General features: G+C 55.9%; 217 protein-coding genes, 3 tRNA genes and 2 pseudogenes (1 of these 222 running past the window's edge). 118 read left to right on the forward strand and 104 right to left on the reverse strand.

Annotated features, from left to right (window positions below; genetic code table 11):
* Window positions 1–70 precede the first annotated feature (70 nt).
* The 3 genes and pseudogenes from C4S59_RS07275 (at window position 71) to rarD (ending at window position 2,295) form a co-directional block, all read left to right on the forward strand.
* A pseudogene (locus tag C4S59_RS07275) lies at window positions 71–336 on the forward strand (sarcosine oxidase subunit delta).
* A 312-nt stretch (window positions 337–648) separates the two neighbouring features.
* Window positions 649–1,257 carry a superoxide dismutase gene (locus tag C4S59_RS07280; RefSeq protein WP_103909810.1) on the forward strand — a complete coding sequence of 203 codons (609 nt, stop codon included), beginning with the start codon at window positions 649–651 and terminating at the stop codon, window positions 1,255–1,257.
* Window positions 1,258–1,392: 135 nt separating this feature from the next.
* Window positions 1,393–2,295: an EamA family transporter RarD gene (gene rarD, locus C4S59_RS07285; protein WP_103910314.1), complete on the forward strand. Its 903-nt coding sequence runs from the start codon at window positions 1,393–1,395 to the stop codon at window positions 2,293–2,295.
* On the opposite strand, the gene C4S59_RS07290 is transcribed toward rarD, so the two are convergent.
* Window positions 2,238–2,792, reverse strand: coding sequence for an LOG family protein (locus C4S59_RS07290; RefSeq protein WP_103909811.1), 555 nt, complete (start codon window positions 2,790–2,792; stop codon window positions 2,238–2,240). The genes rarD and C4S59_RS07290 overlap by 58 nt on opposite strands.
* A gap of 119 nt (window positions 2,793–2,911) precedes the next feature.
* Here C4S59_RS07290 and C4S59_RS07295 point away from each other — a divergent pair, with 119 nt between their 5' ends.
* Window positions 2,912–4,504 carry a LysM peptidoglycan-binding domain-containing protein gene (locus C4S59_RS07295; RefSeq protein ID WP_160006780.1) on the forward strand — a complete coding sequence of 531 codons (1,593 nt, stop codon included), beginning with the start codon at window positions 2,912–2,914 and terminating at the stop codon, window positions 4,502–4,504.
* Between the two features lie 8 nt (window positions 4,505–4,512).
* Here C4S59_RS07295 and C4S59_RS07300 read toward each other — a convergent pair whose 3' ends face one another.
* The gene (locus C4S59_RS07300) at window positions 4,513–5,406 is read right to left on the reverse strand and encodes a helix-turn-helix domain-containing protein (RefSeq protein ID WP_160006783.1); all 894 of its coding nucleotides are present in this window, start codon (window positions 5,404–5,406) and stop codon (window positions 4,513–4,515) included.
* Between the two features lie 61 nt (window positions 5,407–5,467).
* Between C4S59_RS07300 and pobA the strand changes: the two genes are divergently transcribed.
* Complete coding sequence (pobA, locus tag C4S59_RS07305; RefSeq protein ID WP_103909814.1) at window positions 5,468–6,637, forward strand: 4-hydroxybenzoate 3-monooxygenase; 1,170 nt, start codon at window positions 5,468–5,470, stop codon at window positions 6,635–6,637.
* Here pobA and C4S59_RS07310 read toward each other — a convergent pair.
* Window positions 6,603–7,532, reverse strand: a complete 930-nt coding sequence (locus tag C4S59_RS07310; RefSeq protein WP_103909815.1) for a LysR substrate-binding domain-containing protein — start codon at window positions 7,530–7,532, stop codon at window positions 6,603–6,605. The two genes, pobA and C4S59_RS07310, sit on opposite strands and share 35 nt — an antisense overlap.
* A gap of 92 nt (window positions 7,533–7,624) precedes the next feature.
* On the opposite strand from C4S59_RS07310, the gene pcaC reads away from it, so the two are divergent.
* The 4 genes from pcaC to C4S59_RS07330 are packed head-to-tail and all read left to right on the forward strand — an operon-like array spanning window position 7,625 to window position 10,196.
* Window positions 7,625–8,008 (forward strand): 4-carboxymuconolactone decarboxylase, encoded by a 384-nt coding sequence (pcaC, locus tag C4S59_RS07315; protein WP_103909816.1) that lies wholly within the window; start codon window positions 7,625–7,627, stop codon window positions 8,006–8,008.
* Window positions 8,001–8,729, forward strand: a complete 729-nt coding sequence (gene pcaH, locus C4S59_RS07320) for a protocatechuate 3,4-dioxygenase subunit beta (protein WP_103909817.1) — start codon at window positions 8,001–8,003, stop codon at window positions 8,727–8,729. The genes pcaC and pcaH overlap by 8 nt, the downstream gene beginning before the upstream one ends.
* Before the next feature lie 3 nt (window positions 8,730–8,732).
* Window positions 8,733–9,332: a protocatechuate 3,4-dioxygenase subunit alpha gene (pcaG, locus tag C4S59_RS07325; protein WP_103909818.1), complete on the forward strand. Its 600-nt coding sequence runs from the start codon at window positions 8,733–8,735 to the stop codon at window positions 9,330–9,332.
* Window positions 9,333–9,374: 42 nt separating this feature from the next.
* Window positions 9,375–10,196: a BKACE family enzyme gene (locus tag C4S59_RS07330; protein ID WP_103909819.1), complete on the forward strand. Its 822-nt coding sequence runs from the start codon at window positions 9,375–9,377 to the stop codon at window positions 10,194–10,196.
* An 81-nt stretch (window positions 10,197–10,277) separates the two neighbouring features.
* Here C4S59_RS07330 and C4S59_RS07335 read toward each other — a convergent pair whose 3' ends face one another.
* Both C4S59_RS07335 and C4S59_RS07340 read right to left on the reverse strand, forming a co-directional pair.
* Window positions 10,278–11,315, reverse strand: coding sequence for a TRAP transporter substrate-binding protein (locus tag C4S59_RS07335; RefSeq protein WP_234994707.1), 1,038 nt, complete (start codon window positions 11,313–11,315; stop codon window positions 10,278–10,280).
* An 80-nt stretch (window positions 11,316–11,395) separates the two neighbouring features.
* Window positions 11,396–12,577, reverse strand: a complete 1,182-nt coding sequence (locus C4S59_RS07340) for a cytochrome P450 (RefSeq protein ID WP_103910316.1) — start codon at window positions 12,575–12,577, stop codon at window positions 11,396–11,398.
* A 110-nt stretch (window positions 12,578–12,687) separates the two neighbouring features.
* On the opposite strand from C4S59_RS07340, the gene C4S59_RS07345 reads away from it, so the two are divergent.
* The 3 genes from C4S59_RS07345 (at window position 12,688) to C4S59_RS07355 (ending at window position 15,019) form a co-directional block, all read left to right on the forward strand.
* The gene (locus tag C4S59_RS07345; protein ID WP_160006786.1) at window positions 12,688–13,602 is read left to right on the forward strand and encodes a LysR family transcriptional regulator; all 915 of its coding nucleotides are present in this window, start codon (window positions 12,688–12,690) and stop codon (window positions 13,600–13,602) included.
* Between the two features lie 216 nt (window positions 13,603–13,818).
* Entirely contained in the window at window positions 13,819–14,256 is a 438-nt protein-coding gene (gene aroQ / locus C4S59_RS07350; RefSeq protein ID WP_103910317.1) for a type II 3-dehydroquinate dehydratase, read from the forward strand.
* A 1-nt stretch (window position 14,257) separates the two neighbouring features.
* On the forward strand, window positions 14,258–15,019 hold the full coding sequence (locus C4S59_RS07355) for a LuxR family transcriptional regulator (RefSeq protein ID WP_268810623.1): 762 nt from the start codon (window positions 14,258–14,260) through the stop codon (window positions 15,017–15,019).
* A gap of 336 nt (window positions 15,020–15,355) precedes the next feature.
* Here C4S59_RS07355 and tsf read toward each other — a convergent pair whose 3' ends face one another.
* From tsf to C4S59_RS07370, 3 genes are all read right to left on the reverse strand, one after another.
* A complete protein-coding gene (gene tsf, locus C4S59_RS07360) occupies window positions 15,356–16,231 on the reverse strand; it encodes a translation elongation factor Ts (RefSeq protein ID WP_103909821.1) in 876 nt (291 codons plus the stop codon).
* Between the two features lie 104 nt (window positions 16,232–16,335).
* A complete protein-coding gene (rpsB, locus tag C4S59_RS07365) occupies window positions 16,336–17,106 on the reverse strand; it encodes a 30S ribosomal protein S2 (RefSeq protein ID WP_103909822.1) in 771 nt (256 codons plus the stop codon).
* 173 nt (window positions 17,107–17,279) lie between these two features.
* On the reverse strand, window positions 17,280–18,539 hold the full coding sequence (locus C4S59_RS07370; RefSeq protein ID WP_103910319.1) for a HupE/UreJ family protein: 1,260 nt from the start codon (window positions 18,537–18,539) through the stop codon (window positions 17,280–17,282).
* 195 nt (window positions 18,540–18,734) lie between these two features.
* On the opposite strand from C4S59_RS07370, the gene C4S59_RS07375 reads away from it, so the two are divergent.
* The 3 genes from C4S59_RS07375 to C4S59_RS07385 all read left to right on the forward strand — a co-directional run bounded on the left by C4S59_RS07375 (window position 18,735) and on the right by C4S59_RS07385 (window position 21,311).
* Entirely contained in the window at window positions 18,735–19,628 is an 894-nt protein-coding gene (locus C4S59_RS07375; RefSeq protein ID WP_103909823.1) for a PfkB family carbohydrate kinase, read from the forward strand.
* Entirely contained in the window at window positions 19,625–20,536 is a 912-nt protein-coding gene (locus C4S59_RS07380; RefSeq protein WP_103909824.1) for a pseudouridine-5'-phosphate glycosidase, read from the forward strand. Before C4S59_RS07375 ends, C4S59_RS07380 begins: the two co-directional genes overlap by 4 nt.
* Before the next feature lie 88 nt (window positions 20,537–20,624).
* Window positions 20,625–21,311, forward strand: a complete 687-nt coding sequence (locus tag C4S59_RS07385; protein ID WP_103909825.1) for a DUF502 domain-containing protein — start codon at window positions 20,625–20,627, stop codon at window positions 21,309–21,311.
* A gap of 3 nt (window positions 21,312–21,314) precedes the next feature.
* Here C4S59_RS07385 and C4S59_RS07390 read toward each other — a convergent pair whose 3' ends face one another.
* From C4S59_RS07390 to C4S59_RS07445, 12 genes are all read right to left on the reverse strand, one after another.
* Window positions 21,315–22,349 (reverse strand): patatin-like phospholipase family protein, encoded by a 1,035-nt coding sequence (locus tag C4S59_RS07390; RefSeq protein ID WP_103909826.1) that lies wholly within the window; start codon window positions 22,347–22,349, stop codon window positions 21,315–21,317.
* 90 nt (window positions 22,350–22,439) lie between these two features.
* Window positions 22,440–23,120 (reverse strand): phosphate regulon transcriptional regulator PhoB, encoded by a 681-nt coding sequence (gene phoB, locus C4S59_RS07395; RefSeq protein WP_103909827.1) that lies wholly within the window; start codon window positions 23,118–23,120, stop codon window positions 22,440–22,442.
* A gap of 5 nt (window positions 23,121–23,125) precedes the next feature.
* Complete coding sequence (phoU, locus tag C4S59_RS07400) at window positions 23,126–23,860, reverse strand: phosphate signaling complex protein PhoU (RefSeq protein ID WP_103909828.1); 735 nt, start codon at window positions 23,858–23,860, stop codon at window positions 23,126–23,128.
* Between the two features lie 4 nt (window positions 23,861–23,864).
* Complete coding sequence (pstB, locus tag C4S59_RS07405; RefSeq protein ID WP_103909829.1) at window positions 23,865–24,662, reverse strand: phosphate ABC transporter ATP-binding protein PstB; 798 nt, start codon at window positions 24,660–24,662, stop codon at window positions 23,865–23,867.
* A gap of 12 nt (window positions 24,663–24,674) precedes the next feature.
* Window positions 24,675–26,018 carry a phosphate ABC transporter permease PstA gene (pstA, locus tag C4S59_RS07410; protein WP_103909830.1) on the reverse strand — a complete coding sequence of 448 codons (1,344 nt, stop codon included), beginning with the start codon at window positions 26,016–26,018 and terminating at the stop codon, window positions 24,675–24,677.
* The gene (pstC, locus tag C4S59_RS07415; protein ID WP_103909831.1) at window positions 26,015–27,487 is read right to left on the reverse strand and encodes a phosphate ABC transporter permease subunit PstC; all 1,473 of its coding nucleotides are present in this window, start codon (window positions 27,485–27,487) and stop codon (window positions 26,015–26,017) included. The genes pstA and pstC overlap by 4 nt, the downstream gene beginning before the upstream one ends.
* Before the next feature lie 84 nt (window positions 27,488–27,571).
* The gene (locus C4S59_RS07420; protein WP_103909832.1) at window positions 27,572–28,609 is read right to left on the reverse strand and encodes a substrate-binding domain-containing protein; all 1,038 of its coding nucleotides are present in this window, start codon (window positions 28,607–28,609) and stop codon (window positions 27,572–27,574) included.
* A 197-nt stretch (window positions 28,610–28,806) separates the two neighbouring features.
* The gene (locus C4S59_RS07425) at window positions 28,807–29,823 is read right to left on the reverse strand and encodes a sensor histidine kinase (protein ID WP_103909833.1); all 1,017 of its coding nucleotides are present in this window, start codon (window positions 29,821–29,823) and stop codon (window positions 28,807–28,809) included.
* Complete coding sequence (locus C4S59_RS07430; protein WP_234994732.1) at window positions 29,820–30,998, reverse strand: trans-sulfuration enzyme family protein; 1,179 nt, start codon at window positions 30,996–30,998, stop codon at window positions 29,820–29,822. The genes C4S59_RS07425 and C4S59_RS07430 overlap by 4 nt, the downstream gene beginning before the upstream one ends.
* A gap of 100 nt (window positions 30,999–31,098) precedes the next feature.
* Entirely contained in the window at window positions 31,099–31,626 is a 528-nt protein-coding gene (locus tag C4S59_RS07435; RefSeq protein WP_103909834.1) for a gamma carbonic anhydrase family protein, read from the reverse strand.
* Window positions 31,623–32,267 (reverse strand): guanylate kinase, encoded by a 645-nt coding sequence (gene gmk, locus C4S59_RS07440; RefSeq protein WP_103909835.1) that lies wholly within the window; start codon window positions 32,265–32,267, stop codon window positions 31,623–31,625. Before gmk ends, C4S59_RS07435 begins: the two co-directional genes overlap by 4 nt.
* A gap of 3 nt (window positions 32,268–32,270) precedes the next feature.
* Window positions 32,271–33,152 carry a YicC/YloC family endoribonuclease gene (locus tag C4S59_RS07445; RefSeq protein WP_103909836.1) on the reverse strand — a complete coding sequence of 294 codons (882 nt, stop codon included), beginning with the start codon at window positions 33,150–33,152 and terminating at the stop codon, window positions 32,271–32,273.
* A 173-nt stretch (window positions 33,153–33,325) separates the two neighbouring features.
* On the opposite strand from C4S59_RS07445, the gene C4S59_RS07450 reads away from it, so the two are divergent.
* A complete protein-coding gene (locus tag C4S59_RS07450) occupies window positions 33,326–33,946 on the forward strand; it encodes a PAS domain-containing protein (RefSeq protein WP_103909837.1) in 621 nt (206 codons plus the stop codon).
* A gap of 43 nt (window positions 33,947–33,989) precedes the next feature.
* Here the strand turns inward: C4S59_RS07450 and C4S59_RS07455 are convergent, their stop codons facing one another.
* Entirely contained in the window at window positions 33,990–35,357 is a 1,368-nt protein-coding gene (locus C4S59_RS07455; protein ID WP_103909838.1) for a class II 3-deoxy-7-phosphoheptulonate synthase, read from the reverse strand.
* A 176-nt stretch (window positions 35,358–35,533) separates the two neighbouring features.
* Here C4S59_RS07455 and C4S59_RS07460 point away from each other — a divergent pair, with 176 nt between their 5' ends.
* The 8 genes from C4S59_RS07460 to C4S59_RS07495 all read left to right on the forward strand — a co-directional run bounded on the left by C4S59_RS07460 (window position 35,534) and on the right by C4S59_RS07495 (window position 42,940).
* Complete coding sequence (locus C4S59_RS07460; protein WP_103909839.1) at window positions 35,534–36,556, forward strand: GlxA family transcriptional regulator; 1,023 nt, start codon at window positions 35,534–35,536, stop codon at window positions 36,554–36,556.
* A gap of 88 nt (window positions 36,557–36,644) precedes the next feature.
* Window positions 36,645–37,841 carry an ABC transporter substrate-binding protein gene (locus tag C4S59_RS07465; protein ID WP_103909840.1) on the forward strand — a complete coding sequence of 399 codons (1,197 nt, stop codon included), beginning with the start codon at window positions 36,645–36,647 and terminating at the stop codon, window positions 37,839–37,841.
* A gap of 95 nt (window positions 37,842–37,936) precedes the next feature.
* Window positions 37,937–38,713, forward strand: a complete 777-nt coding sequence (locus C4S59_RS07470; RefSeq protein WP_103909841.1) for an ABC transporter ATP-binding protein — start codon at window positions 37,937–37,939, stop codon at window positions 38,711–38,713.
* Window positions 38,714–38,751: 38 nt separating this feature from the next.
* Entirely contained in the window at window positions 38,752–39,465 is a 714-nt protein-coding gene (locus tag C4S59_RS07475; protein ID WP_103909842.1) for an ABC transporter ATP-binding protein, read from the forward strand.
* 2 nt (window positions 39,466–39,467) lie between these two features.
* Window positions 39,468–39,830: a hypothetical protein gene (locus C4S59_RS07480; RefSeq protein ID WP_103909843.1), complete on the forward strand. Its 363-nt coding sequence runs from the start codon at window positions 39,468–39,470 to the stop codon at window positions 39,828–39,830.
* A 21-nt stretch (window positions 39,831–39,851) separates the two neighbouring features.
* On the forward strand, window positions 39,852–40,862 hold the full coding sequence (locus C4S59_RS07485) for a branched-chain amino acid ABC transporter permease (protein WP_103909844.1): 1,011 nt from the start codon (window positions 39,852–39,854) through the stop codon (window positions 40,860–40,862).
* Entirely contained in the window at window positions 40,859–42,157 is a 1,299-nt protein-coding gene (locus tag C4S59_RS07490) for a branched-chain amino acid ABC transporter permease (protein WP_200813180.1), read from the forward strand. The genes C4S59_RS07485 and C4S59_RS07490 overlap by 4 nt, the downstream gene beginning before the upstream one ends.
* Before the next feature lie 87 nt (window positions 42,158–42,244).
* A complete protein-coding gene (locus tag C4S59_RS07495; protein ID WP_103909845.1) occupies window positions 42,245–42,940 on the forward strand; it encodes a response regulator in 696 nt (231 codons plus the stop codon).
* A gap of 7 nt (window positions 42,941–42,947) precedes the next feature.
* Here C4S59_RS07495 and C4S59_RS19485 read toward each other — a convergent pair whose 3' ends face one another.
* Entirely contained in the window at window positions 42,948–43,172 is a 225-nt protein-coding gene (locus tag C4S59_RS19485; protein ID WP_146064515.1) for a hypothetical protein, read from the reverse strand.
* Window positions 43,173–43,330: 158 nt separating this feature from the next.
* Complete coding sequence (locus C4S59_RS07500) at window positions 43,331–44,617, reverse strand: ATP-binding protein (protein ID WP_103909846.1); 1,287 nt, start codon at window positions 44,615–44,617, stop codon at window positions 43,331–43,333.
* A 48-nt stretch (window positions 44,618–44,665) separates the two neighbouring features.
* Here C4S59_RS07500 and C4S59_RS07505 point away from each other — a divergent pair, with 48 nt between their 5' ends.
* The 3 genes from C4S59_RS07505 (at window position 44,666) to C4S59_RS07515 (ending at window position 46,199) form a co-directional block, all read left to right on the forward strand.
* On the forward strand, window positions 44,666–45,580 hold the full coding sequence (locus tag C4S59_RS07505; RefSeq protein ID WP_103909847.1) for an MBL fold metallo-hydrolase: 915 nt from the start codon (window positions 44,666–44,668) through the stop codon (window positions 45,578–45,580).
* A gap of 79 nt (window positions 45,581–45,659) precedes the next feature.
* A tRNA-Asn gene (locus C4S59_RS07510) sits at window positions 45,660–45,734 on the forward strand.
* Window positions 45,735–45,890: 156 nt separating this feature from the next.
* The gene (locus C4S59_RS07515) at window positions 45,891–46,199 is read left to right on the forward strand and encodes an SHOCT domain-containing protein (protein WP_103909848.1); all 309 of its coding nucleotides are present in this window, start codon (window positions 45,891–45,893) and stop codon (window positions 46,197–46,199) included.
* Window positions 46,200–46,209: 10 nt separating this feature from the next.
* On the opposite strand, the gene C4S59_RS07520 is transcribed toward C4S59_RS07515, so the two are convergent.
* Window positions 46,210–46,950, reverse strand: coding sequence for an IclR family transcriptional regulator (locus C4S59_RS07520; RefSeq protein ID WP_103909849.1), 741 nt, complete (start codon window positions 46,948–46,950; stop codon window positions 46,210–46,212).
* Between the two features lie 155 nt (window positions 46,951–47,105).
* Between C4S59_RS07520 and C4S59_RS07525 the strand changes: the two genes are divergently transcribed.
* The 11 genes from C4S59_RS07525 (at window position 47,106) to C4S59_RS07575 (ending at window position 57,789) form a co-directional block, all read left to right on the forward strand.
* Window positions 47,106–48,656 (forward strand): 4-hydroxyphenylacetate 3-hydroxylase N-terminal domain-containing protein, encoded by a 1,551-nt coding sequence (locus C4S59_RS07525; RefSeq protein ID WP_103909850.1) that lies wholly within the window; start codon window positions 47,106–47,108, stop codon window positions 48,654–48,656.
* Between the two features lie 64 nt (window positions 48,657–48,720).
* Window positions 48,721–49,335: an FAD synthetase family protein gene (locus C4S59_RS07530; RefSeq protein ID WP_103909851.1), complete on the forward strand. Its 615-nt coding sequence runs from the start codon at window positions 48,721–48,723 to the stop codon at window positions 49,333–49,335.
* Complete coding sequence (locus tag C4S59_RS07535; RefSeq protein WP_103909852.1) at window positions 49,332–49,811, forward strand: flavin reductase family protein; 480 nt, start codon at window positions 49,332–49,334, stop codon at window positions 49,809–49,811. The genes C4S59_RS07530 and C4S59_RS07535 overlap by 4 nt, the downstream gene beginning before the upstream one ends.
* Before the next feature lie 354 nt (window positions 49,812–50,165).
* A complete protein-coding gene (locus tag C4S59_RS07540) occupies window positions 50,166–51,899 on the forward strand; it encodes an ABC transporter substrate-binding protein (RefSeq protein ID WP_103909853.1) in 1,734 nt (577 codons plus the stop codon).
* 92 nt (window positions 51,900–51,991) lie between these two features.
* Entirely contained in the window at window positions 51,992–53,056 is a 1,065-nt protein-coding gene (locus tag C4S59_RS07545) for an ABC transporter ATP-binding protein (RefSeq protein ID WP_103909854.1), read from the forward strand.
* Window positions 53,056–54,129, forward strand: a complete 1,074-nt coding sequence (locus tag C4S59_RS07550) for an ABC transporter ATP-binding protein (RefSeq protein WP_103909855.1) — start codon at window positions 53,056–53,058, stop codon at window positions 54,127–54,129. Before C4S59_RS07545 ends, C4S59_RS07550 begins: the two co-directional genes overlap by 1 nt.
* Window positions 54,126–54,989, forward strand: a complete 864-nt coding sequence (locus tag C4S59_RS07555) for a carbohydrate ABC transporter permease (protein ID WP_103909856.1) — start codon at window positions 54,126–54,128, stop codon at window positions 54,987–54,989. The genes C4S59_RS07550 and C4S59_RS07555 overlap by 4 nt, the downstream gene beginning before the upstream one ends.
* On the forward strand, window positions 54,986–55,783 hold the full coding sequence (locus C4S59_RS07560; RefSeq protein ID WP_103909857.1) for a carbohydrate ABC transporter permease: 798 nt from the start codon (window positions 54,986–54,988) through the stop codon (window positions 55,781–55,783). Before C4S59_RS07555 ends, C4S59_RS07560 begins: the two co-directional genes overlap by 4 nt.
* Window positions 55,783–56,184, forward strand: a complete 402-nt coding sequence (locus tag C4S59_RS07565; RefSeq protein WP_103909858.1) for a DUF2160 domain-containing protein — start codon at window positions 55,783–55,785, stop codon at window positions 56,182–56,184. The genes C4S59_RS07560 and C4S59_RS07565 overlap by 1 nt, the downstream gene beginning before the upstream one ends.
* 80 nt (window positions 56,185–56,264) lie before the next feature.
* Entirely contained in the window at window positions 56,265–56,657 is a 393-nt protein-coding gene (locus C4S59_RS07570; protein WP_103909859.1) for a BlaI/MecI/CopY family transcriptional regulator, read from the forward strand.
* Window positions 56,644–57,789: a M56 family metallopeptidase gene (locus C4S59_RS07575; protein ID WP_103909860.1), complete on the forward strand. Its 1,146-nt coding sequence runs from the start codon at window positions 56,644–56,646 to the stop codon at window positions 57,787–57,789. The genes C4S59_RS07570 and C4S59_RS07575 overlap by 14 nt, the downstream gene beginning before the upstream one ends.
* A 3-nt stretch (window positions 57,790–57,792) precedes the next feature.
* On the opposite strand, the gene C4S59_RS07580 is transcribed toward C4S59_RS07575, so the two are convergent.
* The 12 genes from C4S59_RS07580 to katG form a co-directional block, all read right to left on the reverse strand.
* Window positions 57,793–59,772, reverse strand: a complete 1,980-nt coding sequence (locus C4S59_RS07580; protein WP_103909861.1) for a site-2 protease family protein — start codon at window positions 59,770–59,772, stop codon at window positions 57,793–57,795.
* The gene (locus tag C4S59_RS07585) at window positions 59,745–61,178 is read right to left on the reverse strand and encodes an efflux RND transporter periplasmic adaptor subunit (RefSeq protein WP_160006789.1); all 1,434 of its coding nucleotides are present in this window, start codon (window positions 61,176–61,178) and stop codon (window positions 59,745–59,747) included. Before C4S59_RS07585 ends, C4S59_RS07580 begins: the two co-directional genes overlap by 28 nt.
* A 184-nt stretch (window positions 61,179–61,362) precedes the next feature.
* Entirely contained in the window at window positions 61,363–61,662 is a 300-nt protein-coding gene (locus tag C4S59_RS07590; RefSeq protein ID WP_103909863.1) for a DUF3467 domain-containing protein, read from the reverse strand.
* 54 nt (window positions 61,663–61,716) lie between these two features.
* Window positions 61,717–73,851, reverse strand: coding sequence for a beta strand repeat-containing protein (locus tag C4S59_RS07595; RefSeq protein ID WP_103909864.1), 12,135 nt, complete (start codon window positions 73,849–73,851; stop codon window positions 61,717–61,719).
* A 67-nt stretch (window positions 73,852–73,918) separates the two neighbouring features.
* Window positions 73,919–75,010: a BamA/TamA family outer membrane protein gene (locus C4S59_RS07600; RefSeq protein ID WP_160006792.1), complete on the reverse strand. Its 1,092-nt coding sequence runs from the start codon at window positions 75,008–75,010 to the stop codon at window positions 73,919–73,921.
* Entirely contained in the window at window positions 75,010–75,876 is an 867-nt protein-coding gene (locus tag C4S59_RS07605) for an efflux RND transporter periplasmic adaptor subunit (RefSeq protein WP_103909866.1), read from the reverse strand. Before C4S59_RS07605 ends, C4S59_RS07600 begins: the two co-directional genes overlap by 1 nt.
* Window positions 75,877–77,403 (reverse strand): TolC family protein, encoded by a 1,527-nt coding sequence (locus C4S59_RS07610; protein ID WP_146064517.1) that lies wholly within the window; start codon window positions 77,401–77,403, stop codon window positions 75,877–75,879.
* A gap of 185 nt (window positions 77,404–77,588) precedes the next feature.
* The gene (locus C4S59_RS07615) at window positions 77,589–78,032 is read right to left on the reverse strand and encodes a c-type cytochrome (RefSeq protein ID WP_103909868.1); all 444 of its coding nucleotides are present in this window, start codon (window positions 78,030–78,032) and stop codon (window positions 77,589–77,591) included.
* Between the two features lie 2 nt (window positions 78,033–78,034).
* On the reverse strand, window positions 78,035–78,610 hold the full coding sequence (locus tag C4S59_RS07620) for a Tll0287-like domain-containing protein (RefSeq protein WP_103909869.1): 576 nt from the start codon (window positions 78,608–78,610) through the stop codon (window positions 78,035–78,037).
* A gap of 45 nt (window positions 78,611–78,655) precedes the next feature.
* The gene (locus C4S59_RS07625; protein ID WP_200813181.1) at window positions 78,656–80,155 is read right to left on the reverse strand and encodes an ammonia-forming cytochrome c nitrite reductase subunit c552; all 1,500 of its coding nucleotides are present in this window, start codon (window positions 80,153–80,155) and stop codon (window positions 78,656–78,658) included.
* A 3-nt stretch (window positions 80,156–80,158) separates the two neighbouring features.
* A complete protein-coding gene (locus C4S59_RS07630) occupies window positions 80,159–82,147 on the reverse strand; it encodes an FAD-dependent oxidoreductase (RefSeq protein ID WP_103909870.1) in 1,989 nt (662 codons plus the stop codon).
* A 334-nt stretch (window positions 82,148–82,481) separates the two neighbouring features.
* Complete coding sequence (gene katG, locus C4S59_RS07635) at window positions 82,482–84,707, reverse strand: catalase/peroxidase HPI (protein WP_103909871.1); 2,226 nt, start codon at window positions 84,705–84,707, stop codon at window positions 82,482–82,484.
* A 161-nt stretch (window positions 84,708–84,868) separates the two neighbouring features.
* On the opposite strand from katG, the gene C4S59_RS07640 reads away from it, so the two are divergent.
* Window positions 84,869–85,765, forward strand: a complete 897-nt coding sequence (locus tag C4S59_RS07640) for a hydrogen peroxide-inducible genes activator (RefSeq protein WP_103909872.1) — start codon at window positions 84,869–84,871, stop codon at window positions 85,763–85,765.
* A 2-nt stretch (window positions 85,766–85,767) separates the two neighbouring features.
* On the opposite strand, the gene kynU is transcribed toward C4S59_RS07640, so the two are convergent.
* A complete protein-coding gene (kynU, locus tag C4S59_RS07645; protein WP_103909873.1) occupies window positions 85,768–86,961 on the reverse strand; it encodes a kynureninase in 1,194 nt (397 codons plus the stop codon).
* Window positions 86,962–87,306: 345 nt separating this feature from the next.
* On the opposite strand from kynU, the gene dctP reads away from it, so the two are divergent.
* From dctP to C4S59_RS07660, 3 genes are all read left to right on the forward strand, one after another.
* Window positions 87,307–88,404: a TRAP transporter substrate-binding protein DctP gene (gene dctP / locus C4S59_RS07650; protein ID WP_234994708.1), complete on the forward strand. Its 1,098-nt coding sequence runs from the start codon at window positions 87,307–87,309 to the stop codon at window positions 88,402–88,404.
* A 91-nt stretch (window positions 88,405–88,495) separates the two neighbouring features.
* Window positions 88,496–89,803: a TRAP transporter small permease subunit gene (locus C4S59_RS07655; protein ID WP_103909874.1), complete on the forward strand. Its 1,308-nt coding sequence runs from the start codon at window positions 88,496–88,498 to the stop codon at window positions 89,801–89,803.
* A 4-nt stretch (window positions 89,804–89,807) separates the two neighbouring features.
* Complete coding sequence (locus C4S59_RS07660; RefSeq protein WP_103909875.1) at window positions 89,808–91,163, forward strand: TRAP transporter large permease; 1,356 nt, start codon at window positions 89,808–89,810, stop codon at window positions 91,161–91,163.
* Window positions 91,164–91,183: 20 nt separating this feature from the next.
* Here C4S59_RS07660 and C4S59_RS07665 read toward each other — a convergent pair whose 3' ends face one another.
* The 11 genes from C4S59_RS07665 to C4S59_RS07715 form a co-directional block, all read right to left on the reverse strand.
* A complete protein-coding gene (locus C4S59_RS07665; protein WP_103909876.1) occupies window positions 91,184–93,820 on the reverse strand; it encodes an AAA family ATPase in 2,637 nt (878 codons plus the stop codon).
* Window positions 93,817–94,962, reverse strand: coding sequence for a metallophosphoesterase family protein (locus tag C4S59_RS07670; RefSeq protein WP_160006795.1), 1,146 nt, complete (start codon window positions 94,960–94,962; stop codon window positions 93,817–93,819). Before C4S59_RS07670 ends, C4S59_RS07665 begins: the two co-directional genes overlap by 4 nt.
* A gap of 100 nt (window positions 94,963–95,062) precedes the next feature.
* Window positions 95,063–96,304 (reverse strand): organoarsenical effux MFS transporter ArsJ, encoded by a 1,242-nt coding sequence (gene arsJ / locus C4S59_RS07675; RefSeq protein WP_103909878.1) that lies wholly within the window; start codon window positions 96,302–96,304, stop codon window positions 95,063–95,065.
* Window positions 96,301–97,299, reverse strand: coding sequence for an ArsJ-associated glyceraldehyde-3-phosphate dehydrogenase (locus C4S59_RS07680; RefSeq protein WP_103909879.1), 999 nt, complete (start codon window positions 97,297–97,299; stop codon window positions 96,301–96,303). Before C4S59_RS07680 ends, arsJ begins: the two co-directional genes overlap by 4 nt.
* Window positions 97,300–97,362: 63 nt before the next feature.
* Window positions 97,363–99,057, reverse strand: coding sequence for an adenine deaminase (ade, locus tag C4S59_RS07685; protein ID WP_103909880.1), 1,695 nt, complete (start codon window positions 99,055–99,057; stop codon window positions 97,363–97,365).
* A 129-nt stretch (window positions 99,058–99,186) separates the two neighbouring features.
* Complete coding sequence (locus C4S59_RS07690; RefSeq protein ID WP_103909881.1) at window positions 99,187–99,381, reverse strand: hypothetical protein; 195 nt, start codon at window positions 99,379–99,381, stop codon at window positions 99,187–99,189.
* Window positions 99,382–99,429: 48 nt separating this feature from the next.
* Window positions 99,430–100,152 (reverse strand): gamma-glutamyl-gamma-aminobutyrate hydrolase family protein, encoded by a 723-nt coding sequence (locus C4S59_RS07695; protein WP_103909882.1) that lies wholly within the window; start codon window positions 100,150–100,152, stop codon window positions 99,430–99,432.
* Entirely contained in the window at window positions 100,152–101,102 is a 951-nt protein-coding gene (locus C4S59_RS07700) for an amidoligase family protein (protein ID WP_103909883.1), read from the reverse strand. Before C4S59_RS07700 ends, C4S59_RS07695 begins: the two co-directional genes overlap by 1 nt.
* Window positions 101,103–101,113: 11 nt before the next feature.
* Complete coding sequence (locus tag C4S59_RS07705; RefSeq protein WP_160006798.1) at window positions 101,114–102,562, reverse strand: sensor histidine kinase; 1,449 nt, start codon at window positions 102,560–102,562, stop codon at window positions 101,114–101,116.
* A 297-nt stretch (window positions 102,563–102,859) separates the two neighbouring features.
* A complete protein-coding gene (locus tag C4S59_RS07710; RefSeq protein ID WP_103909885.1) occupies window positions 102,860–103,405 on the reverse strand; it encodes an RNA polymerase sigma factor in 546 nt (181 codons plus the stop codon).
* On the reverse strand, window positions 103,402–103,584 hold the full coding sequence (locus C4S59_RS07715; protein ID WP_103909886.1) for a NepR family anti-sigma factor: 183 nt from the start codon (window positions 103,582–103,584) through the stop codon (window positions 103,402–103,404). Before C4S59_RS07715 ends, C4S59_RS07710 begins: the two co-directional genes overlap by 4 nt.
* Before the next feature lie 100 nt (window positions 103,585–103,684).
* Here C4S59_RS07715 and C4S59_RS07720 point away from each other — a divergent pair, with 100 nt between their 5' ends.
* Window positions 103,685–104,485, forward strand: coding sequence for a response regulator (locus C4S59_RS07720; RefSeq protein WP_103909887.1), 801 nt, complete (start codon window positions 103,685–103,687; stop codon window positions 104,483–104,485).
* A gap of 72 nt (window positions 104,486–104,557) precedes the next feature.
* Here the strand turns inward: C4S59_RS07720 and C4S59_RS07725 are convergent, their stop codons facing one another.
* The 10 genes from C4S59_RS07725 to C4S59_RS07770 all read right to left on the reverse strand — a co-directional run bounded on the left by C4S59_RS07725 (window position 104,558) and on the right by C4S59_RS07770 (window position 117,889).
* Entirely contained in the window at window positions 104,558–104,722 is a 165-nt protein-coding gene (locus C4S59_RS07725; protein WP_103909888.1) for a DUF1328 domain-containing protein, read from the reverse strand.
* Between the two features lie 350 nt (window positions 104,723–105,072).
* Entirely contained in the window at window positions 105,073–106,473 is a 1,401-nt protein-coding gene (locus tag C4S59_RS07730) for a TRAP transporter large permease (protein WP_103909889.1), read from the reverse strand.
* Window positions 106,474–106,476: 3 nt separating this feature from the next.
* Window positions 106,477–107,106 (reverse strand): TRAP transporter small permease subunit, encoded by a 630-nt coding sequence (locus tag C4S59_RS07735; RefSeq protein WP_103909890.1) that lies wholly within the window; start codon window positions 107,104–107,106, stop codon window positions 106,477–106,479.
* A gap of 108 nt (window positions 107,107–107,214) precedes the next feature.
* On the reverse strand, window positions 107,215–108,225 hold the full coding sequence (locus C4S59_RS07740; protein WP_103909891.1) for a C4-dicarboxylate TRAP transporter substrate-binding protein: 1,011 nt from the start codon (window positions 108,223–108,225) through the stop codon (window positions 107,215–107,217).
* Between the two features lie 167 nt (window positions 108,226–108,392).
* Complete coding sequence (gene uvrA, locus C4S59_RS07745) at window positions 108,393–111,251, reverse strand: excinuclease ABC subunit UvrA (RefSeq protein ID WP_103909892.1); 2,859 nt, start codon at window positions 111,249–111,251, stop codon at window positions 108,393–108,395.
* A gap of 161 nt (window positions 111,252–111,412) precedes the next feature.
* The gene (locus C4S59_RS07750; RefSeq protein ID WP_103909893.1) at window positions 111,413–112,498 is read right to left on the reverse strand and encodes an ABC transporter ATP-binding protein; all 1,086 of its coding nucleotides are present in this window, start codon (window positions 112,496–112,498) and stop codon (window positions 111,413–111,415) included.
* Window positions 112,499–112,510: 12 nt separating this feature from the next.
* Window positions 112,511–114,169 (reverse strand): alpha-glucosidase, encoded by a 1,659-nt coding sequence (locus tag C4S59_RS07755; RefSeq protein ID WP_103909894.1) that lies wholly within the window; start codon window positions 114,167–114,169, stop codon window positions 112,511–112,513.
* A gap of 12 nt (window positions 114,170–114,181) precedes the next feature.
* Window positions 114,182–115,438: a carbohydrate ABC transporter permease gene (locus tag C4S59_RS07760; protein ID WP_103909895.1), complete on the reverse strand. Its 1,257-nt coding sequence runs from the start codon at window positions 115,436–115,438 to the stop codon at window positions 114,182–114,184.
* Between the two features lie 12 nt (window positions 115,439–115,450).
* Window positions 115,451–116,428 (reverse strand): carbohydrate ABC transporter permease, encoded by a 978-nt coding sequence (locus tag C4S59_RS07765; RefSeq protein WP_103909896.1) that lies wholly within the window; start codon window positions 116,426–116,428, stop codon window positions 115,451–115,453.
* Window positions 116,429–116,533: 105 nt separating this feature from the next.
* Entirely contained in the window at window positions 116,534–117,889 is a 1,356-nt protein-coding gene (locus C4S59_RS07770) for an ABC transporter substrate-binding protein (RefSeq protein WP_103909897.1), read from the reverse strand.
* Between the two features lie 232 nt (window positions 117,890–118,121).
* On the opposite strand from C4S59_RS07770, the gene C4S59_RS07775 reads away from it, so the two are divergent.
* The 4 genes from C4S59_RS07775 (at window position 118,122) to C4S59_RS07790 (ending at window position 123,210) form a co-directional block, all read left to right on the forward strand.
* A complete protein-coding gene (locus C4S59_RS07775) occupies window positions 118,122–119,147 on the forward strand; it encodes a LacI family DNA-binding transcriptional regulator (RefSeq protein ID WP_103909898.1) in 1,026 nt (341 codons plus the stop codon).
* Window positions 119,148–119,158: 11 nt separating this feature from the next.
* Window positions 119,159–120,481: a GH1 family beta-glucosidase gene (locus tag C4S59_RS07780; RefSeq protein ID WP_103909899.1), complete on the forward strand. Its 1,323-nt coding sequence runs from the start codon at window positions 119,159–119,161 to the stop codon at window positions 120,479–120,481.
* 3 nt (window positions 120,482–120,484) lie between these two features.
* A complete protein-coding gene (locus C4S59_RS07785; RefSeq protein ID WP_103909900.1) occupies window positions 120,485–121,444 on the forward strand; it encodes a glucokinase in 960 nt (319 codons plus the stop codon).
* Window positions 121,445–121,578: 134 nt separating this feature from the next.
* The gene (locus C4S59_RS07790) at window positions 121,579–123,210 is read left to right on the forward strand and encodes an alpha-D-glucose phosphate-specific phosphoglucomutase (protein WP_103909901.1); all 1,632 of its coding nucleotides are present in this window, start codon (window positions 121,579–121,581) and stop codon (window positions 123,208–123,210) included.
* 13 nt (window positions 123,211–123,223) lie between these two features.
* On the opposite strand, the gene C4S59_RS07795 is transcribed toward C4S59_RS07790, so the two are convergent.
* Complete coding sequence (locus C4S59_RS07795; protein ID WP_103909902.1) at window positions 123,224–124,075, reverse strand: SMP-30/gluconolactonase/LRE family protein; 852 nt, start codon at window positions 124,073–124,075, stop codon at window positions 123,224–123,226.
* A gap of 112 nt (window positions 124,076–124,187) precedes the next feature.
* Here C4S59_RS07795 and C4S59_RS07800 point away from each other — a divergent pair, with 112 nt between their 5' ends.
* Both C4S59_RS07800 and C4S59_RS07805 read left to right on the forward strand, forming a co-directional pair.
* Window positions 124,188–125,582 (forward strand): cache domain-containing protein, encoded by a 1,395-nt coding sequence (locus C4S59_RS07800; RefSeq protein ID WP_103909903.1) that lies wholly within the window; start codon window positions 124,188–124,190, stop codon window positions 125,580–125,582.
* An 18-nt stretch (window positions 125,583–125,600) separates the two neighbouring features.
* A complete protein-coding gene (locus C4S59_RS07805) occupies window positions 125,601–126,245 on the forward strand; it encodes a response regulator transcription factor (protein ID WP_103909904.1) in 645 nt (214 codons plus the stop codon).
* A 3-nt stretch (window positions 126,246–126,248) separates the two neighbouring features.
* Here C4S59_RS07805 and C4S59_RS19585 read toward each other — a convergent pair whose 3' ends face one another.
* The gene (locus C4S59_RS19585) at window positions 126,249–126,395 is read right to left on the reverse strand and encodes a hypothetical protein (RefSeq protein WP_160006802.1); all 147 of its coding nucleotides are present in this window, start codon (window positions 126,393–126,395) and stop codon (window positions 126,249–126,251) included.
* A gap of 146 nt (window positions 126,396–126,541) precedes the next feature.
* Here C4S59_RS19585 and C4S59_RS07810 point away from each other — a divergent pair.
* Window positions 126,542–126,615 (forward strand) — tRNA-Gly (locus tag C4S59_RS07810).
* On the opposite strand, the gene C4S59_RS07815 is transcribed toward C4S59_RS07810, so the two are convergent.
* From C4S59_RS07815 to C4S59_RS07830, 4 genes are all read right to left on the reverse strand, one after another.
* Complete coding sequence (locus tag C4S59_RS07815) at window positions 126,604–127,716, reverse strand: acetoin utilization protein AcuC (protein WP_103909905.1); 1,113 nt, start codon at window positions 127,714–127,716, stop codon at window positions 126,604–126,606. The two genes, C4S59_RS07810 and C4S59_RS07815, sit on opposite strands and share 12 nt — an antisense overlap.
* A 37-nt stretch (window positions 127,717–127,753) precedes the next feature.
* Window positions 127,754–129,580 carry an ABC-F family ATP-binding cassette domain-containing protein gene (locus C4S59_RS07820; protein WP_103909906.1) on the reverse strand — a complete coding sequence of 609 codons (1,827 nt, stop codon included), beginning with the start codon at window positions 129,578–129,580 and terminating at the stop codon, window positions 127,754–127,756.
* A gap of 47 nt (window positions 129,581–129,627) precedes the next feature.
* The gene (locus C4S59_RS07825; RefSeq protein WP_103909907.1) at window positions 129,628–130,359 is read right to left on the reverse strand and encodes a GNAT family N-acetyltransferase; all 732 of its coding nucleotides are present in this window, start codon (window positions 130,357–130,359) and stop codon (window positions 129,628–129,630) included.
* A gap of 72 nt (window positions 130,360–130,431) precedes the next feature.
* Entirely contained in the window at window positions 130,432–130,860 is a 429-nt protein-coding gene (locus C4S59_RS07830) for an outer membrane protein assembly factor BamE (RefSeq protein WP_234994709.1), read from the reverse strand.
* Between the two features lie 126 nt (window positions 130,861–130,986).
* On the opposite strand from C4S59_RS07830, the gene C4S59_RS07835 reads away from it, so the two are divergent.
* The 8 genes from C4S59_RS07835 to C4S59_RS07870 all read left to right on the forward strand — a co-directional run bounded on the left by C4S59_RS07835 (window position 130,987) and on the right by C4S59_RS07870 (window position 136,516).
* Window positions 130,987–131,556 carry a YceD family protein gene (locus C4S59_RS07835; protein WP_103909909.1) on the forward strand — a complete coding sequence of 190 codons (570 nt, stop codon included), beginning with the start codon at window positions 130,987–130,989 and terminating at the stop codon, window positions 131,554–131,556.
* A gap of 166 nt (window positions 131,557–131,722) precedes the next feature.
* Window positions 131,723–131,929 carry a 50S ribosomal protein L32 gene (gene rpmF, locus C4S59_RS07840; RefSeq protein WP_103909910.1) on the forward strand — a complete coding sequence of 69 codons (207 nt, stop codon included), beginning with the start codon at window positions 131,723–131,725 and terminating at the stop codon, window positions 131,927–131,929.
* 22 nt (window positions 131,930–131,951) lie between these two features.
* On the forward strand, window positions 131,952–133,055 hold the full coding sequence (plsX, locus tag C4S59_RS07845; protein WP_103909911.1) for a phosphate acyltransferase PlsX: 1,104 nt from the start codon (window positions 131,952–131,954) through the stop codon (window positions 133,053–133,055).
* Window positions 133,052–134,023 (forward strand): beta-ketoacyl-ACP synthase III, encoded by a 972-nt coding sequence (locus C4S59_RS07850; RefSeq protein WP_103909912.1) that lies wholly within the window; start codon window positions 133,052–133,054, stop codon window positions 134,021–134,023. Before plsX ends, C4S59_RS07850 begins: the two co-directional genes overlap by 4 nt.
* Window positions 134,024–134,119: 96 nt before the next feature.
* Window positions 134,120–134,422, forward strand: coding sequence for an integration host factor subunit alpha (gene ihfA / locus C4S59_RS07855; protein WP_103909913.1), 303 nt, complete (start codon window positions 134,120–134,122; stop codon window positions 134,420–134,422).
* A gap of 10 nt (window positions 134,423–134,432) precedes the next feature.
* Complete coding sequence (locus C4S59_RS07860; protein ID WP_103909914.1) at window positions 134,433–135,179, forward strand: MerR family transcriptional regulator; 747 nt, start codon at window positions 134,433–134,435, stop codon at window positions 135,177–135,179.
* Window positions 135,180–135,238: 59 nt separating this feature from the next.
* A tRNA-Pro gene (locus tag C4S59_RS07865) sits at window positions 135,239–135,315 on the forward strand.
* Between the two features lie 124 nt (window positions 135,316–135,439).
* On the forward strand, window positions 135,440–136,516 hold the full coding sequence (locus tag C4S59_RS07870) for a 2'-deoxycytidine 5'-triphosphate deaminase (protein WP_103909915.1): 1,077 nt from the start codon (window positions 135,440–135,442) through the stop codon (window positions 136,514–136,516).
* Window positions 136,517–136,530: 14 nt separating this feature from the next.
* Here C4S59_RS07870 and C4S59_RS07875 read toward each other — a convergent pair whose 3' ends face one another.
* The 9 genes from C4S59_RS07875 to C4S59_RS07915 all read right to left on the reverse strand — a co-directional run bounded on the left by C4S59_RS07875 (window position 136,531) and on the right by C4S59_RS07915 (window position 145,995).
* Window positions 136,531–136,758: a hypothetical protein gene (locus tag C4S59_RS07875; RefSeq protein WP_103909916.1), complete on the reverse strand. Its 228-nt coding sequence runs from the start codon at window positions 136,756–136,758 to the stop codon at window positions 136,531–136,533.
* Between the two features lie 84 nt (window positions 136,759–136,842).
* Window positions 136,843–137,535: an SMC-Scp complex subunit ScpB gene (gene scpB / locus C4S59_RS07880; protein WP_103909917.1), complete on the reverse strand. Its 693-nt coding sequence runs from the start codon at window positions 137,533–137,535 to the stop codon at window positions 136,843–136,845.
* A gap of 4 nt (window positions 137,536–137,539) precedes the next feature.
* Window positions 137,540–138,343, reverse strand: a complete 804-nt coding sequence (locus C4S59_RS07885; RefSeq protein ID WP_103909918.1) for a segregation and condensation protein A — start codon at window positions 138,341–138,343, stop codon at window positions 137,540–137,542.
* Complete coding sequence (locus C4S59_RS07890; protein WP_103909919.1) at window positions 138,336–139,349, reverse strand: glycoside hydrolase family 3 N-terminal domain-containing protein; 1,014 nt, start codon at window positions 139,347–139,349, stop codon at window positions 138,336–138,338. The genes C4S59_RS07885 and C4S59_RS07890 overlap by 8 nt, the downstream gene beginning before the upstream one ends.
* Window positions 139,346–140,353 carry an SPOR domain-containing protein gene (locus tag C4S59_RS07895; protein ID WP_103909920.1) on the reverse strand — a complete coding sequence of 336 codons (1,008 nt, stop codon included), beginning with the start codon at window positions 140,351–140,353 and terminating at the stop codon, window positions 139,346–139,348. Before C4S59_RS07895 ends, C4S59_RS07890 begins: the two co-directional genes overlap by 4 nt.
* 77 nt (window positions 140,354–140,430) lie before the next feature.
* The gene (argS, locus tag C4S59_RS07900) at window positions 140,431–142,176 is read right to left on the reverse strand and encodes an arginine--tRNA ligase (protein ID WP_103909921.1); all 1,746 of its coding nucleotides are present in this window, start codon (window positions 142,174–142,176) and stop codon (window positions 140,431–140,433) included.
* Between the two features lie 58 nt (window positions 142,177–142,234).
* Window positions 142,235–144,049 (reverse strand): cation:proton antiporter, encoded by a 1,815-nt coding sequence (locus C4S59_RS07905; RefSeq protein ID WP_103909922.1) that lies wholly within the window; start codon window positions 144,047–144,049, stop codon window positions 142,235–142,237.
* 69 nt (window positions 144,050–144,118) lie between these two features.
* Window positions 144,119–144,754, reverse strand: a complete 636-nt coding sequence (locus C4S59_RS07910; RefSeq protein WP_146064518.1) for a Rossmann-fold NAD(P)-binding domain-containing protein — start codon at window positions 144,752–144,754, stop codon at window positions 144,119–144,121.
* Between the two features lie 80 nt (window positions 144,755–144,834).
* Entirely contained in the window at window positions 144,835–145,995 is a 1,161-nt protein-coding gene (locus C4S59_RS07915; protein WP_103909924.1) for a deoxyguanosinetriphosphate triphosphohydrolase, read from the reverse strand.
* Window positions 145,996–146,188: 193 nt separating this feature from the next.
* On the opposite strand from C4S59_RS07915, the gene C4S59_RS07920 reads away from it, so the two are divergent.
* Complete coding sequence (locus tag C4S59_RS07920; protein WP_103910324.1) at window positions 146,189–146,512, forward strand: HesB/IscA family protein; 324 nt, start codon at window positions 146,189–146,191, stop codon at window positions 146,510–146,512.
* 6 nt (window positions 146,513–146,518) lie between these two features.
* Here C4S59_RS07920 and C4S59_RS07925 read toward each other — a convergent pair whose 3' ends face one another.
* The 3 genes from C4S59_RS07925 to C4S59_RS07935 are packed head-to-tail and all read right to left on the reverse strand — an operon-like array spanning window position 146,519 to window position 148,934.
* Window positions 146,519–147,412, reverse strand: coding sequence for a DMT family transporter (locus C4S59_RS07925; protein ID WP_103909925.1), 894 nt, complete (start codon window positions 147,410–147,412; stop codon window positions 146,519–146,521).
* Complete coding sequence (locus C4S59_RS07930; protein WP_234994710.1) at window positions 147,409–148,575, reverse strand: DUF6902 family protein; 1,167 nt, start codon at window positions 148,573–148,575, stop codon at window positions 147,409–147,411. Before C4S59_RS07930 ends, C4S59_RS07925 begins: the two co-directional genes overlap by 4 nt.
* Window positions 148,554–148,934 carry a DUF6749 family protein gene (locus C4S59_RS07935; RefSeq protein WP_160006805.1) on the reverse strand — a complete coding sequence of 127 codons (381 nt, stop codon included), beginning with the start codon at window positions 148,932–148,934 and terminating at the stop codon, window positions 148,554–148,556. The genes C4S59_RS07930 and C4S59_RS07935 overlap by 22 nt, the downstream gene beginning before the upstream one ends.
* Before the next feature lie 351 nt (window positions 148,935–149,285).
* Between C4S59_RS07935 and xth the strand changes: the two genes are divergently transcribed.
* From xth to grxD, 4 genes are all read left to right on the forward strand, one after another.
* Window positions 149,286–150,068, forward strand: a complete 783-nt coding sequence (xth, locus tag C4S59_RS07940; protein ID WP_103909928.1) for an exodeoxyribonuclease III — start codon at window positions 149,286–149,288, stop codon at window positions 150,066–150,068.
* A gap of 76 nt (window positions 150,069–150,144) precedes the next feature.
* Window positions 150,145–150,381: a BolA/IbaG family iron-sulfur metabolism protein gene (locus tag C4S59_RS07945; protein WP_103909929.1), complete on the forward strand. Its 237-nt coding sequence runs from the start codon at window positions 150,145–150,147 to the stop codon at window positions 150,379–150,381.
* A 10-nt stretch (window positions 150,382–150,391) separates the two neighbouring features.
* Window positions 150,392–150,529, forward strand: a complete 138-nt coding sequence (locus C4S59_RS19590; RefSeq protein WP_160006808.1) for a hypothetical protein — start codon at window positions 150,392–150,394, stop codon at window positions 150,527–150,529.
* Entirely contained in the window at window positions 150,522–150,884 is a 363-nt protein-coding gene (gene grxD / locus C4S59_RS07950) for a Grx4 family monothiol glutaredoxin (protein ID WP_103909930.1), read from the forward strand. The genes C4S59_RS19590 and grxD overlap by 8 nt, the downstream gene beginning before the upstream one ends.
* Window positions 150,885–150,948: 64 nt before the next feature.
* Here grxD and C4S59_RS07955 read toward each other — a convergent pair whose 3' ends face one another.
* Both C4S59_RS07955 and C4S59_RS07960 read right to left on the reverse strand, forming a co-directional pair.
* Window positions 150,949–151,341: a cell division protein ZapA gene (locus C4S59_RS07955; protein ID WP_103909931.1), complete on the reverse strand. Its 393-nt coding sequence runs from the start codon at window positions 151,339–151,341 to the stop codon at window positions 150,949–150,951.
* Window positions 151,341–151,850 carry a hypothetical protein gene (locus C4S59_RS07960; RefSeq protein WP_103909932.1) on the reverse strand — a complete coding sequence of 170 codons (510 nt, stop codon included), beginning with the start codon at window positions 151,848–151,850 and terminating at the stop codon, window positions 151,341–151,343. The genes C4S59_RS07955 and C4S59_RS07960 overlap by 1 nt, the downstream gene beginning before the upstream one ends.
* A gap of 212 nt (window positions 151,851–152,062) precedes the next feature.
* Between C4S59_RS07960 and tkt the strand changes: the two genes are divergently transcribed.
* A complete protein-coding gene (tkt, locus tag C4S59_RS07965; protein WP_103909933.1) occupies window positions 152,063–154,078 on the forward strand; it encodes a transketolase in 2,016 nt (671 codons plus the stop codon).
* 153 nt (window positions 154,079–154,231) lie between these two features.
* Window positions 154,232–155,413: a PQQ-dependent sugar dehydrogenase gene (locus tag C4S59_RS07970; RefSeq protein ID WP_103909934.1), complete on the forward strand. Its 1,182-nt coding sequence runs from the start codon at window positions 154,232–154,234 to the stop codon at window positions 155,411–155,413.
* Here C4S59_RS07970 and C4S59_RS07975 read toward each other — a convergent pair whose 3' ends face one another.
* On the reverse strand, window positions 155,414–156,382 hold the full coding sequence (locus C4S59_RS07975) for a DUF808 domain-containing protein (RefSeq protein WP_103909935.1): 969 nt from the start codon (window positions 156,380–156,382) through the stop codon (window positions 155,414–155,416).
* Between the two features lie 411 nt (window positions 156,383–156,793).
* On the opposite strand from C4S59_RS07975, the gene gap (C4S59_RS07980) reads away from it, so the two are divergent.
* The 4 genes from gap (C4S59_RS07980) (at window position 156,794) to C4S59_RS19650 (ending at window position 159,522) form a co-directional block, all read left to right on the forward strand.
* The gene (gene gap / locus C4S59_RS07980; protein WP_103909936.1) at window positions 156,794–157,798 is read left to right on the forward strand and encodes a type I glyceraldehyde-3-phosphate dehydrogenase; all 1,005 of its coding nucleotides are present in this window, start codon (window positions 156,794–156,796) and stop codon (window positions 157,796–157,798) included.
* Window positions 157,799–157,940: 142 nt separating this feature from the next.
* On the forward strand, window positions 157,941–158,084 hold the full coding sequence (locus C4S59_RS19645; protein WP_200813182.1) for a hypothetical protein: 144 nt from the start codon (window positions 157,941–157,943) through the stop codon (window positions 158,082–158,084).
* Window positions 158,085–158,179: 95 nt separating this feature from the next.
* Window positions 158,180–159,181: a type I glyceraldehyde-3-phosphate dehydrogenase gene (gap, locus tag C4S59_RS07985; RefSeq protein ID WP_103909937.1), complete on the forward strand. Its 1,002-nt coding sequence runs from the start codon at window positions 158,180–158,182 to the stop codon at window positions 159,179–159,181.
* Window positions 159,182–159,366: 185 nt separating this feature from the next.
* Window positions 159,367–159,522, forward strand: a complete 156-nt coding sequence (locus tag C4S59_RS19650; RefSeq protein ID WP_200813183.1) for a hypothetical protein — start codon at window positions 159,367–159,369, stop codon at window positions 159,520–159,522.
* Here the strand turns inward: C4S59_RS19650 and coaD are convergent.
* The 3 genes from coaD to C4S59_RS08000 all read right to left on the reverse strand — a co-directional run bounded on the left by coaD (window position 159,513) and on the right by C4S59_RS08000 (window position 161,472).
* Window positions 159,513–160,007 carry a pantetheine-phosphate adenylyltransferase gene (coaD, locus tag C4S59_RS07990; RefSeq protein ID WP_103909938.1) on the reverse strand — a complete coding sequence of 165 codons (495 nt, stop codon included), beginning with the start codon at window positions 160,005–160,007 and terminating at the stop codon, window positions 159,513–159,515. The two genes, C4S59_RS19650 and coaD, sit on opposite strands and share 10 nt — an antisense overlap.
* 72 nt (window positions 160,008–160,079) lie before the next feature.
* Window positions 160,080–160,517 (reverse strand): CBS domain-containing protein, encoded by a 438-nt coding sequence (locus tag C4S59_RS07995; protein ID WP_103909939.1) that lies wholly within the window; start codon window positions 160,515–160,517, stop codon window positions 160,080–160,082.
* Window positions 160,518–160,578: 61 nt separating this feature from the next.
* Window positions 160,579–161,472 (reverse strand): LysR family transcriptional regulator, encoded by an 894-nt coding sequence (locus C4S59_RS08000; RefSeq protein WP_103909940.1) that lies wholly within the window; start codon window positions 161,470–161,472, stop codon window positions 160,579–160,581.
* Window positions 161,473–161,577: 105 nt separating this feature from the next.
* Between C4S59_RS08000 and C4S59_RS08005 the strand changes: the two genes are divergently transcribed.
* From C4S59_RS08005 to C4S59_RS08030, 7 genes and pseudogenes are all read left to right on the forward strand, one after another.
* Window positions 161,578–163,077 (forward strand): CoA-acylating methylmalonate-semialdehyde dehydrogenase, encoded by a 1,500-nt coding sequence (locus tag C4S59_RS08005; protein WP_103909941.1) that lies wholly within the window; start codon window positions 161,578–161,580, stop codon window positions 163,075–163,077.
* 385 nt (window positions 163,078–163,462) lie between these two features.
* Window positions 163,463–163,945, forward strand: a complete 483-nt coding sequence (locus C4S59_RS08010) for a hypothetical protein (protein ID WP_103909942.1) — start codon at window positions 163,463–163,465, stop codon at window positions 163,943–163,945.
* Window positions 163,946–164,202: 257 nt separating this feature from the next.
* Window positions 164,203–165,339 carry an acyl-CoA dehydrogenase family protein gene (locus tag C4S59_RS08015; protein ID WP_103909943.1) on the forward strand — a complete coding sequence of 379 codons (1,137 nt, stop codon included), beginning with the start codon at window positions 164,203–164,205 and terminating at the stop codon, window positions 165,337–165,339.
* A gap of 28 nt (window positions 165,340–165,367) precedes the next feature.
* Window positions 165,368–166,360: pseudogene (locus C4S59_RS19780) on the forward strand (enoyl-CoA hydratase/isomerase family protein); the annotation flags it as partial.
* A 57-nt stretch (window positions 166,361–166,417) separates the two neighbouring features.
* The gene (gene mmsB / locus C4S59_RS19785; protein ID WP_234994733.1) at window positions 166,418–167,290 is read left to right on the forward strand and encodes a 3-hydroxyisobutyrate dehydrogenase; all 873 of its coding nucleotides are present in this window, start codon (window positions 166,418–166,420) and stop codon (window positions 167,288–167,290) included.
* Window positions 167,291–167,394: 104 nt separating this feature from the next.
* The gene (locus C4S59_RS08025; protein ID WP_103909945.1) at window positions 167,395–167,856 is read left to right on the forward strand and encodes a c-type cytochrome; all 462 of its coding nucleotides are present in this window, start codon (window positions 167,395–167,397) and stop codon (window positions 167,854–167,856) included.
* 9 nt (window positions 167,857–167,865) lie between these two features.
* Window positions 167,866–168,756, forward strand: coding sequence for a cytochrome c (locus C4S59_RS08030; protein ID WP_103909946.1), 891 nt, complete (start codon window positions 167,866–167,868; stop codon window positions 168,754–168,756).
* A 9-nt stretch (window positions 168,757–168,765) separates the two neighbouring features.
* Here C4S59_RS08030 and lipA read toward each other — a convergent pair whose 3' ends face one another.
* Both lipA and C4S59_RS08040 read right to left on the reverse strand, forming a co-directional pair.
* Window positions 168,766–169,716 carry a lipoyl synthase gene (lipA, locus tag C4S59_RS08035; RefSeq protein ID WP_103909947.1) on the reverse strand — a complete coding sequence of 317 codons (951 nt, stop codon included), beginning with the start codon at window positions 169,714–169,716 and terminating at the stop codon, window positions 168,766–168,768.
* Window positions 169,717–169,902: 186 nt separating this feature from the next.
* On the reverse strand, window positions 169,903–171,036 hold the full coding sequence (locus tag C4S59_RS08040; RefSeq protein WP_103909948.1) for a DUF6456 domain-containing protein: 1,134 nt from the start codon (window positions 171,034–171,036) through the stop codon (window positions 169,903–169,905).
* Between the two features lie 213 nt (window positions 171,037–171,249).
* Here C4S59_RS08040 and C4S59_RS08045 point away from each other — a divergent pair, with 213 nt between their 5' ends.
* Complete coding sequence (locus C4S59_RS08045) at window positions 171,250–171,570, forward strand: DUF6477 family protein (protein ID WP_200813184.1); 321 nt, start codon at window positions 171,250–171,252, stop codon at window positions 171,568–171,570.
* A gap of 17 nt (window positions 171,571–171,587) precedes the next feature.
* Here the strand turns inward: C4S59_RS08045 and C4S59_RS08050 are convergent, their stop codons facing one another.
* A complete protein-coding gene (locus tag C4S59_RS08050) occupies window positions 171,588–173,135 on the reverse strand; it encodes a trimethylamine methyltransferase family protein (protein WP_103909949.1) in 1,548 nt (515 codons plus the stop codon).
* A gap of 216 nt (window positions 173,136–173,351) precedes the next feature.
* Here C4S59_RS08050 and guaA point away from each other — a divergent pair, with 216 nt between their 5' ends.
* The 9 genes from guaA (at window position 173,352) to C4S59_RS08095 (ending at window position 182,529) form a co-directional block, all read left to right on the forward strand.
* A complete protein-coding gene (guaA, locus tag C4S59_RS08055) occupies window positions 173,352–174,920 on the forward strand; it encodes a glutamine-hydrolyzing GMP synthase (protein WP_103909950.1) in 1,569 nt (522 codons plus the stop codon).
* A gap of 28 nt (window positions 174,921–174,948) precedes the next feature.
* Window positions 174,949–175,806: a DMT family transporter gene (locus C4S59_RS08060; protein ID WP_103909951.1), complete on the forward strand. Its 858-nt coding sequence runs from the start codon at window positions 174,949–174,951 to the stop codon at window positions 175,804–175,806.
* Window positions 175,807–175,930: 124 nt separating this feature from the next.
* Window positions 175,931–177,181 (forward strand): hypothetical protein, encoded by a 1,251-nt coding sequence (locus tag C4S59_RS08065; protein ID WP_103909952.1) that lies wholly within the window; start codon window positions 175,931–175,933, stop codon window positions 177,179–177,181.
* A 120-nt stretch (window positions 177,182–177,301) separates the two neighbouring features.
* Entirely contained in the window at window positions 177,302–178,174 is an 873-nt protein-coding gene (locus C4S59_RS08070) for an ATPase (RefSeq protein ID WP_103909953.1), read from the forward strand.
* 38 nt (window positions 178,175–178,212) lie between these two features.
* Window positions 178,213–179,154, forward strand: a complete 942-nt coding sequence (locus C4S59_RS08075) for a homoserine O-succinyltransferase (protein WP_103909954.1) — start codon at window positions 178,213–178,215, stop codon at window positions 179,152–179,154.
* 12 nt (window positions 179,155–179,166) lie between these two features.
* Window positions 179,167–180,132 (forward strand): alpha/beta fold hydrolase, encoded by a 966-nt coding sequence (locus C4S59_RS08080; RefSeq protein ID WP_407703046.1) that lies wholly within the window; start codon window positions 179,167–179,169, stop codon window positions 180,130–180,132.
* Window positions 180,133–180,179: 47 nt separating this feature from the next.
* Window positions 180,180–181,052, forward strand: a complete 873-nt coding sequence (gene ppk2, locus C4S59_RS08085) for a polyphosphate kinase 2 (RefSeq protein ID WP_103909956.1) — start codon at window positions 180,180–180,182, stop codon at window positions 181,050–181,052.
* A complete protein-coding gene (locus C4S59_RS08090; RefSeq protein WP_103909957.1) occupies window positions 181,045–181,662 on the forward strand; it encodes a TetR/AcrR family transcriptional regulator in 618 nt (205 codons plus the stop codon). The genes ppk2 and C4S59_RS08090 overlap by 8 nt, the downstream gene beginning before the upstream one ends.
* 9 nt (window positions 181,663–181,671) lie before the next feature.
* Complete coding sequence (locus C4S59_RS08095) at window positions 181,672–182,529, forward strand: hypothetical protein (protein ID WP_103909958.1); 858 nt, start codon at window positions 181,672–181,674, stop codon at window positions 182,527–182,529.
* Here the strand turns inward: C4S59_RS08095 and C4S59_RS08100 are convergent.
* From C4S59_RS08100 to C4S59_RS08115, 4 genes are all read right to left on the reverse strand, one after another.
* Window positions 182,516–183,550 carry a glycosyltransferase family 2 protein gene (locus tag C4S59_RS08100; RefSeq protein ID WP_103909959.1) on the reverse strand — a complete coding sequence of 345 codons (1,035 nt, stop codon included), beginning with the start codon at window positions 183,548–183,550 and terminating at the stop codon, window positions 182,516–182,518. The genes C4S59_RS08095 and C4S59_RS08100 overlap by 14 nt on opposite strands.
* Window positions 183,551–183,649: 99 nt before the next feature.
* Window positions 183,650–184,141: a 30S ribosomal protein S9 gene (gene rpsI / locus C4S59_RS08105; protein ID WP_103909960.1), complete on the reverse strand. Its 492-nt coding sequence runs from the start codon at window positions 184,139–184,141 to the stop codon at window positions 183,650–183,652.
* Window positions 184,142–184,145: 4 nt separating this feature from the next.
* Complete coding sequence (gene rplM / locus C4S59_RS08110) at window positions 184,146–184,604, reverse strand: 50S ribosomal protein L13 (RefSeq protein ID WP_103909961.1); 459 nt, start codon at window positions 184,602–184,604, stop codon at window positions 184,146–184,148.
* A gap of 159 nt (window positions 184,605–184,763) precedes the next feature.
* A complete protein-coding gene (locus C4S59_RS08115) occupies window positions 184,764–186,188 on the reverse strand; it encodes an aminotransferase-like domain-containing protein (protein ID WP_103909962.1) in 1,425 nt (474 codons plus the stop codon).
* Window positions 186,189–186,309: 121 nt separating this feature from the next.
* Between C4S59_RS08115 and C4S59_RS08120 the strand changes: the two genes are divergently transcribed.
* Complete coding sequence (locus C4S59_RS08120) at window positions 186,310–186,537, forward strand: DUF1127 domain-containing protein (protein WP_103909963.1); 228 nt, start codon at window positions 186,310–186,312, stop codon at window positions 186,535–186,537.
* A gap of 132 nt (window positions 186,538–186,669) precedes the next feature.
* Window positions 186,670–188,829: a phosphoribosylformylglycinamidine synthase subunit PurL gene (gene purL / locus C4S59_RS08125; protein WP_103909964.1), complete on the forward strand. Its 2,160-nt coding sequence runs from the start codon at window positions 186,670–186,672 to the stop codon at window positions 188,827–188,829.
* A 50-nt stretch (window positions 188,830–188,879) separates the two neighbouring features.
* On the opposite strand, the gene C4S59_RS08130 is transcribed toward purL, so the two are convergent.
* Both C4S59_RS08130 and C4S59_RS08135 read right to left on the reverse strand, forming a co-directional pair.
* On the reverse strand, window positions 188,880–190,142 hold the full coding sequence (locus tag C4S59_RS08130) for a vWA domain-containing protein (RefSeq protein WP_103909965.1): 1,263 nt from the start codon (window positions 190,140–190,142) through the stop codon (window positions 188,880–188,882).
* 16 nt (window positions 190,143–190,158) lie between these two features.
* Window positions 190,159–191,070, reverse strand: a complete 912-nt coding sequence (locus tag C4S59_RS08135; RefSeq protein WP_103909966.1) for an AAA family ATPase — start codon at window positions 191,068–191,070, stop codon at window positions 190,159–190,161.
* 218 nt (window positions 191,071–191,288) lie between these two features.
* Between C4S59_RS08135 and C4S59_RS08140 the strand changes: the two genes are divergently transcribed.
* The 6 genes from C4S59_RS08140 to C4S59_RS08165 all read left to right on the forward strand — a co-directional run bounded on the left by C4S59_RS08140 (window position 191,289) and on the right by C4S59_RS08165 (window position 198,185).
* Window positions 191,289–192,320 (forward strand): glycosyltransferase family 2 protein, encoded by a 1,032-nt coding sequence (locus C4S59_RS08140; RefSeq protein WP_103909967.1) that lies wholly within the window; start codon window positions 191,289–191,291, stop codon window positions 192,318–192,320.
* Window positions 192,317–192,970, forward strand: coding sequence for a sulfotransferase (locus tag C4S59_RS08145; RefSeq protein ID WP_103909968.1), 654 nt, complete (start codon window positions 192,317–192,319; stop codon window positions 192,968–192,970). Before C4S59_RS08140 ends, C4S59_RS08145 begins: the two co-directional genes overlap by 4 nt.
* Complete coding sequence (locus tag C4S59_RS08150; protein WP_103909969.1) at window positions 192,970–195,351, forward strand: glycosyltransferase family 2 protein; 2,382 nt, start codon at window positions 192,970–192,972, stop codon at window positions 195,349–195,351. Before C4S59_RS08145 ends, C4S59_RS08150 begins: the two co-directional genes overlap by 1 nt.
* Before the next feature lies 1 nt (window position 195,352).
* Window positions 195,353–196,045 (forward strand): FkbM family methyltransferase, encoded by a 693-nt coding sequence (locus tag C4S59_RS08155; protein ID WP_103909970.1) that lies wholly within the window; start codon window positions 195,353–195,355, stop codon window positions 196,043–196,045.
* A gap of 7 nt (window positions 196,046–196,052) precedes the next feature.
* On the forward strand, window positions 196,053–197,120 hold the full coding sequence (locus tag C4S59_RS08160; RefSeq protein ID WP_103909971.1) for a glycosyltransferase family 2 protein: 1,068 nt from the start codon (window positions 196,053–196,055) through the stop codon (window positions 197,118–197,120).
* Between the two features lie 96 nt (window positions 197,121–197,216).
* Window positions 197,217–198,185, forward strand: a complete 969-nt coding sequence (locus tag C4S59_RS08165; protein WP_103909972.1) for a phosphoadenosine phosphosulfate reductase — start codon at window positions 197,217–197,219, stop codon at window positions 198,183–198,185.
* Here C4S59_RS08165 and C4S59_RS08170 read toward each other — a convergent pair.
* Entirely contained in the window at window positions 198,169–198,444 is a 276-nt protein-coding gene (locus tag C4S59_RS08170; RefSeq protein ID WP_103909973.1) for a hypothetical protein, read from the reverse strand. The two genes, C4S59_RS08165 and C4S59_RS08170, sit on opposite strands and share 17 nt — an antisense overlap.
* A gap of 117 nt (window positions 198,445–198,561) precedes the next feature.
* Between C4S59_RS08170 and pyrC the strand changes: the two genes are divergently transcribed.
* The 15 genes from pyrC to C4S59_RS08245 all read left to right on the forward strand — a co-directional run bounded on the left by pyrC (window position 198,562) and on the right by C4S59_RS08245 (window position 212,322).
* Complete coding sequence (gene pyrC, locus C4S59_RS08175; protein WP_103910325.1) at window positions 198,562–199,602, forward strand: dihydroorotase; 1,041 nt, start codon at window positions 198,562–198,564, stop codon at window positions 199,600–199,602.
* Window positions 199,603–199,629: 27 nt separating this feature from the next.
* Window positions 199,630–200,307, forward strand: a complete 678-nt coding sequence (locus C4S59_RS08180; protein WP_103909974.1) for an orotate phosphoribosyltransferase — start codon at window positions 199,630–199,632, stop codon at window positions 200,305–200,307.
* Between the two features lie 226 nt (window positions 200,308–200,533).
* The gene (locus C4S59_RS08185; protein WP_103910326.1) at window positions 200,534–202,021 is read left to right on the forward strand and encodes a replicative DNA helicase; all 1,488 of its coding nucleotides are present in this window, start codon (window positions 200,534–200,536) and stop codon (window positions 202,019–202,021) included.
* Between the two features lie 81 nt (window positions 202,022–202,102).
* Window positions 202,103–203,140 (forward strand): alanine racemase, encoded by a 1,038-nt coding sequence (gene alr, locus C4S59_RS08190; protein WP_103909975.1) that lies wholly within the window; start codon window positions 202,103–202,105, stop codon window positions 203,138–203,140.
* 203 nt (window positions 203,141–203,343) lie between these two features.
* Window positions 203,344–203,610, forward strand: coding sequence for a hypothetical protein (locus C4S59_RS08195; protein WP_146064520.1), 267 nt, complete (start codon window positions 203,344–203,346; stop codon window positions 203,608–203,610).
* A complete protein-coding gene (locus tag C4S59_RS08200; protein WP_234994734.1) occupies window positions 203,603–204,055 on the forward strand; it encodes a paraquat-inducible protein A in 453 nt (150 codons plus the stop codon). The genes C4S59_RS08195 and C4S59_RS08200 overlap by 8 nt, the downstream gene beginning before the upstream one ends.
* Before the next feature lie 58 nt (window positions 204,056–204,113).
* On the forward strand, window positions 204,114–205,481 hold the full coding sequence (gene radA / locus C4S59_RS08205; RefSeq protein WP_103909977.1) for a DNA repair protein RadA: 1,368 nt from the start codon (window positions 204,114–204,116) through the stop codon (window positions 205,479–205,481).
* A 32-nt stretch (window positions 205,482–205,513) separates the two neighbouring features.
* A complete protein-coding gene (locus tag C4S59_RS08210) occupies window positions 205,514–206,086 on the forward strand; it encodes a CvpA family protein (protein ID WP_103909978.1) in 573 nt (190 codons plus the stop codon).
* A 137-nt stretch (window positions 206,087–206,223) separates the two neighbouring features.
* Entirely contained in the window at window positions 206,224–207,684 is a 1,461-nt protein-coding gene (purF, locus tag C4S59_RS08215; protein WP_200813185.1) for an amidophosphoribosyltransferase, read from the forward strand.
* A 46-nt stretch (window positions 207,685–207,730) separates the two neighbouring features.
* Window positions 207,731–208,300, forward strand: a complete 570-nt coding sequence (locus C4S59_RS08220) for a DUF2199 domain-containing protein (protein ID WP_103909980.1) — start codon at window positions 207,731–207,733, stop codon at window positions 208,298–208,300.
* Window positions 208,301–208,418: 118 nt separating this feature from the next.
* Entirely contained in the window at window positions 208,419–208,880 is a 462-nt protein-coding gene (locus tag C4S59_RS08225) for a YHS domain-containing (seleno)protein (RefSeq protein WP_103909981.1), read from the forward strand.
* A gap of 59 nt (window positions 208,881–208,939) precedes the next feature.
* Window positions 208,940–209,578, forward strand: coding sequence for an SDR family NAD(P)-dependent oxidoreductase (locus C4S59_RS08230; protein WP_103910328.1), 639 nt, complete (start codon window positions 208,940–208,942; stop codon window positions 209,576–209,578).
* Window positions 209,579–209,650: 72 nt separating this feature from the next.
* Window positions 209,651–210,436, forward strand: a complete 786-nt coding sequence (gene surE, locus C4S59_RS08235; RefSeq protein ID WP_103909982.1) for a 5'/3'-nucleotidase SurE — start codon at window positions 209,651–209,653, stop codon at window positions 210,434–210,436.
* Complete coding sequence (locus C4S59_RS08240) at window positions 210,433–211,077, forward strand: protein-L-isoaspartate(D-aspartate) O-methyltransferase (RefSeq protein ID WP_103909983.1); 645 nt, start codon at window positions 210,433–210,435, stop codon at window positions 211,075–211,077. The genes surE and C4S59_RS08240 overlap by 4 nt, the downstream gene beginning before the upstream one ends.
* Window positions 211,078–211,134: 57 nt before the next feature.
* Complete coding sequence (locus C4S59_RS08245; RefSeq protein ID WP_103909984.1) at window positions 211,135–212,322, forward strand: M23 family metallopeptidase; 1,188 nt, start codon at window positions 211,135–211,137, stop codon at window positions 212,320–212,322.
* Between the two features lie 37 nt (window positions 212,323–212,359).
* Here C4S59_RS08245 and C4S59_RS08250 read toward each other — a convergent pair whose 3' ends face one another.
* The 5 genes from C4S59_RS08250 to C4S59_RS08270 all read right to left on the reverse strand — a co-directional run bounded on the left by C4S59_RS08250 (window position 212,360) and on the right by C4S59_RS08270 (window position 215,212).
* Window positions 212,360–212,728 carry a VOC family protein gene (locus tag C4S59_RS08250; RefSeq protein WP_103909985.1) on the reverse strand — a complete coding sequence of 123 codons (369 nt, stop codon included), beginning with the start codon at window positions 212,726–212,728 and terminating at the stop codon, window positions 212,360–212,362.
* Between the two features lie 65 nt (window positions 212,729–212,793).
* Complete coding sequence (locus C4S59_RS08255) at window positions 212,794–213,639, reverse strand: ATP-binding protein (protein WP_103909986.1); 846 nt, start codon at window positions 213,637–213,639, stop codon at window positions 212,794–212,796.
* The gene (gene tatC, locus C4S59_RS08260; protein ID WP_103909987.1) at window positions 213,639–214,547 is read right to left on the reverse strand and encodes a twin-arginine translocase subunit TatC; all 909 of its coding nucleotides are present in this window, start codon (window positions 214,545–214,547) and stop codon (window positions 213,639–213,641) included. Before tatC ends, C4S59_RS08255 begins: the two co-directional genes overlap by 1 nt.
* A complete protein-coding gene (tatB, locus tag C4S59_RS08265; protein WP_103909988.1) occupies window positions 214,544–214,984 on the reverse strand; it encodes a Sec-independent protein translocase protein TatB in 441 nt (146 codons plus the stop codon). Before tatB ends, tatC begins: the two co-directional genes overlap by 4 nt.
* Before the next feature lie 6 nt (window positions 214,985–214,990).
* Entirely contained in the window at window positions 214,991–215,212 is a 222-nt protein-coding gene (locus C4S59_RS08270; protein WP_103909989.1) for a twin-arginine translocase TatA/TatE family subunit, read from the reverse strand.
* Window positions 215,213–215,404: 192 nt separating this feature from the next.
* Between C4S59_RS08270 and C4S59_RS08275 the strand changes: the two genes are divergently transcribed.
* On the forward strand, window positions 215,405–216,079 hold the full coding sequence (locus C4S59_RS08275; RefSeq protein ID WP_103909990.1) for a helix-turn-helix transcriptional regulator: 675 nt from the start codon (window positions 215,405–215,407) through the stop codon (window positions 216,077–216,079).
* Here C4S59_RS08275 and C4S59_RS08280 read toward each other — a convergent pair.
* Window positions 216,076–217,014, reverse strand: a complete 939-nt coding sequence (locus C4S59_RS08280; protein ID WP_103909991.1) for a LysR family transcriptional regulator — start codon at window positions 217,012–217,014, stop codon at window positions 216,076–216,078. The genes C4S59_RS08275 and C4S59_RS08280 overlap by 4 nt on opposite strands.
* A 112-nt stretch (window positions 217,015–217,126) precedes the next feature.
* Here C4S59_RS08280 and C4S59_RS08285 point away from each other — a divergent pair, with 112 nt between their 5' ends.
* The 3 genes from C4S59_RS08285 to C4S59_RS08295 are packed head-to-tail and all read left to right on the forward strand — an operon-like array spanning window position 217,127 to window position 218,796.
* Window positions 217,127–217,570: a cupin domain-containing protein gene (locus C4S59_RS08285; RefSeq protein WP_103909992.1), complete on the forward strand. Its 444-nt coding sequence runs from the start codon at window positions 217,127–217,129 to the stop codon at window positions 217,568–217,570.
* A gap of 16 nt (window positions 217,571–217,586) precedes the next feature.
* The gene (locus C4S59_RS08290; RefSeq protein ID WP_103909993.1) at window positions 217,587–217,958 is read left to right on the forward strand and encodes a hypothetical protein; all 372 of its coding nucleotides are present in this window, start codon (window positions 217,587–217,589) and stop codon (window positions 217,956–217,958) included.
* 37 nt (window positions 217,959–217,995) lie between these two features.
* Entirely contained in the window at window positions 217,996–218,796 is an 801-nt protein-coding gene (locus C4S59_RS08295; protein WP_103909994.1) for a glutathione S-transferase family protein, read from the forward strand.
* A 3-nt stretch (window positions 218,797–218,799) separates the two neighbouring features.
* Here C4S59_RS08295 and C4S59_RS08300 read toward each other — a convergent pair whose 3' ends face one another.
* The 4 genes from C4S59_RS08300 to C4S59_RS08315 form a co-directional block, all read right to left on the reverse strand.
* Window positions 218,800–219,888: an ABC transporter ATP-binding protein gene (locus C4S59_RS08300; RefSeq protein ID WP_103909995.1), complete on the reverse strand. Its 1,089-nt coding sequence runs from the start codon at window positions 219,886–219,888 to the stop codon at window positions 218,800–218,802.
* A 76-nt stretch (window positions 219,889–219,964) separates the two neighbouring features.
* Window positions 219,965–220,516, reverse strand: a complete 552-nt coding sequence (locus tag C4S59_RS08305; RefSeq protein WP_103909996.1) for an RSP_2648 family PIN domain-containing protein — start codon at window positions 220,514–220,516, stop codon at window positions 219,965–219,967.
* A gap of 4 nt (window positions 220,517–220,520) precedes the next feature.
* Window positions 220,521–221,738: an RSP_2647 family RNA methyltransferase gene (locus tag C4S59_RS08310; protein WP_103909997.1), complete on the reverse strand. Its 1,218-nt coding sequence runs from the start codon at window positions 221,736–221,738 to the stop codon at window positions 220,521–220,523.
* 41 nt (window positions 221,739–221,779) lie between these two features.
* A complete protein-coding gene (locus C4S59_RS08315) occupies window positions 221,780–222,463 on the reverse strand; it encodes a DUF6778 family protein (RefSeq protein ID WP_103909998.1) in 684 nt (227 codons plus the stop codon).
* Window positions 222,464–222,739: 276 nt separating this feature from the next.
* On the opposite strand from C4S59_RS08315, the gene edd reads away from it, so the two are divergent.
* Both edd and eda read left to right on the forward strand, forming a co-directional pair.
* On the forward strand, window positions 222,740–224,545 hold the full coding sequence (gene edd, locus C4S59_RS08320) for a phosphogluconate dehydratase (RefSeq protein ID WP_103909999.1): 1,806 nt from the start codon (window positions 222,740–222,742) through the stop codon (window positions 224,543–224,545).
* A gap of 27 nt (window positions 224,546–224,572) precedes the next feature.
* A complete protein-coding gene (gene eda / locus C4S59_RS08325; protein ID WP_200813186.1) occupies window positions 224,573–225,220 on the forward strand; it encodes a bifunctional 4-hydroxy-2-oxoglutarate aldolase/2-dehydro-3-deoxy-phosphogluconate aldolase in 648 nt (215 codons plus the stop codon).
* On the opposite strand, the gene C4S59_RS08330 is transcribed toward eda, so the two are convergent.
* A complete protein-coding gene (locus tag C4S59_RS08330; protein ID WP_103910000.1) occupies window positions 225,221–225,487 on the reverse strand; it encodes a hypothetical protein in 267 nt (88 codons plus the stop codon).
* A 3-nt stretch (window positions 225,488–225,490) separates the two neighbouring features.
* On the reverse strand, window positions 225,491–228,277 hold the full coding sequence (locus C4S59_RS08335; protein WP_103910001.1) for a bifunctional [glutamine synthetase] adenylyltransferase/[glutamine synthetase]-adenylyl-L-tyrosine phosphorylase: 2,787 nt from the start codon (window positions 228,275–228,277) through the stop codon (window positions 225,491–225,493).
* 99 nt (window positions 228,278–228,376) lie between these two features.
* Here C4S59_RS08335 and C4S59_RS08340 point away from each other — a divergent pair, with 99 nt between their 5' ends.
* The 3 genes from C4S59_RS08340 to C4S59_RS08350 form a co-directional block, all read left to right on the forward strand.
* On the forward strand, window positions 228,377–228,844 hold the full coding sequence (locus tag C4S59_RS08340) for a YbaK/EbsC family protein (RefSeq protein ID WP_103910002.1): 468 nt from the start codon (window positions 228,377–228,379) through the stop codon (window positions 228,842–228,844).
* 113 nt (window positions 228,845–228,957) lie between these two features.
* A complete protein-coding gene (locus tag C4S59_RS08345) occupies window positions 228,958–229,380 on the forward strand; it encodes a DUF2852 domain-containing protein (protein WP_103910003.1) in 423 nt (140 codons plus the stop codon).
* A 70-nt stretch (window positions 229,381–229,450) separates the two neighbouring features.
* Window positions 229,451–229,892: the 5' portion of an RDD family protein gene (locus C4S59_RS08350; protein WP_234994712.1), read on the forward strand. The gene runs 14 nt beyond the window's last position; 442 of the gene's 456 nt are visible here — the first part of the coding sequence; the start codon lies at window positions 229,451–229,453; its stop codon lies off the right edge, out of view.

The raw sequence follows: 229,892 nt of genomic DNA on the forward strand, positions 1-229,892 counted from the left end.
TAGGAATTTCCAGAGGGCGGTTTTTCTTTGGGCACAATGCCTGAACACAACGACGGATCCGAAGTACGCCATGCTGACGTTTGAATGCCAGTATTGTGGCGTGAAAGCTGACGAAACCGAGCTGACCCCTGTGGTGAGGCTCATCTGAAACGGTTTGGGCCCGTGTCGTAGGACGAAGACGTTAAAGCCTGTCTGTTCATGCGTGAGAACACCAAAGGCATGCACTCTGAACGTTGGCGCCATACTGTGACGATGGAAGTTAACGGCAGCTATCCGGCCCTTACGACCGAACCGCCTGCCGATATTCTGGCTGAGATCAAGAAAAGAGCGGCCTGATCATGCGTCGCACTTTTCGAATTGAACTGGTCGATGGCACGCTTGCAGGTGATCCCGCAGGATCTGGGGCTGAACCGGGCGACCTCGAGGAGGAAAGAGGACTTTATCGGGAAACAGGGCCAAATCCGGCGGCGGGGTCGGTGCATTCTGAAAACGGAAAAATCCGCTAATTTTTATCAGGATTGCCGGAACTCGCGCCATTTGGCTGCGTTCTTTTACTGAAAGGGCCGGTTCTCACAAAACTGGCCTTGACGTATGGGTGATCACGGATCACCTAACGAACCAGCTAATTTTATCCAAGAGGGGTCTAACATGGCTTTTGAACTTCCTGATCTTCCGTACGCACACGACGCACTTGCCGCAAAAGGCATGTCTGCTGAAACTCTCGAGTTTCACCACGACATCCACCACAAAGCCTACGTCGACAACGGCAACAAGCTGATCGCCGGCACCGAGTGGGACGGCAAGTCCATGGAAGAGATCATCAAGGGTACTTACGACGCCAACGCAGTCGCCCAGAACGGTATCTTCAACAACATCTCTCAGCTTTGGAACCACAACCAGTTCTGGGAAATGATGACACCGAACGACAGCGCGATGCCTACCGAGCTGGAAGCCGCGATTGTTGAGAGCTTTGGCTCGGTCGACAAATTCAAAGAAGATTTCGCAGCAGCAGGCGCAGGCCAGTTCGGTTCGGGCTGGGCATGGCTGGTCAAAGACACCGACGGTGGCCTGAAAGTGACCAAAACAGAGAACGGCGTGAACCCGCTGTGCTTCGGTCAGACAGCGCTGCTGGGCTGTGACGTTTGGGAACACTCCTACTACATCGACTTCCGCAACAAGCGCCCCGCGTACCTGTCCAACTTCCTGGATACACTGGTAAACTGGGAAAACGTGGCAGAGCGTCTGTCCAAAGCCTAATTAGGCTTGGCGCAAACGCGCCGTTGCAAACGAAAAAAAGCCCCGTCAGACTGGCGGGGCTTTTATTGTGTCGGGCCTCATGATTAGCTGAACTGAACGCGCGGTATGCGCATTTTCCAAAAAGTCGGTGCTTCAATGAAATCGGGAATTCTGGCGGTTGTCGCGGCCTGTGTGATCTGGGGCCTGTCCTCGATCTATTACAAGCAGCTGTCGCATGTTCCGTCTGACGAAGTTCTGGCGCATCGCACCATCTGGTCGCTTGTGTTCTTTGCCGTCGTGCTGTCCGTGCAGGGGCGCATCGGCACCGTGCGCGCGGCCTTTCTGCCGGACAACAGGTGGAAGGTCGTCATCGCTGCGCTGATGATCTCTGTTAACTGGTTCTTGTTTATCTGGTCGATTTCGGTGGGCCGCGCGACCGAGGCCAGTTTGGGCTACTACATTTTCCCTCTGGTGGCGGTGGTGTTGGGTGTCATCGTTTTCAAGGAACGCATGGCCCGAATGCAGATCGCGGCGGTGATGATCGCCGCGCTGGCGGTTTTGATCTTGTCCAGCCAATTGGGCCATCTACCGTGGATTTCCCTGACATTGGCGCTGACCTTCGGGCTTTACGGCGTGACGAAGAAAAGGCTCGAGCTTGGTCCCGTGGTTTCTGTCACGGCCGAGGTCGTAATGCTCGTGCCTTTCGCAATCGTCTGGTTGCTTTATTTGGTCAGCACAAGTTCGTCGCACTTCACGCAAAGTGCGGGCACGACGATTTTGCTGGTGTTGTCTGGACCGCTGACAGCGACGCCCCTGATCCTGTTTTCCTATGCATCCAAACGCGTCGCGCTTGGGACCATGGGGATTATTCAGTACCTGAACCCGACACTGCAGTTCCTCGTGGCCACGCTATTGTTCCGCGAACCCTTTGGGTCCGGGCAATTCATGGCCTTTGTACTGATCTGGATCGCCTTGGCGGTCTTTACATTGTCCGGGCTGCGTCAGGAAAACGCACGACGCAAAGCGTCGGCGGCTGCATCAGCACCATCACAAATCTGAATGAAGTCCCGCAGGCTCGCGTCTGCGAATTCATTGTCGATGATGTGGTCAATCAGCCCAACCAGCGGACCCCAATAATTATCGACGTTCATCAGGATGATGGGTTTATCGTGCAGGCCAAGCTGACGCCATGTCAGCACCTCGAAGAACTCATCCATCGAACCGGCACCGCCGGGCATAACGACAATCGCGTCAGCGTTCATTACCATGACCTTTTTACGCTCGTGCATGGTTTCGGTGATAATGAAACGGGTCAGGTCTGTCTTGCCCACTTCCCAACGCATCAGGTGGGTCGGAATAACGCCAAAAGTATCAGCACCAGCTTCCTGAGCCGCCCGCGCAACAATGCCCATCAGGCCGACATCGCCCGCGCCATAAACCAACCGCCAGTTTTCTTCGGCGATGACACGGCCAAGACGATCCGCTTGTTCGGCGAACGCGGAATTTTTGCCCGAACGTGAGCCGCAATACACACATACAGATTTTGTTGTTGTCATGACCGGTCCAATCTCAACGTGGGTTTTGACCCGTGATAGCGCCGTTGATATACACGCTCAACAGACCACTTGGGCGTATGGGGGAAAAGTCCTCGGGTCGGTGTCAGGGAAGGTACGGAATGTCGAAATTTGTGTGGGCCAATGGGGCCACAGGCACGGTTCTTGGGGGAGCTGTCGCCATTGTTGCTGTCGTGGGCGGAGTGTTGGTCCTACAGCACATCACGAAGGATCAATCAGCTGAAAATACGGAAACTGCTGTCGCGGTGACAGAGACCGCGAAAGTCGTCGAAGCGCCTGTTGTGGTTGCCGACCCGGCACCAGAGGCTGCCGCCAGCGAGCCTGCCAGCACAGAGGCCACCGCGGCTGATGCTCCTCAGGCCGACCCAGTCGTTGAGGCAGAGCCCGAAGTCGAAGAACCTACTGCCGATCAGCCCGAGGTCGCGGAGCAACAGGCAGAGCAATCTCAAGAGCCGTCCACTGAAGAGGCCTCGACTGAAGCTGAGGTCACAGAGCCAGCTGCGGTCGAAGTGACGGAAGAGCCGACACTGGCCGATAACACGGCTGATGTGAGCACCGCAGAAGAAACTTCAACCGAGACACCGGCAGAGGTCGAGGAGACCGTCCAAGCCGAACCGGAGACCGCGTTGACAGCACCAAGCTTCGATCTGGTGCGGATTGAAACCGACGGTTCGGGCATGGTGGCCGGTCAGGCCGCGCCCGGTGCGGCCATTTCGATCCTTCTGGACGGACAGGTCATCGAAACCGCCAGCGCAGACCGTTCGGGCAAGTTCGCAGCCTTCGTCACGCTCGACAGCAGCAATAAGCCGCGTGTCATGACGCTGAACGCATCTTTGGACGGAGCCGATGTGACAGGACCTTCCGAAGTGATCATCGCGCCCATCCTTCAGCCCGTTGTGGCCGACGAAAAACCGGAACCAGCGACTGAGCAGGAGGCCGCACCGCAAGTCACGGAACAGATTTCGGAAGAGGTCGCCGTTGAAACAAGTGCCGTCACTTCGGAACCACAGGAAGAGATGGCAGAGGTAGGGGACGCGCCTGTGGCCGAAGCGCCGGTCAGCGCAGACACTGATGTCCGGCCTGAAGCTGACACACCAACAGAGGTTGCCGCGCTGCCCGAAGTTCCGAACGAACAGGCAGCCACGGCACCCGCACTTGGTGCCGTCATTTTGTCAGGTCCCGAAGGTGTGAAAGTTCTTCAGTCCGGTGGACAAGCCACCCCTACAGAGCAAGACTTTGTCGCGCTGGATGCGATCACCTACGGCGATGATGGCGCGGTTGAAGTTTCTGGTCGTGCGACGTCCGGAAGTCAGGTAAATGTGTATCTAAACAACGCCTTGTCGGCCAATTCTCAAGCAGACAGGGCAGGGGCGTGGAGTGTCCGTTTGGACGATGTTGCTGTTGGAACCTACACGCTGCGCATGGATAGCGTGGACGAGACTGGCAAGGTGCTGGCACGCATCGAAAGCCCGTTCCGACGCGAAGATCAGCAAACCCTGATCGCTGCGACGCCCCAGACGCAAGGGGCGCGGGCGAAGGCGGTGACGGTTCAGCCGGGCAATACCCTGTGGGCAATTGCGCGCGAACAGTTTGGCGACGGTGTCGCCTATGTCCGTCTGTTCGAAGCAAACCGCGATCTGATCCGTGATCCGGACTTGATCTATCCAGGCCAAGTATTTGCGATTCCTGAATAATTAAACGCTCAGGCGTCTGAGCTGATCCCAAGGCCCTGGCGATATTCGCTGGGGCTTTGTCCGTAGTGGCGGCGGAATGCGCGGCTGAAATACGCGGGGTCTTCGAAGCCAAGGGTATATCCGACCTCGGCCACTGACATGCGGGTATAGGCCAGCGACCGCTGCGCTTCCTGAAACAGCCACATGTCGATCAATTTCGACGCCGAAACGCCAGCCTCGGCCCGTGTGATCCGCGATAGCTGCGTTGATGTGATCGACAACGCAGCCGCATATTGCGCGACACTCCAGCGGTCTTTGATATGGTGGGTTAGCAGCGTTTCGAGTTTTTCAAAATGACGGGACTTACCGCGCTTTTGATGATCCCTCTCGGCGTTCCGGGCAATGCGGACCATCAATGTCTGGCTAAGGGATTGCAGCATGTGCAGGCGCAAAGCGGAATTGGCTTTGTGCTCTTCTTCAAGTTGGTGGAACAGATTGATGATCGCTTGATCAGGTTCGAAAGTGACAGGGTCCAGCAGGGCGCGGCCCAGGTCTGTATCCGGTGAAAATACATGTGGATGGGCTTGAATCGGCAGAGACAAAACAAAGCCCTCGGTGCCCATGCTGAAGGTGAACCCATGCACGGATTGGCGCGGTATGGATAGAATGCATGCTTTCGAAAAATGCAGCGTTTTCCCATCAATACTCGCTTGGATGATCCCATCGAGAAGCAGAAAGATCTGATGCATTGCCGGATGCCGATGGGGCGAAATCACCCAGTCATGCAGTGCCGCGCGGTCGGTGATCCGTTCGACATGCAAAACATCGGGAAAGCCCTTTTCTTCGCCATAAAGCGAGAAGGACGGGATCTGAGCAAGTGTGTTCATGTTCGAAAAGTACCATTCATTCTTGGCTCCGTCCATTCTGTTCCCGACATGATGTCCGCTATTTTTGACGTCAAATCGGGATGAGGATTGGACGTATATGAAAACGCAAGTCGGGATTATCGGTGGCGGCCCATCGGGGCTGATGCTGTCGCAGCTTTTGAATATGGCGGGCATTTCTACGGTCGTGCTGGAACGCAAGGATCGGGATTATGTCCTGTCCCGCATTCGCGCTGGCGTTCTGGAACGCGGCACCGTCGATATGCTGCGCAAGGCTGGAGCGGCTGAACGGATGGACCGGGAAGGGCACCCGCATCAGGGCTGCTATTTCTCGACCGTTGAAGGCATGTTCAACGTGTCCTTCCGCGATGAAGTGGATGAAGAGGTCATGGTCTATGGCCAGACCGAGGTCACCAAAGACCTGTACGATGCGCAGGACAAAATCGGCGCGACGATCATCCATGACGCCGACAACGTGACGCCCCATGACATCACCAGCGATGCGCCATACCTTACCTATGAAAAGGACGGTGAAACGCGCCGAGTGGATTGCGATTTCATTGCGGGATGTGACGGCTTTCACGGGGTCAGCCGTAAATCCATCCCCGATAATATCCGCAAAGATTATGAGCGCGTTTATCCGTTCGGCTGGCTGGGGATTCTGTCAGAAACCAAACCCGCCGCAGAAGAGCTGATCTATGCCAACCACCCCCGTGGCTTTGCGCTGGCGTCGATGCGCAACGACAACCTGTCGCGCTATTACATTCAGGTGCCTCTGACCGATAAGGTCGAAGACTGGTCCGATGACGCGTTCTGGGACGAGCTTAAAAGCCGCCTTCCCGAGGAAGTGGCCGCGGGCATGGAAACCGGCCCTAGCATCGAGAAATCCATCGCTCCGCTGCGGTCCTTCGTGACCGAGCCCATGCGCTATGGACAGATGTTCCTTGTGGGTGATGCAGCGCACATTGTGCCGCCGACGGGCGCCAAGGGTCTGAACCTTGCCATGAGCGACGTACACTACCTCTACGAGGGGCTGATTGCCTTCTACAAGGACGGTGATGCAACAGGGCTCGACAAGTACTCAGAGGTCGCGTTGCAGCGCATCTGGGGCGCTATGCGCTTCTCGTGGTGGATGACGTCCATGCTGCACCGCTTCCCTGATCAGTCGGACTTTGATCAGCGCATGCAGGAAAGTGAACTGCGCCAAATGCTGACGGTCCCGTCGGCGCGCGCGACTATGGCGCTGAACTATGTGGGGCTGCCTTTTTAACCAGTGCGCCAAGCGTATCGATTAGCGCGGTCAGTTCGTTTGATATAGCGGACTGATCGCGCACTGATACCCCCACCGGTCCGCCCAGCAGCGGATCGCCCAAATCAAGTGCGCTGATCGTTCCATTGGCCAACTCATCAGCGATCACCGAGCGCGAGATGAACCAGACCGTGTCTGACAGCATCACGGTTTTACGCCCGAAGGCGAGCGATACGTTTTCGAACGCGGGTTCGACGGTTTGCAGGTTTTTCGATAGCAACCATGCGCGCACCGCTGATGAAATGACGGCGCCTGCGGGGGGCAGCATAAGGGGGAACTCTGCTAAGGCAGCAGGATCGAGTTGTTTGCCGAGCAAGGGATGCTCCGGGCGCACGACTGCCAAAATTTGATCGGTGAACAATTCACGGAACGACAGCCCCATCATTTGTTCCGGCGCGGACATCCGCCCGACGACGATATCCAGTGATCCGTCGCGCAGTTGTTGTAGCAGGCTCCAATTCGGTCCCGTGGATATCCGCAAATGGCATTGCGGGTGCGCCTTCCTGAATTCGATGGCGGCGCGGGGGAAAATGTCGGTGGCCACCGTTGGAAGCAATCCAACCGCAATCCGGGTTGAATGAGATTTCGCGCCGCGCACCATGTCCTGACCTTTTTCAAGATCAAGCAGGGCAGTGCTGGTGAATTGCTGGAACACGCGCCCACGCTGGTTGATCCGAAGGGAACGGCCTTCGCGATTGAACAGCTTGGCCCCCAGAATTTCTTCAAGCTCTTTCAACGTCTGCGAAGCGGCTGGTTGGGAAATACCCAAACGATCCGCAGCCGAAGACAGGCTTTGCAGATTGGCGGTTTCCAGAAACAGCTGAAGATGGCGGAGTTTTATGCGACGATCAATCATTCATAACTTATAGATTATGAATTGAAGGAATAAATATAATTTTTTCCGCTTACGCTTTGTGTATGACTATGGGGCAGGAGGACCAATACCCTATGTCCAAACGTTATGATGACGGAATGGCCGTGCGCCGTTCCGTATTGGGCGATGCCCATGTTGACCGCGCAGAAGCCGCTAAAACGCCCTTTGACGAGGCGTTCCAGACAATGATCACAGAAGGTGCTTGGGGCACTGTATGGGCGTCTGACGGCATCTCGCGCCGTGAGCGGTCCATGATTACGCTGGCTCTATTGGCAGCCTGCGGCAATTTCGAAGAAATTCCGATGCATATTCGGGCGACAGCCAACACAGGTGCCAGCAAACAGGACGTGCTTGAAGTGTTTCAGCACGTCGCGGTTTATGCGGGTGTGCCGCGTGCAAACCATGCGCTGAAGCTTGCGAAACAAACCTACGATGAAATGGAGAACGGCAATGGCTGATCTTGGTCCATTGATCCCGCGCAATCGCGATATTCATCCGGTGCCTTACGATCCGGGTTATAAAACCAGCGTCGCGCGCTCTCCGTCGCAGCCGCTGCTGTCGATGGAAAGCGGTGCGTCCGAAGAAACCGGTCCGACATTCGGCCACGGTACATTCGGTGCGCTGGACAACAACCTGATCATGAATTTCTCCAAAGGGACGGCGCCTGCGATTGGCGAACGTATCCTGATGCACGGCAAGGTTCTGGATGAACGTGGCCGCGGCGTGCCCAACACGCTGGTCGAGATCTGGCAGGCCAACGCCGGTGGACGCTATCGCCACAAGAAAGACGGCTACCTTGCGCCGCTTGATCCGAACTTTGGCGGCTGTGGCCGTACGCTGACGGATGACGAAGGCAACTACCAGTTCCTGACGATCCGCCCGGGCGCGTATCCTTGGCCGAACCGTGGAAATGACTGGCGTCCGATGCACATCCACATTTCGGTCTTCGGTCACAGCTTTGGCCAGCGCCTGATCACGCAGATGTATTTCCAAGGCGACCCTCTGATCGATCTGTGTCCGATTGCTGCGACGATCAAAAACCGGTCCCAGTTGGATCGTCTGGTTGCGCCTTTGGATATGTCCAATTCGCGCCCGCTGGATTTCCTTGCCTACAAATTCGACATCGTTCTGCGCGGCCGTCGCCAGACCATGTTCGAAAACAAACTCGAAGGGATGTGATCAATGGTTCAACCACTGGACATTCACGAAGAAACGCCGTCGCAAACAGCCGGTCCTTATGTGCATATCGGCCTGATGCCGTCCTTTGCAGGTATCCCAGATGTCTATGAAAACCAGTTGGGCGAAAGTCCGATTGCGGATGGCGCAAAAGGCGAAGTGATCGAGATCGTGGGCTCCATTTACGATGGCACCGGTTGGGCGATGCGCGATGCTTTGTTTGAAAGCTGGCAGGCGGATGCCTCTGGTAAATTCGCGGGCCAAGACGGTGCTGATCCGAACGTGTCGGGCTACTGCCGCTTTGCCGCCGATGGCGAAACTGGTGAATACACGCTGAAAACTGTCAAACCCGGATCGATTGCTGGCCGCGGTGGTCAGGTTCACGCGCCGCACATCTCGCTTTGGATCGTGGCGCGCGGTATCAATATCGGTCTGCAAACACGCATCTATTTCGAAGATGAAGACAACAGCAATGACCCGCTGCTAAGCCGGATCGAACAGCGCCAGCGTGTGGACACCCTGATCGCCAAGAAGACGGCTTATGGCAAATACCGTTTCGATGTCCGTCTTCAGGGTGAAGGCGAAACCGTTTTCCTCGATATCTGAAACTGGTAACTCTGGGACAGAACAAACTCTGGAAAGAAAAACATGTCAGATCCTTGCATCATCTGCGTCGCCATCACCGGTTCTGTCCCGACCCAAGCGGATAATCCCGCTGTTCCGGTCACGATTTCTGAACAAGTCGAAAGCACCCATGCCGCGTATGAGGCCGGTGCCTCGATCGCCCATTGTCACGTGCGCGATGACGAAGGCAAACCCACATCCGATCCCGAACGGTTTGCCCGTTTGAAGGAAGGCATTGAAAAACATTGCCCCGACATGATCGTGCAATTGTCGACAGGCGGCCGGTCGGGGGCGGGCAGGGAACGCGGGGGTATGTTGCCATTGTCACCCGACATGGCATCGCTGTCTGTGGGGTCGAACAATTTCCCGACCCGCGTTTATGAAAATTCGCCCGATCTGGTCGATTGGCTGTGTTCCCAAATGCTGGAATACAACGTGAAACCTGAAATCGAAGCGTTCGATTTGTCCCACATCATCCAAGCCACGCGGCTTCAAAAAGCTGGCAAGCTGAAAGGCCCGCTGTACGTGCAGTTTGTGATGGGCGTTCAAAATGCGATGATCGCGGATGAACGGGTTTTCGATTTTTACATTGAAACCCTGAAGCGGTTCGCGCCGGATGCACAATGGTGTGGGGCAGGGATCGGACGTCATCAGATCGAAGTGAACGAATGGTGCATTCGCAAAGGTGGCCATACGCGAACAGGTCTGGAAGACAACATTCGTCTGGATCGCGATAACCTTGCACCGTCGAACGCGGCTTTGGTCGAACGTGCAGTTTCGCTTTGTGAAAAATACGAGCGCTCCGTGGCTACATGCGCAGAAGCGCGTCAGATTTTGGGGCTTTAACCCCTTAAATCTTCGAAATCAGCCAATAAAAAAGCCCGCCAAGTTCGAAACTTGGCGGGCTTTCTGTTTTATGCCAGTGGCTTAGCCGCCGTGCTTTTTGATCAGCGCCTTGGCTTCTTCGATCAGAGCTGCGCCATCAATGCCTTTGGATTCCATATCTGCAATCCAACGCTCGATAACCGGCTGAGCCTTTTCTTTGAAGCGGGCAACTTCGGCTGCATCGAGTGTCACGATGTTATTGCCTTTGCCTTCCGCAATCGCGCGGCCGGGTGCATCGTATTCATACATGATACGCGATGCCATTTCGGCCAGCTTCATACCGGATTCCTGATCGATCGCCGCTTTGACGTCATCAGGCAGGCTTTCGTATTTGTCTTTGTTCATGACCATGATGATCGTGGCCGTGTACAAAGCTTCGTCGCCCGAGAATTCGGTGTGGTTGGAAACCAGATCCGACAGTTTGATCGCGGGTGTAACTTCCCACGGAATAACTGTGCCGTCGATAACACCTTTGGAAAGTGCTTCCGGAATGGCGGGCAGGGGCATACCAACCGGTGTTGCGCCTAGTTCGTTCAACATGTCGGTGATAACGCGGGTCGGACCACGCAGTTTCAGACCTTCCATGTCTTCCAGTTTGGAAACACCGTTTTCGGTGTGGATCACGCCCGGGCCATGAACCCAAGCACCCAGAACTTTGACGTCACCGTATTCGCTTTCCTGCAGGTCTGTTTCGACCATTTCCTGGAATGCTTTAGCTGTCGCGACCGGATCCGTCATCATGAACGGAAGTTCGAAAACCTCGGTGCGCGGGAAGCGACCGGGTGTGTAGCCAACAACCGTCATGGTGATATCGGCAACACCGTCAACAGCCTGATCGAACAGTGCGGGCGGCGGACCACCCAGAGCCATCGCATCGTAATGCTCGATTTTCACTTTGCCTCCGGCAGCTTCTTCAACTGCGGCGGCCCAGGGTTTCAGGATGTGCTTCGGCACTGTGGCCGGCGGCGGCAAAAATTGGTGTAGGCGAAGTGTAACTTCCTGGGCCGTCAACATGCCCGGAACCATGCCAGCAGCAAGCGCGATAGCGGCAGCTGTCTTCATGAAAAAGCGCTTTTTCATCTTTCCTCCTCATCGATGAAAACTGGCAGAAACCATCCCCACCAGAATCGTAGTTATGGTACATAATAATTCAGGCTAAGTCATTCTAAAATTACGGGTAAATTCAGTGGGCCACGGAACCCGAACCCGTAAAATTTGACCTCATCGGGGTCGGTTATCCGCATATTTGGGAAGCGTTCGAATAGCAGTGGAAGCATGATTTCGGCGATCATCCGACGAGCCACATGTTTGCCCTGGCAGAAGTGCGGGCCGTTGCCAAAACTCTGGTGGTCGATACGGTCGCGAAGTGCGTTGAACAGGTGCCCATCCTCGACCTCGTCTTCGTCCCAGTTGGCAGAGGCCTGAACAGTCATAACGACTTCGCCTTTGGGGATGTGATAGCCTCTGATTTCGGTATCTTCGGTCACCAAACGCGATGATACCTGGATCGGCGCAACCCAACGGACGCCTTCTTCAAACGCCTGACCCCAAAGTTCGTTCTTAACAACCTCGGCTTTTTGATCGGGGTTGGTCAAAAGACCGTACAAAATCGTCAGTAACGCGTCGCGCGGTTCGTTGATGCCACCGCCGATCGCGATCTTGATATTTGCAAAAATTTGGCTTTCGGGGATCGGATTATCCGCATTAACCATGACAGACAATGCACTGGCATTCGGATCTTTTTTGTACTCAGCGCTTTTCTGTCGAAACAACTCATCCATCTCGATGTTGGCGGCGTCACAGGGGGCAAAAAGTTCGTCTTTCCAGCCAAAGTTGCCAGCGCCGTCGATCAACACCTGCGACCAACGCTGCATGTCTTCGTCGCTGGCCTCTGTGATCCCCAAAAGGTGGGTCAGACAGCGCGCGGCAAAGGGGCCGGCCAAGGCGGGGAAAAGATCAACCACTTCGCCCTTGGGCAAGCGTGTAACGTAATCGTAGGCAATTTGCCTGTAGATCGGCTCCCAGCACTGTTTGATGGAACGGCCACCAAAGGCGGATGCCATCGCGTTCCGCTCGCGCGAGTGTTCCTCGCCGTCTTTGCGCATCAGCGTGTGGGCCCGGAAGGCGCGTTCCATCGGCGTGTTGGGATCGTTCGAGCTGAACAAAACCGGATTGTCTTTCACATACTTCGTATCCGACGCTTTGGTCAGCATGATGCGATTGACAGAATTTACCTTGATAACAGGGCTTTGCTTCCGAAACTTCGCGTAAATCGGGTAGGGGTCCTGATACAGGTTCTGGATTGTCGTGCTGTCGTCTACCGGCACAGCCATTTGTGTCATTTCGGTCATCTCATCCTCCCAATCGACGGACTGCGAATTTAGCCACGCAGCTTGCATCTGGCAATTAGATGGGGCTTGTTTGCTGTATCAAAATCCCTGATGCTGTGCCGATGAAAGACGTCGATCCATATTCCGTAGATTTTTCCGCCTTACGCGTGCTTGAACTGGTGCATTCCTATGGCTCGTTCAGCCGTGCGGCTGAAACCTTAGGTGTTACGCAAAGTTCTGTCAGCTACACCATTGAAAGACTTAGAAAAGCTTTCGACGATCCGCTGTTTGTGCGGCAAGGCGGGCAGGTGGTATCAACGCAGAAATGCGATGAACTTGCCGGGCAGGCAGCCATGATCCTGGCCGAGTTCAACCGCATGACATTGCCGACAGATTTTGATCCTTCGACGGCCTCTGGCGTTATCACCATCGCTTGTAACTACTATGAACGCGCGGTCATCATTCCCGATCTTGTGCGTGTCATGCGAACGAAGGCGCCCAATCTTAAACTGAAGATCATCTCGTCTTTTTCGTCAGGAAGGCAAAGGCTTAGCCAAGGTGAAAGCGACATTCTGATCGGGCCGATGCGCGTACCTGAAAGCGGCTTTTTCGGGCGCAAGCTTTTGACGGATCATTATACGGTAATCGTCCCCGAGGGGCACGCGCTGCAAGATGGTGTACTGGATGTCGAAACCTACGCAGCGATGCCACAGATCATTGTCACGTACGGTTCGCAGTGGAGATCACGTTATCTGATCGAGGTGGAGGATCAGGGACTGGAGCTAAACTCGGTCGTCGAAGTGCCAAGTCCGGCAATGATCCCGGATTTGATCCGCGACACAGATCTGATCGCGACAGTGCCGGCACGCGTGGCCGCAGTGATGGGCAGCGACGTCAGAACAATCCCGTGTCCTTTGCCTTCGCCATTTGATGTGATGGCGTATTGGACAGAGCGAACCCACAAGTCGCCAATGCACAAATGGGTGCGTGAAGAATTGTCCAAAATTGTCAGAAGGTTGGTCACGCTGGATAGCTAAATCGGCTCACACATAAATCGTATAATCAGTATTATGTAAATTATCGGTCCATTTACATCCAGCAAAATAACGTTTTTCGTATCGTTCAGTACATATACTGTCGAAATGCGTGAATACACTTGCACCGACTAGGCCTATCAATAAAACCAACGTCAAGATGATCACTGGCAGATGCGTGCCGTAGCGTTCTGCATTTTACGTCGTGTGGAGACCTTTATGAAAAACCTGCTGATCCTGAACGGACCGAACCTGAACCTGCTTGGGACACGCCAGCCCGAAGTCTACGGTCACACGACGCTCGCCGATATCGAGGACATGTGTAACGCGCACGTTACAGACAAAGATGCGTCCGTTGCGTTTCTGCAGTCAAATCACGAAGGCGTTCTGATCGACGCGCTTCACGATGCGCGCGGAAAATATGACGGCGTCATCATCAACGCCGGTGCCCTGACCCACACATCGATTGCCATCATGGATGCGATCAAGTCGGTCGAATTGCCGGTTGTTGAGCTGCATCTGTCGAACATCCATGCGCGTGAAGAATTCCGTCACAAGTCCTGGATCGGTCCTGTGGCAGTTGGTCAGATTTGTGGATTTGGCCCGTTTGGCTATATTCTGGCAATTGATGCACTGATGTCTGTTTTGGAGTCCTAACTTGAAGTCTCTGGATCCTGCCTATCTGCTGGATTTGACGCAATCTGACAGCATTGAAGAGCTGTGGGAAATGCACTGCCTTAAGATGAAATCTTACGGCTTTGATCGACTTCTTTACGGGTTCACGCAGTCCAAGACATCAACGTCTTTGGGTGATCCAAATGATTTTCTCATCCTGAGCAATCATGATCCGTCCTACATCGATGCATTTATCGGTGAACGGCTTTACCATCATGCGCCGATGGTACATTGGGCGCTAAAAAATGATGGTGCCTGTAGTTGGAGCGTTCTGGTCCAGATGATGGAAACCGGAACTCTGACCGCCGATGAGAAACGCGTGGTTGAATTCAACGTCGCGAATGACGTTGCGGCTGGCTATTCCGTATCCTTCAGATCAGTTTCTCGACGTGCCAAAGGGGCCATCGCATTGACGGCCCAGAAAGGCATGACGCAAGCTGAAATCGATAAGGTTTGGGATAGTCACGGTGATGCTTTGATCCTGATGAACAACATCGTTCATCTCAAAATCACCTCCCTGCCCTATACATTGCCGAACCAGAAGCTGACCAAGCGGCAGCGCGAGGCCTTGGAATGGGTTGGCGACGGCAAGACCATGGCTGATATTGCTGAAATCATGGGATTAACCCAAGCCACGATCGAAAAACACCTGCGTCTGGCGCGCGAGGCATTGAACGTCGAAACAACAGCACAAGCCGTTCTGAAAGCATCCTTCCAAAATCAGATTTTTGTGGTCGATTTCTAATCACTTTGGCTGAGTTCCGACCAAGGTCGCATACCTGAAACCGGTCAAAGTCAGGAAATCCTGACTTAACGCAAAGTCAACATTTCGGGCATCTTGACGCCGTTCCACGAGTGACGACCGCGTATCGGTTGGGGACCACCGGAAAAGTCTCGTTTGTCCTGAGGAACGACCGGTGAGGCGAAAGCCAAAATGTGGGGAATGCTGAATTATCGGGGTTTCTTACAGACTGCCTGTGTTTGATTTCATCCCCAATGTATCGAATGCAGGCAGTTCCCTTTAAACGAAAAAGCCGCGCTGATAACAGCGCGGCTTTTCCAGTTAAGAATGTCGGGGAAATTAGCCCTGAACAGCTTTCGCAACTTCTGCAGCGAAATCTTCTTCTTTCTTTTCGATGCCTTCGCCAACCTGCATACGGATGTAGCCGGTGACTTCTACGCCTGCTTCTTTAGCAGCCTGAGCAACTGTCACGTCGGGGTTCACAACGAACGCCTGACCCAGCAGTGTGACTTCAGCCATGAATTTCTTCATGCGGCCTACGATCATCTTTTCGATAACCGCGTCGGGCTTGCCGGATTCTTTGGCGATGTCGATCTGGATCTGACGCTCTTTTTCAACAACGGCCGGATCAAGGTCAGCTTCGCTCAGCGATGCGGGGTTTGCAGCGGCGATGTGCATCGCGACCTGACGGCCGAACGCTTCGTTTTCGCCGGACAGAGCCACCAGAACACCGATGTTGCCCATGCCGTCTGCAGCAGCGTTGTGGACGTAGGACACAACCTGTGCGCCTTCGACCTTTGCCATGCGGCGCAGGGTCATGTTTTCACCGATCGTCGCGATCTTGTCGGTGATCATGTCTTTGATCGCCTTGCCGCCAACTTCTTTGTTAGCCAGTGCTTCTACGTCCGACGCTGAAACCGCTGCTTCAGCGATTTTGGAAACCATTTCCTGGAATTCAGCGTTCTTCGCAACGAAGTCGGTTTCAGAGTTGATTTCAACCGCGACGCCCACGCCGCCATCAACTTTAACAGCAACCAGACCTTCGGCAGCAGTACGACCGGATTTCTTGGCCGCTTTCGCCAGACCTTTGGTCCGCAGCCAATCGATTGCCGCGTCCATGTCACCATCAGTTTCGGTCAGCGCTTTTTTGGCATCCATCATGCCCGCGCCAGTCATTTCGCGCAGCTCTTTAACCTGTGCAGCTGTGATAGCCATATCGGCTCTCCTCATCTTCGGATTACAGTCCGGGCGGCCCCTGAATATGGGGCTACCCGCTCATGTCAGATGAGCATGTCGCTTTTGCGACAAAGCTCGGGTGCTTACGCTTCTGCGCCTGCTTCAGCGACGGCTTCTTCAACCGGTGCTTCTTCCAGTGCGCCCAGATCAACGCCAGCTGCGCCCATCTGTGCGGACATGCCGTCCAGAGCTGCGCGGGATGCCAGGTCTGTGTACAGCTGGATCGCACGTGCCGCGTCGTCGTTGCCCGGGATGATGTAGTCTACGCCATCAGGCGAGCAGTTTGTGTCGACAACCGCAACAACCGGAATGCCCAGTTTGTTTGCTTCTGCAACAGCCAAAGCTTCTTTTTTCACGTCGATAACGAACAGCAGATCAGGAACGCCGCCCATTTCACGGATACCGCCCAGGGAAGCCTGCAGCTTCTGCTGGTCGCGTTCCATGTTCAGACGCTCTTTCTTGGTCAGGCCTTCTGCGCCTTCAGCCATACGCTCGTCGATTTCACGCAGGCGCTGGATCGACTTGGAAACTGTCTGCCAGTTTGTCAGCGTGCCGCCCAGCCAACGGTGGTTCATGTAATACTGCGCGCATTTCTCTGCGGCGTCTGCAACAGGCTGCTGTGCCTGACGCTTGGTGCCAACGAACAGAACGCGGCCGCCTTTTGCGACGGTTTCACGGATCACGTTCAGAGCAGCGTCTAGCATCGGAACTGTCTGAGTAAGGTCCATGATGTGGATGCCATTGCGCGAGCCATAGATGAACTCGCCCATACGGGGATTCCAACGCTGTGTCTGGTGACCAAAGTGTACGCCTGCTTCGAGCAGCTGGCGCATGGTGAACTCGGGAAGAGCCATGCTTCTTTTCCTTTCCGGTTTACGCCTTGGCGGGGGTGATAGAGCGGATGCTCCAACCGGTGGACGCTTGGGGATGTCTCCCCCAAAGGCCCGACCCCGCCTGCGGGATTAAGTGGCGCGCGTATACTGGGTGTTTGTCAGCTTGGCAAGCCCCCTGCCCCAGCTAATTCGCCTTACAGGAAAACCCGTTCAACGAACCAGTAGGCGCCGACCAAAGCGATAAAACACGAGGCCGGAATTGCCACGTAGTTCCGATAGGCCTCAAGCTTATCCACATTGGTTGCGGACAAGATGCACAGCGCGGACAAAAACGCGAGCGGCAGGAAGAACGCCGGCGCAGGCAGAACGACATAGGCTTCAAAGCCGGTGCCTTTCATCAGGAATGCCATGACAATAAATATAAGGGTGAGCACACCGTAGAAGACCTGACCGGTTCGTTCCGTCATTTCCAGCGCGTCGACGCGCAATGCGATCCACACAATCAGGAATGCGCAAGCGATTACGAAAAGCTGTCCGACTTCGACACCGACATTAAAGCCCAGAAGTGCGGGAATGAACTGGCCTTGCGGAAGCCCGAATTCGCCCAAAACGCTAGCAAAGCCCAAGCCGTGCAGAAGGCCGAACAGGAAAACAACGACGGGGCGCCATTTACTCATGCCGTTTGAAAAGATGTTTTCCAACGCCACGAAAACGATCGACGCGGCAATCAGCGGCTCGACGATATAGCCGGGGATGTTCACCAGTCCCAAAGCACCCAACGCCAAGGTAACGGTGTGTGCCAAAGTGAACGCCGAGATCTGCCACAGCAGCGGCCCAAGACGAGAGGTCAGGAAAAACAGGCCTAGGACAAACAGGATGTGATCAAGTCCCATAGGAACGATGTGATCGAAGCCCACAGGGATATACGTCAGAAAGCTGCTCCAGCCAGAAAGCTCACCGCCGCCAGCCAGCATGATCGGATCAGATGCCTCGCCACCACTCAGGTACCCTGTAAAAGGCTCCTCCACACCCTGCTGACGCAGAACCAACATGCCCCACTCTGCGGGCCAAGTGACGGTCACTGTGTCAGTTCCGTCTGGCAGGCTTCCCTGAAATTCCAAAACAGTGTCTCTTGGAAGAGACTGATCTGCTTCCGGAGTTATGGTCGTATCGGTCAAACCCAATGACACGGGTCCTTCGGGTGACTGAATTTGGATCGCAGACGCCAGCGCCCCGGCGTTTTCAGAAATCAGCGCTGACAGTTCGTCAGCCGGAAGGGCTCGCATCGCATCAATCTGGTCGGATTCTGCCAACGCATCGGTGTCTTCTACAGACGTCAGATCAGCACCGGACAGGATGGCTTCTGCATTTAAGGTCACAGACAGGGTCAGATTTTCCGCGTCGCTGCTAAGATCAGCGATGGAGGGACGCACTTCGTGCGCGCTGACGTTCATGCCGAATGCACAAAATGCTAGAATTGCGCACAAAAATCTAATGACCCGCATGAATGCCTCGTCTCTATGTCTGTCGTGGTTCAATAACTCTCGGTCGATATTAAGGGAAGTCAAGTCACTGGGTTCGTCAATTTTTGACCCTTTGATCAAACGGCAGCTATTGCAGTGTACCTCTGGCCCCTTCATTAACTTCTCATGACAAAAGATTCGAATATCCTGTGCATCGGTTCGGTGCTGTGGGACGTCATCGGGCGTTCGCCCAGTCATATGGCCAAAGGCGCCGACGTGCCGGGACGGATCATCCGCATTCCGGGCGGTGTTGCGCTGAACATCGCGATGACACTAGTGCGCTTTGGATTGACACCCGCTTTGTTATCCGCAGTCGGGCGCGATGCCGAAGGTGAAGAACTGATCAGCGAATGCCACCATATGGGGTTGATCACGGATCATGTGTATCGCTCTGATGATTTGCCGACCGACTGCTATATGGCGGTGGAAGGTGCCAACGGTTTGATCGCCGCCATCGCCGATGCCCATTCGTTGGAAAAAGCCGGGGCAAAGATCCTGCAGGCTTTGTATGACGGGCGACTGGGTAAGGCGGATGCGCCTTATAGCGGGCTGATTGCGCTGGATGGCAATCTGACAGAGCGGTTGTTGGATGATATTGCCAATGATCCCGCTTTCCAATCGGCTGACCTTCGGATTGCGCCCGCTTCGCCGGGCAAGGCCGAGCGCCTGCTTCCCTTCCTGCGCAGTGGCCGCGGCACGCTATACGTCAACCTCGAAGAGGCTGGCATTCTGTGCCACACACGCTTTTCCACGTCGGAAGAGGCTGGTCAGGCCTTGCTGAGCAAAGGCGCGGCGCGGGCGTTGGTCACCAATGGCGGTGAGGCAACGACAGATGCGCATCCCGATGGTCTGATCACGCTGCCCCCACCAGAAGTTCTGGTCACACGCGTGACCGGTGCTGGCGACACTTTCATGGCGGCGCATATCGCTGCCGAGTTTAACGATGCTGACAGAACCTCTGCCTTGGCCCAAGCGCTGGATGCCGCCGCAAAGTTCGTGTCCGGAGATACCCCATCATGATCGACATCACCTTTTCCAAAGACGTGGCCGCCGCGCGTGACGCAGGCCAGCCGATTGTGGCGCTTGAATCCACGATCATTACCCACGGCATGCCTTGGCCGCAGAACCTTGAGGTCGCTCAGCAAGTTGAACGAACCGTGCGTGAAGGCGGCGCTGTGCCTGCGACAATCGCTGTTTTGGATGGCTCCCTTCACGTCGGACTGGATGATGATCAGCTGACCAAACTGGCGCAGGCCAAAAACGTCGCCAAGCTGAGCCGCGCGGATATCGCCGTGTGCATGGCCCAAGGTGGAACTGGCGCAACGACGGTTGCCGCGACGATGATTGCTGCACATCTGGCAGGCATATCTGTCTTTGCAACGGGCGGCATCGGTGGCGTTCATCAAGGTGCCGAAGACAGCTTTGATATCTCGGCTGACTTACAAGAACTGGCGCAAACGCCGGTGACGGTTGTGGCGGCTGGTGCCAAGGCAATTCTGGATTTGCCGAAAACATTCGAGGTTCTGGAAACACTGGGCGTTCCGGTGATTACCGTAGGACAGGATGAAATCCCTGCCTTCTGGTCCAGAAGTTCGGGCCTGTCTGCGCCCTTGCGTCTGGACACTGCCGCTGAGATCGCCAAAGCGCAATTGATGCGCACGGCTCTTGGGCTTTCGGGCGGTCAGTTGGTCACAAATCCAATTCCTGAGGCCAATGAAATCCCCCGTGACGTCATCCTGCCGATTATCGAAACCGCAATGGCAGAGGCGACGGCGCAAGGGATTGCAGGCAAATCCGTTACGCCCTTCCTTCTTCAGCGGATATTCGAACTGACTGAGGGGCGTTCTTTGGCCTCTAACATCGCTCTGGTACTGAATAACGCACGGCTTGCGACAGAAATCGCAAAGGAAATGACCAAACTCGCCTGATTTCGGTTATTTGCGGGGTGGCGCGCATTGTAGTTCAAATCGAGCCATCCTAACTTAACGTCAGCAACCCAGATATTAGTGCAGCTTTATGAACACGCCATTTGATCCAGAACCCAAGAAACCCGGTATGCTGTCCAAGCTTCGGGCGTCTTTTCTGACTGGTATCGTTGTCATCGCGCCCGTGGGCCTGACAATCTGGCTGGTGTGGACTGTGATTGGCTGGATCGATGCCTTTGTGGTGCCCCTCGTCCCTGCCCGCCTGAACCCTGAAGAATATATAGGGATCAACCTGCGCGGCATTGGCGTGATTTTCCTTTTGCTGTTCACCATCACGATTGGTTGGATCGCAAAAGGTCTGATCGGACGCTCGTTGATCCGCTGGGGCGAAAGCCTTGTGTTGCGGATGCCGATTGTGCGTTCGGTTTATTCCGGCGTGAAACAGATTGCTGAAACGGTATTTGTGCAATCGGACCGCAGTTTTGAAAAGGCCTGCCTGATCGAATACCCACGCAAGGGTATTTGGGCGATCGGCTTTATTTCAACCGACGCCAAGGGTGAAGTGGCGCGCAAGGTTCCGAACATGGGCGGGATGATTTCGGTCTTTATTCCGACCACGCCCAACCCGACCTCGGGCTTTTTGCTGTTCTTCCCGAAAGAAGATGTGATCGAACTGGATATGAGCCTTGAAGACGCCGCCAAGCTGGTGATTTCGGCGGGCCTTGTGTATCCGAACGAAAAAATCCCCGAAGAGATCGCGCAGAAAATCGCGTCTTGATGATCAGCTGAACATCTTTTTCAAATCAACCGTTTGAACGTTGTTCAGGTTGTCTTTGTGCGCGGCTAGAAACGCGTCTGCAGCGTGACGCCCTGCATCCTTTAACTGCCCGATCAGGCCTGCAATCGGCACCAGCTTGGTCGACACGGACAGACCGGTCATCAGATCATCATCAGCCACCATATGAACCAGAACGTTTTTCATGGTGCCTTCCTGAATTTTGCCGTCGGCGATCAGACGCTGAACAAACTCAATCGCGCGAAGTTCCTTCAGCAAGGCCGAGTTAAAACTGATTTCATTGATGCGATTCTGAATTTCCTGCGGGGTCTTGGGCAATTCATCGCGGATGACAGGATTGATGTTTACGATCACCACATCGTCTGGCAGGCCTTTGTCAAACAATGGGAAAAGCGCCGGGTTGCCGGAGTATCCACCATCCCAGAACGCTTCGATCTCGCCTGTAACGGGATCCTCGGTCTCGACCGCCTGGAACAAGGTCGGTAGGCAAGCCGACGCAAGGATCGCATCGGTCGTGATCTTTTCGCGTGTGAAAATGCGGACCTTGCCGTCACGCACAGACGTCGCCCCCACAAACAAACAGGGTCCGTCTGTGCGACAAACCTTATCAAAATCAAAGCGTTCGACGATCTTCCTTAGCGGATTGTTATAGAATGCACCCCAGCCGTAAGGTGACATGGTCCGCGTGAATGCATCGCCCATTGCCAAAATGGGCGAATAATCTAAGGCCATTGATGTGAAGGACGGATGCGGCAGGAAGGCGTTCATCCATTCCGGCAACCCAAGATCGGCAATGCCGCCCACTTCCGCCCAAAGCCAATCAAGCATAGCGCGCGCGCCTTCACGCCCGTCGTTATGCCAGCCGGCTTTGAAGGCTGCTCCGTTTAATGCACCAGCTGAAGTACCTGAAATTGCGGCAATTTCGATGTCTTCTTCATCCAGAAATCGATCCAGAACGCCCCAGGTAAAGGCCCCATGAGCACCGCCGCCCTGAAGGGCCATATTGATCCGTTTCACCATGATGCCTGCAACCTTTTGTATACTTCAACAAAAGATATAGCCTTTGCCGCAGTGCAGCAAAGGCTTTGTTTTGCATTTACATAACGGGGTTTACCCCAGCGCGTAGCCGGCGCCGCGCACGGTGCGCAAAACATCCGGAGACCCCAGAGCTTTCCGCAGGCGTCCGATATGAACGTCAACTGTGCGAGTGTCGACATAGATATCGCGCCCCCAGACCCGATCCAGAAGCTGTTCACGGCTCCAGACGCGGCCTGGCTTTTCCATGAAAGTTGTCAGCAGGCGGAATTCAGTGGGCCCGAGTTTAAGCGACCTATCCCCACGGGTGACGCGGTGGGTTTCGGAATCCAGAACGATGTCGTCAAACTCCAGACGTACTCCTGCGGAAGACGGGCGAGACCGGCGCAACTGTGCCTTTACGCGCGCCATCAGTTCGACGACGGAATAAGGCTTTACAACGTAGTCATCAGCGCCCGTTTCCAATCCACGGACGCGGTCTACCTCTTCCGAGCGCGCAGACAGCATGATCACTGGAACGGATCGCGTGTCAGCCCGCGTCTTCAACTGGCGACAAACCTCGATCCCTGAAACCGACGGAAGCATCCAATCAAGAACGATGATGTCTGGGTTTTCCTCTTCGACAAGAAGCAGGGCTTCTTCGCCATCTTCGGCTTTCGCAACGCGAAACCCTTCGGCTTCCAGGTTGTAGCTAAGCACTTCCCTTTGGGCGGCTTCATCTTCGACGATCAGAACCGTGGGTTGATCAACAGACATTTCGATTAGTCCTTACCTGCTTCCGGGCTGAAAGCGGTGTCGGATGAAGTCAGATCGGCCTTGGGGCGCGGCTCTTCCGGCTTTTTACCGGTCACTAGGAAAACGACCTGTTCCGCGATGGATGTAACGTGATCGCCCATCCGTTCGATGTTTTTCGCTATGAAATGCAGGTGCATACAGGCGGTGATGTTGCGCGGATCTTCCAGCATGAAGGTCAGGAATTCGCGGAACAGAGTGTTGTACATATCATCCACGTCACGGTCGCGTTCGATGACGTCAAGGGCAAGCTCTGCGTCGCGGCGGACATAGGCATCCAATGCGTCCTTCAGCATCAGTTCGACCTCACGCGCCATACGACGCAGAGACGTGGCCGAGCTTTCGATGGGCTGCAACTGGGCCAAAACGCTTGTGCGCTTGGCCATGTTCTTCGACAGATCGCCGATACGCTCAAGGTTCGCGGACATCCGCATGACCGACAGGACAACGCGAAGGTCGCTGGCCGCAGGCGCGCGCAGGGCGATCACACGGGCTGCTTCGGCGCTGATCTGTTCTTCCAGCGCGTCAATCGCCTTATCGCCTTTACGGACCTGTTCGGCCAGCTCTTCATCGCGTGTTTCAAGGCTGCGGGCGCCATCGCGGATCGATGCCTCGACCATCCCACCCATCTTCATGATCTGGGCTTGGATGCCTTCCAGTTCGCGTTCGTAGGACGTGACGATGTGTTGGTTCAAATCGCTCATGAAATTATCCGATCCGGCCTGTGATATAGCTTTCGGTCCGCGGGTCCTGCGGGTTGGTGAAAATCTTGTCGGTGTCGTCAAACTCGACCAGATTGCCGAGGTGGAAGAACGCCGTTTTCTGGCTGACACGCGCGGCCTGCTGCATGGAGTGTGTGACGATCACAACGGAATAGTCGCGGCGCAATTCGTCGATCAGTTCTTCGACCTGACTGGTCGCAATCGGGTCAAGCGCAGAGCACGGTTCGTCCATCAAAAGAACCTCGGGCTCGGTCGCGACTGCGCGTGCAATGCACAAACGCTGCTGCTGACCACCAGAAAGGCCCGTTCCCGGAGCATGAAGGCGATCCTTCACCTCATCCCAGATCGCACCACGGCGCAGGGATTTTTCCACGATTTCATCCAGCTCTGCCTTGTTACGGGCCAACCCGTGGATGCGCGGGCCATAAGCCACGTTGTCATAGATCGACTTGGGAAACGGGTTCGGCTTCTGGAACACCATGCCCACCTTGGCACGCAGCTGAACCGGATCAACCCGTTTGTCGTAGATGTCTTCGCCATCGATGCGAATATCGCCTTCGACACGGCAGATATCGATGGTGTCGTTCATACGGTTCAAACAACGAAGAAATGTGGACTTGCCGCATCCCGACGGACCGATAAAGGCGGTGACCATCTTGTCATTGATATTGACGGATACGTCTTTGATCGCGTGGGTGTCGCCATAGTAGACTTGGACGCCATCTGCTGCGATTTTTACTGCGTTGGAAGTCACGTTTTTCTCCGAAAAAGGTGCGTCGTACATGATGTTTCCTCCTTACCAGCGGCGCTCGAACCGGCGGCGCAAGATGATTGCGATGGCGTTCATCGCGAAGAGGAACAGAAGAAGGATGATAATCCCGCCCCAAGCCCGTTCATAATAGGCAGGGTCGGCCCGTTTTGCCCACTCATAGATTTGTGCAGGCATGGCCGAGTTCGGATCAAGGAAGCCGGCCGCAATGCCGTCGGGCACGTTGGTGGCGATGTAACCAACCATACCGATCAACAGCAGAGGTGCCGTTTCACCCAGAGCCTGAGCCAGACCGATGATCGTGCCGGTCAGGATGCCGGGCATTGCAAGAGGCAGTACGTGGTGGAACACCGACTGCGTTTTGGATGCTCCAAGACCGAGCGCCGCATCACGGATCGAAGGCGGTACGGATTTAAGTGAGGCACGGGTCGAGATGATGATGGTCGGCAAGGTCATCAATGTCAGAACCAGACCACCCACAATCGGCGCAGATTGCGGCAGGTGCATGAACTGGATGAACACGGCCAGACCAAGAATACCGAATACGATGGACGGCACGGCGGCAAGGTTCGAGATGTTCACCTCGATCAGATCGGTAAACCGGTTCTGCGGCGCGAATTCCTCAAGATAGATCGAGGCCGCGACGCCGATAGGCAGCGCCAGAAACAACACGACCAGCATCATAAAGAACGATCCGATCATCGACACACCGATGCCCGCCTGTTCGGGGCGGCTTTCCGAAGCATCGGCACCTGTGATGAAGTCCCAGTTGAACCGTTTCTCGACCATCCCTTCGGCGCGCAACGCGTCAACGAGATCCAGATGTTCCGCATCGATGTTCTTGTCGCGTGCAACGCTTTCACGGGTGACGCGGTCTTTCAGATAGCCATCCACACGGCTTGAGGCCAGAAAACGAACATTGACAGTTTGGCCGACAAGATCTGGGTTGGCCAGAACGCGGTCACGCACTTGGGCCGCAGCAGATGCTGAAATCAGCGCTTTCATGTCTTTGGATTTGGCCAGGGGCGTCTCGATGCCCTTTTGCTCGACCTGTGCAAAAATTCCGTCTTGCAGAAGCGGAGCGTAGCCAAAGGTGGATACCTTTGCCATTTCTTCCGGATCGCGGTTGCCCTTTTTGTCCAGCTTGGCGGGATCAAGATACACAGGCACTTCGATAAACGTCTGTTGGAAGGCAGTCAGGCCGTTGGTCAGGATCGATGCCAGAAGCACGACAAGGAAAAACAGACCGGCGCCAATGGCTGCAATGCCATAGGCCTTGAACCGTTTTTCCGCCGCGTTGCGCTTTTTCATATGCGCGTCGCTGGTGGTCAAAGACTTGGTGGGTGTCGGGGTTGCTGTCGCGTCGGTCATTCGTACTGCTCCCGATATGTACGCACGATGTAGAGGGCCAGAAAGTTCAGGCCCAGCGTGATGACGAAAAGGCTCATGCCAAGGGCGAAGGCCACAAGCGCCTCGGGCGAGGCAAAGTCACTGTCGCCGGTCAGCTGGCTGACGATCTTTGCCGTCACAGTGGTCATCGCCTCGAACGGGTTCAACGACAGGCGGGCCGCGGCCCCTGCCCCGAGAACCACGATCATGGTTTCACCAATTGCACGGGACGCCGCCAGAAGGACCGCGCCAACAATGCCGGGCAAAGCCGCAGGCAGGATGACCTGCTTGATCGTCTCGGACCGTGTCGCGCCAAGCCCGTACGATCCGTCGCGCATGGATTGTGGAACGGCGTTGATGATGTCGTCGGACAGCGAGCTGACAAAGGGGATCAGCATGATGCCCATGGTCAGACCGGCGGTCATGACCGCGCGTCCGCCACCCATCCAGCCTGTGCCGTCAGGTCCAAACACCGTCAACAGCATCGGACCAACTGTGAGCAAAGCAAAAAGACCGTAAACGATGGTCGGAATACCCGCGAGGATTTCCAGCAGCGGCTTTACTGTCGCGCGGGTTTTCGCGCCTGCATACTCGGACAGGTAGATCGCCGCGAACAGACCGATCGGCACGGCGAACAAAAGCGCGACGAGCGAGATGTACAGCGTCCCCCACAGCAGCGGAAGTATGCCAAGGCTGGATGCGCCGCCACGGCCGGAAAAGCTCGGGGCCCATTCCAGAAGGGTGAAGAAATCCAGTGCAGGATACAGGCGGAAGAATTCAAGCGTGTTGAAGATCAGAGAAAGAACGATGCCGACAGTGGTCAGGATTGCGATGGATGCTGCCGAAATCAGAAGAACGCGAATGCCTTTTTCCACCACATTCCGTGCACGGAATTCCGCATTGGTTTCACGCAATCCCCAAACAGCCCCTGCAATCGCCAGTGCAATGACCGCAACGGACATGGCGAAGCGGCCTGCATTCGACAAAGCGCGATGTTTCTGGGCCGCGACCAGAACGGACGGCGTGACATCCGACGTCACGATCTGTCCCGCGTCCTTCAGCTTTTGCGTGATAACCTCAACATCAGCCGCCGGATCGGTCGCAAGCTTTTGGTCCATCACGCCGGCATCAACGGCGTTGCCGATACCGTCTGCGGTACGGCGCACCTCGGCCAGTACAAGCCCGAGGTTAGACCCTTCGGCAATCTCGGCTTCGGGGATCAGCTTGGACACTTCCGAATTGATGTAGAATGGCTGGATCAGCAACCAGAACGCCATCATCAGAAAGGCCGGAACAACGGTCTTCAGCGCTACGTTATAGCCGTAATAACCTTTCAAAGAATGCAATCGGCGTTGATCGCCATTCGCACTCTTCAAGGCCCACGCCCGTCCAAGAAAAAATCCGATCGCCGCGATCACCAAGACGATGGCGATAACCCAGAGAACTGGCATAGGGCCCCCAGTAAGTTTTGTTAAAGGTCCTAAAAGGTAAGGGGCGGCAGAATACGCCGCCCCTGTAACCGACTACTAGCCGAATTACATGTCCGCGCCCATAGTCTTTTCTTCAGAAACCAGAGCTTGTGTGTCTGCCAGCTCGGGGTCGGATACCAGACCGTATTCGGCAAGCGGGCCATCGGGGCCTGCGATTTCGTCGGCGACGAAGAATTCTGCGTATTCTTTCAGGCCAGGGATCACGCCGATGTGCGCTTTCTTCACGTAGAAGTACAGCGGGCGGGATACCGGATATTCACCCGAAGCAATCGATTCTGTCGACGGTACAACGCCAGACATAGTCGCCACTTTCAGCTTGTCTGTGTTGTTTTCGTAGAACGCGAGACCGAAGACGCCGATTGCGTTCGCGTTTGCGTCGATGGATGCCAGTGTTTCTGTGTAGTCACCGTCGATGTCGACCGAACGACCGTCAGTGCGAACCTCAAGGCACGCATCTTCTGCGTCATCCTCGGACATGCCGCCAGCGATCATTGCTTCCATTGCGCCAGTTGCTTCACAGCCAGCTGCTACAACTTTTTCTTCGAACACTTCGCGTGTGCCGTGCTTGGTGCCCGGAATGAACGCAAGGATTTCTTCAGCCGGCAGATCGGCGTTGAAGTCGGACCACTTTGTATAGGGGTTGTCGACCAGCGCACCGTCTACAACAACTTTGGGTGCCAGAGCGTTAAAGATGTCGGACGGTGTAAACGCGTTGTAAGCGGGGCCGTCCAGCTGGGATGCGAATACGATGCCGTCATAACCGATGCGAACTTCGATAATGTCGGTCACACCGTTTTCGGCACATGCCTTGATTTCTTTGTCGCGGATTTTGCGCGATGCGTTTGCAACGTCTGTGTGCTCTTCACCAACGCCTTGGCAGAAGCGCTTCAGGCCAGCCGAGGAACCACCGGATTCAACAACCGGTGTCGGGAAGTCAAAGTTTTCACCGAATGCTTCGGCAACAATCGATGCATAAGGCAGAACGGTCGAAGAACCGGCTACCTGTACGTTGTCACGGGATTGCGCGAAGGCCGGCGATGCTACGGCCAGTGCCAAAGCGGATACGGTCAGAAACTTGGTCATGGATTACTCCACTCCGATATCAATGTCATTCTATGACGGCCCCTCATCAGGCTGTCTGAGGGGATGCCTAGTGTCGTGTAACAACGCTTTTGTGACACTTACGTAACAGGTTTATGACAGTGGCTGAGAATTTGATGAAGTCGTTTTAAAACAACGTCTTAAATTTCAGTCGGCGCCGTAAAAAATCGTGCGATCTGTCACACAGGAAGAAGAATTGTAACCTCTGTGCCCGCGCCACGGGCCGACTCGATACGGATTCGCCCGCGATGGCGGTTCACGATGTGTTTGACGATGGCCAAACCCAGCCCTGTTCCACCCTTTTCGCGGCTCCGATGTGAATCGACGCGATAGAAGCGTTCTGTCAGTCGCGGCAAGTGCACAGGATCAATTCCCGCTCCACTATCCTTCACAGACAGACGTATTCCGTCGCCCTTCAGGCGCGTTTCATAGGAAACCGGCCCGACGGAAACAGTCACCGTGGTCCCTGCTCCGCTGTATTTGATCGCGTTCTCGATCAGATTGACCAGAACCTGACGAAGTTGGTCTTCGTCGCCCGCAATGATCGCGGGCTCGTCCGGTAGATCGCTCAGGATCTGAACATCAGCATCTTCGGCCAATGTAGACAACGAATGAATGGTGGATTTCACCAGCCCAGTCAGATCAACGGGCGTTGTCGGCCTGACACGCTCTTCGGCCTCGACACGGCTGAGTGACAGCAGATCGCTGACCAGCCTGTTCATCCGGCTGGCCTCGGTTTCCATGATTGAAAGAAACCGGTCCCGCGCGCCTTCATCGTTTTTGGCGGGCCCTTTGAGCGTTTCGATAAAGCCTATCAACGCGGTCAGCGGGGTTTTCAATTCGTGGCTGACATTGGCCACAAAATCACGCCGCATCTGGCCTGCTTGTTCCAGCGATGTCTCATCAACGAAGGTCACCAGAACCGACGTATCCAAAGGCCGTACATAAACACGGAACGCCGTGTCCTGAGCGCCGTCATTGGTCAGATACCGCGTTTGCCGTTCCGAGCGGTCGCGGATCGTCGCCTCGATTGTATCGAGCAATTGAGGCTGACGAAGTCCGGTGATGAAATGGCGGCGTAAAATGGCCTCACCCAGAAGCCTGCAGGCTTCGGTGTTGGCGTGACTGATCCGTTCATCGCTTTGAATGATCAAAGCGGGCAAAGGGACAGCATCTACGACCGCCTGTTCGTTCATAGGCCGGCTCGGACCGCGTTCAGACCGGCTTGGAATGTGCCGATCAGATCATCTGGTTTTTCAAGCCCGACAGAGACCCGGAAAAATCCTTCGGAAATTCCCAAGGCTGCGCGGCCTTCGGGTGTCAGGGCGCGATGCGACGACGATGCAGGATGCGAAAGCGTGGTACCGATGTCCCCCAGCGTGGGGGCAAAGGCCACGCCGTTGGCCGCTGTGGTAAAGGCGTTGGCCGAAGAACGTCCGCCTTTCAGTTCAAAACTGACCATATTGCCGCCCATCCCCTGCAGCACGGCCTGCGCCCGCGCGCGATCAGGATGATCATCGCGGGTCGGATACAAAACGCGCGTCACAACATCCTGGTCCGCAAGAAAATCGGCCAGCTTTCGTGCGGTTTCCTGAGTGCGTTCAAACCGGAGATCAAATGTCGCCAACCCGCGTTCCGCAAGCCAGCAGTCAAACGGACTGGGGGTCATGCCTGTCGTAACTGCAAAGGTGTAAATGATCTTCTGGATTTCCGGGTCTTTCGCAGCAACCCAGCCAAGCGTCACATCTGCATGCCCTGCCAGCAGTTTCGTCACAGAGTGCAGGACGATGTCCGCGCCGTGTTCAAACGGTTTAAAGGCCGCTGGTGTGGTGAATGTGTTATCAACCACAAGAAGAACACCCCTGCGTTGGCAAATCTCGGCAATCGCGTGGATGTCTGCGATCCGCAATGTCGGGTTCGAAACCACCTCGACCAATGCCAGCCGCGTCTCCGGCTTGATCGCGGCCTCGAACGCTGCAGCATCGGTTGGGTCGACTAGAGATGTCGTGATCCCGAGGCGCGGCAGATCTTCTTTCATCAGACGTAAGGACCGACCATACAGTTGATCGCCCCCCAAAACATGATCGCCGGCCTTGCAAAGACCCATCAACACGGCCGCCACCGCCGCCATGCCAGAGCCCAGCGTCAAACCGGTTTCACAGCCTTCCAGCGCTGCAACACCTTTGGCGACGATATCCGCATTCGGGTGGCCTTCACGGGCATATGTATAGCCCTGAGCGCGTCCCTCGTATTGGTCATCCAGTTGATCAGGCGTGTCGCTGGCGTAGACGACCGAAGGCATCAATGGGGTGACAACTGCCGTCGAGGCAGACTGCGGCATGCCGTACGGACGCATCAAGGTAGGCTTCATCATTTCGCGTCTCCTTCTATTTTGGCAAAGCGGTGACACAGCCTATTCAAAACGACAAGCGGCTCCGCTGCGGAAACCGCCCTTGCAAAAGTGAGCGCTATCAGTCTGCGATCTTTTTCATCTTGTCGCGGAACAAACGCGCCTTTTCCTGATAAAACAACGCGGACTTTCGCAGGTTTGCAAAATCATCTTCGCCCAACTCGCGCTTGACCTTGCCGGGCATCCCCATGACCAACGAACCGTCGGGAATTTCCTTTCCTTCCGCAATCAAAGCACCCGCTCCGATCAGGCAATTCTTACCGATTTTGGCACCATTCAGAACCGTCGCACCCATGCCGATCAGCGAATTGTCCCCGATCGTACAGCCATGCAGCATCGCCTTGTGACCGATGGTACAGCCTTTGCCGATGGTCAGCGGATAGCCCATATCGGTATGGCACACGACGTTTTCCTGAATGTTGCTTCCCGCACCGACATGGATCACTTCATTGTCGCCGCGCAACGTCGAGCAGAACCAGACAGAGGCGTTTGCTTCGATCACGATCTTACCAATGATGTTGGCATCCGGCGCGATCCACGCGTCTTCGTCGATCTCGGGTGTTACGTCATTCAATGCATAGATCGTCATTCCTGGCCCCTTTCGAATTCGTCCTGCAACTTGCGCACGTGTTCCGTCAATTTCGGCTGTTGGCTCCGGCGCAGGCGTGCAGCATTTACGATAGATTTCAACCGCTCTTCGGTTTCATCAAGGTTCTCATTGACCAGAACAAAATCATAGCCATCCCAATGGCTGATCTCGTCCCAGCTTTTCTGCATACGTTTCGAAATGGTTTCCGCCGTGTCTTGCCCGCGGCTTTCCAACCGGCGGCGCAATTCGGTAATCGACGGGGGCAGCAGGAAGATCGACAACGTGTGTGCGCCAAGATCCGAGTTCCGGATTTGCTGCGCCCCCTGCCAATCGATATCGAACAAAACGTCTTTGCCGCTGTTGATCGCGTCCCGAACGGGGCCTTTGGGCGATCCATAGAAGTTGCCGAACACATGGGCATGTTCCAGCATCTCGGATTCCGCCACCGAATGTTTGAACTGGGTCTCGGACAGGAACATGTAGTCCTGACCATCGACCTCGCCCGGACGGGGCGCACGTGTGGTTGCCGACACCGAAAAGACAATGCTTGGATCCCATTCGCGCATGCGCTTGGCCAAGGTCGATTTACCGGCACCCGAAGGCGACGATAGAATGATTAGAAGGCCACGGCGGTCTTGCATGTCTTACTCCAAATTCTGCACTTGTTCGCGCATCTGATCGATCACGGTTTTCAGTTCAAGCCCGACAGTGGTCAGGGCCGCGAAACCGGATTTTGAACAGAGCGTGTTCGCTTCGCGGTTAAACTCCTGCATCAGGAAATCCAGCTTACGTCCAACGGCGCCAGATTGCTGAACCAAATCGCGCGCTGTTGCTACATGCGCACCAAGACGGTCGATTTCTTCGGTGACGTCGGACTTCACCGCAATCAAGGCCAGTTCCTGCGCGATACGGGCCGGATCGATGTCTTCGACATTACCCGTCACACGGGCCAGCTGTTGTTTCAGACGGTCCGCCTGATCATCTTTGCGGGCCTCTGCCAATTCTGCGGCCTGTTTTGTCAGGCTTTCGATCTGGTTAATTTGAGACCCGATGATGTCTTCCAAAGCGCGGCCTTCAGCGGCGCGGCTTGCGACGAAATCGGTCACAAGCGATGTAAATTCGTTAACCAAAGTCTGTTTCAGACCTTCGGTATCCGGTGTGGATTGCTCCATTTCCAGAACGCCGCGTTGGCCGACAATCTGCGCTGCATTCGCTGGCGCAAGGCTTAGGCCCATGGCGCTGGCCTGCTCTTCGATTTGAAGCATGGCTTCCAAAACGCTCATCATCTGAGGCTGGTTCAGGGTCACCGTCCCGTCCTGTTGTGCGTTTGATTGGACCCGCAACGAGACAGTTACATTGCCGCGTTTGATCTGATTTGTCAGGATTTCCCGCAGCTTGGCTTCCAGCCCATCGATCCAGTCCGGCAGACGGAACCGCAGTTCAAGGCCCCGCCCGTTCACACTGCGGATATCCCAGCTCCAACGGTGATCAAAACCTTCACCCTGCCCCGACGCAAAGCCAGTCATTGAATGTCGCATCTGCTAACCCCGCGTTTTTTCGTGCCGTTGGGTTAGAGGACAGACAGCGCCTTGGCAAGCAAACCGGCGTTAACCTTATGTTCAGATATGAAAAGAAATCACGCCGAACTTAACGTAAAAATATAACAAGCTTTCGGCAAATCAGATGGATCAAAGTGAAAATGAGCAGCCACGGCACAAAACATCCTGTCTCTGACTACACACCGTTTTTTCAGGATGGCTTGCTGGAGCCGACATTGGTCCCCATCGAAACCTATTGGTGGAACGCCTGTGCTGAAGGCCAGATTCCATCGCATGCCGAACTCGATCCCCGCGCTTTGGCCTGTAGCCTGGAACACACATTGCTGATGAAGCGTCTGGGTACATCCGAGGCGCGGATCAATGTGTCTGGCCGCAGCTTGGTTTCCGCCATGGGTGTTGAGCCCACTGGCCTGCCCTTGTCACTGTTTTTCACCGTCGAAAGCCGCCCCTATCTGGCTGATGTCACGCGACAACTGTTCGAAGACCAATGCGCGGTTTTGCTGGATGTCAAATTCGCCAATGGGCCACTGCGTATTCGGAAGACTGCCCAAATTCTGTTGCTGCCCTTGCGGGACAGCTACGGACAGGTCACACGCATCTTAGGGGGCACGTCTCTGGATGCTCCTCAAGGCAGTGCGCCTCGTTTCGACATCGTAACGAGCATGACGCGTCAGGTGGATGCCACAGTTTTCGCGTCGCAAAACACCGGCCACATCCGCCGCACACGCAACGGACGTCACATTCTGAAACTTGTGGAATGAGAAAGCAAAAGGGCGCGAGCTGATCCCGCGCCCTTTCTAGAAATCAGCCGTTTGCGGCCTGTGCGCTTTCGCGGCGCGCTGTCAGCTCTTCTGCCACGAGGAACGCAAGTTCCAGCGACTGGGATGCGTTAAGGCGCGGGTCGCACGCGGTGTGGTAACGGTCCGACAGGTTTTCATCGGATACAGCGTAAACACCGCCGGTGCATTCGGTCACGTCCTGACCTGTCATCTCGAAATGAACGCCGCCGGGAACTGTGCCCTCGGCTTTGTGCACGGCAAAGAACTCACGCACCTCTTTCAGAACGGAGTCGAACGGACGTGTTTTGTAGCCCGAGCTGGATTTGATGGTGTTGCCATGCATCGGGTCACAGACCCAAGTCACATTTGCACCGGCCTCTTTTACAGCTTGGATCAAACGCGGCAAGTGTTCAGCGACCTTACCCGCACCGAAACGGGCGATCAGCGTCAGGCGGCCCTCTTCGTTTTCGGGGTTCAGTTTCTGCATCAGAACCTTCAGATCTTCTGCCGTCGTTGTCGGGCCGCACTTCAGACCGATCGGGTTCAGAACACCGCGTGCAAATTCCACATGCGCGCCATCGGGCTGACGGGTACGGTCACCAATCCAGATCATATGGCCAGAACCCGCCACCCATTTGCCGGAGGTCGAATCCATACGGCAAAGTGCCTCTTCGTATTCCAGAAGCAGCGATTCATGGCTGGTGAAGAAGTCGACCTTGCGCAGGTCGTGCGTATTCTCGGAATCCAGACCTGCGGCCTTCATAAAGTCCAGCGTGTCGGAAATGCGGTTCGCCATATCGCTATAGCGCGCGGTTTCTGCGGAATCGGTAAAACCGAGCGTCCACGAATGAACCTGATGGATGTCCGCGTAACCACCCTGAGAAAACGCACGCAACAGGTTTAGCGTTGCGGCGGCCTGCGTGTAGGCCTGAAGCATACGCTTGGGATCGGGAATGCGGGATTCCGGAGTGAAATCCAGATCGTTGATGATGTCACCACGGTAGCTGGGCAGTTCTACGCCATCCACGACCTCGGTCGGCGCCGAACGCGGCTTGGCGAACTGGCCCGCCATACGGCCAACTTTGACCACGGGCACCTTGGCGCCGTAAGTCAGAACAACCGCCATCTGCAGCATGACCTTGAACGTATCGCGGATCGAGTCAGCCGAGAACTGGTCAAAGGCTTCGGCACAGTCTCCACCCTGAAGCAGGAACGCTTCGCCACGACCAGCAGCAGCAAGTTGCTTTTTCAGCATGCGCGCTTCACCGGCAAAGACCAGCGGCGGATATTTCGACAACTGCGCTTCAACCGCGTGCAGGGCATCCTGATCGGTATAATCCGGCATCTGAATGCGGGGTTTGTTGCGCCACGTTCCCTTTTGCCACTCGGTCATTGATTTGTTCTCCGGTCAATCGATCTGTTTGCGATAACGCGGTCGTCTATAAACCAGCCATTTATGCGTGACCACAGCAGATTTTATTCTCTATGCTTGACCTGCTGGCACAGTTCTGAACTGTAACGCAATTCTTCTTTCGTCGAGGAAGTGATTCACTTAGCCAAGGTCGCACCATGGACAGAAGCCAAAAATCCATTTCGGTCACGCCCGCGGAAAAGCCACGACGCTTTGTTTTCGTGCTGCTTCCCAACTTCACGCTTCTCAGCTTTGCGGCCAGTATCGAGGCCCTCCGGGTGGCCAACCGCATGGCCGGCGCGCGTCTTTATGAATGGACCGTCACGGGTGAAGGCGGTGACACGATAACCTGTTCCGCTGGAACCGAGTTCAAACTGGATTGCGATTTGCCGGAATTGCGGCGCGATGACGTGATCATTCTTTGTGGCGGTCTGGATGTGCAGAACGCCACGTCCAAACGTCTGCTCAACTGGCTTCGTCGCGAGGCGCGGCATGGTTTGAAGATCGGCGCTGTTTGTACTGCATCCTATGCCTTGGCGGCCGCAGGATTGCTGGATGGCAAACGCGCGACGATTCACTGGGAAAACCACGATAGCTTTTCGGAAGTGTTCGAGAACATCAATCTGACCAAGTCGGTCTACGTTCTGGATGGCAACCGCTTTACGGCGGCGGGCGGCACGTCTGCGATCGACCTGATGCTAAAGCTGATTGCGGACGAACACGGCCCTGATCTGGCAAACTCTGTGGCGGATCAGCTGGTCTATTCTGCGATCCGCACGGATCAGGATACGCAGCGTTTGTCCGTGCCGACACGTATCGGCGTGCGCCACCCCAAGCTGGCTCAGGTCATCCGCATGATGGAAACGCACATCGAAGACCCCATCAGCCCCGCCATTCTTGCGCAGGACGTTGGAATGTCGACCCGTCAGCTTGAACGTTTGTTCCGCCGGTACCTAAGCCGGTCACCAAAACGGTACTATATGGAGCTGCGTCTACAGAAGGCTCGGAACCTTCTGATGCAGACAGATATGAGCGTGATCAACGTGGCATTGGCCTGTGGTTTCACAAGCCCGTCGCATTTTTCGAAATGCTATCGCGCGCATTATCAAACCACGCCGTATCGCGAACGCGGCACCCATGGATCACGGATTGCAGACGAAATTCCAGACGACGAAACGTGACGTAAGGGCCAAGAAAAATCGTCCTTTCCTTTTCCCATACTCAGCCCTAACTTTGACCGCAGGATCAAATCCTGACAGGGAGTATGTCATGAAAAAAATGTTGTTGGCCACTGCAGTTAGCGCGCTTTACGCAGGTGGTGCTTTCGCCGCAGGCCATGCGTCCGAAGCGAAAATCGGTGTGATTCTGGGCTTTACGGGCCCGATTGAATCGCTGACGCCCGCCATGGCGGATTCCGCCGAATTCGCAATCAAAGAAGTGAACGAAAGCGGTCAGTTCCTGGACGGCGTGACGCTGGTTCCCGTTCGCGGTGACTCGACTTGTGGCGACGCGGCGGCCGGTTCCGCAGCGGCCGAGCGTCTGATCACAGCTGACGGCGTTGTCGCCATCATGGGCGCGGACTGCTCCGGTGTCACCGGCGCGATCTTGTCCAACGTTGCCTTGCCGAACGGCGTTCCGATGATCTCGCCCTCTGCGACATCGCCGGGCCTGTCCACAGTAGAAGACAACGGCTTGTTCTTCCGCACCTCGCCCTCTGACGCACGTCAGGGCGAAGTTCTGGCGGGCGTTCTGGGCACCAACGGTGTGACCTCCGTTGCAGTCACGTACCAGAACAGCGACTACGGCAAAGGACTGTCCGACAGCTTTATCGCTGCGTTCGAAGCTGCTGGTGGCTCCATCACGCTTTCCGCACCGCACGAAGACAACAAAGCGGACTACTCGGCTGAAATCGCTGCGCTTGCATCTGCCGGTGGTGACGTGCTGGTTGTTCTGGGTTACGCCGACGCTGGCGGTAAGGGCATGATCCAAGCTGCGTCCGACACAGGCGCATTCGACACGTTCATGCTGGGTGACGGCATGTACGGCGACGCCCTGCTGGCAGATCTGGGTGACGTGCTGGAAGGGTCCTACGGCGTTGTTCCGTGGTCCGAAGGTGAAGGCACAGACAAGTTCAACGAACTGGCCACAGCGGCCGGCATCGAAGCAGGCAGCGCCTATACCCGTGAAAGCTATGACGCAGGCGCTCTGATCGCGCTGGCGATGGCCAAAGGTGGCGAGGTTTCTTCCGCAGCGGTTGCCGCGAACGTTCTGGACGTTGCAAACGCACCTGGCGAACCGATCCTGCCGGGTGAACTGGGCAAAGCGCTTGAGATCATCAAAGCTGGTGGTGACGTTGACTATGTCGGCGCAACCAACGTTGAACTGATCGGCCCGGGCGAAGCGGCAGGTACATACCGCCACTACGCAATCAAAGGCGGCGCTTTCGAAACGGTTGAAATCCGCTAAGATCTTAGATCACTCGCAAAGCTTGCGGCCCGGGCATACCGGGCCGTTTGCCATATAACAAAGGCCGCAAAGGCCTGATGAAGGGATGACATCACGTGATACGGGTTGAAAACCTGCACCGCCACTTTGGCGGCTTTCGCGCTGTTGATGGCGCCACTCTGGAAATCGCTCCGGGGTCGATCACAGGCTTGGTCGGTCCGAACGGTGCGGGAAAGTCCACACTTTTCAATGTGATCGCTGGCGCCCTGCCGCCGACATCAGGTCGGGTCATCATGGATGGCGAAGACATCACGGGGCTACCTCCGCACGAGCTGTTCAAGAAGGGCCTTCTGCGGACCTTCCAAATCGCGCATGAATTTTCGTCTATGACATGTCGCGAGAACCTGATGATGGTTCCATCCGGCCAAGCGGGCGAAAAGCTGTGGAACACATGGTTCAACCGGAAACAAATCCGTGACGAGGAAGCGGCCCTTTTGACAAAGGCCGATGAAGTTCTCGATTTTCTGACCATTTCCCATCTGAAGGACGAAAAGGCAGGTAACCTGTCCGGCGGTCAGAAAAAGCTGTTGGAACTTGGTCGCACTATGATGGTCGAGGCCAAGATCGTCTTTTTGGATGAAGTCGGCGCGGGCGTGAACCGCACTTTGTTGAACACCATCGGCGACGCGATCCAGCGGCTGAACAAAGAACGCGGCTACACCTTCTGCATGATCGAACACGACATGGAATTCATTGGCCGTCTTTGCGATCCGGTGATCGTCATGGCCGAGGGCAAGGTTTTGGCCGAAGGCACGATCGAAGACATCAAATCGAACGAACAGGTCATCGAAGCCTATCTTGGCACGGGCCTTAAAAACAAAGAACCTGCGTGAAGTTTTGCGCTTAAGGCGTTGTAAAAAGGATAAATCGGGTGAGCGAACCTTACTTGATCGGTGAAAACATGACCGGCGGATACGGCAGCGGTGCCGATATTCTGCATGGCTGCACTTTAAGCGTCGAAAAGGGCGAGATCGCTGTGATCGTCGGCCCGAACGGCGCCGGTAAATCTACCGCGATGAAGGCCGTGTTCGGGATGCTGAACCTGCGAGAAGGCTCGGTTCGTTTGGATGGCCACGATATCACTGCCCTGACGCCGCAAGAACGCGTTGTGGCGGGCATGGGCTTTGTTCCGCAGACACACAACATTTTCACGTCGATGACGGTGGAAGAGAACCTTGAAATGGGTGCCTTCATCCGCACCGACGATTTCCGCGATACGATGGAACAGGTCTATGATCTGTTCCCCATCCTGCGCGACAAACGCAATCAGGCGGCAGGTGAACTGTCTGGCGGCCAGCGTCAGCAGGTTGCCGTTGGGCGCGCGTTGATGACCAAGCCCAAGGTTCTGATGCTGGATGAGCCGACCGCTGGCGTGTCGCCCATCGTTATGGACGAACTGTTTGACCGCATCATCGAAGTGTCGCGCAGTGGTATTCCGATCCTGATGGTCGAACAAAATGCACGGCAAGCTCTTGAAATCGCAGACAAAGGCTATGTTCTCGTCCAAGGTAGCAATGCGTTCACCGGAAGCGGCAAGGATCTGTTGGCAGATCCCGAAGTCCGCAAGAGTTTCCTTGGAGGATGACTATGTCTGTTTCTTTTCGTCTGCCTTTGATCGCCGGTTTGATCGCCCTGCCCGCGTTGGCGCATGCCGAGTCCCTGACCTGTGCGTTCGACACCGAGTGTCTGGACGCAGAGGCATGCAACGCGACCGACTATGAAGTTACCTTTGGCGCCCTTGATGATCGCTGGTTGATGTCGTCCATCGCGGGCGAGCGTCCCTTTGATCAACTGGCCGAAGAAGACGGCGGTCGGGCTTTTGTTTCGCCGAACACAAACGGTGCTGTCGGCCTTTTGCAGATCGGACCGGATGGCAGCAGCAACTACGTCGAGATCGGCATCGCCTTCCCTTATCGCGCGTCCTATTCGGGTCAGTGCACCCCATCCTAACCTCAGTCAGGCCCTAATCTTATGGATCTTCTGAACGCTCTTGTTGCCTTTGGCAATTTCGTCTTTGTCCCCGCCGTGGCCTATGGCAGCCAGTTGGCGCTGGGGGCGCTTGCCGTGACCTTGATCTACGGCATCCTGCGGTTTTCCAACTTTGCCCATGGCGACACGATGGCCTTGGGCACCATGGTGACGATCATCGCAACATGGGGTCTGCAATCGGTGGGCATCTCGCTTGGGCCGCTACCGACGGCCCTTTTTGCCATTCCGGTTGGCATTGCGTTCACGGCTGTTTTGGTTTTGGGCACAGACCGTTTGGTCTACCGGTTCTACCGCAAACAAAAGGTCGCTCCGGTTATCATGGTGATCGTGTCCATCGGGGTGATGTTCATCTACAACGGCCTGACCCGTCTGGTTCTGGGGCCGGATGATCAGAACTTTGCGGATGGCGAACGTTTTCTGATTTCCGCACGTGATTTCAAAGCGATGACAGGTCTTTCCGAAGGTCTGGCGATCCGAACGACGCAAGTCTTGACCGTGGTAACAGCCATTCTGGTTGTCGCTGCGCTATTCTGGTTCCTGAACCGTACACGCACGGGCAAATCCATGCGTGCCTATTCCGATAACGAAGATCTGGCTCTGCTGTCCGGCATCGATCCTGAGCGCGTCGTGCGTGTGACGTGGATCATCGTCGCAGCACTCGCGACCATCGCAGGCGTTCTTTACGGGCTCGATAAAACCTACAAACCCTTCACCTATTTCCAACTGGTTCTGCCCATCTTTGCCGCGGCGATTGTCGGTGGCTTGGGGTCGCCCTTGGGCGCCATTGCAGGTGGCTTTGTCATCGCGTTTTCGGAAGTGGCGATCACCTATGCGTGGAAAAAGGTGTTGGTCTACGCCCTGCCCGAACCTTTGGAACCCTCAGGTCTGATGCAGCTTCTGTCCACCGACTATAAGTTCGCGGTCAGCTTTGTGATCCTTGTCATCGTTCTCTTGTTCCGTCCGACCGGCTTGTTCAAAGGAAAATCGGTATGACACAGACTATGCGTACCACGCTTCTTTTCGCGCTTGTTGCCGTCCTGATCATCGGAACCGGCATCGTGCAAAGCTGGAACTCGGCCTTGTTTATCCTGAACATGGGTCTGGTCAGCGCGGTCATGGCCTTGGGCGTGAACCTTCAATGGGGGCTGGCGGGCCTGTTCAACGTCGGCATCATGGGGTTTGTCGCGCTGGGTGGCTTGGCCGTCGTGCTGACATCGACCCCGCCGGTGACCGAAGCATGGGCCGCCGGTGGCCTGCGCATTATTGGCGGTCTGGTTCTGGGTGCGCTTTCCATCGCGCTGGCCATTCTGACATGGCAAAAAGCGCCGCGCAAATGGCGGGGATACGCGGTGGCGGCCATCATCATCGGGGGTTTCTTCCTGTTCCGCGCGGTGTTTGATCCCGGTGTTGCGGCGGTCGAGGCTTATGATGCAGCGATCAGCGGTAACCTTGGTGGACTTGGCCTGCCCGTTCTTCTGTCGTGGCCCATGGGTGGTCTGCTGGCAGCGGGTGCCGCGTGGTTCATCGGGAAAACGGCGCTTGGCCTGCGGTCCGACTATCTGGCGATCGCCACACTAGGTATCGCCGAGATCGTCATCGCCGTCTTGAAAAACGAAGACTGGCTGGCCCGCGGCGTGAAGAACGTCATCGGTCTGCCCCGTCCGGTGCCTTACGAAATCGACCTGCAAAACGATCCGGCCTTTGTGGAACGGGCTGCGTCTTTGGGATTGGATGCGACTACCGCCTCGACGCTCTGGGTAAAACTGCAATACAGCCTGCTTCTGACAGCGGTTCTAGTGTTGATCCTTGTTCTGGCACAGCTGTCCCGCAACAGTCCTTGGGGCCGTATGATGCGGGCGATCCGTGATAACGAAACAGCGGCGCGTGCGATGGGCAAGGATGTCACCAAACGCCATTTGCAGGTTTTCATCCTCGGCTCTGCCATTTGTGGTATCGCTGGTGCGATGATGACCACGCTGGATGGCGCGTTGACACCGACGACCTATCAACCACTTCGTTTCACCTTCTTGATTTGGGTGATGGTCATTGTTGGCGGATCCGGAAATAACCTTGGCGCGGTTCTTGGAGGTTTCCTGATTTGGTTCCTGTGGGTTCAGGTCGAACCGATGGGCCAGGCCCTGATCAACGGGATCACCATGGGTATGGGCGATGGCGCGCTTAAGGATCATCTTCAGGATAGCGTGCAGCACATGCGCCTTCTGACGATGGGTGTTGTGTTGCTTGTCGTGCTCCGGTTCAGTCCACGTGGGCTGTTGCCGGAACGGTAAAAACGTCTCCTACTTTTGGGCAAGCGACGAAAACCGGTGAATTGGCTATAATGCCCTACGCGCCAAGAATGCGAGGCTCAGAACCCAATGACGCAGCTGACCGATAGCGTGCAAAAAGCACAGCCGACCCATGCTCTGGTTGTCGATGATCATCCGTTGTTTTGCGATGCGATGACGCTGACTTTGACCTCGATTGCCGATTTTACCGAGGTTGATACAGCCGGAACACTGAACGATGCGCTGGCCAAGATCGAAGCCAAGCCGATCGACTTCATCATCCTCGACCTGCATTTGCCTGATGTGAACGGCTTGGACGGGTTGGTGCGCCTGCGGCGGGCAGCCCCAAAGGCGGCCATCATGATCGCATCGTCATTGGCAGATCATCGGATGATCAGCCATGCGATCAAAGCGGGTGCCAACGGCTATGTACCCAAACATTCGCAGCGCTCGGTTTTCCGTAAGGCAGTTGATGCCATTGTCGAAGGCAAAACCTTTGTACCCGAAGGCTACATCGATCCCGAAGACGACAGCACAGGCCGTACAGCCCCCGTTGACGCGCTTGAGAGGCTGTCGACCCTGACCAACCAACAGGCCCGTATTCTAAGCCTGATTTGCGAAGGCCGTCTGAACAAGCAAATCGCCTATGAACTGTCGATTGCAGAAACCACGGTCAAAGCCCATGTCACGGCCATCATGCGCAAGCTTGGCGTCCAAAGCCGCACTCAGGCCGTTCTGATCGCTCAGGAAGCAAGCTTTAACCGCGTTCTGCCAAACCCCGAATAAACGCCGTTCACGACCCTTTCAGTCGCGTCGGGCAATTCCCGTGCGCATTCGGTTTGCCAACATGGTGTGGGTTCAACACCAGATACCACTGTGTCCCGTAACCCGGCGCGCTGGTTCGTGAATAGGTGCAGTTGTCCTGCGTGGTAAACCACTGTTCCTTGTAGTCCGCCGACGGGGCAACATGCACCTTTGGGTTCACGGCTGCAGGGCCTGCGGTTGCTGCAAGGGGCAAACTGCTTCCAGCAATTCCAAGGGCTAAAGCGGGCAAAACACGATGAAGCATTACTCTGTCCTTTTCTGATCTGATGATCAGAGAAAGCCAGCGGTCAAAGACAGCCTCGGGGCACAAATTTGTCCGCAACGCGGAGCAAATCGTTAATTATACTTAAATTATCGCGCGATCACGATGTCGGCGCGCAACCCGCCGAGTGTTTCGCTTTCGCCCAAGCGCAACACACCGCCGTGCGCACGCGCGATGTCCGCCGCAATCGCAAGGCCGAGACCCACGCCCGACCCACGATCCTGATTTCTGGAAGGATCCAGTCGTACAAAGGGGCGCACCGCTTCTTCCCTTTGTTCAGGTGCAATACCCGGACCGTCATCTTCCACACGGATACGCAATGCGCGTTCCGTGATGGAAACGCTGACCTCGCACGTCGATCCATAGCGCACCGCATTGCCGATCAGGTTCTCAATGGCCCGGGACATGGCCGTCTTTTTCAAAGACACCTCGCCCTGCCCTTCGGTATCCAACTGAACCACCTTTTGGCCAGCGTCCTGAAATTTACCGACGATGCCGGTGACCAATTTGTCTGGATCAACTTTTTCGGCCACACCACTTTCTGAATCGCCACGGGCAAAGTCCAGAAACGCATCGATCAATCGCTGCATATCCTCGACGTCGCGCTCTAACGGTTCGCGATCTTCGTCTTCAAGAAACGAAAGCCCCAGCTTCAACCGTGTCAGCGGCGTCCGCAAATCATGACTTACCCCCGACAGCATCATAGTCCGTTGTTCGATCTGGCGTTCGATCCGGTTCCGCATATCCAGAAACGCGTTACCTGCCGCGCGGACTTCGACCGCGCCGGACGGCGAATAAGGTATATGCCGACCCCGGCCAAAGGCTTCGGCCGCGGCAGACAGACGGGCGATGGGACGCAGCTGATTACGAAGATACAGAAACGCGATGAACGTCATCAAAGCCCCGAAGAACACCATATTCACCAAAAGCTGATGAGGGTTCGGCGCAGAGACCAGATCACGGGAGAAACGGTAGCGTAGGATATCGTCACCATCTTGACGATACAGAAACACGATTCTGTCGTCAGGCAGGCTGACACGAATAATGTCCGGGTTCTTTGCACGAAGTTCTCGAATAACCACGCGACCGGCAAAGTCATACCATTGATAGCTGTCTGCATCCGGCACCTGACTGGGAGTAACAGTGGAAATCCTGAAATCCAAAAGGTCCAAAATTGCCGGATCGTCAGTGGTCTTTGAAATCAACAAGGCCCGCGACAGCTGATCTGTCAGCTGTTCGGTCACACCTTCGAAATGGCGTTGGATAAACACCACTGAAACAACAAGTTGCAGCGTGACAACCGGCAAAACCAGAATAAGCAAAGCTCGCGCATAAAGACCGCGCGGCATGTATTGTTTGAGCCAACGGAACATCATGCGCTAAAGCTATCCAAAGCATGTCAGCGACACCATCAAGAAAGTGCCATGAAAGATCCCGATCCCAGTTTTCAGCCCGTCCATGGCCAAATCGAAACGCTTGAACCCGGCATTCGCCGGATCGTCGCCCCGAACCCGTCACCAATGACCTTTCGCGGAACGAATACGTTTGTCCTTGGGGAAAAGGAACTGGCCGTGGTTGATCCGGGTCCGATCAGCGAACCGCATCTGGACGCAATTCTTCAAACAATCAGCAACGCTACGCCGCTGAAATACATTCTGGTGACCCACGCCCATCTTGATCACTCGCCTCTGGCCGCGCGATTGTCTGAGATGACCGGTGCACCGATCGTGGCCTTCGGTGATGCACAGGCTGGTCGAAGCGAAATCATGCAGGAACTGGCGCAAAGCCAGCAGATCGGCGGCGGCGAAGGTGTTGATGTCAGGTTCAAACCCGATGTCATCGTGGACCATGACACCACGCTCGATCTGGATAGCGCACAGATCGATATTCTTCATACACCCGGCCACTTCGGCAATCATATCAGCATCGGGTTCAATCGGGCGCTGCTGTCTGGTGATCTTGTTATGGGCTGGGCCACGACGCTTATTTCGCCCCCTGATGGCGACCTTACCGATTTCCGAAACTCGTGTAACATGCTGCTGGCGCGCGATTGGAACAGCTTCCATCCTTCCCACGGTGCCCCACTGACCGCACCGAATGAACGGTTGGAAGAACTGCTGGCCCATCGCAACATGCGCGAAAACCAAATTCTCGACCGCCTTCAAGGCGCGCCACAAACAGCAAAATCCATCGCAGCGGCAATCTACACCGAAACACCCGCCGCACTGCTTCCTGCCGCGGAACGTAACGTCATGGCACATCTCATTGATCTTACGAGAAGAAAGGTCATTGAACACGAAGGAAACCTGCATGTCGCTTCCGGTTTCAAAGCAATTTGAGCGATCTGAAATTTTTTCTGCATTTTTGTGAAAACTGGGCTGGACGACCGGAATCCACATTGCTATATCGCCCCCATGTTCCGGCGTAGCTCAGCGGTAGAGCAGTTGACTGTTAATCAATTGGTCGTAGGTTCGATCCCTACCGCCGGAGCCATAAAAAGCCTCTAAGCTTAACCGCTTAGTGGCTTTTTTGGTTTTTCGGACGACGAAAAATTCACGCACAGATTTCCGGCACATTTTTGCTCTAGATCAAAGCGCAGGTCGCAGGTGTTCCATAGAAACGAAGAACAGCATCGCAAAGGATTATGCTATGAAACGTTTCGCCTTTCTGTCTGTCGTCATGGCCAGCCCCGCCTTCGCCGATCAACAAGGCTACTATGGATACGGCCATATGGATGGCTATGGATACGGTATCGGGATGATGTTCGGGCCCGTGTTATGGCTGATCGTTATCGGTTTGATAATCGCCGGCGTCATCTGGATGGTTCGCCGTTCCGAACGCGCATCCGCTTCAGGCAAGCCATCCGGTGCCCTAGCGGAACTGGATCTTCGATTTGCGCGCGGTGAGATCGACGCAGATGACTACGCCGCCCGGAAAAAGCTTTTAACAGCAAGCTGACCCTTACGCTTTATGTGGCCCGCGATCCCAGTTCCTGACTGATGCGGGCTGCTGTCGTTTGACAGATTGTGCGATAGGCCCTCGGCTGTTCGTCGTAGCGCGATTTGGGAATGCAGATGCTGATCGCGGCCAACGGAATTTCAGTATGATTCCGTAAAAGCGCCGCAAGACAAACGATATCGCGTTCCGTCGCAATCGGGCCTTCCGCAAAACCGCGCCTCGCCATGTCATCCAGTTCCGCAGTCCGCCGATCCGGAGGAAGCAAGGGGGTTCGTGCGTGGGTGTGGTCACCCCAATAGGCATTTTGACGTGCTTCGCCGGCCACTGACAGATGGAGCATGCCCACGGGCGTTTCATGAACATCCAGGCCCTGGTCCAGTATCCCGCGTGCAACCCGCAGCGCTTTCCACCCTTCGATCGCATCAGCCACCACCAAACGGGATCGATCCAGAACCGTCAGGTGAACCGTTTCGCCATAGTCCTTCACCATGCGCTCCAGAATGGGTCTGGACGTGTCAACCAAGGACGATGTGTTGATCAGGACGCGGTACAAAGATGCGATCATCGGGCCCAATCGATAGCGCCCGCGCCCTACCCTCTGAACCATGCCGATTTTCCGCAATTCATCCATCAGATCATGCGTACCGCTGGTTGACAGATTCATACGGCGCGCTATTTCCGAAAGACCGAGTTCGGGATCGTTTTCGGAAAATAGCCGCAAAATGTCCCCGACTTTCCGGATTGTCCCCATGATCGCATCCTCTGAAATTTGTGTCAGAGATAGCTTTCCGGAATTGACGGAAATAATCACGGTATCATTCAATACCTTTAGAAATATCCGGATTTCCGATTTTCTTTCCTTAGGATCGGCCAGTCTCGCTCTGCGCCATCCAAAGGGAGGAAAATATGAAAGATCAAGCAGCGCAGTCCACTGCGCCCTATACCGGTGCCGAGTTCCTAGAAAGCCTTCAGGATAGCCGCTCGGTTTATATCCACGGCGAACGCGTCAAGGACGTGACCAAGCACCCCGCATTCCGGAATTCGGCGCGGATGGTTGCCCGTTGGTATGACAAACTGAACGAAGAAAAAGACAACATTGCTGTCAAAACAGACACCGGATCCGGTGGTTGGACCCATCCCTTCTTTAAGGGTTCAAAGAATGCCGATGATCTGGTGGCAGCACGCGATGCGATCGTCACGACCCAGCGCACCGCGCACGGTTGGATGGGCCGGTCACCTGACTATAAGGCCGCATTCCTTGGCACGCTTGGCGCCAACAGCGAATTCTACGGCGAATATGCAGACAACGCGAAAGCCTGGTATGCGCGGTCGCAAGAGCGTCTGGATTACTGGAACCACGCCATCATCAACCCGCCGATTGACCGTCACCTGCCGATTGAAGAAACCGGTGACGTCTACATGCAGGTGGAAAAGGAAACCGACGCTGGTCTGGTTGTGTCCGGCGCCAAAGTTGTGGCCACAGGCTCTGCCCTGACGCACTACAACTTTATCGCTTACTACGGCGTCCCGATCAAAGAGAAGAAATTCGCTTTGGTGTTTACAGCACCGATGGGGGCCGAAGGCGTTAAGCTGATTTCCCGCACATCTTACGAGCTCAACGCAGCCGTAATGGGCACCCCGTTCGATTATCCGCTGTCCAGCCGTCTGGATGAAAACGACGCGATCCTTGTGTTCGATAAGGTTCTGGTGCCGTGGGAAAACGTGTTCCTGTATGGTGACGTTGAAAAGGTAAACGCCTTCTTCCCGGCCTCCGGCTTTGTGCCGCGCTTTACTCTGCATGGCGTGACTCGTCTGGCGGTTAAGCTGGACTTCATCACGGGCCTGTTCTCGAAAGCACTGGAAGCGACGGGTACCAATGTGTTCCGTGGCCCGCAGACCGCGGTCGGCGAAGTGATGGCTTGGCGGAACCTGTTCTGGGGCCTGAGCGACGCGATGGTAAAATCGCCGATCCCGTGGGAAGGCACCAATGGCTATGTTCTGCCGAACATCAACTACGGCCTTGCCTATCGCGTCTTTGCTCCGATGGCTTATTCGCGGATCAAGGAACTGATCGAACGTCACGTGGCGTCTGGTCTGATCTATCTGCCCTCTTCGGCTTTGGATTTCGGTTCGGACGAAGTGCGCCCCTACATTGACCGCTTTGTCCGTGGTTCCAACGGCATGGTCGCGATTGATCGTGTGAAGCTGCTTAAGCTTCTGTGGGATGCAATGGGGTCCGAATTCGGTGGTCGCCATGAGCTGTATGAAACCAACTACGGCGGCAACTATGAAGCCATCCGCATCGAGACCTTGCTGACCGGCCAAGCCACCGGCGAGATGGAGATGCTTCAGCAGTTGGTCGAAGACTACATGTCCGAATACGGCATCGATGGTTGGAACGTCGCAGACATGATCAACCCTTGGGATGTGAACCGTCTGAAGGCCGGCTTCCAGTAACTATCGAAAAGCGGCCCGCCCAAAACCGGCGGGCCGCCTTCTGTTTGAATTTGAAGGCGCTGACATGGATCTGGATACGACCAAGACACAAGTCCTGTCGGATACGCAAATAAGCTTGTCCCGTTCGATCATCGCGATCGGTGCCTTTGACGGTGTGCATCGCGGGCACCAAGCTTTGATCAGCGCCGCCGTCAACGAAGCACGCACAGCCAAGGTGCCTTCTGTTGTCTGGACATTCGATCCGCCGCCAAAAGTGGTGTTCGGCCGCGTCCCTCAGTTGTGCACGCTCGAAGAAAAACTGGCTCGCATCACCCGCCTGGGGGCCGATTACATCGTCGTCGCGTCCTTCAATCGCCACTACGCCGCTAAAAGCGCAAAGTCTTTTCTGGACGATCTTGGTAGATGCAATCCGTCATCGATCCACGTTGGTCAGGACTTTCGGTTTGGCCGCAAACAGTCCGGCGACGTCGGTGATCTTGCTTCATGCTTCAATGTGAACATCGCCACGCCTGTAAACTGTGATGCAGGTGAGCCAGTATCATCAACACGAATCCGCGCGCTACGTGCAGCAGGTCGGCAGACCGAGGCAGATAGCCTTCAAGGTGCCTTCGATAAAGTCAGCCAGTTCACCGGCAGGCTTTTGACCGAGGATTTACGATTTAAGGAAACCACCCAATGACCGCGCCTATCGATCACAAAGCCCTGCGGGCTGCCTGTGGAACCTTTGCTACCGGTGTCACCGTCATATCGACCCGCACAGAAGACGGTGATCATGGAATGACGGCCAATGCCTTTATGTCGGTGTCATTGGATCCGCCACTTGTAACCATCTCGCTTGACCATAAGGCAAAGCTTTTGCCCAAGATCAGGTCGTCAGGTCGGTATGCCGTCAGCATTCTGGCGGAAGGAATGGAAAGTCTTGCTTGGCACTTCGCTGGTAAATTCAATCAAGACCACAGTGATCCTTTCGAAGACTGCGAAGACCTTCCAATTGTGCCCGGCGCAATGTCGGTCTTTGTCACCGAAGTTGTCCAAGAAGTCGAAGCAGGCGACCACACTTTGTTCATCGGTCGCGTGACCCATCTTTCCAGAGATGTGGAAAAATCCCCCCTGCTCTTTCACGGTGGCAAGTTCGCGGGGCTCGCAAAAGCCTGAATTAAGATTCGGCTTTTGCCGTGTTTTATGCGTTCGATTTGCTCATGCCGTACGTTACGGCCGTATAGTGGAGCGCGACGTAAATCCAAGTTCTTATCTAAAGATTTGGGTTCGACGCCGACGTCCCTAGACTATCAATTTGGTTAGAGTGATGAAAATCTGCAGCTCAAAAAATTAGATATTAAGAGCGCTTAGCAAAAAATTTGCACCCTCGAATTGATTGCGCGATCACTTTCAAATCCCCCCTCTTCGATTACCTACTAAAAAATTAGTTTGACAGCACGGCAACCCTGAGAATAGCTTTCCTCCGTGCTGGTGAGGGCCAGCTCTTATAAAAATTTGGGAGGAGACAAGATGCGCAAGTATCTGCTCTCCGCGACTGCGGTATGTGCCGTGCTCGCGGGGTATGGGACTGCTTTTGCCGATGAGGCCGCAGCCCAAAAATGGATTGATCAGGAATTCCAGCCATCCTCGCTGTCCAAAGCGGAACAGCTGGACGAGATGAAGTGGTTCATTGACGCTGCCGCGCCTTTCAAGGGCATGGAGATCAACGTTCTGTCCGAAGGCATTCCGACACACGGCTATGAATCCGAAGTTCTGACAAAGGCCTTTGAAGACATCACCGGCATCAAGGTGAACCACCAGATCCTGGGCGAAGGCGAAGTTGTTCAGGCTGTTCAGACCCAGATGCAGACCCAGCGGAACCTGTACGATGGCTATGTCAACGACAGTGATTTGATCGGTACGCATTCACGCCTGCAACTGGCATATAACCTTACAGAACAGATGGCAGGTGACTGGGCCGCAACAACCAGCCCGACGCTTGATCTGGACGACTTTATGGGCGTGCAGTTCACCACCGGTCCGGATGGCAACCTGTATCAGTTGCCCGACCAGCAGTTCGCGAACCTCTATTGGTTCCGCAAAGACTGGTTCGACCGTGAAGACCTGAAAGCGGCGTTCAAAGAAAAGTACGGCTACGAATTGGGTGTGCCAGTCAACTGGTCCGCCTACGAAGACATCGCCGAATTCTTCTCGAACGACGTGAAGGAAATTGACGGTACACCCATCTACGGCCACATGGATTACGGCAAACGCGCGCCTGACCTTGGCTGGCGTATGACCGATGCTTGGCTGTCCATGGCAGGTGCTGGTTCCAAAGGCGAACCGAACGGCGTTCCGATCGACGAATGGGGCATCCGTATGGAAGCCGGTTCCTGTAACCCCGTCGGTGCAAGCGTCACGCGCGGTGGTGCGGCGAACGGCCCGGCGGCGGTCTATGCGATCCGCAAATGGGACGAATGGCTGCGCAACTACGCCCCTCCGGGTGCGGCATCGTTCGACTTCTACCAGTCGCTGCCGGCACTTAGCCAAGGCAACGTGGCCCAGCAGATCTTCTGGTATACAGCCTTTACCGCTGACATGGTGAAGCCGCAGTCCGAAGGCAACAATACGGTCGACGAAAACGGCAACCCGCTGTGGCGCATGGCCCCGTCCCCGCACGGCCCATATTGGGAAGAAGGCCAGAAGGTTGGCTATCAGGACGTGGGTTCCTGGACCTTCCTGAAATCCACACCGTCGGATCGTGCACAGGCTGCTTGGCTGTACGCCCAGTTCGTCACATCCAAAACTGTCGACGTGAAAAAGTCCCACGTGGGTCTGACATTCATCCGCGACAGCTCGGTCAACCACGAGTCCTTCACCGAACGCGCACCCAAGCTGGGTGGTCTGGTCGAATTCTACCGTTCGCCTGACCGCGTTGCATGGTCGCCCACAGGCATCAACGTGCCTGACTATCCGAAGCTGGCCCAAATCTGGTGGCAGCAGATCGGTGACGTAAACTCGGGCGCATTCACACCGCAAGAAGCGATGGACCGTCTGGCCGAGGAAATGGACATCACCATGGGCCGCATGCAGCAGGCCGACGAAGCAGCCAACGTCTATGGCGGCTGTGGCCCGCGCCTGAACGAGGAAAAAGACCCTTCGGAATGGCTCGGCAAAGGTGGCGCCAAAGCGAAACTGGATAACGAAAAGCCGCAGGGCCAGACCGTCAACTATGACGAACTGGTTGCTCGCTGGAACCAGTAAAACACCACGTCCGGCCCGTCATCCCAGCGGGCCGGGCATCTGTGGTCAGGGCCTCCTCCGGCTTTGACCACCCAAATCGGGGTTTGGGACTTATGACAATCGAACTACGACAGGCGGTTAAGGATGTGCGCGGCATCACGCATATCAAACCGACCTCGCTGATCCTTGAGCCGGGGCATTTCAATGTCCTTCTTGGCCAGACGGGATCGGGGAAAACATCGCTGATCAAACTGATGGCGGGGCTTGATCCGCTCGCGTCTGGTCAAATTCTGATGGACGGACAGGACGTATCAAAGCTGTCCACGCAGAAACGCAACATCAGTCTGGTGCACCAGTTTTTCGTGAACTACCCGCACATGACGGTCTTCGACAACATCGCCTCTCCTCTTCGGATTGCAGGCATGGCAAAATCGGAAATCGAAGGACGCGTTCAGGAAGCCGCTGACATCCTGCAATTAGGTCCGATGCTTCATCGCCGCCCGCAGGAACTATCCGGTGGTCAGCAGCAACGTTGCGCGCTGGCCCGTGCGATTGCCAAGGAAAGCCGAGCTGTGTTTCTGGACGAACCGCTGGCGAACCTTGATTACAAACTGCGTGAAGAACTGCGCGAACAACTGCCCGAGCTTTTTGCAGGCCGTGGTGCCGTGGTGGTCTATGCCACGTCCGAACCGGAAGAAGCGCTGCTTCTGGGCGGCAAGACCGCGCTGATGGATGATGGCATCGTCACTCAGTTCGGTCCGACCGCAGAAATTTACCGCAAACCTGCAACGCTGGCGGCTGCCCGCGTCTTCTCGGACCCGCCGATTAACGCGGCAAAGGTGACCAAAGCAGGTGACACAATCGTTTTGGGCACAGGCGCGTCCTGGCCTGCGGTTGGACATGCTGCAGGATTGGCAGATGGCGACTACACCGTCGCGATCCGTCCGCACCATGTGCAGCCAGTAAAGTCTTCGGACGGCTGTGTGTCCCTGACAGGGATCGTTCAAGTCACGGAACTGTCCGGATCGGAATCCAGCGCGCACTTCCAGATGGGCAATGACGGCTGGGTATCGCTGGCCCATGGCGTCCACCCCTACCGCGTCGGCGAGGCGCATGAATTCTTTATGGACACGAGCAAAGCCTTCTACTTTGCCCCTGACGGGAGCCTTGTGGCCTAATGGCAAAGATCACGCTTTCAAAACTTAGGCATTCCTACATGCCGAACCCTTCCTCGGACGCTGACTATGCGCTGAAGGAAATTGATCTGGATTGGACGGATGGCGGCGCATATGCCCTGCTCGGTCCGTCCGGCTGTGGTAAATCCACGCTGTTGAACATCATCTCGGGGCTGTTGGTGCCTTCCGAAGGCCGCATCCTGTTCGACGACAAGGATGTCACCGACCTACCACCGGACCAGCGCAACATCGCACAGGTTTTCCAGTTTCCGGTCATCTACGACACCATGACGGTGCGCGATAACCTTGCCTTTCCGCTCCGCAATCGGAACGTGCCCGAAGACAAGGTTGCCGCCCGCGTGGCCGAAATTGCCGAGATGCTGGAAGTGACCGACATGCTCGACACCCGTGCGTCGCATCTGTCGCCCGACAACAAACAAAAGATCTCGATGGGTCGCGGTCTGGTGCGTGACGATGTGAATGTCGTCATGTTCGACGAACCGCTGACGGTGATCGACCCGCATCTGAAATGGAAACTGCGGTCGAAATTGAAAGAGCTTCACCAGCGCGTCAAAGCGACGATGATTTACGTGACCCACGACCAGACCGAGGCGCTGACATTTGCCGATCAGGTTGTGGTCATGCAGGCTGGTGAAATCGTTCAGATCGGCACACCTGTCGAGCTGTTCGAACGCCCGCAACACACCTTTGTTGGTCACTTCATCGGTTCGCCGGGTATGAACATCCTTCCTGCAGTCGAAGACGGCGGTCGCGTCTTGTTCGAAGGCAGCACCGTGACCCTAGAAGGCCCGGCAACCGGTGCTGGCGGCAAAACCGAAGTCGGTATCCGCCCCGAGTTCGTTGGCATTTCCGATACCGGAATCCCGGCCCGCGTCACCAAAGTATCCGACATCGGCCGCCATGCGGTGGTTGAAACCATGGTTGGCGATACAGCGGTCAAAGCTGTCACCGACCACGCCAACCTGACGCAAGGCGAAGAAATCCACCTTTCATTCCGACCGGACCAAACACGCCTGTACCGTGATGGCTGGATCGCGACGGAGGCCGCGACATGAAAACCGAAAATCAACGCGCATGGTTCTTTGTGCTGCCTGTGATGCTGCTGGTCGCGTTCAACGCGCTGGTGCCGATCATGACGGTGGTCAACTACTCGGTTCAGGAAACCTTCGGGAACAACGTGTTCTTCTGGCAGGGTCTTGATTGGTTTGAACAAATCCTACGCTCTGACCGTTTTCACGCGGCGCTTGGCCGGCAGTTCATGTTCACCTTCCTGATCCTGATCATCGAGGTGCCGCTGGGCATCATCATCGCCCTGTCGATGCCGCGCAAAGGGTTCTGGGTTCCCGTCTGTTTGGTCACCATGGCCCTGCCGATGCTGATCCCGTGGAACGTCGTTGGCGCAATGTGGAACATCTTCACCCTGCCCGACATCGGCCTGCTAGGCTATCTGATGAACCACACGCTGGGCATCGAATACGATATGACGCAAGATCCGTTTGCGGCTTGGGTCACGATCATCACAATGGATGTCTGGCATTGGACGTCACTGGTGGTTCTTCTCAGCTATGCGGGCCTCGTGTCGATCCCTGACGCCTATTATCAGGCGGCCAAGATCGACGGTGCCAGCCCGTGGAAAGTGTTCCGCTACATCCAACTGCCCAAGATGAAGACCGTTCTGACCATCGCGATCCTTTTGCGGTTCATGGACAGCTTCAACATCTACACCGAGCCTTTTGTTCTGACAGGCGGTGGCCCCGGCAACTCGACCACGCTTCTGTCGATTGATCTGGTGAAAATCGCCCTGGGTCAGTTCGATCTTGGTCCGGCTGCGGCAATGTCCCTGATCTACTTTGCAATCACACTGCTGGTCAGCTGGCTGTTCTACACACTTATGACAAAGGATGACGCGAAATGAGAAAACGCACGCTCATTCCCATCTTCTACATCCTGTTCCTGATGTTGCCGATCTACTGGCTCGTCGCGATGAGCTTTAAGACAACACAGGAAATTCTGGGCGGGTTCAGCCTGTTCCCTCAGACCTTCACGCTGGAAAACTACGCCGTCATCTTTACCGATCCGACGTGGTACTGGGGCTATATCAACTCAATTATCTACGTGTCGCTGAACACGGTGATTTCGGTTGCCGTCGCCCTGCCCGCCGCCTACGCCTTTTCCCGCTACCGCTTTCTGGGCGACAAGCAGTTGTTCTTCTGGCTGCTGACCAACAGGATGGCACCTGCGGCGGTTTTTGCCCTGCCGTTCTTCCAGCTTTATTCGTCGGTCGGGTTGTTCGACACGCACATCGCCGTGGCCTTGGCGCACTGCCTGTTCAACATCCCGCTGGCTGTCTGGATTTTGGAAGGCTTCATGGGCGGCGTGCCTAAGGAACTGGATGAAACCGCCTATGTAGACGGCTACTCCTTCCCGCGGTTCTTTGCGATGATCTTCCTTCCGACGATCAAAGCGGGTGTCGGCGTCGCAGCCTTCTTCTGCTTCATGTTCTCGTGGGTCGAACTGCTATTGGCCAAAACCCTGACTGCGGTCGAGGCAAAACCCATCGCCGCCACGATGACCAAAACCGCCTCTTCTGCGGGCTATGAACTTGGCCTTCTGGCGGCCGCTGGCACCCTGACCATCATTCCGGGTGCTATCGTGATCTACTTTGTTCGCAACTACATCGCCAAAGGCTTTGCCTTGGGAAGGGTATGATGAAACGTCTTCTTCTCCTCACCCCGCTTTTCATCGCCACGACCAGCCATGCGCAGGGCTGGGGAAACGTCGCCCAAAAAGAAGTCGAGAAAGGGTTTTCGTGGACCGACCCCCTTTGGCCCTCGTTCTGGATGGCATGGACGCCTGCAACATTCGCGCTGTTCTGTGGAATCTTCGGTGCCATCGCAGTGATCGGATTGCTTGAAGGGTTCAAATATCGCGACGGAATCGAACGAAAAGGTATCCTTGGCCTGACAACCACCTTGGGCGACCGACTGTTCATTTCGCTGTTAGGTTCGGCCTATATCTTCTTGGCCTGGCTTGGTTTTATTGGCCAGCCGCTGTGGTGGCCGCTGGGACTTAGTATCGCATGGGGGATCTTCTGCTTTCGCAAAGTCTGAAATTCTGCTTTGGAAAACGAAAAGCTTAGTATTTACTCAAACCGCGCAACGAGTGAGCTTTTGCGTAAGATGGTGCAAGAATGAAGAAAAAGAAAAGCGAACTTCTGACGGAAGTAGAATTGGAGTTCATGAACGAACTCTGGGCCATTGGAGAGGGCACGGTACGGGACGTGCTTGATCGTCTTCCCGACGACCGTGATCTGGCCTACACGTCAGGCGCTACAATTCTGCGCATTCTTGAACAGAAGGACTTTGTCACCAGCCGGAAAGAAGGCAAAACTCTTGTCTACACCCCCACGCTGGCCAAAGACATCTACCAAACCCGCTCGCTCAAAGATCTGTCGATGAAGCTTTTTGACGACACGCCCGCCACGCTGGTGGCGCGTCTTGTCGATGATGAGACGCTGACAGAAGAAGCGTTGGGGCAAATCCGGGCACTCGTTGATCGGAGGTTGAAAAATGATGGCGGGTGAAGTTCTGCTTGATGCGTTTATCAATGCCAATATCCTGATTTGCGTGGCTCTCGCGCTTTGGTTTGCCCTGCGCGGGGTCATGTGGGGCGTCGGTCTGAAACACGCGTACAGCACGCAAATCCGACTACTAAACACCGTTTTCCTGACCGTTTTAAGCGCCCCGTTGATCGTCGCAGGTTTCAACGCCCTACAAAAATCGGGCGTGACACCGGCGGTAAAGGTCAATCTGTCGGATATCGCATTGTCCTACTACCTAAAGGGCGGCATAGCGATGAAGGCCACGGACTTCGAAGGCCTCATGCAACTGCGCGACACGTTCCTGCTGAACATCCTTGCAGGGGCAGGTCTGGTATCTAAGGTCTTGATCGCTGCATTCTTCGTAGGGTTGATCATCGGCTTGACCCGTTTGGTCTATTCGATGTTCTGCCTGTGGCGCATCGTATCCGGTTCTTACCACTGGCGCGAAATCGGTCGTGTAAAACTGCGCCTGTCTGATCGGACCTTGGTGCCCTTCTCGACCCGTGGTCTCTGGAGCTATTACGTCGTGATCCCGTCCCACATGCTGGGACAGAGCGACGAGATGCGCGTAACTTTGGCACATGAATTCCAGCACATCCGCCACGGCGATCTGGAATGGGAAATCGTTCTTGAGGCATTAAAGCCGCTGTTCTTCCTGAACCCAGCTTATCATGCATGGAAACGGCAGGTCGAAGCGCTGCGCGAATTCAACTGCGACAGTCAGGTTCTGTCCAAAGGCCGCATCAACGCAAAGGTCTATTGTGACACGTTGCTTTCCATCTGCCAGAAAACCCTGCGCCGTGACAGATCGTTCGTGATCGCCGTTCCCAAGGTCACGCTTGTGACCGCAGATCGGTCGTCCCTGATCAAAGGCAAACGCAGCTTCCTGGAACGCCGAATTCTGTCCGTTCTCAACCTCAAACGGCTACCATACGAACGCCTGCTCTTTGCAGCACTTGCGGTTCCGCTGTTCACGGCTATGGCACTGACGTCAGTTGCCATCCAGCGCCCCGGCGATTGGAGCCATGATCGCCTGATGCTGTCCACGGTCGTGAACCTTGAAAGGTTGGACGAAATCAACCGCCTGTCCACATTCGGTCGGATCAGGAACTAAGGATCAATTCAGGTAGGTTGCTCGATCTGCCATTTGTGCTTCTCGGAACCGTTCAACTGTTCGGTTCCATTGAAACGCTATGTGGTCCGTTATGGGAACCGCCGCAAAGCTGAGTCTAAGATCGACAACTTTCCCCAAATACTGCGCAGCAGGTGCATCGGACGTCAGGAAGATCGACCATGAACGACGTCCGCTTTCTGCGTCCAGCGACATGATTTCGCGCAGCTCCAACTGGTTTGCCCTCACGCGTTCATAGGCATCGGAGTTGATGCGCAAAACAGCGTGATCCAAGTGCGATGCCCACGTGTCAACATGGGCTTCGGGAAAGTCACCGGACAAGACAGCAAAGCCGTCTTGTGGGTACAAAGCACCGATCGCCGTGCCGGCATCAATCCATTGACCGGTTTCCAGAGGCAGCGGCACGAACGCCCCCTTATGCGAGGCTGAAACCTCCAACCCACCCATTTCACGGATCAAGACATCTAGACGTTCCGTCAGGTTTTGGACCTGCTCAGCTGCAGCAAGCGTTTGGACAGGATCAACACCCTGAACCGACTCCATGATTTGGTTCGCAATCTCGATCTCACTTTGAACGGCGCGGGCCTGTTCAGACAGATATGGGTTAGACAAGCTGGCAATCTTGGATGACGCCTCAAGAACCGAATAGGATGCAAGGCTTTCCAGGGCTCCTGAGCTTGAGACCGTCACTTGGTATTTGTTCGCGACATCCAGGTTCATTGGGACAACGACTACGAACGGAAGTCTGACCAAGAAAAAAGCTGCCACTACGACCGCTCCTGTGCCGGACCAAAAGGTCAACTTCCGCCAACGATTTTGTGTTTTCCCAGTCGTTCCGCTGATGCTTCCCTTGTCTCGAAAAATCGGAGCAACAAACATTACGACCGCCCCCCATAGGGTGATCGCGACCCCTGCCCCTAGATACCTAGGCAAAATCGCCGATGCGATGACAATCATGATATAAATTCGGTAAATGAACGACATCACGCCATACACAAATACAAACCACGTCCGTCCCTCTGGAAGGCCCCCTTCAGCGCCGAAGCTGGACAACCATTGCCGAAAATTCCGTAAATGCGTGGTTGCGCGCGTCGCCAGGTTGCGCTGTCCGATTGCATCGCTGATCGCATAATAACCGTCCATTTTGATCAGCGGGTTCGCGTTGAAAAGAACTGAATTCAGTGTGGAGAAGACAAAGATATTGGCGAATAGCGATTTGTAGAAATTACCTTCAACCAAATGCCACAAAAGAAAGGCGGTTAGCCCGATAAAAATGTCGGTGATAATCCCTGCGCTTGAAATCGTCACGCGATCACGACGGCGCGCAGTCAGGTCTGCCTCGCTACAATCAACGAACGGCATTGGATAAAGACCGATCAGATACAAGCCGCCCTTACGGACCCGAACACCATAGCGTGTCGCGGCCAAAACGTGGCCGAGTTCATGAATGATTTTCAAAAACGGCGCGACGAAAGTAAACGTCAGCAAGGCATCAACCGAAAACACATTGGAAAACGCTGCGAAGATCGACCAATCGTTGCGGGCCCCCAACCAGAACGCCATCAAGAACAGAATGCTGAACGTCCCTAGGATCAGTTGCAACGACAATGAACTGGCGATCCCACGCAGATATTTCTGGTAAGGACCGATATCCAGCAACGGAATAGCTGCAAAGATCGGATTGAAAGTCTTGGTTTGGTTCAGTTCGTTCAGGCGGTTCTTCTGGATAACCTGCAATATGCCGTAGGCAAGTTTGACTGTTTCCGGCGATACATCATCTGGCTCGACTTTTTGACCTCTACCAAGAGCGGCCGCTTTTACGCGTCTTAATGCCAGTGCCACAGCTTTTGTGACGACAAAAACTTTACCGTTGGAAATGTCCTGCGCGAAATACACCGGCCGTCCTTTCTCGGACGATAGGCGAACTGTTATCTGTTTCAGAATCTCAGGTCGAACCAGGTCCATGCCTTTGTCCTCAGAAATTCAATCACATAGCGGCCATAAACTTTGGCCCTCATCTCTCTCCCAACGTCAATCTTCCCGAAACCCGAAAGCCCAGCAAAAAGGGTTTCCTGATTTTCACCCATAAGATCGCCGCGTAGTGTCAGACTTTCCTCGGCATTTGCAGGATTTACGGTTTTCGTGACTGGCGTCCGCGTTTCAAACGACCACGTTTGGCGCGGAATACCACGGAACCAGACTTCACCAGTTTGACCGGGCTTCAAAAGCGCCGCATCCACGCGTGACACGGTCAGCAGAACAGAAAACTGTGCATCAGGTTGGATCATCGCAATGGCTTCACCCAATTGATGGAACCCCCCTAGACCATCCCCGGCAAGCGATTGAATCACACGACCGGATATAGGGGCCGTGAACGTCAACGACGCAATCCTACGATCCAGACTGTCCAATCGCGCGTCAGCCGCCTTCAGCTTTTGTTGCGAAAGCAGATAGGCACCATAGTCGTTCTCGGATAGCGCCGTCTGTGCCGCGACTTCTTCGACCTTTTTTTCTAAACGATAGGTCAGACGTTGTTCCTCAAGATCCGGTGCCCGAAGTTCAGCGATCACGTCACCTTTCTGAACGACATCACCGACTTGAACATTCATCCGATTCAGAAATGCGCCCACAGGCAGTGACAGGACCCGCGTTGATTGCGGTTCGCTTAACGCCGTGACAGTCACGCGCAAAGGCGCAGGCAGTGCCAACCAAACCAGCAAGCCAGCCGCCGCTATGAAAAAGGCCGCACGCTTCACCTCGGACCTCAGAGATGGCAAGCGATGTTTATGCCTCGCCAGCTTTGCGACCTTTCGAAGGGTAGCGAATTCACTTTCCAACGATGCACGATCCGCGCCGAATGCGACAAAGGCTATGTGGTCGTCAGCAGCCAAATTGATCGTCATACCATCGCTTTGGGCCATTTCGGCAAGCAACGCTTCGTCCAGCGCATCTTCGGACAGATCCGATACAGCGATGTGACGATACGTGTCCCCAGCTTCGGCGACCTTGCGAACGATAGTGCCAATCTCATCCACAATCGGCGCCATGCGCTGATCCGTCATGGCAATGATTTTAAATCTGCCGTTCTTTAACTGACCGACAACCATCTTTTCAGCTAGCGACGCCTCAACAGCAGCATTAGCGATGTGTTGATAAACGGTCTTCGCATCCCGTTTCTTCGTCTCAGCCAACCTAGACAGGACAAGGTCTACAGTGTTTGTGTCTTTTGGTGCCTCGCGGAGGTCAGGCGTTACACCGCCCCAAAGCGATTTGCTAAGCTGGGATACCTTCTGCGCAAGCTGCGGTAATTCGGTGACCGGAGGTACACGATCAAACAGCCAGACATGCCAAACCTTCTGCTCGAAAGGCACGGCAATCGCCAAACGGTCGTTGAATTTGCGAATTGAGGTTTGATCACCACATGAGGCTTTTAAATGCTCCGGTCCTACGCCGTCGGGCAAACTTCCATAGAGCATTGAAAACACTAAATCATCCGAGGTTTCCCCCGGATGATCCAACTTGGCTATCGCAACAAGAGTGTCGAGCAAAATAAACTCAGATTTCGATTTTGCCGAACTGTTCTTCGTAGGCTTTGATCGACTGGGTCAGGATCAGTGCCAAACGCTTCGCCGCAAAGGGGCTCATCACGACACGATTGGCGAGTTTGACACCGACAGATTCTGTTTCTTCACGGGATCCGCGCCAGTGTTGATGCGTACCGAACAGCAAAAAGAATTCCTCGCGGTTTGCAGTCGCGGTGCCTATATTGGCATACATGCTCTGCATTTCGCTGTCGTCCCAATCAATTTTGACACCGTTCAGCGCGTTCGGGGTTCCATCAAGTTTTTCAGTCATTTCCAAGTCTTTCTAGTTAGTGACGCGCGCATCGACGCGCCAAGAATTCGTTCGTCAGGCCGCAGATTGTTCTTCGGCACTATCATCCGTTTCGCCGTCCTCAGCTTGCTCGCTTTCGTCTGTGTTCTCAAGCTGCTCAACAAACATGGCCACCATACGACGCAGCAGTAGTTCGTACGACGCGCCATCGAGGTTCATGAGGATAGACAAATCAGAGAGCAAGGATTGATAGAGCGCCTCGGTCACTGTTTCGCTGTCAACATTTGCGGCAGACAGCGCCGCGATCGCAGCAACATAGCGATCCGTCGCCAACAGTGCCATTACCTCATCAACCAAAGACGAAACCTGACCCAGATTGCGGAACAGAAGCTCACTCAGCCCGTCAGTCGGATTTGGCCCGAATGCTTCGGATGCCAATTCCCGAACCGACAAAGGCGCGCCGATAGCATCACTTTGCTGGGACGCAGATACGATATCAACTGCGTCAAATCCGGCAAAGTTCGACGTGAACAGGAACAACTGCTCGGTCGGACCTGCGAAACCAAGATCTGTCGATAGCGATGCGAAGATACCTGCATAACCGTCCGAGAAGATTAGGTCGTCTGCAGTGTTCCCATAGAACAGGTCAGGGCCGAGGTTCCCGATCAAAACGTTCGGACCATCATCGCCATGCAGCACATCGAGCCCACCATCTTCAAAGGCAAAGTTTGTGTCCAGCGTCAGAGTTTGCAAAACCTGACCGCCCTGTTGCAGCCAAGTTCGCGTGATAATTGCCGTATCGCCAATCAGGAAATCCTGACCGTCGCCACCAAACATTGTGTCAGCCCCAAAGCCACCAATGGCTAGGTCAACTCCCGCCTCGCCCGAAATCAGGTCATCATAGGCCAGATCAGGACGGATGTTTTCCAGATAACTCATCCGGTCTGCGGTGGATTGCCCGGGCAATGTGTTGGCCACTTCTTCGAAGGTCATCAAAGCGACATCGCCCAGAATAATGTCGTCATCTACGCCACCAGTAAGCGTGTCTGCCCCAGCTTGGCCGATCAATATATTATCGCCTTCTGTGCCGGTCGCGCTCACATCGTCGTCACCGCCTAAATCTTGGTTGGTCAGAACCACGGTTTCAACGTCGGTGTCGTTGCGGAACGTGATGATCCCATCGTCACCCAAGGCAACGTCATCGCCATGATCGACAAAGACACTATCATTGCCTTGACCGGCGATTACGAGATCGTTGTCGGCGCCGCTATCGATGCTATCGTCGCCACCTGTTGTCATGACAGCGCTTTCAAGAACGCCCAGCCCATTGATGGTGCTAGATGTCCATTCACCGTCATCACCAAGAACAACGTCTTCACCTGTGCCAGTAGTGACCGTGTCATTGTTTGCACCTGCAAGAACGACGTCCGCATCAGCACCGGTATCAATCACATCAGTTCCACCGGTTCCTTGAACCGTGGTTTCGGCCGTGCGCACCGATCCCCCAGCAAGGCCCGCGTTCATCGCCACAACACCCATGTCACCCAAAACCATGTCACGGCCTGCGTCTGTTGTGACCGAGTCGTCACCCAGACCACCGATCACCACGTCACGGCCTGTACCTGTTGTGACAGTGTCGTTGCCGTTGTTGGCATCACTACCCGATGAGACAGAGCCCAACCCAGCAGCCAAGAAATCGATAGTACCGTTGTCCGCAACGACGGTGTTATCGCCATCGCCCAACGTAGCCTCATCGTCTCCACCACCTAGAATGACAACATCGTCACCTGTGCCTGTAGTGACATCGTCATTACCGCCAATCGCTGGATCACTCGTTTCCAGCAGAACACGATCATTCAAGTCAGAGATCGTTCCGCTGTCTGTGATGATTAGGTTGCCCCCATCGCCAAGGGCCACCGTATCATCAGCACCGCCAGTCAGAACACGATTGCGACCATTACCGGCGGTCACAATGTCATTTCCATCTGATACCTGGCTGGCTGACGTCAGCACGAATTCTGCATCGTCCGCCATATAGGTTTGAACGATCGAGCCGTTGTCACCCAGCACCGAATTGTCGCCTTCGTTCAGCGTGGCCAAATCTGCGCCCGCCCCCAGAATAACCAAATCATTTCCAACACCGGCGACAACAATGTCATCACCACCGGTCAACGGATCCGATGACATCAACGTCACACCGGTTGGAAGATCACTGATCGTGCCGCTGTCGCCAATGACAAGGTTGCCACCGTCACCCGATTGGACAACGTCATCACCTCCGCCTGCCACGATGCGGTTGCGCCCGTCTCCACTGACAATCAAATCATCTCCGTCCGAAACAAGGCTTGCAGAAACGAGTACAGAGGTTACGTCAATCGTCCGGTCATCGTGCGTGATCGAACCACTGTCGCCCAAAATTTGATTATCGCCGTCACCAGTCGCGATAAGATCGAGGCCTTCGCCACCAACAATCAGGTTATCGCCATTTCCTGCTGAAATTGTGTCGTTGTTGACCAAGGCTGCGCTTGTTGCCGTACTCAACGACGTCAGACGACCGGAATAGTCATCATTCGGTAGGATTGTCAGAGTGCCGTCGTCGCCAAGAATATAATTCATACCGTCGGCCAACGACAGATTTGCAATATCGCTTCCTCCGCCCAACACGGCCATCGCATCACCACCGGTGATCGAGATGCTGTCATCGCCATCATCGGCATGTGCCGAACTTTCAAGCGCAGACGCGATGTTCGAAATCAACTGAAGCGCGCGTTCCTCGGCTTCGATCTGCTCTTCTGTCGCGCTGCTGCCTGCAGGTCGGAATGTGCGCAAAGCATTAAGCGCAACCGGGTCCAAAGTCACTGATCCCGCATCACCGATAAAGACCAGCCCCCCGTCTATCGCGTTCACAGTATCGTCGCCCAAACCACCGATCACGATGTCACGGATGTCGCTCGGCGAAGGCGGATCACCTGCGCCAATGGGATCGGCACCGATCGTAATCAGATCATTGCCATCGGCGTCACTGCCGGTGGTCTGCATCGTACCACCGGTCATATCGAGAACGCCGTTGTCACCAAAGATCAGGTCACCGCCAAGGCCGGAAGAGATTGAATCATCGCCTTCACCACCAAGAATAAGATCATTACCGCGGCCTGTTTCGATACTGTCTGCACCACCCACATCAGAAGCGATTGAGATCAACGATGTCACCGCCTCAAGAACACGAGCGCCGCTGACGTCGGCGAAATCACCGATCATTGTGTTGTTTCCGAGAAGGTCGACCAACGCCTCGCTTTCGCCAGCCAAGGCAGCACCCGCCATCAGGATGTCGTTACCGGCCCCACCGGAAAGTTGGTCAGTCCCCGAGAATGCAGAGTCGATTGACGTCGATACGACGCGTTCCGCAATCCAGTTTGACGACAGTTGAATACTGCCGAAGTCGCCCAACAGAATATCGTTGCCACTGTCTCCATTGATGCTGTCCGATCCGCCGCCACCGGCCATCAGGTCATCACCGGAACCGCCGTCGATCGTATCATCACCATCCGCCAGTTCTTCGGCCTCAAGCAACAAACCGAAGGTTAATGGTGCGTTGATATCGAAGGTTTGAATGTCGAATGATGCGCCGCCGACGTAGCTGGAAAGCATGTTTCCGCCTGCGATGATGTCATTGTCGAGACCACCTGTCAGGCTGTCATTTCCGAAGCCACCCAACAAAATATCATCGCCCAATTGTCCATGCAGGGTGTCATCGCTGCTGCCGCCGATCAACATGTCTGCGCCGTCACGCAATGCCAATGCGTCAAGCGCGGCATCAGTGCCGGTCAGACCGCTTTCGCCGGCTGCAGCGCCCCAACCCCAGACTTCGGCCGCGGTACCGCCGACCTCGATAAAGTCGCGTCCCGCGCCGCCTTCTACGAAAACGTCGGATCCGATGGCCTGAATAGTATCAGCACCTGCGCCAGCATAGACTTGCACTTGGCCGGTCGAACCTTCGGCGATTGTAACGACATCATCGCCAGCGCCCATCATGACAAGGTGGTTACCAGATCCCAAAGTAACGGTTTCGTCCGCATTCTCCGCGCGCGTCTGCGTCGATTCCGTGTAGTTCGTCAAAAGATTAGTAAGCGTCGTTGATGTCGTGCCGGATACATAGTTGGCTGCACCGCCTGCCGCGATTGTGCCATCAATATTCAGCCCAAGAAGCGAAAGGATCGCTGCTTCGGTCACGCCGCCCGATGCAAAGGTCTGCAAGAACAGGTCGCGCATGCCGTAGTCACTGTCGCTGAAGTAAACAACGTTACCTCCTGGAATATCGACAGTGTCGGCTCCGCCATCGCCGAAAATAATGTACGTGCCATTAGCCCCGGCTGGCGCAGTGATTTGGTCATTGCCATCACCTGCAAACACCACATGCAAGCCTGATGGTGGCAAGGTGATGCTGTCGGTACCAGCACCGGTATATGTGATTGTTGGAATGCCATTGTTGATCCCAGACAGGTCAATTGTGTTATTACCTTCGCCCGCAGGAATAATGATTGCTTGGGATGCTTCATCAAAGGTCGTCGTGATTGTGCGACCTCCAGACGAATAGACCAGCGAAATCGGAGAGTTCGGGCCATTGATGACGATACGGTCATTGCCGTCTTCCAAAATCTCAGAGAACGACGCGCCCGCGCGGGCACCAATGTTCAAGATCGCTGTACCGCCCGTTTCGGTGATATCCGTGGCCAAGGTCGGTCCCGGTGCCAGACCGCCGAACGTGAACGAGTCGCCAAAATCAAAAACGGTTGTGGACCATTTGATATCGGGCAATGGCCACGGAAGGGAAATACCGGCCCAAACACTCAGGAAGAAATGGTAGCTGGCCTCACCTCTGAACAGATAGGCAAGATAGTCTAGGAAATCGCCACCATCTTCATCAGCGGCCTCCAGCAAAGCAATCAGTTCCGGAATACGTAGCTTTCCGTCACGATCAGGATCATTGAACCAGAGCGAAATCCCTGCGTGGCCAGAGGCCGACAGCCCAGCGATCCCTAGGTTCAAACTCATCGCCGCACCGATATAAGCGTCGATGATGTAGGCATCCGACGAGATAAAAACACCATCTAATAAGCGTTCTGGATCGTAAGAGTTCACAAAGTTGACGATTCCGCTCATGTCGTATCCGACTTCGAATTCGGAAATCAGACGTGCCTCGATTGTGGCCGAGAACGCGGAACGAATGATGCTGCTGACCCATCCCGGGGCACCGATGCTGTCCAAAACCAGCCCGACAATATCCAACTGGCCAGTATCAAGATTGAACAACGTATAGCTGGCGCGAACCAGATCGACTTGCTCGAAATTGCCCGTCAGCAAGTTGATCGCCGAGAACGGATCACTGAGGAGAGGAATTTCCAGAGCAAAGCCGCTGTTCGGGTTACCGAAGACACCGAAATTGGAACCACCAGAGTTTGAAACACCACCGATAGAAATATCGCGTTGATCTACTGTTCCGACTGACGCATCGCCGTTTTCAATGTCGTCCGCGTTGCCAGAGAAATCAAAATCCCCAAAGATGATCATTCCACCGCTGGTCGAGAATGAATCCACAAACGTCAGGACACCATCCACCACGCTGATAACGCTAGAGACCAGATTGATGATCGGGAACACGTTGCCCAGAATATCTGTGATGTAAGAAATGGGCGGATTTGCAAGGAACGAGAACAGTTCAGCAACTGGTTCCAAGAATTCGTTGATTGGATCAAGAACCGGCGCAAGGATGGCTTGATATAGAACGGACGCGTCCAGACGGACTTGACTGAAGACAAGTTCATCAATGTTCAGGCCATCGGTTAGCGAATACTCGCCCGCGAACAGAATTTCCGCATTCACGCTGGGCAGAATTTGTACACCACCGATCAAAATCGGTGATCCCGTCGTCGGATCCAGCACGTTCGCTTCTAGACCAAGCTGAATGTCGAAAGCTGCCACGAAGTCAAACGCAATCAGATTGCCGGTATCCAGTTGGGCCACGTAAACGACACGTTCAAAACTTAGCGCTTGTCCAAGAGCGTTTTCCGGTGACACACCAGAGAAGTCCCGGAATGCCTCGTCGCTTGTGATGTCGGACTCACCCGCCTCCCGATCACTGGGATCGACAATCAGAAGGCCAGTGTCGCCATAGAGGTCGGCCTCAAGCGTTGCGGTGATTTCTGCTGTGCCGCCACCCGAGCTGGCACTTGATACGATGTTGCCTGAGCCATCCACGGTCACGGCTTCTGCCTGAACGCCCAGAACGCCAAGCAGGCTCATCGACCCTTCAAAACTGCCGGCATCCACAAGGAAATCGACCGATACCTCGGCATCGTCTGTATCGTTCAGTACAAAGAAGCCGTTCCGATCATAGCCAAAACCAATGTTCACGCCATAGGTCAAAGCCATACGGATGTTTGAGCCTTGCTCGACGCTTAGATCAAATCCGGGAATGCCAAGATCAAAGTCGATATCCATCATCTCGTCGAAGATGGTGGCGTTGAAATTCAGCACCGCATAAACGTATGCCTCATCCGTGCTGCTGCTATCTGTGTTCAAATAGGCCTGTAGGTATGTGACATCCGTTGTATCCAACAGATCGTTCAGGGCCTCATTGGCAAAGTTGACGATCAGATCGACTGTGGTTGGCAGGCTGCCGTCGTCCATAGGCGTCTGCGCATATTCCAGTGCACGCTGAATTACGTTGTACCGGAAGTCGGTGAAGAACGTGACACCCGCGCCAATCGCATCTCCAATGACAGGCAGATCGATATCCGCCAGATAATCGTCAAAGATCGTCTGCATCTGGTCAAGGATCATATCCAGACCGCCCAAAATCAGCTGAGGATTGTTCAGCAGATCGATGATGTTCAGATTGGCAAGAAACTCGCTCAGGTCAGGCAGTTCAAAGCGGAAATCATCAAAATTAATGCCCGTGCCTTCAAACAGATCGACCATAGCGCCCGTGATATCAGACAGATCGAAGTCACTTAGCGAGAAATCAGGCGCTGTCGCCAGCAAGGATGTTTCCCAGAAGAGACCATCTGTGGCCGGATCAAATAGACCGAGCGTATCGGATAGCGGCAGACCGATATCGATACCAATCGCGATATCCACGCCGAACAGATCGGCGTAACTCAGTGCCGGATCATCGCCGATGGCGAACAAATGGGACAAATCGTATTGACCGTCATGATCATCCCCGTCGATGTCGTTGATCGTCAAAGAGATGTGCGCGGGATCACCACTGCCGTCGCCCGCATTAATCAATGCATGACCATTCGTCACCTGAACCGAAACAGGGCCCAAGCCAATCTGGATATTCAGGCCGTCATTCACGCCAGCCTCGAAACTGGCAACGATGCCGCTCGCGTCGGTGTCAAGGAAAATCCGCGGCGCTCCGCTTTCGACGCCAAGGTACAATACCTCGCCAACCAGTTCGCCATCACCGTCTACGCCCGCGTCAAATCCCAGGACACTGGTGATATTCGCACCGCCCAAATCGACCATGCGCAGTAGAATGGGTTCGGATACGTCCTGAGCGCCGACCGAAAATTCGAAAGCGTCAAAGCCATTGGCGTCGGTGAAATTGGTGGCTGTGATGCTAATTGTGCCGCTATCTTCGGAAACGGTCAAAAGCTGCGCTAGGGTGACGGTCATGCCAGAAATAGCAGACCCAGAAATCGCCGTGCGGTCGATATGAACAGCGGCCAGAGCCGCATTGAACGCGTCGACAAATCCTGCAAGATCGCGTCCGGTCTCTTCCGGAATTTCGATACCGACATTTTCCCCACCAATGGTCAGAGAGAACGCAGCGGCATCCGCATAATTGGCAAAGCCCGCGTCCAAAACGATGGTCTGAACATCATTGACCAGACCCGATACCGCCTCGTCTGCACCGAACAGCGCGATCACGCCCGCATCATCGGTCGCAAACGCAAGAGTATCCTGAAGCGTGATCTGACCCGTTACAGCATCGAAGGTAAAACTCACAGTCGCGCCAAATTGGCCTGCAACCGCAGCGTTGATAGCGTCGACGATATCCTGCACTGTTTCCGCGCCATCGACGTCAACCTCGACACGTTCGATTGCGCCTGTGTCAGAGTTCGTCCGGATAATCCGGATGTCATTGCCGCCGTTGGGATTCAGGTTCACAACACCGGCCGAGGATAGATCAGCCAATGCAGTGGTCAGTTCAGCCAGATCGGTCGGGGTTGCCAGCGTTGGCGAAAGATCAATCCCGAACGAAAAATCGAGTGACAGCAGAGGGTTGAAGATCAGTGCACCGTCGCCGCTGACGTCAACAAGGCCGCTTACAACATCCGCAAGCTCGGGCCCAAGGATATCACCCAACTGGTCCCCGAGAATTTCGGACAGATCAAGATTGAATGGCAGAGATTGCTGATAATCTTCGAGGAAACTGAACGACAAATCGAACAGAATAGTCTGCAACTCAGAGTTCCACGTCAGCGTTACAGCGTCTTCACCAAACACGCCCTCCAGAACACCCTGCAGTTCATCCAACGCGCTCTGCGGATCGTTTCGGATTTCCTGTAAGCTTTCTAGGAAATCAGACGCAAAATTAATCTGGTCCAGGATCGAGAAGTTTAACAGCGGGATGTCAGCGTCAAGGAATGGCAAAGACTCGCTGAGCGTATCTCCAACCACCACAAGGATATTCGCAATCGCCACCAGACTGTCGAGAATGTCACCATCCGACAGTGCAGAAAGGCCATCAATGGCGTCCAGCAGATCGGCGTTATCCGAAAGCAATGCCAGTTCGAATGTGTTGCGCAGATCAGCCAAGTCTTCGACTGTAAAGCTGATACCGTCGATCAGATCTTCATTCAGGCCTTCGACACCGAGCACGTTGATTTTGACATCACCCAAACGCACCAGAAGTTGGGCAAGATCATCGCCTGTTGAGCCGGCAAAAGGATCGACAATCTGAACGTCAGCCTGCGTTGCAACCACATCACCCGAAGCGGCAAGCCCCTGCCCCGCTACATCAACGATTATACCACCAAGAAGTTCGAAACGCCCCAACAGCGACTGTAGGCCAGGTGCGGATGTGACCACCGGCGTGTCCCCGGTGACATCAACGTCATCCACCACAGCGTCCTGCAGGTTACGCAATGTGATCCTGTCTGAGAATTCGCCAGCTGCATTCGTGCCCACCAACGACACTTCCAGGCTTGCGGCCGCATCAATAAAGTTTAGCGATGCATCATCTGCACCGATGACAACGTCCACGATCCCAACACTGGCAGACCCCGTAATCTGATCCGCAGACACATGTGCGGACGCACTTAGCGCGATGTCGGAGAAAAAGACATTGTCCAGCAAGGCAGTTGTGACAGTGCTTTCATCATCGGATCGGTTTTCAAGCGCATTACCTGTTCCGCCATCAATCAAATCTGACCCAAAGCCAACCAGATCTATGCCGAACGCAGTCGTAAGCGTGGCATCCAACTGCGCAGACACTAGCGCGGTCAGCGACAGTCCAGTGACGCTGCCAAGGCCAAGGTCATCTGTACTAAAGCCAAGCCCTTGATCAGCGCCGATGCTTAGGCTTGCGGCCAAATCAGGCATCGTGAAAACAAGAGCTCCATCCTCGGTCAGCTCTAATGACGTTGTGCCAAATGTGGTTGCAAGACCGGTATTCACCAGATCGATCAAACCTTCTATGTCCATCGCTTTCAGAAGGTTGTTTGGATCGACAGACAAAACAAAGCTGCGGCTTTCATCGGCAGACAACGACAGTGACAAACCGTCTCCTGCTGCGTTCAAGCCAGCGGTCACGCCATAGCCCATATCAGCCAGAACGGTGGTCAGTGCATTCGCAAGGTCGCCGACTGTGTCAAAACCGCCATTTGTGCCTGTAGCAGGAACATCGACCAAGACATCGTTACCGTCGATGGTCAGCGTCAATCTAAGCGCATCCAGACCTTCAAGACCACTAAGGTCCATAGCGCCTAAATCGAAAGATGTTGCACCTGTCACGAACCGCAAAATCTGGCCTGATGCTGTACTTGCGTATGTGTCGGCTGCGTCAATCAGTGTTTGCGGATCAAAGCCCAAAAGGGTCAATGAGACGCTATCATCATTGGTCCCATCTGCGTCACGACGTGCACCGGTCAGCGCAAACGAATTGTACGTCGCAGCTGGCGACCCGTCAGCCGGTGTCACAGGCGTACTGCTCGAAATACGCAAACCACCATTGGCCGCTACACTTGCCGCAAAGCCATAAACAGACAGGGCCGCGTTCAACAAATCGGCCAAAGCCTGACGGCGGACTTCAACAGACAGGGACGTATTCAGTACGTCTGTGCCTGTCAGATCGACCGTAACATTCTCGCCCGTATCTGTCGGGCCGAAAACCGTAAAGGTCAGCTGGTTGTAGGTCAGAAGAGCATCAAGATCCGACGTACTGAGACCATCAGACGTATTCTCTGTGATCGTGTTTTCCAAAGCGCTGTTATAAGCCGTCTGGCCGGTGATGTTTCCGTCAACATCAGTAATGATTTCGACAAAACCGAGCGCCATCGGGTCAATCGTGAACTGATCAATCAGTCCTTGGAAAACCGCCGCGACTTCATTCAAAATTTGACCGAAACTGATGTCAGTCAGCGGAATATCATAGCTCAAAGCGTTGTCCCGCAACGCAATAGCCATCGTGGTGCTGATGTCGGACAGGAATTGTGAAACCTGTTCTGTTCCCATCGTGGCCAACGACGAAATCGCGCTTTCCAAAGCGGTCTCAAGCGCGGCATCCAATGTGGTGTCCACCAGATCAACCGCGAATTCGAAACGCGCAGCGTTCAGGAAATTTTGCAGCCGGTCTGCGGCACCCGATCCGTCCAGCACAGACAATAGATCGATAGTCGATGTAAAACTCTGTTCGACCGAACCGAACGTCAGGGCACCTTCCAGTTCGGCTTCCAGCAACGTGTATTCCGTGGACCCATCGATGTCGACAAAAGCGGAAGCGCCAACTTCTTGAATTTGCGCGGTGATATCAATCGTAGCACCGGTCCCGTTCCAAGATGCGGTCGGCACTCCGGTCGTATCTACAGTGAACCCAAGATCAAATGCTGCACTGGTTTCGACAAACAAACCCAACTCGGCCGTTTCGACGGATGTCAGCGTTAGGTCGAGAAAACCAAGATTGAGAGAAGCATCAGTTGGCAGTGTCAGCGCACCACCGGCTTGTACCAACGGCGCAAATGTGAACTCATGGATCGCCAGTCCCACACTGTCTAAGGTATCCAGATTGCCATCGGCATCGAAGACGGTTGATGTCTCAAGCTCAAAGGTGATTAAACCGCTGTCGCTACCTGCCCCCACCAAATCGAATGGCAAAGACACGCCGGGCAACGTTTCGGTCAGCAAGGTTGAGAAATCAGCAACCGCTTGGGGAAGATTGATTGATACATCGACTGCGTTTGCACCGTCTTGGGTGAATTCGATGATCGTTTCGCCATCAACCTGAACATCGGTCAAATTGATGCTGAAGTTATTTGACGGCAACGACATGACCGACGCTACCGCGTTATGGAACTGTTCGATGACATTCGCATCAGTCGCACGCCCCAAGTCGCCACCGCTGACCAGTGCCTCAAGGTCGGACATAACCGTTCCGTCACGGAAATTGTCTATGGTGTAGACGGCAGCAACCTGAGTGACGGTGAAAGGCGTGTATGCCCGCGCTGGATCGGTCGAATTTATGGTGTCTAAATAGGAATTGACGATGTTGGTAACATCGGTGGCGAAATTGCCGTCAATCAGATCAACAATAGACGTGTTGACCAAATCCTGCATCGCTTCAATGGCAGCACGAATGCGTTCAATCGCTTCGGTCGCCGGAGACAGATCATACCCCGCCCCCAAAACGGATTCTGCCGTGTCTGCGGCAGACACCAGCATATCGATGGTTTCCGTCGCCGTTTGCGCGGCATCCTCAAAACTGTCCAGAAAGTCACCGATCTGGTCCATCTCGGTGTCAAACGCAGTTGCCAAGCTGGACAAGACCGAGGTCAGCGCAGTGGAAGACCCTATCGCCCATTCGAGATTGCCATCCAGCATGATCCGCGGTTCAAGAGGAAGAATAGCCGGTTCGAGCGCGCCGTTCTCAGGGCTCTTCGACTGCACTTTACGGGCATTCTTTTCGAATGATGAATGCTGTCCCATGTCTATCCTCTCAAAACCGAAGACGTCGGCTTAAACTTTTAGTCAGACCAAAACCGGCCCGGGCCAGTTAAAAACTGGCGGTAAATTGAAACGAAAACCGTTCCAGATCGTCATCGTCGTTGTAACTGATTGGCTCAGCGACCGAGGCACGCAAGCGGCCATGATTTGAAGACCAGATCAAAGACAGTCCGGTCGAACTGCGCAGATCATAGTCGTCATCAATGACACCATCTGATGCGAGATCACCCAGATCCCAAACACTTCCCGCATCAACAAATGCGCCGACAGCCATACCCGGACGTGGAAGCGGCGCCATCAATTCAACGGTACCGGCCACGTAACGTGTTCCGCCGAGGGCATCATCGGTCACAGGATCAATCGGGCCAGTGGCCCCCCAGGCAAACCCACGCGGCAGATCGGAATTAGAAAAAATTCGGTCCAGCACATGAATGCGGTTTTCATCCGATTTGGATCGCACCGCTCCACCGCCCAATCCCACGAACAAAACGCTCTGACCGAACGCGCCAACAGTTGTTTCGCCACGCACGTTGTAGCTGGACCAGTCGCGATAATCTTCGTTGCTAAACGTGGTGGCAATACCAAGACTTAGGACCGACCCCGTTTGCAAAACCTCAGCACGATCCTTGTCAGACCATGTCAGCTGGGCTTCAAGTCCGTACGCTTCGCTTGAACCCAAATCGTCCACAATGATAGCCGAAAGGCCGTCGTCTGCATTGTTCAGACTGTCATGTCTGAAAAAGGCGCCAGCATACCACGACAACATTTCGGTAGGATTACCTCCGACGCCGAAATTGAATTCGTAGTTTTCGGTCTGGTACGGGTTCACGTCCCAGTCTGAGACGCTCGCCTTTAACCCGAACTGCAAAGACGTTTCACGACCCAGCGCTGTTTCCCCCAGCCCGTAAACTGTACTTAGGCCCGCGTTCCATTCTTCACCGTTCTCGCCACTACGAAAGCCCAACCGTGCTTGCGTCGTCTCGTTGAACAGATCGTTAAATTCCAGCCCCAGATTACCCGTCGCGCCGTAACGATTGGAAAAACTTACACCGGCAACCAAGGCCCCCTCAGCCGCAAAAACCGGGAAAGACAGTCCGACAAGCGCACCACACGTGATGAATGATTTGCTGACAAAGCCCATTAGGATCCCCCGTTCCCCATAATGCATTTGCTCCCTGGAAGCACCTCGGGTGCGTCCAGTTTGAAGAACACGCTAATTGTATTGGATGCCAGATCAGCCACTTGCGACGCGTAATCGAAATTCACCGCAACCGGGGTCGTGTCGTTATTTACAAGGATTGAAAATTGGTCGCGCCCCACAAAATCTGCCAACGCTTCAGAGGGAACATAGGCCTCAACACGCAAGGGCTGATTGACGTAAATCGTCACAACAGGTTTCTGTCCAACGGCCTCGCCGGGATCGATCAGATCTTCGCCCAACACGCCTGAAACGGGGCTGCTGATCACCGTTTCCTGCAAAAGCGCGCCTACCCGCTGCTCTTCCAATCTCGCCAAAGCCAACAGCTCTTTTTCCTTTGAGATATCAGCTTCAGCCAAGGCAAGATCTAATTGGGCGGCCTCATATTCGGCAGCGCTGACAGCCTTTTGCCGATATGCGCGTTCCAGACGGTTTGCTTTTGCAGCCAGACCATCCCGACGCGTTTCTGCAGCGCGCAAATTCTGGACGGCCTCTGATTTGGCCAAAGCCAAAGCATATTCAGCCCGCAGCAATGTATCGTCCATTTTAACCAAAGGATCGCCGACCGCGACCTGATCTCCGGGATTTGCGTAAACTTCGGCGACAACACCACTCACAGGCGCGGAAAGCTCGACCACGCGCAACGGTTTGATGGTGCAATTAATTGGAAGGCTATCCGCCCGCCCAGCCCGGGCGGCAAACGCCTCAGGGGAAAGTATGCCACCTTCTTGTGCAGTTACGCTGACCGGACAAAAGACGATGGCGATGGCACCGACAATTCTACGTCCCAATGACACTAGATTCAGCATTTAGAACCCCTGCCTTAGATCGACCCCCGTCAAGTACTGTAACTTGAGCCACGTGCGCACGTATTCCGCCTGATAGAAGGCGCGCCGTTCATTCACCTGCGCCAAACGAATTTCCCGTGCGGACACTGCAAGATCGATGCTTTCACCGGCCGCAACTCGACGACGTTCGGAATTCACAGCAGACGTGGCCTGACGTGCCGCAGTCGACGCTTGGGACATAGCTTTGGACAGTTCACCCAAGCGAGCATGGGCCGCTCGGATGTCTGTTTCAAGCTGTCGTTCGAGCGAATAGTACTCCAACGCTTTTTGCCGAAGTTTGATGGACGACGTAGATGTCGCATACCCTGTTCCACTGGCATTGAACAAAGGAATGCTAAGCTGCACGCCGACGACCTGATCTTGCGTTTTGGAGCCGCCGCCAAAGCGGCTCGCATCACGGGTTTCCTGTTCTAGGGTCGCATAGGCTTCCAATACAGGTGAGAAGTCAGCTGCAATTGCCTGCTTTCGTTCAATATCCGACCCTACAACGCTGAGCGCAGCAGACATCATTTTCGGATTCTCACGAAGCCCTTGCTCAACGAGCGTCTCAACGTTCTGACGGCGTTCGGTACCAATGGCTCCGCTCGGTACATTGAAGTTCTCAACGTCACGAACAACAACACCGGTCAGCATCGAGAGTTGTCCAAGCGCCCCGGAATAACGTGCTGCCTCCAGGGCTTCTTCAGACGCAAGACTAGAACGTTCCGAACGTAGCGCATCGGGTTCGCCTATTTGGGCCAGACCAGTATCCGACAACACGTTTTGCGAAGATACCTGACGATCCAGTAGCCGCATACGTTCACGAAGCGCACGAGACCGTGCCTTGGACTGCGTTGCTGTTACGTAAGTATCCAGAACCTCATAGACTACATCCCGCACGGTTCCGACGTAGTCGATTTCGGCCTGGGAACGCGCATTGCTGGCGTAGGTTATCGCGAAAATTCGGCTGAGATCGAAGATCGGCTGTTCGATCCGCGCGGACAATACGGTTACGGGATACTGAGCCTGACCTTCTTGGAAGACCACGTTGTCTGTTTCAATAACCTGTTGGTCCACCTGATCTTGGGTGTAGGACAGGGACACTTGTGGCAAATAACCAAAAATCGCATTCAGACGCTCTGCATCAGCCAGCGAAATCCCGTCAGCAGCGGAGCCGATCCTCGAATTCCGCTCGAGCGCAGCATTGATCAGGGAAGCGGCTGAAGACGCACCATTGGGTGTCGACATTTCACCAAAGGCAGCTTCGCGTTGATCCGCCGTTTTGCCTCGATCCAGTGCCTTAGCGAGGCGCTGATCAGCTTTCGCCGATTTCTCGGCGCCCAAGCCTTCTGAAAGAAGCGCGGCCAGCCTTTCTGGTTCTGCTTCTTTTGAACACGCCGACAACAACGCCGAACACAAAACCGCACAGACCGCTTTGCTGGTGAAATTCATAACCCCTCGCCATCCCCCGATTGGCATATTTTGATGCAAGCTTAACGAAGCGCACACTATATGCAATTTTATATCTCAATTTTCTGATCTTTTTTTATAAGATTTCGGAAATCAAGCGTTTAAAATCGTCTAGCAAGCATTCGGAAGATCGGATGTGCGAAAAGTCACATACGAGATAAATAAAAAGAAAAAACAGTGTGTTCCGGGTGTGATTTTACAACGTTACCTCAGAGAACGAACGATCACTGAGGCAACTGCGCAAGAAAGTCCAAAGCAGGGTCAACGCCGCCACTGACCCAAACCATAAAGGCCACGGCGAGCTTTACTTGTTCGTCCGTCAGGGATTCGTTTCCGCCGCGCGCTGGCATTTCCATGTATTTGGGGCCGACAAATCCGTTTAAGGCGTGATCGACTAGAACATCCATGCCTTGATCTATCCGCGCATTCCAAGCCTTGGTCGAGGTGATTTTGGGCGCGCCGGTGTATTTGTTTCCGCCGTGACAGTTCTGACATGTCCCGCCCCAAACATCCCGACCCTTTGCGAGCAAGGGATCGTCGGGTACAGGCAACTGCTCCACCTTGACCAGCCCATCCAAGCCGTCCGGCGACGCAACGCCTGTTTCGGCGGATGCCAAGGCACCGCCGAAACACGTTACGCACAAGAAGGCGTAAATCGATAAACGCATAATCAGTCCATCGGAATGCGGATCACGACACCGCCCATGACATCACCGCCTTCAAAGTCGGTGCGGGGGCTGTCTTTGTGTTCGTTGTGGCACTTCGAGCAAGCCTCGGCCACGGCGATATCCGGATAAACAGCTGTGAAGTATTCCTGACCGCCCAGTTCTTCGGTGCCATAGAAGTTTTCGCCGATGTTCTCTGCGATGTACTCAAGACCTTCGATTTCCAGAGGTGTCGTGGGCGCGTTCTGTTTGTTGATCGGCCACAGCGACAGAAGCGAATAGGAAAACGCATCTGTTTCTTCCGCCACCATTTCAGAGCCGAAGCGGAACATCTGTGCCGGCAGAACCAGCGCTTTATCGTCTTCAAAGTGCTCGGATGCTGTGATGACTTTTTCCTGCACCGCGAGACGGTTCACGATCATACGGGTATAGACCGTACGGTCCGAGCTCATCACCAGATGCAGAAGGTCGGATACCGTTTGATAGTCCAGACCTTCTTCTGCGGTTGCCGGTTGCGTTGCGCCCAAAGCCAGCGCACCGCCCAGAACTGCGGCTTTCAATTTTCCGAATTTAGAATACATAATGGTCTCCTGTGACCTGTTGGTTGCAGTGATGTGGACAGCCGGTCATTGATTGGCGTCGGTCGCCGGCTGTTCCACACGTTTCAACGCCCAATCGATGCTTTCGATGTGGCGCATGGGTTGACCCGAGAAATTGTTGGCAATCAGTGCAGGATCGGCCAAAGCGTCGATCGCAAAGCCCAGGCCATGGCAGGACATGCAAGTCGCGCGGATCATTTTCTCGTTCGGGCGTAGGGTGTCGTTCTGATTGTGGTTCGTCAGAACCTTGCCGCCTTTTTCCGTCTGCGGCATGTGGCAGGTCGCGCATGTCACACCTGAACCAGCCGGACCATCGCCAGCCAGCTCAGCAGACCACAGCGCGAAATGCGGACTGCTTTTGTAAGACAGGCTATGATCGTCGTTGTGGCACGTCAGGCAGGCTTCGACGGCGGTGAAGTTCACGTTCTCAGAGTGCGGGTTGTGGCAGCTGGTACATGTCACATCTTGTCCCATCGCCTCCGGATGAAGGGAAACACGCGCCTCGGACGTCGACATCATCGCGGGTGGCGCAGGATCGTCCAGATAGGTTTCGATGGCCGAGACCAGCGTTTCTGGCGGGTTCTTGATCCCGATGGCTTTCAGGGCAGATTTGGCCTTGCGCGGTTTTGCGATCTCGGGGTGGCGGCGCATCCCGTGACGACCGAGCGCAAAGGTCTGCGACGCGGCGCGATGGCAATCTATGCAGACGGCTTCTGTTGGTGCGGCGATCCACTGTTCGTCGATTTGCTCGGCCGTCTCGGCCTCGGCGGCATGGCAACTTGCACAGCCGACTTCGTTTGCAGCGTGCACCGTTGCGGCCCAATCGTGTTCAATATCCGCATCCCGTGCGCTTTCGATCGCGTCAAGCGAGGCAAGGTACATCGAAATCTCATCCTCGCCACTGCGCGGACGGTCTCGTGCCAACGCGGCTGCTGCGACCTTGGGTTCAGGATGAAGCCAGTCTTCATTGCCGTGCTTCACGAGGAAATCTTCATAAAGCGCACGATTGTCGTGGAAATTATGGCAGCCCGCAGATGCGCAAGTCTCATACCCTAGATCCGCATGGCTTTCGCGGTTCTTGCGCACATCTTGTTCGCCTTCGGAATGGCAGGCCACACAGAAATCACCAGCCAACGTGACCATGCCCGGCAAGGTGTCTTCGGGTTGGTGCTCAAGGTGGCAGGAGGTACAGAACCGCGCATCGATCTTTTCCCAATACGCCGCCATCCGCGGATTTTTGAACTTCTTAATCGGATGACTGTCGTTGGCGTCCTTCAACTCGTCCTTATGGCAGGTGACGCAGGTCTTGTTCAGATCCTTGGTAATCTTCGAAACATCTGAGAAATCAGGCGATGTGTGGCAAGTTTCACAGGCCACTTCGAACTGATGGTGAACACCTGTCGTTTCCCCCGGAAGAAACGCCGTCCGATCCCCGGAAACATAAAGCGCCCGCGCGCCAATCGCGGCCACGAACAACGTCAGGAATGCCCACAAGGCCCAGAAAAGATATGTGCGGTTCAGTTTCATAAATCAGTACGCGTAGATCACAAGGACATGCAGAAGGATCAGGACGGGCAACGGCCAGATCGCAAGGATATGACCCCAAGTCGGTAGACGCCGTACAGGTTTGCGCGCCGTGCCGATACGCTTGGCGCGCAGCGCATGATCGCCACCGGTCGCGAGCCCTGCGGCCGCCCCCAGTATCAGCGTCAGGATAAAGGTGATCCCCAACAAGAAGTTCAGGTTGGACCCAAGCCGGAAACCGGTATGCGCAAAGAAGCCGGCGACCGCCAAAAGGCCAATTCCCAGATGCACCAACCGCCAGCCGTCGTACCCACCGAAACGGTCGAAAAACCGGATACGTTTCCGCAACCCGATCAGCATCGCGGCCAGCATCACACCAAGAAGGATGAACCCGCTCCATTGTTTGACGATGTTGTCCCGCCAAAGCCATGTGCGCAGGCTGTCTGCATCATAGCTGGCAGGCAACGGCACGGCGCCGATCAGGATCGGGATCAAAGCCATCAGAACGGCCACAGCGGAAATCGCAATCAACGGTTTGGAAAAGCTGACCGGTTTGGGTGGCGCACCGGCATCGATCAACTCGGCCAGAACAGGCCGACAGGTGCCGCACACGGTCCCTGCCCCTGTTTGCACGCCAATCTCGTCCTCGCTGCCTGCGCCATTTGAAATCGCCGCTCGGATTTGCCCGCAGCTCACCCCTGTGCAGTTACAAATCGTAGCACTATCCGGCAGATCAGATGCCTCGGGCTCGAGCGCTGACCAGAACGAACCTTCTTTATAAAACCGGAAGTTCATCCACGGATAAACAACCGCGCCGCTTTGAACAGCATCCTGAACACGGCTGACCTGATCCCAAGCGCCAATGGCAATGGCACCGACCAGTTTACCGCGTTCGATGAAAATCCGGCGATAGCTGTCGCCATCCCGCCAGACATGGCTTTTCACGTTCGGACGGGTTTCAAGCTGTTCCACATCGCCCGCAGAAAACACATCCGCGCCGATGACTTTCAGCTTTGTCGCCCCGATGTGCCCATGGAATTCTGCGGCCTCGCCATCAATCGTTTTCGCGGCAACTTCGGCCTGCGCATACCCCGGCCCGACAAGGCCGTACATCCGGCCATCATGTTGCGCGCATTCACCGACGGCATAGATATCCTCGTCCGAGGTTTGCATCTGATCGTTGACGCGAATGCCACGGTTAAAGGCCAGACCGGAATTTTGCGCCAGGCCCACGTTTGCGCGGACACCAGTGCAGATCACGACTGTATCGCATTCGATCCGCGTTCCATCCCCAAGACTGACGGCGGAAACACGGGTTTCGCCTTCGATCTCGGACACAGGCACACCGGTTTTCACCGCGACGCCGATTTTCTGAATGCGTTTTTTCAGAAGCTCGCCTGCCTCGACATCCAACTGACGGGGCATCAGGCGGCCTTCGTGTTCGATGACCGTCACATTGCACTGGCGTTTTTGCAATCCACGCGCGGCCTCTAGCCCCAACAGGCCACCGCCGATAATCACGACATTCCGCGCAGAAAATGACCGCGCCAAAAGCGCAGAGGCATCGTCGGCGGTTCTAAAGGTGAAAACGCCTGGCAAATCCTTGCCCTGAATGCCCGGAACAAAGGCCGAAGAACCGGTCGCCAGAACAAGCTTGTCATAGGGCCAGCTTGATCCATCCCCTGTCACGACCTCTTTCTTGTCGCGATCAATCCGCATCACGCGCATGCCGGTCAACACCGCCAATGAGCCGTCCACATCCGAAATGTCGTCCAGCTCAATTTCGCCGAACTGGACATCCCCGCCCAATAAGGGCGTCAAACGGACACGGTTATAAGGTTTGTGCGCTTCATCGCTAAGCAAAGTTACGGAATGCCCTGACTTCGCTAGCAATTGTCCGGTTCTTACACCAACGGGCCCACCGCCGACGACAATGATGCGTTCCTTGCCGGTGTCCGGTTCGATGTAGGTTGCGTGGTTCTCAGCTGCCTGCATATCTCATACTCAAAGCAAAAAATCCCCATGGCAGAAGCCATAAGAAAGGAGCGTCTTTGCTCTGATGTACTTGGCGCTGTCATGAACGCCGGATGCAGACACCGTTGCCCGCACGATCATGGAAGTACGGGATCCGTTTTGATGTCAAAATTAATGCTGCACCTGCACTGAATATTTCCAGAAATGCGACACATATCCTCGCAGGTGCCTATAAATACGTCAGTTTATGAGCGGCAGTTCCGCTTCTGCAGGTGCAAAATTTTTCTTAATTCTGACGAAAAACAAAAAACGCGCCCCCGAAGGGACGCGTTATAACCGGGGACTTATTCGGGATTTACGCCAGATCGAAACGGTCCGCGTTCATGACTTTGGTCCATGCGGCAACAAAGTCAGCGACGAACGCATCTTGCGCTTTGTCACATGCGTAAACTTCTGCCAGAGCACGCAACTGGGAATTCGAACCGAAGACCAGATCGACACGTGTGCCGGTCCATTTTTCTTCTCCGGTTGCGCGGTCCTTGGCCACGAACTCTGTTTCTTCGGGGTTGGTGGCTTCCCACTTCACGCCCATGTCCAGCAGATTAACGAAGAAGTCTGTCGACAACGTGCCCGGACGGTTTGTCAGAACACCGTGCTTGGTGCCGTCCTGAGTGATACCGAGCGAACGCAGGCCGCCCAGAAGAACAGTCATTTCAGGCGCCGTCAGCGTCAGAAGCTGAGCACGGTCCACCAGCAGCTTTTCAGCAGGAACGGTGAATTCCTTTTGCTGGTAATTACGGAAACCATCTGCGACGGGCTCAAGAACGCCGTAGGATTCAACGTCTGTCATCTCTTGCGTCGCATCAACACGGCCCGCTGTGAACGGAACAGTGATGTTGTGACCCGCTTTCGCAGCCGCAGCCTCAATCGCAGCACTACCGCCAAGGACGATCAGATCAGCGATCGAGACCTGCTTGTCACCAGCAGAGGCGTTGAAGTCGGACTGGATGCCTTCCAGAACCTTCAAAACCTTTGCGGTTTGCGCAGGGTTATTGGCTTCCCAGTCTTTCGCAGGTGCCAGACGGATGCGTGCACCGTTTGCACCACCACGGTTGTCCGAACCACGGAACGTCGAAGCAGACGCCCATGCGGTGAAGATCAGTTCTTCTGCGCTCAGACCGGAATCCAGCAGCTTTGCTTTCAGGTCAGCAACGTCTTTGTCGTCGATCTGCGCATAGTCTGCTTCCGGAAGCGGATCCTGCCACAGCAGGTCTTCTGCCGGTGCTTCTTTGCCCAGATACGTGGACTTCGGACCCATGTCGCGGTGCGTCAGCTTGAACCAAGCGCGAGCAAAGGCATCTGCAAACTCTTCAGGGTTCTTGTGGAACCGCTTGGAGATTTCCAGATACGCAGGGTCTGTGCGCAGCGCGATGTCGGTGGTCGCCATCATTGTCGGAACACGCTTGCCTTCGGTGTGTGCCGCCGGTGCAAGGTCTTCGTCCTTGACGTCGACAGCTTTCCACTGGTGTGCGCCTGCGGGGGACTTTGTCAGTTCCCACTCATAGCCGAACAGCATGTCGAAATAGCCGTTGTCCCAGACGGTCGGGTTCGGCGTCCATGCACCTTCCAGACCGGATGTAATTGCGTGGTCGCCTTTGCCGGACTCGAACGAGCTCATCCAACCCAGACCCTGCTCGGTGATGCCTGCGGCTTCCGGCTCGGGGCCGACCAGCGCGGCATCGCCCGCACCGTGGCACTTACCGAATGTGTGGCCGCCTGCGATCAGCGCAACGGTTTCTTCGTCATTCATCGCCATACGGCCGAACGTGTCACGGATGTCGTAGGCTGCGGCCTGCGGATCGGGGTTACCGTCCGGACCTTCGGGGTTCACATAGATCAGACCCATCTGAACAGCAGCCAGCGGGTTTTCCAGATCACGTTCACCGGAATAGCGGCTGCCTTCTTTGTCAGACGTTGCCAGCCATTCGGCTTCTGCGCCCCAATAGATGTCTTCTTCGGGTTCCCAGATGTCTTCACGACCACCGGCAAAACCGAATGTCTTGAAGCCCATGCTTTCCAGCGCGCAGTTACCTGCAAGGATCATCAGGTCTGCCCAGCTGATCTGGTTGCCGTACTTCTGTTTGATCGGCCACAGCAGACGACGCGCTTTATCAAGGTTGCCGTTGTCCGGCCAGCTGTTCAGCGGCGCAAAACGCTGGGTGCCGGAACGGGAACCGCCGCGGCCATCAGCCGTCCGGTATGTACCGGCCGAGTGCCACGCCATACGGATGAAGAACGGGCCATAGTGGCCATAGTCAGCCGGCCACCATTCCTGGCTGTCTGTCATCAGCGCGTAGATGTCCTGCTTCAGGGCATCGTAATCCAGCGCTTCGAATTCTTTTTTGTAATCGAAATCCTTCGCCATCGGATTCGACAGGTCAGAGTTCTGGTGAAGGATTTTCAGGTTCAGCTGGTTCGGCCACCAGTCGCGGTTGGAACGCACGCTGAAAGTTGTGTTGCTGGCTGTCGAGCCGTGCATGACGGGGCATTTGCCGCCGCTGGGGATATCATTTCCGTCCATGATGACCTCCGGATAGCTATAAAGCGAATTTCTAAAAACGATGGGATAAGCCACCGCGTATCGTAGGACACCGAGCATGCCCTGTCGAAGTGACAGTTACGTATCAAAGCGCTCCAATTAACAAAAGTTGTATTTTCTGATTGACGCGATAAGTTTGCCTGATGAAAGATGTGACCGTTAAACAGCTTAGATACTTCGAGGCTTTGATCGAACACGGTCACTTTGGTCGTGCCGCAGATGTCTGCGCGATCTCGCAGCCTGCGCTTTCCATGCAGATCAAGGAATTAGAGGAAACACTGGGCGCGCCGCTGTTCGAACGATCTGCCCGCCAGGTGCGTTTGACCCACTTCGGTGCAGCTGTGGCGGAACGCGCACGCGCCGTTCTCAGGTCTGTAGAAGAGCTTCAGGATCTTGCGCGGGTTTCCGCCTCGTCGGATTTGTCCGGTAGGATGCGGATCGGCGTGATCCCGACCATTGCGCCCTACCTTATTCCAAAGATTATCGGCAGGCTGACATTTGAACACGAAAATCTGGATGTTCGCATTCGGGAAACCCAAACCCAAAAGCTGGTTCAGGAGCTGACACAAGGCAAGCTGGACATGGCGATTGTGGCCCTGCCAGTGTCGGAACCGTCGCTGAATGAATTGCCGTTGTTCGAAGAGGATTTTGTGCTTGTCCGCCACAACAGCGATGCTGACAAACCTGTGCCCAGTGCCGAGAACCTGAACAAGATGCGGCTTTTGCTTTTGGAGGAAGGCCACTGCTTCCGCGATCAGGCGCTGTCGTTCTGCAAACTACAATCTACCCTACCCCGTGAACTACTGGACGGCAGTTCCCTGACCACCTTGGTACAGATGGTCGGCGCGGGTATGGGCGTCACCTTGATCCCGGAAATGGCAGTCCCGATTGAAACAAGATCGGCACCGGTCACGGTTCAACACTTTGCCGATCCAGTTCCAAAGCGGACCATTGGCATGGTCTGGCGTAAATCCAGTCCCTTGGCCAAACAGATGGAACAGATCGCAGACGTTGTGAAACGTGCAGCCGCAGTTGCCTGAGTTCAGGTCACTTTGGCCCGTGTCATAAACTTGGGATCATTCCAGGCATCCGTGTCCATGATTTCGCCCAGGATTTGTGCTGCTTTCCGCACATCATCCAAATCCAGATAAAGGGGCGTGAACCCGAAGCGCATGATGTTTGGTTCGCGGAAATCCCCGATCACACCTCGGGCAATCAGCGCTTGAATAGCGGCATAGCCGTTTTCAAACTTGAAAGAAACTTGCGACCCGCGAAGTGCAGGGTCACGCGGAGAGGCAAGCTCAAGATCAGGACAGCGTTTTTCAACCTCTTCGATAAAGCACTCGGACAAAGCGACCGATGCCTTTCGAAGGTCAGCCATATCCACCTCGTCCCAAACATCCAAAGCCGCATCCAGAATGGCCAGCTGGACAATCGGCGGTGTGCCCACCCTCATACGCTCGGTCCCGAAAGCCGGGCGATAGTCATGCTCCATCGCGAAAGGCGCGGCATGGCCCAACCATCCGGACAAAGCGGGTTGGATGTCTGCTACGATATCAGGCCGCACATAGATAAAAGCAGGCGCGCCCGGCCCGCCGTTCAAATATTTATAGCTGCACCCGACGGCGAACTCCGCTTGGCTGGCGGCCAAATCCACGGGCACTGCGCCCGCGCTGTGGGCAAGATCCCACAACATCACAGCCCCCGCGCTTTGCACAGCTTCGGTCACGGCCTTCATGTCGTACATCTGGCCGCTACGGTAATCGACATGGGTCAGCATGACGACGGCAGTGTCATCGTCAATCGCATCAAGCATTTCCGAATGTGTCACCGTTTTAAGCCGGTAACCCTGCCCGATCGTGTCGATCAAACCCTGCGCCATGTACAAATCCGACGGAAAGTTACCACTGTCAGACAGAATGGTTTTCCGGTCAGGGCGCATTTTCAACGCGGCTGCCAACGCCTGATAGACCTTGATCGACAAAGTATCGCCCGTCGCAACGCTGCCTTCTGGTGCGCCTATCAATCGGGCGATCCGGTTTCCGACCACACGCGGCAAATCCATCCACCCTGCACTGTTCCACGCACGGATCAGGTGTTGGCCCCATTCCTGATTGATCGTTTGCAAAGCCCGATCACTGGCCGCTTTTGGCAGAACACCAAGGGAATTGCCGTCCAGATAGATGATGTCTTCGGGCAAAACGAACAAATCTTTGCGCGGTAGAATCGTTGTCACGTCGGCCCCTTTTACAGTGTGTATCCAGCCACTTGGTCAGAACATTATGGTGTTTGATAACACCTTTATCGATTGAAGATCATAGCCACGCCTCAAGTTCAATCTGATTTCAAACCATGCCGATTGTGGATTTTTATCCAGTGTTTTCATTATCATGTATACAATTTTTATTCCGATTAGCGTTTTGTGTGCAATATAGTATTGCAAACCGCAGCGACGGTTCTACGCTTTGCATCAGGGAGGAGACCGTTCAACACACGCTGCATTGGGCACGCGTCCCTTTGGTGTGGCCGGTTCAGACTTGCGGATATCGCAGGTTCCTTCCGAAGTCAGGGAGGAGACATAATGACAAAACTTACCAACAGACGCATGGCGCTTCGCACGCTGGCAGGTGTGGGTGCTGCTGGTTTGGCCGCACCACATATCGCCACCGCTGCGGCGCACGGCACCAACTGGAAAATCCAGACAAGCTGGCCCGGCGGCGCAGGTCTGCAGATTTTCAAGGACTGGTGTGCGACCATTCAGGAAAAAACCGGTGGTGAGCTTAGCTTTACACCGTTCGGCGCAAACGACGTTGTGGGCGATTTCCAACTGTACGACGCGGTGAAAAACGGCGTTCTGGATGCTGTGAACCCGTTCACAATCTACGCTCAGGGCATCATCCCCGCGGCGGTGTTCCTGTCGTCGTTCCCGCTGGGTCTGCGGAACCCGCATGAATACGACGTGTTCTACTACGGCCTTGGCGGTCTGGACATTGCGCGCGAACTCTATGCTGCTCAGGGCATGCACTTTGTCGGTCCGGTACACCACGGCCCGAACATCATCCACTCCAAGGTTCCGATCCGCTCGGTCGATGACTTTGCGGGCCGCAAGATGCGCCTTCCCGGTGGTATGGTTGCGGAAATCTTTACCCAGCTTGGCGCGGAAACAACGGTTCTTCCGGGTTCGGAAATCTTCCCGGCTCTGGAAAAAGGCACCATCGACGTGGCTGACTATGTTGGTCCGGCGGTGAACTATGCTCTCGGCTTCAGCCAGGTGACCGACTACATCGTGATGGGCCCTCCGGGCTTTATGTCGGTCTACCAGCCGGTCGACATCATGGACATCACCGTGGGCAAAGCATCCTGGGATGCGCTGTCGCCCGAGATGCAGCAGTTCGTCGAAATGGAAACGCACGTTTATTCCGACATGCACCACGCCGCGATCCAGAAAGCCGACCAGGAAGCATGGGCCAAGTTCGAAGCAGACGGCACCGAGGTCACCCGCCTCAGCCAGGACGACGTCGAAATCATGACCGAAGTCGCCGTTCCGATCTGGTTCGATTACGCCAATCGCGACCCGCAGGCGGCGCGTGTTTTCAAAATCATCCTTGATTACATGCAGTCCGGTTCGCTTGGCTACGTTGATCCGGCCATGACCAACGGCCTGGAACTGAAGCTCTAAGGCTTATCCATACCTCGACGAAACCGTCCGACCCAGTGTCGGGCGGTTTTGCGACACCAACACTCCCCTACGGGACAAGGGACATGCACACATGCAAGGTCTGAGTTTTTCTCTGCCGCATTGGCTGTATTGGGTGGGGCTGATCGTCTTTCCCCTGATCGCCATGGCACTGGCCAAAAGGCCGAAAGTCACCAACAAGAAGTATTCGCTGCCGCTTGGATATATGATCCTTGTGACTGGCGGGATGATCGGGCTGCACCGGTTCTACGTCAAAAGCCTTCTGGGGCTGGCGTTTATACCGGTCTTTTTGATGATCCTCTTTTCCAACGCGGAAGGCCAGAAAGCCCGTAGCGTCGTATCGGACGTCTCGAACGAGGTGCGGATCGCGGAGCGGGTTCTGGATCGCGAAAAGCCCCGCGTGGATGAGGCCATCGCAGAACTGGATGCCTTAAAAGCGGCGGCAGCAGAAAAAGAAGAAGGCTCGACCGCCCGTAAGATCGCTGATCGCCGCGTTGCCCGCGCCGAGGATACGATCGCCAAAGGACAAGAACGCATTGTCGAAGCCGAGGCGTCGATTGCCGAGATCGGGGACTCTTTGGGCGACGCGCAATCTAATCTGACGTTCTGGCGTAACGCATCCAAGTACGCGTTCTATCTGCTTCTGGCCGCTATGGCCATCGACGCATTGCTTTTGCCGGGTCTGATTGCCAAGGCCAATTCAAAACTCAGCTTCGAGAAAGAAAGCGAAAATGATCGTAAGCTGCGCGAAGCGGGCATCGGCACGATGGAGGAAGACAGCCGGTTCGCTGATAACTGGATAGACCGTCTGTGTCTCTATGCGGGTGAATTCACCGCCTATTGGGCGGTGATCGCGGTCTTCGTCTACTACTTTGAAGTCATCTCCCGCTACGTGTTTAACAGCCCGACAAACTGGGCGCACGAAGCGATGTATCTGATGTTCGGCATGCAGTACCTGATCGCCGGATCCTACGCGATGCTGACAGAAAGCCATGTGCGCGTCGACATCTTCTATGCCCCGTTGTCACAGAAGAAAAAAGCGTGGACCGATCTGGTGACATCCGTGTTCTTCTTCATCTTTGCAGGAACACTACTGGTCACAAGCTGGATCTTTGCGATGGACGCAATCTCGGTTCCGTCTGGCAATGGCCTGTTGTCGCAATGGGCACGCGGGGAAATCCCGACGTCCGAGATGCTGGCGAATTGGTCACTGACACAGTGGACCGATCCGAACATCCGCTGGGGTGAAATCAGCTTTAACGAATGGGAAGTGCCGTTGTGGCCCATGAAGTGGGTCATGGTGATTGGTGGCTTGCTCTTGGTCCTTCAGGGGGTCTCGAAACTGGGCAAGGACATCCGCACATTGGCGCGAGGAAACTGAACTTATGGGACTTGATATTAGCATTGAGCTTTTGACGCTCATTATGTTCGGAAGCCTTCTGGCGCTTCTGATGGCCGGCTTGCCGCTGGCTTTTGTGACCGGTGGCCTAGCCTGTGTGTTCTTGTTTGTCCTCGGGGATGAACGCGCCCTGAACATTGTGCCAAGCCGCATCTTCCCGCTGATGACCAACTATCAGCTATCCGCCATTCCGTTGTTCATATTCATGGCCGCCATGTTGGAAAGGGCGGGATTGATCAACGAAATGTTCGACGTGATCTACAAGGTTCTGGGCGGTGTTCGTGGTGGCCTTGCTGCGGCGACTGTTCTTGCCTCGACCGTTCTTGCGGCGATGGTGGGTGTGATCGGGGCTGCGGTTGTGACCATGGGGATTATCGCCCTGCCCGCCATGTTGAACCGTGGATACGATCCGAAGATCGCCATGGGATCGATCATGGCCGGTGGTACACTGGGCATCCTGATCCCGCCGTCCATTCTTGCGATCATCTACGCGGTGGTTGCGGAACAGTCGGTTGGTGAGCTGTTCATCGGAGCGGTTATTCCCGGTCTGATGTTGTCCGGCTTCTACATCCTGTATGCGGTCATCCGCTGTACGATCAATCCGGACCTTGGGCCTGCGATCCCTGTATCGGAACGCGTGTCCAATATCGAAAAGGTCCGCCTGATCGGACGCATGTCCGCCCCGATCGCGCTGATCGTTGTCGTTCTTGGTGTCATCTTCTCGGGTGTTGCGACACCTGTTGAGGCCGCCGGTATCGGTACCTTCGGTGCGTTCATCGTGGCAGCCATTCACCGCAAGCTGGATTGGCAGACGGTACGGGAGGCAAGCCTGACCACGCTCAAGGCATCGGCCATGGTGATCTGGATCATGTTCGGCGCGACGATCTTTGTGGGTCTTTACGTCCTCGAAGGTGGGCAGCAGTTCGTACAAGACAGCCTTGCAGCTACAGGTCTTGGCCCGTGGGGTATCCTGATCCTGATGCAGGTTCTGCTGGTGATCCTTGGTATGTTCCTTGACTGGGTTGGCATTCTGCTGCTCTGCGTTCCGATCTTTGTGCCGATCATCAAGGCGCTGGGCGCGCAGGCCTTCGGTCTGGAAAGTGCCGATGACCTCGTTCTGTGGTTCGGTGTGCTCTATCTGGTGAACATGCAGATGAGCTTCTTGTCTCCACCGTTCGGATACGCGCTGTTCTATCTCCGCGGGGTCGCACCGGCGGAAATCCCGATGAGCGACATCTTCAAATCCGCCCTTCCATTCCTAGCGCTTCAGTTGGTGGGCTTGGTGATTTGTATGTTGGTGCCCGAGGTCATCACTTGGCTACCAAACATCGTCTACGACTGATCTGAAAATGTATCAGCCCGTCAGTGAAGATCTTCGATCTGAATGACGGGCTGGTGCCCCCCCAACTGTGCAAAGGCCATCTGACGGCAAGTAAAGACCAGTATCTGCTGATCCAACGCCACTCGGTTCAGGGCAGTGAACATTCTGATAATGCGGTCATCATCAGAGAACACCAGCGCATCATCCAGAACCACCGGAACATGACGCCCCTGCCGCGCAAACAAACGCGCAAAGGCCAGCCGTGTCAGAATGGCGATCTGTTCTTGCGTACCACCAGACAGGCTATCCAGCCTCTCCTCATCACCATTGCGCGTCAGTACCTCTGGCATCACGGTATCACTGTCGAACTGAAGCGCCGCTTCGCCGTGAAGGATTTTCAGCAGCGGTTCGAGTTCTGCCTGAACCGGCCCGAAATAGGTCTCACGCGCTTGTTCCCGCATGGCATCCAACACGGTCAAAAGTTTGGTCAATGCCGCTGCTTCGTCTTCGAAACGCTGGACCCGCTGGCTGACACGCTCCAATCGCTCGGCTGTTTCATCGCGCTTTTCTTCGATCCCTTGACCAGCCTGCGCCTCAATCCGCGCGTTAAGATCAGTCTGACGCAATCCAAGCGCGGCACGCCGGTCGTTCGCAGCTTTCATCGCCGCCTCAGACCTTTGCAGATTTGCGCGCACGGTCAGGATATCTGCGGATTGTTTCCGCAAATCTTCAAGCATCTGCGTGGCCTCATTGGTCTTTTGGCTGGCCGTGGCCAAGTCCGATAGCATCTTGGATTTAAGTTCACTGCGCGCGGCTTCATCGCCCAGGTCATGATTGAAGCGATCAATGTTTTGCTGGCAAACATTGCGCTCTGCCCCCAATCGGATGACCGTTTCACGATGTTGATCGTAAGACGTTTGTGCGGCTGAACTGGCAACCTGCAAGGTATTCAAAGCGTCTTCGGATGACCTGAGAGCATGACGCGCCTCATCAACAGTGACGCCTTCACCGTCGTCAGCGTCCAATTCCTGCCCAAGCGCAGCAAGCTCTTTCACACGCGCATGAATGGCGTCGATCCCGTCCGGAGCAAGGGCGTTAAGAACCTGTTTTGCAGTTACTTTTCGCGCCTCGGCTTCTGATGCGTCCCGTAATGCATTTATTAGCTCATCCACTGACGACAGCGCGCAGTTGTCCAAGATGGCCTGCAACTCTGCGCGATTGCGTTCTAACGCCGTCCGAAGCTGTTCGGACCCGTCCTTGCCTGACGAGAAGACCAGCTTTGCCACGCCCGGAAACTCTATTTCCGATCCGTCGTGCAACGCGATCAACCCGTCCTGATCCACGGATTTTCCATCATGCATCGCCCGTTGATCAGATAAATATCTCAGTTTCAAACTTGGGGCCGTTGCCGCGATCACAGTTTCAGCGTGTAGGATATCGCGCGCCAAGCCTTCGGCGCGGGTAAGATCGGCTTTTGTCGCCTTGGTGGACTTCAAAACTGACTCGGCCTGACTTATCGCGTCCACGTGTTCCTTGGCTTGCTTCAGAACACTGTTCAAACGCACAAGCTCTTGTTCGGCTGATTTCCGCTTTTCACGTTTCAAAGCCTGATCCATCGCCTCGCGACGTTTCTGGATATCGGCCTGTCCTGCATCCAAAGCCTGACGCGCTTCGACCAATCGGGCCTTTGATGCGCTCTCTTGCTCGGACGCCTCTGCGATTTGAGCATTGAGTGATGCCAACTGGCTGACCGCCAAATCAAACTGCCGCGTCTTGTCATCGAAACCTGACAATTCGCGTGTGATCCGGTCTTGCTCCATTTGGCAGATTACTACTCTTTGCTGCGCCTCAGCGATCCTGCCTTCTTGCGCTTGGGCTTTCCCGAACTCCTGCTGCGCGGCATCCAGATCATCTGCCAAACGTTTGCGTGCGTCCGGATCGTTCAACCTGAAAAGCTCGGCTTCGACCTGCGCCCGTTCGCGTAGAGTTGACTGCAACACACTGCATTGCCCGGTCAGGGTTTCCAGCTCGCCCTGCAGTGCGGCCTGTTCATCCAGTGCCTGTTTCCATCCGCCAGTGGGCCGCCCCGTGGGCGTGGCGATCGCGCGCAGATCCGTTTCACAGTCTTTGCGGATACGGTCCATACGACGCCCGCCTGTGACCGCATCGATTTCCCCCATCACCGACGACATCAGATCGCGGCGCGCATCGGCCAGCTTCTTTTTCTCGCCCTGACTGGCATTTTCGGCCTCAAGCCCAAGAACACCCTGCCTGACCCAAAGCAAGCCCGCGGGCCCGCCATCGCCTTCGCCCAAAAGCCGTGTGACCCAAGCCTCGGCTTCCCCGTCCTGCGCGATCAACCGATTGGTCGCGCCATTAAACAGCGCCGCGCCCTTTTTGCTAAGAAACCGCTTTTCAAGACGATACAGCGCGCCATCATGTTCAAACTCGGCGGCTATCCGAAGGCCACCGCCCGACGGCGGCTGCATCGATTTGATGGTTTTGCCCGACGATGAATATTTCTCAAAAAACAACGCATGCAGCGCATCGAAGAACGTGGTCTTCCCAAACTCGTTCGCTTCCGACACAACGGTGATCCCGTCCCCGATACCGTCCAGACGGGCGGTCTTTCCGGCAAAACGGCGAATGTTTTCAAGTGTCAGGCTCCGCAGTTTCATGCCTCGCCCTCGGCATAGGAAAACAAGCGGGCCAAGGCCGAGGCTGCAATTTTATCTCCGCCCTCGGCCTCTTGGGCCAGCACATCGGCAGCATGCCGCAGCGCGCCGGTTGTGTCGATCTTATCCAGATCGGTCGTGTCCGGAAGAATGGACAGACCCGACATGTCCACTTCAAAATGAAGAAAATCAGGAGCGACTTTTTTAAATAGATCGATGGCGTCCTGCCGATGCCCGAGCGATTGCCGTCCGTTCATCACAACCTCGAAAAGATAGTGTTGGCGTTGATGCACGTCCGGGATTTGATCATGGAAGATCGACGAAAAATCGTCGGTTTCGGTCAGATCAATATCAAGGTGACGCCAAACAAGTTGGCCCAAGGGCACTTCTTCAACTTTAGCCGGCTGACCATGGGCGGAAATTTCCACCAGATTGCATCCGTCCGTTCGATGTTCTTTGAAACTGTCCGGCTCGGGCGTGCCTGAATACCATGTGTTTGGCGATACTTCGATCCGGCCATGCCAGTCGCCGATGGCAAGGTAATCCAGCTTGGCAGATGTGCTTCGATCCGGCGGGATCACCCCGCCGTTGGTGTCGCCTATGTCGTCGGAACTGCGGAAATCGCGGATACTGCCATGTGCAAGCCCGATACGGATCATGTCCCCCGTATCATGGTTTTCCATCCACGCGGTCAGATCACGGCCTGGATCGCGCGCTGTGCAAGGCGCCGGAAGAAGGACCGTTTGCGCATTCAAGGTGATCGCCTCGGCCTCGGTCGCCAGAAGCAAATTTTTGGGGGCATCCCGCCACAACACCCGCCAAAGTTCGGTCGCGGCCAGTGAATCGTGGTTCCCCGGCAGAATGACCCACGTCACATCAGGATACTTGGACACATCGTTCAACATTTGCCGGATCACACGAGGCGGCGGTGTTTCCGCGTCAAAGGTGTCACCGGCCAGCAAGACATGCGACGCTTGTCGTTCCTGCGCCAAAGACCCTAGTCGGGACACGATGGATTGACGGGTCACTTTCAAGGCCGCGCGAACGTCTTCATCAAAACGGCCGAATGGCTTGCCCAAATGCAGGTCTGAACTGTGCAGAAAGCGGATCACAATCAGCGCACCGGAATAACTGACAAGACGCAAACCGCGTTGATATAAAATTGTTTTCGCAAGGCCAGCCCAATCATTCGCATGGCCTGAAAATTTCACCTAGCCGTAGGCAGGTCAAGCATATCTTGGAAAATCAACTTTGCAGGCGACCTGCCGCAAAAGCGCTAAGCGCAAGCATGATCGAAGCCGTCGCAAGGCAGGCAGAAACGCCACCGATCTGATAGCTGAGACCGGACAGAACCGTGCCCAACAACCGCCCACCGGCGTTGGCCATATAGTAAAACCCGACGTCCATTGTCACACGCTCCCCGCTGGTAAACGCAAGGATCAGGTAGGAATGCAAAGATGAGTTCACAGCAAAAATCGCTCCGAACACCAGCAATCCCAAAACCAGCGCGATAGTGGTGCCGGTACTCGCCCCGGCGCTCCAAAGTACGACGGCCAGAACGGCGGGAATAATCGTCAGAGCAATCACCCAGGTTCGCGCGGCTGCGATCAATTCAGCCTCGGATCGGGTGGTCGCACGCAGGAGTTTGGGCGCGTTGGCCTGAACAAAGCCGTACAGGATTGTCCAAACGGCCATGAAAGACCCGATCATGAAAAAGGCCTGCCGGTTACCAGCCTCGGACCCGTCCGACAGCACCGCGTAAAAGTAGATCGGGATGCCGACAACGAACCACACATCCCGCGCACCGAACAGAAAGACACGCGCGGCGCTTAACCAGTTCACATTCGACGTTGTGGCAAAGACATCGCCGAACTTTGTGCCTTTCTTCCCCTTTGGCAGGCCCGACGGCATTTTCCAGATCACCGCACACAGGATGAAAAACAGAATTGCGGCCATACCAAGAACCGACGGCACAAAGCCCCAGATCGCCAAAAGAACGGCGCCTAAGAGAAAGCCAAATCCCTTAACCGCGTTTTTGGAACCTGTCAGAACTGCAACCCACCGGAACAAACCACCCTGCCCGCTGGGTGCCAACACCTTCACTGCGCTTTTGGCAGACATTTTGGACAAATCCTTGGCTACGCCAGATGCGCCTTGAACGGCCATGACAAAGGCCACGGACAGGCCAATCCCCCAATTCGGATCAAGCTGCGACAGGGCCAACAAGGCCACAACCTGAAGTGACAGCCCGGCATAGAGCGTTGAAGTCAGGCCAAATCGCGCGGCGATCCACCCTGCGCAAAGGTTGGTCACAACGCCCGCGATTTCATACAGAACAAACAGATAGGCCAACTGGACCGGCGAGAAACCAAGCGTGTGGAAATGCAGTAGCACCAACATGCGCAACGCGCCGTCGGTCAGCATAAACGCCCAATAGGCTGCGGTGACAGCGATATAGGCAGTCAGGCCCTCTGTCCGTCCGGTCATAGGCTGTTGCCTACCATCAGGCTGACATCGGCCAAACGGTGCGCATACCCCCATTCGTTGTCATACCACGCGTAGACCTTAAGCTGGGTGCCGTTCACCACCATGGTCGACGGAGCGTCGATAATCGAACTGCGGGCATCGTTGACGTAGTCGGTCGACACCAACGGGCGTTCTTCATATCCGAGAATGCCCTTAAGTTCGCCCTCAGCGGCGTCTTTGAAGAAGCCGTTGACCTCTTCCACCGTGGTCGGGCGCTCCAGTTCGAACACACAATCCGTCAGCGACGCGTTCAGCAAAGGCACGCGCACCGCGTGGCCATTCAAGCGGCCTTTCAGTTCCGGATAGATCATGGTGATCGCCGTGGCGCTGCCCGTTGTTGTCGGGATCAGAGAATTCAACGCGGACCGCGCGCGGCGCAGATCTTTTGCGGGGCGATCAACGATTGTTTGCGTGTTCGTCACATCATGGATTGTTGTGATTGACCCGTGCTTGATGCCGATTTTTTCATGCACAACCTTCACCACCGGAGCGAGGCAGTTTGTCGTGCAACTGGCTGCGGTCACAATCCGGTGCTGCGCCGCATCGTAGTTGTCATGGTTGACCCCGTAGACCAGATTGACGGCCTCGTCTTCTTTTACAGGGGCCGAGACCACCACCTTCTTCACGCCTGCATCAAAATAGGGCTGCAATTTTTCGGTGGTTTTGAACGCCCCCGTACAATCGATCACCACATCGACACCCTCAAGCGGAAGCTTGGTCAGGTCGCGTTCGTTATAGACGGGCATAAAGGTGCCATCTACCGACAGACCCTTCGTATTGCTAGAAAACTCGGCGTCCCAGCGGCCGTGAACCGTGTCGAACTCAAGCAGGTGCGCATGCATGGCCGCATCGCCCACCGCATCATTCAGCCACGCGATCTTGCACCCCTTTTCCAACAAAGGCTTCAGTACAAGTTTTCCGATCCGGCCAAGGCCGTTCAGTGCGTAGGTCGTCACGATAGTCTCTCCATTTAACGTCGCATGCGCGATTACCGGTCGATGATGACAGCGCGATGACAATCAGCCAATAATTTCAAACTTATGTACATCGACCATGCCACGATCTGTAATTTTCAACGCAGGGATAACCGGCAACGCCAAGAAGGCAAGCTGCAGAAACGGCTCATCCAGTGTCACACCAAGCGATTTTGCAGCCGCCCGCAGGTCAACCAGCTGGTCGTGTACCTTTTCAAAGGGATCAAGGCTCATAAGGCCGGCCACCGGCAATGGAAGTTCCGCCAGAACCTGACCATCACGCACGACAACAAACCCGCCATCAATCTCGCTCAGCCGGTTCGAGGCAACGGCCATGTCTTCGTAGTTCGCACCGACACAGGCAATGTTGTGGTGGTCGTGACAGACGGTTGAGGCAATGGCCCCCGCCTGCATTCCGAAACCTCTGACAAAGCCTGTGGCGATGTTTCCGTTTTTACCGTGCCGTTCAACCACAGCGATGCGGATCAGGTCGCGGTCAATGTCGGGCTTTTGATCACCATCGACGATCGCGACGTCTTCTGAAAGGTGATCCGTCAAAATCTGGCCTTCCCGAATGCCGATGACATCCACCGTTTCACGATTGGTGACACGGCGAAAATCCGAAGCAGCCACTTGCGGTGCTTTGACCGATTTCAGCCCGACCGGATCAATGATTTGCCGGTTGGCAAATGCATCGTCTGTCAAAAGCTGACCGGCGGCAAAAACCATCTGAACGTCGCAATCTTCGAGACTTTTGACCGCAACAATGTCGGCGCGTTTGCCCGGTGCAATGTGCCCGCGATCTTTCAAACCGAACGCTTCGGCGGCAGACAGCGATGCGGCGCGATAGGTTGCCAATACCGGCGACCCCAAGCCAATCAAACGCCGGATCATAAAGTCCAAATGACCCTGTTCGGCGATATCAAGCGGGTTCCGGTCATCGGTGCAAAGGCACATGTAAGGCGCGGTGATGTCCGTCAGCAGCGGCTGAAGGGCATCCAGATCCTTGGAAACAGAGCCTTCCCTGATCAGTACTCGCATGCCCTTTTGCAATTTTTCACGGGCTTCATCGGGGGATGTGGCCTCGTGTTCGGTAAAAATTCCTGCGGAAACGTAGGCGTTCAGGTCTTTGCCGGACAGCAGCGGGCAATGTCCGTCTTTGTGGCCACCCTCAAACAGGCGCAGCTTGTCCATCATCTGGGGATCGCGATGGATCACACCGGGATAATTCATGACCTCGGCCAACCCAATGCCCGACTGGTGGTTCATCACCTCAGCTATATCATCGGCCAGCAACTCGGCACCGGCGGTTTCCATATGGGTCGACGGAACACATGACGACAATTGCACGCGGATATCCATCAGACAGCTTTCGCTGGCCTTCTGGAAGTAGCGGATGCCATCCAAGCCGATGACGTTCGAAATTTCATGGGGATCACAAATGGCTGTCGTCACGCCGCGCGGTCCGACGCAACGGTCGAATTCAAAGGGCGTGACCAACGAGCTTTCGATATGGAGATGTGTGTCGATGAATCCGGGCACCAAGGTCAGGCCAGACACATCAACGACCTGCGCGCCCTCATATTCTGCACCGATCCCGACAATCGTATCGCCACAAATCGCGACATCGCCATCAATGAATAACCCGGTCACCAGATCAAAGACACGACCACCCCGTAAAACGATATCCGCAGGTTCGTCCCCGCGACCCTGAGAAATGCGTTTTTCCAAATCAGCCATTGAGCGCCCCTATTTCCGTATTTCCTTAAGCACACCCTGTTTCCACGGCGGCGTCCAGTGGCAACGCGCCGGCACAAACGAAAAGAGCGACCCGAAGGCCGCTCTTTTCCACTCTTGACGATTTACCTATCAAGACCGCTCATTGCGGCTGCTTTTGCCCTCACCCGCGTCGTCGCGCGAATTGCTCGTAAGCGCCAGTATCAAACCGGCAATCAATATCAGCGCAACGAGGCCGATTACGAAAACATCCGTCGCCATGTTGCTTCCTTTCGGTTGTTCATAAAGAAAACGGCCGGAAAACCCATCGGTTCCGGATTTTTTCAAAACCTATCCATCAGAATAGGACGTTTTCTTGGGAACTCGGAAAGATTGCTACAAACTGTCGCTAATGGCTTGACCGTGCGTATAAGAAATTTGGTTCCGTTCCTGTTGGCGCGCGCGTGCTGCAGCCACAAGCGCGCCGAAAATCCGACGCTGGGCTTTTCGATAGAACAGATGTTCAGGGTGCCATTGAACGCCTAGGGCAAAAGGATCACGATCGCGTTCGATCGCCTGCACCATACCGCCTTCGTCACGTCCGACCACCTTCAGGCAATCACCCAGCTTATCCACCGCTTGTGTGTGAAGTGCGTTCACGTCGACGCATGCAACCTGAGTTGTCTCTTCGATCAAACTGCCTTTTTCCAACGTGACGCGTTTGCGTGGCAGGATCGTGCGGTATTTCTTGGAGGTGTAAACGCCATATGCATCCTGATGAAGCGTTCCACCGGACACCACGTTGATCATCTGGGATCCTCGGCAAATGCCAAGAATGGGAAGGTCGCGTTTAAAAGCCTGCCGAATGACATCCGCTTCAAGCGCGTCCCGATCCGGATCAAGCCGCACGCCGATTTTGACCTCGCCGCCATAAAGCGTGGGGGCAATGTCGTCGCCACCGCCAATGATAACGCCATCCACGGAAGCAACATCAATGTCGCGACCAGCCTGCCAACGCACAGCAGTGCCGCCAGCAAGGCGAACATTGAACCAGATCAGCGGGAATATGCGCCAGCCCGACCGTTTTGATACCGTGACGCCAATCCTGGGTCGTGGCATCAGAAGTCCCCCGTCAGTTTGGATGACTCTTTGCGCCAGTCGCTCCGGATTGATGTCAGGGACGCGCGGTGTTCCTTCCACGCTTCCTTCAAGTCCTCCAAAAGATCAGCATCGCGGGCGATTTTTTCGATCTTGATCCATCGCTGCCACTCTAGTTCCAGCGACCAGTCATCCTGATCGATCCGACAATCCGGCAAGCGGAAATGATAAGTGGGCCGCGCCGAAATCGTGGCCATATCCATCTCGGCCGCGACGCGGTCCTTATCGATCATCGCAAAGATGCACATCATATCCAGCCCGTAGTTTCGCGAGGGTGCCAGTTCCAGATAACAGTCGATCAGCTCTGCCATCGAACCAAAATCGCGTTCGGCCAAAGCATCGACCAAAGCACGCGGATACGGATCAACAAAGGGAAGCGCGCGGCGCGACAGATCGATGTTTGCCGCTTCCCGCAACGCGTCTTCACAAAGGGCATATGCCGTCAGAACCGGCAGAATTTTTTCCAATGTCAGTGCTTCGACTTCAGGGTTGAAGTGCACACCATACCCAAGCAGCAAACCGCCATCTGTACCCACGGCGCCAGCCTGTTTCAGCCGATCGACGATGACGTCCAACTTATCCAAGGCTGTATGTGGGAACGGCGATGTCACCAGCTCAAGCGGCACAAATTTCCTTGCGATATCAAGTAGCTTCTTATCAAAGCTGCTTTCGGCTTGATGCAAATACTGGCTGTCCAGATAGACCTCGATATCGCCGATCTCGGTGTCTTCGATGATTAGGCCCTTGTCATCACGCGGGACGATCTGACCGCCAAAGCAGTCGACGACAATATCTGCCACCGCCTCTTCCTTCAAACCGCCGAATTCGATCTCGACGCCAAGCTGTCGTGTGTCGCCGTCGGTGGTATTCGGGTTAGGAAGCGTGATCGTTCCCTGAGCCTTATCGGTCATCTTGGTCCTCGTTAGTAATCAACGACTTCTGGTTTGAAGTCGGAAATGGTGAACTGAACTTTCACGGCGTAACACTGGTCTTCTACGCCTTGTTCCAAATCGCCCCCCAACTGGGTGACAAAGGCGCGGATCAACCGGCTACCAAGACCAGTTTCACCTGTAGACGACCTCTCTGCATGTGGATCAGACGTGTTGCTAATCACTACACTCACTTTCCGATCATCCAAACTTTTTACCGAAATGCGTAGCTCGCAGACACCTTGATCATCTGGACCGCCGTACTTGCCTGCATTGGTCAATGCTTCTGCAATCAAAAGCGACAGTGGCACCGCTTGATCCGGGTAAAGCTCTACCTCATCAATGTCGCGGATAACGTCGACGCGAGATCCACATTGCGTTTTTACACCACAGATTTGGTCGATCAGGTTGTTCACCAAGTCATGCGTCTGAACCTTTCCCAAATCCTCGGACTGATAGAGCGATCTATGAACGGTCGCGAGGCCCAAGATGCGGTCTTGTAAGCGTTGCAGAACCATCCGCGTCTCTTCGTGCGTCGCCTGACGGATCTGCATGTTCATGATCGATGAAATCAGCTGAAGGTTATTCTTAACTCTATGATGTACTTCTTTGAGAAGAATGGTTTTTTCGTGCAGCGCATCTTCAAGCTGCGCCTCATCGCGCATGATGGATTCCACCATGTTCAGGAAATCATTCTCCATGTCCTGAAGCTCGAGCGCCATATCTGGCGATGTTTTCTGCGATGGAACCCGACGGTTGCGCGCAAAGCCACGCATCTGACGCCGCAAGGTGCGAATATGACGGATGACCAACCGGTTGACCGCCAGATAGGCCACGATCACGCTGGCAGCCCACATCAAAAGCGGCAGTGCACGAGCAAAGCGTTGTTGATCCACAGCTTGGGCCGCGACGCTGTCTAAGGGCCAGACACTGACCGCCGTCACAAGGCCCGGGATCGATGTTGAAACCGAAAAGATACGTTCTTGCCCGTCGCCACTGACCGCTTGAAAGCTGCGCTGGTTGCCGCCGGCCAGTTCGCTGAAGTTTGTTTGCTTCGGAAGAATTTCCTTGGCGCGTTTCGGGGAAACTGTGGTCGACAGGATTTGCCCCTGCTTGTTGAACGTAATCACATCCACAAAGCCCGGCTCTTCGACGGCACCTTCCGATGATCTGAGTTCAGACACCGAGAATGAAATCAGCACCTGCCCTTTTAATACGTCACCATCAAAAAACGGAGAACTGACGACCACAACCGGCTCGTCGCTAAGCGGTGGATTATCGATGCGTAGAACAGACGGCTCGCGGCTTTTGGCGGCTTCGACCAACAGTGGGAAGACTGTCAGGTCTGCTTCGCGTTGCGCAGACAAACACATCAAGTTCGCGTCAGTATCGATAACGCCCAAAAAGTTGTGCAGTCCTTCAGACTGCTGAACTTCGGCCAAATGCCGGTAGCAAGTCGAAGGATCGCCCGCCACAACGTCCGAAATGGCGCTGAGGGTTTGTGCCGCTGCAAGTGTGTTCTGAATATTCCGCCGCTCAGCCGAGATCGCCGTTTCCGTCAGACCGATCACGTTCAACGCTGCACGTTCGCGGGTCACGTCGTGAAGTTCGGATGTTTGCAGGTATGAAACGACGCCAAGCGGGACCAGCGCGATCGACAAAAAGCCGATGATCCGCGCCCCGAGCCCGCTTGGAACTGGTCTGGGTCCAGGTGTTCCGATCATTGCGAACGCGCGCCGTCAGGCCGACCGAGCGGACACGACAGCCATTGTTGCGCTGTCTGTCATTTCCAAGGCCTCGTTTTCGTTCAAGCCCATGATCTCGGCTAGGCGTGCACGACCGCGGTTTGTACGGCTTTTGATCGTACCGACCGCAACTCCACACATTTCGGCTGCTTCCTCATAGGAAAAGCCGGACGCACCAACAAGGATCAAGGCTTCGCGCTGTTCATCGTTCAGCTGTTCAAACGCGACACGGAAGTCTTTCATCTGCAGGCGACCATCGTGGGCAGGCTTTTCAGAAAGGCTGTTGGTCATAACGCCGTCGACGTCGGACACTTCACGACCAGCTTTACGACGGTTCGAATAATAGGTGTTGCGCAGAATTGTAAAAAGCCACGCGCGCATATTTGTTCCGGTCTGAAAACTTTCGATTTTTGTCCAGCCCTTCACCAGCGTGTCTTGCACCATGTCATCGGCCAAAGAGCCGTTGCGGGTCAAACTAAGCGCAAATGCACGCAGCGCTGGGATGTGTGTCACCAGCTCCTCACGGGGGTCAGCGCTCATTTCTGATCTCCCTGCTCGGCTTTTTCCTCGGATGCAGCACCACCGTCCTGCGCCTTGAGTTGATCAAGTAGGTTCAAAAACCGATCAGGAATATCTTCGCTGATCATGTCCTGATAGACACGCTTCAAATTGTCATCGATGAGCCGAGCCTGCTTCGAATTCTCGATTTCGTTCGCCATGGTTACCCTATATGCTTCCCGCAAAATTCTGATCTGATCTTGGAACCAAACGCGCGAACATGCGTTAGGTTCCAAATAAGTTTGAAAAAAGGATGGGGAAATGACAACACAGGATCTGAGCAGCGAGATCGGCTCAGCACTGCCTTACCTGCGTCGCTATGCACGCGCTTTGACAGGTGATCAAACGTCCGGTGACCGCTATGCGGCAGCCACATTGGAAGCGGTTCTAGCGGACCGTAATATGGTAATCGAAGCGAGCAGCCCGAAAGTGGGTCTGTTCAAAGTATTCCACGGCATCTGGGTGACAACCGGCGCCCCCGTGACAACAGAAAGCGACGGCCCCCGTGCCGCCGCACAAAAGCATCTTGCGCGCCTGACAACAAACAGCCGCGAGGCGCTTCTTCTTCATACAATCGAAGAATTCAGCCTGTCCGCTGTAGCCGAGATCATGCAGATCGGTGGCGACGAGGCAGAAATTCTGGTTGAAACGGCGCGCCGCGAAATGGCGGATGGTCTGTCTGGACGCGTTCTGATCATCGAAGACGAAGCAATTATCGCTATGGATCTTGAATCTATCGTTGCCGATCTAGGTCACCGCGTCACTGGCGTTGCACGCACCCGCGATGGTGCCGTTGCCTTGGGCGCACAGGACACGCCCGACCTCATTCTGGCTGATATCCAACTGGCCGATAATTCGTCCGGCGTTGATGCTGTGAACGATTTGCTGGCTGATCTGGGCGAACGTCCCGTGATCTTCATCACAGCCTTCCCCGAACGTCTTTTGACCGGCGACAAACCGGAACCTGCGTTCCTGATTTCCAAGCCCTACTCCGAAGAACAGGTCCGTTCGGCGATCTCGCAAGCGATGTTCTTTTCGTCGACAGAAACACTCAAAGCTTAAATTTTTTCTGTCGTTCACAACAAAAAACCCCCGCCAATCAGGCGGGGGTTTTTTCGTGCCGTGTTCAGCGCGTTAGGCCTTGCGCAAGACCCGCATAACCAGCGTCACAACAAACAGTACCAAGAACACGACGAACAGAACCTGTGCGATACCGGCAGATGCCGACGCGATGCCGCCAAAGCCAAAAACAGCAGCGATAATAGCAACGATGAAGAATGTAACAGCCCAACCAAGCATGGGAAATTCCTTTCGATTTGTGGTGCCCCCGAGTTGTTCGCCATGATTCTAAAGTGGCGGAAAACTGTACGGGCTTTCAAAGAACCGGAACGCTTCCGGCGTCTGAATAACAAACGTGTAAAGCGGTGAAAGGTTCCCGTTTTTGGAATTTATTACCAAGGGTTGAAGCTGACCTGCCGGATGAAAACAGAGGTCTGCCGTTCTTAGAAAATAAGTAACTCAACGACTTGCACTGAAAGCTGAATGAGCCATATTTGGTAAAACAATTCCTAAAACGGCTGTTTCTCCAATTTCCCAGCCGTCTGAGACTTTAAAGCCGCCTTCGGTCGAAGGCGGCTTTTTTCTTTTCACTATGCCAGTGACGGTAGCCACAACACGATTGATGGAAAGGCCACCAAAAGCGCGATGGTCACAGCGTCCGCGAAGAAGAACGGAAGCACGCCGCGGAACACATCCTGCACGGACAGATCCGGACGGACACCAGCCACAACGAAACAGTTCAGGCCAATCGGTGGCGTGATTAGACAGAACTCTGCCATTTTCACCACAAGGATACCGAACCACACCGCACACATCGTACCGGACATGCCAAAGGTCGACTCTGCCGCTGTCACGGCCTCGCCCCCGTTCAGCGCCATCACTGCCGGATAGACAACTGGCAACGTCAGAAGAAGCATCCCAATCGCATCCATGAACATACCCAGCACGGCATAGGCCAGCAGAATGCAGATCAGGATCAGCATGGGCGGATAATCCAGCGACGTGATCCAATCCGAGAACGCTGTCGGAAGATCAGCAAAGCCGAGGAAGCGCACATAGATCAGTACACCCCAGATGATCGAGAAAATCATCACGGACAGCTTCGCTGTTTCGATCAATGCGTCTTTCAGCTCGGGCCAACGCATCCCGCGCCACAGCGCCATCACAAGAACGATGAACGCCCCGATTGCCCCACCTTCCGTCGGTGTCCCCCATGCGTCACCGCCGAAGGGGTTGTAGACGAAGAAGATGATGATCACGACAACCGCAAAGATTGGAAGCGCGGGTGGCAAAGCTTCGAACCTTTGGCGCCATGTGAACCCGCTGACCGGCGGGCCAAAGTTCTTCATGGTCAGAGCCAAACCGATGATCAAAGCCGCATAGACAAATGCCGAGAACATGCCGGGGATAAAGCCGGCCAACAGCAACTTGCCTACGTCCTGCTCAACGATGATAGCATAGATCACAAGGATCGCAGACGGCGGGATTAGTGAAGCAAGCGTGCCGCCAGCCGCCACAACACCTGCAGCAAAGCGTTTATCGTAGCCGATCTTCAGCATTTCGGGGATCGCGATCCGGGCGAAGACCGCAGCGGTCGCAACCGACGCGCCGGACACGGCCGCAAAACCCGCCGTAGCAAAAACCGTCGACACGGCCAAGCCGCCCGGCACCCATGCGATCCAGCGTTTGGCGGCCTCGAACAAAGCCCGGGTCAGGCCGGCATAGTATGCCAGATAGCCGATCAGGATGAATGTCGGGATCAACGACAAAGCCTGCGACGCTACCTTACCATGGGGCACCTGCCCCGCGGTTTTAATGGCAACGGTCATCGCCCAGCCAAGTTGTTCGGGCGCATAGCCCTTCTTGGCCCAGAAAATCCAGATCAGCCCAAGCAGACCCGCGAATGCAGCCGCAAAAGCCACCCGCATCCCGATAACAACAAGGACCAGCATGATACCGCTGACCCACAAACCAATTTCAATGGGTTCCATAGCCTAGTCCCGCCCCGAGATATGTTCTGCTTCTTGGGCCGCTTGTTCGGCCACGGATTGAACCAGCGGCACAGCCGCTGGGCTTTCCAGCCCAAGCACAAACGCACGGCCGAAACCGATCAACTGAAGGATCAACCGAAGGCTCATGACAAAGAAAGCGACCGGCACAACCAGTTTAGCAGGCCACAACGGAAGTCCGATGTCGATGGTGCTGTCGCGGCTCCACAACGGTTTGGAAAGATCGAAGCTGCGATCAAAGTGTGCCCAAGTGCCGTACACCAGCGCCGCGATGACAAGAAAGATGGCCAACGTTGTAACGAATTCAGCCAACCACAACGGGCGCCCTTTCAACTGGCCAATCAGGATGTCCATCCGGATGTGCCCGCCTTCGCGTTGGACATACGATACCCCGAGGATCGCAATCAGCGGCATTAGGGTTTCGATCCAGTCTACGTACCCGCGCAGGGGTTCATTGAACAAATTTCGGCCGGTCACCGATATGACCGCCAAAAACATCAACATGAATGCGAAAATTCCAGCGACTAGCACGAACACCCGCTCAACCCGCAACAGCGAATGGTCCAAGCGGCTGATCAGGCTGTCATCGCTATGAACAGCGGATGCACCGGCCATGGCTCACCTTTCAAGTCTGGTCATGTGATACGAAATGGCCCCGTTCGGGATATCCTGACGGGGCCACATCCGACTGCCGCCTTGGCATAGGCCAAGACGCGCCGGTCGTTACTTGCGCATGTCTGCGAGCGTGGAGTTCACCAGATCATACAGCTCTTGCGCAGGAAGACCCTGAGCTGCGTTTTCTTCGATCCATGCCTTTGCAATCGGGCCAGCCGCGACTTCGCGGAACTTCGCCAGTTCCTCGTCCGAGATCATGACCTTCTGAACGCCTTTTTCGGCCAGAACGCTGTCCCACTTCTCAAGAAGTGCGCCGTAGTTTGCCAGATAATGATCGATTGCTTCATCAACAGAGCTGTCCAATGCTGCGCGATGCTCATCCGACAGGCTTTCATACGCGTCGATGTTTACAACGATCGGGCAGTTCACGGTGCCGGGGTTCAGGTTGGCTGTCCACCAGTCCGCTTCGTTGATTGTGCCGAACGACAGGTGCGCATGCTGAGCGAACGCAACTGTGTCAACAACGCCGGATTCCATCGCCTGATAGGCTTCGGACGATGTCACAGACGTCGGAACGCCCCCAACAGCGGCAAAGGCCTTACCCAGACCGCCAGTCGCGCGAACGCGCATGCCGTCGAATTCTGCCAGTTCGTCACGCGGCTCGCCTGTACCAACAAGGTTGTACTGGGGCATCGGCGACGTCATCAGCATTTTTGCGTTCCACTGCGCCATTTCTTCGGCAACAGCGGGGTGCGCGTAAACAGCGTGGCTGACGGCAACTTCTTCTTCCAGTGTGTTCACACCGAGGAACGGCAGTTCCAGAACGGTGATCGCACGGTTTTTGTCAGCGTGATAGCCCGCGCAGAACTGCGCCATTTCAAACGCACCGATGGAGATACCATCAAGGTTTTCAGTGTTCTTCGACAGGCCGCCGTAGGACACATTCATGGTGAATTCGCCGTTGGTCTTGGCGCTTACCAGTTCGGCCAGCTTTTCAACGTGCTCGGTGAACGCGCGGCGCTTACCCCAGACAGATACGTTCCATTCTGTTGCAGCCGCTTCGCCAGCAATTGTCAGAGCCAACAGCGACACTGTCAGCTTTGCAGTGATATTTTTCATATTATCCTCCCAAATTTCAACACCGTAGGATGTTGAAGATAGGCGAAATCCTAGTGCACTCAGCCAGCGACGCAATACCCAGTTTTGGGCAGGAAGCCTGACGCAGTGAAAAAGTTTCGACTATCCCGCGCAGGTCGCCCCACGCAGGATTTGGCAGCGGAATAAAATTACTCTGCAGCCACCCGTTTCGGTGACAACATTTCTTTCAGATAACGGCCTGTGTGACTGCGCGGTTCGTCGGCGATCTCTTCCGGGGTGCCTTCGCCGACGACTTCGCCACCACCATCGCCGCCTTCCGGGCCGATATCGATGATCCAGTCCGCCGTCTTAATCACATCCAGATTGTGTTCGATCACGATGACCGTATTTCCGGCTTCGACCAGGGAATGTAAAACTTCCAACAGTTTACGCACATCTTCGAAATGAAGACCGGTGGTCGGTTCGTCCAGAATGTATAGGGTCCGTCCGGTCGACCGACGCGCCAGTTCCTTGGACAGCTTCACGCGTTGCGCCTCGCCCCCTGACAGGGTCGTCGCCTGCTGGCCTACCTTGATATAACCAAGCCCGACCTTCACCAACGCATCCATTTTTTCGCGGATTGATGGCACAGCCGAGAAGAATGCCTGCGCATCCTCGACGGTCATATCCAGCACATCGGCAATCGATTTGCCCTTGAACTTGATCTCAAGCGTTTCGCGGTTGTAGCGCGCGCCTTTACAGGTTTCGCAGGTCACATAGACGTCTGGCAGAAAGTGCATTTCGATCTTGATGACGCCGTCACCCTGACAGGCCTCGCATCGTCCGCCTTTAACGTTGAACGAAAAACGCCCCGGTTTGTAACCGCGCGCCTTGGCTTCCGGCAGGCCCGCGAACCAGTCACGGATAGGACCAAACGCTCCAGTATAAGTCGCGGGGTTCGACCGCGGGGTCCGGCCAATCGGACGCTGGTCGATATCGATGACCTTATCCAACTGCTCCAACCCCTTGATCGTTTCACACGGGCTGGGTGTTTGCTTGGCCCCATTCAGACGCATGGATGCGGTTTTGAACAGTGTCTCAATCGTTAGCGTGGATTTACCACTGCCTGAAACACCCGTGATGCAAACGAATTTGCCCAATGGGAAATCGACGCTCACGTCTTTCAGATTGTTTCCCGTCGCTTTGACAACGCGCACGGCCTTACCGTTTCCGGGTCGCCGCTCTACCGGAACAGAAATCTCGCGTGTGCCAGACAGATACTGGCCGGTGACCGAGTTCTCATCATCCGCGACCTGTTTCGGGGTTCCGTGGCTGACGACCTGACCGCCGTGAATACCGGCACCCGGACCAATGTCGAAGACATAATCCGCCTCGCGAATGGCGTCTTCGTCATGTTCAACCACGATCACCGTGTTCCCCTGATCCCGCAGGTTTTTCAGCGTCGTCAGCAGACGATCATTGTCGCGTTGGTGCAGACCAATGGAAGGTTCGTCCAGAACATACAGAACCCCCGTCAGACCAGAGCCAATCTGGCTGGCCAGACGGATACGCTGGCTTTCGCCCCCCGACAGAGTGCCTGCGTTCCGCGACAGCGTCAGATACTCAAGACCCACGTTGTTCAGAAACCCGAGCCGTTCGCGAATTTCCTTCAGGATCGCACGGGCGATTTCGTTTTTCTGTTTGCTTAAGGCATCCGGCACGCTTTGTGTCCAGGCGTAGGCATCCTTGATCGACATCTCGACAACCTGCCCCACGTGCAGACCACCTATTTTGACGGCCAGCGCCTCTTCGCGCAGACGGTATCCACCACACGTTCCGCACGCACGGTTGTTCTGGAAGCGTTCGAATTCTTCGCGCACCCAGCTTGAATCCGTCTCGCGATAGCGGCGTTCCATATTGCGGATAACGCCTTCGAACACCCGCGTCACGTTGTAGACGCGACCGCCTTCGTCATAGCGGAAAGCGATTTCTTCATCGCCCGAGCCGAACAAAAATACCTGCTGCACATGTTTGGGCAGGTCTTTCCATTTCGTCGAGGTCTTAAATCCGTAATGCTTGGCAAGACTTTGAATTGTTTGCGTAAAATATGGCGACTTGCCCTTGCGCCACGGTGCAATGGCCCCATCGCCAATCGTCAGGTTCTGATCCGGAACAACCAGACGTTCGTCAAAGAAAAGCTCGACGCCCAAACCATCACATTCAGGACAAGCCCCAAACGGTGCGTTGAACGAAAACAGGCGCGGTTCGATTTCGGGAATTGTAAACCCGGACACCGGACAAGCAAAGTTTTCCGAGAATGTGATCCGCTCGGGATCGCCCTCTTTCGGCGCGGTTTCCAGAATGGCGATACCATCGGCCAGATCCAGCGCGGTACGGAACGAGTCCGCCAATCGCGTCTCCATGCCTTCACGCACGACGATCCTGTCAACGACCACATCGATGTCGTGACGGAATTTCTTATCCAGCGTCGGCGGCTCGTCGAGTTCGTAGAACTCACCGTCTACCTTGACGCGCTGGAAGCCCTGCTTGCGCAGTTCAAGGAACTCTTTCTTGTACTCGCCCTTCCGGTCGCGAACGATGGGCGCCAGCAGGTAGCCACGTGTGCCTTCTTCCATGTCCATGACACGGTCGACCATGTCCTGAACCTGCTGCGCCTCGATCGGTTCGCCGGTTGCAGGGCTATAGGGCGTCCCTGCCCGCGCGAACAGCAGACGCATGTAGTCGTAGATTTCTGTAACCGTACCCACGGTCGAACGCGGGTTTTTCGACGTCGTTTTTTGTTCAATGGAAATCGCGGGGCTTAGGCCCGATATGTGATCCACATCTGGCTTTTCCATCATATCAAGGAACTGCCGCGCATAGGCTGACAGGCTTTCGACGTAACGGCGCTGGCCTTCAGCATAGATCGTGTCAAACGCCAAAGACGATTTCCCCGACCCGGAAAGGCCGGTGATCACGACCAACTGGTCGCGCGGAATATCCACATCAATCCCTTTGAGATTGTGCTCTCGCGCGCCGCGAACTTCGATAAACTTCTGCTCAGCCATGATCACCCCATTAACGGATGGTTTACACATAGTCGCGCCCACGCCATTCGCCAACAACAAAATGAGAACATAGTGCGAACATACGTGTGCAGCCGCCTATGTCGCACAAAAAAAGGCGCAGGCCAATTCGCCCACGCCTTTCAGGAGGAGTTCGGTTTCCGTCAGCGGTACAGAAGCGACGTGCCGTTGGCGAACAGGTGCACTTTCGCGGGGTCCGCTGTAAGGCGCACATCTGTGCCCCGCAGGCCCGAATGAATACCCTGCAGCTTGCCGATCACAGGATTGCCGTTCACCTCTTGGAAATAGAGCAAGGTGACCTCGCCCAAGGCTTCAGTGATCTGGACAGTGCCGTGGAAAATGAAGTCATCGGTCGCTGAGACAAAATCCTCGGGACGGACACCCACATTAACCTGCATCCCCAAATCATCCGCATTCGTCGGAACGTTGGAAATTGCAACGCCCCCATCTGCCAGCTTCACCTTGGTTTGCGCACCAGTTTCAATGATCTCGCCGGGTAGCAGGTTCATTGCGGGCGAGCCGATGAATTGCGCAACAAATTCGCTGTTGGGCGTTTCGTACAGCTCCAGCGGCGTGCCAACCTGCGCAATGCCTTTGTTTGCCAGAACCACAATGCGCGAAGCCAAAGTCATCGCTTCGACCTGATCATGGGTGACATAGATCATCGTCGATTCAGGCATCTTCTCTTTCAACTGCGCGATCTCGATCCGAGTTGCCACACGCAGCGCGGCATCAAGGTTCGAAAGCGGTTCGTCGAACAGATACACCTTGGGATCGCGCACAATGGACCGACCGATCGCAACCCGCTGGCGTTGACCGCCGGACAAAGCTTTGGGCAGACGATCAAGGTACTGATCAAGCTGCAGCATCTTGGCCGCGCGCTCGACCGCCTCATCAATCTCGGCCTGAGGTTTCTTGGCGATCTTCAGCGCAAAGGACATGTTTTCGCGCACCGTCATATGCGGATAAAGGGCGTATGACTGGAACACCATGGCGATACCGCGCTGTGCGGGCGGTACGTCGTTCACCACCTGCCCGTCGATCTCCAACGTGCCGCCGCTGATCTTTTCCAGCCCCGCAATCATCCGCAACAATGTGGATTTGCCACAGCCGGAGGGCCCAACAAAAACGATCAACTCGCCCTGTTGGATATCCAGATCAATGTCCTTCAGCACCTCGACGGAACCGCCATATGTCTTGGACACATCCGTCAGTTTCAGGTTCGCCATATCCTTCCCCCCTTAGGATGCGATTTTGATCATCAGGGCCGGCTGCCACGGACCAAGATGCAATTTGCCATCCGGCGCCGCGCCGGTGCTGCCCAGTTCAACTCCGATCTGGTGCCAATTGCCGTCTGGCATGTCGACAACGCCCGGCTCTCCGCTCAGGTTAAAGGCGCAGAAGATGTCCTCCTGTCCATAAGACCGCACGAAGGTAAGAACGTCACCGGTGACCGAGACATCCGTCTGCGTCCCCTTCAGGATCGCTTTGTGGGCATGGCGGAAGGCGATTGCCTTACGGTAGTGATGAAGGATCGTTGCAGGATCCTGTTCTAGATCAGCCACCGTCCGGTGCAGGTGATCATTGCTAACCGGCAACCACGGGCGACCCGTCGAAAAACCGCCATTCTGGTTGGACTGTTCCCAAACCATCGGCGTCCGGCAACCATCACGGCCCTTGAACGCGGGCCAGAAACGAATGCCGTAAGGATCTTGCAGGTCCTCGAACGCCACCTCGGCTTCGGGAAGCGCCAGTTCTTCCCCCTGATAAATACAAGTAGAGCCGCGCAAACACTGCATCAGTGTTGCAAAGCACCGCGCCGCCGCATCGGACAGACCCCACCGGCTGACATGACGCGGAACGTCATGGTTGGAGAACGCCCAACACGCCCAGCCATCGGCAGCGACCTGATCAATCTGCGCGAACACATCCGCGATGTACGCGGCCGTTGGCTGTTTTGATGACAACAGCTCGAACGCATAGCTCATGTGCATCAGGTCATCGCCACTGGTGTATTCACCAAGGATTTCCAAACCGCGGAGATCGTCGCCGATTTCGCCGACTGCGGCAGCGTTATATTGCGACATCAAGGCGCGAAGTTTCCGCAAGAAATCAAGGTTCTCCGGGCGGTTCTTATCATAAAGATGAATCTGCCATGTATAAGGGTTCACCTCGGGCGCGATGATCGGGCTGCGCTTTTCCTTGGGCAGTGGCGGGTTATCCCGCAGTTCTTTGTCGTGAACGTAGAAATTGATCGTATCCAGACGGAAGCCATCCACACCACGATCCAGCCAGAACTGCGCGACGCTCAACAGCGCCTCTTGAACCTGTGGTTCATGGAAGTTTAGATCAGGCTGTTCGGTCAGGAAGTTGTGCAGATAGTACTGGCAGCGGCCCGTGTCCCATTCCCAAGCCGAACCGCCAAAAATCGACAGCCAGTTGGTGGGCGGTGTGCCATCTTCTTTCGCATCGGCCCAGACGTACCAGTTGGATTTGTCGTTGTCTTTGGACTGGCGGCTTTCCTTGAACCACGCATGCTGGTCAGACGTGTGCGATAGCACCAGATCGATCATAACCTTCAGGCCCAGACGATGGGCGGTCGACACCAGCACATCGAAATCTGCAAGCGACCCGAACATCGGATCGACATCGCAGTAATCGGACACGTCGTATCCAAAATCCTTCATCGGTGATGTGAAGAACGGCGAAATCCAGATCGCGTCCACACCAAGCGACGCAATATGCGGCAAACGCTGGGAAATTCCCAACAAATCGCCGATCCCATCACCGTTGGAATCCTGAAAACTGCGCGGATAGATCTGATAGATCACCGCACCGCGCCACCAATCTTTGTCTACGTCTGCGCCCGCCATTACCGGATGCTCCAACTCTTTTGTCATTGTTGTCTTTCTTTACTTCACCGAACCGGCCAGCAGGCCGCGCACGAGGTATTTCTGCATTGCGAAGAAAACGAACAGCGGCACGGCGATTGATACAAAGGCCGCCGCCGCGAGAATGCCCCAGTCACCGCCCCGCGAGCCCAGCAGGTCATCGGCAATCTTGACGGTCATCACCCAGCTTTCGGAATTGGAGGGCAGGAATACTTTGGCCACCAGCAGGTCATTCCATGTCCAAAGGAACTGGAAGATCGCGAAGGATGCCAATGCCGGAAAGGACAGCGGCAGAACGATCTTGGTAAAGACCTGAAAGTCTGTAGCACCGTCCACCTTGGCGCTTTCGATGATGTCACGCGGCAGACCAACCATGTAGTTCCGCAGCAGGTAAATCGCGAGCGGCAAGCCGAACCCGGTATGCGCCAGCCAGATCCCGAGAAAGCTTTGGCCGATCCCCACTTTGTTGTGGAACGTCAGCATAGGAACCAGTGCCAACTGCAGCGGCACAACCAATAGCCCCACGACCACAGCCACCAGAAAGCCGCGACCGGCAAAATCCATCCACGCCAAAGCGTAGGCCGCAAAGGCCGCGATCAGGATCGGGATGATCGTGGCCGGAATGGTCACCGTAAGCGTGTTGATAAACGCGCGGTCCATACCCGCCGATCCAAGGATCGTTTCATAGTTGATCAGCGTAAACTCAGGCGGCGTTTCCGCCATGATATAAACGGATGGCGCGCGCTTGATATCTTTGGCCGATGCGTAAGAGAAGTCACCGTTGCCCATCACGGTAAGCGAGCGGTCGATCTGGGCCGTTTCAGCCATGATCTTATTGCCGTCTTCGTCCACGTCCGGAAATACAGGCGCGTCCCCAGCCGGATAGGCCAGTTCAAGCTTGATATCGTCAACCTTGCCGTCAGGCTCGGTCACATCCACAACGAAGCGTGTGTACGTCTGCCCGACGTCTGCCGCACTGGGCTCACGGGCTTGGATACCAAAGGCGGCGACACTACCGCTTCCCTCGCCAAACACGTTGCCTTCCAGCACATAAAGCCCGTCAACCTGCTGCACGCCTTCGGGTTCAGGGTTAATGCGATAGGCTTGTTCCACCGGGAACATCGACGCCCACCAACCAGACTGACCAATCTGGTCTCGGTCACGGAACGAAGACACCAACAGACCCACGGTGGGAACCAGCCATAGGATGACCAACAAAAGCACCGACAGGTTGCTAACAATGGAAAGAGACGATTTTTGTCCTGCGATATTGTCCATGTCCCTGCCCCCTCAGCGCATTTCCGACCGCGCTTGGCGGATATTCCAGATCATGACCGGCAGCACGATCAGCATGATGACAAAGGCCACAGCAGTCGCGCGACCGTCGTCGCGGAACATGAAATCCATCATGTAGCTGGGCAGAATTTCGGTGGCAAAGTTGCCGCCCGTCATCGCATAGACGATGTCGAAAACCTTCAGCACGAGGATGGTGATCGTCGTCCAGACAACCACAATGGTGCCCTTGATCTGCGGAACTTTGATTTTGAAGAAAATCTGGAACGGGTTCGCGCCATCAATGATCGCCGCCTCAACCGTTTCCTCTGGAATTCCCCGCAACGCCGCGGACAGGATCACCATGGCAAAGCCGGTTTGAATCCAAACAAGAATGACCATCAGGAAAAAGTTGTTCCAGAACGGGATTTGCAACACATCAATCGGGGCCATCCCGAAATAGTCGCGCACAGCATTGATGATCCCGATATCCGGATCATTGGCATAGACGAATTTCCAGATCAGCGATGCGCCGACAAACGAAATCGCCATCGGCATAAAGATCAGTGATTTCGCAATATTGCCCCAGCGAAGCCGGTCCGTCAGTTGCGCCACCAGCAGGCCAAAGAACGTAGCCGCGGCGGGCACGACCAAGGCCCAAAGTACGTTGTTCAGAAAGGCCGTTCGAAAGCCGTCCTCCGAAAACATCTGAACGTAGTTCCCAAGGCCGATGAATGTGTCGCCGGATCGGTTGTAGAGCGAGCGGATAAAGCTGCCGATCACGGGGTAAATCAGATAAAGGCTTAGCGCGAAAAGAGCCGGAAACAGGAACAGCCACGGGCGCACCATCGTGGCGCGGTTGATGTTTCTTCCGTGATCGTCATTCCGCGCAGGAAAGATCAGCTTATCAAGGATCAGGTTCGATCCGTAAAAGTAAGCGATACATCCGCCCACCCCGATCAGGATCGTCAGAATTCCCTGCAATACCGGTGACATAACGCGCGTCCTTCCCCTGAACCTTCAGCGCCTTTCATCAGGTAAACACCCGATGACAATGTTGGCCCCACCAAATGGCAGGGCCAACAGTTTCAAGCAGTTCGCTTACTGGATCGAGTCCCAACGTTCCTGAATGGCAGTCGCCACATCACCCGCGCTTGCGCCGGTGACGTAGTCAACCATACCGGTCCAGAAAGCACCCGCGCCGATTTCAGACGGCATCAGGTCGGACGCGTCAAACCGGAAGGTCGATGCATTCTGCAGGATTTCGCCCTGCGCCTTCGAAGACTCATCGGCATAATTATCAAGGTTCACACCCGCATGCGCGGTCAGGAAGCCACCCTGCGCCATCCAAAGTTCATGCGCGATCGGTGTTTTGAAGTACTCGATCAGGGCATTGGTTGCATCGGACGGATTTGTGATGCCGAACAATGTGCCCGCACCCAGAACCGGCTTGCCCAGATCTTTGCCCTCATATGCAGGGAAGTAGAAGAAATCGGCATCATCGCCCATTGCTGTGCCTTCCGGGAAGAACGCAGGAATGAACGACGCCTGACGGTGCATGTAGCATTCGGGCGGAATTGCGAACAGGCCGTTCGGGCTGTCACGGAAGTCTGTTGTGGCAACCGCCTGCGCGCCGCCCTGAACATAGGCGTCGTTCTTGGCGAAATAGCCAAACTCTTCGATGGCTTCGACGACTTTCGGATCGTCAAACTTCATCTCGTTCGACACCCACTGGTCATAAACCGCAGGCTCTTGTGTGCGCAGCATCAGGTCTTCAACCCAGTCCGTCGCCGGCCAACCTGTTGCGGCACCAGACCCCAGACCAATGCACCAAGGTGTGCCGCCATCTTCGACGATCTGATCAGTCAGCTCTTTCAGCTCTTCCATGGTTTCGGGGATGTCATAGCCCGCTTCATCAAACGCGGTCGGCGAATACCAAACCAGCGATTTCAGGTCGACGCGGTAGAACATACCGTACAGCTGATCGTTTCCATCGGGGTCGGCATATGTGCCCAAATCCACCCACGAGCTACCAGCAGCGAAGTTGTCTTTGACCCAATCAGCTGTGCCTTCAGGCATCGGCGTCAGGAAGCCTTGCTTGGCCAGATCAGCCGCCAGACCAGGCTGCGGGAAAACAGCGATGTTCGGTGCCGAACCGGAACGCGCCGAGATTACGATGTCCTGCTCGAAGCTGTCGGAACCGGAATAGTTCACGGTCGCGCCGGTGGCTTCTTCGAAATAGTTCAGGACGATATCGACCTTTTCCTTTTCGACGCCGGTCCACGGACCCGTCATGGTGATCGTTTCACCTTCAAGGTTGTACGCATCAGCGATAGCCGCAAGGCTATCCCAGTTAAAGGCACCTTCGCCTTCGTTAAACGGCAAATGGCCAGCGGCATGTGCGCCACCAGCGACCAGAGCAGCGACAGCTGCTGTCCCCAACAAAGGTTTCATCATTCCAGTTATCCTCCCAAAAACCATCGCTTTGAAGAATCGCTTCAAAGTTTTTCAAAGCGCTTTGATAAATCTGAAACTGTCGCACAGCGGATCAACTGTCAATGGCCGAAATATTCTTTTAAACAGACTTTAATGCTGCATTGCAGCTAGGGTTGCGCGAAAAATGGGCTTCCAACACCTTGGCAACTGTGCCAAATGTTAATGAGTTTTTGAAAGCGCTTTGAAAGCCAGTATGAACCTGAAAGAACTCGCAGAGCACCTGAATCTGTCACAAACCACGGTTAGTCGTGCCCTAAACGGCTACCCGGAGGTCAAGGAAGCAACGCGCCTGCGTGTCGAGGCCGCCGCGAGGGCGAATAATTACACCCCGAACGGTCGCGCCAAAAGCCTTGCTACCGGGCGCACCATGACGGTCGGCCATGTGATTCCGCTTTCGAAAAAACATGAAATGGTGAACCCCGTTTTCGGCGATTTCGTAACCGGCGCTGCCGAAAGCTTTCTGGCCTCTGGATACGATCTGATGCTCTCCTTGGTCGAAGACGGCAAGGAAGAAGAGCATTACCGCACTATCAAAGCGCGCGGGAATGTAGACGGCATCATCGTACACGGCCCCAGGATGCACGACAGCCGTATCGAGCTTCTGAACGAACTGGAATTGCCCTTTGTGGTCCACGGTCGGGCCACAGATGTCACGACCCCCTATTCGTGGATCGACATGAACAACTTCCGTGCGTTTTGCCGCGCGACAGAATTCCTGATTACGCTCGGCCACAAACGCATCGCCCTGATCAACGGTCTTGAGTTTATGGACTTCGCTCATCGCCGGAAGCTCGGATATCTGACCGCGCTGGAATCCGCGGGCATCAAGCCGAACCACGATTATATCGCTGGGGGCGAAATGACGGAAGAACATGGGTATTCCAACGCGATGAAGATGCTGGATCTGCCAGAGCCGCCGACCGCGTTTCTGACGTCCTCACTTGTCGTTGCTTTGGGTGTCAGGCGTGCGCTTCAGGACCGGAACCTTGTGATGGGGCGCGACGTATCGATCATCACCCATGACGATGACCTTGGCTACCTGCGCAATGGCGGCGACGTGCCGATCTTTACCGCAACACGGTCGTCCGTGCGCGAAGCTGGCAGACTAGGTGCGGACATGTTGCTGGATATGATCGCGAATCCCAGTGACACGCCGAAACAGCACTTGCTTGAGGCTGACATGATTCTTGGCGGGTCCACCGGCCCTGCCCCAATCTGACGGACATAAAGATGCGCAATAAACGCACTGATTTTGATGACGATTTCCTGTTTGGCGTCGCAACGTCCAGCTATCAGATCGAAGGCCACGGGTTCGGCGGTGCCGGACCGACCCATTGGGACACATTCGCCGCCACGCCGGGCAATGTGGTGCGTGGCGAAAACGGGGCCCGTGCCTGCGACCATTACCACCGCTTTGAAGAAGATTTCGATCTTGTTCGAAATGCAGGCTTTGACGCATACCGCTTTTCCACCAGCTGGGCGCGCGTTCTGCCCGAGGGGCGCGGGACGATCAATCAGGAAGGTCTGGACTATTACGACCGCTTGACAGACGCGATGCTGGAACGCGGCATCAAACCCTGTGTCACGCTGTACCACTGGGAAATGCCATCCGCCCTATCCGATCTTGGCGGCTGGACCCATCCCGATGTCGCAAACTGGTTTGCCGACTTTGCCACCATCATCATGGATCGTATTGGCGACCGGATGCATTCTATCGCGACGATCAACGAATTCTGGTGTGTCACGTGGCTAAGCCATTTTCTGGGCCATCACGCCCCCGGTCATCGCGACATCCGCGCCACCGCTCGTGCGATGCACCACGCATTAAAGGCGCATGGCACCGCTATTCAGGCACTTCGCGCACAAGGTCATGAAAATCTTGGGGCCGTGTTCAATCTGGAATGGGCAACGCCGGCAGATGACAGCAGTGCCGCAAAACGCGCGGCGGAGCTTCATGACGGTTACTACAACCGGTTCTTTCTGGATGCTGTCTTTAACGGTTCCTACCCCAAGATCATCCTAGATGGGATTGAAGAACACCTTCCCAAGAACTGGCAGGATGATTTTCCGATCATTCAAAGCCCTGTTGATTGGTGTGGTATCAATTATTACACCCGCAGCGTCATGGCGCCCGATAGTGGCCCTTGGCCCGGCGTGAAAACCGTTGAAGGCCCGCTTCCAAAAACCTTCATGAACTGGGAAATCTATCCGCAAGGCCTCTATGATTTCCTGAAACGCACCGCTGATGAATACACCGGCGACCTGCCGCTGTTCGTGACTGAAAACGGCATGGCGGCATCCGACGATCTGATCGGCGATACGGTAGACGACACACATCGCATGGAATTCATTGATCTCCATCTTGATGCGGTGCGTCAGGCAAAAGCAGACGGTGTTCCGGTTCAAGGCTACTTTGTCTGGTCGCTTTTGGACAATTATGAATGGGCATTAGGCTACGAAAAACGCTTTGGATTGGTCCACGTCGACTTTGAAAGCCTTGAACGCACGCCCAAAGCCTCTTACCACGCGCTTTCAAAGGCATTGAGGACCTAGACCATGTCGCACACGCCCCAAACAGCAGTTGTCGCCGATATTGGCGGGACCAACACGCGCGTTGCCATCGCCAAGGGGCATGACATCGTCGAGACCTCGATCAAGCGCTACAAAAACGCCAGCCAGACCGGACTGACGCAAATCCTGACGGACTATCTGGGCCAGAACGCCGTCAATCCTGATGCGGCTTGCGTTGCTATGGCTGGTCCGGTTCGTGACGGCGTTGGCCGTTTGACCAACCTCGACTGGGCGATCGACCGCGACGTGATCGCACGCGCGACAGGCGCGAGCCGCGTGGCAGTTCTGAATGACCTGCAGGCACAAGGCCACGCGCTTGCGTCGCTTAGCGGTAATGATCTGGTGCCGATCCTGCCACGCGAAAGCATCCAGACAGACGCGCCCAAACTGGTAGTCGGTGTGGGAACGGGCCTGAACGCCGCGCCGATCTACAGCGTCGGCAATAGCACCGTCATTCCCGCATCTGAATCCGGCCACGTTTCGCTGCCAGTGCGTAGCGAAGAAGAGCTGCGCTTGCGCGATTTCATTGCCCGCAAGCATCCCGAACCTGGCATCGAAGATGTCCTGTCCGGTCGTGGTTTTGAACGTATCTACGCATGGATCAGCCACGAGGCTGGCCAGAATGAAGAACGCCCTGCTGCTGACATCATGGCATCTGTTCACACCGATCCTCTTGCAATGCGAACTGTTCAGACATTCTCGCGCATATTGGGTGGGTATGTGGGAGATCTGGCGCTGATCACCCTGCCCCTTGGCGGGATTTACCTGTGTGGCGGTGTGGCCCAGCATTTTGCACCCCATCTGACCATGGACACCTTTGGCAAGGCCTTTGCCGCCAAGGGCCGCTTCACCGATTTCATGGCGCAATTCCCTGTGCATCTGGTCGCCAACGACTATGCCGCACTCACCGGCTGCGCCTGCCATCTGGAAGAACTCCGCCACTAAGAGCGCCCATCAATCCGGCACTTTTTCGCAATAGTTCCTGACTATGGCGCGGTTCCGCGTGCTTGACCCTTTGATTTCGCGACATTTCACGGCACACAGAAGCAAAGCAGAAATAACAGCTTGCAGGAGCCGCCATGACGATCACCCGTATCCAGACCCAGCCCATCGACGGTCAGAAACCTGGGACGTCCGGCCTTCGCAAGAAGACCACCGTTTTCATGCAGCCGCATTATCTGGAAAATTTCGTGCAGGCGATCTGGACGGGTATCGGCGGCGTGAAGGGCAAAACGCTGGTTCTGGGTGGCGACGGGCGGTACTTCAACGACCGTGCTGCACAGGTTGTTCTGCGCATGGCCGCAGCCTCTGGGGCGACCAAAGTGATCGTCGGCCAGAACGCCCTGCTTTCCACGCCTGCGGCCTCAAACCTGATCCGGAAACGCAAGGCAGATGGCGGCATCATCCTGTCTGCCAGCCACAATCCTGGCGGCCCGAACGGTGATTTCGGCATCAAATACAACGCCGCGAACGGCGGACCTGCCAATGAACAAACGACCGACCGCATCTTTGCCGCGACCAAAGAAATCACGGGCTACGATATCGTCGAAGCACAGGATGTGGACCTAAGCCAGATCGGCACGACCAAACTGGCCGATATGGAGATTGAGGTCGTTGATCCGGTCGCGGACTACGCCGAGATGATGGAAGACATTTTTAATTTCGATGCTCTGTCTGCGCTCTTCAAATCCGGCTTCCGCATGCGGTTTGACGCGATGCACGCGGTGACAGGCCCCTATGCAAAAGCCATTCTGGAAGACCGCCTTGGCGCGGCAGAGGGTACCGTGGTCAATGGAACGCCCTCACCCGATTTCGGCAATGGTCACCCTGATCCCAACCCGATCTGGGCCAAGACACTGATGGACGAAATGATGGGCCCCGATGCGCCGGACTTTGGCGCGGCCTCGGACGGCGACGGCGACCGCAACATGATCGTGGGTCGCCACTGCTATGTCACCCCGTCTGACAGCCTTGCTGTGCTCGCTGCCAACGCCACATGGGTTCCGGCATACGCCGACGGTTTGGCCGGTGTGGCGCGCTCGATGCCCACCTCCCGCGCTGTGGACCGTGTGGCCGAAGCCTTGAACATCCGCTGCCACGAAACACCTACGGGTTGGAAATTCTTCGGCAACCTTCTGGACGATGGCCGCGTGACGCTTTGCGGTGAAGAAAGCGCAGGTACGGGCTCAGACCACGTGCGTGAAAAAGACGGGCTTTGGGCGGTGCTGTTCTGGCTGAACATCCTTGCCAAACGCGAAACTTCCGTTGCTGATCTGATGAAGGATCACTGGGCCACCTATGGCCGCAACTATTATTCCCGCCATGATTACGAAGCCGTCGATAGCAGTGCAGCCAACGACCTTGTTGCGTCGATCCGCGAGCAGTTGGAAACGCTGCCCGGTACAACAATCGCCGGTGAAACCATCGAAACGGCAGATGAATTTGCCTATGATGATCCGGTCGATGGGTCGCGCAGCGAAGGCCAAGGACTTCGTCTAACCACCGCATCGGGTGGACGCATCGTAATGCGTCTGTCCGGTACAGGCACCGAAGGCGCGACATTGCGCGTTTATCTGGAACAGGTTGAAACCGATCCTGCCAAAATGGGCCAAGACCCGCAAAAGGCCTTGGCGTCTATCATTGATGTGGCACAGTCCGTGGGCGAAATCGCAAAACGCACGGGGCGCGAAAAGCCCGACGTCATAACCTGATTATACCTAAATATCAGTCGATTAAGACACGATATTCAGGCATGCCACGAAAGCTGGCTTCGATCGCAAAGGTCGATCCTGCCATGGGATCGTCATCGCCCGTATCAACACCTGCGGACGTCACGAAAAGCGTCGAATAATCAGGTCCGCCGAACGCCGGACAACTGGTTTGTGCCGCGGGCAAACCGAAGGCTGTCACAAACTGCCCCTCGGGCGAATAGCACGCGACGCGGCTTGATCCCCACTGGGCGCTCCACAACTGCCCATCGGCATCAATGACCGCACCATCGGGTTTTGTCCCCGCCTCGTTCAGGTCAAGGAATGGTTCGGGTTCACCCACAGGCCAGCCGTTTTCATCCAACGCCACCTTCATAACCACATAGGTCGGGCTGTCTGTGAAATAGGCACAGGATTTGTCGTGGGCAAAACAGATGGCGTTCGAGATCGTGATGTTATCGAAAAGCAAAGTCAGCTTGCCCTCGAAAAACCTATAGATCGCACCCGCACCTTCCTCGGCGTTGAAGCCCATGGTCCCGATCCAGAACCCGCCCCACGGATCGGCTCGCCCGTCATTCGAACGCGTCACAGAATTATCTGCCTCAAGCGGAAGAACATGGGTTTCGTCGCCGTTGGCTGTGTCAAAGATGAACAGGTCACGTGAGCTGGCCACCAGCAGGCGGTCCTTGTCGATAATCCCTGCGGCGGACACCGGGCGATCAAACGTCCACACCGCTTCACCGTGATCGCCACGGCGATACAGTTTGTGGGACAGGATATCGAACCAGAACAGCGCCTGTTGATCGGGATGCCACAAAGGCCCCTCGCCCAAGGTGCAGTATGTGTCGCTGAATACGGTGTGTGACATGGCCCCTCCTGTTTTGCGGCAGACTGACGCAGGCGGCACGGGAAGACCAGTGCAAATCCATCCGTATTTCTGGGTGCTTCCGGATTTGTTTTTTATCGGTTAGTCCAAAGACATGAGGAGGATCATCGAAGGCATCCAGATACGCTATAGCCAGAAGCTTTTCCTTCTGGCAGCGGTCCCTTTGATCCTAGCGGCAGCCGCCATCGCATTGGTCGTTGCCAACCAATCCCGATCCCTCGCAGAACGCGAAATCCGAAGCCTTGAGACACAGTTGCTGGAAGCCAAAAAGGCTGAGCTGCGCAACTACGTCACGCAGGCACGAAACGGATTCTATTTCATCTACGGCAACGCAGCGCCGGATGATGAGGCCGCCAAAGAACAGGTCAAGCAGATCCTGGCCGCGATGATCTATGGCGATGAAGGCTTTTTCTTTGTCTACGACTATGACGGCACCAACATCGTCAGCCCGCGCCAGACCAATCTGATCAACAAAGATTGGACCGGCATGACTGACAGCGAAGGCACACCAATCGTTGACGAACTGATCCGTATCGCACGACAGGGTGCCGGCTATCACGAATACCTCTGGCCCAAACCATCAACCGGCAAAGAAGCACGGATGATCACCTATGTGACGTCCTTCCCGTCTTGGCAGTGGGCTGTGGGCACCGGAGTATTCATCGATGATGTTGTGTCATCGGTCGCAGCCGCCCGTGCCGATATGGAGGCGCGTATCCGGCGCACATTTATCTATATCGGTGCCATCACGGCCTTTTCGCTGTTGCTGGTATTTATGTCCGGCCTTTTGCTGAACATTCACGAAAAGAAACTGGCGGACGCCAAGCTTCGTGAACTGACACAGCGGGTATTTGATGCGCAGGAAGAAGAGCGCGGCCGCGTTGCGCGCGAATTGCATGACAGTATCAGCCAGATTCTTGTCGGCGTGAAATATTCGCTCGATATCGCCAAACGCCGCGTGACCAACGAAGACAAACGCGCGGCCGAGACGCTGGATAAAGGCATCGACAACCTGTCAGGCGCCATCCAGGAAGTCCGCCGCATTTCGCGCGACTTGCGTCCGGGCGTGCTGGATGATCTGGGCCTTGGTCCGGCGATCAAGGCATTGGCCGATGATTTTCGCGCCCGCACCAACATTGAAACGAAGTTCGAAACCGTGGTCTTCCGCAACCGTCTGGACCAAGAGGCCCGGATCGCCCTGTACCGCATCGCACAAGAGGCGCTGACCAACGTTGAACGTCATTCACAAGCGACCATGGTCAATATCGATCTGCGCGGCCATACACGCGGTGCAACCTTACGGATTTCCGACAATGGCCAAGGCATGCCCAAGGCCGAGAACCGCAAAGCCCGCTCTGGGATTGGTCTGCGCAATATGCAAGAACGCGTTGATCAATTGGGCGGGACACTGACCGTGAAATCCAGTGCCAATGGCACTACTATTGAAGCGCGGGTGCCATTGACGCACTTGCTGCCCCCTGAACCATAAAGCTTGAAGGAACGGCACATGACCACTCCGATCCGCGTTGCCATCGTTGACGACCATCCCATGGTCGCCGAAGGGATCGAAGCCATTCTGGAATGTTACGACGACATCTCGGTCGTAGCCACGCTGTCTGACGGCAAGGAAATCATCGACCGCATCGATGATCTGTCGCCGGATGTGATCCTGATGGATTTGAACATGCCCGGCCTCTCGGGCCTGTCAGCGACAGAAATGCTGCTCGAGCGCCGCCCAGAAACGCGCATTCTGATCCTGTCCATGCACGACAGCCCCGAATACATCTCGACAGCTCTCAGCCATGGGGCCAAAGGATACGTTCTGAAAGACGTCCCCACCGAAGAAATCAAGCATGCCATCGATGCTGTGATGTCCGGTCAGCGGTATCTGTGTACGGGCGCGCAAGGGTCACTTGAACCTCCTGCCAGCGACACACGCGAACAACTGACCAACCGGGAACAGACGATCCTGCTTCAACTTGCCCAAGGCATGTCGAACAAAGACGTCGCGAACGCATTGGACATTTCCGTGCGTACCGTCGAAACGCACCGCAAGAACATCAAACGCAAGCTTGGGATCAGTTCGACCGCAGGCCTGACCCGATATGCGCTGGAACACGGTGTGCTTCAGGGGACCGGCGTCAACAGCTAGGTCTTAGCAGAGTTTGAAGGCATCCAAGAATGCAACGCTGGCGTTATCAGCGCCTGCGATGCTGCCGCTCAGCATCTGCCCAACGACCATCAACGCGACCAGAATGGCGGCTTTGATCAGGCCAAAATCTCGGCGTCTGGAAATATGCATTTGGCCCTCCTGTCATATTGAACCAATGCGTTCAGTTTGCCCCGAGTTGGTCGTTCAGGCAATTCACATGTATGCGCGCAAATGAAACACAAGCTGTGCGATCCTGCTTGTGAACCGCGCGCGTTCGCTGCTATGGATTGGCCTGCGCGGGTATGGTGAAAAGGTATCACACGAGCTTCCCAAGCTCTTGTTACGGGTTCGATTCCCGTTACCCGCTCCAACCTTTCAATCTTTCCGAAAGCACGGCAACATCACGCCTTAGATCGTCGCGGATCGGCCCATTGCGCGGCTTATCCAAAATCGTTGCCAGCAGCGTGTGATCCGGTTTGGCTTTCCGCGGCCATGATAGCGCACGAAGGATGTCTGACGCCTCTGACGGCAAAACATCCGGCACCTCGAACCCAGCGATCTCGGCCCAGACAGCTGTCCAAGCGCGCCCAACCGTCCAAGGGTTATAGCCACCGCCACCGGATACGATCAAACGCGGGGCCAGTGGCCGTAGGGCGCGCACGGTTTTGACGTGACATCGGTTTGACAGAGACAGGCGCGCCAAAGGGTCTTCGCTTACTGCATCTGCCCCACATTGCAGGAAAACCGCGTCGGCTTTGAACGACTGGACGGCTGGAAGGATGATCTGGTCCAGAACCAGGTCAAACTCTGTATCGTTGAAGCAGCGTGCTACCGGAAGATTGAGCGCTGCCCCGCCTGCATCATCATCGATGTCGCCAGTGAACGGCCAACGGTTGGCTTCGTGGACAGACACCATCCGCACATTGTCCGCGCCGTGAAAAGCCTCGGCCACGCCATCGCAATGGTGCGCGTCGATATCGACGTATGCGACACGCTGACAGCCAAGCTCTAGCAACCGTTGGATTGTGAGGACGGGTTCATTCAGATAACAGAACCCCCCTGCCCGATCCGCCATCCCGTGATGCGTTCCTCCCCCGGGATTGAAAACGACACCGCCGTCAGCAACCAGTTCTGCCGCCAGCAGGCCACCACCCACAGCCGTCGCGGGCCTCCGGTACATTTCGGTGAAAACCGGATTGGACAGAGTGCCCAAGTGGTGGCGCGTCCGTGTCGCCTCGGAAACGGATTGCTCTTTCTCCGCAGACAGCAAGGCAGACACGTATTCGGGCGTGTGAAATCGTTCCAGCGCCACAGGCTTGGCCAAGGGCGATGTCCGATAACGCTCGGACGGCAGCCAACCCAATGCGCGTGACAGATCAATCACCGCTGGCACGCGCGGAATGGACAACGGATGTAGCGGCCCATAGCTGGAACCGCGATAGATGTTTGATCCGATGAACAATTCCGTCATGGCACCGTCCGCCTATCCCCAGACCGCGCCTATTGGATCAAGACGCTTCTGCCGCCTTTTCCTCAAGCTCGAGCCATTCCATTTCAGCGGCATCTAGCTTGGTCTGCCGTTCGGCCAAGGCTTCGGTCGCTTTGCGGAACTTGACCGGTTCGCGCGTGAACAGATCGGGATCACCAAGAAGTTCATTCAGTTTGCCAATCTCGGCTTCAAGACGTTCGATTTCTGCCGGAAGGGCTTCAAGCCGGTGTTTTTCAGTGAAACTGAGGCCCTTGGGCTTGGCCGGTTTGGCTTTCGGCTTTTCTTCGACCGGATCTTTGGACTTGGCGGATTTATCCTGCGTTTCGGCCTTCTTCGTCTCGGCGCGCTGGGCCTGATAATCGCTCCAGCCACCGGCATAAACCGTTGCTTTGCCATCGCCTTCCATCGCGATGGTCGTGCTGACTGTGCGGTCCAGAAAATCACGGTCGTGGCTGACCAGAACAACTGTCCCGTCATATTCCCCGATCAGATCCTGCAGCAGGTCCAGCGTTTCGACGTCCAGATCGTTGGTCGGTTCGTCAAGGATCAGCAGGTTCGATTCCTTGGCCATGATCTTGGCCAACAGCAATCGTGCCTTTTCACCGCCCGACAAAGACCGGACTGGCGCACGGGCCTGACGTTCATCGAACAGGAATTCTTTCAGGTAGCCGACCACGTGCTTGGGTTGCCCACGCACCAGAACCTGATCCGCTTTCCCAGAGACCCGCATTTCAGGGTCACCGGTCAGCGATTCCCAAAGGGTCATGTCCGGATCAAGTTGTGCACGGGACTGGTCGAAAATCGCGGGCATCAGGTTGGTGCCCAATGAGACTTCACCACTGTCAGGCGCTTCCTGACCCATCAACATACGCAAAAGCGTTGTCTTACCCACACCGTTCGGGCCCACAAAGCCCACACGATCCCCACGCTGAACGCGCAGCGAGAAATCCTTGACGATGACCTTATCGCCGTAGGCTTTGGACAGACCCACAGCCTCGATCACCTTTTTGCCCGAGGTCGGACCGGCGGACAGTTCCATTGCGGCCGTGCCCTGACGGCGGATCATCGAGGACCGTTCCTTGCGCAAATCCTGTAGGGCACGGACGCGGCCTTGATTCCGTTTGCGGCGTGCGCTGATGCCTTCGACGGCCCAACGCGCCTCGGACTTGATTTTGCGATCAAGCTTGTGGCGCTGCATGTCTTCGTCCGCCCAAACCTTGTCACGCCATGCCTCGAATCCGCTGAAACCCTGTTCCTGACGGCGGACTTCGCCACGATCCACCCAGAGCGTGGCACGCGTCAGTTCGGTCAGAAAACGCCTGTCGTGCGAGATGAGAACAAAGGCCTTGCGCGTTGATTTCAATTCACTTTCCAGCCAATTGATCGCCTCAATGTCCAGATGGTTGGTCGGTTCGTCCAACAGCATCAAATCCGGATCACGCGCCAGCATACGCGCCAAAGCTGCCCGACGACGTTCCCCACCGGATGCCGTGGACACAGGACGCGCTGGATCAAACTTCAGGCCTTCACCTGCGCGTTCAACGCGGTACATCTCGCCTGGATCAAGACCTTCGGCGGCATAGTCGCCCAGCGTTTCAAAGCCTGTCAGATCAGGGTCCTGCTCCATATACCCGACGGTAATCCCCGGCGGCACGACCCGTTCGCCGCGATCAGGTTCAACAATACCCGCCATAACTTTCAAAAGCGTCGATTTGCCGGAACCGTTCCGCCCGACCAACGCGACACGGTCGCCTTGGTGCACAATCAACGACAGTCCATCGAAAACGGGATTTCCGCCGAAGGTCAGAGAGATATCAGAAAGCTGAAGAAGAGGTATCTGTGCCATGCCCGCGATATGGCAGGAGCGCGTGACAACAGCAAGAGGTGCTGTGATCAGGCCAGAACCGAGCGTAGCAGCCGTTTGCGTTCCGGCGGAATGCGCCCGATTTCGACGCCTGTAAAGACATGGAGCGTATTCATATCAGTGTCGATCACCGCATGATCACTGACCCACCCCCCCATCAACAGATAGGTCCGTAGCAGCGGCGGCATCCGCAACATGGCCTTTTTGGCATCCGGCCTGCGTCGCAAACGCGAGGCATAGCGAAACACATTCGGTGCCTTGATCTGGGGAATCCAACGTTTCGGCCCAATGTGTTTTGCTTTCAACATCGCAAAGGCATCCGCATAGCTGGCCGCGTCCGTCCCAGCAAAGGACGCACAGCCAAACAAAAGCTCGACCCCGTTGTCATCTACATAAGAGGTCATAGCCCCCCATGCGACGCGCAGGATATCAGGATCGCGGTAATCCGGATGGATGCAAAACCGGCCCATTTCGACCATCGGGCTTTTAAATCGTTCCAAGGCCGACAATTCATAAAATTGCGCGGAATAGGAAGACTGGATCGAGGCACCGTCTTTGAAGGGCATCATGCGGAAGCAACAGACAATCGTACCGTTCGAGACATCCTCGACAATCACATGATCACTGACCGCATCAAAAACATCACTGTCGATGCCCTCACTTCCCCGAAACGCCAGATGCCTTAGTCGCTGGGCGGCCTCAAGGTCGCGATCTTCACGGGCAAGTCTGGCGCTGTAACGCCCTTTCGCCAAACCTAGCATGGCCGTACTCCTGCCCTGTATCGTCAGCATCGCTACATCACGATGCTATCAGAAACATGACAATATCACGGATTAGCCGCCGCCAAGAAGCGTATCCGCGCTCAGCTGTCCGATGTTACCGAACAGTTTGCGGATCAGGCCGATGTTGCTGCCGGATGTCGTGACACGGCTGGAGATCGGAACAACCATCCCGTCGGCAAGCCCGAATTCTTCGATGTTGGTCACAACGCCCGCCTCATCGAACGAAATGACCAGAACCGTTCGGTCGACGACCTCGGGCTTTTTGGGGCCGAAATGTTTGACGGTCGAACCGACGTAGTAATAGGCGCTCTCGCTTAGGATGCCGGATGTGGTCGGCACACCGATCAGTTCTTCGACAGTGGCGCGTGTATCCACCCCCGGAACGATTTGCTGAAGATCTTCTTCGGGCGGAACATATCCGTGATTGCGATATTGTGCTGTGCACCCGGCCAGAATGGCCGTCGATACTGCCAACGCCATCAAAACACTGCTTTTGCGCATTGTTGCCTTGCCCAAGTTCCCGCCCCTCTTGTTTCGGCTTCTATTGCCTTCTATCCCGCTTACAGAAGGACAGACATTCGATCAAGTAAAGGAACGCTCTGGAAAATGACTGAACGTGCCCATTCGCCCAAGGTTTTCAGGGTCGCCGACCTTTCACAAGCCCATGCGACCAAATTTGATCTGCCGTTGTCCGCAGAAGACAGGGCCACGGTCGCCACAGAACTGGATGCAACATCCATTAAAAAGCTGACCTTCTCGGGCCAGATCGCCCCCTTGGGCAAACGCGGATGGCGGTTGAACGGGAAACTGGGGGCGACTGTCGTCCAGCCCTGCGTCGTCACACTTACACCGGTCACGACGCGTATTGATTCTGATGTCGTGCGCACATTTGTGCCGCCGGCCCAGCTGCATACCCCGACAGAAGGCAGCGAGACCGAGATTCCCGAAGACGACAGTATCGAGGAACTAGGGACCGAAATCGACGTCTACGACGTCATGATCGAAGCTTTGGCGATCGCGATCCCTGATTATCCACGCGCAGCAGATGCCGAACTGGACAACATCAGCGCGATCCCTGAGGGTGCAGAACCGATAAAAGAGGAAGAAACCAAGCCTTTTGCCGGTTTGGCAGCGCTTCGGGACAAACTTTCCGACCCGGACGGGCAAAAAGATTAAGGCGAAACGCGAATTACCCCCTTGCGTTCAAGAAAACGATACGTATTTTCGCGCCTTCACGAGATTCAGGGTTGCCAGAGCCACGCCTACCAGCGTATGTGCCCGAACAATCCAAGACATAGGGCATGTGTGCCATGCCCCGACACGCTTAAATTGAGGTTGAGACATGGCCGTCCAACAGAACAAAGTATCCAAATCGCGTCGCAACAACCGTCGTGCGCATGATGCGCTCGTCGCAGCGAACCCGAATGAATGTGACAACTGTGGCGAACTGAAGCGCCCGCACCACGTATGCCCGTCCTGCGGACACTACGCGGAACGCGAAGTCGTTGCACAGAACGACGAAATCGATCTGGACGAAGACGCAGCATAAACAACCGTCAAGGCCCACTTCCATGACCTCTGAACGGGATCACATGAAGGCGGGCGAAAACCCGGTTGTACTTTCGATCGACGCCATGGGCGGCGATCAAGGACCGGCGGCTGTTGTCGCCGGTATTGCTTTGTCCGCAGAAAAGAACCCGGAAATCCGGTTCATTCTGCATGGTCCCAAAGATCAGCTTGAACCGCTTGTCGCCAAGAAAAGCGATCTGACCGGCCGTTGCGAGATTCGCGACGCCTCTGGCGTTGTCAGCATGGATGACAAACCCAGTCAGGTCATGCGCAGCGGCAAGGACACCTCGATGTGGTCCACGCTGGAAGCGGTCCGCCAGGGCGAAGCGACAGTTGCGGTCAGTTGTGGCAACACCGGCGCGCTTATGGCGCTGTCGATGATCCGTCTGCGCAAACTGCCAGGCGTGAACCGCCCTGCTATTGCGATTCTCTGGCCCTCGCGGAACCCGCAAGGGTTCAACGTGATGCTGGATGTGGGCGCTGACATCCGCGCGGATGCAGAAGACCTGCTGCAGTACGCGCTGATGGGCGTGTCCTATGCCCGGAACGGTCTGAATCTGAAAAACCCGCGTGTGGGTCTTTTGAACGTCGGCACGGAAGAACACAAAGGCCGTGCTGAACTGAAAGAAGCCCACGAGTTGATCGGCGACATTGCCGAGGATGGGCATTTCGAATTTGTCGGTTTCGTCGAGGGTGGCGATATTCCCGGCAATAAATGCGACGTCATTGTCACAGACGGCTTTACAGGCAACATCGCCCTGAAGACCGGTGAAGGCACCGCAAGCCTGATCAGTGATTTCCTGAAGCAGGCTTTTGCCTATTCCTTCTTGTCCCGCGTCGCATCTCTTCTGGCCCTGACATCGTTGAAGCGTCTGAAAAAACGCATCGACCCGCGCCGTGTAAATGGCGGTGTTTTTCTGGGCCTTAACGGAACTGTGGTGAAATCCCACGGAGCAGCGGATGCCACTGGCGTTTCGGCTGCGGTTAAACTGGCATTCCAGCTCGCACAGACCGGATTCACCGATCGGATTGCAGCACGGGTTGCATCCGCCGCCGAGCGGGCACAGGATGTCAGTGAAAATGAAACGAACGGACCTGCAATATGACACTCCGAGCTGTGGTTACGGGCTGTGGCCACTATCTTCCTGAACGGGTCGTCCCGAACTCGGAATTCGAACAAAGCCTTGAGACCAGCGATGAATGGATTCGCGCGCGGTCTGGAATTGAACGCAGACATTTTGCAGCGGACGGTGAAACCACATCGGATCTTGCATCGAAAGCGGCGCAGAACGCACTGGATGATGCTGGTCTGAATGCGGACGACATCGACGCAATTATCGTTGCAACGTCGACACCCGACCTGACCTTCCCTTCTGCCGCAACCATGGTGCAGGCCAAGCTTGGCATGACCCGCGGCTTTGCATTTGACGTCCAAGCGGTATGTGCAGGCTTTGTTTTTGCGCTCACAAACGCAAACGCGCTGATTCTGTCCGGTCAGGCAAAACGCGTACTTGTGATCGGTGCCGAAACGTTCAGCCGCATTCTGGACTACACCGACAGATCCACATGCGTTTTGTTCGGCGACGGCGCTGGAGCGCTGATCCTTGAGGGTCAGACAGGAGAAGGGTCCAACGAAGATCGCGGCGTTCTGTCGACCGATCTGAACTCGGACGGTCGCCATCGCGATATCCTGTACGTCGACGGTGGCGTGTCTACCCAGACGACTGGACATCTTAAGATGGAAGGCCGCGAAGTGTTCCGCCACGCGGTTGAAAAACTGGCCCAGACCGCATCGCAAGCACTTGAAAACGCTGGACTTACCAGTGATGACGTCGATTGGGTTGTCCCGCATCAGGCCAACATCCGCATCATTCAGGGCACTGCCAAAAAACTTGGTTTGCCGATGGAACAGGTGGTCGTCACGGTTCAAGACCACGGCAATACATCTGCCGCATCCATTCCTCTGGCCCTATCGGTCGGCAAGGAGCGCGGTCAGATCAAAACCGGCGATCTGGTGGTAACAGAAGCCATCGGTGGCGGGCTTGCCTGGGGTGCTGTGGTCATTCGCTGGTAAGCAAAAGACCACGGAAAATGCGGTCGCCAACCCATTGATATTGACTCGGAAAATTCGCTCGGCCTATGCTTCCCAAAAGCATGGGGATTTGGAGACATGGGTGAGAAAACCCTGACGCGGATGGACCTTAGCGAAGCTGTGTTTCGTGAAGTGGGCCTGTCCAGAAATGAAAGCGCAGATCTGGTAGAATCCGTTCTGCAACATATGTCCGACGCACTCGTGCGTGGCGAACAGGTCAAGATTTCTTCGTTTGGAACATTTTCGGTACGATCCAAAGCTGCCCGCGTGGGTCGCAATCCGAAGACCGGCGAAGAAGTACCTATTCAGCCCCGCCGCGTCCTGACATTCCGGCCGTCTCATTTGATGAAAGATCGCGTTGCGGACGGCAACAAAAGCTGAGGCTAACTGAATGAGCAAATCGCCCGACGCCTTCCGAACAATCAGTGAGGTGGCGGAATGGCTTGATACGCCAGCGCATGTTTTGCGGTTCTGGGAAAGCAAGTTTTCCCAAGTGAAACCGGTAAAGCGCGCTGGAGGCCGTCGTTATTATCGTCCTTCCGACATGCTGCTTTTGGGCGGCATTAAACAGCTGTTGCACAACGATGGCCTGACCATCAAGGGCGCGCAAAAGGTGCTTTCGGACAAAGGTATCAAAGCGGTTTCGGCGTTGTCCCAGCCTTTGGAAACGGATGAAAAAGCGACACCGCTGAATGACGCAGGCGACACGCCCGCCCGACTGGATGGTGCCGCCGATCAGCCCGAAGTGGAAGAAGCCCCCTTCGAGGAAATGAGTCAGCCGGAACCCAACGTTGTTCCCTTCCAGCGCACCGAAGTCGCCGCTGAAAAGGTTGTCACATCTTCCGAAGATACAGCAACGCCCTCAGGCGAGGACAGCCTGCAACCCGATTTGTTCGGCGATATGTTTGCAGATACGAAAGCAGACGACGATGTTCAGGTGGTCGAGGATGACACACCAGAAGAGGCGCCCGCAGCCCTTCCTGATTCGACATCCGTGTCCGAAGCCCCCACATCGGGCATTCTGAGCCTTGCTGCACGCATCACTAAGCTGAGCCCGGATAAGGCAAGCCAGATCGCGCCCTTTGTTCAGGAACTGCAATCAAAGCTGCAACACGATAATTCGTCAGCGAGTGTCTAAATTCTAGCAACCAAGGGGTTGCGACCGCTGGCAAAACCGCTATGACACACAGCACAAGTCGGGCTATAGCGCAGCCTGGTAGCGCGTCCGTCTGGGGGACGGAAGGTCGCAGGTTCGAGTCCTGCTAGCCCGACCATTTTCACCGACTTGCTGGAAAAACGTCATAAGCGCAGGCTTTTCTGCGCGGATGTGGTGTTTGTTATTCCACTTGCCCCCAAACCCTTGCTAGTTAGACAAAACCAAACGTCACGGGGGTTGATATGGCCGGAGTACTTGCGAGCCAGCAAATCGAAGACATGATCGCCAAGGGGGCCATCACGGTCGCGCAGCCTTTGGTAGACGGTCAGATCCAACCGGCCAGCCTTGATCTGCGTTTGGGCAATGTCGCCTATCGTGTCCGCGCGTCGTTTCTTGCGCCCGAAGGCCAGACAGTGGCCGAGCGTATCGAAGAATTCGAAATGCACCGGATCGACCTGACCAATGGTGCCGTTCTGGAAAAGGGCTGTGTTTACGTCGTGCCCCTGATGGAAAGCCTCGCCCTGCCCGACGGTATTCAGGCCATCGCCAACGCCAAAAGCTCGACCGGTCGCCTGGACCTGCTGACACGCACCATCACCGATGGTGGTGCTGAATTTGACCGCATTGCCCAAGGCTACACAGGCCCGCTGTATGCCGAGATTTGCCCGCGTTCATTCTCGGTGCTCGTGCGCCCCGGCATGCGCTTGAACCAGATCCGGTTCCGCAACGGTCAGTCTGTTTTGACCGATCAGGAACTGACCGCGCTGCATGAAAGCGATACGCTCGTGTCCGGCGGGCCTGCTGTTATCGGCGACGGTCTGGGCTTCTCGGTTGATCTGGAACCCGAAGGAACCGATCTGGTGGGCTACCGCGCCAAGCCGCACACGGGTGTCATCGATCTGGACCGGATCGGCGAATACGATCCCGCCGATTTCTGGGAAGAGCTGCGCACAACGAACGGACAGATCATCCTTGATCCTGATGCCTTCTACATCCTTGTCAGCCGTGAAGCCGTTCACATCCCGCCGCAATACGCCGCCGAAATGGCGCCCTATTTGGCCATGGTCGGTGAATTCCGCGTGCACTATGCGGGTTTTTTTGATCCGGGCTTTGGCCATGCCGCAGCAGGCGGTCACGGATCACGTGGTGTTCTAGAGGTTCGCTGCCACGAAGCGCCGTTTGTTCTGGAACACGGTCAGGTCGTTGGGCGTCTGGTTTACGAACGTATGGATGAGATGCCCGCGCAGCTATACGGCGCTGGCATTGCATCCAACTATCAGGGCCAAGGCCTAAAACTGTCCAAGCACTTTAAAAGCTAATAATATCCAGACAGTTAGCCGGAGTTTCGACGCGACGCCAATGCACGTTGTGCTTGGGCAATACCGCTTTGCGCGCGGCGTTCGTGGTGTGGCGAAATCGCCGCCTGCTGTGGGGTCTGGGGCACGGATTGGTTTCCCTCAGGCTTACGCGTGAACCGATTAAAGCCTGCATCAATTCCGCGACGGATGACACGCCCCAACACCATACGAACAACCATATTGATCAAGCCATTTGCGTTCATGATCTGCCTCTTGGAGTTTTCTTTCCGCTCTGTCTGACAGACAATTGCGCCGAAAACTGGCAAAAACGCCGGAATTTTCTGGCCTTAGTCCTCGAACATCTCGGACTGGCCCTCTGACGTTTCTTCCGCGGAATCCACATCCCCTTCGCCCGGCGTCGGGATCGCGCCCGGTGGCGGGCGGTTGTCCAACAGACCCGCAGCGCGCAATTCTTGCAAGCCCGGCAGATCCCGCGCGCTTTCAAGACCAAAATGATCAAGGAATTCTTCGGTCACAACGAAGGTCACAGGTCGGCCTGGCGTCATCCTGCGGCGGCCAAAGCGGATCCACTCCATCTCAAGAAGCTGGTCCACTGTTCCGCGGCTGACAGACACACCACGGATTTCTTCGATCTCGGCCCGTGTGACGGGCTGGTGATAGGCAATGATCGCCAGCGTTTCGATGGCCGCGCGGCTCAGCTTGCGGACCTCGACCGTTTCCTTTTGCATCAGAAAACCCAAATCAGGCGCGGTGCGAATGGCCCAAGCATCACCCACCTTCACCACGTTCACGCCCCTGCCCTCATACCGCTTGCGCAGATGTACCAACGCCTCGGCCGCGTCGCAGCCGTGGGGCATCCGGTCATTCAGGTCTTTGACCGTTTGGGGTTCGGCAGAGGCAAAGAGAATTGCTTCGACCATACGTTCCTGTTCGCCCATGGGCGGTGCGTCGAACAGGCTGTCGTTTTCGATCGGCTGACGTTCTTCGCTTTCTGTGGTGGACAAATCGTCGTCGTTCATAACTCTAGCTTTCCGATTTGCGTTCAGCGCGCTTTACCATGATCGGGGCAAACATTTCTTCTTGTTTGATTTGGGCCTTCCCCTCTTTCACCAGCTCAAGCGAGGCCGCGAAAGTAGCAGCAGTGGCCGAGCGGCGCATCACAGGGTCGTCGCCCCAGCCGTCGGGCAAATAACTGACGATATCTGTCCAAGTCCCAGCAAAGCCGATCATACCGCGCAAACGTTCCAGCGCCTGCTCCATCGTAAAGACACGGTCACGGTCCAGAATAAAGGGGCGGAATTCGTCTTTGGTGCGGATGCGGGCATAGCCCTGCATCAGATCCAGCAGGGTTGCGGTGTATTTGACCTTGCGCACACTTTGCATCTTTTCGGGGATGCCGCGCACAAAGAAATCACGGCCCTTCTGGTCGCGCCCCATAAGCCGCGCCGCCACATCGCGCATCGCCTGAAGGCGTTCCAGCTGATAGGCAAGGTGCGCGGCCAGTTCTTCGCCGGATGGGCCTTCCTCGGTCGGATCGGGCGGCAGCAACAAACGTGATTTCAGAAACGCCAACCAAGCTGCCATCACCAGATAATCGGCGGCCAGTTCGATCCGCAGTTCTTTGGCTTTCTCGACAAAGCTCAGATACTGACGCGCCAGTTCCAGAACACTGATTTTGCGCAGATCGACCTTTTGCGACCGTGACAGCATCAGAAGAAGGTCCAGAGGCCCTTCAAAACCGTCCACGTCAACAATCAGCGCCTCGGCCTCAAGCCGTTCGGCGACGCTGACGGTATCTAATGGTAGGTTGTCCTGTGTCTCAGTCATCCACGCGCTTCTCTTCAAGCGCGGATAGCTTGGCCGTCAGATCGTCAATGTCAACCTGTGGCGCGGTTTTACGGGTCTTTAGCGCCTGTTCTGCGCGGGCTTGCGCCGCATCAGACATAACGCCGATCTGGTCCATAAGGGCGATCATTTCGTCCAGATAGCCGTTGCAATGCAGAACGGCATCACAGCCCGCAGCAATGGAAGCGGCCCCGCGTTCGGCAACGGTACCCGACAGTGCCTCCATCGAGATATCGTCGGTCATGATGAACCCGTTGAACCCGATATCGTTCCGGATCAGATCGATCATCATTTTGCTGGTTGTCGCCGGTTCGTCTGTCAGCGCCTCATACACCAGATGGGCTGTCATGCCGAAGGGCAGATCAGCAAAAGGTTTGAAGGCCGCGAAATCGGTTACATAAAGCTCATCTGCGGGCAGTGAAATGCGCGGCAGTTCAAGATGGCTGTCCATCTGCGCAAGACCATGTCCCGGAATGTGTTTCACGACCGGAAAAACGCCGCCATCCAGATGGGCCTTAGCAACGGCCTGACCTATGCGAACAACCTGATCCAGATCGGTGCCATAACACCGGTTGCGCAGAAACGGATGCGTCCCATCGCGGGCGATGTCCAGCATGGGCGCGCAATTGCCATCGATCCCGAGCGACAGAAGCTCTGCAGCGATGATCCGATAGCGCAGGTACATGACCTGCTCGGCGTTTTTTCCCGACGCGTCGACATGATCCAAAGGCGCGGGCCATTCGCGCGCCAAGGGTGGGCGTAGGCGCTGGACGCGACCGCCCTCTTGATCAATGAAAACAGGGGCTCGCCAGCCAACGCTCGCGCGCAAGTCATCTGTCAGTTTACGTATCTGATCAGCTGTCTCAAGATTACGGGCAAACAGAATGAAGCCCAACGGATTGGCATCCCGAAAGAACGCCTTTTCGTTTTGGCTTACGGAAAGCCCCTCACATCCAAGGATTGCCGCCCCGAAACGCGGCTGGGTCATCGTGTGACCACCGGAATGCAGTCAGCCTTACCAGCAACAAACGCAGCACAGAAACGGCGCGCATCCGACATGTCGTCAAAGCCATGGGCGCGGAGGCGATAGAAAATCTTGCCGCCCGAGCTGGCCTTTTCGATCACACGATCTTTGCCTTCCAGATAGTCGCCAAAGCGGCCCTGCAGACGTGTCCATTCCGAACGCGCGACCTCGACACTGTCAAAGGCGCCAAGCTGCACCAGACGCGTTCCCTTGGGAAGTGCGGCGGGATCAAGCTCTTTTGTGCCCGTGGCAACTGGTGCTGCGGGCGCAGAGAGCGATGCCGTCTGGAGCCCTTGCGGACGGCGGATCGGGCGCAAGGACTTGGCGACGCCTGCAACATCTGCAGGAATAATCGCCTTTACAGGTTGCGCAGCCGGTTCTTGAACAACGTTGTTGGCCGCCAAGGCCGCTGTCACCACAGGATCGACCTCTTCTTCGACCTTAGCCAAGGGCGTAAACGGTTGCGCATCTCCGGCGATCTGATCAGCCAATGCCTGAAGCAACTTTTCGGCATCATCCGCGCCGGTCAGTTCCATCATGCTGGGCAGTGTGGAGTCGACAGCCTCTTCGGTCGGAGCCGAGATAGGCTGGATACGTTCGATCTGCTGGGTTTGCTGACGCAGTTCCGCAACGGCCATATCTTCTTCGGTCAAGCCAGCGCTTTGCGGTGCAAGGCGCAATGTATCTGCTGGCGCGGCGGCTGTGCCGCTTCCGGCCACATCGTTCACAGCCAAACCTTGGTGATCCGCCGGGCGACCACCTGGATTCTCCGGAGCAATGCGCATGGGGCCTTCTGCGGCGCGTACAACCGGTACGCCGCTGACGTCCCGCATCACCAGTTCGGTTCCCCAGATGCCAACGCCCACGATCAGCGCCAACGATACCCCTGCGCCTGCAAGGTTCGTCAAACGCCGCACGCCGCTGGTTGCGGCTGCGGGCGCGTTATCAGTGCGATAGTAGTCTGCCATGCCTGCCCTACTCCTACAGCGGACCGCATTGCGATCCACCATATGCCTGCTCGATTTCAGACCGGCATGAGCGTTTTTTAACGCATTTCTTCTGCCGGTTTGACGCCCAAAATACCAAGACCTGCGGAAATAACAACCGCGACGGCCTGTGCCAGCGCGATTTTCGCTTGGCTGGTTGCGGCATCGCCGTCCTGCAGGAAGCGTAGGGACACTTCATCGTTGCCACGGTTCCACAGGCTGTGGAAGTCGGACGCAAGTTCATACAGGTAGAACGCTACGCGATGCGGCTCATGCGTACGGGCTGCAATCTCTGCCAGACGCGGCCATTCCGCCAGTTTCTTGGCGACGTTGACCTCGGCCTCATGGGACAGATTGCTCAGGTCAGCGGCGGCCAATGTCGGGATCGACACATCAATGCCCGCCTCTTTCGCCTTACGCAGAACCGAATGCACACGGGCGTGCGCGTACTGAACGTAGAATACGGGGTTGTCTTTGGACTGCTCTTGAACCTTTTCAAAGTCAAAGTCCAAAGGCGCGTCGTTCTTGCGCGTCAACATCACGAAACGCGTCACATCCGAGCCGACCTCGTCCACAACATCGCGCAGAGTGACAAACGTCCCTGCCCGCTTGGACATCTTGAACGGCTCGCCGTTTTTATACAGCTTCACCAACTGGCACAGTTTGATGTCGACCGGAACTTTGGCTTCGGACAGCGCCGCAACCGCCGCTTTCATCCGCTTCACATAGCCACCGTGATCGGCACCGAAAACGTCGATCAATGCATCAAAGCCACGGGTGAGCTTATCGTAGTGATAGGCGATATCCGGCGCGAAATAGGTCCAGCTGCCGTCCGACTTCATGATCGGGCGGTCAACATCGTCGCCGTAGTCCGTGGATTTGAACAACGTCTGTTCGCGCGGCTCCCAATCTTCGGGCAGCTTGCCTTTGGGCGGCTCAAGCGTGCCGCGATAGATCAGACCCTTGCCCTTCAGATCGTCAATCGCTGCTTCGATGCGGCCTGTGCCGTAAAGCGACTTCTCGGAAAAGAAGTGATCCATGGTCACGTTCAAACGTGCCAGATCTTCGCGGATCAGGTCCATCATCTGATCGGTCGCGAAAGTGCGCACTTTTTCCAGCCAGACGTCTTCTGGCTGATCGACGTATTCATCACCGACCATGTTTTTCAGCGCTTCGCCGACCGGCACAAGGTAATCGCCCGGATAGGTGCCGTCCGCGAACTCAACATCCCGACCATGCGCCTCAAGGTAGCGCAGGTACACAGACCGTGCGAGGACATCGACCTGTGCACCGCCGTCGTTGATGTAGTATTCGCGCGTAACGTCGTAGCCTGCGAATTGCAGAAGCGACGCAAGAGCATCGCCAAAGACCGCACCACGCGTGTGACCAACATGCAAAGGGCCGGTCGGGTTGGCAGACACGTACTCAACATTCACCTTCTGACCCGCGCCCATATCAGAGCGGCCGTATTCGGCTCCCTGATCCAGAACCGCCTTGGTCACGTCCTGCCAGACCGCCCCATCCAGACGCAGGTTGATGAACCCCGGCCCAGCCACTTCGGCAGTGGTGATACGGTCGTCCGAAGCAAGCTTGGCCACCAGTGCATCAGCGATGTCGCGCGGCTTTTGGCCGGCGGGTTTTGCCAGCACCATTGCAGCGTTCGTCGCCATGTCACCGTGCAACGGATCGCGCGGCGGCTCGACCGTGATCGGAGCAAGGTTAAGCCCCTCGGGGAGGCTGCCTTCTTTCTGCATTTCTTCAACCGCGGTCAGCACCAGGCTGCGGATCTGGGCAAAGAGGTTCATGTCGTGTCCTCACATCATTCGGCCCGCGTCTTAACACGGCATCCGGTAAGGTCAACGACTAGACGTCTTTCCGCTCTTCGCGCTGCGGACCAAACACCACCAACTGGGCACTATTGGTGCCCTGAGGTTTCATGTCGGGTTCAAGAAAACGCAAAGCGCCTTGGTTGCCAAACTCAGCAATGATCACAGAATCCGGATTGATTGCCCGCCAGTCTTCCAACGTGAATTCCTCGGACAGTTTGGTCACGCGGAATTCCCAACCATTGCGGATACGTTCGTTCAGGTCGAAATAGGTTTCATCCACCCCAAGCGGACGGCCACCCAGCGTGGCGGGCAGCGCATAACGCGCGCCGTGCTTCACGCGTTTGATCTGATGCACCTTGTCGCGACCGAACTCCGGCCCAAGGTCGGTTGCGACCAGCGTGTTGTAGGCATCGTTGTCTGTCGCGGCGATCACCTGTTCGTAGCGAACCAGTTCAAGCCGGTCTTCCGCGACCTCGGACAGGATATCGCCAAAGAACACCTCGACGCCCGCTTCGCGCGCAGTGCGCAGATGGGCGTGGTTGGGATCGGATACGATCACAGGCAGGTCCAGCTTTTCCAGCGCCTTTGCCAGCTGAACCGACCATGTCGAGCTGCCTACAATCAGAACACCGGGTCGATCCGCTGCGGTCAGGCCAAGAAAGCGCGCAACTGGCGACAAGGTAAAGCCATGCAGCACTACCGATGCCGCGACCAACGCAAAGGCCAACGGACCCATTTGCGCCCCGTCCTGGATCCCGACTGCGGCAAGACGCTGACCGAATAGACCGGCCACAGCGACAAGTACAACACCGCGCGGGCCTGTGAATGCGATCAGGAAACGCTCCGCTTTGGGAACATCAGAAAAGGCCAGTGACAGCAGAACGGCAACCGGACGGGCAATAAACACCACCGCCAGAACAAACAGCAGCGCGTTCACGTCAAGAGACATCAGCGTTTCGCGATCCATATTCGCGGCAAGCAGAATAAAGACGCCGGACACCAACATCACGGTGGCTTGCTCCTTGAAACGACGCAGCTCTGTGTAAGACGGCAATTCGACGTTTGCGATAAACAATCCCATCAGCGTGACCGCCAAAAGCCCCGCTTCGTGCAGGATACGGTCCGACGCGGTAAAGACGGCGATCACGCCGACAAACAGCAGTGGGACCTTCATATATTCGGGAACGTGACCGCGCGAAAAAGCCCTTGCAAGGCCCCAACCAGCCACAACACCAATGATCGAGGCCGAAATAATTCCGACGGCCAACTGCCAGACCGCGTCACCGACGCCAGTTGCCGTTTGCAGAACAAGAACCACCTCGAACGCCAGAACAGCGGCCAAGGCCCCTACAGGATCGTTTACGATAGCTTCCCAGTTCAGCAATGCCGCAGGACGCCTACGCAGCCGCGCCTGACGCAAGAGCGGTGCAATCACTGTGGGTCCGGTCACAATCATAATGCCGCCGAAGACAGCAGATGTAGACCAGGACAGGCCCGCAACGTAATGCAGCGCCAGTGCAGACGCCAACCACCCAAGCGGCGCGCCCACAATCACTAGACGCCGCACGCCTTTGGCTGCGTCCTTCAGTTCGTGGAATTTAAGACTGAGACCACCTTCGAAAAGAATGATCGCAACTGCGATCGACACTATAGGTTGCAGCAGGTCACCAAAGCTTTCCGACGGGTCCAAAAGCCCAAGCCCCGGCCCGACGATCAATCCGGCGGCCAACATCAGAACGATCGCAGGCATTCGCAAACGCCATGCCAACCACTGAGATCCGATACCCAAAGCACCTACCAACGCAATCGCGGTAACAGGATCCAAGCCACCACTGCCACTTACAGCCATAAATTTACGTCCCCGTCGTTTTATATGGAGGTGAACATACCGGAAAGCGGTTTGGTTCCGAGAAAAGAGTTAGCTATTTTTGGTCGCACCCAACAAATTGATGATCTGGCCCGATGCAAAGCTTCGTGCAATCGGATGACATAACATCATCAACGCATCTGTGATCTGCGTCAGCTCGGTTTCATTCGGGTCCGCATGATTGGGGCAAATGCAGCCCATAAGCCGGATTTTAGGAAGCGCATTGGCGATTTGGGGAACGATGTGGTGAAATCCGGCATTGATCGCCCGCACCCCCACATCGTCGTCCGATTTATCCGATGGCATTCCCAAAACCACTGTCCCCTGCCCGACTGTCAGGCCGGCAGATAAGGCACCAATCAGATTTTCTGTCTTTTGAATGGCCGGCAACGCGTATTGCGTCGGTTTCCGGACAAGCCAGGAAAAATCGAAAACGCCATGGATCGGTTCTGTGCCCCAAGCATTGCGCAGGATTTCTATGTTCGAAGCAAGCGACCAGTTCATCGCCAAAGGTTCGATGCGCGCGGCATTTTTAGAAGCCAAGAGCATCAGCACGTCATTGTTGGAATCCAACGCGACTACGGTTGCACCCAGGTGGGCAAGCCTTACGGACAGCTGCTGGCCAATTGGATGAGAGGCCGACAAACAGAAAATTGTTTTGCCCTTAAAAGCGCTTAATCCCAGCAAATCGCCCCACCAAACCGCGAAACATAAAAACCTGAACCTGAGATTGAGACTATTGCACTAAGTCGAAATGGAAAGGGGTATTAGGTCTGATCGTGCAATATATCCTTCCCCGTAAGGTCGGAATACGCCTGAAGTGCAAAGCGATCAGTCATGCCTGATACATAATCCGACACCAGTCGCGCGAGCTCTGTATCATTCTTGGCCGCTTCAATGTCGGCCTGCCAACGGGACGGCAAAAGGTTCGGTTGATCCATGTAAATTGGGAACAGCGTGTTCACCACATGGGTCACTTTTTCGCGCTGCACCACAACAGACGGGGCACGATACATACGTTCGAACAAAAAGGCGCGGATAACCTTCAGTTTGGCCCACATATCGGCAGAAAACGCGATCACAGGCCGGCCCAAATCCCGCAGTTCCTGCGCAGAGACTGCACCGGCGTTGTTCAGGTTATCGCGAGAGGTGTCGATCACGTCCGCGACCATAACACCGAACACGCGGCGCAACCCTTCGTGACGACGACGATACGCGTCCAATCCCGGCCATTCGCGATCAACCTCTTCAAATGCTTCGCGGACCAGCGGCAAATCCTGAATATCATCGACCGTAAACAAATCCGCACGCAGCCCATCGTGCAGATCGTGGTTATTGTATGCTATGTCATCTGACAGCGCGGCCACCTGCGCCTCGGCGCTGGCGTGGGTGTGAAGTTCCAGATCGTGGATGGCGTTGTATTCTTCCAACGCATAGGGCAGCGGCCCTTCGACCGGGCCGTTATGTTTGGCGATCCCTTCCAACGTGGCCCATGTCAGGTTCAGACCGTCAAAGCCCGCGTAGTGGCGTTCCAACGACGTCACGATCCGCAGCGCCTGAGCGTTGTGATCAAACCCGCCGTAAGGTTTCATCAAAAGATCCAGCGCATCCTCGCCGGTGTGTCCGAACGGCGTGTGACCCAGATCGTGGGCCAAGGCGACAGCTTCGGTGATGTCCGTGTTCAGCCCCAAGGCATTCGCAATGGTGCGCGCAACCTGCGCCACCTCAATCGAATGGGTCAGGCGCGTACGATAGAAATCGCCCTCGTGTTCCACAAACACCTGCGTTTTGTGCTTTAGCCGGCGAAAGGCCGAGGCGTGGATAATCCTGTCGCGGTCCCGCTGATAGCAGGATCGAAAGGCACTTTCGTCTTCGGGATATAAACGTCCGCGAGAAACGTCAGGGGTACAGGCGCAGGATAGTGTCATAGGATTGCAGGCTCATTTCTGCTGTTTTGCGCACATAAACGCCCGTTTTTCGATGAAGCAACGTGAACAAGCCCTGAACAATGCTAAAAAACGTCCATTTCCACGAAGTTCATCGCAACGGATGACAGCGCCTCTTGAAACAGGACATATTGCCGGACATATCTAGAGCAAGACAGATAATCGGACGATGATCATGCAATTGCCCCCGAAAGTGACCGAACGCGCCTTTGCCCGCCTTGCCGAAATCGGCGCAGGCGATCAGGGACAGGCCCTGCGTGTTGCAGTGGAAGGCGGCGGGTGTTCCGGGTTCCAGTACGATATCAAACTTGACGCACCGGCGGACGACGATCTGGTTTTGGAAGGCCAAGGCCAAAAGGTCGTGGTGGATTCAGTTTCGTTGCCATTTCTGGAAAACGCCGTGATCGACTTTACCGATGAATTGATTGGCGCGCGATTTGTCATCGAAAACCCGAACGCCACATCATCCTGCGGCTGCGGAACAAGCTTTTCGATGTAAACGCTGTCAGGCCGTCGAGGTATCCATGATATCCCGGTCTGAACTTTCGCTAAGAACCAACCAGATCGCCGACATCATCACCAACGCGACACCGATGACGGTGGCGATACTGGGTAATTCCGAAAAGAATACAAAACCGATCAGCACCATCCAGACGAACTGAAGGTTCATCAATGGTGTCGCGACATATGCGGGCAGCAAGCGAAGCGCTACAACAGACAGCCAGCGCGCAACGAACAATGCCAATGCGTAAAGCGCAACGAACGCCACATCTGTTATTTCCATCGGTCGCCATACAAACGGAAGCGCGATGGCCATTGTGATGAAGATCGCAAGGTTCGGATAGAACACCTGCGCCAGATAGTTCTGTTCATCCCGCCCGATAAACCGCGCCAAAACCATCGACGCAGTGCCCGTCGTTGTGGCTCCAATCGCCCAGAAATGCCCGGACTGCGCCGAGGTCGGACCATCAGGCATCAAGAACAGAATGCCCGTTACACCAATTCCCAATGCGATCCACGCTTGGGGGCGAATATGTTCGCCCAAAATCGGTCCACTCATAACAGCGGCCATGACGGGTACGAGCCCCATGAACAAGAAGACGTCCGCAAACGGCAACAAGCGGAATGCCTGGAAAAAGCAGACCGCCGACACGACCGTCAGAATAGACCGTAGCAGCATCGCACCTTTGAAACGGGTGATCAAAAAGTGGGTTTCGTGCGGCTTGACCATGTTCGCACCAAAGCACAACAACAGGACCAAGCCAGCGGATAAGCAGAACAACTGTGGCGCCGCATAGGCACCGGCGAAATGTTTGGTGATCCCGTCTGCCCCTGCGATCACAAGGGTATAGAAGACGACGCAAATTGCCCCTATTGCCGCCGTTGCCGTCAGATTCATGTCATCGCTCCAACGTGGTCTGCCCGTGCAAACCCCTCAAAAAATGCTTCAAACCGATCGCTCGATTGCGCGGCCGTATTCAAAACGTCGGCCGCTTCCCTTGAAATTTCGTTTTCGATCGGGCCACGCATTTTGTGCCAATTGCCCGTCCGGTTATGTGTGTGGCGCAACATGTATTCGGACATCTCGCGCAAAGGCGCTGTCCGCGTTGCTGACCGTTCAAAACGTACGCGACCCTGCGGGATGGACGCATCAAAGACGGCGTCGCCTGATAGCGCCTGATACCAATGGCACATCAGGAATTCGTGGTAATCATCCTGAACGCGCACATCATCCCCACAGAACAACCTATACGAAAGTTTTTCATGGAACAGCCACTCTGTCCAGACTTTTGGCGGTTCGTTTTGCGCAAAATTCATCGCAATACAGATCTCGGCCAAGAGATCGGCATTCTGTTCGAGATAAGCCATCAGCCCCGCAAAATGCAGACTGTCGCAGGCGCCCTGATCCAGCGCCGGATCGCGGCGACCATATTCGCTTAGGTAGAAGACAGTATGTGTCAATTCATACGCAGCCTTCTTGTTCGGCACCGAGAATATGCGCGAATTCCCGATAAAACGCCGCAACCGGTGTTCTAAACCTGCGTCATCACCCAGCGGGTCAAACCCGCGGCGCGCCATCAGGCGTCGGGCCTCCATTCGTTGCAGATCGGACAGTTCCCCACCTGCAAGGTTCTGCTTGATAGCCCAATCAACCATTGCCTCGCCCTTGGTGCCTTTCATTCCCAGATCTTCGAGATCCAGCAATATGGACAACAGAAACCGATAATATTGTGGAAAGAACGCAAAGCGCTGTTCGATCTCTGCGTAAAACGCGCCGTAGATTTCGCAAAGATTATCTGGCGCCTCCGTCCGGGACGTTTCCAAAATATTAAGAATTTCTGCATTTTCCTTAAGCCAGAACACATCGTCGCCAGAGCGGCGGTGGTTGCAAAAGCTGTCCAGCAGAAGGCTAAGACGTTGATTCAATGGACGAACACGGGGCGGAATGTTGAGTTGAAGAACATTTGTCATGTGTTTTTTCCTGTTAATGTTCGACGAAAAAACTTTCCGCCCCAGTCCAATTTCAGAGTTAGCAGCGCTTACGAGCGCGGGCCCGACCATGATGTGAACTTTTCGACAGCATCGCCTTGCTTGATCGCTGTGCCAGCGGGACCGGACCAAGATGTAAACATCTCGACCGCGTCGCCCTGCGTCGTGTCTGTACCAGCAGGGCCGGACCACGAAGTGAACATTTCCACGGCATCACCTTGCTTGGTCTCGGATCCCGACGGACCGGACCAAGAGGTAAACATCTCGACCGCATCGCCCATCGTAGCGTCGCTGTCTGCTGGTCCTGACCAGGATGTGAACATTTCGACGGCCATACCGTCGATCGCAGACACGCTCTTTTCGCGTGTCACTTTGGATCCGATTACGGCGTCCTGAAAAACTTCGACCGCAGTGATTTTTTGCTGTGTCATCATGATCTTACATTCCCCTCTGTTGGCGAGATTTTGAGTAAGATCAGGATTGCACGTTATCCGTGTTTGTTAAGTACTTTTTTCAACCTAAACGGTACTTGCTAGCTTATCCACAGGATATCCACATTAATACTTTTGACCAAATTGCGACGATTGAAAACATTCAAAAAGTTATCCACAATCCAAAGATTTTTTGAAAAAATTTTCTGAAATTACGGGGAAAACCGAAGTTTCCGAAAAACACATCAAAGAATCACCGTGGCACGGCTGGGATTTTCGGGCCCAAACGGTCTTTGACTTGCACATCCAACGCTCTTGGCGCGATATACGAACAAGCCAAAAGGGGACGGTATGAAAATCGCCACGTTCAATATCAACGGCATCAAGGCCCGGATCGAAACACTGACAAAATGGCTTGAAGAGGCGCAGCCGGATGTTGCCCTGCTGCAGGAAATCAAATCTGTCGACGAAGCGTTCCCGCGAGAACACTTTGAAGATATGGGCTATCAGGTCGAAACGCACGGGCAGAAATCGTTTAATGGCGTCGCGATCCTGTCAAAGCTTCCCCTAGAAGATGTGACGCGCGGGCTTCCCGGTGACGACAGCGATGAACAGGCCCGTTGGATCGAGGCGACCGTCATGGGCGACACACAGGCTGTCCGTTTGTGCGGCCTGTATCTACCCAACGGCAATCCGGCGCCCGGCCCCAAATACGATTACAAACTGGCGTGGATGAAACGGCTGGAAGAGCGTGCCAAACAGCTTTTGGCAGACGAAACCCCTGCCCTGATGGCTGGCGATTATAACGTCATCCCCCAAGCAGAAGACGCTGCAAAGCCCGACAGCTGGCGCGACGACGCACTGTTCAGGCCCGAAACGCGCGAAGCGTTCCGCCGTATCCTGAACCTTGGCTTTACCGAAGCTTTCCGTGCCCGCACCCAAGGCCCGGGGCACTATTCCTTTTGGGATTATCAGGCTGGCGCATGGCAGCGGAACAACGGCATCCGTATCGACCATTTCCTTTTGACGCCGTCCTGCGCCGATCTTTTGTCTGATTGTTATATCGACAAGGACGCCCGCGCGATGGACAAACCGTCTGATCACGTACCGGTTCTGGTCGAACTTGCCGCATGACACATCCCGACCGACGGCTTGCGCCCTATCGTTAGCCGTCCTACATATTCTTAAACAAAATACGCGGAGCCACTAAATGCCGATGCATGCCCAAGAGATCGAGGATCTTCTGCGCGAATCCTTCCCCGATGCCAAAATCATTGTCGAAGGCAGCGATGGTGTTCACATGTCTGCCATGGTTGTTGACGAAAGCTTCCGTGGAAAGAACCGTGTCCAGCAGCAACGCGCTGTCTTTGCTGCGCTGAAAGGCAAAATGGACGGGGCAAATGCCGAACTTCACGCACTGGCCCTGACAACAAAAGCGCCAGACTAAAGGAACGGGTGTGGCGGATTTTCTGGCAAACACCTGGCCCATTCTGGGATCACTCGCTTTGGTCGGCTTGATCACATACGGCGCGCTGCGCCCCTATATGAAAACCGGCCCGAAGCGCACAGACCATACGGAGAAACACGATGACTGATGCAAAGTCTCGGATCGAAGAAACCATCAAGGACAACGACGTTGTTCTTTACATGAAGGGCACGAAATCCATGCCCCAGTGCGGCTTTTCGAGCCGTGTTGCCGGTGTCCTGAACTACATGGGCGTTGATTTCGCCGATGTGAACGTTCTGGCAGACGAAGAAATTCGTCAGGGCATCAAGGATTTCTCGGATTGGCCGACGATCCCGCAGCTCTACGTCAAAGGCGAATTCGTCGGCGGCTGCGATATCATCACCGAAATGACGCTCTCTGGTGAACTGGACACGCTGTTTGATGAAAACGGTGTCAGCTTTGACAAAGAAGCAGCCGACAAGATCCGCGAAGCAAACGCTTGATCTGATCGAAATAAAAAAAACGCCCGCGAAACCGCGGGCGTTTTTTGGTGCTTAGCAAACTCTGCTAGCCCGCTTTTTCTTCCAGTTCGGTCGCTAGCGCTTCGGTCCGTGCGGCAATCTCTGCCATCGTCTCGGACACGCCTGCAGGCAGCACGGGCACTTCGACACGTTCCGGATCGGGTGCCGGACGGTTTTCCAGATCGCCAATCATTTTTCGCGCCGTCGCCAATTCGGCCTCTGCGGCTTTGAGCTTGTCTTCCAGCCCGCCGGTTTTATCCGCCAGCATCAGGCCCGCCATCAACAAAAGCCGTGATTCAGGCATACGGCCGATCTGGTCGACCAGAACCTGCGCTTCGCCATCCAGAATATGGGCGGCAGAATACAGGTACTGCTCTTCGCCTTCCTGACAGGCCACACTAAAGCTACGACCCCCAATCAAGATTTCGACTTCGGGCATCAGGCGCTCTCCTCTTGTGCGGCAGCGGCCAGCAATGGTTCCAGTGTATCTATCAATGTCTGGGTTTCGGCGCGATCAGCACTCCGCGCGGCGCGCAGACCTTCCAGTTCGGCCAACATCGCGCGATTGATCAGATGCGGTTCGCTTACGTTCTTCTCAAGCGCTTCGCGCAGTTCGGCGTTGTTTGCCGTCAATTGATCGTTTGCATGGCGCAGACGCTGCAGCTCTGCGTCCAGATCACCGATAGATGCCTTGAAGCCCGCGACTTGGGCCTGAAGCTCGGACACCTGGCTTTCCTGACGGTCACGAATAGCCTTTACACGCTCTTCCAACTGTTCGTTGGCAAGACGTTCATCCGCAAGGTCCGACTTCAGCTTTTCGATGTCTTCGCTGCTGTCATCCCCCGCAGGCGCGGTAACCGGCGAACTATCCCCGAAAGTTTCGACCTGATAAGCGATCCGGTCGAGCGCGGCGTTGATCCGCCGTTCAAACTCTTCGATTTCGGTCATGGCTCTGCTTTATGCCCTCACAAAAATTCATTTTCAGGGTGCTCTTACAACGATACGCACGCGAATCATCAGACCCCTGTTACGACAAATTGTAACAAGCCGGATGCAAAAATGCGCCCCCTTATATGTCAAGCGCTTAAGGGGCACGCTTGATCTTCCCCCACACGCTGGTATGAGCGGGTTTGAAAACCTTCGCGACAAAGGACGATCTCGTGGATATCGAAGCGCTCAAAGCCAAGAACCCCGAACACTGGAACAAAGCCGCGGCCATCCGTGCGCTGACACTTGATGCAGTGGCAGCGGCGAATTCCGGCCACTCGGGCATGCCCATCGGCATGGCAGACGTTGCAACCGTGCTGTATGAAAAGCACCTGAAGTTCGACGCAGCCCGCCCCGACTGGCACGACCGCGACCGCTTTATCCTGTCTGCGGGCCACGGTTCGATGCTGATCTACTCCCTGCTGTACCTGACAGGCGACCCCGAGATCACGCTGGATCAGGTCAAAAACTTCCGCCAGTTGGGCGCGAAGACAGCTGGTCACCCGGAAAACTTCCTTGCCAAAGGCATCGAGACCACAACAGGCCCGCTGGGTCAGGGCATCGCGATGTCTGTTGGTTTCGCCATGGCAGAAGAAGCACTTCGCGCCCGCTTCACCAAGAAGCTGGTCGATCACTATACATATGTCATCGCCGGTGATGGTTGTTTGATGGAAGGCGTCAGCCAAGAAGCCATCGCTCTGGCGGGTCGTCAGCAACTGTCCAAGCTGATCGTCTTCTGGGACAACAACAACATCACCATCGACGGCACAGTCGACATCTCTGACCGCACCGATCAGGTCGCACGCTTTAAGGCGTCGGGCTGGCACGTGCAGGAAATCGACGGCCACGATCCCGAAGCCATCGACGCGGCGATCAAAGCGGCCAAGGCTGCTGGCAAGCCGTCGATGATCGCGTGCAAAACGCACATCGCGCTTGGTCACGCGGCTCAGGACACGTCCAAAGGCCACGGCGCACTGACAGACGCAGACCAGATGGCAGCAGCGAAAGAAGCCTACGGCTGGACAACAGGCCCGTTCGAAGTGCCCGCCGACATCAAATCCCAGTGGGAAGCGATCGGCAGCCGTGGTGCAGCGGACCGTGAAGAATGGGAAACCCGTCTTGAAGCGATGTCTGCCTCCCGTCAGGCTGAGTTCGCGCGCACAATGGCAGGTGACGCGCCCAAGAAACTGGCAGGCACCATCCGCGCGCTGAAAAAGCAACTGGTCGAAACACAGCCCAAAGTCGCTTCGCGCAAAAGCTCGGAAATGGTGCTTGAGGTCGTGAACCCCATCATGCCAGAAACCATCGGCGGCTCTGCTGACCTGACTGGTTCCAACAACACCAAAACAGCCGATCTGGGTATCTTCGACATCGAAAACCGCAAGGGCCGTTACGTTTACTACGGCATCCGTGAACACGGTATGGCCGCCGCGATGAACGGTATGGCGCTGCACGGCGGTATCCGTCCCTACGGCGGTACGTTCTTCTGCTTTACCGACTACGCGCGTCCTGCGATGCGTCTGGCCGCGCTGCAAAAGGTGCCTTCGGTGTTTGTCATGACTCACGACTCTATCGGTCTGGGCGAAGACGGCCCGACACACCAGCCGGTCGAGCATCTGGCAATCTGCCGTGCAACGCCGAACACGCTGACGTTCCGCCCTGCCGACACAGTTGAAACCGCGGAAGCATGGGAACTGGCACTGACACAGAAATCGACACCGTCGGTTCTGGTCCTGTCCCGTCAGAACCTGCCTGCCGTACGCAAGGAAAACAAAGCGAAGAACCTGGTCGAGCAAGGTGCGTATGTTCTGGCCGATGCCGAAGGCAAACGTCAGGCAATCATCATCGCGACAGGCTCCGAAGTGTCTCTGGCATTGGAAGCCCGTGAAAAACTGCAGGCCGAAGGTATCGGTACGCGTGTTGTGTCCATGCCCTGCATGGAGTTGTTCGAGCAGCAGGACGAAGCCTACCGCAAGCGCGTTCTGCCTGCGGGCCCTGTTCGCGTCGCTGTTGAAGCTGGCGCACAGATGGGCTGGGACAAGTGGCTGTGCGGCGAGCGCGGCAAGTACCAGAAAGCCGGCTTTGTCGGCATGAAAGGCTTTGGTGCCTCTGCTCCGGCCGAGGAACTGTACGAACACTTCGGCATTACAGCCGATGCGATCGTCGAGCAGGTCAAAGCGCTGCTGTAATCGATCCGGCATTTGAAAATAGATGGCCCCGAACTTCGGTTCGGGGCTTTTTCATTTTTTGGACGCGAAAAGTGCATGCTGACAAATAATTGAGATGCCAAATCGTTCCTACGCCCCACATTTTAAACAAATCACTTTTTACAGGAGCCTTTGATGTTCAAAACCATCCTGACCCTTTGCGCCATTGCCGCAACCCCTGCCCTTGCCGACCCGTGGGAATGGGGGGATCGGAACACAGACTTCGCCCCCGCCTTTCCCGAACAAACCCGCGCGCCGCTGACAGACAGCGGGATTGAGCCTGCTGCCACCGCGATTGCATCGGGGCTGGAAAACCCTTGGGGCGTCGATGTTCTGCCCGATGGCAGCGGCTATCTGATTACCGAACGTACCGGAGCATTGTGGAAAATCGGGCCGGACGGCAGCAAGACACAAATCGCCGGCGTGCCTGAGGTCAAAGCTGAACGTCAGGGTGGATTACTGGACATCACTCTTGCCCCTGATTTCGCGCAAAGCGGCGTTCTTTGCCTCAGCTATGCCAAACCGATTGGCGTCGATGGCAGCGCAACTGCCGCTGCTTGCGGTACTTACGACAATACAGACAACCGGATTGATGACCTGCGCGACGTGTTTGTGCAAACTCCAGCCGTCAGCCAGCACATGCACTTCGGTAGCCGCGTTGTGTTCGAAGACAACGACACCATTTTTGTCACCACTGGCGAACGCTTTTCGCTGACCAATCGCCGGAAAGCTCAGGATTTGGACAGCACCTTTGGCAAAACAGTACGCGTCAACATCGATGGAACGGTGCCTGTTCGAAATCCCTTCACGTCCACCGGCGGCGCACGCCCAGAAATCTATTCGCTCGGCCATCGCAATATCCAAGGTGCGATGATCCGCGAAGGCGTGCTCTGGACGATTGAACACGGTCCCGCAGGCGGCGACGAACTGAACCGGATCGAAGCGGGAAAGAACTATGGCTGGCCCGTTATCTCGTATGGTGAGAATTACAACGGATCGTCTGTCGGCTCTGGCAAAGCCGCTGCGGATGGCCTCGAACAGCCCGTCTACTTCTGGGATCCGGTGATCGCCCCCGCAGGCATGTTGACCTACACGGGCAACGCATTTGGTGCATGGAAGAACGATGTGCTGATCGGGTCGCTCAACCCCGGTGGCGTGGTGCGCCTGTCCATTGACGGTAATCGCGTGACAGAAGAAGAGCGGCTGGTCACCGGTATCGGACGTGTCCGTGATCTGGCACAGGATCAGGACGGGACAATCCTCGCCCTGATCGATGCAAACCCCAACGGTCAGCTGGTGCGACTAAGCCTGAAGTGATTAGGCGTCGGACTTTTTCGAAAACATGCCCCAGATCGGACCAACAATCTTGGTGCCGATCGGGATCATGATGAAGCCGAGAACAATACCCAGAACGCCATCAATAGCGGCTGTGACGATCCACTGAACGGCTGCCTGCCAGTCGGCAGGTACGCCCTGTGCCACCGCCTCTGCCGCGTGATGGATAACTTCCTCAGGCAGGTGCCACCCCATCATCGCGACACTATGCACGATGATCGATCCACCAACCCACAGCATTGCAGCCGTACCAACAATGGTCAGAAGCTTTAGAAGGTGGGGCATGAATTTTACAATCGCCATGCCGAGCTTGCGTGTCACCGATGTTCTGCCGACCTCGGCCATCCACAGGCCGACATCGTCCATTTTAACGATCAAGGCCACAACGCCGTAAACCGCCACGGTGATCAGAATGGCCACAGCCGCTAGGGTCGCCGCCTCCATCCAGAAAGTGGATTGCGGGATTGCCGACAAAGCGATGGTCATGATTTCCGCCGACAGGATGAAGTCGGTTTTGATCGCCCCTTCGACTTTGGATTTTTCAAGGTGCTGCTCAGACAGAACCTTTTCCTCGGGGCTCCGGCCATTTTCTTCATGGTGAAAAAACGCATGGAACAGCTTTTCCGCGCCTTCAAAGCACAGATACAACCCACCCAACAAAAGCAGAGGCCAGATTGCCCAAGGCGCAAAATTAGACAGAAGAAGCCCGACGGGAAGCAAGATCACCAGTTTGTTGATGAATGACCCGCGCGCAATCTTCCAGATAATTGGCAGTTCACGAGCCGGATGAAAGCCGTGCACGTATTTCGGCGTCACAGCCGCGTCGTCGATCACCGCACCTGCGGCCTTCGACCCCGCCTTAAGCGCTTGTGTCGCCACATCGTCCACGGATGCGGCGGCGACTTTGGCAATGCCTGCCACGTCGTCCAAAAGCGCAAACAAACCACTCATCTTAATGCCCCCAAGTCATATGCTTGGCTGTTTCCAGCCAATTACAAAGTTAGCCCGAGCCTAACGGCCCCTTCCAACCACGCAAGCGCAAAAGCCCGCTTATTCCGCGACTTTCGGCGCCCTCTGGCCAGATGCTCCGACATAGTGCGCAAAGTGATCGCGGTCATGGGGGAATTTCGTTTGGTTTTCTCAACGCCAACTAATTACGCATCCAAGACCGAGTCGCCGAACATCTAAGTGAGCGCAAACGGAAAATCGTGTTAGCGCAAACCCGGCTCGGGCGTTAGCGCAATCAGCCAAAAACCACACCAAGTTATCGCTAACACATTGTCAAATATGGCTTTTATCCTTTGCGCAAACGCCCCCCGAACTGTAGACAGCGCTCAAGCAAACCAGTGAAGGAATTCCTCCATGACCGTCACAGTTGGGATTAACGGATTTGGCCGCATCGGTCGCTGCACTTTGGCTCATATCGCCGAAAGCGCACGGAACGATGTGCAGGTTGTCAAAATCAACGCAACAGGACCGCTGGAAACATCCGCACACCTGCTGCGCTATGACAGCGTCCACGGCCGTTTCCCCGGTGAGGTCAAGGTTTCGGGCGACACAATGGATCTGGGCCGCGGCCCGATGCAAATGTTCTCGACCTACAATCCCGAAGAACTGGACTGGTCCGGTTGTGACGTTGTTCTGGAATGCACAGGCAACTTCAACGACGGCAAGAAATCCGCGATCCACCTTGAACGTGGCGCGAAGAAAGTTCTGATCTCGGCGCCAGCATCGAACGTTCAGCGCACTGTCGTTTACGGTGTGAACCACCGCAGCCTGACAGCCGAAGACAACATGGTGTCCAACGGCTCTTGCACAACAAACTGCCTTGCACCGCTGGCAAAGGTTCTGGATGAAGCGATCGGCATCGAATCCGGCCTGATGACAACGATCCACAGCTACACAGGCGACCAGCCAACGCTGGACCGCCGCCACAAAGACCTGTACCGCGCCCGCGCAGCTGCCATGGCGATGATCCCGACGTCCACAGGTGCCGCCAAAGCACTGGGCGAGGTTCTGCCAAACCTGAAGGGCAAGCTGGACGGCACCGCGATGCGCGTCCCTACCCCGAACGTTTCCGCTGTTGACCTGACATTTGTCGCTGGCAAAGACGTGACCGTTGACGACGTGAACAGCATCGTTGCCGAAGCTGCTGGTGGCCACATGGGCATGGTTCTGGATTATGATCCCGAGCCCAAGGTTTCCATCGACTTCAACCACACAACCGCATCGTCCATCTTTGCCCCCGACCAGACCAAGGTCAGCGGCAAGCGTCTGGTACGTGTTCTGGCATGGTACGACAACGAATGGGGCTTCTCTGCCCGTATGGCAGACGTCGCAGCCGCGATGGGTCGCACACTGCACTAAGTGCTTTCGCTCTAAATGAATTCCAAAGGCCGCTCCGATATGTTCGGGGCGGCTTTTTTCTTGGGCAAATTCCGGTCGTGACTTAGGGCGTGGGCTCTGGCATCAAAAGACAACCATCAGGGGCAACGGGCAGAAGACGAGTATGACGAACACGATTGCGGTTTATCTGGGAATTGGCCTGCTTCTGGCGGTCGGTGCGGATTATCTGTTTTACGGGCCCGAACACCTTCTGTTTCTTGCCAAAAAAGGCATCGACCTTTTGGATTGGGTCGCTGTTTGGCGTTAACAATCTAAAATTCTGACCACGCGCCAGGTTGACTTTATTGCCTGCCTTTGGTTGTTAGCGGTAACGGTATCGCTAACTCCCGGAGACACACACCTATGACTGTTAAGGTAGCCATCAACGGCTTTGGCCGCATCGGACGTAACGTTCTGCGCGCCATCATTGAATCCGGCCGCACGGATGTCGAAGTCGTCGCTATCAACGACTTGGGCCCGGTCGAAACAAACGCACACCTTCTGCAATACGACAGCGTTCACGGCCGCTTCCCTGTCGAGGTCAAAGTCGGCGAAGACGCGATTGATGTTGGCCGCGGCCCGATCCGCGTAACAGCCATCCGCGATCCCAAAGACTTGCCCTGGGGCGATGTTGACGTCGTGATGGAATGCACCGGCATTTTCACAACCAAGGAAAAGGCAGCTCTGCATCTGGAAAACGGATCCAAGCGCGTTCTGGTTTCGGCCCCTTGCTCGGAAGCGGACAAGACGATCGTTTACGGCGTGAACGATGACACGCTGACGGCAGATGATCTGGTTGTTTCCAACGCATCCTGCACGACCAACTGCCTGTCCCCCGTTGCAAAGGTTCTGAACGACGCGTTCGGCATCACGCGCGGGTTCATGACAACGATCCACAGCTACACAGGCGACCAGCCGACGCTGGATACGATGCACAAAGACCTGTATCGCGCCCGCGCAGCTGCCCTCTCCATGATCCCGACATCCACAGGCGCGGCAAAAGCCGTGGGTCTGGTTCTGCCGGAACTGAACGGCAAGCTGGACGGCGTGGCTATCCGCGTTCCCACCCCGAACGTGTCCGTGGTTGACCTGACTTTCGAAGCTGGCCGTGACGTGACCGCCGAAGAAATCAATGCGGCGATCCACGCGGCAGCAGAAGGCCCGCTAAAAGGCATTCTGGGCGTGACAGACTCCAAGCTGGTCAGCATGGACTTCAACCACGATCCGCATTCGTCGATCTTTGCCACAGACCAGACCAAGGTCATGGACGGAAACTTTGTCCGTATCCTGAGCTGGTACGACAACGAATGGGGCTTTTCGAACCGTATGGCGGACACCGCCGTTGCGATGGCCAAATTTATCTGATTTCAATCAGATAGACGCACTCAACGCAGCAGGCCATTGGCCTGCTGTTTTCGTTTCTGGCCCTTAGATGCAGGATCGAGAATTGCAAAAAACGCATGCCCGATCCGTAAAACCGTCATTTGTGCTGCGGTGCAGCATCGTCAATATAGCAGTCATGGGAGACGCATTTTCTAGGAGTACCCGAAATGGCGACTTTGACTTCTCTTCAATCCCGACTGGCAAAACACATGGCCTACCGCAAAACACTGGCTGAACTGCGTTCGATGCCGCAGCGCGTGGCGCTCGACCTTGAAGTTTATGGCTGTGAAAAAGAAATCGCCTACCGCGCGATTTACGGGTGAAGGCGTTTGATCAGCGCTGATTGTACCGCGGGCGACACGAAGTTTGAGATATCGCCGCCAAGACGGGCAACCTCTTTTACCAGTTTCGACGCAATCGCCTGATGGCGGGCTTCTGCCATCAGGAACACGGTCTCGATTGAATCGTCCAGCGCACGGTTCATCCCGACCATCTGAAACTCATACTCAAAATCCGAAACTGCACGCAGACCGCGCACGATCACCGATGCCCCAACATCGTGGGCGCAGTGTACAAGCAAGTTTTCGAACGGATGCACGACGATCTCGGTATCCGTCTGGTCCGAAAGCTTCACACACTCGGCCTCGATCATTGCGACGCGTTCATCAAGCGTGAACAGCGGGCCCTTATCGCGGTTGATGGCAACACCGATCACCAGACGATCCACCAGCGATGTGGCGCGACGAATGATATCGATGTGACCCTTTGTAATCGGGTCAAAAGTTCCGGGATAAAGACCTGTTCGCATGGCCGGACCTCCGTAGTTCTCCGGCGCACGCAACAATATTACCCGACCAGATGCAACCGAGAAATGAACCCTTTACCAATTGTTGGTCAGCATTCCTTCAAGTGCATCTTTTTCCATCGCCAATTCTGTCAGGCGCGCTTTGACCGCATCACCGATGGTGATCAGACCAACCAGGCGCCCCTCTTCAAGAACCGGCATGTGACGGAAACGACCTTCGGTCATACGACGCAGAACATCGTCCGCACTGTCACCACGGGCACATGTTTGAAGGTTGCGGGTCATATATTCGTCGACCTGAGCATCAAGGCAGCTTGCGCCACGCATGGACAGGACGCGAACGATGTCGCGTTCTGACAAAATCCCGACTGCCGTTTCACCATCTTCTGAAACGACCACCGTACCAATACGCCGTTCCGCCAGAATTTTGGCCGCATCACGCAGCAAAGTCGTCGGGGATACAGTGACAACGCCATCATCTGCTTTGTTTTTCAAGATATGTTGGACCTGCACGACAAATTCCTCCTTTTGTCATTGCACTGTCCTTACAGCGTCGTATTGCCGCACCCGTCTGTCAAGATAGACCTTCAAGGCGCAGCACCTCCTTTCGTATGCCCTCGCTCAGCAATTCCGAGAAACGGTTCAGGCGATCAAGACGCCGATCATCTGCATGGCGCACCAGATAGAAGCTGCGGGTAAGCGACAATTCTTCGGGCAGAATCTTGGTCAAACGGTTGATGCCCGCCAAGGCAAAATCATGGACGATCCCCATGCCCGCATTGCCCAAAATCCACTGAAACTGAACCATGACCGAGTTGGACGCCAAACGGACACGTTCAACACCCAAGTCCGCTAAGTAGTCCAATTCCTTGTCAAAAATCATATCCGGAATGTAGCCAATCAATTTGTGGCCCGCCAAATCGTCCAGCGACGTAATCGGCGGCGCGTTCCGCAAATAGCCGCGGCTGGCGGCAAGATGCAGTTTATAGTCAGTGATCTTTTGGACCGTCAGACGACCTGCCGTGGGCGCACTGACAGCAACGGCAAGATCGGCCTCTCGTTTGGACAGATTGACGACCCGAGGAAGGGACACGATCTGCACATCAAGGTCGGGATTTTGTTCGACAATTGCAGAACATACCTGCGGCAGTACGAAGTTTGCACAGCCATCAGGCGCACCAATTCGAATCTGCCCCGACAGACCTTCGGACCGACCTGCCACATCCTCGTTGGCCGCAGTCATCGCTTGCTCGGCCTCTTCCGCATGCCGCAAAAGACGCAAACCTGCTTCGGTCAATGCGTAGCCTTGGGGGCTTTTGATGAACAAAGGCGTTCCGAAATTTTCCTCAAGCCGCGCGACGCGTCGACCAACCGTTGCCGGATCCAATTTCAGAACACGCCCTGCCCCTGACAGACTTTCGTTCCGCGCCACCGAAAGAAACACGCGCATATCGTCCCAGCTGTCCATGATCACACCCCCGCATTTTCGCAAAACCTTTTTGAAAACTTGCCTCTGTATCGGGCAAATTCGCAAGACTATTATTTGTGTCAATTCCGAGAGAGGAGAAACTCGATGACCGAACTGACCCACTACATCAACGGTGAGCACGTCAAAGGCACGTCCGGCCGTTTCACAGAAGTATTCAACCCCGCCACTGGCGAGGTTCAGGCCAAGGTTCCACTGGCAACCGTAGAAGAAATGAACGCGGCTATCGCGAAAGCGGAAGAAGCACAGAAAGCATGGGGCGCAACCAACCCCCAGCGTCGTGCGCGCGTCATGATGAAGTTCGGTGCCCTGATCAACGAACACATGGACGAACTGGCCGAACTGGTCAGCCGCGAACACGGTAAAACCCTGCCCGATGGCCGTGGTGACGTTCAGCGTGGTCTGGAAGTGGTCGAAGTCTGCATGGGCGCGCCGCACATGCTGAAAGGTGAGTTCACCGATGATGGCGGTCCGGGCATCGACCTGTACTCCATGCGCCAGCCGCTGGGTGTTGTAGCCGGCATCACGCCGTTCAACTTCCCGGCAATGATTCCGCTGTGGAAAATGGCACCTGCGATCGTTTCGGGTAACGCCATGATCCTGAAGCCGTCCGAACGCTGCCCGTCCACATCGCTGCGTCTGGCCGAACTGCTGAAAGAAGCGGGCCTGCCCGATGGTATTCTGCAGGTTGTGAACGGCGACAAAGAAGCCGTTGACGCGATCCTCGACAACGAAACAATCGCCGCTGTCGGCTTTGTTGGCTCGACCCCGATCGCGCAATACATCTATGGCCGCGCAGCATCGAACGGCAAACGCGCGCAGTGCTTCGGCGGTGCAAAGAACCACATGATCATCATGCCGGACGCCGATCTGGACAAAGCTGCTGACGCTCTGGTCGGCGCGGGCTTTGGCGCGGCTGGCGAACGCTGCATGGCGATCTCGGTTGCGGTTCCCGTTGGAAAGGAAACAGCCGACAAGCTGGTTGAGAAACTGACCCCTCGCATCGAAAAGCTGAAAGTCGGCCCCTACACTGCTGACGAAGAAGTCGACTACGGCCCCGTCATCACAGGGGCTGCAAAACAGCGCATCGAAGGTCTGATCGACTCGGGCGTTGAGCAAGGCGCAGACCTGCTGATCGACGGTCGTGGCTTCCAGCTTCAGGGTTACGAAGACGGCTTCTTTGTTGGCCCGTCCTTCTTCGACAACGTCACGCCTGACATGGACATCTACAAAGAAGAAATCTTTGGTCCGGTTCTGAGCCAGGTTCGTGCGGATACTTATGAAGACGCGCTGAACCTGATCATCGACAACCCCTATGGCAACGGCACCGCGATCTACACAGCGGATGGTGACACCGCCCGTGACTTTGCGCACCGCGTGAACGTCGGCATGGTCGGCATCAACTTCCCGATCCCTGTTCCGCTGAGCTACCACACCTTCGGCGGCTGGAAGAAATCGGCATTCGGTGACCTGAACCAATACGGCCCCGACGCCTTCCGATTCTACACCAAGACCAAAACCGTCACGGCGCGGTGGTTCTCGGGCATCAAAGAAGGTGGCGAGTTCAACTTCAAAGCCATGGACTGATGCGTTTAAAGAAATGAAACAGAAAGCCCGCAGGTCATCCTGCGGGCTTTTTTGTGTCTATCGGCAAGCCATTTTACCCTTTACATCAGCCATATCGTGAACGCGCAGCGAATGTCCGCTTCAAGCCCTGCCTACGAAGTTGCCGCAGTGTGGCAAAGGTCCGGTCTTGGGAAAGGGGATCAATAGAGTGCCAAAAATCAAACGCGGTTTTGCCAAGGGTTTACGAAACAAAAATCTTGCGCGGCATTCGCTTGATTGGCTGAGTCGACAAAAATGACCGACTCTGGGGTGATTTTCGTCCGCATAGGTGGGCCGTTTCCGATAGACTGATCTCCCGTTACCAATAGATTGTCGAGCATTGGAAATGTGCATTGGAGGCTTTGAAATGAGTGCGATCAAAGAGTTGCTACTAAGCGCCGGGGTTGATGACGTGATAGCGTTTGGCGCTCTGGCCGTTGCTGGTTTCAGTTGGTGGTCAGCCAGACGTGCGGCGAACGCCGCTGAACTTTCTGCTACCGTCGCTCAAAGCCAGCTTGATGTGCTTACAAAGAAAGTGACCATGATCGATGAGCCAGGGAAGATGTCTGAGGTTCTTCCCGCCTGGTTCGTCAACAGGATGGCCAACGATTATTGGTACTTCGGTCTCTTAATGGACAACAACGTCGTCCTACCAATTCATCGTATACAGAAAATCTCCGATGACGGTCGATGGCTAGAGGTCGAGCTCATGGAACAGGGTGACGATATCCATGAGTTTCCAGATAGCCCGATCAAAGAAATGCCGGTGATATACGCTCTAGAAGGCCGCACTCCAGCCAACGTTCAAATCTCCAAAATTGTCGGAACCATAGAACTAGCCAATACATGAACTTCACACAAAGTATGTTTGCTCTGTTTGGCGAATAAAGGCCGCTTGTGACCATTCATTCAATGCTAAGTAGCCATTTGCGAAGCCCCAGCGAAAGTCGTGAAAGTCCGCATAGCGAACCAACCTGATTGTCAGCCCGCGTCTTTCCTTTGCCGCATCCACGCAAAATCATTTTGCATTCCGGATATTGCCAAGCTCCCAAAACCCTGCCAAAAAATGAACAAACGTTCAGACACTTTCCAACGGAGGAGGAGCCGATGGATTTTGCGCTCGGTGATGACCAGCAGGCTATTTTCGACATGGCTTATGCGTTCGGTCAGGAACACATCGCACCCCATGCCCAGCAGTGGGAAAAAGACGGAACCATCCCGAAAGAGTTGTGGCCGCAACTGGCCGAACTCGGTTTTGGCGGGCTGATCGTATCCGAGGAAAACGACGGCGCTGGCCTGTCGCGCCTGGACTGCACCTTGATCTTTGAGGCCCTGTCGATGGCCTGCCCGTCCGTCGCGGCATTCCTGTCGATCCACAACATGTGCGCGGGCATGATCGACAAATTCGGATCGGACGAAATGAAGGCGCGTTTGCTGCCCGATGCCATCAGCATGGAAAAGGTGCTGAGCTACTGTCTGACCGAACCGGGATCGGGCTCGGACGCAGCGGCTCTGAAAACCCGCGCAGACCGCACGAACGAAGGCTACACGCTGAACGGCACAAAGGCGTTTATCTCGGGCGGCGGGTATTCCGATGGCTATATCTGCATGGTCCGCACCGGTGATGCGGGCCCCAAGGGCATCTCAACCGTCTATATCGACGCGGGCACCGACGGCCTGAGCTATGGCGGGTTGGAAGACAAAATGGGATGGCGATCCCAGCCCACCCGTCAGGTCCAGTTCGACGACTGCAAAATTCCGACCGAAAACCTTGTGGGCGAAGAAGGCATGGGCTTCCGCTATGCCATGATGGGCCTTGATGGTGGCCGCCTGAATATCTCGGCCTGTTCGCTTGGTGGCGCTCAGGATGCGCTGAACCGCACCTTGGCCTATATGAGCGAACGCAAGGCCTTTGGCAAAAGCATCGACCAGTTCCAGGCTTTGCAGTTCCGATTGGCCGATATGGAAATCGAAATGACCGCGGCACGTACGATGCTGCGGCAGGCGGCATGGATGGTGGACACGGGCCACCCTGAGGCCACGAAATACGCGGCGATGGCCAAGAAGTTCGTCACTGAAACAGGCAGCAAGGTTGCGGATCAATGTCTGCAATTGCATGGCGGCTATGGCTATCTGGCGGATTACGGCATCGAAAAGATCGTGCGTGACCTACGGGTGCACCAGATCCTTGAAGGCACCAATGAAATTATGCGCATGATCGTTGCGCGCACTATGGTCGCGTGACCAGACCCAAGACGAACCGGACCGATTTATGACGCAAGACATCCTGATCACCACCCAAGGCCAAGCAGGTCGCATCACGCTGAACCGCCCCGACGCGCTGAACGCGCTCAGCTATGAGATGTGCCTAGCCATCGAAGAGGCGCTACTGGCGTGGCGGCGCGATCCCGATGTGGCACTGGTGATTATTGAAGGTGCAGGAGATCGGGCGTTTTGCGCAGGCGGCGATATCTCCGAGATGTATCGCACCGGTACTGCGGGCGAATATGAATATGGCCGTCAGTTCTGGCGCGATGAATATCGCTTGAACGCTTTCATGGCGTCATACCCGAAGCCGATCGTCAGCTTTCTGCACGGCTTCACCATGGGTGGCGGGGTTGGCGTTGGCTGCCACGGATCGCACCGGATTGTTTGTGAAACCTCTCAGATCGCGATGCCGGAATGCGGAATCGGTTTGGTTCCAGATGTGGGCGGCACGTATCTGCTGGCCTCGGCCCCCGGACGGCTGGGCGAATACCTCGGGCTGACGGCAACGCGCATGAAGTCGGGTGACGCGATCTATGCAGGCTTTGCCGATCGCTTTGTGCCGCAGGACGAATGGGAATTGCTGAAAGCCGCGCTGATCACCACCGGTGATGTGACCGCCATTGAGGAATACAGCGCCCCTGCCCCAGAATCCGAACTGGCCAAGCGACAAGACCAGATCAACCGCTATTTCGGTGGCGAACGTTTGGGCGACATTCTGAACGGCTTTGTCGCGATGCCCAGCGACTTTGCCGATGCCAGCCTAAAGGTTCTTAAACGGAACGACCCGTTGGCCATGGGCGCGACGTTGGAAATTCTGCACCGTCTGCGCATGGGAACACCCACCATCGAAAAGGCGCTTGAGCTTGAATACCGCTTTACCCATCGCGCACACGAAGATGGCGATTTTCTGGAAGGCATCCGTGCCGCAATCATCGACAAGGATCGCAGCCCGCAATGGACGCGCAAGCTTGAGGCGCTGCCTTTGGTGGATGTGTCCAAGATGCTGCGCCCCATTCCCGGCATTAAGCTTCAGTTCCATCAAGAGGAGACGGCAATGAAGATCGGATTCATCGGTTTGGGCAACATGGGCGGCCATATGGCGCGCAATCTGGCCAGCGCCGGACATCAGGTGACAGGGTTCGATACAGCAGATGTGTCAATTGAGGGCGTTTCCAAAGCTGGCACCGCGGTAGAAGCCGCCAAGGGTATGGATGTGGTCATAACCATGTTGCCCAACGGCGCGATCCTACGCGCCGTGGCTGATGAAATCCTGCCGGTGATGTCTGCTGGCGCGGTATTCGCGGACTGTTCCACCGTTGACGTCGACAGCGCGCGCGCCGTTGCGGAACAAGCCCAAGCTTTGGGTGTCATGCCCGTAGATGCCCCCGTATCCGGCGGTGTAGGCGGCGCGGATGCTGGCACGCTGACCTTTATGGTCGGCGGCAGCGCCGAGGCGTTCGACAAGACAAAGCCGCTGTTCGACATCATGGGTCAGAAGGCCGTGCATTGCGGCCCGTCGGGCAACGGGCAGGCTGCAAAAATCTGCAACAACATGATCCTTGGCGTCACCATGATCGCCACCTGCGAAGCGTTTGCATTGGCCGACAAACTGGGTCTGGACCGTCAGGCGATGTTCGACGTTGTTTCGACGTCCTCTGGCGCATCCTGGTCGATCAACGCCTACTGCCCCGCTCCGGGTGTTGGCCCGACATCGCCGTCGGACAACGACTATAAACCTGGGTTTGCCGCAGAACTGATGCTGAAGGACCTACGTCTGTCGCAGGACGCGGCATCCAGCGCGGACGCGGATACGCCGATGGGCCAGCTTGCGGCAGAACAGTACCGCCAGTTTGTTGAAGACGAAGACGGACAGGGTCGTGACTTTTCAGCGATGTTGCCGCGCTTTGTGTCGCGCCGACGCAGCTAAGGATCGGCAAGACGTCTCTTAAAACATGCGTTCACGGAAATGTGTCACCTGATTTTTTCAGGTCATGCGTAACGTGAACGCATAGATTGAATAGGAGACACACCATGAAGGCCATTTTAACGTTTGCCACCGCCGCCTCGATCGCATTTGTAGGCAGTGCCATGGCACAGGAAGATTTTTCAGCAAATCTGAAAGCCCGTCAGGGCCAGTTCCGCATTCTGGCGATAAACCTTGGCATTCTTGGCGATATGGCCAAAGGCAAGATGGATTACGACGCCGCAGCCGCCGAAGCAGCAGCACACAGCATCCATGGCGTTTCAATGGTGCATCAGGCCGCTCTCTGGCCCGAAGGGTCTGACAATATGTCCATTGATGGCACGCGCGCGCTGCCCATGATTTGGGATGACTTCGCAGACTTTTCGTCTAAGTGGGATGCATTGGGAACAGCTGCCGAGAACCTCGTCTCGGTCGCGGGCACGGGGCGAGAAGCCATTGGTCCGGCGCTGGGTCAGATTGGCGGCACCTGCAAAGCCTGCCATGATACCTATCGGGCATCTGCAAACTAAACGGTTGATATGAAAAACAAGCTTGGCATTCTGCTCGCATTGGTTGCTGTCGGCTCTGGCGTTGCGTGGGGCGTGCTACGTGCATCGCCCGTTGACGAAGACCGGTTCGCCGCACTGAGCGGCAATCCGGATAACGGACAGACCGTCTTTACCGCTGCGGGCTGTGCCTCGTGCCACCATGCACCGGACGCAGAAAAGGATGCCAAGCTGATTTTGACTGGGGGACAGAAGTTTCCCAGCGACTTTGGGACGTTCATCGCCCCCAACATATCAAGTGATCCGGTACACGGGATCGGAGGCTGGAGCCTGACCGAATTCGCAAGCGCGGTCACCAAAGGTGTGTCGCCGGACGGGGCACACTACTATCCCGCATTTCCCTACACGTCCTACACCAAAATGACGGATCAGGACGTGGTCGACTTATGGGCGTATATGCAGACGCTTCCTGCGTCGGACGCGCCTTCGCAACCACACGAAGTCGGCTTTCCATTTAACATCCGCGCCTCTTTGGGGGGATGGAAGCTGCTATTCATGTCCGATGAATGGGTCGTGCAAAACGTGTCGACTGAAGCAGAAACCAAAGGACGTTATCTGGTCGAGGCCTTGGCACATTGCGGGGAATGCCATAGCCCGCGCAACGCGCTCGGCGGATTGGATCGCAACAATTGGTTGGCCGGTGCCCCTAATCCTGCTGGTGACGGACGCATCCCCGCACTAACCCCCAATCAACTGGATTGGGCGAGTGAAGACATTGCCTATTATCTTGAATCCGGCTTTACGCCCGACTTTGATAGCGTCGGTGGCCATATGGTCGAAGTCGTCGATAACTTCGCAAAACTCAGCGCCGAAGATCGCACGGCGGTCGCACAGTACCTAAAGGCCCTGCCAACCGCCGATTAATTGGCCAAATCAGTTGCGCGCCAGTTTGGCCTCGCGCGCTTCCCGCAGACGGGCAAAGTCGTCGCCCGCGTGGTAAGACGAGCGCGTCAGCGGCGTTGCAGACACCATCAAGAACCCTTTGCCCCACGCGGCCTTTTCATAAGCCTCGAACTCTTCCGGCGTCACGAAACGATCAACGTGGTGGTGCTTTGGCGTCGGCTGCAGGTACTGACCGATGGTCAGGAAATCTACGTCGGCTGCTCGCATATCGTCCATCACCTGCTGAACCTGCGAACGATCCTCGCCCAAACCAACCATGATGCCAGACTTGGTAAAGATTGACGGATCCAATTCTTTCACGCGCTGAAGCAGGCGCAAGGAATGGAAGTACCGCGCGCCGGGGCGAACACTCGGGTACAGGCCGGGCACGGTTTCAAGATTGTGGTTGAACACGTCGGGGCGTGCCTGAACCACCATTTCCAACGCGCTGTCGTCGCACTTCAGGAAGTCGGGCGTCAGGATTTCGATGGTTGTGTCGGGTGACCGATGGCGAATGGCGCGAATGGTCTGCGCGAAATGTTCCGCACCACCATCATCCAGATCGTCACGGTCAACCGATGTGATGACCACATGGTTCAGACCCAGCTTTTGAACTGCGTCGGCAACGCGACCGGGTTCAAACACATCAAGCGCATCGGGACGACCGGTAGCCACGTTGCAGAACGTGCAGCCGCGGGTACAGATTTCGCCCATGATCATCATGGTGGCGTGGCCCTGTGACCAGCACTCGCCAACGTTCGGGCAACCCGCTTCTTCACAAACCGTGGTCAGGTTGTTGTCCCGCATAATGCGGCGCGTGTCTGCATAGGCCTTGCCGCCAGGTGCGCGTACACGAATCCAATCAGGCTTCTTGGGCTGAGCCTTATCGGGCCGATGCGCCTTTTCCGGATGACGCTGGCTTGGAATTTTCAGATCACGCATGATCGCTTCTCAGCTCCTTAATACTTTGGAGCCATAGTAGTGCGTGGCAGAGGCGTTTGCCAGTACTTGCTTCGGCATAGCGGCCTTGCGATGAGCGCCCCCTTTCCAGAGTATCCTCTGCCCCTTGCGCTCTCGCGACCCGTGCGGCCCGACCGCCCCGTTCGGCAGGGCCGTTTTGCTGGTTCGTCAGCCGATCAAGTCACCGCCATTAAACGCCTCGCGATTGTAGTGGCGATGCAGACGCATCAAAGCGATCCGCAGAACAACTTTGCCGGAACGCGCAGCAAAACCCATTTTACGTTCCGAGGTTTCAAGCCCTTCCAAAAGGCAGCAGCAGCGCAAAGCGATTTCAGATAATTCCGGCCCGAGATCTTCAAGCGCGGCAATCAGACGGCCTTTAGCCACAACAGCCCCCTTGCCTGCATCATCTTCGCCCGGAAACGCTAGAAATGCCTTGGAACCAGATGCCTCCAGTTCCGACCATTCCGCCCGATCCGGCACGGTTGCCTTGGCCAGTTCGAAATCCTCACGCAGCCTTTCGCCCGCACGCACGTGGAAATCCTTCAGATACGGATCACCGCCTTTATCCCGACGTCGCGACAGCGCCGCCAGCGGGCTTTCGGGCAGAACAAACCGTCCATTCCGCTCCAGCCCCGCTTGTAAAGCGTCAGGCAGATCAATGCTGCGGGCCCGGCGCGTATCAAAGCCCGCCTGAGACTCTGCAAAGCCACGCACTTTGTTTTCGCGTTTGGCGGTCAGCTGGTTCAAAAGGCTTCGCCCCGCAGGCGTAATCCGGTACTTCGACACCCGTCCCGTGGTGCTGCAAGCAATCCAGTCTTTCAGCGCCATGGCCTCGGCCACATCACGCTCGACCACTTGTTTTCCGAAATTGTCGGTCGCATCCGAGCCCTGCACAACCACTGCTTTTTGCATTTCAGCGGCAATTGCCAACACAGCATTGGGCTGGGCAAGCACCTGAAGGATGCGATACGCATCTTTCATCAGACGCTCTTCGCTAACAGGGTTTGCCGCGCTTTTCAGAGGGTTGACCATATCGGATTTATCCTTGGACTGATCTACGCCCTCTTCAAAATTTCCGCATTCCCCAAGACCACGCAACGCCGCATCCACCAACGGATCGTCCCGACGCTGTTCAAGCTTGCGTACCTGCCGCAGGACTGTCGACGGATGACAGTTCTGACGTCGCGCCACAGCCCGAAGACTTTCGCCGTACTCGGTATGCGCGATATAATTTTTGGCTGCGTCAGGCACCCAATTCGGCAAGCTACGTTCCGCTTTGACAACCATTTCGATAGTCATGTTGACCCCCGTCTAAATTCAATCCACAAAATTACCCACAAACTGTTATGCAACCTATGCGCGATTTTGTTACGGAAAAATTAACTGTTTCCGCTTTCTCAACGGTCGTTTCTGATAGGTAAACAATGGTGAATCCACCGTACGGTTTTACCTCGACGGCAACGCCCCGCATTCTCGTGCAAACAATGACGGCCTGAGAACACGAGGAACGTCATGCACAATCACTTTGGCAATCTGTCCAGCCTACGTCGCCCACGCCTTCTGGTACGCGCCGCGCGCATCGGAGCGGAAGAGTTTCACCGAAGCATCCACCTTCCGCGATTGCTGGGGCATTCCGACCTGAGCGACGGCGTGAAAATCCTCGATCAACTGTCGGGTCTGGAACGCGACATCGAACAGTCCCGCAAGGAAGGTGAACTCAGCTATTCAGTCAGCCAACATGTCGATGTGCTGGCCGCTCTGTTGGCTGAGCTGAGTTTTCAACATATCAAAGAAAAAGGGCTGCACCAAGTGGCACAGCCCGAGATGGTCTAGGAAAATCGAGCCGAGATTTACGCAAAGGCGTCTGGCATAGACGCCTTTTTCTGTTCCACGTAGGCCGCCAGATTTTCAGCAATCGCCACGTCCAGCGCAGGCGGCTGATATGTGTTCAGCATGTGCTGCACCTTCTCGGCTGCCAATGTGACGGTGTCGCGGCCGCCTTCTTCGCTCCATTGCTCGAAGGGCTTGTAGTCCAACAGGTTCGACCGCCAGAACGCTTCTTTGAAGTTGCGCTGCGTGTGGTCACAGCCAAGGAAGTGGCCGCCAGGGCCAACTTCACGGATGGCGTCCATCGCCTGCGCGTTTTCGTCTATCGAAACGCCCTTTGCCATGTGGTGCAGCGCACCCAGCTGATCGGCATCCATCACGAACTTTTCGAACGACGACACAAGGCCACCTTCAAGCCAGCCACAAGAGTGAAGCATAAAGTTCACGCCAGACAACAGCCCCATGTTCAACGAGTTCGCGCTTTCATAGCCTGCCTGCGCATCGGGAAGCTTGGAGCCACAGAAACCACCGGCGGACCGGTACGGCAGGCCAAGACGACGGGCCAATTGCCCTGCCCCATATGTGATCTGCGATGCCTCGGGCGTGCCGAATGTCGGCGCGCCCGAGTTCATGTCGATCGATGTCACAAAGGCGCCCATGATCACAGGTGCGCCGGCGCGGATCAGCTGGCTATAGGCCACACCGGCCAGCGTTTCAGCCAGAACCTGTGTCAAAGTGCCGGCCACAGATACCGGCGCCATGGCACCACCCACGATGAACGGCGACACAATGCAGGCCTGATTGTTTTTCGCATAAACCTCAAGCGCGCCCATCATCACGTCATCGAACGTCAAGGGCGAGTTGATGTTGATCAGGCTGGTCATAACCGTGTTCTGCTGAACAAAGTCTTCACCGAACAGGATGCTACACATATCAACGCTGTCTTGCGCACGGGACGGCTCGGTCACCGACCCCATAAACGGCTTATCTGTCAGCGTCATATGCGCGAGAAGCATGTCCAGATGGCGCTTGTTCACCGGAACGTCAGTCGGTTCGCAAACTGTGCCCCCCGAGTGGTGCAGCCACTTGGACATGTGACCCAGCTTCACGAACTTGCGGAAATCTTCGATGGTGGCATAGCGACGGCCACCGTCGATATCGCGCACGAAAGGCGGGCCATAGACCGGTGCCAGAACAAGGTTTTTGCCGCCGATCTCGACGTTGCGATCAGAATTGCGGGCGTGCTGTGTAAAGGTCGACGGCGCAGTTGCGCACAGCTTGCGGGCCAGCCCGCGCGGAATGCGCACACGATCACCGTCAACATCCGCACCCGCATCCCGCCAGCGATCAAGAGCAGCAGGGTTATTGGCAAAGACGACGCCGATCTCTTCCAGAACGGTTTCGGCGTTGTACTCGATGACTTCGATGGCTTCTTCTGTCAGCACTTCGAAGTTCGGAATGTTGCGCGTGATAAAACGCGCCACTTCGACATTCACTGCCGTACGTTCGGCACGACGAGCCGCGCCGCCTCCTGTTCCCCGAGAACGTCTGCGTTGCGCTACATCTGTCATGCTTTGAATCCCTTGGTGTCAGGCTTTTTTCTGCGCCTTCGGCATTTTGGTAAGCCTCAATAGCCCAGCACAGCGACCATTCTTGGCCTGTTTCCGTCGTCTGAGAGTGGAAACCGACATTTCCTTAGGCCAACGTCACTTTCCACAGGAACCAACCGCACAAAAATCACTGACTCGCCTCTTGCGCAAAATCCGGCCTCGGCTTAATGCCGAGACATGGAAAACGCCCAGCATGACCGCCTTCTCATCATCGACTTCGGATCGCAGGTAACGCAGCTGATTGCGCGCCGCTTGCGGGAACTGAACGTCTATTGTGAAATCCACCCTTACCAGAACGTGACCGACGCGTTTCTGGCTGACTTCGCGCCCAAAGCCGTGATCTTCTCCGGCGGCCCGGACTCGGTCACACGTGAAGGATCACCGCGTCCGCCGAAATCGGTTTACGATCTTGGTGTTCCGATCCTGGGCATTTGCTATGGCCAGCAGGTCATGATGCACGATCTGGGCGGCAAGGTTGTGTCTGGCGAAGGCACCGCTGAATTTGGCCGCGCCTATGTGAGCCCCGCAGACGAACGCCTTTCCTTCCTGAACGGCTGGTTCATGGATGGCGACGGACGTGAACAAGTCTGGATGAGCCACGGCGACCATGTTGCTGAAATCGCACCGGGTTTCTCTGTTTACGGCACATCTCCGGGCGCACCTTTTGCCATCACGGCCGATGTCGACCGCCGCTTCTACGCGGTGCAGTTCCACCCCGAAGTGCACCACACGCCGAACGGCAAAACGCTTTATGAAAACTTCGTTCGCGAAGCAGGCTTCTCGGGCGATTGGACCATGGGTGCCTATCGCGAAGAAGCGATCCGTAAAATCCGCGAACAGGTCGGCGACAAAAAGGTCATCTGCGGCCTGTCCGGCGGCGTTGACAGCTCGGTCGCGGCGGTTCTGATCCACGAAGCGATCGGCGATCAGCTGACATGCGTTTTCGTAGACCACGGTCTTTTGCGCCAGAACGAGGCTGAAGAAGTCGTCGCTATGTTCCGCGACAACTATAACATCCAGCTGATCCACGCGGATGAAAGCGAACTGTTCCTTGGCGAACTGGACGGTCAAAGCGATCCGGAAACCAAGCGTAAGATCATCGGTAAGCTGTTTATCGACGTGTTCCAGAAACACGCCGACACTATCGATGGCGCTGAATTCCTTGCCCAAGGAACGCTCTATCCGGACGTGATCGAAAGCGTGTCCTTCTCTGGCGGTCCGTCGGTAACGATCAAATCGCACCACAACGTAGGCGGCTTGCCCGAGAAAATGGGCCTGAAGCTGGTCGAACCACTGCGCGAACTGTTCAAAGACGAGGTTCGCGCCCTTGGTCGTGAACTGGGCCTGCCTGACAGCTTTATCGGCCGCCACCCCTTCCCGGGACCCGGCCTTGCCATCCGCTGTCCTGGCGAGATCACACGCGAAAAACTGGAAATCTTGCGCAAAGCCGACGCGGTCTACATCGACCAAATCCGCAAGCACGGCCTTTACGATGAAATCTGGCAGGCATTTGTCGCGATCCTTCCGGTTCGCACAGTCGGAGTCATGGGCGATGGTCGCACATACGACTACGCTTGCGCCTTACGCGCCGTGACGTCTGTCGACGGGATGACTGCGGATTATTACCCGTTCAGCCACGATTTCCTTGGCGAAACAGCCACGCGGATCATCAACGAGGTAAAAGGCATCAACCGCGTCACCTATGACGTGACCTCGAAGCCTCCGGGAACGATCGAGTGGGAGTGATCCACACTCAATCCAAAGGTCTGCTTGAATGAGCAACACGGTCCGCGCCTGTCTGTGGATGATCGGGGCGATTGCCTCTTTCACGTCGATGGCGGTCGCTGGCCGCGAGGTGAGCTTTGAGCTGGACACCTTTGAAATCATGTTGTTTCGCAGCCTGATTGGCTTTGCGATCGTTGTGGGCATCCTGACGGTTACGGACCGGCTGAAGGATGTTCAGTTCAAAAAACTCGATCTTCACGTCTTTCGGAACATCGCGCATTTCACAGGCCAAAACCTGTGGTTTTACGCGATAACAGTGATCCCTTTGGCGCAGGTGTTTGCGTTGGAATTCACATCGCCTCTTTGGGTGATTGTCCTGTCGACTGTCATTCTGGGCGAAAAGCTGACCCAGCACCGCATCATTGCGGGCATTGTCGGGTTCATCGGCATCTTGGTCGTCGCCCGCCCGTCGCCCGAGACGATCAACATAGGCATCATCACCGCCGCCTTGGCCGCAATCGGGTTCGCCCTGACAATCGTATTCACGCGCAAACTGACACGGACCGAGTCCATTTCGAGCATTCTGTTTTTCCTGACGGGTGTGCAGGCTATCCTCGGCTTGGCATTTGCCGGTTTTGATGGCGATATCGCCCTGCCCTCGGGCGAAAGCTGGCCTTGGGTTGTTCTGATTGCTGCGGCTGGTTTGCTGGCGCACTACTGTCTGACCAATGCCTTGAAACTCGCCCCGGCGACGGTCGTCATTCCTATCGACTTCACACGACTTCCCATTATCGCGATCGTGGGCATGCTTCTTTACAAAGAGCCTCTGGACCCGATGGTACTGCTAGGTGCGACCATCATTTTCGGCGCCAATTACTACAATATCTGGCGCGAAACACGTTTGTGACAAATTAGTGACGTAGCGACGCTTTGTGCGGATTCGCACAAAGCTAACGCAGGGTCAAAATTGACCGATAACAAATGCGTCACCTAGACTTTAGTGCAGGACAAAAGGGATGAGGAACCTTCAGATGAAAAATCTGTTTTTGGGCGTATCTGGCCTCGCGATGATGGCAAGCGTCGCATCGGCCGGTGGTCTCGACCGCTCTGGTCAGAGCGTTTCTGCGATCTTCGCAGACGATAACACAGCCAGCCTGTCGTTCGGCTATGTCGCACCCAGCATCACGGGTACAGACAGCCAAGGCGCAAGCTATGACGTTGGCAACAACTACTCGCAAATCGGCCTGAGCTACACGAATTCGATCAACGACAAAGTGAACTACTCGGTCATCTTTGATCAGCCGTATGGCGCGGACGTTTCCTACAACACCAACCCGTTCATTTCGAACCTTGGCGGGACAGGTGCAGATCTGGACAGCCAAGCAATCAGCTTTGTTGCACGTTTCAAACTGAACGATCGCATCAGCTTCTTCGGCGGCATCAAGGGCGAAGCTGTTGAGGGCGAAGTCAGCCTGAACGGTACGTCTTACGCCAGTGCAATCGCTGTCAACGCAGTCGCTGGCGCAACGCCTGGCGTTGAGGCCGAGACACTTGGCGCAGCTTTGCAAGGTGATCCAGACGCCATCGCGGCATTGGGTGGTTTGGCAGCGGTTAGCGCACTGGGCACGGCTGTGGCCACTCAGGCCGGTACATTTCTGACGACAGGCGGCTACTCCTTCGACATGGAGAAAGACACCAAGGTTGGTTACATCTTGGGTGCGGCATACGAGATCCCCGAGATCGCGCTGCGCTTTGCTCTGACATACTCGCCCGAGATCCAGCACAAAGCAAAGACAACGGAAAACATCTTTGGTGCCGTTGTTACTGGCGACGTTGAATACGTGACACCGCAGTCTGTGAACCTTGAATTCCAGACAGGTATCGCAGCCAATACGCTTCTGACAGCTGGCTACCGCTGGACTGAATTTTCGGCTGTGGACGTTATTCCCGACGCACTTGGTTCCGACCTTGTGAACCTTGACGACAGCCACCGCTACTCAATCGGTTTGGCGCGCCGTTACTCTGATGCGTTGGCATCCTCGATCACGCTGACGTACGAACCCGAGGGCGAAGATAACCTCGTATCCCCGCTCGGGCCGACCAACGGTCTGTTCGGTGTCAGCATCGGCGCACTTTACTCGGAAGGCCCGCTGAACATCTCTGGCGGTGTAAACTACACCAAGGTTGGCGATGCGCTGGCTGAAGTTGGCGGACGTGAAGCAGCGTCGTTCGAAGACAACCACGTCTGGGGCGTCGGCTTTAAGGCTGAAATGTCCTTCTAATCAGGGCCTAAATGCCCGATCTAAAACCGTCCGGCACTGCCGGGCGGTTTTTTTGTTGAAGCGCCCCGCCGCTCTGACTACCCATCACGGAAGACGAAGTTCCAATTCGAAGGCCCGACCATGTTGTATTCCTCTGCCAAAGAGTGGCGCGATGCCCCGCAAAAACGCATTTTGTTTTTTGCGATGTCCGGCTTGGGGAAAACCCATGTGTCTAACCTGCTGCGCGACAGTGGCAAATGGTTCCACTATTCCATCGATTACCGCATCGGAACCCGCTATATGGGCGAATACATCATCGACAACGCGAAACGCGAGGCGATGAAGGTCCCCTTCCTGCGTGATCTGCTGCGGTCGGATTCGATCTATATCGGCTCGAACATCTCGTTCGAGAACCTGACACCTGTGTCCACATATCTTGGAAAACCCGGCAATCCCGATGCCGGCGGCACCCCGATCGATGTGTACCGCACCCGTCAGGACCAGTTCGCGCGCGCCGAAGAACAGGCGCTACTGGATACAGGTTACTTCATCCAGCGCGCGCAGGACCTATACGGCTACCCGCATTTCATCTGCGACACCGGCGGTTCTATCTGTGAATGGGTCGATCCGGAAAATCCCAATGATCCGATCCTGAAACATCTGTCAGAACACTGCCTGATGGTCTGGATCAAAGGAACCGAGGACCACACCGAAGAACTGGTTCGCCGCTTTGACCGCGCACCCAAGCCGATGGCCTATCAGCCAGCGTTCTTGACACGCGTCTGGAACGATTATCTGGACCAGAAGAACACCAAACCCGACGATGTGGACCCTGATGCCTTCATCCGCTGGACATATGCGCAGGCTCTGGCCCATCGCCAGCCACGATATGAGGCGATGGCCAACAATTGGGGCATCACCGTTCCGGCATCAGATATGGCAACTGTCACCGACGAAGCTAGCTTTGAAGATGTCATCGCAAAGGCCCTTGAGGCCAAAACAACCAACGCCTAAATCCACCTTCCTACAACTGACAATCTGGACGCATTCCCATGCCAATCAAACTGCCCCGCGATCTGCCTGCCTATGACGTACTCTCGCAAGAGGGTGTCATGGTCATGCCGGAAAGCACAGCAGGCCAGCAGGATATCCGTCCCATTCGCATCGGGTTGTTGAACCTGATGCCGAAAAAGATTGCGACCGAAAACCAGTTCGCCCGCCTGATCGGCGCGACACCGCTTCAGATCGAGTTTTCCTTGATCCGGATGAGCGAGCACGAAACCAAGAACACCGCGGCCGAGCATATGGAAAGCTTCTACCGCCCGTTCTCGGAAGTCGAAGCCACGGGAGAAAAGTTTGACGGTCTAATCATCACAGGCGCGCCGATCGAACATCTGGATTTTGAGGCCGTCACCTATTGGGACGAACTCAAGCGCATCTTTGACTGGACGCAGACCCACGTACATTCCACCTTCGGCGTGTGCTGGGGTGGCATGGCGATGATCAACTATTTCCATGGCGTGAAAAAACACATCCTGGACGCCAAGGCCTTTGGCTGTATCCGTCACCGCAACTGTGATCCGGCCTCGCCCTACCTGCGCGGATTTTCCGACGATATGGTTATTCCCGTATCGCGCTGGACCGAATTGCGCCGGGACGAGATCGAAGACGCTGGCCTGAAAATCCTGATCGACAGCAAGGAAACCGGCCCCGCCTTGGTCGAGGATCCGGATCACCGCGCGCTCTATATCTTCAACCACTTCGAATACGACAGTGGCACATTGAAGGAAGAGTATGATCGCGATGTCGCCGAAGGGAAGCCGATCAACATTCCGGCCAACTACTATCCTGACGATGACCCGACGCAGGCACCGCAGAACCGTTGGCGCAGTCATGCCCATCTTTTGTATGGAAACTGGGTGTCCGAGATCTATCTGACTACCCCGTATGACATTAGCCGGATTGGGACAGATTCGACCGATCTGCGCAAATAAGGCGTTAGTATGATTGCAAAAGCATTGATGGGCGTAATGGCCTTCGGACTCGCGGGCTGTTCATTTGTGGGGAACCGCGCGGACAGACGCGAAGCCCAATCTCTTCAGACGTGGCCACCTGTGGGCCAGTTTGTCGAAGTTGAAGGCAAACAGGTACACGCCTTTGTTGCCGGTTCAGGACCTGATCTTGTTCTGATCCATGGGGCCTCCGGCAACATCCGCGACTTTACCTTTCAGTTCGTCGATCGCGTCAAAGACCGCTACCGCGTGATCATCTTTGACCGCCCCGGTCTGGGCTATTCAGACCGCGCCACCGATCAGGATGGGGCCTTTGCGAATACAGCGGAAACGCCCGCGCAACAGGCCGCCCTGCTTCACGCTGCGGCCCAAAAACTGGGGGTCGAGGACGAGATCGTTCTTGGGCATTCCTTTGGTGGCGCTGTCGCCATGGCGTGGGGTCTGAACTATGATCCTGCGGCTCTGGTAGTGGTCTCTGGTGCGACAATCCCGTGGGAAGGCGGCTTGGGCTTTCAATACCGTTTCCTTGGATCATCCATAGGCGGCGCGCTCGCCGCGCCCTTGGCGTCAGCTTACGTCAAACAGTCCCTGATCGAACGCACCATCGAAGATATCTTTGCACCAAACCCCGTGCCCGAAGGTTATGTCGATTACATCGGCCCCGGCCTTTCGCTGACACGGACAGCAATCCGCGCCAACGCGCGACAGGTGAATACCCTGCATGCGCAGCTGCTGGACATGGCCCCGCGCTATGAAACCATCACGATCCCTGTGGAAATCCTGCATGGACGCGCCGATGACACTGTCCCGCCCCATGTCCACGCTGAGCCGCTGCATAATCTTTTGCCCAACAGCAATCTGGTCCTGGTCGACAATCTGGGCCACATGCCCCACCACGCCGCACCGGATTACGTCGAGGCGGCAATTGACCGCGCCGCGGCACGTGCCGAATTGCGTTAAGCCTTTTAACATCCCATATTAACTGGGAACGATATAAGGACGACGCTGTGACCGACCTGCCTTTTGATGGCGCCATCAGCCGCTTTTACGAAGAAGACGCCCCTAAACCGATCCGCGAAGCGATCCAGCGTGCGGACAAGGATGATGTGCTGGACGCCGACTACCCTCATTCCGAAGTTCTGAAGAAAAAGGCCTATGAAAAGGACCTGAAGAAACTTCAGATCGAACTGGTCAAAATGCAGGCCTGGGCCAAGGAAACCGGTGAACGTGTGGCAATTGTCTTTGAGGGCCGCGATGCTGCCGGAAAAGGGGGAACAATCAAACGCTTCCGCGAATACCTTAATCCTCGAGGGGCACGCGTTGTCGCACTCTCCAAGCCCTCGGAAACCGAACAAGGCCAATGGTATTTCCAGCGTTATATCCAACACCTGCCCACTGCCGGTGAGATCGTGTTTTTCGACCGCTCTTGGTATAACCGTGGTGTGGTTGAAAAGGTGTTCGGATTCTGCACCGACGATCAACGCGAACATTTCTTTGCTCAGGTTGGGCATTTCGAAAAGATGCTGGTGGACGACAACATCCACCTGTTCAAATTCTGGCTGAACGTCGGGCGCGCGGAACAGCTGCGCCGCTTTATCGATCGTGAAACCGACGCCCTGAAACATTGGAAATTGTCGTGGATTGACGTTGAGGGCCTGAAAAAGTGGGACGAATACTCGGACGCGATCAAGGAAACATTGGCCCGATCCGACCATGACGATGCGCCTTGGACCGTGATCCGATCCGACGACAAACGCCGCGCGCGGCTTGAAGCCATCCGTCACGTTCTGAAATCCCTTGATTACAGCAACAAAGACGAAAAAGCGCTTGGCGAAGTCGACCCGACAATCATTGGGGGTGTGGACATCTGGGATGCCTAAACGCGGTTATCATCACGGCAATCTGCGTCAGGCCCTAATCGACGCGGCCCTAATCCTGATCACGGAAAAGGGCCCAACCGGCTTTACCCTGTCCGAGGCTGCCAAAAGCGCGGGCGTCACCCCTGCTGCCGTCTATCGCCACTTTGCCGGACGCGAAGACCTGATCGCCGAAGCCGCCCGTCAGGGGTATGAAATCTTTGTCGAGGTGATGGAAAAAGCATTTAACGACGGCAAGCCATCCGCATTGGCCGCCTTCGAATCCACCGGTCGCGCATACCTATGGTTCGCAAGGGAACACCCCGGCCATTACATTTCGATGTTCGAAAGCGGCATTTCCATCAATCACTCGCCGGAACTGGCAGATGTCGCCGGTCGCGCATGGGGTGTTCTGGAAAAGGCGGCAGGCAATCTCTCGCAGCACATTCCAGCTGAAAAACGTCCGCCCGCAGCCATGTTTTCCGCCCACATCTGGGCGCTCAGCCACGGGGTGGTCGAACTTTTCGCGCGGAATTCACCGGGTCGCCAATCTCCCTTCCCGCCTGAGGACTTGCTTGAAACCGGCATTGGCGTCTATCTGCGTGGGCTAGGGCTGATCCCGCAGGACAAATAGGCAGGCAACATGGGCAAGACGTTCTTTCTGGGCCTCGGCGGCCAGAAATGTGGTTCAAGCTGGATTCAAGCCCAACTGGCCAAGGCCGAGGGCAGCGATTTCGGGCGACTGGGCGAATATCAGGTTTGGGAACATCAGCTGGGCGGCGTTTTCGCCCGCTACAAGGTGGCCGAGCCCTCCAAGTTCGAAAAGCTGCGCACACGTCTGAAACTCTCCGTCGGCGCGCCGGAACCGGTGGCGCATCTTCGCTGGCGGCTACAATCCGATCCCAACGCCTATCTTGACTACTTTGCCGCCTTGCTTGAACAACAGGGCATAGAGCGCACTGGCGATATTACCCCCAGTTACGCCGCCCTGCCCGCCGATATGCTGGCCATGATCAGTTACGGCTTTGCCTCTCGAGGAATCGAGACCAAGGTGATTTTTTCCATGCGCGATCCGGTGGCCCGCCTGAAATCGCACTTCCGCATGGACATCCAGAAAGGCCGTATTCCGGAACCGAAAGACTTCGATGCTGCGCTGGTCGAGTTCGCGAAATCCGAAGAAGGCATGACCCGCAGCCGATACGATCTCACGCTCGCCAATATCAAAGAGGCCTTTTCCGAAGGTCAAACCCACATCTGCCTTTTCGAAGAGCTGTTCACGCCGGAAGGAATCCAAAGCCTTTCTGAATTCTCAGGCGTACCATTGGCAACGAACGCAGGCGGCACCAAGGTGAATGCGCGGCAAGGCGGATCTGACGCGTCTGAAAATGCCGCGAAAGAAATCGCAATGCATTATGCGCAGGTCTATCAAACGGTCACACAACAATTTCCGCAGATTGAAACCCTTTGGCCGCAAGCCAAGGCCGTTCCTACCACCGCATAAGACCACAGTCCAAGAACTGTTCTTCGCTTTCAAATTTTTGCGTTTCCGGCCCGACAAAGCGGCCGTCCACAGCCTCCATTTTTGAAAGCAACTCACTGTAATATCTGTATTTTGACGCACCCGATGTATGCGCCTTCCACTCCTGTGCGCGCGCAATCTTCTCTGCAAAGCGAGCCGTGAAAACGAAGTGTCCGATCGTCAGCAAGATGCTGTCGCTAGGCGGTTGATTGCAGTAATGCGATCCAATCTGCCAGCTTGTGTTTGACCGGCGAACCAAAGGGATCTTGTGCCTTGGAGATTTCTGGAAAAGCTGTGCTTTCTTCTCACGCCGTGACGTGAGCAGTCGTTTGAAAAAGCCGCCCTCAACACTTGGCTGAACGCCGTACTGTTCGAACAAGCGATTGGTTTTGGACAGGTTGATCAATTCCGGATCCATCCCCTTGCGAAGGTTCACCAACGGTTCGGGCTCAAAGCATGGATAGCTTCCCAACAAGCCTTGGAAGTCTTTCGGCATCGGGCCTGCCAGACCGGAAATTGCTTCGGGAAAGAATTCGACCACTGAGGCCACTGCGCAATCCGCCGCTTCTTTGTCCATTCGATCGATTACTTGCTGGATCGATACGTCGGGCGGCAGGAACAAGAACTCATCCGCGTCAAAGTATCCGACGATCTGGTCTGGACAATACACGTGTGGAATTGCTGCCTTAAAATAGATACCAGCGCGATCTTCGCGCCTGCTGCCGTCAGGAAATGTCACGGTTACGGGAACGCCAAAGGTCAGATGGCTGGTAAACAGCACCACATCATTCTGAGCTTCCAGAAAAGCACGCCCGCCATCACTGCTTTGGTCATCAAAAATAAGGAACTGGCTAAATCCCAATTCCCTGTAGTGGTCCAGAAACGCCGGAAGCAGGTCCATCTCGTCCTTGACGATGGCGAACATCGACACCGCATTCGTCCGGATCTTACCCGAAACGATGGTCACAAGATCAGAGACATCTTCCAGACGTAGATTCAGCATTCAGAACTCCGAGTTACAGAACCCTGCTTAGCGCCCCACCCGCAAAAGAAAAAGGCCGCCCAGACAGGCGGCCTTTCGGGAATTTTGAAAGCGTTAGAATTAACGCTTTGAGAACTGGAAGGAACGACGCGCTTTGCGCTTACCGAACTTCTTACGTTCAACAACACGGCTATCGCGTGTCAGGAAGCCTGCGGCTTTCAGAGCCGAGCGCAGTGCGGGATCATAGATCTGCAGCGCTTTGGAGATGCCGTGCTTGACCGCACCGGCCTGACCGGACAGGCCGCCGCCTTTTACGGTTGCCATAACGTCGAACTGGTCTTCAACGCCTGCAACTGTGAACGGCTGGCGCAGGATCATCTGCAGAACGGGGCGTGCAAAGTACGCCTTCATTTCTTTGCCGTTTACAACAACCTTGCCAGAGCCGGGCTTGATCCAGACACGGGCAACAGCGTCTTTACGCTTGCCTGTGGCATAGGAACGGCCCAGTTCATCACGAACGGGTTCGCGAACGATGGCGGTTTCTTCAGCAACCGGAGCAGCGCCGCCGGCAACCTGGTTCAGCTCTTCGAGCGAATTGATTTGATCAGCCATTTATTCACACCCGGGTGTTTTTGGAGTTCATCGACTTCACGTCGAGCACTTCGGGGCTCTGGGCCTCGTGGGGGTGCTCGGCGCCCGCATAGATGCGCAGGTTTGTCAGCTGCTTGCGGGACAGACGGTTGCCGGGAAGCATACGCTTAACAGCTTGGAATACGACACGCTCGGGGTGTGCGCCTTCCAGGATCTGCTGTTTTGTGCGGGATTTGATGCCGCCGGGGTGGCCTGTGTGCCAGTAGAAGTTTTCTTCACGCTTCTTGCCGGTCAGCTGTACCTTGTCCGCGTTGACGATGATGATGTTATCACCAGTGTCCATGTGCGGTGTGAAAGACGGCTTGTGCTTGCCACGCAGACGCATAGCAACGATCGAAGCAAGACGGCCGAGAACGACGCCTTCCGCGTCGATCACGAACCATTTCTTTTCGATTTCTGCCGGTGTTGCAGAATAGGTTTTCATGGTCGGTCCTGTTTTCAAAGTGGGGCAAGCGGGAATCCACCGGCCCAAAAATCCGATTGCGGGGTTATACTCGGCCCGAAAATGCAGTCAAGCGGCACAAGTTCAAAATAACAAAGCAAAAACAATAGGTTAAAATTATGGTATAATAATACCCCAATGTCAGACTGCGATTCTTTCCGGTGGATTGTCCAAAAGCACTCGCAAACGCCCCATCGCCTTTTCAAAACTGGACAACGTGACCTGCGCATTGATTGAAATTCGCACCGCATGGGGCACACGCGCGTCACGCAAAGCAAATTCATCCGCCGACCTGATTTGCACCCCTTCCGCCTCTGCGGCCTGACAAAAGGCTGCAGCCCGCCACCCTGCTGGAAGCGTCAGCCACATAAAAGGCATGTCATTGCGCCATACCAGATCATAGCCACCCAACACATTAACCCCTGCCTGAACGTACTTGGCGAATTCGTCGCGAATCTTCTGGCTCAGTTTTGGCATTCCCGGATCACACAGAACCATTTCGGCGACGTCTGCCAACGGCCTGGCCAAACCAAAGAACCCGTGTTCCGCCACTCTGCGTAGGTCGGCAACCTTGCCACGCGGCGCGACGACAAACCCGATGCGCAAAGCAGGCGTGATGATTTTTGAAATAGATGACACATACCAAGCCAGATCGGGCACCAGCGCGCGGTAACAAGGTTCATGCGATATCGCCATTCGGTAGCAATCGTCGTCGATAATCTGCAGGCCAAGCCGCTCGGCCACAGCTGCAATCTCCATGCGCCGCTCCATGGGGGTCGAGAGCCCCGTGGGATTGTGCATTTCCGGCGTCGTACACAGAACCTGCGCCTTATGCTGACGGGCAAGACGCTCTAGGGCTTCGGGAATGATCCCCTTTTCGTCCATCGGAACGCTGACAACCTCGGCCCGCAACAATTCTGCCGCGCGACGGAAGCCCGGATAGGTCAGTTCTTCCAGCAAAACGACCGGCTTCGGGCCCGTCAAAATGGACTGCAAGGCCAATGAAATGCCGTTTTGCCCACCATGACACAGTACCATATCTTCGGAATTAATCGGGCCAAGGGGTACATTTTTCAACCAATGTACCACTGCTTCGCGCGCCGGTTTATACGCGGCACGAGATGGATAGTTCATCAAATCTTCTGCGGGCCGGTCGGCCAGTCGGGCGAAGGAATCACGGATTAATGCGACCTGACCACAATCGGGAAGTTTGGGCGAAAACAAACTGACGACTTCGGAATCCACGGGCGCATTATGACGTTCCCAATTCAGATCGCGCTTAGCGTCCCGCCCCTTAGAGACGGAACGTTTTGCATTGATATCAGCAATATAGGTTCCACGCCCCACTTCGGCGATAGCCACGCCATCATCGGTCAGGATGGTATAGGCCCGTGCAACAGTGCCCGGCGTAATATTCAACTTCCATGCAAGTTCCCGCACCGGAGGAAGCTTTTCGCCGACCTGAACCTCGCCTGCTCGAACGGCGTCGATGATCGCACGCGCAACCCCTTTGTACTTGGGTCCCGCCTCGGCACATTTTTCGAACCGCTCTAAAATTGTATCCATTACAATGTTTCCGTAGACGAGAGTGAAGCACGATTGTATCAATATATCCGTAACAATACAGTTACATTGTGTCAATACAATTTCGATACACCCAGGACATCTTAATATAAGGAGTAGACCAATGTCCGCGACACCACATGCAGCCCACATCGCGTTCCTCGGAGCAGAGCCTCGTCTCGCCCCTATGGCCTCTTTCGCGCTGACAGCGGCCGTGGTGATCACAAAATGGTCCCAGAACGCGCGAACCCGACGCGCGCTTGCCCAATTGGACGGCCATTTGCTGGATGACATTGGCGTTGATCCGCGTGCTGCCCACCGGGAAGCCCGCCGGATGTTCTGGCAGGACTGATCCCTGACTTGCCAGACCTCTTCCTCTGGGCCGCTTCCGGGCGGCCCCTTTTTGCATAAAGGCGCATCAGCCCCCTTCCCCCCGCGCCCACAAGGTTTTAAAGAGCGCGCATCTGCCAAAGGGGATGACGACATGCAGGAACCGGCCATCACGCCCGAACTGATTGATGCACACGGGATCAAACCCGACGAATACGACCGCATCCTCGAAATTATCGGACGCGAACCCACCTTCACCGAACTTGGTATTTTCTCGGCGATGTGGAACGAACACTGTTCCTACAAATCGTCCAAGATCCACCTTCGCAAGCTACCGACGACTGGCCCGCAGGTTATCTGTGGCCCCGGCGAAAACGCAGGCGTTGTTGATATCGGTGACGGTCAGGCCGTGGTTTTCAAAATGGAAAGCCACAACCACCCTTCATACATCGAACCCTATCAGGGCGCGGCCACAGGCGTTGGCGGCATTCTGCGTGACGTCTTCACAATGGGCGCCCGTCCGATCGCGGCGATGAACGCGCTCAGCTTTGGTGAAAAAGACCACAAGAAAACACGCCAGCTGGTTCACGGCGTCGTCGAAGGCGTTGGCGGCTACGGCAACTGCTTTGGCGTTCCGACAGTGGGTGGTGAAGTTCGCTTCCACAATGCGTACAACGGCAACTGTCTGGTCAACGCTTTCGCAGCCGGTCTCGCGGATGCTGACAAGATTTTCTACTCCGCCGCTTCGGGCGTCGGTCGCCCCGTTGTGTACCTCGGTGCGAAAACAGGTCGTGACGGCGTTGGCGGCGCGACTATGGCATCGGCCGAATTCGACGACACCATCGAAGAAAAGCGCCCCACCGTTCAGGTTGGTGACCCCTTCACCGAAAAACGCCTTATGGAAGCTTGCCTTGAGCTGATGCAAACCGGGGCTGTGATTTCCATTCAGGATATGGGCGCCGCTGGTCTGACATGTTCCGCCGTGGAAATGGGTGACAAAGGCAATCTGGGCGTACGTCTGGACCTTGAGAAAGTGCCGTGCCGCGAGAACGGCATGACAGCCTACGAAATGATGCTGTCGGAAAGCCAGGAACGCATGTTGATGGTTCTGGATCCGTCGAAAGAAGCCGAGGCAAAGGCTGTTTTCGACAAATGGGACCTCGACTTTGCCATCGTTGGCGAAACCATCGCCGAAGACCGCTTCCTTATCGTCCACAACGGCGAAGTGAAAGCCGACCTGCCGCTTAAGGCCCTGTCCGGCACGGCCCCCGAATATGACCGCCCGTGGGTTCCGACACCCGCAGCAGCACCTCTGGAAGATGCGCCCAGCATCAACGCGATTGAGGGTCTGAAAACCCTGATCTCTTCGCCGAACTACAGCTCGCGCGAATGGGTGTACGAACAGTACGACAGCCAAGTCATGGCCGACACAATGCGCCAGCCTGGCTTCGGCTCTGGCGTGATCCGCGTTCACGGCACCGACAAAAAGCTGGCCTTCACCTCTGACGTGACGCCCCGCTATGTGCGCGCGAACCCCGTTGAAGGTGGCAAACAGGCCGTCGCAGAAGCGTTCCGCAACCTCTGCGCTGTGGGCGCTAAGCCTTTGGCAACAACAGACAACCTGAACTTCGGCAACCCCGAAAAGCCCGAAATCATGGGCCAATTCGTTGGCGCACTGGACGGGATCGGTCAGGCGTGTCTGGCGCTGGATATGCCCATCGTGTCCGGTAACGTGTCGCTTTACAACGAAACCGACGGTCAGGGCATTCTACCCACGCCGACCATCGGCGCCGTTGGCCTGATCGCCGCTGATGAAGAGCCGATCCTTGGCTATGCCCGCGACGGTCATGTTGCCTTGGTTCTGGGTGAAACGGCTGGTCACCTCGGCCAGTCCGCGATCCTGTGCGAAGCGTTCGGTCGCGAAGACGGTGACGCACCTGCTGTCGATCTGGCAGCGGAACGCGCCAACGGCGAATTCATCCGCGCGAACCGCGATCTGATCCGCTCTTGCACGGACCTGTCCGATGGCGGTCTGGCAATGGCAGCGTTCGAGATGGCAGAAGCCGCAGGCGTTGGCGTCAGCATCGATGCAGACGACACACCCACGCTCTTCGGCGAAGATCAAGGCCGCTACCTGATCGCCTGTAACTTCGACGCGGCCGAGGAACTCATGGCACGCGCAGCGCAAGCTGGCGTGACCCTGACCCACGTCGGCAAGTTCGCAGGAACAGACATCAGCTTTGGCAAGGAAAGCGCATCGCTCGACGAACTGCGCGACCTGTATCGCGGTAGCTTTGCCAAGCATTTCGCGTAACTGCCGACCAACCCAAAACAAAAAGCCCCGTCAAATTGGCGGGGCTTTTTCTATTCGTTGATCATGGTCATCAGGCGGGCTTTTTCGCCCAGATCATCGGGCCGTGAAATCGCCTCGGCCAGATCGGCCAAAGACTGAATCGAATGGCTGGCGCGGAAGCTGTCGACATGGGGCAGCATCTTTCTGATACCAGCGGCCTTGGGCGCGAATCCATCCCAACGCAGCAGCGGGTTTAGCCAGATCAAACGGCGCGAAGAAAGATGCAGACGCTGCATCTCCTTTTCCAGATCCCCCTCTGGGTCACGATCCAGACCGTCAGTGATCAGAAGAACGACAGCGCCCTGTCCCATAACGCGGCGCGACCAGTCGCGGTTGAAGCTGTGTAGGCATTCGCCAATGCGCGTGCCGCCTTCCCAGTCCTGCGCCTCTGCGCCCGCCGCTTTCAGCGCCGCATCAACGTCGCGGGTCGCCAAATGGCGCGTGATGTTTGTCAGACGCGTGCCAAAGGTAAAGGCATGGACCTTGGCCCACCCCGCACCTTTCTGGTTCGCAACAGCATGCAGGAAATGCAAAACCATCCTGCTATACTGGCTCATGGAACCCGAGATATCGCAAAGGACCACTAGGTTCGGCCAACGTGGGCGCGGCTCTTTCAAGGCCAGTTTCTGTAGCTCGCCCCCTTGGCGCATCGCACCACGGATTGTGCGCCGCCAATCGGCCTGCCGCCCATGGGTGGATGCCTTGCCTCGGCGTGATTTGATTGGCTTTACCGGCAATTCCAAGTTGGCAATGATGCGTTTGGCTTCTGCCACTTCCTCAAGCGACATCTGTTCAAAATCCAGACTGCGCAGCTTTTCGTCCGTCGAGATCGTCTGCGAGGCATCCACCTCGATCGAAATCTCTTCCTCGCGCTCGCCGCCTTCCGGTTCAGGCATATCCGGCAGGTTATCATCCAGAAGCGCCTGCGCCGCACGCTTTTCAGCCGCGTCAGCCGCGCGTTCTTCCTGAACGCCGCGCACCGATGGCAGCATCAATGACATCATATGTTCAAGGTATCGCGGATCGCGCCAGTACAGACGGAACAGCTGCGAAAAGGTCGCGCGATGTTCAGGGCGCGTCACGAAACAGGCATGCAGCGTCCAGTAAAAATCGCGCTTTTCGGTAAAGCCTGCGGCCTCGACCGCGCGGATCGCATCAATCACCCGCCCCGGCCCCACGGGCAGACCCGCACGGCGTAAGGCCCGCGCAAAATGGATGATGTTTTGCGCCAGCCGCGGGTTTTCCGGCAACTCTAGGGGGATGTATTCAGGCATGCCCGATCAGCCCCGCTTAATCTGCCATTGCCAGTTGTTCGCGGGTTTCGTCCAGAATGCGTTTCGCCTCGGACCCTTGGATTTTCGCGATGTCGTCCTGATATTTCAGGATCGCACCCAACGTGTCCGAAATCACCTCGGGCGACAGATCGATCACATCCAACGCCAGCAGGCATTTTGCCCAGTCGATGGTTTCCGCTACACCCGGTTTCTTGAACAGATCTTCGGTCCGCAGGCGCTGAACAAAGGCCACAACCTCGCGGCTTAGGTTTTCTGCAACCTCTGGCGCACGGGCGTGCAGGATTTCGACTTCGCGCGGGAAATCGGGGTAATCGACCCAGTGATACAGACAACGACGTTTCAACGCGTCATGCACTTCGCGCGTCCGGTTGGAGGTCAGGATCACAATCGGTGGCTCGGGCGCTTTTACGGTGCCGAGTTCGGGGATCGTCACCTGAAAATCAGACAGCGCCTCTAGCAAGAACGCCTCGAACGGTTCGTCCGTGCGGTCCAGTTCGTCGATCAGAAGAATAGGTGCGCCGTTTTCATCGGGGCGCATCGCTTCAAGCAACGGGCGCTCCACCAGAAATTCGTCCGAAAACAATTCGGTCTGCAAAGCCTGACGGTCGGCACCGCCAGATGCCTCTGCCGTGCGGATGGCCACCATCTGTGCCGCAAAGTTCCATTCATAAACGGCCGAAGACGCATCCAAACCTTCATAGCACTGCAAACGGATCAGCTTGCGCCCCAGCATCGCGGCCAGTGCCTTGGCGATCTCGGTTTTACCGACGCCAGCCTCGCCCTCTAGAAACAGCGGTCGGCCCAGTTTCAACGACAGAAAAACGACCGTCGCCAAGGCCCGCCCACAGACGTATCCGGTTTCCGACAAACGCGCCTGAACTTCATCGATGCTTGATGGAATGGTCATATTTCCTCCGTAGCTTTCCCCTAGGCCTCACCCCTCAGCACGCGCGGGTCAATAGCGCATAGGTCGCATATGCCACTCTGTCGCCCCTTTGCCCGCCGTACAATTGACGCGTAAGGCCCAAGATGAGATGTTTATACAAAAGAACAAGCGCCAGACTTTGATTTGGCGCAAAAGGGCGGAACAGGATTAATGGTGAAGTTGGTAGTTTGGGGGTGGTCATGCGTGTGACCGCGGTAACCTGCGTGAAAAACGAAGGTCCATTCCTTTTGGAATGGATTGCCTTCAACCGCCTGATCGGTGTGACCGATTTTCTTTTTTATTCAAACGACTGCACGGACGGCACCGATAAGCTGCTGGACGCAATGGCGGCCCGTGGTGGCGTGGTTCACCTGCCCAACCCCGCTGAAGGCCGCAATTACCAGATGGAGGCGCTAAAGGACTGCGCCCACACCGATGTGGTTAAAAATTCCGATTGGGTATGGATCGCGGATGTTGATGAGTTCCTGAATATTCATGTGGGCGATCACACCATTCCTGCGCTGATCGAGGCTTGCGGTAATCCCAAGGCGATTTCCGTGACGTTTCAGTTTTTTGCCAGCGGCGATGTGCGCGACTACGAAGATCGCCCCGTCATCGAACAATTCACTTACAGCCATAATCCCGACCTGTGGTGCGCTGAGTCCGCGATCGAGGTCAAATCACTGACCCGCCGTGACTTCCCACTACAATACTACGGCGCGCACCGCGCCTTTTTCCGCAAAGGTCTGGCAGAAGAAAAGCGGCCCACATGGACCGACGGATCGGGCCGCAAGGTTCAGCACAAATTTCTGGTTGCCGCCAACCCGCGCCGGATTCGGAAATTTCCCGCCGCGGGCGCGCGCAACTTTGCGACGTTGAACCACTATGCACTGCGGTCACTAGACAGCTATCTGGTTAAAAACGACCGTGGTGATGTGAACCGCGAACACCGTGCGTTCGATGATACCTACTGGCGCGAACGGAATGACAGCGCGTGGGAGGATACATCGATCCATCGCTACCTGCCTGCCCTGAACGACGCCCTGGCAGAGCTGAAATCCGACCCGGAGATCGGCGCACTCCACGACGAATGCGTGCGCCTGCACAAAGCCAAGCGCGACGAGCTTATGGCACAAGACAGCTACCGCGAAATGTACAATCAACTTGCGTCTTTGCCGCCCTATCCACCGGGCGAGTTGGAACTGATGCAAGAACTGGGGATCGCACCATGAGCCGGTTGCGTGTGGTTAACCTAGGGCTACCTAAGTCTGGGACTACAACTTTGGGTCAAGCCCTGACACAAGCCGGCCTGCGTGTTGCGGATTGGAAGATTCGCAAAGGCCAATCTGACAAGGATGCATTGAGAGGCGAATTTGTCGCGACATGCCTTTACAGGGGATATTTCGAAAAAGGCGACCCATTAGCGATTTTGGATGAATTCGATGCGTTTACTGAAATCAGTACGATTTCGAAGGGCCTAAACATGTGGCCACAGTTCGACTTTGGTCTTCTTTCTGAAATCGACAAGCGGCACTCAGGCGCAAAGTTTATCTTATCAATGCGTCCTGCGGAAAAAATAGTAGACTCAATGATGCGTTGGTCAAACCTAGGAACTGGGCGATTGCCAAATAATTCGGTTCCAGGCCTTCCAAAGGGATTTGGGACGAACCGCGATCAATTGGTTCGTTGGGTAAATGGTCATTACAATTTTGTGCGCAAATCGTTTGGTAGCCAAAATAACTTTCTAGAATACAGCATTGACGATCCTAAAGCGCCCAAAATTATCGGTGATTTCCTGGGGATCGAGTTGCCCTGGTGGGGGCGCAGTAACGAAAACAAAAACAGTGCGTCTGAGGGCGCGGTAAAAGGCAAAGACGAGTAGTGCGGGTTTATCTTCATATCGGGCCGGACGCGGATAGCGCAGACAGGCTACAGCGTGTTCTAGACGCGAAACGGGATCAGTTGATCAGCAAGGGCGTGCTTTACGCCCGTTCACCTGGAGCGCGGAACCATACACGTTTGTTCATGGCCAGCAGCGATCCGGACGCCGTTGATGCGCTGCGCTTCAACCGTGGCTTCATCCTGCCTGAAAAACAGGCCCGTCTTCGTGAAGATGTCACGCAAAGCCTTGCTGCCGAGGTCGGCGCCACGCGCCCTGACGTGTTGATCCTGTCCTGTCATCAGCTTGGTACAACTTTGATGCGCGCCACAGAACGTGCGCGTTTACAAGACATCCTGCGCCCCTTGTCGGATGACATCCGTGTCATTGCCACTGTCGACGACCCTGCCCGCATGCTTGCCCGCCGTTATGCCGCACAAGTACTGGACGGCCGCAGCAGCGGACTTGAGGTTGAACTGGGCCTGATCAAGAAAGACAATTGGTGGGACGGTGCCCTGTCACGCTGGCCCGGCCTACGACCCGAGGCCGGTGTTTTCCCCGAGGTGCAAGGCCCCTCGCCTTGGCTTGATCTGGCACGGCTGGTTCAGGAATGGGACAGCACGTTCGGCAAAGGCGCGACGCAGCTTGTGTCCTTCGACCGCGACCGGATGTGGACCGATGCCTTCGCCGACGATCTGAAAGCTGTCTTTGAAATTCCGCACAACTTTGGCCGCGCGGAACCTGCGGACGTGCCGCAGCAACCCTCTGCTGCGTGGCTGTCCCGAGCGCGCCGTTTTAATGATGCCGTCATACGCCTTTTGGATCGCACGGATATGATCCTCGGTCGCCCGCTGTGGCGCAAACTGGTTGGCGAAATCAAAGTGTCCGGTGATCCTATCGACGCAGGCTGTTTGAATGAAATCTCGGCCTTTTTTGCCGAAGACCTGCAGGAATTGGCTGAAAACCATCCTGATCTCCACCTCGAACATCTGCATCCCGATCCGGAACAGGATCGTTGGGAAGAGGCAGATCCGATGTTTGGTTTCCGCCCGACCCAGTACCTGATGGCCGCCCGTTGGCGTATCAATCAGGCCGCAAAGCAGGAAATGGAAAGCAAAGCGCAGGCCCTGCAAGCTCTGCAATCCATGCCAGCCCATGAACAAGAAGCGGCCAGCACAACCCTGCCCCCTGTCGATGGCCTGACACCAGAGGCCGACGCGGTTATGCCCCAACTGGCCAAGGAAAAATTTGCCCAGCTTCAGGGTTCGATCTATGCGCCGCACAACAACATCGGTCGCGTCAACGAAGAAGAGCTTGCCGCCGCATTCGAGCCTATTACGCCCCGCCAATTGCCCGAGGGCAATACCGGCAATGTGATCGTCGGCTGCATGAAGAACGAAGCGCCCTATATCATTGAATGGGTCGCCTACCACCGCGCCATGGGCGTTGATAACTTCCTGATCTACACCAACGGATGCGAGGACGGGACGACAGAAATCCTTGATCGCCTGCAGGAAATGGGCGTGCTCCAGCACCGTTTGAACGACGACTGGAAAGGCAATTCACCCCAGCAATACGCGCTGAACCGGTCGTTGAAAGAACCGGTGATCATGAACGCCGAGTGGATCGCGCATATCGACGTGGATGAGTTCATCAACGTCCGCTGCGGCAACGGCACCCTTCAGGATTTCTTTGAACGCGTTCCAGATGCCACCAATGTTGCGATGACATGGCGGCTGTTCGGGCACAACGGCGTGACAAAACTGGCCGATGAATTTGTCATCGAACAGTTTGATACCTGCGCCCCGAAATTCTGCCCCAAGCCGCACACCGTCTGGGGCTATAAAACGATGTACAAGAACATCGGCGCCTACCAGAAAATCAGCTGCCATCGCCCGAACAAACTGAACGAAGGCTTTGATACAAAAGTAAAATGGGTCAATGGATCCGGTCTGGACATGACTGGCGAAGCGATCAACAACGGCTGGCGGTCGTCCAAGAAATCCATCGGGTATGATCTGCTTCAACTTAACCACTATGCGCTGCGCTCTGCTGAAAGCTTCCTTGTGAAACGCCAGCGTGGTCGCGCCCTGCATGTCGATCGGTCCATCGGTTTGAACTACTGGATCCGCATGGATTGGACGGACTTCAAAGACATCACCATCAAACGCAACGTGCCCCGTCTGCGGGCCGAATACGATCGTTTGATGCAAGATGAGACGCTACGCAAATGGCATGAAACAGGTGTCGCGTGGCATCGTGCCAAGGCTGATGAACTGCACGGAATGCCCGAATTTGAAGAACTGTATCAGCAGGCTTTGTCGCTGAAACTGACAGAAACCGAACGCGTCGCGTATGCTCTGGCATTGGATTTGGAAAGTTAAGATGCCCGAGGCCGCAAGCCATACTGATGTGATTAAAGCCGCTGGATTTCTGTTTCCGAACGACCCGCGTTTTATTTCGGTCCGGATCGCCAAGCGGCTCGAACGTGGTGGCTATGAAGAACACGAAGCAAATGCTGTACGTCAGGTTCTGCGTCGAGGGGATCGCGTGCTCGAATTAGGTGGCGGCATTGGCTTTATCTCATCCCTGATCGGCACATCCCGCCCCCCGTCAGAGTTTCATGTTTATGAGGGCAATCCCCAGCTGGTTCCATATATCCGTCAGGTTCACGCGCTGAATGGTCTGGACAACATCAATGTCCACAACACGCTTTTGTCTGTCGACGCCACAGACGACGTTGCCTTTTACCTGCGTGAGGATTTTTTGGGCTCTTCAATGGATCGCGACAATGATCCGGACACGATCATTGACACCGTGATGGTGCCTCAAAAACCGTTCTCTGACGTTATTGAAACGCTGCAACCGACCTTCCTTGTGTGCGACATCGAAGGCGCTGAAAGCACGATTTTACCATCTGCGGACCTGTCATGTCTGCGAGCCGCTGTTGTAGAGCTTCATCCACAATGGACCGGTCAGAACGGTGTTCAGGCCGTCTTTGATGCCTTCCAAAACGCAGGCTTGACCTACTTTGCCCGCACATCACACGGCAAAGTCGTTACATTCAAGAAGCGGTGATAACCAAATGAAAATACTCGCGATTCTTTGCGTTCGAAACGAAGGAGCCTTCCTGCTGGACTGGCTGGCGCACACACTGGCGTCCGGCGTGACGCATGTGTTGGCCTATTCAAACGACTGCGACGATGGCACCGACCTGATGCTTGATCGGCTATCAGAGGTCGCGCCGGTCACACACCTGCGCAACCCTGGGCCCTATGATCAGGGCGGCATTCAATTCACTGCCCTAAAGGACGCCGCCAAGCAGAAATTGGTCAAAGAGGCCGACTGGATTCTTCCGCTGGATGTGGATGAGTTCATCAACGTCCATGTCGGCAACCGCACCCTGCCCGATCTGATCAACGCGCTGCCTGACGCCACGGCAATCACGCTGACGTGGCGGTTGTTCGGGAACAACGGACAAGCGCGATATCACGATCAGCCGGTGCCACATCGGTTTGCCAAAGCCGCGCCTAAAATCCTGTACTGGCCATGGCGCGCGTCGATGTTCAAAACGCTTTACAAGAACGACGGCACCTATGGAAAACCGGGCGTCCATCGCCCCCGTTCCCCCAACGACAACAAGATCAGCCAAGCCCGCTGGTTTGATGGCCACGGGCGCGAGCTCGACGCGCTGTTCCAGACAAAACGAATCTTTTCGACCTTTGGGCAAGACAACTACGGTCTGGCCCAGCTTAACCACTATCCCTTGGGCGACATGGAAAGTTACGTGCTCAAGGCCTATCGCGGCCGCGCTGTGCATTCCGACCATTTGCTGGGGTTGGATTACTGGGTGGAACGCAATTTCAACGTCGAAGAAGATCAGACCATCCGACAATTGGACCCGCTTGTGGCAAAGTTCCGCGCAGAGTTCGCGAAGGACAGTCAATTGGCGGAACTTCACGATAAATCAGTAGCTTGGCGCAAAGAGACATTCGACAAGCTGATGTTGGAGGAACCCTACCGAGCGCTATTCGGTCGCCTTCTCATGACGCCCCCGACACAGCCGGTTCCCCTGAATGCCGCGCGCTTTCTTTCCAGCTATGGCAACCGCGCTCGGGAATTGGCCCTCCAAAATCCTGATCAAAAACCCTAAATCTCCTACGATACGGCTCAATTTTGCCTAAATGCGCTGGAATACGTTTGGAAAATATGCGCCTGAAATGGGCCACGGATCGAGGATACGCAGACAATGCAGGACATTTCTGACCTGATTGATGATGATTTGCCCGAGCTGTCCTACAAGGACTGGCGCGGTCGTATGCGTGCCATCGGCGATGTCCATGGTTTCTACGAAGAACTCGGTCCAGCCCATCACGGCTTGTTTGTCGAAGACGGCGATACGCTGCTTGTGACGTTCGAAAGCTTCGCGGGCATCCAGACCCTTTCAAACGATGGTATGCCGCTTGGTTACCAGATGGTTCAATCCGAAGGCTGGTCGCATCTGGCGGTCGTGTCGAAATCCGACACATGGTTCCGCGCGCCCGAGGTCTATGGCTTTTTCGACCAACTCAGCGACGACGGTTTCTTTGACGAATTCGATAAGGTCGTCTTCTACGGCGCAGGCCCCTGCGGATACGCAGCCGCGGCGTTTTCCGTGTCCGCACCGGGCGCACGTGTTCTGGCGCTCCAGCCTCAGGCCACGCTTGATCCGCGCGTTAGTGAATGGGACGAGCGTTTCACAGAGCAACGCCGGATGTCCTTCACGGACCGCTATGGCTATGCCCCCGACATGCTGGATGCGGCGCAACAGGCCTATGTGCTTTATGACCCGCGCGAACATCTGGACGCGGTGCATTCGGCCCTGTTCAATCGCAGCAATGTCAAACGCTTCCGGATGCCGTTCATGGGCGCAGCTTTGCAATCCGACATTATCGATCTGGACCTGCTAGAGCCTTTGCTGGTCGCCGTTGCCAGCGATACGCTGACGGACCTCAGCTTTGCCAAAATGCTGCGCGCGCGCCGAGATCACGTGCCCTATTTGATGAAACTGCTCGCCAAGCTGGACGCCGACGGGCGCGAAGGCCTTGCCCTGATGCTGTGCGAAAACGTGGTGCCACGCCATCCGGTTCGCCGGTTCCGCCGCCGCCTGCGCACGCTGCGCCTTACCGATGGCGATGAAACCGAAACGGACACACAGTCCGCTACCTACGCCGACTGACCAACGCGTCGCGGATCGGGGCCTGAAAGTAGCCAATCAATCCGCAGATCAACATCAAGATCATTGGTGTGGGCATCGTCAGAAAGCTCAGGATCAGCGCGGCCAACCCCATCGTGACGCAAAACGCGATCAACCTGCGGCCCGCTTCGTCGGGCAGCCGTTCCTCATCCAGATACCGATGCAGAAATTCTGTAACCCGTGGTTGCACGGGCACGACCGCCGCACCGGCCAGAACTGACAAAACAATGGTCAACAACATCGCAAACCTACCTTCGCTTTCGCGGTGATGTTGCCTGATGTCGGAACCAAGGTAAACATGGACAAGGGCACAGAATGCCTCTGGCCCCGCGTCACACCTCGTGCTAACCGCACAATTATGACCGACATGCTGACACTCCGCCGCCCCGACGACTGGCACCTGCACCTGCGCGATGGCGCAATGCTCAAGGCCGTTCTGCCTGAAACCGCACGCCATTTCAGCCGTGCGATCATCATGCCGAACCTTGTGCCGCCCGTTGTGACATCCACAGACGCAGCCGCCTATCGCGACCGCATTCTGGCGGCCCTGCCCGATGGCATGACGTTCGAGCCGCTGATGACACTCTATCTGACCGAGAACACGGATCCCAAGGATGTGGCAGCCGCCCATGCCTCTGGCCTGATCAAGGCGGTCAAGCTTTACCCCGCGGGTGCCACGACGAACTCGGCCTCGGGCGTCACGAATTTCGAAAACGTCCGCGCGGTGCTTGAGAAAATGGCCGAGATCGGCCTGCCCCTGTGTGTGCATGGCGAAGTGACGACACATGACGTCGATATCTTTGACCGCGAAGCTGTGTTTATCGACACTGTTCTGGATCCGCTGCGGAAAAGCACACCAGGACTGCGCGTGGTCATGGAACACATCACAACACGCCAAGGCGTGGAATATGCCCGTTCCGGCGGCGACGATCTGGGCGCGACGATCACCACGCACCACTTGGTCATCAACCGTAACCACATTCTGGTTGGCGGCATCAAACCGCATTACTACTGCCTGCCCGTCGCCAAGCGCGAAGAGCATCGCTTGGCCCTGCGCGACGCCGCAACATCGGGTGAAGGTCGCTTCTTCCTTGGCACCGACAGCGCGCCGCATCCCGACGATGCGAAGGAAAGCGCTTGTGGCTGCGCGGGCTGCTTTACAGCAACCAACACCATGTCGATCCTTGCCGAAGTGTTTGAACAGGACGGTGCGCTGGACAAGCTTGAGGCCTTCACATCGCTGAACGGCCCTGCGTTCTACGGACTGCCTGCGAACACCGACACCATCACCCTGACCAAGGGCGATGCCGTCACCTACCCCGAAAAAATCCAGACTGGCGAGGCCGAAGTGACCGTCTTCGACCCCGCCATGCCGCTGCACTGGCGCGTCAACGCCTGACCCTGCGATCCAAAGAAAGGTACACTGATGATCCCGACCAGCTTTCCCACCAAAGAGGAAATCGCCCGCCTGTCCGCGCGGATGTTGTTGGAAATCGGTGCTGTGAACTTCCGTCCGGAAGATCCGTTCATTCTGGCGTCCGGTCTGCCTTCGGCGACCTATATCGACTGCCGCAAGCTGATCTCGTTCCCGCGTATCCGCTCGACCCTGATGGATTTCCTGACAGTCACCGTGATGCGCGACGCGGGTTTTGAAGCGTTCGACAACATCGCAGGTGGCGAAACAGCGGGCATTCCCTTTGCCGCACTGGTGGCCGAACGCATGGCGCTGCCCATGACCTACGTTCGTAAAAAGCCTAAAGGCTACGGCAGAAACGCCCGCATCGAAGGTGCGATGACAGAAGGCCAGCGGGTTCTGCTGGTCGAAGACCTGACCACTGACGGCGGCTCCAAGATCAGCTTTGTAGACGCGATCCGCGACACTGGCGCGTCTTGCGCGCATACTGCTGTGATCTTCTACTACGGAATTTTCCCGGAAACCGAAAAGACGCTGGGCGATCATGGCGTGACGCTGCACCACCTCTGCACGTGGTGGGACGTGCTGGAAGCCGCGCGCGAAATGGGCAGCTTCGACGAATCGACATTAGCCGAAGTGGAAAAATTCCTGCGCGATCCGCGCGAATGGCAGGCAGCACACGCAGTCTGACAAAACGCGCCAAAAAATGCTGCACTGCAGTCAGCACGAACATGCTGACTGCACCTGCGGCACTTTCTAAATCTTGACGAAGTAGCCACCCGTACCGCAATATAGTGTGGTGTTTCTGGCCGTTCGATATCCCCAAGATATCCACAGGAATATACCGTTTGCGTCACAGGGCATGGCTGTTCTATGCCCCACAGACCGGCAAAAATACGAACGAAACGAGGGGCAGATGAACGAGATAGCGGCTTTCAATCCAACCGGGGCCGAAATCCAATCGCCTGATACGATGCCTCATTCCATCGAGGCTGAACAACAGCTCTTGGGCGCTATCCTGACCAACAACGACGTCTATGACCGTGTTGCGTCGATCATCAGCGAAAAGCATTTCTACGACCCCGTTCACGCCCGCATTTTTGAAATTGCGGCGGCACGTATCGCCAAAAACAACCTTGCGTCGCCCGTAACGCTCAAGGCGTTTATGGAAGACGACGAAGGCCTGAAAGAACTGGGCGGCGCGGCCTATCTTGCGCGTCTGGCCGGTGCAGCTGTGTCGTCATTCGCGGTACGCGATTACGCCCAGATGATCTACGATCTGGCGATCCGCCGAGAACTGATCGCCCTCGGCCGTGAAATCGCAGACAAAGCCGCGCGTGTCGAAGTGGCGTCAGAGCCTAAAGACCAGATCGTTCAAGCGGAACAGTCGCTGTACAAACTGGCAGAACAAGGCAAGTCAGATTCCGGTTTCGTTAGTTTTCTCAAGGCTGTAACAGGCGCGGTTAACGTTGCCAACGCCGCCTACCAGCGGGAAGGCAAGCTGTCCGGCATTTCGACCGGACTGGTTGATCTGGACGCGAAGCTGGGTGGTCTGAACCCCTCTGACCTTCTGATCCTCGCGGGTCGTCCGTCGATGGGTAAAACCTCGCTTGCGACCAACATCGCGTACAATATCGCCAAGGCCTACAAGAAAGGCATCCGCCCCGACGGCACCGAAGGCGCTATTCAGGGCGGCGTCGTTGGCTTTTACTCGCTCGAAATGAGCTCTGAGCAGTTGGCCGCACGTATCCTGTCCGAAGCGTCCGAGATTTCGTCCCACAAAATCCGTCAGGGTGACATGGAAGAAGATGAATTCCGCCGCTTTGTTGAGGCTGCGAAGAAACTCGAATCCTGCCCGCTTTATATCGACGACACGCCCGCCCTGCCCATCGCTCAGCTGGCCGCCCGTGCACGCCGTCTGAAACGGACCCATGGCCTTGACGTTTTGATCGTCGACTACCTTCAGCTGGTGCGCGGTATGTCCGACAACCGTGTGCAAGAGATCGGCGAAATCTCGATGGGCCTGAAGGCGATCGCCAAGGAACTGAACATCCCAGTGGTTGCCCTGTCCCAGCTTAGCCGTACGGTTGAAAGCCGCGACGATAAACGCCCGCAGCTGTCCGACCTTCGTGAATCGGGCTCGATCGAACAGGATGCGGACGCCGTTATGTTCGTGTTCCGCGAAGAATATTACGTGGAACGGGAAAAGCCGTCTGATGATAACCTTGAAGCAATGGCCGTCTGGCAAGACAAGATGTCCCGTCTGCACGGCAAGGCCGAGGTGATCATCGGCAAACAGCGTCACGGTCCGATTGGGACAGTCGAACTGTCGTTCGAAAGCCAGTTCACACGCTTTGGCAACCTTGCGAAAGCCTGGCAGAACAACGCCGTCGAAGAATACTAACAGACGCACCCCGCGTCATAATGCGTCGTATCTGCTGCGTTTTTCCCTTGACCTGTTCTTAAGGCAAGGCAAAGAAAACGCATGGCTCAATCTACTCTTACTATCGATCTGAACGCGCTTCGCACCAACTGGCGCAACCTGAACAGCAAAACCGCCTGCGAAACCGCGGTGGTGGTCAAAGCCGATTCATACGGCCTTGGCGCTGGAAAAGTGTCCCAGATGCTGGCCCAGATCGGCGTCCGCAAATTCTTTGTCGCCTTGGCAGAAGAAGGCGTCGCCCTGCGTCAGGCTCTGGGTGACGGCCCTGAAATCTGCGTCTTTTCCGGACATATGAACGGCGACGCCGAGAAAATCAGCGGCGCGCGCCTGACCCCGATGATCAACAGCCTTGATCAGATGCTTTTGCACATAGAAACGCTGCCCGGTCATCCGTTCGGCGTTCAGTTGGACACAGGCATGAACCGGCTGGGCATGGAGCCTGCCGAATGGTCCGCGCTGCGCGAGATCGCGTTGGGCCAGAACCCGGAACTGGTCATGAGTCATCTGGCCTGCGCCGATGAACCCGACCACCCGATGAACGCGCAACAACTGCGCGTTTTCAAAGAGATGACCCATGATGTTGACGCACCTCGGTCGCTGTCGGCGACGGGTGGTATACTGTTGGGGCCGGACTATCACTTTGACCTGTGCCGCCCTGGCATCGGCCTTTACGGCGGTCTGCCCTTCGTCGATGCGCAACCCGTCGCGTCGCTGGACATTCCGGTCATTCAAGTGCGCACCGTTGAAGAAGGTGAATCCGTTGGCTACGGCAACACATGGATCGCTGAACAGCCCACCTATGTGGCCACTATTGCGGCGGGCTACGCCGACGGGATCATTCGTGCAATGGGCCCCAAGGCCTATGTCTATGCGGGGGAACAGCGCTGCAAAATCCTTGGGCGCATTTCCATGGACCTGATCGCAGTAGACGTCACAAACGTCGCCGAGATGCCTGAAACAGTCGAATTGCTGGGTCGTCACCAATCCGTTGATACCTTGGCCGATGCGGCCGGAACCATCGGATACGAAATCCTTACGTCTTTGGGCGCACGATACGACAGACACTACATCGACGGCTGATTTCCGCCCCGCTTGTTGAAGCCAGCGCAACGGGATGCCATCTAAATAGCAACCCGCTGCAAATCGAGGAACGCATGCAGTCATTTTTTGAACCGAACTACAGCGTCCTGACGTTCTTGTTCTTCAAAAAGTTTGTATTTTTCCAAATACTTCTTTTGCTTTCCTTGTTTCGGATATTCACGTCGCAGGCAAAGGCAAGGTTGGTGTCTTTCCTCGTCTTTTTACTGGCATCGTGGGCGCTGATCACCCTGTTTGCACCCAGTCTGGGATGGTATGGGCTGCCACTGGGTCGTCAAACGGCGCTTCTACTTGGACTGCAGAACGGAATGCTGGCGCCTGTGGGGCTTTCCTTGATCTTTGCCGCAACGGCCTTCGTGCCCAAAGTGAAACGGCGGACAATCGACTGGTTGCATATCGCTTTGGTTCTGGCGCTTTTCGCGACATGGGGGGCAACCTTTGTCGATTGGTAAGATCAGGCTGGCAGCCATTATCCTGATTGCGGTGCTCTACCCCATATCGTGGTTCGCCCCTTTGGCCCGCGCCGGATTGCTCCCGCTCTTCAGCTTGTCAGAAATCAGCGTCATGTCCGGCATCCGGTCATTGATCGAAACGGATATCTTCCTTGCTGTCCTTGTGGCGCTATTCGCTCTGGTCGCCCCCGTTCTAAAGCTGATCGGTCTGGCGTTGAACGAGCTTTCCACGCTTCCCAACCGCGTGACCAAATCGATCACTTTCGCGGGCCGTGTCGCAATGGCGGATGTTTTCCTGATTGCCGTCTACATCACGCTGTCAAAAGGCATCGGAGTGGGACGGATCGAAACCGCATGGGGCCTTTATTTATTTACGTTTTGCATATTGGCTTCGATGTTTGTCGGGCACTGGCAAAAAACCTCGAAAGCTGACCACAGCGTGTAAGTGCCGACGCCACAAAGCCGCGTCTTGCGGCGCACCCATCTTTGCGCCAAAAGCGGGTATGGCAAAAGTTTCCGCTCTGTTCGTTTGCACCGCCTGTGGTGCAAGTAGTTCCAAATGGTCCGGCCGCTGCGAGGCGTGCGGGGAATGGAATACAATTCAAGAAGAGGCCCCGCTGTCGGCTGGACCCAGTTCCAAATCTCTAGGCCGCGCCAAGGGGCGCACCGTTCCCCTAAGCGATCTGTCCAGCAAGGAAACACCACCGCCGCGTACCGCCAGCGGCCTGTCTGAACTGGACCGCGTGCTTGGTGGCGGGTTGGTTCCGTCCAGCGCCATTCTTGTCGGCGGCGACCCGGGCATTGGTAAATCCACGTTGCTGCTTCAGGCGGCGGCCCAATTTGCGCAGGCCGGTCTGAAGGTCGTCTATGCCAGCGGCGAAGAGGCCAGCGCGCAGGTTCGTATGCGCGCGCAGCGGCTTGGGTTGGCGGATTCAACCGTCAAACTGGCGGCCGAAACCAATCTGCGCGATATCTTGACCACGCTTGAGGCCGAACAGCCCGATCTGGTCATCATCGATTCAATCCAGACTATGTGGGTCGACAACGTTGATAGCGCACCGGGCAGCGTGTCTCAGGTCCGCGCATCGGCGCACGAACTGACGACCTTCGCCAAGCGCCGGAATGTTTCTGTTATCATGGTCGGCCACGTCACCAAAGAGGGCCAGATCGCGGGCCCGCGTGTTGTGGAACACATGGTTGATACGGTTCTTTATTTCGAAGGCGAACGCGGCCATCAGTTCCGTATCCTTCGCGCCGTGAAAAACCGCTTTGGTCCCGCGGACGAAATCGGTGTGTTCGAGATGACCGGCGCCGGTCTGGCAGAGGTGGTGAACCCCTCTGCCCTGTTCCTGTCCGAACGCGCCCAACCCAGCCCCGGTTCTGTCGTTTTCAGCGGCATTGAAGGCACGCGGCCTGTTCTTTGCGAACTGCAGGCGCTGGTCGCCCCCAGTCCCCATTCCCAACCCCGACGCGCGGTCGTTGGTTGGGACGGCAGCCGGCTTTCGATGATTTTGGCGGTGCTTGAGGCGCGCTGTGGCATTCCGTTTGCCGGATTGGACGTTTACCTGAACGTCGCAGGCGGCATGAAAATTTCAGAACCCGCCGCTGATCTTGCCGTCGCCGCAGCCCTTTTGTCGGCCCGAGAGGACAGCGCCCTACCCGCAGAAACCGTGGTTTTCGGGGAAATAAGTCTCAGTGGGGCGCTCAGACCCGTGTCACAAACCGAAAACAGGTTGAAAGAGGCGCAGAAACTTGGTTTCACCACCGCAATCGTGCCATCTGGAGGCAAAGCCGCAGATGCGTCGGGCATGTCACTGGTCCAGACTGCGGACCTGACAAGCTTTGTAGGTGAAGTATTCGGCGCTGGTTAAGTGGCCAAAACGTAAAGAGAAGGCATAAAACCATGGAAGGTTTTACAGCAGTAGACGCGGTTGTTGCCGTCGTTATCGTTCTTTCGGCGCTTCTGGCGTACTCGCGTGGCCTCGTGCGGGAATCGCTTGCGATCCTTGGCTGGATCGCGGCTGCGTTTCTGGCCTTTCTGTTCGCGCCTCAGGTGCAACCGATCGTCAAAGAACTGCCTGTCGTCGGCGAATTCCTGTCAGACAGCTGTGAACTGTCGATCATCGCGGCTTTCGCAACGGTCTTTGCCGCGGCTCTGATCGTTGTTTCACTGTTCACACCGGTCTTCTCAAGCCTCGTCCAGCGCTCTGTTCTGGGCGGGTTGGATCAGGGCCTTGGCTTTCTGTTCGGCGTCGCACGCGGCATCCTTTTGGTGGCCATCGCGTTCTTCGTCTATGAAACAGTCATTACGTCGCAGGACATTGCGATGATCGAAGACAGCCGCTCTGCCGCTGTCTTCAGCCAGTTCACCGACAAGATCGAAGAACAGAACCCCGATCAGGCTCTTGGCTGGATCACCACACAATATGAACAACTTGTAGGCGTTTGCGAAGCACCCGCAGGCACCGACGGCTAAAACCAACGATCACAACGCCCGCCACCTCGGCGGGCGATTTCTTTTGTGATCGTTTCGTGACACGACGGCAATCAGCCCTTATGAGGGCGGTAAAGATGCACCTAACTGGATTCGGAGCTGCCTTGATGGATCCCCAAATGCCCCCCGCTCACCCGTTTGATGACGACAAACTGAAAGAGGAGTGCGGAATTTTCGGGTGCGTCGGCGTTGCCGATGCTGCGAACTTTGTGGCGCTTGGCCTGCATGCCTTGCAACACCGTGGTCAGGAAGCAGGCGGTATCGTCAGCCATGACCCCGAACAGGGTTTCAATTCTGCCCGCCGGTTTGGCTATGTCCGCGATAACTTTACATCGCAGTCCCTGATGAAAACGCTGCCCGGCGAACTGGCTATCGGCCACGTGCGCTATTCCACAGCCGGTTCAAAGGGTCAGACACAAATCCGCGACGTGCAGCCGTTCTTTGGCGAATTCTCGATGGGTGGCGCGGCGATCGCGCACAACGGCAACATCACAAACGCCGATGCCCTGCGCCGTGAGCTGATTGAGCGTGGTTCGATCTTCCAGTCGTCGTCCGACAGTGAATGCATCATCCACCTGATGGCCCGTTCGCTGCAGCGCAACATCCCCAGCCGGATGGAAGACGCACTGCGCCGTGTCGAAGGCGCGTTTTCGGTCATCGCGATGACCCGCACCAAGCTGATCGGTGTGCGTGACCCGCTGGGCGTGCGCCCGCTGGTACTGGGTAAAATCGGTGACGGCTATGCGCTGGCATCGGAAACCTGCGCGCTGGACATCATCGGCGCGACGTTCGTGCGTGAAATCGAACCCGGCGAGATGGTTGTCATCACAGCGGAAAAAGGCGTGGAAAGCAGCCACCCCTTCCGCCCGCAGCCGTCCAAGTTCTGCATCTTTGAACATGTCTATTTCTCGCGTCCTGACTCGATCATCGGCGGTCGCTCGGTCTATGAGACACGCCGTCAGATCGGCGTGGAACTGGCCCGCGAAGCACCGGTCGAGGCCGATCTGGTCTGCCCCGTCCCTGACAGCGGCACGCCCGCAGCCATCGGTTTCGCGCATGAAAGCGGCATTCCCTACGGCATGGGCATTGTCCGGAACCAGTACATGGGCCGGACCTTCATCGAACCTACGGAACAGATCCGTAACATGGGTGTGCGTCTGAAGCTGAACGTCAACCGCGCCCTGATCGAAGGCAAGCGTGTGATCCTTGTGGACGACTCGGTCGTGCGCGGCACCACCAGCCGCAAGATCAAGGAAATGATCCTTGATGCCGGCGCGGCTGAGGTCCACTTCCGTATTGCGTCCCCGCCCACGGCGTGGCCGTGCTTCTACGGTGTGGACACGCCCCAGCGCGAAAAGCTGCTGGCGGCCACCATGTCCGAGGATGAAATGCGCGACCACCTTCAGGTGGACAGCCTGCGCTTTATCTCGCTCGACGGTCTGTATCGTGCGGTTGGTGAAGCCGAAGGCCGTAACGCCAAATGCCCGCAGTATTGCGACGCCTGTTTCTCGGGCGAATATCCTGTCACACCGGCGGATATGATCGAAAAGGGCTTCAAAATGAAAACAGCCGCCGAATAAGGCGGCTGACCGGCCCACAGCGGGCTAAGCCAAGTCAGGACACCCTATGAACCTTCTTGATCTGGACGCCCGCTGGAAACGCTTCAACGACGAAAGCCGCACCTGCCCGTGCTGTGACCGCCAGTTCAATGGCGTCTTCGACATCGGCTTTGACCATCCCGACACGTGGCCACACGCCAGCCTGCGTGATGCAGGCGCGGACGAAGTGGTTGTCGGCGATGACAAGCTGGGTACTGACCTGTGCCGTCACGGCGAATACCGTTACATCCGTTGCGTTCTGCCGCTTCCGATCCGTGGCTCGGATGAAGTGTTCAACTTCGGCGTCTGGGGCAGCGTCCATCCTGACAGTTTCTACGCGTACATCGATTACGCGATGGGCGAAAACGACGGGTTCGAAGGCTGCTTTGCGTGGTTGATGAACACCCTGCCCGGTTTTGAAGACGAAGACACCGTTCCCTGTAATCTGATCCCCGGTGAAGACGGGATGCGTCCCAGCCTGTTTGCGCAGGAGGGCGCGCTGGCCGAGGCTCAGAAGAACGGTATTTCGTTTGACGATCTGCTGGATATCTACGCGGCGTCGGGCAACGATATCCGCCCGCATCTCAGCGCAGACTAACGCGACGTTTGTTACAATCGATCACAGGCCACCGCGTGCCACTCACATCGCCGCCAGCCCCCTTTCATCACAAACCAATCGCGGTCACCTTCTTCGTAATTCACTGAAGGAGACGACCATGACCACCCTGACCCGCCGCGCGTCGCTTGGCTTGATGTTGGCCACACCTGCCCTGATCCTTGCCGCCCGCCCCGCCTTTGCCCGCGAACCCGACATCTACCAAGAAGGTGGCATCGCCATCGACGGATCAGACGCTGTGGCCTACTTTGACGGCAATGGCCCTGTAGCAGGAAACCCCGCCCACCAAATCAATTGGAACGGTGCCATCTGGCAGTTTGCCAGCGCGACCAATGCTGACACCTTCCAAGCAGACCCGACCGCATACGCCCCCCAGTTCGGCGGCTATTGCGCCTATGCGGCCTCACTAGGATACCTCGCGCCGACAATGCCCGAGGCGTGGACGCTGTACGACGGTAAGCTATACCTGAACGCCAATCTGCGCGCCCGCGACCTCTGGCTTCAGGACGTTCCCGGCAACATCGCCAAGGGCGAAGCGAACTGGCCCGGTATTCTGGGCTAATCCGCGCACGACACAGGACCATACTTGACCTTTCAGCGCGCAAGCGGCACATGCAGCGCATGACACAGATTGCGCTTATCACCGGTGCGTCCCGTGGCCTTGGCTTTGCCCTGGCCGAGGCGCTTGCCCCTGAATACCACATCGTCGCCGTCGGCCGGACCGTTGGCGGACTGGAAGATCTGGACGACCGGATCAAAGCCAAAGGCGGCGATGCAACGCTGGCCCCGATGGACGTGACCAACCGCGATGCGATGGCACAGCTGTGCCGCTCTGTGTTTGACCGTTGGGGCGGCGCAAAACTGTGGATCCACACCGCGATCCACGCGGCCCCCTTGGCCCCCGCCGATCATCTTGACCAGAAAGATTGGGACAAGTCGGTAAACACCAATGTCACGGCAATGGGCCACCTTATCCCCTTCATCGCGCCGCTGATCGGGCCGGAAGGCACAGCCGTGTTTTTCGACGACACCCACGCGGGCGAAAAGTTCTTTGGCCACTACGGAGCAACCAAAGCCGCGCAAATGGCACTGGTCCGCAGCTGGCAGTCCGAAACGGAAAAAATCGGCCCCAAGGTAAAGATCCTTTCGCCCGGTCCGTTGCGCACGGCGACCCGTGGTCGCTTCTTCCCCGGCGAAGACAAAGACGCACTACCGCTACCGAAAGATGTGGCCGCAGAACTTCTGCAACAAATCATCTGATAGCAAAGCCTTGCCGCGCTTGCCCCGCGTTCCGTGTTTGCCTATTCAGGTCGAAAGGCAAAGGCGGAACGTATGCGCATTCTCATTACCAATGACGACGGGATCAATGCACCGGGCCTGAAAACCCTGCACGCGATCGCAACCGAACTTGCAGGCGAAAAGGGCGAGGTCTGGACAGTCGCACCGGCGTTCGAACAATCCGGCGTCGGGCATTGTGTCAGCTACAGCCATCCGTTCATGATCAGTCAGTTGGATGATCGTCGCTTTGCCGCCGAAGGCAGCCCCGCCGATTGCGTTCTAGCCGGCGTCCATGACGTTCTGAAAAACAAGACCATTGATCTGGTCCTTTCCGGCGTGAACCGCGGCAACAACTCGGCCGAAAATGCGTTGTATTCCGGCACCTTGGGTGGCGCTTTGGAAGCAGCATTACAGGGCCTGCCCGCGATTGCGCTGTCGCAATATTACGGCCCCGACAACGTCAATCTGGACGATCCGTTCGAGGCCGCAGCACAGCACGGCGCCGATGTCATTCGCAAAATTCTGGATTTCGGATTTGGTGACGCTGAGGGTTATAAGCTGTTCTACAACGTCAACTTCCCACCCGTGCCCGCCGATCAGGTCAAAGGCACCCAAGTCGTGCGGCAGGGTCTGCGCAAGGGCACCGGTTTTTCTGTTGAGCCGCACATCTCGCCCACGGGCCGTCGATACATGTGGATCCGTGGCGGCGACCAGCGGCGCACCACAGGGCATAAGACAGACGCGCAGGCCAATCTGGACGGTTACATCAGCGTCACGCCCATGCAGGCCGATTTTACCGCGCATCACACGCTCGACGATCTGGAAAGCCATTTCTCATGACGATCGACGCGGAACGCAAAATGCAGTTTCTCTTTGCGCTCCGCTCAAAGGGGGTCACAAACAGCGCTGTGCTGAACGCGATGGAGAAGATCGATCGCCTGCCCTTTATCCGGCACTATTTCACCGACCGCGCGTATGAAGACATGCCGTTGCCAATTGCCTGCGGCCAGACGATTTCGCAGCCCTCTGTCGTAGGGTTAATGACGCAGGCCTTGGATATCTCGCCGCGTGACAAGGTGCTCGAGGTCGGGACAGGCTCTGGCTATCAGGCCGCAATCCTAAGCCAGCTGGCGCGGCGCGTTTATACCGTTGACCGGCACGCCCGCCTTGTCCGTGAAGCACGCGAGGTTTTCGACGAATTGGGATTGGTGAACATCACCGCCTTTGCTGCCGACGGAAGCTTTGGCCTGCCGGATCAGGCGCCGTTCGACCGTATTATTGTGACCGCAGCCGCAGAAGACCCGCCGGGCCCCCTATTGGCGCAGCTTAAGATCGGCGGTATCATGGTTGTACCCGTGGGCCAGTCGGACGCTGTGCAAAGCCTGATTAAGGTGACGCGCACGGAAACCGGCTATGACTATGATGAACTGCGCGCCGTGCGGTTTGTCCCACTACTTGAGGGGATGGGCAAAGAAAGCTAATCCTTCTTTGAACTACCAGACGTTCCGGCAACAAGGGGCGCAGTTGAGGATATCGAGATGACAGTGACAAACCGATCATTTTTGCGTCTGAACGCCAGACTGGGTGCGGCGGCACTTGCCCTGACCACAGTGGCCGCTTGTGAAGGCCCGATGGATCTTGACCTGCGTGGTCGTTTGGGTGGCCCCGTCGACACCGCAAGCGCCGCAGCGAACGCAACAGCGCCCAAACCCAAACCCGATGCGAACGGTGTTATTTCCTACCCCAGCTATCAGGTCGCAGTCGCCCGTCGCGGCGACACGCTTTCCACGCTGGCGGATCGCGTCGGCGCGGATGTGAACGAACTGGCCCGGTTCAACGGCATCAAGGAATTCGATCCCCTTCGCGCAGGCGAAATCGTCGCCCTGCCCACGCGGGTCGCCGCACAGGACACCGCCCCGATCAAACCGGCGGGCAACATCGACATCACAACACTTGCAGGCAACGCCATTGATCAGGCCGCGCCAACGCCTGGCCAGACCACTGCCACAACTACGGGTGGCGTTGAACCGATCCGACATCAGGTCCAGCGCGGTGAAACGGCATTCACCATTGCACGGCTTTACAACGTGACGCCCCGCGCGCTGGCGGACTGGAACAGCCTGGATCGAAACTATTCGATCCGTGAAGGCCAATATCTGCTGATCCCCGTTACCTACGCTGCAGAAGAGCGTGTGATCGAGCCCGCCACCACGACACCCGGCACTGGCAGCCCGACCCCGACGCCGCCGTCGGCATCGAAACCGCTGCCGCCCGCAGACACAACGGCCGCAGCGACCCAACCTGCAGAAACGACAACCGCAGCCAAGCCTGCCGAACCTGTCGCTGACGTGGGCACAACAACGACTGCCTCTTCGGCCAGCCGCCCGATGCAAATCCCTGTCCAAGGGTCGATCATTCGCGATTACGCAAAGGGCAAGAACGATGGCATCGATATTGCCGCGCCTGCTGGCACAGCCGTAAAGGCCGCCGAGTCCGGCACAGTCGCCGCGATCACCACAAACACCGAAGGCGTTCCGATCCTTGTGATCAAACACTCCAACAACCTGCTGACCGTCTACACCCACATTGATGGCATCACGGTCAAAAAAGGTGACACCGTCAAACGCGGCGAAACCATCGGCAAGGTGCGCGCAGGCGATCCGGCGCGGATGCACTTCGAAGTACGGGACGGCTTCGACAGCGTTGATCCCAACGACTACATCTAACGCCCGTTGGACGGCGCAAAGCAGCGGTCAGGGACCGTTACTTTGAAGAGACAAAGACCCGGCTGGAAACTTGGATCGAGTTTTTGGACGGGTCTTTTGCATTGGCAAAGCAGTAGCCATCCGCTTGAAATATTTTGCCAAAAGCCAATCCGTCCTGCTTTGCCTTCGCGACAAAGGCAGGCACATCTTCGACGTCGAACACCAGCTTGATCAGAACCTGCCCTTCTTTCTGGCCTGTCGACGCAGGATGTAACAAAATCCCCAGCCCGCTGCTTGGGTGAACAAGTTCGACGATGCGGTCGCCCTCATTGTGGATCACATCAAAGCCGAAATACCTTTGATAGAAGGCTTCCAACTCGGCCATTTTGTGTCTGTATATCACGACACGTCCAAAGGCAGCCGACATGGAATTCTCCCTCACCGAAGTTATCGGTGATAAGGCCACATCAGCAAACGCAACGCAAATAAAGCTTAGCCCAGCTTAACGCCCTTGCGACCGGCCAGATCGGTAAAGAACTGCCATGCTACACGGCCAGATCGCGATCCGCGCGTTGCCTGCCACTCAATGGCCTCGGCCCGCAGTTCATCCGCATCCACTTTGACGCCATAGGCATCACAGTAGCCGTCGATCATCGCCAGATATTCATCCTGCGTGCAAGGATGGAAGCCCAGCCAAAGACCAAAACGGTCAGACAGGGAAACCTTTTCTTCCACCGCTTCGCCTGGATTGATGGCAGAGGACCGTTCGTTTTCGATCATATCGCGCGGCATCAGATGGCGGCGGTTGGATGTGGCATAGAACAGCACGTTCTCGGGCCGCCCTTCGATCCCGCCATCCAGCACGGCCTTCAGGCTCTTGTAGTGCTGGTCGTCGTGCGAGAATGACAGGTCATCGCAAAACAGCAAAAAGCGGTAGGGCGCACCGCGCAGATGGTTCAACAGGCGCGACACGGACGGTAGGTCTTCGCGCTGCAGTTCGACCATTTTCAGATCATAACCTTCGGCCTGAACGGCCGCGTGCACCGCCTTAACCACCGAAGATTTCCCCATCCCGCGCGATCCCCAAAGAAGCGCGTTGTTGGCGGGCAGCCCCTTGGCGAACTGGCGTGTGTTTTCCAAGAGCGTATCACGGGTGCGATCAATGCCGACAAGCAGCTTCAGATCAATGCGCGACACCTCGGGCACAGGCTCCAGACGATCTGGCGACACATGCCAGACAAACGCGTCGGCGGCGTCAAAGTCAGGTGTGCTCAGCGGGGCCGGCGCGAGGCGCTCTAGCGCCTCGGCAATGCGGATCATCGGATCAGTGTCAGTCATCAGGATTTGCTGTCTTCGGATTTCTCGGAAACTTCGACGTCAGCCTCTTCGTCTTCGTCGTCAAAGATTTCGTCGTCATCTTCGACCCAAAGGCCCTGTGCCCGCAAATCCGCTTCGCGCTTTCGTTCGACGCGACGCACAAGGAAGATCGACACTTCGTAGAGGCCATAGACCACAACGAACAGGATGATTTGGGTAATGACGTCCGGCGGTGTGACCAATGCGGCCAGCACCAGAATGGCGACCACGGCGTATTTGCGCACATCGCCCAGCCCCTTGGAGCTAACCAGACCCGCCTTACCCATCAGTGTCAGCAGAACCGGCAGTTGGAAACACAGGCCGAAAGCCACGATGAACTTAACTGTCAGGTTCAGGTATTCCTGCGCAGATCCTTGGAAGACCACAGACAGCGGCGCTGCATTCTGACCACCTTCGACGCTTTCACCACCGGTTCCGAACTGCTGGAAGCCGAGGAAGAAGTCATAGGCCAATGGCGTTACGACATAAAACGCAAAGGCCGCGCCCAGCATGAACATGAAGGGCGACGCTACCAGAAACGGCAGGAATGCACCCTTTTCGGACTTGTACAATCCCGGCGCAACAAAGCGCCACAACTGGTTGGCAATCAACGGAAAAGACAGCATGAAGCCGCCAAGAAGCGACACTTTGATCGCAACAAAGAAGCCTTCCTGCGGCGAGATAAAGATCAGGTCACAGTCCTGACCACGTTCGGCCAGAACCTGACACAATGGCGCGGTCAGGAAGTTGAAGATCGGCGTCGCGACGGTAAAGCAGATCACCATACCGATCAGGAAATAGACCACACAGCGGATCAACCGCGTACGCAATTCGGCCAGATGTTCAATCAGCGGGGCCGAAGAGTCCTCGATCTCGTCTAGTGCGCTCATGCCTCGTCCTTCTTGGTGGCCGCTTCCTCAAGCTCGGCAGCCTTTTGCAACGCGGCATCGGCCTCGGCCTGCCGTTTTTCGGCTTCCTTGCGGGCTGTCGTTGCTTCGATCTTTTTGCGCAGGTCGTCCTTTTCAGGCGCTTTCGGCGCATCGGGCTTGTCCGGATCGAAATCGGTCAGATCACGGGCCGCATCCTTAACGCTGTCCATTGCCGAACCCAGCGGATTTGTCGCCGACTTCAGGGTCTTGGTCACGTCGCTGACGCCAGCTTCGTTGGCGGCATCGTTCATTGCGCGCGAAAACTCGCGCGCCATACCTTTGGCCTTACCCATGAACCGCCCCATATTGCGGAACAGCACAGGCAAATCCTTGGGGCCGACCACAATCAGCGCCACAATGCCAACGACCAGCAGCTCGGTCCAGCCCATCCCAAACATGGCGGATTAGACCTTGTCTTTTTCGGTCTCGGATTCCGGTGTCACGTCTTTTGCGGACTCGGCATTGTCGTCTTCCAGTTCCTTGGCACCGTCGCTTACGCCCTTTTTGAACGCAGTGATGCCTTTGCCCACTTCACCCATCAGGCCGGAAATCTTGCCACGGCCGAACAGCACAAGCACGACAACGGCGATCAGCAGAAGGCCGGGAAGACCAATATTGTTGAGCATTTCATTTCTCCCAAAACTGCAGGCCGTGCCTGCGATATCCTCAATAGTTCTAGCCACAACCCGCCCCCTCGGAAAGCGGCAAAAGCACCGGAATTGCGCTGTTAGCGTCGGAATTTCCAACTAATTACTGCCATAAACTTGTCAGTTGTCAGGTTTTTGTCAGTATAGGCGAAAATGACATGAGAATCAGGGATGAAACGCACAGACCGCCTGTACACACTGATGACCCGCCTGAAAGACGGCGGCCTGCATCGCGCCGAAGACCTTGCCACCGAATTGGGCGTGTCCTTGCGCACCATATATCGTGACATGGACACGCTGGCGGCGTCTGGCGTGCCGGTCGAAGGCGAACGGGGGTTGGGTTATACCGCGCGTGCGACGATCACCTTGCCGCCGATGAACCTAACAGACGCAGAGCTTGAAGCGCTGCACATCGGTCTGGCAGCTGTTGCTGCATCTGACATGCCAGAACAGGCCGACGCTGCGCGGACGCTGGCCAGCAAGATGGATGCGGTTCTGCCCGAAGACGCAGGCATGGCCGCCCGCAGCTTCGGTTTTGCCACCTATCCGTTTTCAGAAGCAGCACAGGGCTTTAGGCACATGCCCGCGATCCGCGCAGCCCTGCGTGCGCGACAAAAACTGCGGCTGACGTTCCTGGACGACACCAAACCCCATGATGTGCGGCCGTTGCACATGGATTATTGGGGGCGCATCTGGACCTGCATTGCGTGGGACGAAACCGATGGCGCATTCAGCAGCTTCCGGATTGATCGTGTCGATACCCTGCGTCCTTTGCCCGGGTTGTTCGTTGATGAACCGGGGAAGAGCCTGAAAGACTATCAAGCGCTTGAAAACGCGAAACCTTAGGTTGGTAGCGCCATGTCCATGGACCGGCACAGGTCAAAAACCTGCTGGCGCATCCATCGCGCAAACGGCGCATTGTCAGACCGGCTATGCCAAATGCCGACAATCTGAACGACGTCCATCGGCATGGGGGCTTTGAAGATCCGCAAATCGTAAGAGTTTTTGAATTCCACTGCCAATTGCGCCGGAATAAGCGCGATCAGATCACTGCCCCGCACGACCCTGCATACGCCGGAAAACACCTGAACCGTCATCGCAACATTCCGCGACCGCCCGATTTTCGCAAGCGCGGCATCCCCCATCGCCGACAGCTGGCCTTCGGGTGAAAACAGGACATGCGGCATAGCGCAAAACCGGTCGATAGGAATTTCGCTGAAGTCTTCCAGATCAGCCACACCCGGGTTACTGCCCCGCGCAATCACGACAAAGGGCGACCGGAACAATGGTTCGCGGCTGATCCAACTGGGCAAGTCACAATCGGGGATCAGGGCTAGATCCGCGTCATATCGTTCAAGACTGGCAAGATAGTCGTCCGGCACAAGATCCACCAATTGCGCCCGCACCTTTGGCGCAGTGCGCGTCAGCAGATCCCCCAAATTCGGCATCAGCAATTCGGCAAAGAAATCTGAGCCGGAGATTTTGAAATGCCCTTCTGCCTTTTCGGGATCAAAAGCATCCGCTTTGGACAGAAGCAGTTCAATCCTGTTCAGTTCATCCTGCACCCCATGCCGCAGGTTTTCGGCAAAATCCGTGGGCACCAGCCGATTGCCCTGCCGAACAAACAGGGGATCATCCAAAGCATGACGCAACCGAGACAAGGACGAAGACACCGCAGGCTGGGAAAGTCCAAGCCGTGCGCTGGCTTTCACAGTGCTTCCTTCGCGGAACAAAGCATCAAGAACACGTAACAAATTCAGATCAAAGGTCGCGAAATTCATCGGGCTGATAGATATTATATAAATTACAGATTTGCCTTATATCATGAACCGGTAATACCTTACCGTCAACGGAAGCGCTTTCGTTTCGACCTGTGCATTTAAAGGTGAAACGATGAAAGACACACATAATCAAGACGCCCCGCTGACATGGCTGGGCGTTACATACCAAACAATTTTGTCACCAAAGGCCACCAATGGCGCGATGTCGATTGTGGCATCCACCTCGCCCGTTGATAGCGGACCGCCACGGCATATCCATCACGCAGAAGACGAAACCTTTGTGGTGCTTTCCGGTACGTGCCGTATCTGGCTTGAAGGGCAGGAATTTGACCTGACCGCCGGACAAAGCGCCTTTATCCCACGTGGGAAAGAGCACACCTTCAAGGTTATCGGGCAAGAGCCCTGCCGCAAGCTGATCATTCTGACGCCCGGCGGTTTTGAAGGTTTTTTCGCGGACATGGCCGAAGGTCAGTTCGCAATCCCAGACGACATGCCCGCCATCGATGCATCTGCGGCGCGGCACAATATGACCTTCACAGGTCCACCTTTAGATTAAAAACAGGGACAAAAACATGAAACAGATTGCATCCTACTTTTACATTCTCGCCGCTCTCTCGGCATTGTGCGGCATGGCTTGGGGCATCCAAATGTCCGCATCAGGCGACCACCTTCTTTCACCTGCACATGGTCATTTGAACCTGCTGGGCTTTGTCGCGATGGCCGTGTTCGGCACATACTACGCGCTATCCCCCGCAGCCGCGCAATCCCGCATCGCTACCATACATCTTGTGCTGGCCGTTCTGTCAGTGGTCGTGCTGATCCCTGGCATCGTGTTTGCGATCACCGGTCAGGGCGAAGTGCTAGCCAAGATAGGATCGATCCTTGCCGTTGTGTCGATGCTGATCTTCACCTTTGTGGTCGCCAAACACCGCATTCCAGCCTGAATAAGCAGGCAGACGGAGATTTGAGGAAAGCAATGCTATGACAGACAAATTTATCGTCTACCACATCCCCGTTTGCCCGTTTTCCCAACGCCTTGAGATTATGTTGGAGTTGAAAGGACAGCGCGATGCCGTTGAGTTTCGCGTTGTCGACATCACCAAACCCCGCGATCCAGAGCTTCTTGCCAAAACGCGGGGCACAACCGCCCTGCCCGTTCTGGAAACCCCTGACGGACAGATCGTAAAGGAAAGTCTGGTGATCCTACGGTTTCTGGACGAGGCACTGTCAGGTCCATCCCTACGCCGAAGCGATCCGCTAGAGCACGCAATTGAGTCCATGCTGGTCGCAAAGGAAGGCCCCTTTACCATGGCGGGCTATCTGTTCGTCATGAATCAGAACAAAGACCAGCGCAGTGAACATGAGGCCAAAATGCTGGGTCTCTATCGCGAACTGAACGGCTTTCTGCTTGAACACAATCCGCATGGGACGTTTCTGTTCGATGACTTCGGGTTGGCCGAAACCGTCTTTACGCCGATGTTCCAACGATTCTGGTTTCTCGATTATTTCGAAGACTTTGCCCTGCCCGACGGTCCCGATTTTGCCCGTGTCCGCATCTGGCAGGATGCCTGCATCGAACATCCTGCGGCCCATCAAGTCACCTACGATCAAATCGTGAAGCTGTACTATGACTACGCCTTAGGCGCAGGAAACGGTGCATTGGTCGACGGCCGAAAACTGTCCAGCTTTGTGTTCGAACCAGATTGGCGCGAACGCCCGATGCCGCCGAAAGACAAATACGTCGGCACGGCCAGTGACACAGAATTGGGTTTAATTGCCTGATCTTCAGGCCTTTTTCTGCGGAAACACAAAACAACGGTCCCGACGCACCGTCAGCCAAAGCGGCGTTCCCGGCTTGGGCAGGAACACATTTGGCACTGTCGCTTTCAAAACCTCGTTGTTGTAGTCCATCCGGAACTCAACAAGGCTTTCAGATCCCATGAAACGCGCGCGTTCGACGATGCCGCGGGCGGGCGTGCCCTGTGCAGCTGTCGGCAATGGCCCACGACCACCGCGATCGAAATCGATGCCCACATGTTGGGGTCTAAAGACAATATCCACCCGTCCGCCATCGGGCACGCCCGGCGCAAGGAACTGGCCAAAGGGCGTTTCGGTCAAAGCGCCGCGAACTTCACCTTCTAGCACGTTGATATCGCTGAAAAATGAGACTGCCGCGCGATCAACTGGCGCGTTATAGATATTGTAAGGCGCTCCACGCTGAACAATCTTGCCGCCGCGCATCAATGCGATTTCATCGGCCATACGCATCGCTTCTTCGGGTTCATGCGTGACCAGCAGAACACTGGTGCCTTCTTCCTTCAATAGCGCTAGTGTCTCGTCCCGAATGCCATCACGCAGACGGTTGTCCAAACCGGAAAACGGTTCATCCATCAGCATAACACGGGGCTTGGGTGCCAATGCGCGGGCCAAAGCCACACGTTGCTGTTCCCCGCCGGACAATTCATGCGGAAAGGCATCAATGTGATGCATCAGACCGACGCGACCCAACAGGGTCTCAACCCGCTTGCGCTGCTCGGCCTTGGGACCGTTCAGGCCAAAGGCCACGTTTTCAGCGACGCTAAGGTGGGGAAACAGCGCGAAGTCCTGAAACATCAGGCCAATCGAGCGTTGCTCGGGGGGGATATGGTGCTGATTGTCGCTGATCAGCGCCCCATCCAGATAAATCTCGCCTTCGTCCTGCGTATCGACGCCCGCAATCATCCGCAGCGTGGTCGATTTCCCGCAGCCCGACGGCCCCAAAAGACAGGTGACATGGCCCGGCAGGATGGACAAAGACACATCATCAACGACGGTTTTGCCTTCAAACCGACGCGTCAGATTTCGGATTTCAAGACGGGGTTTGGGGGCGCTCACGTCTGAACCTCAGATATAACCGATGGAATTTATCAGCTTTTATATGCGCCTATCAGCGCAAACACAGCTTCGCAAGTCAAAGCGCTGAATTTGCCATCGCTTTTGCCAGTCGTGGAAGGCGCGCCTTTTTCAGCAAAGGCCTGAGTTCCCAAGCCTCTCCGGACAGGCGGCGGGCTTCGGACAGGACAGATTGACACACGGCCAGAACGCCTTCGGGATCAGTCTGGGCGATGCCCAACAGGAATGCGTCGGGGTCGGCACGGCTGACCCCTTCTTCCGACAACGTGTTTCTTGGAAAGTCACTGGCGTTCATGGTCAGGATGATATCCGCCGAACCGGATATCGCCGCCGCCAGAACGTGCAGATCGTTTTTATCCGGTAACCACAAACGCGCCTCAAGCGACGGGTTCCATGTCACCTCGGCATTCGGCCAGTCGCGACGGATCATTGCGATTTCCGATCGTGCCTGCGCCTCTCCATTGGGGCCCAGTTTGCGGGCCGCGCGTGCCCATTCTTCTAGGATACGCGCGGACCATAGCGGCGTGAACGCCCCTGTTTTTGCAACACCCAAAATGACCTCACGCATAACCGTGGGATACAAAACACAGGTGTCGATCAGGACCTTCACGGTGTTACAGCCGGAAGACCAACGACTTCAGATAGCCGGACTCTGCCAGTTGCGGCATCAGCGGGTGATCGGGGCCAGCCTGACCGGTGTGGATCAATTGCGCACGGCGCCCTGCCCGACCGATGCCGCGAAGGCAGGCACCGGTAAAGGCGCTGAGGTCTGCGGCATGGGAACAGGAACACAGCACCAGATAGCCGTTTTCCTCAACCAAGCCCGACGCCAGACGCGCGATACGTTCGTAGGCACGAAGCCCCGCATCCAAAGCCGGTTTCGCCGGAGCAAAGGCCGGCGGATCACAGATCACCAGACCGAATTTTTCACCAGCCTCATTCAGCGCGGAAAGCGCGTCGAAAGCATCGCCCTGACGCGCCTCAAACCGATCCGACATGCCGCTGGCCTCGGCCCCTTTTGCCGCCAGTTCAAGCGCAGCCGCCGATCCATCCACGCAAAGCGCGGAGGTCGCGCCGCCAGCCAGAGCAGCCAGACCGAACCCACCAACGTGCGAGAAGACGTCAAGAACACGCTGACCATCTGCCAGACGTGCGGCAAAGCCATGGTTCGGGCGTTGATCGTAGAACAGACCGGTCTTTTGCCCGCCGGACAGATCGGCAAAATACGTCGCGCCGTTCATGACAACAGGCAGCGGCCCCTCAGGCATCGAACCAACCAGAACCTTATCTTCGTTGTCCAGCCCTTCAAGCTGACGACCACGGCCGCCTGCGTTCTTGATGACGTTCTTCACGCCTGTGACATCAACCAAGGCATCTGTCAGTTGCTGTAACAAAACATCCGCCCACGCCGCATTGGGCTGGATCACCGCCGTGTCACCGAACCGGTCGATGATAACACCGGGCAGTTCATCCGCTTCTGCATGAACCAGACGGTAGAACGGCGCATCAAACAGGCGTTCACGCAAGGTAAGCGCTTTGTCCAATCGGGTTGCAAACCAAGCCCGATCCGGCACGTCCCGTGTGTCACGGTCCAGAACGCGGCAAACGATCTTGGAGTTCGGGTTCACAGTAACGAGCGCGATTTCCTTGCGCTCGTTATCCTCAAGAACAGCAATCGTGCCTGCGGGCATTTTGCTGGTGCGCCGGTCCAGTACCATTTCGTTGGCATAGACCCAAGGAAAGCCGCGGCGGATCGCGCGGGCATTGGCCTTGGGCTTAAGGCGGACAACGGGAAGGTCTGATGCGGGCAAAGAAGAAGGGGGCTGTGTCATACAGCCCCCTTATATCGGGTCAGAGCCATTTAAAAGCGGTCTTAAAGAGCGCCCGGCTGATTTTGTACCAGACCGACAGTCGAAGTGCTCAGTACCTGATCCGGTGTCAGCTCTTCCTGGAAGACGCGCGCCAGATGCTGGGTGATGCGGTATTTCTGTGTGTGACCACGGCTTTCCGCCTCGATCGCACGAACCCCACCGAACCCTTTCAGATCAGCTTTGACTGTTTTGTTGTTCAGCAACGTCTGGCCAGTGACCGCGTGACGGATGGTCAGATCAAAGGTGATGCTGTGAACGCCACCGACGGTGTAGCGGGTCTTTTCTGTCAGGCTGTGGAAACGCTTGACGGTCACTTCAACGGCCACCGGAACGTCACCTGTCAGCTTGCTGCTGGACAAACGCAGGCTGTCTTGGAAGATCGCGCGCACCTGTTCATAACGGTTGCCCAGCGGGTCACCGCGCCAAACGATGTCACCCAGCGGGTAGTACATGTTCGCCTCGGACACGCGCAGGCTTGTCGGAACGTCGACTTTGAAATCGACGATGCGAACGACCGGTGCGGTCGCGGCCTGAACATCCGCTTCGACAGCGGCAGTTGTTTCTACCGGGGCGAATGCAGGGCCGGCTGCGATGCCGGTGCCGCCACGGGTTGCTGTATCGGCTGCACCACAGGCGGACAGCGCGGCCATCAGGCCCAGCACACAGATTTTCTTTACGATCGACATAACAATGTCCCCATAAGAGATATTTCGTATCTTTCGATAATTCGCTTCAAATTGAGGCGCGAATTTGGCTTAGCCCTGACGAAAGAACGATTTATCGTGGCCGGTGAGTCCGGATTTGACACATTTCACATTCCACAAATCCGTTCCGAACGTCGCGAAACCTGCCGAAACATGCTCCTTATACTAGGCGGTTTAAATTTTCGGCTTTTGGGTTTACTGTTAGCGCTAACCGAAGTATGACGCCCCTAAACGTCGCAACCGGATAGGTCGCCAGCTATGACTGTTAACCCCACAATCGCCAAAGTTACCGAACGGATCGAAAAACGGTCCGAGAAAATGCGCGCCACATATCTTGATCGTATGCGCCGCGCCGCCGAAGAAGGCCCCCGCCGCGCGCATCTGACCTGTGGCAACCAGGCCCACGCATACGCCGCGATGGGCGATGACAAATCTGCCCTTGCGGATGCGAAGGCCCCGAACATCGGGATTGTCACCGCCTACAACGATATGCTGTCCGCGCATCAGCCGTTTGAAACCTACCCAGCCCAAATCCGCGAAGCTGCCCGCCTGAAAGGCGCAACCGCGCAGGTCGCCGGTGGCGTGCCAGCAATGTGTGATGGCGTGACACAAGGTCAGGTCGGCATGGAACTGTCGCTGTTTTCCCGCGACGTGATTGCACTGGCCGCGGGCGTGTCCCTGTCCCACAATGTTTATGACTCGGCTTTGTATCTGGGCGTTTGCGATAAAATCGTGCCCGGTCTGGTCATTGCTGCCGCCACATTCGGTTACATCCCCGGCATCTTCCTGCCTGCGGGTCCGATGACATCCGGCCTGCCCAACGATCAAAAAGCCAAGGTCCGCCAGCAGTTCGCAACCGGCGAAGTAGGCCGTGACAAGCTGATGGAGGCCGAGATGGCCTCTTACCACGGTCCGGGCACGTGCACGTTCTACGGCACGGCAAACTCGAACCAGATGTTGATGGAGTTCATGGGTCTGCACCTGCCCGGTGCGTCTTTTGTGAACCCCAACACCCCGCTGCGCGACGCGCTGACCAAGGCAGGCACGGAACGCGCGCTGGAAATCACCGCGCTTGGCAATGACTACCGCCCTGTCAGCGACATTCTGGATGCCAAGGCATTCGTGAACGGCTTGGTTGGTCTGATGGCAACCGGTGGGTCCACCAACCTTGTGCTGCACCTGCCCGCCATGGCCCGCGCTGCCGGTATCGCGCTGGAACTGGAAGATTTCGACGATATCTCAAACGTCACACCGCTGATGGCCAAGGTTTATCCGAACGGTCTGGCCGACGTGAACCACTTCCACGCTGCTGGCGGCCTGTCCTACATGATCGGCGATCTGCTGTCCGAGGGCCTGTTGCACAACGACGTGAAAACCGTCGCCGGTGACGGCCTGTCGCTTTACACCAAAGAGCCGAAGCTGAAAGACGGCGAACTGGTCTATGAAGACGGCGACGGCAAAAGCCAGAACGACAAGATCCTGCGTTCTGCCTCTGATCCGTTCCAGCCGACAGGTGGCCTGAAACAGCTGTACGGCAACCTTGGTCACGGCATGATGAAAATCTCGGCCGTCGCTCCTGAACGTCATGTGATCGAGGCAAAGGCGCGTATCTTCCACGATCAGGAAGACGTGAAAACAGCCTTCAAAAATGGCGAATTCACAGACGACACCGTTGTTGTTGTCCGTTTCCAAGGCCCGCAAGCCAACGGGATGCCGGAACTGCATTCGCTGACACCGACGCTGGCTGTTCTGCAGGATCGCGGTTTGAAAGTGGCCCTTGTCACTGATGGCCGTATGTCCGGCGCGTCCGGCAAGGTGCCTTCGGCCATCCACATTTCGCCCGAAGCCGCCGCAGGTGGCCCGCTGGCGCGGGTTCGTGATGGTGACATCATTCGCGTCGACGCTGTGAAAGGCGAAATCACCTGTCTGGCCGAAGATTTTGACAGCCGCGCGCCTGTGTCAGCAAACCTGTCTGACAACGGCCACGGCGTTGGCCGCGAGTTGTTTGAGGTGTTCCGCCGCAATGTTGGCCTTGCCTCGAACGGCGCGGGCGTCGTCGTCTAATTGCACAATACATTTGGGACAGAACCTATGATCACCCCTCAGGAAGCAAGCAAACGTAACGAAGAACTGTGCCGTCTGGCGCCGATCATCCCCGTGCTGGTCGTCGAAGACGCCAGCAAGGCCCGCCCCTTGGCCGAGGCACTGGTCGCAGGCGGGCTGCCCGTTCTGGAAGTGACACTGCGCACCGACGCCGCGCTGGATGTGATCCGCGAGATGGCCAAGGTCGAAGGTGGCCGCGTCGGCGCGGGTACATTGCTGACCAAAGCCGATGTGGACGCAGCCGTTGCCGCGGGTGCAACTTTTGGCGTGTCCCCCGGTGCCACAGACGCGATCCTGACCGCATGTGAAGAGGCAGGCCTGCCCCTGCTGCCCGGTGCGGCAACGTCGTCCGAAGTGATGCGCCTTCTGGAACGTGGCTATACCGTTCAGAAGTTCTTCCCTGCCGAAGCCAACGGCGGTGCACCCGCACTGAAAGCCATCGGCGCCCCGCTACCGCAAGTCAAATTCTGTCCGACCGGTGGCGTGTCGCTGAAAAACGCCAATGACTACTTGTCGCTGTCCAACACGCTTTGTGCAGGCGGCAGCTGGGTTGCGCCCGCCAATCTGGTCGCTGCTGGCGACTGGAAAGCCATTGAGGAACTGGCCCGCGAAGCGGCGAGCCTGCCCGTTTCCTGATCAGTTCCGCGGTCTGCTGCGCCACCCGCCACGGCGGCGTGGCGCCTGCATGCCGCCCAATCCTTCGCGCAGCACTTGCGTCATCGGATGATCGTCCTGCCCATGGCGCTCAATCAACTGTTTGATCAGATCGCCTGTGTCACTGTCCACAGGATGGCTTAAGGCCCAGTCCATGAAAATCGTACGGCAATCCTCGATGGAAATGCCTTCGATTGCGTAGCTTTCCGCGATCAATCCGCGCGGATCTACTGTGTCGCCTTTGTTCATGCCCTAGCCCTCTGCCGCTTGCAGTGATTGATCAATCATCTGCGCCGCTGTTTCAACTGCCACTCTTAGTGTTGCTTCGAGTTCTTGGAAATCAGAAGCACCCGCCAGACGGCACAAGAACTGCGCCGAGCTTTCCGCGATCTGCTCGGGATCAATCTGCTCGCCGTTCAAAAGCTTTGCCCCACACTGAAGGGCCCACAGTTTCTTATAGGTCTCGGCCAGATGCTGGGACGTGTCCGGATCAAGCCATCCGCACTCAGCCGCTGATTTCAGCGACAAGGCCACGTTGGCGGGCGGCGCGCCAGTGCACAACAACGCGCCAGCCTGGGATAGCAGTTCGATCTCTTGCATCTTGCCGCGCCCGATCTTGAAGTCCCAGATACCGCCATCGCCTTTTGCCTGAGCGATGCGATCACGCATGTCGGACACTTCTTTCAGCACCTTTGCGCGGTCTTGCGACTGCGACAGCAGCTCATCGCGGAAGGCCATCACCTCTTGGCCAAGCGCCACCTCGCCAGCAACGGCACGCGCGCGGGTCAGCGCCAGATGTTCCCACAACCACGCCTGATTTTGCTGATAGTCTTTGAACGACGTCAGGCTGGTCGCCACGGGCCCCTGATTACCGGAAGGGCGCAGGCGCATATCGATTTCGTAAATCCGCCCTTCGGACATCGGCGCAGTGACCGCCGTGACCAAGGCCTGCGTGAGGCGCGCGTAATAGGGTCGAACGCTCAGGGGTTTCGGCCCATCGGACATCTCGGCCCCATCCGCATCGTAAATCACGATCACATCCAGATCGGAGCGTGCATGCATTTGCCCTGCCCCTAGGCTGCCCATGCCGATCACAGTTGCGCCCTTACCCGGCGGTGGGCCGTATTTGCGGGCAAATTCGGCCACGACAACGGGCCACAGACTGGAAAGCGTTGCTTCGGCCAGTTCCGCGTATTGCGTCGCGGCCTCTGTTGCGGTGATCAACCCGCGTAGCAAATGCACGCCGATCCGGAAATGCCATTCCTTCCCGTGACGGCGCGACGCGTCGAGTTTGCGTTCGTAATCCTTTTCGCTCTCCAACGCCTCGGTCAGATCAGCGGTTAGTTTTTCCACACCGACCCAAGGCGCAAAGAAATCGCCGCCCAGAACCGCGTCAAACACGCGGGCGTTTTGCGACAGATAACGCGCCAGTTCAGGCGACATGGTCACAATATCGATCAACAGATCCACAAGCTGGGGGTTGGCCTCGAACAGGGAAAACAGCTGAACACCAGCAGGCAGCCCAGCAAGAAAGCCGTCAAAAGCCACCAACGCCTCATCCGGACGCGCGGAGGCTTTCAATCGCCGCACGATGTCGGGCCGCAAGCGTTCGAAAATTTCGGTCGCACGCGATGACCGCATAGCGGGATAGCTTGGCCAGCGGGCAATCAGATTTTCACCGAAGGTATCCTCGTCTTCATCGGGCTTTGCAGCCGTCGGATCAGGCGCGAAAAAGCTTTCAGTTAGGGTGTGAACCTCTTCCAATCGCTGGGAAATATCCCTCTTCATGTCATCCACATTCAGACCGGACAAAGCCGCCAAACGCTCAAACCCGTCAGGTGAACGCGGCAGATCGTGGGTCTGGGCATCTTGGATCATCTGTACCCGGTGTTCGACCTCGCGGTGCGCGCGGTAGTGTTCGATCAACTTGTCCGAGGCGTCTTCGGGCACCCAGCCCTTGGCAGTCAGAACGCGCAGGCCGTCGACCGTGCCCCTGACCCGCAAATCGGGATCACGCCCACCCGAGATCAACTGGCGCGTCTGGGTAAAGAATTCGATCTCGCGGATACCGCCACGGCCCAATTTCATATTGTGGCCGTCCAGCGTGATCGGTCCGCCCAGCCCTTTGTGTTCGCGGATTTTCAGGCGCATATCGTGGGCGTCCTGAATAGCCGCGAAATCCAGATGACGGCGCCAGACGAACGGGCGGATGGTGTTCAGGAACTGTTCACCTGCCTTGATATCCCCCGCAGCCGCCCGCGCCTTGATGTAGGCGGCACGTTCCCATGTCCGCCCAAGGCTTTCATAATAATGCTCGGCCGCGTCCATCGACACGCAAACAGGCGTCACCGCCGGATCGGGGCGCAGTCGAAGGTCCGTGCGGAACACATAGCCTTCGGCTGTCAGATCGTTCAGCATCTTGGACATGTTGCGCGTGGCTTTTATCAGACCTGCACGGGCATCAAGAAAATCGTCTCGGTCAAAGCGGGTTTCATCGAACAGGCAGATCAGGTCGATGTCCGAGGAATAGTTAAGTTCCCCTGCCCCCATTTTGCCCATGGCTAAGGCCACGAGCCCTGCCCCGACGCCGATGTCATCCTCAGTCGCACCCGGGATTTTACCGCGCCGGATTTCGGCCCCGACAGTCGCCTCGATCGCCAGTTGGACGGCCAGATCGGCAAAGTCCGACAAGGCACCTGTGACCTGCTCCAACTGCCAAGCGCCGGACAAATCCGCCAATGCGGTCAACAGCGCCACACGCCGTTTCGCAATCCGCAGATCGGCGGCACGTTTATCAACAGGCCCTTCCCGAAGCGCGGCAAAGACAGCGGGCAAAGCGCCATCCAGATCATCCAGCGCGCTTTCCAGCCAGTCCGCTTCTTTCACAATCAACCCGTGCAAATAGGGGCTGGACCCCGACGTACCTTGCAAAAGATCAAAGATATCTCCGCTTGCCCAAGGAACGGCTTGCTGGAAATTACCAAGGTGCCCTTTGGTAAAAGGGCGCGGCATGCGGGTGATGGCATTACTGAGTCTCATATCCGCAGCATGGTCACGGGCGCGGTCCGGTGACAAGTGGGCAGGCCCCCTTGCAGTTGTGGAAAATTCCCATCACGGTCCTCGAAAAAAGGAGCGGACATGAGTAAGAGCCTGAAACGTGTGAAAGCCGCATTGGAAAGCCACGGGTTGGTGGCGAATATCCTTGAGGTCGGACAAGCGCGGACAGCCGCCGAGGCTGCTGTCTCAGTTGGATGTGAATTGGACCAGATCGCCAAGTCCATCATCTTTCAGGCCGAAGACACCGGCCTACCCGTTCTGTTCCTGACGGCTGGCGGCAATAAGGTGGATATTGAAAAGGCATCCTCGGTGGCGGGTACCACTTTGGGCAAATCGGACGCTCAGGTGATCCGGTCCCATACCGGCTTTGCTATTGGTGGCGTGGCACCCATCGGGCACCAGTCCCCGATCCGCGCATGGATGGACCCGCGCCTATTGGACTTCAGCGAAGTTTGGGGGGCCGCGGGCACCCCACGGCATGTTTTCGGCATTTCCCCGACCGTTCTGGAAAAGATTTCCGGTGCGAAAATTACTGATTTCATTGAATAATACCAGTTATTGTAAAAAACTTTCACATTAACCATTGAAACCCAGCCATCCGGTCCCGATCTATTGAATGTGAAAAGCATTCACATTGATCGATAACCACACCGGAGACCACTATGACATATACCGACACAACGTCTTCGCTGACCGCCCATCCCGGCTGGCTCCGGCGGGCGGAGGCATGGCTGGACAGCAAAGGCAAAGGCGCATGGATCGCCGCAATGGTCCTTGGCTTTATCTTCTTCTGGCCCGTTGGACTCGCCCTTCTCTTTTACATGATCTGGAGCAAACGCATGTTCGGATGCAGCAAACGCAAACACGCAAACCACTTTAAATCCGGCTTCTCGGCCATGCGCCCCTCGGGCAACTCGGCCTTTGACAGCTACAAAGAAGAAACGCTGCGTCGTCTGGAAGACGAACAGCAGCAGTTCGAAGAGTTCCTGAAGCGCCTGCGTGACGCCCGTGACAAGGCCGAGTTCGACCAGTTCATGGAAGACCGCGCCACCAAGGCGAAAACGGTTGAAACCGAAGACGCCTAAGCGCATCTGAATAAGGTCAGGGGCCAATACCGGCCCCGCCATTCCAGCGGAATGATTTTGAGAGGACAGCATGTACCGCACAACCGACTATGAAATGAACCACCTGCCCGATCCGGTTCGTCAGCCCGAATTTTACGACGGCGTGGTGATCAAACGGGCCGTGGCCTGGGTCATCGACGCGGTTCTGGTCGCAGCCCTTTTGGTTCCCGTCGTTATCATGACCGCATTCGTGGGACTTTTCTTTTTGCCCTTCCTGTGGCTGATGGTCAGCTTTGTCTACCGCTGGGTCACCATCTCGACCGGCTCGGCGACGTGGGGCATGCGGATGATGGCCATCGAATTGCGTGACGCAGACGGTGACCGTCTGGATGGTGGAATGGCCTTCCTGCACACCGCTGGCTACACGCTGTCCGTTACAACCGCGATCATCCAGTTGGCCTCTGTCCTGCTGATGGTAACAACGGAACGCGGTCAGGGACTAAGCGATTTGGCGCTTGGAACCGTTATGATCA

The sequence above is a fragment of the Thalassococcus halodurans genome (genome assembly GCF_900108225.1).
Classification (GTDB): domain Bacteria; phylum Pseudomonadota; class Alphaproteobacteria; order Rhodobacterales; family Rhodobacteraceae; genus Thalassococcus; species Thalassococcus halodurans.

What these genes read in the sequence shown, in the direction of transcription:
- C4S59_RS07935 (WP_160006805.1), bottom strand. Translation starts at nt 148,934, where the DNA reads ATGACACAGCAAAAAATCACTGCGGTCGAAGTTTTTCAGGACGCCGTA.
- C4S59_RS07875 (WP_103909916.1), bottom strand. Translation starts at nt 136,758, where the DNA reads ATGAACGCAAATGGCTTGATCAATATGGTTGTTCGTATGGTGTTGGGG.
- surE (WP_103909982.1), top strand. Translation starts at nt 209,651, where the DNA reads ATGCGCATTCTCATTACCAATGACGACGGGATCAATGCACCGGGCCTG.
- C4S59_RS07895 (WP_103909920.1), bottom strand. Translation starts at nt 140,353, where the DNA reads ATGGCAGACTACTATCGCACTGATAACGCGCCCGCAGCCGCAACCAGC.
- C4S59_RS07565 (WP_103909858.1), top strand. Translation starts at nt 55,783, where the DNA reads ATGAAACGTCTTCTTCTCCTCACCCCGCTTTTCATCGCCACGACCAGC.
- C4S59_RS07765 (WP_103909896.1), bottom strand. Translation starts at nt 116,428, where the DNA reads ATGTCACCGGTATTGCAGGGAATTCTGACGATCCTGATCGGGGTGGGC.
- C4S59_RS07970 (WP_103909934.1), top strand. Translation starts at nt 154,232, where the DNA reads ATGTTCAAAACCATCCTGACCCTTTGCGCCATTGCCGCAACCCCTGCC.
- C4S59_RS07345 (WP_160006786.1), top strand. Translation starts at nt 12,688, where the DNA reads ATGAAAGACGTCGATCCATATTCCGTAGATTTTTCCGCCTTACGCGTG.
- C4S59_RS07630 (WP_103909870.1), bottom strand. Translation starts at nt 82,147, where the DNA reads ATGCAGGCAGCTGAGAACCACGCAACCTACATCGAACCGGACACCGGC.
- C4S59_RS08155 (WP_103909970.1), top strand. Translation starts at nt 195,353, where the DNA reads ATGCCCGAGGCCGCAAGCCATACTGATGTGATTAAAGCCGCTGGATTT.
- C4S59_RS07825 (WP_103909907.1), bottom strand. Translation starts at nt 130,359, where the DNA reads ATGCTAGGTTTGGCGAAAGGGCGTTACAGCGCCAGACTTGCCCGTGAA.
- rarD (WP_103910314.1), top strand. Translation starts at nt 1,393, where the DNA reads ATGAAATCGGGAATTCTGGCGGTTGTCGCGGCCTGTGTGATCTGGGGC.
- C4S59_RS07330 (WP_103909819.1), top strand. Translation starts at nt 9,375, where the DNA reads ATGTCAGATCCTTGCATCATCTGCGTCGCCATCACCGGTTCTGTCCCG.
- plsX (WP_103909911.1), top strand. Translation starts at nt 131,952, where the DNA reads ATGACCTCTGAACGGGATCACATGAAGGCGGGCGAAAACCCGGTTGTA.
- C4S59_RS07615 (WP_103909868.1), bottom strand. Translation starts at nt 78,032, where the DNA reads ATGCGTTTATCGATTTACGCCTTCTTGTGCGTAACGTGTTTCGGCGGT.
- C4S59_RS08050 (WP_103909949.1), bottom strand. Translation starts at nt 173,135, where the DNA reads ATGACAGATGTAGCGCAACGCAGACGTTCTCGGGGAACAGGAGGCGGC.
- C4S59_RS07490 (WP_200813180.1), top strand. Translation starts at nt 40,859, where the DNA reads ATGACACAGACTATGCGTACCACGCTTCTTTTCGCGCTTGTTGCCGTC.
- C4S59_RS07920 (WP_103910324.1), top strand. Translation starts at nt 146,189, where the DNA reads ATGCAATTGCCCCCGAAAGTGACCGAACGCGCCTTTGCCCGCCTTGCC.
- rpsI (WP_103909960.1), bottom strand. Translation starts at nt 184,141, where the DNA reads ATGGCTGATCAAATCAATTCGCTCGAAGAGCTGAACCAGGTTGCCGGC.
- C4S59_RS07450 (WP_103909837.1), top strand. Translation starts at nt 33,326, where the DNA reads ATGAGCAGCCACGGCACAAAACATCCTGTCTCTGACTACACACCGTTT.
- C4S59_RS07730 (WP_103909889.1), bottom strand. Translation starts at nt 106,473, where the DNA reads ATGGAACCCATTGAAATTGGTTTGTGGGTCAGCGGTATCATGCTGGTC.
- C4S59_RS07420 (WP_103909832.1), bottom strand. Translation starts at nt 28,609, where the DNA reads ATGACCAAGTTTCTGACCGTATCCGCTTTGGCACTGGCCGTAGCATCG.
- C4S59_RS07700 (WP_103909883.1), bottom strand. Translation starts at nt 101,102, where the DNA reads ATGACCGATAAGGCTCAGGGAACGATCACGCTTCCTAACCCGAATACC.
- pcaG (WP_103909818.1), top strand. Translation starts at nt 8,733, where the DNA reads ATGGTTCAACCACTGGACATTCACGAAGAAACGCCGTCGCAAACAGCC.
- C4S59_RS07340 (WP_103910316.1), bottom strand. Translation starts at nt 12,577, where the DNA reads ATGACACAAATGGCTGTGCCGGTAGACGACAGCACGACAATCCAGAAC.
- C4S59_RS07560 (WP_103909857.1), top strand. Translation starts at nt 54,986, where the DNA reads ATGAGAAAACGCACGCTCATTCCCATCTTCTACATCCTGTTCCTGATG.
- radA (WP_103909977.1), top strand. Translation starts at nt 204,114, where the DNA reads ATGGCAAAAGTTTCCGCTCTGTTCGTTTGCACCGCCTGTGGTGCAAGT.
- C4S59_RS08225 (WP_103909981.1), top strand. Translation starts at nt 208,419, where the DNA reads ATGACCACCCTGACCCGCCGCGCGTCGCTTGGCTTGATGTTGGCCACA.
- C4S59_RS07290 (WP_103909811.1), bottom strand. Translation starts at nt 2,792, where the DNA reads ATGACAACAACAAAATCTGTATGTGTGTATTGCGGCTCACGTTCGGGC.
- xth (WP_103909928.1), top strand. Translation starts at nt 149,286, where the DNA reads ATGAAAATCGCCACGTTCAATATCAACGGCATCAAGGCCCGGATCGAA.
- C4S59_RS07430 (WP_234994732.1), bottom strand. Translation starts at nt 30,998, where the DNA reads ATGAAGCCTACCTTGATGCGTCCGTACGGCATGCCGCAGTCTGCCTCG.
- C4S59_RS19585 (WP_160006802.1), bottom strand. Translation starts at nt 126,395, where the DNA reads ATGCATATTTCCAGACGCCGAGATTTTGGCCTGATCAAAGCCGCCATT.
- C4S59_RS07445 (WP_103909836.1), bottom strand. Translation starts at nt 33,152, where the DNA reads ATGACTGGCTTTGCGTCGGGGCAGGGTGAAGGTTTTGATCACCGTTGG.
- C4S59_RS07945 (WP_103909929.1), top strand. Translation starts at nt 150,145, where the DNA reads ATGCCGATGCATGCCCAAGAGATCGAGGATCTTCTGCGCGAATCCTTC.
- C4S59_RS07850 (WP_103909912.1), top strand. Translation starts at nt 133,052, where the DNA reads ATGACACTCCGAGCTGTGGTTACGGGCTGTGGCCACTATCTTCCTGAA.
- C4S59_RS08185 (WP_103910326.1), top strand. Translation starts at nt 200,534, where the DNA reads ATGAACGAGATAGCGGCTTTCAATCCAACCGGGGCCGAAATCCAATCG.
- C4S59_RS07540 (WP_103909853.1), top strand. Translation starts at nt 50,166, where the DNA reads ATGCGCAAGTATCTGCTCTCCGCGACTGCGGTATGTGCCGTGCTCGCG.
- C4S59_RS08160 (WP_103909971.1), top strand. Translation starts at nt 196,053, where the DNA reads ATGAAAATACTCGCGATTCTTTGCGTTCGAAACGAAGGAGCCTTCCTG.
- C4S59_RS07830 (WP_234994709.1), bottom strand. Translation starts at nt 130,860, where the DNA reads ATGGCGTTGGCAGTATCGACGGCCATTCTGGCCGGGTGCACAGCACAA.
- gap (WP_103909937.1), top strand. Translation starts at nt 158,180, where the DNA reads ATGACTGTTAAGGTAGCCATCAACGGCTTTGGCCGCATCGGACGTAAC.
- C4S59_RS08000 (WP_103909940.1), bottom strand. Translation starts at nt 161,472, where the DNA reads ATGGACAGCTGGGACGATATGCGCGTGTTTCTTTCGGTGGCGCGGAAC.
- C4S59_RS08070 (WP_103909953.1), top strand. Translation starts at nt 177,302, where the DNA reads ATGTTGTATTCCTCTGCCAAAGAGTGGCGCGATGCCCCGCAAAAACGC.
- pcaH (WP_103909817.1), top strand. Translation starts at nt 8,001, where the DNA reads ATGGCTGATCTTGGTCCATTGATCCCGCGCAATCGCGATATTCATCCG.
- guaA (WP_103909950.1), top strand. Translation starts at nt 173,352, where the DNA reads ATGGAAAACGCCCAGCATGACCGCCTTCTCATCATCGACTTCGGATCG.
- C4S59_RS07735 (WP_103909890.1), bottom strand. Translation starts at nt 107,106, where the DNA reads ATGGCCGGTGCATCCGCTGTTCATAGCGATGACAGCCTGATCAGCCGC.
- C4S59_RS07335 (WP_234994707.1), bottom strand. Translation starts at nt 11,315, where the DNA reads ATGAAAAAGCGCTTTTTCATGAAGACAGCTGCCGCTATCGCGCTTGCT.
- C4S59_RS08165 (WP_103909972.1), top strand. Translation starts at nt 197,217, where the DNA reads ATGCAGGACATTTCTGACCTGATTGATGATGATTTGCCCGAGCTGTCC.
- C4S59_RS19650 (WP_200813183.1), top strand. Translation starts at nt 159,367, where the DNA reads ATGGCGACTTTGACTTCTCTTCAATCCCGACTGGCAAAACACATGGCC.
- C4S59_RS07530 (WP_103909851.1), top strand. Translation starts at nt 48,721, where the DNA reads ATGGATCTGGATACGACCAAGACACAAGTCCTGTCGGATACGCAAATA.
- C4S59_RS08095 (WP_103909958.1), top strand. Translation starts at nt 181,672, where the DNA reads ATGGGCAAGACGTTCTTTCTGGGCCTCGGCGGCCAGAAATGTGGTTCA.
- C4S59_RS07620 (WP_103909869.1), bottom strand. Translation starts at nt 78,610, where the DNA reads ATGTATTCTAAATTCGGAAAATTGAAAGCCGCAGTTCTGGGCGGTGCG.
- C4S59_RS07460 (WP_103909839.1), top strand. Translation starts at nt 35,534, where the DNA reads ATGGACAGAAGCCAAAAATCCATTTCGGTCACGCCCGCGGAAAAGCCA.
- C4S59_RS08060 (WP_103909951.1), top strand. Translation starts at nt 174,949, where the DNA reads ATGAGCAACACGGTCCGCGCCTGTCTGTGGATGATCGGGGCGATTGCC.
- C4S59_RS08295 (WP_103909994.1), top strand. Translation starts at nt 217,996, where the DNA reads ATGACAGACAAATTTATCGTCTACCACATCCCCGTTTGCCCGTTTTCC.
- C4S59_RS08210 (WP_103909978.1), top strand. Translation starts at nt 205,514, where the DNA reads ATGGAAGGTTTTACAGCAGTAGACGCGGTTGTTGCCGTCGTTATCGTT.
- C4S59_RS08230 (WP_103910328.1), top strand. Translation starts at nt 208,940, where the DNA reads ATGACACAGATTGCGCTTATCACCGGTGCGTCCCGTGGCCTTGGCTTT.
- C4S59_RS07790 (WP_103909901.1), top strand. Translation starts at nt 121,579, where the DNA reads ATGACGATCACCCGTATCCAGACCCAGCCCATCGACGGTCAGAAACCT.
- C4S59_RS07770 (WP_103909897.1), bottom strand. Translation starts at nt 117,889, where the DNA reads ATGATGAAACCTTTGTTGGGGACAGCAGCTGTCGCTGCTCTGGTCGCT.
- pyrC (WP_103910325.1), top strand. Translation starts at nt 198,562, where the DNA reads ATGACCGACATGCTGACACTCCGCCGCCCCGACGACTGGCACCTGCAC.
- C4S59_RS08180 (WP_103909974.1), top strand. Translation starts at nt 199,630, where the DNA reads ATGATCCCGACCAGCTTTCCCACCAAAGAGGAAATCGCCCGCCTGTCC.
- C4S59_RS07720 (WP_103909887.1), top strand. Translation starts at nt 103,685, where the DNA reads ATGACAACACAGGATCTGAGCAGCGAGATCGGCTCAGCACTGCCTTAC.
- C4S59_RS07795 (WP_103909902.1), bottom strand. Translation starts at nt 124,075, where the DNA reads ATGTCACACACCGTATTCAGCGACACATACTGCACCTTGGGCGAGGGG.
- C4S59_RS08025 (WP_103909945.1), top strand. Translation starts at nt 167,395, where the DNA reads ATGAAGGCCATTTTAACGTTTGCCACCGCCGCCTCGATCGCATTTGTA.
- C4S59_RS07885 (WP_103909918.1), bottom strand. Translation starts at nt 138,343, where the DNA reads ATGACTGAGACACAGGACAACCTACCATTAGATACCGTCAGCGTCGCC.
- C4S59_RS08245 (WP_103909984.1), top strand. Translation starts at nt 211,135, where the DNA reads ATGACAGTGACAAACCGATCATTTTTGCGTCTGAACGCCAGACTGGGT.
- C4S59_RS08310 (WP_103909997.1), bottom strand. Translation starts at nt 221,738, where the DNA reads ATGACACAGCCCCCTTCTTCTTTGCCCGCATCAGACCTTCCCGTTGTC.
- C4S59_RS07370 (WP_103910319.1), bottom strand. Translation starts at nt 18,539, where the DNA reads ATGAACGTCAGCGCGCACGAAGTGCGTCCCTCCATCGCTGATCTTAGC.
- C4S59_RS07725 (WP_103909888.1), bottom strand. Translation starts at nt 104,722, where the DNA reads ATGCTTGGTTGGGCTGTTACATTCTTCATCGTTGCTATTATCGCTGCT.
- C4S59_RS07915 (WP_103909924.1), bottom strand. Translation starts at nt 145,995, where the DNA reads ATGACACTATCCTGCGCCTGTACCCCTGACGTTTCTCGCGGACGTTTA.
- C4S59_RS07835 (WP_103909909.1), top strand. Translation starts at nt 130,987, where the DNA reads ATGACTGAACGTGCCCATTCGCCCAAGGTTTTCAGGGTCGCCGACCTT.
- grxD (WP_103909930.1), top strand. Translation starts at nt 150,522, where the DNA reads ATGACTGATGCAAAGTCTCGGATCGAAGAAACCATCAAGGACAACGAC.
- mmsB (WP_234994733.1), top strand. Translation starts at nt 166,418, where the DNA reads ATGAAGATCGGATTCATCGGTTTGGGCAACATGGGCGGCCATATGGCG.
- dctP (WP_234994708.1), top strand. Translation starts at nt 87,307, where the DNA reads ATGACAAAACTTACCAACAGACGCATGGCGCTTCGCACGCTGGCAGGT.
- eda (WP_200813186.1), top strand. Translation starts at nt 224,573, where the DNA reads ATGATCACCCCTCAGGAAGCAAGCAAACGTAACGAAGAACTGTGCCGT.
- C4S59_RS07695 (WP_103909882.1), bottom strand. Translation starts at nt 100,152, where the DNA reads ATGCCACGACCCAGGATTGGCGTCACGGTATCAAAACGGTCGGGCTGG.
- arsJ (WP_103909878.1), bottom strand. Translation starts at nt 96,304, where the DNA reads ATGACCGGACGGACAGAGGGCCTGACTGCCTATATCGCTGTCACCGCA.
- rpsB (WP_103909822.1), bottom strand. Translation starts at nt 17,106, where the DNA reads ATGGCTCTTCCCGAGTTCACCATGCGCCAGCTGCTCGAAGCAGGCGTA.
- C4S59_RS08145 (WP_103909968.1), top strand. Translation starts at nt 192,317, where the DNA reads ATGAGCCGGTTGCGTGTGGTTAACCTAGGGCTACCTAAGTCTGGGACT.
- C4S59_RS07380 (WP_103909824.1), top strand. Translation starts at nt 19,625, where the DNA reads ATGATCGACATCACCTTTTCCAAAGACGTGGCCGCCGCGCGTGACGCA.
- C4S59_RS08170 (WP_103909973.1), bottom strand. Translation starts at nt 198,444, where the DNA reads ATGTTGTTGACCATTGTTTTGTCAGTTCTGGCCGGTGCGGCGGTCGTG.
- C4S59_RS07465 (WP_103909840.1), top strand. Translation starts at nt 36,645, where the DNA reads ATGAAAAAAATGTTGTTGGCCACTGCAGTTAGCGCGCTTTACGCAGGT.
- purF (WP_200813185.1), top strand. Translation starts at nt 206,224, where the DNA reads ATGCCCCCCGCTCACCCGTTTGATGACGACAAACTGAAAGAGGAGTGC.
- C4S59_RS07655 (WP_103909874.1), top strand. Translation starts at nt 88,496, where the DNA reads ATGCAAGGTCTGAGTTTTTCTCTGCCGCATTGGCTGTATTGGGTGGGG.
- tatC (WP_103909987.1), bottom strand. Translation starts at nt 214,547, where the DNA reads ATGAGCGCACTAGACGAGATCGAGGACTCTTCGGCCCCGCTGATTGAA.
- C4S59_RS08090 (WP_103909957.1), top strand. Translation starts at nt 181,045, where the DNA reads ATGCCTAAACGCGGTTATCATCACGGCAATCTGCGTCAGGCCCTAATC.
- C4S59_RS07425 (WP_103909833.1), bottom strand. Translation starts at nt 29,823, where the DNA reads ATGAACGAACAGGCGGTCGTAGATGCTGTCCCTTTGCCCGCTTTGATC.
- C4S59_RS08130 (WP_103909965.1), bottom strand. Translation starts at nt 190,142, where the DNA reads ATGCCTGAATACATCCCCCTAGAGTTGCCGGAAAACCCGCGGCTGGCG.
- C4S59_RS08250 (WP_103909985.1), bottom strand. Translation starts at nt 212,728, where the DNA reads ATGTCGGCTGCCTTTGGACGTGTCGTGATATACAGACACAAAATGGCC.
- C4S59_RS07820 (WP_103909906.1), bottom strand. Translation starts at nt 129,580, where the DNA reads ATGGCACAGATACCTCTTCTTCAGCTTTCTGATATCTCTCTGACCTTC.
- ade (WP_103909880.1), bottom strand. Translation starts at nt 99,057, where the DNA reads ATGGCTGATTTGGAAAAACGCATTTCTCAGGGTCGCGGGGACGAACCT.
- C4S59_RS07755 (WP_103909894.1), bottom strand. Translation starts at nt 114,169, where the DNA reads ATGACAAAAGAGTTGGAGCATCCGGTAATGGCGGGCGCAGACGTAGAC.
- C4S59_RS07555 (WP_103909856.1), top strand. Translation starts at nt 54,126, where the DNA reads ATGAAAACCGAAAATCAACGCGCATGGTTCTTTGTGCTGCCTGTGATG.
- C4S59_RS07715 (WP_103909886.1), bottom strand. Translation starts at nt 103,584, where the DNA reads ATGGCGAACGAAATCGAGAATTCGAAGCAGGCTCGGCTCATCGATGAC.
- purL (WP_103909964.1), top strand. Translation starts at nt 186,670, where the DNA reads ATGCAGGAACCGGCCATCACGCCCGAACTGATTGATGCACACGGGATC.
- C4S59_RS07525 (WP_103909850.1), top strand. Translation starts at nt 47,106, where the DNA reads ATGAAAGATCAAGCAGCGCAGTCCACTGCGCCCTATACCGGTGCCGAG.
- C4S59_RS07385 (WP_103909825.1), top strand. Translation starts at nt 20,625, where the DNA reads ATGAACACGCCATTTGATCCAGAACCCAAGAAACCCGGTATGCTGTCC.
- C4S59_RS08005 (WP_103909941.1), top strand. Translation starts at nt 161,578, where the DNA reads ATGACCGAACTGACCCACTACATCAACGGTGAGCACGTCAAAGGCACG.
- C4S59_RS07580 (WP_103909861.1), bottom strand. Translation starts at nt 59,772, where the DNA reads ATGGACCTGGTTCGACCTGAGATTCTGAAACAGATAACAGTTCGCCTA.
- C4S59_RS07800 (WP_103909903.1), top strand. Translation starts at nt 124,188, where the DNA reads ATGAGGAGGATCATCGAAGGCATCCAGATACGCTATAGCCAGAAGCTT.
- C4S59_RS07750 (WP_103909893.1), bottom strand. Translation starts at nt 112,498, where the DNA reads ATGGCGAACCTGAAACTGACGGATGTGTCCAAGACATATGGCGGTTCC.
- C4S59_RS07870 (WP_103909915.1), top strand. Translation starts at nt 135,440, where the DNA reads ATGGCCGGAGTACTTGCGAGCCAGCAAATCGAAGACATGATCGCCAAG.
- C4S59_RS07710 (WP_103909885.1), bottom strand. Translation starts at nt 103,405, where the DNA reads ATGAGCGCTGACCCCCGTGAGGAGCTGGTGACACACATCCCAGCGCTG.
- C4S59_RS08315 (WP_103909998.1), bottom strand. Translation starts at nt 222,463, where the DNA reads ATGTCGATCGTAAAGAAAATCTGTGTGCTGGGCCTGATGGCCGCGCTG.
- C4S59_RS07500 (WP_103909846.1), bottom strand. Translation starts at nt 44,617, where the DNA reads ATGATGTTCCGTTGGCTCAAACAATACATGCCGCGCGGTCTTTATGCG.
- C4S59_RS07595 (WP_103909864.1), bottom strand. Translation starts at nt 73,851, where the DNA reads ATGGGACAGCATTCATCATTCGAAAAGAATGCCCGTAAAGTGCAGTCG.
- phoB (WP_103909827.1), bottom strand. Translation starts at nt 23,120, where the DNA reads ATGTCTGTTGATCAACCCACGGTTCTGATCGTCGAAGATGAAGCCGCC.
- C4S59_RS07605 (WP_103909866.1), bottom strand. Translation starts at nt 75,876, where the DNA reads ATGCTGAATCTAGTGTCATTGGGACGTAGAATTGTCGGTGCCATCGCC.
- C4S59_RS07740 (WP_103909891.1), bottom strand. Translation starts at nt 108,225, where the DNA reads ATGAAAAATATCACTGCAAAGCTGACAGTGTCGCTGTTGGCTCTGACA.
- C4S59_RS08285 (WP_103909992.1), top strand. Translation starts at nt 217,127, where the DNA reads ATGAAAGACACACATAATCAAGACGCCCCGCTGACATGGCTGGGCGTT.
- phoU (WP_103909828.1), bottom strand. Translation starts at nt 23,860, where the DNA reads ATGAGCGATTTGAACCAACACATCGTCACGTCCTACGAACGCGAACTG.
- C4S59_RS07455 (WP_103909838.1), bottom strand. Translation starts at nt 35,357, where the DNA reads ATGACCGAGTGGCAAAAGGGAACGTGGCGCAACAAACCCCGCATTCAG.
- C4S59_RS07775 (WP_103909898.1), top strand. Translation starts at nt 118,122, where the DNA reads ATGAACCTGAAAGAACTCGCAGAGCACCTGAATCTGTCACAAACCACG.
- C4S59_RS08045 (WP_200813184.1), top strand. Translation starts at nt 171,250, where the DNA reads ATGCACAATCACTTTGGCAATCTGTCCAGCCTACGTCGCCCACGCCTT.
- C4S59_RS07815 (WP_103909905.1), bottom strand. Translation starts at nt 127,716, where the DNA reads ATGACGGAATTGTTCATCGGATCAAACATCTATCGCGGTTCCAGCTAT.
- gap (WP_103909936.1), top strand. Translation starts at nt 156,794, where the DNA reads ATGACCGTCACAGTTGGGATTAACGGATTTGGCCGCATCGGTCGCTGC.
- C4S59_RS07930 (WP_234994710.1), bottom strand. Translation starts at nt 148,575, where the DNA reads ATGGTCGGGCCCGCGCTCGTAAGCGCTGCTAACTCTGAAATTGGACTG.
- C4S59_RS08280 (WP_103909991.1), bottom strand. Translation starts at nt 217,014, where the DNA reads ATGAATTTCGCGACCTTTGATCTGAATTTGTTACGTGTTCTTGATGCT.
- C4S59_RS07505 (WP_103909847.1), top strand. Translation starts at nt 44,666, where the DNA reads ATGAAAGATCCCGATCCCAGTTTTCAGCCCGTCCATGGCCAAATCGAA.
- C4S59_RS07310 (WP_103909815.1), bottom strand. Translation starts at nt 7,532, where the DNA reads ATGATTGATCGTCGCATAAAACTCCGCCATCTTCAGCTGTTTCTGGAA.
- C4S59_RS07575 (WP_103909860.1), top strand. Translation starts at nt 56,644, where the DNA reads ATGATGGCGGGTGAAGTTCTGCTTGATGCGTTTATCAATGCCAATATC.
- C4S59_RS07280 (WP_103909810.1), top strand. Translation starts at nt 649, where the DNA reads ATGGCTTTTGAACTTCCTGATCTTCCGTACGCACACGACGCACTTGCC.
- scpB (WP_103909917.1), bottom strand. Translation starts at nt 137,535, where the DNA reads ATGAACGACGACGATTTGTCCACCACAGAAAGCGAAGAACGTCAGCCG.
- C4S59_RS08240 (WP_103909983.1), top strand. Translation starts at nt 210,433, where the DNA reads ATGACGATCGACGCGGAACGCAAAATGCAGTTTCTCTTTGCGCTCCGC.
- edd (WP_103909999.1), top strand. Translation starts at nt 222,740, where the DNA reads ATGACTGTTAACCCCACAATCGCCAAAGTTACCGAACGGATCGAAAAA.
- pstB (WP_103909829.1), bottom strand. Translation starts at nt 24,662, where the DNA reads ATGTACGACGCACCTTTTTCGGAGAAAAACGTGACTTCCAACGCAGTA.
- C4S59_RS07805 (WP_103909904.1), top strand. Translation starts at nt 125,601, where the DNA reads ATGACCACTCCGATCCGCGTTGCCATCGTTGACGACCATCCCATGGTC.
- C4S59_RS07960 (WP_103909932.1), bottom strand. Translation starts at nt 151,850, where the DNA reads ATGACCGAAATCGAAGAGTTTGAACGGCGGATCAACGCCGCGCTCGAC.
- katG (WP_103909871.1), bottom strand. Translation starts at nt 84,707, where the DNA reads ATGGACGGAAATGATATCCCCAGCGGCGGCAAATGCCCCGTCATGCAC.
- C4S59_RS07760 (WP_103909895.1), bottom strand. Translation starts at nt 115,438, where the DNA reads ATGGACAATATCGCAGGACAAAAATCGTCTCTTTCCATTGTTAGCAAC.
- C4S59_RS07860 (WP_103909914.1), top strand. Translation starts at nt 134,433, where the DNA reads ATGAGCAAATCGCCCGACGCCTTCCGAACAATCAGTGAGGTGGCGGAA.
- C4S59_RS08135 (WP_103909966.1), bottom strand. Translation starts at nt 191,070, where the DNA reads ATGACCATTCCATCAAGCATCGATGAAGTTCAGGCGCGTTTGTCGGAA.
- C4S59_RS08015 (WP_103909943.1), top strand. Translation starts at nt 164,203, where the DNA reads ATGGATTTTGCGCTCGGTGATGACCAGCAGGCTATTTTCGACATGGCT.
- gmk (WP_103909835.1), bottom strand. Translation starts at nt 32,267, where the DNA reads ATGCAAGACCGCCGTGGCCTTCTAATCATTCTATCGTCGCCTTCGGGT.
- C4S59_RS07590 (WP_103909863.1), bottom strand. Translation starts at nt 61,662, where the DNA reads ATGACTGAAAAACTTGATGGAACCCCGAACGCGCTGAACGGTGTCAAA.
- C4S59_RS07890 (WP_103909919.1), bottom strand. Translation starts at nt 139,349, where the DNA reads ATGACCCAGCCGCGTTTCGGGGCGGCAATCCTTGGATGTGAGGGGCTT.
- C4S59_RS08340 (WP_103910002.1), top strand. Translation starts at nt 228,377, where the DNA reads ATGAGTAAGAGCCTGAAACGTGTGAAAGCCGCATTGGAAAGCCACGGG.
- C4S59_RS07660 (WP_103909875.1), top strand. Translation starts at nt 89,808, where the DNA reads ATGGGACTTGATATTAGCATTGAGCTTTTGACGCTCATTATGTTCGGA.
- pcaC (WP_103909816.1), top strand. Translation starts at nt 7,625, where the DNA reads ATGTCCAAACGTTATGATGACGGAATGGCCGTGCGCCGTTCCGTATTG.
- C4S59_RS07600 (WP_160006792.1), bottom strand. Translation starts at nt 75,010, where the DNA reads ATGGGCTTTGTCAGCAAATCATTCATCACGTGTGGTGCGCTTGTCGGA.
- C4S59_RS07785 (WP_103909900.1), top strand. Translation starts at nt 120,485, where the DNA reads ATGTCGCACACGCCCCAAACAGCAGTTGTCGCCGATATTGGCGGGACC.
- ihfA (WP_103909913.1), top strand. Translation starts at nt 134,120, where the DNA reads ATGGGTGAGAAAACCCTGACGCGGATGGACCTTAGCGAAGCTGTGTTT.
- C4S59_RS07665 (WP_103909876.1), bottom strand. Translation starts at nt 93,820, where the DNA reads ATGAAACTGCGGAGCCTGACACTTGAAAACATTCGCCGTTTTGCCGGA.
- C4S59_RS08115 (WP_103909962.1), bottom strand. Translation starts at nt 186,188, where the DNA reads ATGGATACAATTTTAGAGCGGTTCGAAAAATGTGCCGAGGCGGGACCC.
- C4S59_RS07975 (WP_103909935.1), bottom strand. Translation starts at nt 156,382, where the DNA reads ATGAGTGGTTTGTTTGCGCTTTTGGACGACGTGGCAGGCATTGCCAAA.
- C4S59_RS08345 (WP_103910003.1), top strand. Translation starts at nt 228,958, where the DNA reads ATGACATATACCGACACAACGTCTTCGCTGACCGCCCATCCCGGCTGG.
- C4S59_RS07295 (WP_160006780.1), top strand. Translation starts at nt 2,912, where the DNA reads ATGTCGAAATTTGTGTGGGCCAATGGGGCCACAGGCACGGTTCTTGGG.
- C4S59_RS08220 (WP_103909980.1), top strand. Translation starts at nt 207,731, where the DNA reads ATGAACCTTCTTGATCTGGACGCCCGCTGGAAACGCTTCAACGACGAA.
- C4S59_RS08040 (WP_103909948.1), bottom strand. Translation starts at nt 171,036, where the DNA reads ATGACTATCGAAATGGTTGTCAAAGCGGAACGTAGCTTGCCGAATTGG.
- C4S59_RS08255 (WP_103909986.1), bottom strand. Translation starts at nt 213,639, where the DNA reads ATGACTGACACTGATCCGATGATCCGCATTGCCGAGGCGCTAGAGCGC.
- uvrA (WP_103909892.1), bottom strand. Translation starts at nt 111,251, where the DNA reads ATGGCTGAGCAGAAGTTTATCGAAGTTCGCGGCGCGCGAGAGCACAAT.
- alr (WP_103909975.1), top strand. Translation starts at nt 202,103, where the DNA reads ATGGCTCAATCTACTCTTACTATCGATCTGAACGCGCTTCGCACCAAC.
- C4S59_RS08100 (WP_103909959.1), bottom strand. Translation starts at nt 183,550, where the DNA reads ATGCTGAATCTACGTCTGGAAGATGTCTCTGATCTTGTGACCATCGTT.
- C4S59_RS07435 (WP_103909834.1), bottom strand. Translation starts at nt 31,626, where the DNA reads ATGACGATCTATGCATTGAATGACGTAACACCCGAGATCGACGAAGAC.
- C4S59_RS19645 (WP_200813182.1), top strand. Translation starts at nt 157,941, where the DNA reads ATGACGAACACGATTGCGGTTTATCTGGGAATTGGCCTGCTTCTGGCG.
- C4S59_RS07520 (WP_103909849.1), bottom strand. Translation starts at nt 46,950, where the DNA reads ATGGGGACAATCCGGAAAGTCGGGGACATTTTGCGGCTATTTTCCGAA.
- C4S59_RS08270 (WP_103909989.1), bottom strand. Translation starts at nt 215,212, where the DNA reads ATGCTCAACAATATTGGTCTTCCCGGCCTTCTGCTGATCGCCGTTGTC.
- pstA (WP_103909830.1), bottom strand. Translation starts at nt 26,018, where the DNA reads ATGACCGACGCGACAGCAACCCCGACACCCACCAAGTCTTTGACCACC.
- rplM (WP_103909961.1), bottom strand. Translation starts at nt 184,604, where the DNA reads ATGAAAACCTATTCTGCAACACCGGCAGAAATCGAAAAGAAATGGTTC.
- C4S59_RS07390 (WP_103909826.1), bottom strand. Translation starts at nt 22,349, where the DNA reads ATGGTGAAACGGATCAATATGGCCCTTCAGGGCGGCGGTGCTCATGGG.
- tatB (WP_103909988.1), bottom strand. Translation starts at nt 214,984, where the DNA reads ATGTTTGGGATGGGCTGGACCGAGCTGCTGGTCGTTGGCATTGTGGCG.
- C4S59_RS08290 (WP_103909993.1), top strand. Translation starts at nt 217,587, where the DNA reads ATGAAACAGATTGCATCCTACTTTTACATTCTCGCCGCTCTCTCGGCA.
- C4S59_RS07570 (WP_103909859.1), top strand. Translation starts at nt 56,265, where the DNA reads ATGAAGAAAAAGAAAAGCGAACTTCTGACGGAAGTAGAATTGGAGTTC.
- lipA (WP_103909947.1), bottom strand. Translation starts at nt 169,716, where the DNA reads ATGCGTGATCTGAAAATTCCAAGCCAGCGTCATCCGGAAAAGGCGCAT.
- pobA (WP_103909814.1), top strand. Translation starts at nt 5,468, where the DNA reads ATGAAAACGCAAGTCGGGATTATCGGTGGCGGCCCATCGGGGCTGATG.
- C4S59_RS08065 (WP_103909952.1), top strand. Translation starts at nt 175,931, where the DNA reads ATGAAAAATCTGTTTTTGGGCGTATCTGGCCTCGCGATGATGGCAAGC.
- C4S59_RS07495 (WP_103909845.1), top strand. Translation starts at nt 42,245, where the DNA reads ATGACGCAGCTGACCGATAGCGTGCAAAAAGCACAGCCGACCCATGCT.
- C4S59_RS07535 (WP_103909852.1), top strand. Translation starts at nt 49,332, where the DNA reads ATGACCGCGCCTATCGATCACAAAGCCCTGCGGGCTGCCTGTGGAACC.
- C4S59_RS08335 (WP_103910001.1), bottom strand. Translation starts at nt 228,277, where the DNA reads ATGAGACTCAGTAATGCCATCACCCGCATGCCGCGCCCTTTTACCAAA.
- C4S59_RS07625 (WP_200813181.1), bottom strand. Translation starts at nt 80,155, where the DNA reads ATGAAACTGAACCGCACATATCTTTTCTGGGCCTTGTGGGCATTCCTG.
- C4S59_RS08120 (WP_103909963.1), top strand. Translation starts at nt 186,310, where the DNA reads ATGTCCGCGACACCACATGCAGCCCACATCGCGTTCCTCGGAGCAGAG.
- C4S59_RS07375 (WP_103909823.1), top strand. Translation starts at nt 18,735, where the DNA reads ATGACAAAAGATTCGAATATCCTGTGCATCGGTTCGGTGCTGTGGGAC.
- C4S59_RS07545 (WP_103909854.1), top strand. Translation starts at nt 51,992, where the DNA reads ATGACAATCGAACTACGACAGGCGGTTAAGGATGTGCGCGGCATCACG.
- pstC (WP_103909831.1), bottom strand. Translation starts at nt 27,487, where the DNA reads ATGCCAGTTCTCTGGGTTATCGCCATCGTCTTGGTGATCGCGGCGATC.
- C4S59_RS07780 (WP_103909899.1), top strand. Translation starts at nt 119,159, where the DNA reads ATGCGCAATAAACGCACTGATTTTGATGACGATTTCCTGTTTGGCGTC.
- C4S59_RS07955 (WP_103909931.1), bottom strand. Translation starts at nt 151,341, where the DNA reads ATGCCCGAAGTCGAAATCTTGATTGGGGGTCGTAGCTTTAGTGTGGCC.
- C4S59_RS07515 (WP_103909848.1), top strand. Translation starts at nt 45,891, where the DNA reads ATGAAACGTTTCGCCTTTCTGTCTGTCGTCATGGCCAGCCCCGCCTTC.
- C4S59_RS08010 (WP_103909942.1), top strand. Translation starts at nt 163,463, where the DNA reads ATGAGTGCGATCAAAGAGTTGCTACTAAGCGCCGGGGTTGATGACGTG.
- C4S59_RS08275 (WP_103909990.1), top strand. Translation starts at nt 215,405, where the DNA reads ATGAAACGCACAGACCGCCTGTACACACTGATGACCCGCCTGAAAGAC.
- argS (WP_103909921.1), bottom strand. Translation starts at nt 142,176, where the DNA reads ATGAACCTCTTTGCCCAGATCCGCAGCCTGGTGCTGACCGCGGTTGAA.
- C4S59_RS07480 (WP_103909843.1), top strand. Translation starts at nt 39,468, where the DNA reads ATGTCTGTTTCTTTTCGTCTGCCTTTGATCGCCGGTTTGATCGCCCTG.
- C4S59_RS07550 (WP_103909855.1), top strand. Translation starts at nt 53,056, where the DNA reads ATGGCAAAGATCACGCTTTCAAAACTTAGGCATTCCTACATGCCGAAC.
- C4S59_RS07925 (WP_103909925.1), bottom strand. Translation starts at nt 147,412, where the DNA reads ATGAATCTGACGGCAACGGCGGCAATAGGGGCAATTTGCGTCGTCTTC.
- C4S59_RS07485 (WP_103909844.1), top strand. Translation starts at nt 39,852, where the DNA reads ATGGATCTTCTGAACGCTCTTGTTGCCTTTGGCAATTTCGTCTTTGTC.
- C4S59_RS07300 (WP_160006783.1), bottom strand. Translation starts at nt 5,406, where the DNA reads ATGGACGGAGCCAAGAATGAATGGTACTTTTCGAACATGAACACACTT.
- C4S59_RS07640 (WP_103909872.1), top strand. Translation starts at nt 84,869, where the DNA reads ATGAAAGATGTGACCGTTAAACAGCTTAGATACTTCGAGGCTTTGATC.
- tsf (WP_103909821.1), bottom strand. Translation starts at nt 16,231, where the DNA reads ATGGCTATCACAGCTGCACAGGTTAAAGAGCTGCGCGAAATGACTGGC.
- C4S59_RS08330 (WP_103910000.1), bottom strand. Translation starts at nt 225,487, where the DNA reads ATGAACAAAGGCGACACAGTAGATCCGCGCGGATTGATCGCGGAAAGC.
- coaD (WP_103909938.1), bottom strand. Translation starts at nt 160,007, where the DNA reads ATGCGAACAGGTCTTTATCCCGGAACTTTTGACCCGATTACAAAGGGT.
- C4S59_RS07905 (WP_103909922.1), bottom strand. Translation starts at nt 144,049, where the DNA reads ATGGCTGTAAGTGGCAGTGGTGGCTTGGATCCTGTTACCGCGATTGCG.
- rpmF (WP_103909910.1), top strand. Translation starts at nt 131,723, where the DNA reads ATGGCCGTCCAACAGAACAAAGTATCCAAATCGCGTCGCAACAACCGT.
- C4S59_RS08030 (WP_103909946.1), top strand. Translation starts at nt 167,866, where the DNA reads ATGAAAAACAAGCTTGGCATTCTGCTCGCATTGGTTGCTGTCGGCTCT.
- C4S59_RS08075 (WP_103909954.1), top strand. Translation starts at nt 178,213, where the DNA reads ATGCCAATCAAACTGCCCCGCGATCTGCCTGCCTATGACGTACTCTCG.
- C4S59_RS08140 (WP_103909967.1), top strand. Translation starts at nt 191,289, where the DNA reads ATGCGTGTGACCGCGGTAACCTGCGTGAAAAACGAAGGTCCATTCCTT.
- aroQ (WP_103910317.1), top strand. Translation starts at nt 13,819, where the DNA reads ATGAAAAACCTGCTGATCCTGAACGGACCGAACCTGAACCTGCTTGGG.